Genomic DNA, 223,368 nt, shown 5'->3' on the forward strand with positions numbered 1-223,368 from the left:
ACAGCTGGGCTATGCCGACGCCCGTTCGTTTCGCCGCGCGTTCAAGCGCTGGTCTGGCATGCTACCCAGCGATTACCGCCAGCGCCCGCGCGAGGGCTAGCCTTGCGTGGTGCATCAAGCGGCTGATGCGCACTGCATCAGGCTTGCTGCTCAAAGCCCTGCAGCACGTTCACGGCGTTGATGCCGATTTCGTCCACCATATAGCCGCCTTCCATCACAAACAGCGTCGGCACGCCCACGGCGGCAATGGCGGCGCCGATGCGGCTGAAATCGCCCGTACCCAGGCGGAAGTGGCTGATCGGGTCGCCTTCGTAGGTATCCACCCCCAGCGACACCACCAGCAGGTCGGGCCGGTATTGGCGCAGTTGGCCGCAAGCGTGTTGCAGCGCCTCGTCGTAGCCATCCCACGCCGTGCCGTGTGGCAGCGGGTAGTTCAGGTTAAAGCCCAAGCCGGCGCCACGGCCGGTTTCGTCGCGGTGGCCGGAAAAATACGGGTAGGAGCGGCGCGGGTCGCCGTGCAGCGACACAAACAGCACGTCGCTACGCTCGTAAAAGATGCTCTGCGTGCCGTTGCCGTGGTGAAAATCCACATCCAGCACCGCCACGCGCCGGCTGCCGTTGTCCAGGCTCCACTGCGCGGCAATGGCGGCGTTGTTCAGGTAGCAATAACCGCCCATATACTCGGCGGCGGCGTGGTGGCCGGGCGGGCGGCACAGGGCAAAGGCGCTGCGTTGGCCGCCATGCAGCAGGCTGGCGCCCGTTAGCGCCAGGTTGGCGCTGCTGCTTACGGCCTGCCATGTGCCGGCGGTAATGGCCACGCCGGCGTCCATGGCATAAAAGCCCAGCTTGCCGTCGATATATTCCGGCTCGATATCGCTACGCAAATCGCGCACCGGCCACACCAGTGGCAGCGCATCGTGGCTGTGGCCCAGCGCCTGCCACTCGGCCCAAGCCTGCTGCAAAAAGCGCACATAACGCGCGCTGTGCACGCGGGCGTAGTGTTGCGGCCCGAAAGCCTGCGGCGGCACGATATCGCCCAGCCCTACCTGCAGGCTGCGCGCCAGCACGATTTCGGCACGCTGCGGCATTTCAAAACACGGCGACACCTTGCCGTCTTTCAGTTCGCTGGCGTGGTGCAGTTGGTGGTCGGGGCTGTAGACGGTCAGCATGGTGGGCGCTCTTGTCAGAAAGGGATGCCAGATAGTCTACGGCGCACCGCTGGCAAAAATTTTGCTTTTCTTGCTATTGTTGGCCAGCATCCAGAAAAGAAAACGGCTAGAACGGCAAATATGAAAAAAGAAAACCCCACCGCAGCGCTGGACGATACCGACCTGGCCATATTGCGGCATGTACAGCAAGACGGCGCACTGTCTACCCCGCAGCTGGCCGAGCGCCTGGCGCTAAGCGTGACACCGTGCTGGCGCCGCCTCAAACGGCTGCAGGACGACGGCTATATCCGCGGCTACCAGGCCAACCTGGACCGCCGCCGCCTGGGCCTGGACGTGTTTGCCTACGTCAGCCTGAGCTTTGCCAGCGTAGGCAACCCGCAGCCCGCCGCATTCGAAGCCCTGGTACGCGACCACGCCCAGGTGCTGACATGCCACAAAGTCACCGGCAACGCCGACTACATGCTGCTGGTAGTGGCCAGCAACCTGGACCACTACAGCCAGTTTGTAGAGTGGCTGCGCGCCATCCCCGGTATACACACCATTCACTCCAACCTGGCGCTGAAAGAAGTGAAAGCAGACTACCGCCTGCCGTTGTGAAACACGCCCGCATAGGCCAGCGGCACATCTGGGGAAGGGCAAGCGTGTAGCCCGGATAAGCCAACGGCGCATCCGGGGAAGGGGGTAGCACCGGCAAACAGGCAGTAGGCGGGAGTGAAGGCAAAAGGTTGGCCGCACGCCTTGTATAAGGGTGATGCGGCCAACCTTTTATGGTGGGGTGGTCTGTCCCAGCTAGGTGAAGTTGGCTTCATTTGCTAGTCTCCCGCCCACAGGGGATGGTAATCATTATTGATCGTTGAAATACCGAACCTTGTTTTCTATCTGATCAATTAAGAAGCTCAAAACAGCTTTGAAGCTCTTTTCAGCATCAATGAGAGTGGACTTTCTTGTCTTTGCAAAAAATACCCCATCCACGAAAAAGAACAAGGTTTCTCCATCTTTACTAACGAAGCCATTGGTTTTGTCAATTCTAATAATGTCTCTAATTTCCCACTTTTGCTCCAGTGGGCATAGCTCGTAATTACCATTGGCGGATTTGAATTCTAGGTTGGTTTTTAGCTCATTGAAATCAATCTCTGAAATTTCCCTCAAAAAACCATCCTTCAGGAATACGGATTTATAATTTTCTATTTCGAAGAATGAGTAAATTATTTTTTCATCAGGATCTTTAAATTCCTCTATTCTTTGTATTACGTAAGGAATGGCGTTGTGTTTAAGACAATTATTTATATCGATGTAGATGCTACATCTTACACCGGAGTTACTACAAGGGTTGCAATATAGGAAATTCATGCAGTTATGATATTGTGTTATCTCACTACGGAATTCAAGGCTATTATTGTTGGGATCAAAAGCTAAGGAGGCTCTTTTTTTCTCTAAAACACCATACTCATGAAGTGTGCTTGATATGGCATCGGCCAGGTAACCAATCCAATAATGATAAAGATTGATGTCTTTTGCCTCAATACCACATTCTGCCTGCAGCCTTTCTTCGAATTTTTTCTTAAAAATATCTAGCGAAGATTTAGTCTTTTCTTCTTTTGTTAAGCAACTGTTTTCTATTAAGAAGCTCTTCCCAATTGGTCGATATTGAACCTTTCTTATTTTTCCTTTGCTCACCCCGATGTTGATCATGCAGTAAATGCAATAATAGTCTATCAGTGATGACATTGAGTTCAGGATTGCATCGCCTAGAGCTTGGTTTAGAGTTTTGAGATCCTTATCTTTGTCAGGACTGCCAAACTTAAGGTAATTTTCAATACATAGGTTGTGCGTTCTCTCTCTCTGAGTCACTAGGGCGTGAATGTTTTCTATTTTCTGAAATATATCTGATTCTATTTTTTTTGAGATATCAAATTTTTCCATTTTCCATTTTCCATATAATCAGGTAATCGATCCCCTTACTGCTGTTGCGGCCATCCAGCTCGTGTTAATCCGCCAAACCGTCGAATTAGACCTCGATGCGGCAACAATCCTGGTGGCTAGGATGCGTAAAGTCGATGAAAGACTACATTCGCTGCTTATCTGTCACCCATCCACATAGGCACTATTGACTGCTTGGCCGACAAACCGAAGTCCACGTTCTTGCCAGTGCATAACTGTTTTATGAACGGTCAACATCTCCAGCTCATGACGAAGGCCCCGCAACTGCAGGGCCTTTTCTTCGTGCAAAGCAAAATTTCATGCTTTGGCTATCGGAAATTGCAAACTTTGACTACAAAATTTCAATCTTTCCGATTTCTGACACCTCCTTTTAATCCCAGCTCAGCGCGCCGCCAGTCTGGTATTCGGTGACACGTGTCTCGAAGAAGTTTTTCTCTTTCTTCAGGTCGATCATTTCGCTCATCCACGGGAACGGGTTGTTCACGCCGGGGAACAGCTGGTCCAGGCCGATTTGCTGCATGCGGCGGTTGGCGATGAAGCGCAGGTATTCCTTGAACATGCTGGCGTTCAGGCCCAGTACGCCGCGTGGCATGGTGTCTTCGGCGTAGGCGTATTCCAGCTCTACGGCGTGCTTGAACAGCTCGGTGATCTCGGCCTTGAAGCTGTCGGTCCAGATTTCCGGCTGTTCCAGCTTGATGGTGTTGATCAGGTCGATGCCGAAGTTGCAGTGCATGGACTCGTCGCGCAGGATGTACTGGTACTGCTCGGCGGCGCCGGTCATCTTGTTCTGGCGGCCCAGCGCCAGGATTTGCACGAAGCCGACGTAGAAGAACAGGCCTTCCATGATGCAGGCAAACACGATCAGCGATTTCAGCAGGGTCTGGTCGGTTTCCAGGGTGCCGGTCTTGAATTCCGGGTTGCACAGCACGTTGATGAACGGCAGCAGGAATTCGTCTTTGTCGCGGATGGATTTGATTTCGTTGTAGGCGTTGAATACTTCGCCTTCGTCCAGGCCCAGGCTTTCCACGATGTACTGGTAGGCGTGGGTGTGGATGGCTTCGTCAAAGGCCTGGCGCAGCAGGAACTGGCGGCATTCCGGGCTGGTGATCTGGCGGTAGGTGCCCAGTACGATGTTGTTGGCGGCCAGGCTGTCGGCGGTTACAAAGAAGCCCAGGTTGCGCTTGACGATGCGCATTTCGTCTTCGGACAGCTGGCCGGTTTTCCACTGTTCGATGTCGCGCTGCATGTTTACTTCTTGCGGCATCCAGTGGTTGGCGCACTGGGCCAGGTATTTTTCCCACGCCCATTTGTGCTTGAACGGTACCAGCTGGTTCACGTCGGTTTTGCCGTTGATCACGCGTTTGTCTACGGCGTTTACACGGCCGGCTGCGGCGGCTGCCGGGGTGGCGGTAACAGGGGTGTCGTCGAAGGACAGGCTCATGGTTTGGCTCCAGTATTATCGGTTTGGGCGGGGGCGTTGGCGGCCCGCCCGGGTTGTCTGTTTGCGTGTAGCCGGTGCGTGTGGTGCTGGCCCGGGCTACGGTGGTGGCGCGCCGTCTGGTGGGAGGGCGCCGCGTCATCCCGAAACCGGCTGGGGGCAACCGGCTTGAGGATGGGTTGGCCGCGTGCGGCCAACCTTGGGTACGGGTTTACTGCTGCACGCCTGGCAATAGTTGCGGCTGCACGCTGTTGCTATCGTTTACTTTCCACATGCGCTGCATATGGCCGTAGTCGCGCTGGCGCGAGTCCAGCACGGTGGTGTCGGGGCGGTAATCCAGGTTGAAGCGGATGTCGCCCAGGTACACGCTTTGGCCGGCTTGCACGCTGAACGGCAGGTTCAGCGGCAGGGTAACGATGCGCGGCACGTTGATGGCCAGGTCGTCACCACCGGTATCGCTGCGCCAGCGTGCTACCGCGTGGCCCAGCTGGTAGCGCCCGGGCGGCAGGGCCAGTAGCTGCAGCTTGCCGTCTGCCGAGGTGCTGCCCACCGGGCCAAAGATGGTGTCCTGGGCAAAGTCGGCGCGCAGGCTGCCTGACAGTGCGTTGTCCACGCCGTACCAGTACAGCGTGGCGCTGGCGGTGTCTGGCGCGTAGGTGCGTACGGTCATGGCGACAATGGCATGGCCCTGGCCGGCTGGGGGCTGCACGCTGCCGCGCAGCTGGTCGGCGGTGGTGGCGCAGCCAGCCAGCAGGGTGGCCAGCGCGCAGGCAGCAAACAGTCGTGTCATGGTTTCTCCGGTGTGGCAGGCAGCTAGGCTGCCGGGCATCCCGAAACCGGCTGCGGGCAACCGGCTTGAGGATGGGTTGGCCGCATGCGGCCAACCCTGTACGGCGTTACAGCAAGAAGAAAGTTTTCAGAATGATCAGGAGCGTTACAACTTGCTCAAGATTGACTTCCAACTTCCAGCTCTTCGTGGTCAGCTTTAGCATGGTGTTATTCCATTCACTGAGCTGGCACCGGTGCCAACGTTAAATGTCGGCAAATTTATATAGCGCCTTGCGGGCGCTTGTGTGATCTGCCGGGCCCGGCAGATCACACGTCGGCTTGGTTTCAAAAAGCAAGGTTACTTCTCACCGATATTGCCTGCTCGGTGGCTGCAGGGCTTTTTGATTCCTCACCTTCAGCGGCTTGCCAGCCGCCGTCCGGTATGGCTAATACCGAAATCTACGGTCGGAGCCTTCGCTCCGACCAAACTTCCTTACTGGCAGCTTTCGCAATCCGGGTTGTCGATGCTGCAGAACTTGGCATCGGTGGCCGGGGTGGTGTCTACCACGGCTGCCGGGGCGGGTGCTGCGGCTGCGCCGCCTGCTACCGGTACGGCGTTCAGTTCGCCGCCACGGCCGGTGGATTTCTCGGCGGAGCTGGCGCCCAGGGTGCGCAGGTAGTAGGTGGTTTTCAGGCCTTTTACCCAGGCCAGCTTGTACAGCTCGTCCAGTTTCTTGCCCGATGCGCCGGCCATGTACAGGTTCAGCGATTGCGCCTGGTCGATCCATTTCTGGCGGCGGCTGGCGGCTTCTACCAGCCAGCTCGGGTCTACTTCGAACGCGGTGGCGTAGATGGCTTTCAGCTCGGCCGGTACGCGGTCGATGCGGCCCAGGCTGCCGTCGAAGTATTTCAGGTCGGCGACCATCACTTCGTCCCACAGGCCCAGTTTTTTCAGGTCGCGCACCAGGTATTCGTTGGTGACGGTGAATTCGCCGGACAGGTTGGATTTCACGAACAGGTTCTGGTAGGTCGGCTCGATAGAGGCAGACACACCAATGATGTTGGCGATGGTGGCGGTAGGGGCAATGGCCAGCACGTTGGAGTTACGCATGCCGTGTTCGGCGATGCGCTTGCGCAGGCTGCTCCAGTCCATGCGTTCGCTGCGGTCCATTTCCAGGTAGCCGCCGCGTTCGGCCGCCAGCAGGTTGATGCTGTCGTGCGGCAGGATGCCACGGTCCCACAGGCTGCCTTTGTACGACGGGTAGCGGCCGCGCTCTTCTGCCAGCTCGGTGCTGGCCAGGTAGGCGTAGTAGGCCACGGCTTCCATCGATACGTCGGCAAATTCCACGGCGTCGTTGCTGGCGTACGGTACGCGCATCTGGTGCAGGCAGTCCTGGAAACCCATGATGCCCATGCCTACCGGGCGGTGCTTCAGGTTGGAGTTGCGTGCTTTTTTCACCGGGTAGAAGTTGATGTCGATCACGTTGTCCAGCATGCGCAGGGCCACGCGTACGGTGCGTTGCAGCTTCTCGGTGTCCAGCTCGGGGCCGTTGGCGCCTTGTTTCAGGTGGCGCGCCAGGTTCACGGAACCCAGGTTGCACACGGCGATTTCGTCGTCGTTGGTGTTCAGGGTGATCTCGGTGCACAGGTTGCTGCTGTGTACCACGCCCATGTGCTGTTGCGGGCTACGGATGTTGCACGGGTCTTTGAAGGTAACCCATGGGTGGCCGGTTTCGAACAGCATGGTCAGCATCTTGCGCCACAGGCTCAGCGCCGGGATCTGCTTGAATACGCGCAGCTCGCCGTTGCGGCCTTTTTGCTCGTAGGCGGTGTAGGCTTTTTCGAAGGCCTGGCCGTAGATGTCGTGCAGGTCTGGCGTTTCGCTAGGCGAGAACAGGCTCCACTCGCCACCTTCCATCACACGCTTCATGAACAGGTCCGGGATCCAGTTGGCGGTGTTCATGTCGTGGGTGCGGCGGCGGTCGTCGCCGGTGTTCTTGCGCAGCTCCAGGAATTCTTCGATGTCGGCGTGCCAGGTTTCCAGGTAGGCACACACGGCGCCTTTGCGCTTGCCACCCTGGTTTACGGCCACGGCGGTGTCGTTGACTACTTTCAGGAACGGCACCACGCCTTGCGATTTGCCGTTGGTGCCCTTGATGTGGCTACCCATGGCGCGTACTGGCGTCCAGTCGTTACCCAGGCCACCGGCAAACTTGGACAGCAGGGCGTTTTCCTTGATGCCTTCGTAGATGCCGTCCAGGTCGTCGGCGATGGTGGTCAGGTAGCAGCTGGACAGCTGGCTACGACGGGTACCGGCGTTGAACAGGGTAGGGGTGGACGACATGAAGTCGAAGCTGGACAGCACGTTGTAGAAGGCGATGGCGCTTTCTTCGCGGTTTACTTCGTTCAGTGCCAGGCCCATGGCCACACGCATGTAGAAAGCCTGCGGCATTTCGATACGGGTGTCGTCGATGTGCAGGAAGTAGCGGTCGTACAGGGTTTGCAGGCCCAGGTAGCCAAACTGCAGGTCGCGTTCCGGTTTCAGCGCGGCGCCCAGTTTTTTCAGGTCGTATTCGCCCAGCTTTTCGTCCAGCAGCTCGGCGGCAATGCCTTTTTTCACGTAGCTAGGGAAGTACAGCGGGTAGTGCTGGCCCATTTCTTCCTGGCTGATGGCTTCGCCCAGGATTTCCAGGCGGATATTGCCCAGCAGCAGGCGGGCGGTTACGTAGTCGTAAGCCGGGTCTTGCTCGATCAGGGCGCGGGCGGCCAGGATGGACGATTTGTTGACTTCTTCTTCCGGTACGCCGTCGTAGATGTTCTTCAGCGTTTCGGACAAGATGGCGTCCACGTCGGTGGCGGCCAGGCCCTGGCAAGCGGATTCGATGGTGGCGCGCAGGCGGGCGATATCCAGCGGCAGCTTGCGGCCGTCTTTGCGGATCACGTTGATCTGGATCTGGTGCAGGGCTTCGCCACGGGCGGCGCGTTCTTGCGAGCGCTGGTCACGGTACAGCACGTAGGCGCGGGCCACGTCGTGCTCGCCGGCGCGCATCAGCGACAGCTCTACCTGATCCTGGATGTCTTCGATGTGGATGGCGCCGCCTTCCGGTTTGCGACGCATCAGGGCGCTGACCACGGCCTCGGTAAGGTGCGCCACTTTGTCGCGGATGCTGGCGGAGTTCACGCTTTGCGAGCCCATTACCGCCAGGAAGGTCTTGGTCATGGCGATAGAGATTTTTACCGGCTCGAAGGCCACCACGGCGCCATTGCGGCGAATGGTCTTGTACTGGCTGTAGTCGGCTTGCGGCGCGGCTGCGCGGCCCAGTTCGGCGGCGGTGTTGGCGTCGGTGGTGGTCAGTGGCATTGTCATTGCCCTCGTGATGGGTAGGTTATTCGATGCTTCCGGCGGCGGCGGGCATGTCTTTTTGGCATGCGGCACGCGGGCGGAAGGGGTCGCGCAGCGGTGGTGGCAGCCGGGCTGTGGACAACTCTGTTGAAAAGCTGTGTGCCAGCTGTGCACAAACACAATATATGCTGTTTTGACCGGAAAGCGACGCAAATTCTAGTGGTGAAGTGTGTGCGGGACAAGTCTTGACAGCTGCCGCAAAAAGCTGAAAGCCGCGCCAGTATTGGCTTTGCGCGGCAAACTTATTTTTGCGGCCTGCGCAGGGCGTGCGAAGGGGGCTAGCTACAACAAGGGTTTGCGGCTGCGTCACTTTCGCCACAGCGGGCGTTTTATGACAGGTGTTGCGCTGTTGCGACGGCCAAAAAGCAAAAAGGGCGGTTTTCACCGCCCTTGAACACTATATGTTGTGCCTAGCTGAGCCAGATCAAACTGGCCATGCGGCCGGTTATTTGGTCGCGCCGGTAGGAAAAGAAGCGTTCGCGCTCTATCACGGTGCAGGCGTCGCCACCGTAAACGGCGGTTACGCCGGCTGCGGCCAACCTTTGCCGCGCCAGCAGGTAGATGTCGGCCAGGTATTTGCCATCGGCAATGGCGTCGAATGCGGCGGCTGCATGGCTGTCATGCGCCATGAAGGCGGCGCGCACCTCGGCCCCCACCTCGAAAGCCTCGGGGCCGATGGCCGGCCCCAGGTAGGCTACCAGGTTGGCCGCAGGCTCGCCCATGGCGGCAATGGTGGCCTCGATGACGCCGCCGCACAGGCCGCGCCAGCCGGCGTGGGCCGCGCCCACCACGGTGCCGGCACGGTCGGCCAGCAGTACGGGCAGGCAGTCTGCCGTCATCACGGCGCAGACCGCGCCCGGGGTGCGGCTGAAGCTGGCGTCGGCTACCGGTACGCTACCGGGTGCCACCGTGGCGGCGTCCACCACGGTAATGCCGTGCACCTGCTGCAGCCAGGCGGGCTCGGCAGGTAGTGCGGCGCGCAGCAGGGCGCGGTTGGCCGCTACGTTGGCCGCCTCGTCGCCTACGTGGTCGCCCAGGTTCAGGCTGGCGTAGGGCGCGGGGCTGACGCCGCCGTGGCGGGTGGTGACCAGGCTGCCCACGTTGGCCGCAGCGGGCCAGTCTGGCGTAAACCAGCCGGTGTCTGCTGCGGGCGTGTGCATGGGCTTAGCGAACATAGTGCACTTCGACGTCGTAGTTATCGTCATCCCAGTCATCGTCGTCGTCTTCGTCCAGGGCTTCGGCTTTGGCGGCGGCTTTGGCGTTGGCGGCAGCGAATTTCTCGTCGCGTTCGGCGCGCAGCAGCGCCAGCAGCTGCTTCATGTCGTCTGGCAGCGGGGCTTTCCAGCCCATTTCCTTGCCGGTAGCCGGGTGCACCAGCGCCAGCGAGTAGGCGTGCAGTGCCTGGCGCGCCAGCGCTTTGACAGCGGCATCGGCCGCTTCGCTACCGTGGTGGCGCGGGTTGCCGTAGGTGGCGTCGCCGGCCAGCGGGTGCTTGGCTTCGCGCATGTGCACGCGAATCTGGTGGGTGCGGCCGGTTTCCAGCTTGCACTCTACGTAGCTGAAGTCTTCGTAGCGTTCCAGTACGCGCAGGTGGGTAATGGCCGGCTTGCCGCCAAAACGCAGCACGGCCATTTTCAGGCGGTTGTGCGGGTCGCGGCCGATCAGGGTTTCGATCTTGCCGTCGTAGGGCACCACGCCGGTAGCCACGCAGCGGTAGATACGCTTGACGGTACGTGCCTGTAGCTGCTGCACCAGGTCGGTCTGCGCCAGCAGGGTTTTGGCCACCACCATCAGGCCGGAGGTGTCTTTATCCAGGCGGTGCACAATGCCGGCACGCGGAATGTGGGTGAGCTCGGGGTTGCGGTGCAGCAGGCCGTTCAGCAGGGTGCCGGTCCAGTTGCCGGACGCCGGGTGTACCACCAGGCCGGCGGGTTTGTTCACCACCATGATGTGTTCGTCTTCGTACACCACGGGGAAATCCACTGGCTCGGCGGTGTAGGCCAGCGCTTCGGGCTGCGGGATCACTTCCACAGTGATGGTTTCGCCGCCCAGGAGCTTGGTCTTGCCGGGCATGTGCTTGCCGTCCAGCAGCACTTTGCCGTCTTTGATCCATTGGGTCATGCGGCTGCGCGAGTACTCGGGCAGCAGTTTGGTGAGCGCCGCATCCAGGCGATCGCCGGAAAATTCGTAAGGTACGGAAAGTTGCTGCGCCTCGCCGCCGGCGCCGCTTTCCCCTTCGCTGTCCGCAATATCGTCGTCCAGCAGTTCGTCGGCGAGAATGTCTTGTTCGTTCATGGCTTTGTGGCGTGAGGTAAATCGGGCGATTTTAAAGCAGTCTGGCTTGCTTGTCCTGTTGGCGTGGCAGCCAGATGACAGGTAACTGGGCTGCAACGGGTGCTTCATGGCGGGGTAATCGTCGGGCCGTACTATCAAACGGCTGTTCTACACCAACCAACCACCTGTTTATAGAGTGCCATGAGCAAAAACAACTTTACCCCGCTGGCTAACGGCGCAGACCCGGACGATATCGGCAACAACTCGTCGAACAACCCCACCATGCACGACATTCTGGCCGCACGTATCGGCCGCCGCGGCTTTATGCTGGGCTCGGCCGGTGCCGCCGTATTTGGCAGCATGGGGCTTACCGGCTGTCTGGGCCTGGGTGGCTCGTCCGCCAGTAGCGCTGCGCCTGCTGCGGCAGCATCCGAAACCCTGCTGGGCTTCAAGCCGGTAGCCAAGAGCCTTGCCGATGCCTTTATCGTGCCAGAGGGCTACACCGCCAGCGTGATCTACGCCAAAGGCGACCCGCTGTTTGCCGGCGTGGCCGCATTCAAGAATGACGGCACCGACACCGGCTACGACCAGCGCGCCGGCGACCACCACGACGGCATGCAGTACTTTGGCCTGAACGCCGCCGGCAAGGCCGACCAGACCGGCGCCAGCCGTGGCCTGCTGGCCATGAACCACGAGTACATCGAGCAGGTAACCCTGTTTGCCGCCGGCCCGACAGCGCTGCCACGCCCGGCCGCCGAGGCGGATATCGAGATCGCCTGCCATGGCGTGTCGGTAGTGGAGGTGGCCAAAGGCAGCAACGGCCGCTTTGCTACCGTGCAAACCAGCCCGTTCAACCGCCGCGTCACCGCGGAAACCACCATCGAGCTGGCTGGCCCGGCCCGCGGCAGCAGCCTGCTGGTAACCAAGTTTTCTACCGATGGCACCCGTACCCGCGGCACGGTGAACAACTGCGGCACCGGTAAAACCCCGTGGGGCACGCTGCTGACCGGCGAAGAAAACTGGTCTGGCTATTTCAAGCGTGGTAGCGACGCTGCCGCTCGCAGCGCCAAAGAAATCGCGGCGCTGACACGCTATGGCCGCGGTGTGAATGCCAGCAGCCGCTACGGCTGGGAAACCGCCGGCACCGACGACCGCTATGTGCGCTGGGACATCACCGCTACCGGTGCCAGCGCCGCTGCCGACTACCGCAACGAGATCAACGGCCAGGGGTATATGACCGAAATCAACCCCTACGACCGCAATAGCGTAGTGAAAAAGCGCACGTCTACCGGCCGCTTTGCGCACGAAGGCGCGGCGTTCTCGCTGCTGAAAACCGGCAAGCCGCTGGCTATCTATATGGGCGACGATTCGCAGTTTGAATATATCTATAAGTATGTGTCGGACGCAGTATGGGACCCGGCCGACGCCAAACCGGCCGACCCGATGGCCACCGGCGATAAGTACCTGGACAAGGGCAAGCTGTACGTGGCCAAGTTCAACGCCGACGGCACCGGTAACTGGCTGGAGTTGTCGATGGCCAACCCGCTCATCGCCGGCTACAGCGCTTACGCCTTTGCCGACCAGGCCGACATTCTGGTGAACGCCCGCCTGGCCGCCGATGCAGCCGGTGCCACCAAGATGGACCGCCCGGAGTGGAGCTCCACTCACCCCACCACCGGCGACATCTACTTTACGCTCACCAACAACGGCAACCGTGTTGCCAGCGGTAGCGACGCCAGCAAGGTGGTAGATGCGGCCAACCCGCGCAGCTACACCGACGTCAAGAATGGCACCAGCACTCAGAAGGGCAACGTCAACGGCCACATCCTGCGTCTGGCCGAGCAGGGCGACGCCAACGCTACCACCTTCAAGTGGGACGTGTATCTGTTTGGTTCCGAAGCCGGTGCCATTGCCAGCATCAACCTGTCCGGCCTGACCGACGTTAACGACTTCTCCAGCCCCGACGGCCTGCAATTTGCCGAGAGCACCGGCATTTGCTGGATCCAGACCGATGATGGCGCCTACAACGACATGACCAACGACCAGATGCTGGCCGCGCTGCCAGGCCGTGTAGGCGACGGGGGTAAAGTGTCGGTTGCCAACGGCAGCGTGCTGGTGGATACCTATGTCGGCAAGAAGCCTACCAGCGATACGCTGAAACGCTTCCTGGTAGGCCCGAAAGGCTGCGAGGTGACCGGCGTGGCAGAAACACCGGACGGCAAGGTGATGTTTGTCAACATCCAGCACCCGGGCGAAGGCACAGCGGTGGGCGACCTGGGCGACCCCAGCAAATATGTCAGCCAGTGGCCGTCCAATAGCGGCTACGGTGCCGGCAAGCGCCCGCGCTCGGCCACGGTGATGATTACCAAGAACGACGGCGGCCGCATCGGCACCTGATGTCTGCCCGCGCGAGCCACACCGCCTGCCGGCCTGCCCGGCGGGCGGTTTTTTTATGGAGATGGGGCGCGTTACGGCGAGAAACTGCTGCCAGGCGTGCGCAAACAGCAGTTTTGGTTATAATCGTGCGCAGTCAAACAAGGACACCTCATGAAAAAAAGCTTTGTAGCCTTGCTGGCCGTCGTATTGATGGCAGGTTGTGCCTCGGTGGAGCCGCAGGACGAAACCCGTGGCTGGACGGTAGACCAGATCTACGCCGAAGCCCGTGACGAACTGAACGGTGGTAACTACACCCGCGCCCTCAAGCTTTATGAAACCTTGCAGGCACGCTTCCCTTATGGCCGCCACGCGCAGCAAGCGCTGATGGATCAGGCTTATACGCACTACAAGGATAGCGAGCCGGAGCTGGCCATTGCTGCGGCCAACCGTTTCCTGCGCCTGTACCCGGCGCACGCCAGTGCCGACTATATGTACTACCTCAAAGGCCTGGTGCACTTCAACGATGACACCAGTTTCCTGGCGCGCGCCACCGGCCAGGACATCAGCGAGCGTGACCCGAAGGCCGCACGCGAGTCGTTTAACGACTTCCGCGAGCTGATTGCCCGCTACCCGCAAAGCCGTTACGCCGAAGACGCCACGCTGAAAATGCAGCATCTGGCGGCAGCGCTGGGTGGGCACGAGATGCACGTGGCCCGCTACTACATGAAGCGCGAAGCCTGGCTGGCTGCCGTCAACCGTGCGCAGTCCGTGGTGCAGGAATACGCCAATACCGGCCATAACGAAGAGGCGCTGGCCATCATGGAGCAGGCCTACGGCAAGCTGGGCATGACTGCCTTGCAAGCCGATACCCGCCGCATTCTGGCGCTGAACTTCCCGCAAAGCGCCTACCTGACGCAGCCGTGGGAATACCGCGGCCAACCTTGGTGGAAGTTCTGGGGCTAAGTTTGCCCCGGTGCGTGGCACCGAACCGCCAAGATAAACAAAGCCCCGCTGGCATCTGGCGGGGCTTTTCTTATGCGCACCTGGCGGCGTAGCAAGGTTGGCCGCAGGCGTGAAAAAGCCCGCCACTCGGGCGGGCAGGGTGGGCCGGCGGGCGGTGTTATACCGCGTCTTCGCCGGTTTCGCCGGTGCGGATGCGCACCACTTGCTCTACCGGGTAAACAAAAATCTTGCCATCACCGATCTTGCCGGTACGCGCGGTCTGGATGATGGCTTCGATAGCGCGGTCTACCAGATCGTCGGCAATCACTACCTCGATTTTTACCTTGGGCAGGAAGTCCACCACGTACTCGGCACCACGGTACAGCTCGGTGTGGCCCTTCTGGCGGCCAAAGCCTTTTACCTCGGTAACGGTCAGGCCGTTGATGCCAATGTCAGATAAAGCCTCGCGCACTTCATCCAGCTTGAACGGTTTGATGACTGCTTCGACTTTTTTCATGGATCGCAACTCCTTGTATGGATAGGGCAAAGCGGGCTGTTGGCAGCATGATTGTCTGGCAATATTCCACCTGCGGCCTTATAAAAGCGGGGGATTGCGTGTATTATTACGCGCTTTCCTGATCCTTGTCTCCATTGTTGCGGGTATACAATGTCGCACATTCTTAAGCTGCGGGGCGGCGTCGCCCTGTCCCAGTTCCGACTTGATAAACTCTTGGCCAATGCGCGCGAAGCCGGTCTACCAGACCTGACTATCGCCGCCGAATACTGGCACTTCGCCGAAAGCGAGTCGCCGCTATCCGAGGCACAAGTTGCCGTGCTGGAAAAACTGCTGACCTATGGCGAACCGCCGCTGGCACAGGAACCAACGGGTGAATTCTTCCTGGTTACGCCCCGCTTGGGCACCTTGTCACCGTGGGCATCCAAAGCGACCGACATCGCTCGCCACTGTGGCCTGGAAAATGTTTTGCGCATCGAGCGCGGCATTGCGTATCACGTCCAGTCTGCTACCCCGTTTACCGAAGAGGCTCGCCAGCGTTTGGCGGGCCTCTTGCACGATCGCATGACAGAAACCGTGCTGGCCAGCCTGGCCGACGCGGACCGCCTGTTCGTGCACGTTGACCCCCAGCCGCTGTCTACCGTAGACATCCTGGGTGGCGGCAAGGCTGCGCTGGACGCGGCCAACGCCGACATGGGCCTGGCCCTGTCGCCGGACGAGGTGGACTACCTGGTAGAAAACTTCATCAAGCTGCAGCGCAACCCTAGCGACGTCGAGCTGATGATGTTCGCCCAGGCGAACTCCGAGCACTGCCGTCACAAGATCTTCAATGCGCAGTTCGTGATTGACGGCGTAGAGCAGGGCAAGTCGCTGTTCCGCATGATTCGCGACACGCACGACGCGCACCCGCAGGGTACCCGCGTAGCGTACAAGGACAACGCCTCGGTGATCGATGGCGCCACCATCGAGCGCTTCTACCCGCAGCCGGGCAGCCACACCTACGCCTATAGCGAAGAGCCGACCCACATCCTGATGAAGGTGGAAACCCACAACCACCCGACCGCGATTTCCCCGTTCCCTGGCGCATCCACCGGTAACGGCGGCGAAATCCGCGACGAAGGCGCTACCGGCCGTGGCTCGCGCCCGAAAGCCGGCCTGTCGGGCTTTACCGTGTCCAACCTGAACGTACCGGGCTTCCAGCAACCGTGGGAAGCTAAGCAGTACGGCAAGCCGGGCCGCATCGCGTCCGCGCTGGACATCATGATCGAAGGCCCGATCGGCGGCGCTGCGTTCAACAACGAATTCGGCCGCCCGAACCTGGCCGGTTACTTCCGTACCTTTGAAGACGACTTCCAGGGCGAGCGCCGTGGCTACCACAAGCCGATCATGATCGCCGGTGGCCTGGGCAACATCCAGGAACAGCAAATCTTCAAGAACGAGATTCCGGAAGGCGCACTGCTGATCCAGCTGGGCGGCCCAAGCCTGCTGATCGGCCTGGGTGGTGGCGCGGCATCCTCGATGGATACCGGTGCCAACAGCGAAAACCTGGACTTCGATTCGGTGCAGCGCGGTAACCCGGAAATCGAACGCCGTTGCCAGGAAGTGATCGACCGCTGCTGGCAGCGCGGTGCGGCCAACCCCATCGTGTCCATTCACGACGTGGGTGCCGGCGGCCTGTCCAACGCCTTCCCGGAACTGGTGAACGACGCCGGCCGTGGCGCCATCTTCCACCTGCGCAAAGTGCATCTGGAAGAAAAAGGCATGACCCCGATGCAGATCTGGTCCAACGAATCGCAAGAGCGTTACGTGATGGCCGTGATGCCGGAAGACCTGGCTACCTTTACCGAGATCTGCGAGCGCGAGCGCTGCCCGTTTGCCGTGATGGGCGTGGCCACCGATGACGGCCACCTGCAAGTGCGCGACGACTACTTCGACAACAAGCCGGTAGACATGCCGCTGGAAGTGCTGCTGGGCAAACCGCCGCGCATGACCCGCGACGTGAAAACCGTGCCGGTAAGCACCGACGCGCTGAACGCCGCGCAGTACGAGCTGAAAGAATCGGCGTACCGCGTGCTGCGCAACCCGACCGTGGCCGACAAGAGCTTCCTGATTACCATCGGCGACCGTACCGTGGGCGGCATGACCGCACGCGACCAGATGGTAGGCCCGTGGCAGGTGCCGGTAGCCGACGTGGCCGTAACTGCGATGGGCTTCAACACCACGCTGGGCGAAGCGATGTCCATGGGCGAGCGCACCCCGGTAGCCCTGTTTGACGCGCCGGCTGCTGGCCGCGTGTCGGTAGGCGAGTCGCTGCTGAACCTGGCTGCGGCCAACGTTGGCGAGCTGGGCAATGTGAAGCTGTCTGCCAACTGGATGGCCGCTGCCGGCCACGCTGGCGAAGACGCCAAGCTGTACGCCACCGTGAAAGCCATTTCCGACCTGTGCGTAGCCATTGATGTGAGCATTCCGGTGGGCAAGGACTCGCTGTCGATGAAGACGGTGTGGGAAGAGGGCGGCGAGAAAAAAGCGGTAACTGCGCCGCTGTCGCTGATCATTTCCGCGTTTGCCCCGGTGGCCGACGTACGCAAAACCGTGACCCCGCAGCTGCGTGCGGCCGATAGCGCCTTGCTGCTGCTGGACCTGGGCGAAGGCAAAAACCGCCTGGGCGGCTCCATCTTCGGCCAGGTGTGGAACGATATGAACGGCCAGGCGCCGGACGTAGACAGCGCCGACAAGCTGGCTTCCGCCTTTACCGTGATCCAGTCACTGGTAGAAGACGGCAAGCTGCTGGCCTACCACGACCGCTCCGACGGCGGCCTGTTCGCCACACTGGCCGAGATGTGCTTTGCCGGCCATCTGGGCGCGCAAGTCGAGCTGTCCATGCTGACCGGTGGCGATGCGGCCAACGTCAACGCCGTGCTGTTCAACGAAGAGTTGGGCGCGGTGCTGCAAGTGGCTGCCGACGAGATCGATAACGTGCTGAAGCGCTTCGAGATCATGGGTCTGGCGGCCAACGTATCGGTAATTGGCGTACCAGCTACCGATGGCGTACTGCGCCTGGTGCACAGCGAAGACGAGCTGTTTGCCCAAAGCCGCGTGGCTCTGCAGCAAGCCTGGTCGGAAACCAGCTACCGCCTGCAGCGCCTGCGTGACAACCCGGCCGGTGCCGATAGCGAGTACGCGCAGATCGCTGACGACGCTTCGCGCGGCCTGTTTGCCGAGCTGACCTTCAATACCGAAGACAATCCGGCGGCGCCATTCATCGCTACCGGTGCGCGCCCGCGCATCGCCATCCTGCGCGAGCAGGGCGTGAACGGCCAGATCGAGATGGGCGCTGCCTTTACCCGTGCCGGCTTCGAGGCGGTGGACGTGCACATGTCCGACGTGATTGCCGGCCGTGTGCAGCTGGCCGACTTCAAAGGTCTGGCCGCGTGCGGCGGCTTTAGCTACGGCGACGTGCTGGGTGCCGGCGAAGGCTGGGCCAAGAGCATTCTGTTCAACGGCCAGGCGCGCGAGCAGTTCGAAGCCTTCTTCGGCCGCAGCGATACCTTTGCGCTGGGTGTGTGCAACGGTTGCCAGATGATGTCCAACCTGTCGGATATCATCCCTGGCGCCCAGCACTGGCCGAAGCTGAAGCGTAACGCGTCCGAGCAGTTCGAAGCCCGCTTCGCAATGGTGGAAGTGACCGAGTCGCCGTCCATCTTCCTGCAGGACATGATCGGCTCCAAGCTGCCGGTAGTGGTATCGCACGGCGAAGGCCGCGCGGTATTTGCACCGGGCGCGCAAGAGCAGGTGTTGACGGCACTGCGCTACGTGGACTTCAACGGTCAAGCCACCGAAACCTACCCGATGAACCCGAACGGTTCGCCGGCAGGTATTACTGGCGTGACCACGCCGGACGGCCGCTTCACCATCATGATGCCGCACCCGGAGCGCGTGTTCCGTACCATCCAGAACAGCTGGCACCCGGAAAGCTGGGGCGAAAACGGCGGCTGGTTCCGCATGTTTGCCAGCGCCCGCCGCTGGATCGGCTAAGGTTGGCCGCAAGCTGACAGCAAAACGCCCCGATATGTCGGGGCGTTTTTTTATGCCTGGCTGGCTGCAGGCGTGCAGGGCGGCTTATGGGTGATGCGGCGCTTGAAACGCGGAAGGTTGCCATTATTTATGGCAGTAGAAATGCAAAAAGCGCCAGACCATTACGGTGCAGGCGCTTATGCATGCTGTACTGCTGTGTGGTGCGAAAGGAGAGACTCGAACTCTCACGCCGCGAGGCGCTGGAACCTAAATCCAGTGCGTCTACCAATTCCGCCACTCTCGCCACGACATCAGTACTGCTTTGAGGAGACGGATATTAGACCATACGGCTTTTTTTGGCAAGCATCTTTATCAAAATAGGCAGCTACAGAAACTTGTGTAACAATATGTTGTCCATGACATTGCCGTCCCCAATAACACGCGCGAGGAGAATCGTCGCCATGCAACCGAACCTTCACACTGCTTACAAAACCACCGCGTACAGCGGCGCAAGCCATAAGGTTCTACGTAATACCTATGGCCTGCTTGCCCTGTCCATGGTGCCCACCGTCATCGGCGGCGCCATTGGCGCCAACATGAGCTTTGCCTTCATGGCGGCCAGCCCGATCATGAGCGTACTGGCCATGATGGTTGTCATTTACGGCCTGATGTTCGCCGTACAGGCCAACCGCAATAGTGCGCTGGGCGTGCCGCTGATGCTGGTCTTTACCTTTGCCATGGGCCTGATGCTGGGGCCGTTGCTGCAAGTAGCGCTGAAGCTGTCTAACGGCGCGCAGCTGATCATGGTAGCCGGCGGCGGTACCGCAGCCGTGTTCGCCGTGATGGCAGGCATTGCCACCACCACCAAGCGTGACCTGTCCGGCATGGGTAAATTCCTGACCGTAGGTGCCGTGGTGCTGATGGTCGCCATCGTTGCCAACATCTTCCTGCAGCTGCCCGCCATGGCTTTGGCCATCTCCGCAGCCTTCGTGATCTTCAGCTCGCTGATGATCCTGTGGGAAGTGAAAAACGTGGTAGATGGCGGCGAAACCAGCTACATCTCTGCCGCGCTGGGCATCTACATCAGCATCTACAACCTGTTTACCAGCCTGTTGCACCTGCTGATGGCTTTTGCTGGCGACCGCGACTAAGCGTTACCAGGCAGTACCCACCAAGAAACGCCGGCCTAGCGCCGGCGTTTTTGCGTCTGGCGGGCTGGCGCTGTCACCTGAAAATGTACATAATCAAAAGAGCAAAAACCAAAGGCTACGACACATGCTAGACATCCTCATCACAGCCATCCTGGCGGCAGGCAGCAGCGGGGGCGTGGCATGGCTATTGTTGCGCGGCAAAAGCGACGCAGCCTACCAGCAGGGCAGGGCCGAGGTACAACTGGAGCTGGCGCAGCTGCAAGGCCAGTGGCACAGCCTGAACCAGCAATGGCAAGCGCTACAACAGCGCGAACAGCACGCACAAGACACCCTGCAAACCTTGCACAGCCAATACACCGAAAGCCAGCAGAAGCTGGCCAGCCTGGCCAGCCACCTGCAGCGCATCCCCGAGCTGGAAAGCCGGCTGCAAGCACGCGAAACGCAGCTGCAAAGCCAGCAACAGTTGGCCGCAGAGCAGGGCGCCCGCCTGGCAGCCAGCGAAGAGCAGGGCCGCCAACTGGAACGACTACTGCAGGAGCGCGGCCAACTACAGTCGCAGCTGGCTGCCATGCAACAAGAAGTCGCCCAGCTGCAAGTGGACAAGCAACAGCTGCAAACCCTGCTGGAGCAAGAGCGGCTGCAGGCCACAGAAAAGCTCACCATGCTGGCCAGTGCGCGGGAAAGCCTCGGCCAGCAATTCAAGGTACTGGCCAACGATATCCTGGAGGAAAAAAGCCAGCGCTTTACCGAGCAAAACCGGCAAAACCTCGATCAGTTGCTGGCCCCCATGGCGGAACGGCTACAGACGTTTGGCAAACTGGTACAAGACACCTACGACAAAGACAGTAAAGAACGCCTGACACTGGAGCACGAGCTGCGCAAGCTGCAGCAACTCAATACCCAGCTTAACCAGGACGCCATCGCGCTGACCAATGCACTCACCGGCAGCAATAACAAGGCTCAAGGCAACTGGGGCGAGATGGTGCTGGAAAAAGTACTCGAAAGCTCCGGCCTCACTCGCAACCGCGAATATCGCGTACAGGTGTCCGACCGTGTAGAACAGGAAGATGGCAGCCAGCGGCGCTATCAGCCTGACGTGGTCATTGATCTGCCGGAAGGCAAACAGCTGGTTATCGACTCGAAAGTGTCGCTGAATGCCTACGTGCGCTATACCGCCAGCGAAGATCGCGCCACACAAGAGGCCGAACTCAAAGCCCACATCGCCGCACTGCGCCAGCACATCCGCACGCTCTCCGACAAGCGCTACCAGGACTTGTACAAGCTCAATACGCTGGATTTCGTATTCATGTTCATCCCGGTAGAGCCGGCCTACTTGCTGGCCGTACAGCAAGACATGAGCCTGTTTAATGAGGCGTTCGAACGCCGTATCATGATCGTTGGCCCCAGCACCTTGCTGGCTACATTACGCACCGTGGCCAGCATCTGGCGCTACGAATACCAGAACCAGAACGCGCAGGAGATCGCCCGCCAAGGCGGTGCCATGTACGACAAGCTGGCCAGCCTGGCCGAATCGCTGGAAAAGGTTGGCCGCCAGATTGGCCAGCTGCAAGACAGCCACCAGCAAGCCATGCGCCAGCTAAGCAGCGGCAGCGGCAACCTGATAGGCCGTGCCGAAAAGCTGCGCAAGCTGGGCGCAAAGAGCAACAAGAGCCTGCCTGGCCACCTCCTGACGGATACGCCGGCAGAAAATGAAGAAGAATCTGCAGAATAATTCTTGCACTGCCATTACCTGTCATCTATACAGAATTCAGGTAACAGAAAGGAGGGAGCAAATCTTGGAATCGCTGGTTTTACTTGTAGTAGCAGTTGGATTTGTTGCGTTCTTTAGCAGTAAAGCGTTAGTCCAGAAGCGAGCACGCATCGCCGTGCGCACGCAGCACCCGGCCTCCCGCCGGCAACGCTCCAACCTTTTTTGATACCTGTTTGTGGTGTTTGGAATGAAGTAGGAAGTAGTTTGAAGTTGTATCTAGTCAGACGAACCTTTAGTTTTACTCACCCCAACACAAAGCCGGCCCTTGGCCGGCTTTGTTACGTCTATAGTTATCGTCATCGCTGCTACATCTTAGCCATTTAAATCCAGCGCTGGCTATTTTGAATTTGTACGTTTTCTAAGCGCCACATTACTCACAGAGATTGTCGACACGTATTTATCAGACCTTACCTGCTGAAACACAAAATCAGACACATCCATAATCCGATTTCACGCATAGCCGGCAAAACACGCAGGCCACACGTGGCGACTGAGTATACGATACCCAACCGATCGGCCATCGACCCGCTAGGAATCATCGCTGCGGCGAACATGGAACGCGAAAAAACCCAAGAAAGACGGGACTTTTGGGCGGATTTTCGCAAAAAGATCGGCGCATTGGCCGTGGCCGGTCTGATGGTTCTGACGACGTTAATGAGCCCAGTTGAAGGCTCGAAAGCCCCCCAAGGGGTTTAGTATTTACGTCGTATAATTCGGCCTTATGTAAAACGCATCGCGGACTGTTGTATCATGCCACATACGTAGAAATACCATGTGGTACCGATGCGACAGCAGCGGTACGTGGTACCCAAGCACAACCACCCCCAGACTTCTGGAGCAGGCATGTTCGTATATGTTGTTGATGTTCTGATCATGATGAGTTGCCTAGTCACGCTCAAGGTGCTGATGTTCAACCATGAGCTGAAGCGCCCGCCTCGTGACCTTAAAGACTTCATGAACTCATACAAGTTAAGGCTGTTCTCTATAATCATCTTCAGTGCTTTTTCAATGTTTCTTATCGCAGTTTGGCATGAGGAAATTGCCGGCTCGGCGTCATACAACATCAAGCAACTCGCTTTTCTCGCTATGTTCGCTATCCCGTGGGGGTACATGGCGTATCTGGCAAAGCAAGGAAAGCGGTAAGATTTTTAACGCAAAACATGCCAGATAAACAATCAAGCGGTGTTTAAGCCCTGACGGTACCTGGCCATGCGAGTTCGTCGATTCCCCCGCTGTGACTTTCCTTGCAACCCTGATGACCTCATCAGGGTTGTTTGCTTTGGCGACGCCGAGAAGCTGGCTGCATCGCTTTACGTGGCAGTAGACCAGATAGAACGCTGGCGAACGGGGCAGGAGGCGGTGCCCTATGCGGTGTATGCCACGCTAAAAGCACAGGACAAACCGCAGCTAGGTGAAACGTGGGGAGAGTGGCAGGGCTTCTACCTGGACAGAGGGCGGCTAGTATCCGACGAATACCGAGCCGCAGTCAGCTTGGATGATGTTTTAAAGCTGCGTGAGTACCGTAGGCTTGATAAACTTGTCATAGAACAAGCAGATTCCATAGAACGACTGATTGTGGAGCGGGATTTTTACAAAACCCAGTGCCATAGAGAAGCAAAATTCGGACTGATGATAAATAGGATATTTAAATGAGCGGCAAGATATACCACTATACGGACACGGCTGGATTGTTTGGAATTCTTAATGGGTCTATATGGATGACGGCCGTGTCATACCTTAATGACTCTACAGAGTTCGACATTGGCGTGATGGACATAAAAGATCACCTGAAAAAAAATTTTGATTCGGAAGTTATAGCGCCAAACTTGATAGATGATGCTTTTGAGGAGATAAAAAAATGGGATATTCACAGTATCGTTTTCGAGAGCTCCAAATCAGCTAAGTCAGTGGAGGGGGTATTGTCCACAGGGTGGGTACTGCATTGAATTTAAGGAGCGTGAATTTTCTAGATTGTCCAGCATTACGTTTGGCGATGACGCAGGTATTGTTGCTGAGTCAGGATTTAAATTCGCAGAATGCCGTTATGATAATCATGATTTGCTTATCAAGGAATTGAAGGAAAAAATTGAGAAGCGACTGCGGGCCTCCAGGACTGGTCTCATGGCCATACTGCCAAATGATGATGTTCAAAAGCATTTATTTTTCGAATGCATTGATGAAATATCGGATGTTTTGCCCTTTTTGAAGGACAAAAACTTTAGTGAGGAAAAAGAGGTTAGGCTGGTAAAATTTCTCGAAGGGTACGGAATAAGGTCATTTTTGGCTGCGAATTGCAAGTTTCGCACCGGAAGGCACTACATAATTCCATATTACGAGCTTTCTGGGAAGTTTTTCAATCCATCACAGTACATATCTAAAGTGATTGTTGGACCAGGGCCGCACAAAGAGAGAAGCGCAAAATCTTTAGACTTCTTTCTTCAAGAGATGGGGATGGATATTGACATTGAGACGTCAGAAATTCCGCTCATATCCTGGTAGTACAACTTTGTGCTGATGCTGAGGTGACATTGAGATTGGTGCCAAAATGGCACAAAAGACGGGTATTACCAGTCACCCGTCAGTGACACCGAGTGCCGGAGGTTCTGGCACGCACCTTTACGACTGCTTGAGCTGATCCAGCTTTAGCAGCACATCACACAGGCGCTGCACCTGGTCGCCGTGCGGCACCTTCGGAATGCGGAACACGCGAATGCCGGCCTGTTTAATGGCCGCGTCGCGTTGCTGGTCGGCTTCCTTCTTGTTGGCGTGCGTGCTGTCGTCCAGCTCGATGAGTGCCACGATACTGAAATCAGGGCGCACTATCAGGAAATCGGCCACCTTCTGGCGCATGGTAGCGAAGCGGCGATAGTTGGACTTGCTGTCCCCACCTTCAACGCGCAGGAATGCGCTAAACGCCACCTGCGGCAATACGATGTAATGGCCGTTCAGATGGTTGGCCAGCGACCAGTAGCAAGTAGCCTCGCGCTGGGTAAGCGGTGGTTTGCTCTGAAAAACGGACAGCGGCGAAATCGGGGCATCTGCCGCTGGCAAATCAGGGATGTGTTCGTCCTGTGTCTGGTTAGGGGCAGAGCGCGTTATCGGCTCCAGCTTCATCGAAGCGGCGCGGCCAAATGGGGATTTGGCTTTCTTGCTGCCAGACTTGGCACCGACGAGCACGGCAACCAGAACCAGGGCGGCAAGAAACAGGATGGCAAGTAGCGTCATGCAATCAGGGTAACAAACAAGGCTGGCCGTAAGCAAACCGGAATGGGCGGCTTGCGTGGTGTGGGAATCTCAAAATGAGACTAAAGGCGGCTAGTTATCAGTAAGCCGCCTATGCACCGAGGTCGCACGTAGCCACAACCTGCAGGGGTGCTAACGCACCCCTCGCTGTCTGTAGTTCTCAATGGTGCCGATGGCACGCATAACTGCCTGCTGGCGCGTGGCGCGCTCATCCAGCAGCATTTCATGCTTGATCATCTTCTCTGCAAGCTCTTCGTTGTTGCCGCAAGCCCGGACTAGGCGCTGAAAAGCGACACGGTCACGGCTTGCCAGTCGCTTGAACCAGTAATGGCGGTGCGATGGCTTGAGCGCTCCCCAGATGGTGAGAACGACAACGAAAAGTACGAGGAAAAAAATCAGGATACGCATGGCGATTAACCAGACACCGTTATGCGCAAAGGATAAGGTTTTGTGACTACAAGATACAAGGCCGGATTTGAATCTGTTCTGCAGGGGCTACGCCCCCGCACCCCCTCACTCGCCGTGGGGCATCCCCCGGGGATGTTTGCAACATCCCCGGCGTTGCCGGGAGTGTATTCACTTCGGTGTGGCCATCAAGGGCTTTCGCGGCATAAACGGGGCCCGGCGCTGCGCGCCACCCATTTATTCCACGGTCCCTTGACGCCCACCCCTACGTTTTCCTGTCGCTCCCGCTGGTCGCTCTAAGAACGCTTGGTTTCGCGTAGCGGTGGCAGTCTCATACCTCCCGTTGCATCTGGCAGTGTGGTGATGCTGACTTGCGGGCTCTCGTTGCGTTGGCCAGCAGGGGCAGGCGCTGTTGTTGCAGCTTTTTCCGGGTGTGCGTCTTCGCTTTGGTACGGGTCAAAGCGGCCATTGGCTACCACATCACCGCAGACGTTTAATGGCACATCCAACGATGTCCCTTGCTGGGTGTAGCAGGTGCAACGGGTAGCAGACTGGACACAACCGGCAAGGCGCGGGAAGGTCTTGGGCTTGGCAATTTCTTCGTACATGGGTGCGGTTTCCGGGTGCTCGGCCACAAGGGCGGCACGTTCTGAATAGACCTCAGATGCGGTTCGCGGTGGATGCCGTGGAGTGTTGGCCGCAGGAGCCTGCGAGGCCGGGGCGGATGCGGTGGCGCTTGGCGTGGTGGATGTTTTGCCAAGGCGGCCAAGGGCATGAACGGCAAACCAGATGATGCAGGGCAGGGCGATGGTCAGGGCAATCAGCTGTATGGCCTTCTTGGGTATCTGGAGCTTGTGCGTGTGAAGCTCCGCTGACTTGTACAGCGGATAAATGGCCTTGGGGTAAGCGAATAGGCGAACGTCCGGGGAGCGCGAGGCAGCACCGCGTGAATTGGGCTGCAGCTCGCAGCAATCCCACTGGTAAAGCCTGGCTGACTGAGAACCGAACACACGGCGCAGGTGATAGTGCTTGTTCACGATCTCGCGCACGTGGGTATCAAGCAACTTCGGTGACTGCGTGATAAGCCAAACGTCGAAGCCGTGGTGACGGTGGGTTTCAAACATCGAAACGTGCTTCGGGATCTCGGTACCGTTACGGCGGGGAGGGAAGACACGCTGGCACTCATCAATGACGATCACGGCGCCGGCTGGCAGTTCGTACCACTTGGCCGGGTCTTCGAGCTCAATCCAACCCAGCTGCTCTTTACCCTTGTCGGTAAGCGGTATCCCTGAGTAATAGACTTGGCGGTTGTCGCGGTCGGCTTCTTCGGCAATGCGCTTGATGGCAAAAAGGGTTTTGCCCGAGCCGGGGACGGCGGTTAACAGGTTGAGCATGGCTTAGCTCCCTGTCTTGTTACCCAGCGAGGAGCGGACAACGCTACCTGCCGAGTTCATGCCGGAAAGAAACGCCCGCACCATCATGGCAGAAAGCGTCAGGGTAAGGACTTGGCCAAAGCCGAGCAGCCCAAGGATGCCGACTATGTCGCTGGCCAAGCTGCCGACTTGCTTGCTAATTGCGGCCTCGATTTGCTCCATTACAAAGCCAAGGCCGGTATAGGAGACAAGACCAAAACCGAGGGCACCCAGAATACGGGCAAGAATCGGCTCCACCAGAAGCAGCAACAAACCACCGAGCAATTTCCACATGATCAATCCCCCCTGAATACGATACGGGCTGCAAGGTAGTAACCGAGCAGAACGAAGAACGGCCGCACCATGGCGGCAAGGTCACAAAACGGGGTGAATGAAAACTCCATGCGGACTGGCGATCCGGCAAGATCGAACTGGATAGCCTTTGGTGCGGGGCAGTAACCACCACCAATGTATTTGTCACCATCCTGAAGCTTCAGCTTCACTTCGGACGGCTTGATGGCACCGGCTTTTTCGTCGGGCATATCGGCGGACAGTAGGAAGTCTTTTATCTGGCTGACGGAAGAAACCAGCGGGGCGACGGCAGACGAAACAGCACTGCCAATGGCGGTGGCTGTGGCTTGGATGGCATTGACCACAGATGTGACAGCGTTGGATATGGTCGCTTTTATGGCTGACACGGCACTAGAAATAGCCGTAGTAATGGACGTGAGGTCTAAGGGCGGAACTTCTTCGCCGGTGCCAGTCCCGGTGCCGCTGCCGGTTCCAGAACCAGAACCAGAACCGCTACCGGAACCGCTGCCAGAGCCAGAGCCAGTGCCGCTACCTGAACCAGTACCAGTAGAGGCCGGCGCACCAAGCGTACCAGCTGGAACCGTAATAATGGGCGGTTGGCCATCGCCCTGCGGCTCAATTGAGCCCGTAGCAGTGCCTGCAGGTGTTGTGTAAGTAAGCGAGTTGCCAGACATGGCCAACCGCTCAGAACCACCCTGACAAGAACCAGAAAGGGATGAGCCATCAATTGTAAAAGTGCAATCCCCCCGCTTGAACTCGGTTACACCATCACATGTCGGGTTTGATGTGTCCGCAGAAAATTTACCCCCGCGAAACACAATCTCGCACTCAATCCCCGCAGGCTTCTGAACCTCTGCAGGAGAGGATAAAGCGCACCCACTCTCGGATGCAGAATAGCCAGCAGGGCAAGCACCGGGGACAGTGCCTTCAGCATCGAAATTATTTACACCCTTGTAATTTCCATTCCAAGTCAGGCAGCTACTACCACTAGATTCCATGCCAAACTTGGCACAGATGCCTTTCACGGCAGAAGTAATCTGTTCCCATGTATAGGGCGCTGAGAGGAAAACAGCGGAAGACATATCCCATTCGTAATTTATGTGACGACCTGGAACAGTTTTATCAGGTGATTTGGGAGCAGAAGAAGGGGGAGTAGGAACGGGCTTGCCATCAGAGCCAGGCTTGGTTGGCCAGCCGGGAACAGGCTTATCCGTATTACCATCAAGGCGAATTGCCATGCCAGCACCAACGGTCAGGGCGGCAGCAGCAATACTGAACGCTTCGAGACCGGATGCAGCGGTAAAGCCAGAACCTGCGGCACCACCAAGTGCAATCAGAGGGGCTTTGTTGCACAAATCAGCCGTAGGTCGAACTACCCCAATCCCCAGACGGATTTATCCCATACGGACCGTTTGCGGCGTGCCCAGTGCTGTGAAGCGATTCAGAATCGCTGCACAGATTTGAAGCTCCGCTACTTGCCGGTCAAAGTCCCGTGACTTAACCCGATCTGCCAGCAATTTGAAACAGTGCATCTTCGTTTCGACCAAGCTGCGGCGATGGTAGCCACTCCACTTTTTCCAGAGCGCGCGCCCCAGATACTTCACCGCTCGTAGCGACTCATTGCGAGCCTGATTGCCCCGTAAATTCCCTTTCCAGAATTGGCCATTTCGACGTGGGGGAATGATGGCTGCCGCCCCACGCTCTGCAATCGCTGCGTAACATAGGCGTGTGTCGTACGCCCCATCCGTGGTGACGGTTACCAGTCCCTCTCCCGCCGGAATTTGCGATAGCAGCTCTGGCAGCATCGTGGCATCTCCAGTGCGATTGTCGGTCACTTCCATTGCCCGGATTTCCAGCGTTTGCGCATCTATGCCCAGATGCAGCTTGCGCCATTGGCGGCGGTAATCAGCGCCATGCTTTTTCACCTTCCACTCGCCTTCACCCATCATCTTGATGCCGGTGCTATCCACCAAGAGATGCAGACAACCTTGCTTTTTCTGTACCGGGATGCGGACTTGCAGGTCTTTCTGGCGGCGGGAAAGCGTGCTGAAGTCGGGGACGGCCCAGTCAAGGCCAGCCAGGCGCAACATACTTTCGACCATACCTGTGGCTTGCCGTAGCGCCAGGCCAAAGAGGCATTTGATGGTGAGACAGAACTGGATGGCAGCATCAGAAAAAGTTAGCTGCCGTCCCCGCCTGCCGGTAGCCGGTGCCAACCAGTTCATGCCTTTGTCGAGCCAGAGAAGGAGCTGCCCTCGTTGCTTGAGGGACTGGTTGTATGACTGCCAGTTGATGGTTTGGTACTTGGGAGGAAGGGGCTTGCTCATGCGGTCATTCTACCGGACGGACGTAAGCACTGATTTGTGCAACAAAGCCAATCAGAGGGGCAAAGGCGTATGCCTTGACCGGGAAAACAAGCTGCCAGAGTAGGTAACTTGTCATGAACACAACGCGCAGAAACTTTCGCATGGCACACCTCAGCGGAAAAGAATCCAGAACGCCCCGAGCAGGGCAAACAGCACAATCCATCCGTCCATAATGAAAAAAGGGCCTTTCGGCCCTTTCCCTCGCGCTGCCGGTTAGACCGAGCTGTTAACGAGACGCCAGACTTTACGCAGTGCCATGAAGCCCAGCACGGCACCACCGATGGCGGCGATGGCAACCACACCGGAGCCGATGTTGTCGGTAACCGGCGTAACGTCGATGGTTGCACCAGCGGCAAAAGCGGGCAGGGCGGCTGCGGAGAGCAGGGCGGTAGTAGCGAAACGCTTCAGGTTCATGTATTTCATGATTCAATCCTCAGTGGATGAAGGACTAAGAAAACCCCACAGGTGCCGCCAGACAAATGCCAATGACCAAAGGGCAAGAATGGCTGTGGCGATGGTGACGGCTTGGGGGATGGTCAGCGGCAGAAAGAAGGGCTCTTGTAAGCTGCTGAATTCCTCAGGCGTTAACAGGATGTAGCCTGTACACGTTGCCGGAGTCTGGTCCGCCGGGGCTGGCTGCAGGACTAGGGCGGTAGTCACTTGCTGCCCAACGGTTAAAGTCTGAAATACGGCACATTGCGGCATGGTTTTCTCCGCTATTGAGTGCATCCGCGTTCGCGCTGGTCGGCTTCGCTTTCGCCCGCGCGTCCGCGTCTGCACTGTCGTTGTCGAATACCGGGTAATCGCCTGCGGCTTTCAGTGACAGGGCGCGCTGGTGCTGCCAGTACCAATCTGGCGCAGCTGTTACCGGGCGAACTTCGATCACTTTGATGATTGTGGTGAATGGCTTCACGTTGCCCAATGGCTCAGAAATGTCCATGCCATATTCGCGTAGGGTTTTGGCGTGGCGGAAATACGTGGCACGTGACAAAAGGGTGCGTACATCAACCCCTTTAAGCCACGCTGCGGCCGTAGCCCGGACAGTGGATGGCAGAGCCATCAAATCCATCGTGGTTACGTCCTCGCGGACGCGATTCACCAGTGGATCAACGTACTGGTCAAACAGGTTTGTAAGCTTTTCCATGGTGATGTCCCCGAGGTATCGGCAGTGGTGTTCGGCGAGCGTACGGCGATCAACTTCAATCTCAAAACGGACAATCCCTTGGGCAAGGCAGTATTGATAAACGGGGTCTGCTTTGATTTCTTCGGTGGTGCGGCCGTGGCGATGCGCCAGCATTTCATTGGCTTTGATGTAGGCTTTAATCAGTACACGGGACTTGCGATGACCCCACATCACCGTGGATTCACCAAGACGGCCACGACGGATACGGGCGACTGATTGGGTACTGAGCCAATCAATCATGGATTGCGCGGCAGCCATGCTGCCGGTCTCGTAATTGCTGGTGAGGTGCAAACGGGAAACCGTGGCACCAGTCCATTCGTGAAAAATGCCGTGGGCTACGTTGTAGTCTGTCCAGTGCTGCGGCTCGACTTCCTGACGTTCACCAGCAGAAAACCCCGGAAGACCTTCGGCTTTCAAGCAACGATTGAGGCGATCAACCGTTGCGTCAAAGTCGAGGTTAAACAGGTTATCCGGGCGTGACAGACGCCCCGGATTACCTTCGGCATAAACAAGATGGCCATCGCTTTTTATGGCGACCATGGACTGATAAGAACCTTCGCTAAATTTCTTGGAAGGCGCAGCCCAAACAATTTCGGTGATTTCGCCGTCGTCGTCGGTATTCACTTTCATGGCCAAGCCGGAATTGACGCGGCGAACCGCGTCAACGGGCTCCAGCGTTACAGGGTCAATAGACCCGGTGTAACGCTGCTGAATGTGAATGCCGTCAACGAAAACGCGGGACATAATCAGGCTGCCGGTTTGGCTGCTGCAGGCATTGTCATATCGATGAAAACAGGCTGACCGGTGAACCCAGCCACGACAGCTTCAACTTTGCCAGCGCGTGGTTCGTGATCCATGGTCAGATCGATACGGCACGGGTATGTCACGGAACCCAGCTTGGCAAACGCGGCTTCGGCTACGGGCAAGTCCATGGGCTCAAAACCAAGGCCAAACTTGTTGAACTTGGCCGAAGAAACGTTCTTGTTCGGAATGATGATGGTCAGGCGGTGCATCTCGTATTGGTTGCCTGAGCCTTTGGATGTGCCGGCCATCTTGGACAGGCCTATTGCGATTGCTTGCATGGTGGCTACCTTCAGAATGCTAGAATTGATTTGATATACAGAGTACGAACCCTCGTACAAGGCAATGCTAAGTACGGGGGTTCGTACAATCAAGGAAAATCAGGATGAAACTGACGGTCGATTACCTTCAAGAAGCACTAGAAATGCTCGGAGATATGCCGGATGCAAAGAAAGCCGAAGCCCTGAAAATCAGCAAACAGGCGCTTAGCGGCTACAAATCCGGGCGTAACGTGATGGATGACTACGCGTGCATTATGGTGGCGAACAAGCTCAACCTAGACCCGCTAGAAATCATTGCTGCAGCAAACATGGAGCGCGAAAAATCCTTTGAAAAGAAGGAGTTTTGGGCGGATTTTCGCAAAAAGATCGGCGCATTGGCCGTGGCCGGTCTGATGGTTCTGACGACGTTAATGAGCCCAGTTGAAGGCTCGAAAGCCCCCTCAGGGGTTTAGTATTTACGTCGTATAATGTTTATTATGTCAAATTCAGTACGGAAAACGGCCTCCTTTTGCCCCTCTGGTCACCACTCTCCCTTGGCTATCATTAATGCTGGCGCCTGGAGCTGGATGGCAAGAGCATCGCCATCCAGCTTCAAGCGCCAGCATCGGGCTTATGTCGCAACGTGCTGCAGGTAAATTTGCAGCTCTTTGCGGCCTTGCCATTCGTTGGCCGCAAGTTGGTAGACGGCGTGAATTTCTTCTGGCAGCCACTCGGTACGGTTGAACACCATACCGTCGCATTGCACGCCATCTTTGGCTAGCCGCAGTTTGAGATGTTTGTCGCCAACCATGCGTTGACTGATGACCTGGAACTTGTCCTGGAATGTGGGCGGCGCAAAGCCTTGGCCCCATACCTCGGCAGCCAGTGCTTCTGCCGTGGGCAGGTTCAGCTCCCTGGCGCTGAGGCTGCCGTCTGTTTCCAGCGTGCGTGTCAAGGTGCTTTCGTCCAGCAGGCTTTGCGCCACCTCTTCGAAAGCCTGCTGGAATGCCGATAAGGACTGTTCGGCAATAGTCAGCCCTGCTGCCATGGCGTGGCCGCCAAATTTCAGGATCATGCCAGGGTGGCGTTTGTACACCAGATCCAGCGCGTCCCGCAGGTGAAAGCCGGGTATCGAGCGCCCTGACCCTTTGATTTCGCCCTCGTCGCCAGGGGCGAAAACGATGGTTGGCCGGTGGTATTTTTCTTTCAGGCGAGAGGCCACGATGCCTACTACGCCCTGGTGCCAGTCATCGCGGTACAGTGCTAGTGTGTAGCGCTTGTCGGCATCGATGGTAGATAGCGCCGCCAAGGCTTCGTCCTGCATGCCGTGTTCGATCTGGCGACGTTCACGGTTGAGGCGGTCCAGCTCTTGCGCCAGCCGCATGGCTTCCTCTTCGCTACCGGCCAGCAGGCAGGCTATGCCCAGGCTCATGTCGTCCAGGCGCCCTGCCGCATTCAGCCTGGGCCCCAGGGTAAAGCCCAGGTCAAAGGTGTTGGCTTTGTGCGCTGCGCGACCGGCGACACGAAACAATGCGGCAATGCCGGGTGCCATGCGCCCTGCCCGCATTCTGCGCAGCCCGTTATCTACCAGGATGCGGTTGTTGCGATCCAGCCGGACCACGTCGGCTACCGTGCCTAGCGCCACGATGTCCAGCAGCTCGCCCAGGTTTGGCTCGGGGTTGGCCGCAAAGTGGCCGCGCTGGCGCAGCTCGGCGCGCAGTGCCATCAGTACGTAAAACATCACCCCCACCCCTGCCAGGTTTTTGGAGGGGAACTCGCAGCCTGGCTGGTTGGGGTTCACGATCAGCGCATCCGGCAGTGTGTCACCCGGCAGGTGATGATCGGTGATCAGTACCTCGATGCCGCGCTGCTTGGCAGCCTCTACACCCGCCACGCTGGCGATGCCGTTATCCACGGTAACAATGATGTCTGGCTGGCTTTGTGCGGCCAACTCGACGATTCCCGGTGTGAGCCCATAGCCGTACTCGAAACGGTTGGGCACGATGAAATCAATCACGCCACCCATGGCGGCCAGGCCTTTTACTGCCACGGTGCAGGCGGTGGCGCCATCGGCATCGTAATCGGCGACCACCAGCATGCGCTGCTTCTGGTGGATGGCATCGGCCAGCCGCACGGCCATGGCCTGGACATTCTTCATGCTGTGATAAGGCAGCAGGCCTTTGAGGGCGTAATCCACATCGCTGGCACTTTCGATGCCACGAGCGGCGTACAGGCGCGCCATGAGCGGGTGTATGCCCTGCTCGCACAAGTTCTGTTGGCAGTTGGCTGGGGAGCTACGGGTGGTGATCTGGGTCATTGCGGGTACAGGGTGGCTAAAGGTTGGCCGGATAGCCAGAATTTCCATAGCTGGCGCGGCGTAATGCGCAGGGTAAAGCCGGCTTCGCCGTCGCAACTGAGTTCGAGCGATTGTAGCTGGCCGGCCTTGAGTGCGGCCAGCATGGGGGCGAACCAGTCTTGCTCCAGCCGCTTGATCGTTTCGCGCCAGCCCCAGGCGTCGCAAAATTGTGCTGCAGCTTCCAACTGATCCAGTACCACATGAACATGCTCGCCTTGCAGGCCGGCAAACTGGTAGGGGGCGGCGTCTATCGCCATGCCACATTCTGTGGCGAGTGCCAGATAGAGCGGGTTGTCACTATATAACAGCGGGGCAAAGGCCTGCGGCGCCTGGCTGTCGCTGCCCTGCTCCCCCCAAAGCCATACGCTGTTTACCGGCGTGTCGCCGCGAAGCTCACGGGCATCGTTGGCCGCATGGGTATAAAGCAGCATCTGCATTTCATTGAGATAGCGGCTCCAGCGCATACCGTTCTGCCCGCCGGGTAGGTGGTGGTTGATGTCCTGGCCGATAACATCCGGCAGCGGCGTAAAGCTGGCCCCGGTTGCTGCTGGTAATGAAATGAACCAGCGTGCGGGCGTGGGTGCGTGAAAAACGAAACCGTCTTCGGCAAAAAGCTGGTTGAGGCTGCCAACAAGCTGGTCGGCTTCGTGCTGTGCCAGGTTCATGATGCCTACATCACCCAGCAGAGCGCGGTCACGGTCTACCCGCAGGTTAACCGGGTCTGCAATAAGCCAATGCCGGCCTGCGGTAGATAACCCTGCCTGCCGCGCCAGGGTGGCGGCCACCGCAAGCTCGGGCAGATTGAAGCTGTGCAACAGGTGCTCGCTTGGGTGGGCTGGGTGTGCGCTACGTTGGCCGCGCGCCAAGAGTAAGGAAAGTGCCGGGGTGCTCAGGTCGCGGCACAGGCTTGCGCCATCGTGGGCGTCGTACCAGGCCAGGCCGGGCAGGTGCAAGGTGAGTTTCATAAAGGTGCCGGGCTGATTTTTATTTTTAACAAAACAATTTTAGATGCGTGTCGAACCATTATCCGCTGCGCACTGTCTCTTGGTGCAGGTTTCACTGCCAGTTTGACTAGTGGGTTGATTTGGCTAGGGTTTCTGGTTTGCAGTGGCGCGACGATTTTGCTAGCATGCCCTGCTTTGATATTTTCTGCTGCAAAAGGCGTAGTTTTGCAGCGCAGTATTTAAGCTGATTCGTTTTGCGATGAAGGCTTATGCCACACGAGTCGACTGAACATGAATTATCGCAAACTGCTGGGCTTCCCGCAAAAGTGGGTGGCGCAGCTGATAAATAACCCCATGACCTGGCTGGGTGCCGCTGCCAGCTTGCCGTTTATGGGGGCGCTAACCGCACTGGCCATTACCCAGGAGCAGACGCTTCCGCAACCTGCGGCACCTTTGGCGCAGCAGGTTACCGAGCAGCTGACGCTGCCGGCACTGCCGACAACCCAGGCTTCAGGTCTGCGTTACTGGCGGGATGAGGCAGTACAGCGCGGCGACACGATTGCACGCCTGCTAAACCGCCTGGGCGTAGACGATGGCGAGGCGACGCGCTTCATTCACGCCAGCCCGCTATCGCGCGACCTGCTGAAGCTGCGTACTGGCGCCACCTTGTCGGTAGAACTGAACGACCAGGGTGAGCTGTTCGGCCTGCGTTTTCTGAATGATGACGAGAATGGCGAGAAGATACTGGTGGTGATCGAGAAAAAAGGCGATCAATGGCAAGCCAGCGCCGACGCGCCCGAGATGCAGACGGTACAGACCGTGCGCTCCGTACTGGTAAAAACCAGTGCCACCGGCGCATTGGCGCAGGCGCGCGTGCCAGTGGAGGTACGTACCGGCTTGTCGGAGATTTTTGCCGACCAGTTCCCGCTAACTGAATTGCGCGCGGGCGACAAGATCAGCCTGGTATACGAAACCTTGCAATACAAAGGTACGCCACTGGCCAGCGGCAATATTCTGGGCGCCGAGATCGTGCGCAGCGGCAAGGTTTACCAGGCATTTTATTTTGAGCACGATAGCGAATCGGGCGCGTATTACGATGCGGCCGGCAAGCCGTTGAAAAAAGGCTTTACCATGCAGCCGGTTGCAGCCCGCATCAGCTCGGGCTTTGGCATGCGCTTTCACCCTATTTTGCGCTCGCTGCGCATGCACGAAGGGGTAGACTACGCGGCCGCCAGCGGCACGCCGATTGCCGCCCCGTCTGACGCCACGGTGGCAACGGTGGCGCAGCAAAGTGGTTATGGCAATGTGGTAGTGCTGAAGCACAGCAATAAATTATCCACGCTGTACGCGCATATGAGCGCCTTCCAGCCGGGCCTGCGCGCCGGGGCAAAAGTAAAAGCCGGCGACATTATCGGCTTTGTCGGTAGCACCGGCCGCTCTACCGGGCCGCATCTGCATATGGAAGTGCTGATCGATGGGCAGCCTGTCGACCCTGCCACGACTGCCCTGCCTGTACCGGGCCTGACACCCGTCCAGCGCTTGGCCTTCCGCCAGGGTAGCGTTAAGCTTGCGGCCAACCTTCAGCTGCTCAGGGATATTCCGGTCAGCGTGGCGCAGCTCGACTAACCCTGCCCACCCATGCATCGCCCTGGCAGCTTCATTAGCCAGGGCTTTTTTATGTCTGAGATTTATATCGGTTTGATGTCCGGCACCAGCCTGGACGGTGTGGACGCCCTTGTCGTGGACTTTGCGCATAGCCCTATGCGCGTACTGGGCGAAGCATTTGTACCCTATCCCGCCGCGGTACGTGAACAGGTGCTAACGCTGCAACCGGTGGGGCATGACGAGCTGGCGCGCAGCGCTTTGCTGGGCAATACGCTAGCCACACTTTATGCCCAGGCTGTGCAGCAGGCGCTGCACACTACCGGCTTGGTGGCCGCCGATATCCGGGCGGTACTGTGCCACGGGCAGACCATCCGCCATGCTCCGCAGCAGGGCTATACCCTGCAAATTGGCAATCACGCCTTGCTGGCCGAGCTATGCGGCATTGATGTGATTGGCGATGTGCGCAGCCGCGATGTAGCGGCAGGCGGGCAAGGTGCGCCGCTTGTGCCCGCTTTTCATCAGGCGGTGTTTGCCAGTGCCACGGTGCCACGTGTCATCCTGAATATTGGCGGCATTGCCAACCTGACCCGCCTGAGCCCAGGCCAGCCGGTAATCGGTTTTGATACCGGGCCGGGCAATATGCTGATGGATGCCTGGATCCGCCGCCACCGCGGCCTGGACTACGATGCATCGGGCGCGTGGGCGGCCAGCGGGCAGGTGCAAAGTACCTTGCTGCAGCGTTTGCTCGCAGAGCCCTACTTTGCGGCCAACCTGCCCAAAAGCACGGGGCGGGACTTGTTTGATCTGCCCTGGCTGGATGCCCATCTGTCCGCACACGCCCGCCAGCACGGGGCGGTGCCGGATGCCGATGTGCAGGCGACGCTGCTGGCATTGACCACCCACAGTATTGCCTTGGCCGTGCAGCGCTTTGCCCCTTGCTGCAGGGAGTTGTATGTCTGCGGCGGCGGGGCGCAGAACCCTGTACTGATGGCCAGTCTTGCGGCCAACCTGCCGGGTATTCATATCGACACTACCGAGGCGCTGGGCCTGGGGCCGCAACAAGTGGAGGCGGCCGCCTTTGCCTGGCTGGGCTGGTGCTTCTGCCATCGCAAGCCGGCCAACCTGCCGGAAGTCACCGGCGCGCGCGGTTTGCGCGTGCTTGGCGCACTTTATCCGTATTAAATGTAAAGTGATCGATAAGATACCGGGTAAATTGCCGATATAATGCATGGCTGACTTCATACATTAAATAACAATGCGCCTGTTCAAGCGTAAAGCTGCCGTACGAAATACCCAACCCCTGCCACCCAAGCTTACCGCCCTGCTGCGCGAAGCCTGGTGGTTGCTCATGGCTGTTACTGCTGTTTATCTGGTTATCACACTGGCCAGTTTCAGCCCGGCTGACCCTAGCTGGTCGCATAGCTCGGCAGATACGCAAATCCGCAACTACGGCGGCACCTTTGGCGCCTGGCTGTCTGACATCTTGCTCTACCTGTTTGGTTACGCTGCGTGGCTGCTGGTGGGCTTCTGCCTGTTCGCCATTGCTTGGGGCTACCGCAAGATCGAGCAAGCCGACTTCCAGACTGGCCCCATGACCTGGGCCGCGCTGCTGGGTTTCCTGGTAACCCTTGTCAGCGTAGCCAGCATCGAGGCGCTGATACTGGGCAATAAGGCACTGGCGCTGCCGGCAGGGGCAGGCGGCATGCTGGGCAAGTCGCTTGGCTACGCCGCCGCACATGCTTTTGGTGGTACCGGGGCGGGTCTGCTCCTGCTGGTGCTGGCTGCCATTGGCACCTCGCTGTTTACCGGCTTGTCCTGGCTGAACCTGATGGAAAGCCTGGGCGGCAAGATTGAAGACGCTACTGTCGGTGCATGGCAAGCGTGGCAGGCCAGCAAAGACCGCGAAATCGGCCGCGAGGTAGCCAAGCAGCGCGAAGAAAAAGTGGTGCAGGAAAAGAAAAAAATCGACGAAAAGCCACCGGTGCGCATAGAAGCCCCTGTGCTCGAGGTGCCGGTGTCGCCCAAGGCAGTCAAGCCGGTTCAGCAGTCGCTGTTTGCCGCCCCGGGTGATGAGGCCTTGCCGGGCCTTACCCTGCTGGCTCCGCCGAAGGAGCAAGGTGAACCGGTATCCGCCGAAACCGTGGAATACACCTCGCGCCTGATCGAGCGCAAGCTGGCTGACTTTGGCGTGGATGTAAAGGTCATCGCCGCCTACCCTGGCCCGGTGATTACGCGCTATGAAATCGAGCCTGCCATCGGCGTAAAGGGCGCGCAGATCGTCAACCTGATGAAGGACCTGGCGCGCGCGCTGAGCCTGGTGTCTATCCGCGTGGTGGAAACCATCCCGGGTAAAACCTATATGGGGCTGGAGCTACCCAACCCGAAACGCCAGATTGTGCGCATGTCCGAAATCGTGGGCTCGGAAAGCTACCAGAACATGCCGTCCAAGCTGGCCATGGCGCTGGGCAAGGATATTGCAGGTCAACCGGTATCGGCCGACCTGGCTAAAATGCCGCACGTACTGGTGGCGGGTACTACCGGCTCAGGCAAATCGGTAGCGATCAACGCCATGATTCTGTCGGTGCTATATAAAGCCACGCCAAAAGAAGCCCGCCTGATCATGGTGGACCCGAAAATGCTGGAGCTATCGGTATACGAAGGCATTCCGCATTTGCTGGCTCCCGTGGTAACCGACATGAAGCAAGCGGCCAACGCGCTGAACTGGTGCGTGGGGGAAATGGAGCGTCGCTATCGCCTGATGTCCAAACTGGGTGTGCGTAACCTTGCGGGTTTTAACCAGAAGATTCGTGACGCCGAAAAAGCCGGCGAGAAGATACCCAATCCGTTCAGCCTGACCCCCGACATGCCGGAGCCGCTGGAAGCGCTGCCGCTGATCGTGGTGGTAATTGACGAACTGGCCGACCTGATGATGGTTGCCGGCAAAAAGATCGAAGAACTGATTGCACGCCTGGCGCAGAAGGCACGTGCGGCGGGCATCCACCTTATTTTGGCCACCCAGCGCCCGTCGGTAGACGTGATCACCGGCCTGATCAAAGCCAACATCCCGACCCGCATTGCCTTCCAGGTGTCCAGCAAGATTGATAGCCGCACCATTCTGGACCAAATGGGCGCTGAAACCCTGCTGGGGCAAGGTGATATGCTGTACCAACCACCCGGCACCAACTATCCGCTGCGCGTGCACGGTGCTTTTGTGGCCGATGAAGAGGTGCATCACGTGGTGGAGTTCCTCAAGACCACGGGTGAACCGGACTACGTCGACGGCATCCTCACCGGCACACCGGAAGGCGATGATGCAGGGGGTGAAATGGGCGCTGCCGGCGGCGGCGACATGGAGGCAGACCCGCTGTACGACGAGGCGGTGGCCATTGTGCTTAAAACCCGCAAAGCGTCCATCTCATCGGTACAGCGCCAACTACGCATAGGCTATAACCGCGCCGCCCGACTGATTGAGCAAATGGAAGCTACCGGTATCGTATCTGCCATGGAAACTAATGGTAACCGCAGCGTACTGGTACCCATGCGCGAGGAATAAGCACCCTGCCCTTTTCATCTGCAATGGCCGCCCTGCGGCCATTGCTTTTTATCGCTAGCCGGTTAAGCTAGGCGCACTCGTTTTGTACTGGACAAATCATGCCCGCACTGCTGAAAGAACCCGCATTTCGCCACGACTACACGCCCAAAACAGGCATTCTGCTCATCAACCTGGGCACGCCTGCTGCACCCACTGCCAAAGCACTGCGCCCTTATCTCAAGCAGTTTCTGTCCGATAGCCGGGTAATTGAAATCCCCAAGGCAATCTGGTGGTTCATTCTCAATGGCATCATCCTGAATGTGCGCCCGGCAAAAAGCGCGGCAAAATACGCCACCATCTGGACCCCGGATGGTTCCCCCCTGCTGGTGCACACCCAAAAGCAAACCACACTGCTCAAAGGCTTGCTGGGCGAACAAGGCATGCGCAACCTGGTGGTGGACTACGCCATGCGTTATGGGCAGCCATCCGTCGAGCAAACCATGCTCAAGATGCGGGAAGCCGGCGTGGAGCGCCTGCTGGTCATACCGCTCTACCCGCAATACGCAGGTTCGTCCAGTGCCACGGCACTGGACGATGTATTCCGCACATTGCAAAAAATGCGCAATATGCCGGAGGTACGCACCGTGCGCCACTTCCACGACCATCCTGCTTATATACAAGCACTGGCCGATAGCGTGCGGGAGCACTGGCGCCTGAATGGCCGCGCAGAAAAGCTGGTAATGAGCTTTCATGGCGTGCCACGTTTCACGCTGGACAAAGGCGACCCCTATCACTGCGAATGCCTAAAAACCGGCCGCTTGTTGGCCGAAGAACTGGGGCTGAGCAAGTCGGAATACGTTGTCAGCTTCCAGAGCCGGTTTGGCCAGGCAGAGTGGATCAAGCCCTATACCACCGAGGTGCTCACACAGCTGGCACGTGATGGCGTATCCAGAATTGACGTCATGTGCCCTGGCTTTGTGGGCGACTGCCTGGAAACCCTGGAAGAAATTGCCATGGAAGGAAAAGAAGATTTCCTGACTCACGGCGGCAAGGAATACCGCTATATCGCCTGCCTGAACGAGCGCCCGGCATGGATTACCGCCCTGGCAGAGATCGCTGCGGCCAACCTGGGTGGCTGGATAACAACACCGGATGATGCAGAAATGCGACAGCTACGTGCCCGCAGCTGTGGCGCAAAAAGCTAGAAAAAGGCTAATTTTTTTCACAAAGGCGCACCTCAATGGTGCGCCTTTGTTCATTTATGAAAACTTTGTTCAATAAGTGCATGGTGCAGCACACCATAAAGAGGCATGCGACAAAATTGTGTCGAACAATATTCAAAACATTGTTTGCGACCTTCGTTGACACTGAAAGAAACGGCTCCGCATAATCCTTGCCATCTGCTCATCCAAAAGATGTAACGCAGGTTTTTCAAGTCACAGACTTAAGATCAGGGGAAACACAAGATGAATAAATTTGCTCGTCTGAGCCTTTTTGCGGCTGCCGCCATTGCACTCACTGCCTGCGGCAACAAGGAAGAAAAACCGGCTGGCGAAGCATCCGCCGCAGCTGCTGAAGCTGGCGGTGAAACCGTTGTCAAAATCGGCCAAGTATCGCCGCTGACTGGCCCGATTGCCCACCTGGGTAAAGACAACGAGTTGGGCGCCAAGCTGGCCATTGAAGATCTGAACGCTGAAGGCGTTGAAATCGGCGGCAAGAAAGTCAAATTCGAACTGGTATCCGAAGATGACCAGGCCGACCCGAAAATCGGCACCCAGGTTGCACAGCGTCTGGTTGATGCAGGTGTTGTTGGCGTTGTCGGCCACCTGAACTCCGGCACTACCATCCCGGCATCCAAAATCTACTCCGACGCTGGCCTGCCACAAATCTCCCCGTCCGCCACCAACCCTGACTACACCAAACAGGGCTACAAAACTACCTTCCGCGTGATCGCCAACGACGTTCAGCAAGGTAAGGCACTGGGTGAGTTTGCTGTTGATGGCCTGAAAGCCAAAAAAGTAGCCATCATCGATGACCGTACTGCTTACGGCCAAGGTCTGGCTGATGAATTCGAAAAAGCGATCAAAGCCAAAGGTGGCGCTATCGTTAAACGCGAATTCACCACCAACACCGCGACTGACTTCAACGCCATCCTGACTTCGATCAAGGGTTCTGCACCGGACGTGATCTTCTACGGCGGTATGGATGCACAAGCAGGCCCACTGGCCAAGCAAATGCAGCGCCTAGGCATCAAGGCCAAGCTGATGGGCGGCGATGGCTGGCAGACTCCGGAGTTCATCAAGCTGGCTGGCGAAGCTTCCGAAGGCCAGTACTCCTCCAGCTGCGGCATGCCGCGTGACAAGATGCCTGGCTTCGCAGCCTTCAACGACAAGTTCAAGGCCAAGTACAACACCGAAGTTCAGATCTATGCTCCGTACGAGTACGACGCTGTTCGCGTACTGGTAGAAGCCATGAAACGTGCTGGCTCCACTGACCCGAAAACCTACCTGGCTGAAGTTGGCAAAACCAACTACACCGGCGTAACCGGCCCGATCGCCTTTGATGAGAAAGGTGACATCAAAGACGGCGCCGTAACCGTTTACCAAGTTAAAGGTGGCAAATGGGAAGTGGTTTCCACTGTAGGCGGCCCGGCTTCTGCCGCACCAGCTGCTAGCGCTGCCCAGTAATTTTTGCTGGCATCGCCCTGAAACGGCGCCTTCGGGCGCCGTTTTTCATTTGCACTTGCGCAACAATACATCGCTGGCTAATATGTTGCGCTGCAGTGCCGATTGTATCCTTTCGCCACTCCCTGCTTTTCTTGCCACCCGCCACCCATGGGTTTGCAGAAAACGCGCCCGCTGTACTACCGGCCCCAACAGGGCGGGTATCACGCCTGAAATCCACCTGCCATCACCTATAAAACAATGCCCCCGCGCAGGGGCAGGGACAAGCTTTACCATGAACAAAATCATTAATGCATCGCTGGTAGCCGCTACGGCTGCCGCCCTCGCCGCGTGCGGCGCTTCCGACAAAGCAGCCACGGCCGAAAGCAGTGTGCCTGCAGCCAGTGCCGAGCAGCTGACGGTAAAAATCGGTTCGGCCAACCCCTTAACCGGCCCGTTTGCCCACTGGGGGCGTGACGCAGACAATGGCGTACAGCTGGCTATTGAAGAAGCTAATGCCGAGGGCGTGACGCTGGGCGGCAAAAAAGTAAAATTTGAAGTAGTCTCCGAAGACGACCAGGCAGACCCCAAGGCGGCGACACAAGTCGCCCAGCGCTTTATCGATAGCGGCGTTGTCGCCGTCGTTGGCCACCTAACCTCTGGTGCAGCTATCCCCGCTTCGCGCATCTACAACGATGCCGGCGTGCCGATGGTAGCTGGTTCGGTAACCAGCCCGAAATTCACCCAGCAAGGCTATAACAACACCTTCCGCATCATTGCCAACGACTTGCAGCAAGGCCAGGCACTGGCCAAATTTGCAGTTGGCCAGCTGAAAGCGCAGCGCATTGCCGTCATCGATGACCGTACCACCTATGGCCAAGGTCTGGCCGATGACTTTGCCAAATCGGTAGAAGCCGCGGGCGGCAAGGTTGTGAAACGCGAGTACACCACCAATAGCGCCACCGACTTCATGGCCATTCTGACCTCGCTGAAAGGCCAGAATCCCGACCTGATCTTCTACGGCGGCATGGATGCCCAAGCCGGCCCGATGGTGAAGCAGCTGCGCAAACTGGGCATGAAAGCTGCATTCATGGGCGCGGATGGCGTAAATACGCCTGAGTTTGCCAAGCTGGCAGGCAAAGACGCCGAAGGCGCCTACGCATCCAGTGCCGGCGCACCAAAAGAAGCCATGCCGGGCTACGCCAGCTTTAACGACAAGTTCAAAGCCCGCTTCAAGACCGATATCCAGGCGTATGCACCTTACACCTACGATGCTGCCCGCGTCCTGCTGGATGCCATGAAGCGTGCCGATTCCGCAGACCCGAAAAAATTCCTGCCGGAAATTGCCAAGACTCAGCTGCAAGGCGTGACGGGCGAGATTGCCTTCGAAACGAATGGCGACATCAAGAATGGTGCGGTTAGCCTGTACCAGCTGCAAGCCGGTAGCTGGAAAGGCCTGACGCCAGATACAGCCAAAGCAGCCTCGGCAGCACAGTAAGACAAAAGCGCCTTGCGGCGCTTTGGTTTGCTAACCGGCCCTCGATGATTCGAGGGCCTTTTTCATGGCCGGGCGGCAACGCGCCGCGTCGGGCTCGGCTTGGCGTCAGGCGTGGTGGCGCTCGGCCATGGCTTCGCCCAGGCGGACGGGTTTACCCGCCTGCCAGCTGCCATCAAACCGTACTGTCTCTTTGGGATAAAGCAGTACTACGGTAGAGCCCAGCAGGAAACGGCCCATCTCATCGCCTTTTTTAAGGCGTATTTGCTGGTCGTCATAGCGCCACTCGCGTACCTCGCCACTGCGCGGCGGGTTGACCACGCCGTGCCATACCGTAGCCATGCTGCCCACAATGGTGGCACCCACCAACACCAGCACGAAAGGCCCGCTGTCGGTTTCAAATTCGCATACGACGCGTTCGTTGCGGGCAAACAGTCCAGGCACGCCACGGGCGGTAGTGGGGTTCACCGAAAACAAATCGCCCGGCACGTGGATCATGCGCAGCAGGCGGCCATCTGCCGGCATATGAATGCGGTGGTAGTCGCGTGGGCTCAGGTAGATGGTGGCAAAGTGGCCGTTATTGAATTTGGCAGCCAGCGTAGCATCGCCGCCGACCAAGGCAGTGGTGCTGTATTCGTGGCCTTTGGCCTGGAAAATCTGGTCTTGCCGGATGGGGCCAAACTGGCTGATGGCGCCATCTACCGGGCAAATGAAGGCGGCCGACGCCAGCGGGCGGGCACCCGGCTTGAGTGCGCGGGTGAAAAAGCTGTTGAAACTGCTGTAGCTGGCCGGATCCGGGTCGGCTGCTTCGGCCATATTGACCTGGTAGCGTTCGATAAACCAGCGTATCAGACGCGTGGTGGCTTCGCCGGCTTCGGTATTGGCAATACGCCCCGCCATCAGGGTAAGTGCCTGTTTTGGCAGCAGGTATTGCGGCAGAACAGCTAGACGATAGCGCACGGCGTAGACCTTTATCTCATTTTCAACCGGCCATTATAACGCTACCACCTGCAAATGCTAAGTACGGCGCGGCGCCATGGCAGCGCCGTACCTGGCAGGGTTAAGCCCAGCCGGCCAGCACGACCTTGCCGGTGGTGGCATTGCTTTCCAGCAAGGCATGGGCATGACGCAGGTTGGCCGCATTGATCGTGCCTGGCTGCGTGCCCAGCGTGCTGCGGATACGCCCCGCCTCCACCAGCCCGGCCACACGTTCCAGCAAGCGATGCTGCGCAATCATGTCAGGCGTAGCAAACAGCGAACGAGTAAACATCAGCTCCCAATGCAGCGAAATACTTTTGCGTTTTAGCTGGCGGACATCAATCGGCTCCGGGTCGTCGATTAGCGCCAGCTTGCCTTGCGGTTTCAATGCTTTGACGATTTCGTCGAAATGGCGATCGGTCTGGTTCAGGCTGATCACGTAGTCCACCTCGGCTATACCCAGCGCGGCCAGGCCTTCGCCAAGCGGCTGATGGTGGTTGACCACGTCCTGAGCACCCAGCTCGCGCACCCATGCCTGGCTTTCCGGCCGTGATGCGGTGGCAATGACGTGCAAACCGGTTAAGGTACGGGCCAGTTGAATCAGGATGGAACCCACGCCACCGGCAGCCCCCACGATTAACAATCGCTCGCCCTGATGAGCCCCCTCTTGCAAACGCAGGCGGTCAAACAGCAGCTCCCATGCGGTAATGGCAGTTAGCGGCAGGGCTGCAGCTTCGGCAAAGCCCAGCGTGCCTGGCATGCGGCCAACGATGCGTTCGTCCACCAGCTGCAGCTCGCAATTGCTGCCATCACGATGAATGGCGCCGGCGTACCACACGCGGTCTCCGGGGCGGAACAAGGTCACCCGCTCACCCACGGCTTCCACCACCCCTGCAGCATCCCAGCCCAGAATCTTGGGCTTGTCTTGCGCTTGCTGCGGCAGGCTTTTGCGGATTTTGGTATCTACCGGGTTAACGGAAATGGCTTCTATCCGCACCAGCAGGTCGTGACCACGGGCGTCCGGGGTGGGCAAGGTAATGTCCTGCAGCGACTGCGGATGGTCGGCGGGCAGGCCAGCAAAGGCGGCGATGGCTTTCATCTGTATTCCTTTCAAGGGTCAGAGCGGTTGCAGCAAGCGGATATCGAGACTGGCCAGCAACGGTGCGGCCTGCTCGCGAAAATGCTGGAAATGAGTACTGGCGGTATGCGCATCCAGCGCGGCCTGGTCTCGCCAGGCCTCGACCATCACCACGCAGTCGGGTGCGGACGGGTCAAGGTTGGGTATGTATTGCAGGCAGCCGGGCTCCTGCAAGGTAGCCTGGCGCAAGGCATCCAGCAGTGGCAGCACGGCGGTGCGCTGGCCGGGCTGGCAAACCAGGGTGGCAATCACGGTAATGGGCATGCGGTTTCCTTGGTGACTTGACTATGCCAGCCAGTATGCCGCGATTGGATTGAGGTGATTAGTCACTATAATCCGGAAAGACTATCTGTAATGCCGGACAATCAGCATGAAACTGGACGCCATGGCCTTGTTTGCCCTTGTGGCAAACGAAGGCAGCTTTACCGCCGCCGCTCGCGTTTGCGGGCTACCCAAATCCACCCTGAGCCAGCGCGTGGCCGAGCTGGAAAGCCGGCTGGGCATGCGCCTGCTACAGCGCACCACCCGGCGGCTTAGCCTTACCACCGCAGGCCAGGCTTATCTGGTGCACTGTCAGGCCATGCTGGACGCTGCCGATGCGGCTGAGGCGGCTATCTCGCGCCTGCGTGACGCGCCCAGCGGGCGGCTACGCATTACCGCGCCGGAAGCCTCCGGCACCCTGCTTTTGCCGGCGCTGCTGGCCGCCTTTGCCCTGCGCTACCCGGCGGTAAGCATAGACTGCGTCATCACGGATGCGCAGCTGGACATGGTGGCCGAACGCATCGATCTGGCGCTACGCACCGGGCAGCTAGCGGATTCCAGCTATGTCTCGCGCAAGGTAGGCGCTGTCAGCCGGGTGGTGGTGGCCGCTCCGGCCTATCTGGCCGCCAAAGGTTGGCCGCAACAGCCTGCCGACCTGGCCCGACACCAGCTGCTACTACATACCGTGCTGCCATACTGGCCATTGCAACAAGCGGGGGGGAGCGTGCAGATTGATGCCAGCCAGGCCACACTGCGTGCCAATAACCTGAATACCCTGCGCCAGTTTGCGCTGGCAGGCGCCGGCATCGCCCTGCTACCCCGCTTCATGGTGCGACAGGATCTGGCGGCCGGCCATTTGCACCACCTGCTTGCGGACACCCCCGTGCCGGATAACCACTATTACGCGGTTTACACCAGCCGCAGCCACCGCCCTGCGGCACTGACTGCCATGCTGGACTTTATCGATGAATACGGCTTGGCAGCATTGCTGGCATAAACGCACCTGGCGGCACAGCATTTTCTATCAAGGTAGCGCGCTGCTATTCAAGCAAGGTTTGAAAATTGAATATCGCGCCCTATTCGCACGCGCGACCCAATGACCGCCGACACGGCCAATAAACCGCTTACTGCGGGCGGTACAGTATTACTGCCGGCGTGCCACACCCTCGGGCAAGGAAGGCCAGACATGCCATTTTGCCACGCAATACCAAGCTGCCTTGCTCTCATGGCGCCAATGCCTTGCCAGGCTAGTATTTTCGCGACAAGCGGGCGCATCCAAGAATGGCATTTATTAGAAATGGCAAAACCAACTGCATTGGCGCAATATCCTGCGGTGGTTTCCCGATACCGACAAAAGAGCGGCACGCACTAGGTGCGGTGATTAATTATAGAATCACCGCATTCAGTATTGGATAACCAATCAATATCGTTTTTAACACTCAAGCCCTGCCGTATTTGACCTGATAATTACCCTAGGCAAGTATTGACGGGAGTGTTTGATGAGCCGGATACAGCGCAAACCTTTTATCGCATTACAAAACGGATTAAGCCCATGGTTTCCTGCCAATACCAATAAAAAAGAGGGCATGCCTCCACCAGCGCAAGATACCTCGGCCTTATCGGGCGAGTTCCTGAGCTGGGCGCGCTGGCTGGACACCTTGCGGGATGCGGCACGTGGTGGCGATTACACCGCGGTGCAGGCACTGGCCAAGGGCAAGCTGCGTTTTATCCTGCGCCGTAGCAGCCTGCTGCGCGACAAGACCATGCTGGGGGTATTGCACCACCGGCAGCTTGCCGAGGCGCATGCACTTTGTCAGGAATTTGAACAGGTGATTGGCGAGCTCACCGGCCGCATCATGCCGCCCGCAGACGAATGGCCGCTGCCGGTGCGGTTCTATGCGCCAGAGCCCGCCATGACCGGCACGGCCGCAGGGCAACGCAGCCTGCATGAACGCCGCCATGTACCAACCAGACAAAACCGGCTGGACGCAGTGAGCCAATCGGAAGCTCAACAGGTTTACGGCTGCTTGCGGCTTGTGCTTCGCCTGCTGCAGCAGCAGGTGAATCTGGCCGAATCACAAGCCATGGCACAGGTGAACGAGATACTGGCGCGCACGGTCAAGCTGGGCCACCTGGATAGTGAACCCGGCGTATAACGCCAGGCTTGGCCGGCTTCGGTTAAAATGGTTATCTCTTTCCAGAAAGCCCAATCATGCAGCAGATCGTTGATTTCATCCTGGAGCTGGATAAGCTCAAGGGCGTTACCCGTAAAACCCGGCCACTGGGGCTAAGCCGCCAGGAAAACTCCGCCGAGCATAGCTGGCAGATCGCCATGCTGGCTGCGTCGCTAGCGCCTTACGCCCCCGGGCCGGTGGACATGAACCGTGTTATCGCTATGCTGCTGGTGCACGATATAGGCGAAATAGACACCGGCGACACCATTGTTTACGCCACAGAAGGCTGGGAAGAGCGCAAAGCAGCCGAGCTGGCTGCGGTGCAGCGCATTTTTGGCCTGCTGCCTGACGCGCAACGTGCGCAGTTCCTGGCGTTGTGGCAGGAGTTTGAAGCGGCAGAAACCGCCGAATCACGTTTTGCCAATGCGGCAGACCGTGCCATGCCGGTATTGCTGAACCTGGCCAATAACGGCCAGAGCTGGCGCGAAAACGGTATTAGCTATCAGCGTGTCGTTGGCCGCATTCGCGAGCCCATCGAAGCAGGCTGCCCTGCGCTATGGGCCTATCTGGCCGAGCGTTTGGCGTACGCGGAAACCCAAGGCTGGTTTGGTGCCTGATACACAGCCCATGCCATGAAAAAAGCCGCCATCGACTGGCGGCTTTTTGTTTGGTACCGGGTCAGGGAATAATGGCCAGCCCGACCAAGGGCTGCCCCTGGGCAATGCGCCCCAAACGGCTGGCTTTGCCGGTTTGCAGATTCACTTCGTACAACTGGCTGGCCCCCAGCTTCTGCCGCGCGGCCAGAAACGCCGTGTTCTTCACGTCGGAAATATCCAGCGACGCGGCCTGCAAGTCGCCGTACCCTACCCCGCCAGGCTGCATGCCCAATACGTCCAGCGCCGGCAAGCCCAGGCTGCCAACGGTACGCAGCTGGCCACTATCCGGCGAAACAAAGGGTTGCTCGCCTTCTTTGGAGCCTTGCATGGCCAGGGTACCGCGCAAGGCGTCGATAGTGTACAGGGTGGTAATTTTGTCGTTTCGGGCGTTGTAGGTATACGCAGCGGCCAGAATCACCGGCTGCTGGCCGGCCTGGCTGTCACCATCGGCGTAGTGCAGGTTTTTGTCTGGCTGTACGCCATCTTGTGCAGCATTGCCATCGATTTGCGCACCAGTATCCGGGTGCATGCGCAGGTTGGCGCCTTGGTCGCTGACAATACGCATGCGGTCCACTGCCGGGTTGAAGTCAAACCCGAAACGCTGCCCAGCCAGCTGCGGCAGTACTGACGGCGGCCCGACCTGGCTTAGCTGGCCACTCTCCGGCGCGATGGTGAAAATACGCCCTGCGCGCGACAAACCATACAGAATGCCACGCGCTACGCGATAGTCGATCCCCACCAGAGTGTCGCCTGCTGGCAAACCGCTCAAAGGCTGGCGCGATAGCTCGCGCGAGGGCTGGCTGGCATTGATACGGATCAGCACCATGTCCTGGGTCAGCACATAAAGCTGTTCGGTGCGTAGCGGGCCGCGGGGCTCTGGCGGCAGGCTGGTGCAGCCAAGCAGCAGGCTGGCAGCCAGGCCCAAAAGACATAAACGGGTCGAGACAAGGCGTGGAGTATGCATGCGTATCCTTCTTGATGCGCCTTAGGCGCTGTGAGTAGCGAGAGAAAGGGTAGACAAACCACCACTGCCCTTGTGAACACGTATCTGTACCGGGATGCGCTCTTTCAAGCCTTCCACGTGGGAGATCACCCCGATCATTTTGCCGCTGGCGTGCAGGCTATCCAGCGCATCCAGCGCGACATCCAGCGTTTCCGGGTCCAGTGTACCGAAGCCCTCGTCGAGGAATAGCGAATCTATCGATGTTTTATGGCTCACCAGGTCGGATAGTGCCAGCGCCAGCGCGAGGCTCACCAGAAAGCTTTCGCCGCCGGATAAGGTGCGGGTGTCCCGCCGCGTGTCACCCTGCCAGGTATCCACGATATCCAGCTCCAGCTCGCCACCCGGCTGCCGTTGCAGCACGTAGCGCCCGTGCAGGCGGGCAAGCTGGCGGTTGGCCAGGTGTATCAGGTTGTCCAGTGTCAGGCCCTGCGCAAATTTACGGTATTTGTCGCCTTTGGCGGAGCCGATAAGGCTGTCGAGCCGCAACCAGATATCCAGCTCGGCTTGCTGGCGCGCCATGTCGGCCAGCAGTTGCTGTTGCTCGGCGCCGCGCCGGGCGTCGTCGTCCAGCAGGCTTTGCAACGCCCCCTGCCGTGTCAGGGCGTGCTGGCGGCTGGCGTCGTGGGCGGCGTGGGCTTGCTCCAGCTCGGCCAGTGCGGGCAGTCCGGCGGCCTCGGCTTGGGCTGCGGCCAACCTTTGCTGGCTGCTCTCGGCCACCGCCTGGTGCTGCGCCAGCTGGCTGGCCAGCTGCGCTAGCTGAGCTTCGTAAGACTGTACGCTGGCGTCATCCAGCAAGGCCTGCCGCCAGGCCGCCTCATCGGCAAAGCACTTGTCAGCCAGCGCTTGCAACCATTGCACGCTCACTACGCTTGCCATATCGGCTGCTTGCTGCAGCTGCTGTTGTTGCTGGGCAAGCTGCCCTTGCAACTGGCTGGCAGCCTGTTCCAGCAGAGGCAGGTTGGCTGCCTGGGCTTCCAGCTCGGCAGCAGGGTTGGCCGCAGCGCAGGGCTCGGCACCGGCAGGCCAGTGGGCGCGCCAATGCACTACGGCATTGCGTGCTTGCTGGCTCTGCTGCGCGAGCTGTTGCAAGGCGCTAGCCAGTGTTTGCAATGCGGTTTGATCCGTCTGCCACTGCGCCCATTCTTTCTGGCGCTCGGCCAGCCAGCTTTCCGGCTGCACGGGCAGATCATAAGACGCGCTAGCCAGGCTGCTGCCCAGGGTGCTTTCCAGCTGCTTCAGTTGTGCTTGCCGCTGTGCGGCATGCTGGCATTGCTGTTGCCATTGCTTTTGGCTGTCTTGTACGGCTTGCAGTAACAGTGCGTGTTCATTGGCAGCCTGCTGTTGTAACTGGGCAGTATGTGCCGCGCGAGCTTGTGCTGCTTGGCAGGCTTGACTAGCGGCGTCGACCGCTTCTAGCCGCCGGGCGCTATCGGCCAGGCTAACGCTGGCAGCATCGAGCAGGTCTGGCCACACCGCCGCATGCTGCCAGCCCTGTTCCGGCAGGCCAAGCTGGTCTGCCTGGCGCTGCCAGCTAGCCGATAGTGCATCCAGCCTGGCCTGCAGGCTTTGCTGTTGCTGTACGGCAGCGTGCAGGCTGGCCTGTAGCTGGGCCTGCTGCTGGTTGACCGCACGACCGCGCTCCTCCAGCACCTCCAGCTCGGTTTGCAGCCGGGTAATGGCCTGCTGAGTGGGTGCACTATCCAGCTGCTGGTATTGATGGATAGCCGGGTGTTCGTGCGCGCCGCATAACGGGCAGGCTTCGCCGGCTTGCAGTTGCTGACGATGCGCCTCCAGGCTCTGGATGCGCTGTTCCAGCAGCAGGATGTGTTGCTGGTCGGCCAGCAGCTTGCGGGTAGTTTTGTACTGCTGGCGCTGGGTGTCCAGCTGCAGCTGCACCGCATCCAACAGCGGCTGTAGCGTGTGCTGCTGTTGTTGGGCTTGTTGCAGGCTGGCGCTTAGCGTGCGCAATTCGCCAGCCTGGCCGGCTAGCTGGGCAAGCTGAGTGTTGTACTGCTGGGCTTGTTGCCACTGCTGGCGCAATCCGGCCAGGTCTTGCCCTTGCAGTGCCGCCTGCAGCGTGGCTTGCTGTTGCTGTGCGGCCAACTCGGCTTGCTGTGCTGCTGCTTGTGCGGCATCCAGCTGCGCTGCCAGTGTCACCACGTTGGCCTGTTGCTGCTCCAGGCGATGCTGACTGTGCGCTTGCGCTGCCTGCTCGGCTTGCAATGCCTGGCGTTGTGCAGCCAGCTGGCCAAGCTGGTTTTGCCACAAGGGCAGCCACTGCCCCAGCGTGGCATGTTGACTGCGCAGGGCCAGGCTGTCTGTCAGCTGCTGGTGCTGGCGAGTGGCGTGCTGCAACGCCGCGTCGGCTTCTGTTTGCAGCTGCAGTGCCAGCGACAGGGCGTGTTGTTTGCCGGCAGCCAGCTTTTGCTGCGCCTTGACTAGCGCTTGCTGCAAATCCTGGTGCTGCTGTTGCTGCTGTGCCAGCTGTGCCGCGGTGTTCTGGTAGGCGTGCTGCAGGGGCCGTATGGCGGCCGCAGGCTGGTGGGCGTCAAGGCTGGCTTGCCAGGGCGCGGCAGCCTGCCAGCTTTGCGTGCTTTGCTGAAGCTGCTGCGCCGCCAGCGCCGCAGCCTGTGCGGCGGCGGCCAGGTCTTGCTGCAGGTGCATCTGCCTGGCTATCTGCTGACAAGCGCTGGCGCTATCGCCTGCCTGCTGCTGCCATTGCGCCAGCTCGTGTTGCATGTCTTGCCGGCGGGCATCGTCCAGCAGGTCGGCAGCGCCGGCGCGGGTCTGCAGCTGTACCAGTAGCTGGCGCTGTTCGCGAGTGTGCTCGAATACGCGCTGCGAGATCTGGCCGTAGATGTCGGTGCCGGTCAGTTCTTCCAGCAACTCGGCGCGGTCGTTGGCGCTGGCGTTGAGAAAGGCGGCAAAACCGCCCTGGGCCAGCAGCATGGACTTGGTAAAGCGGGCAAAATCCAGGCCGGTCAACGCAATGGTCTGGCGCAGCTTGTCGTTGACCTGGCTGCTCAGGATGCGGCCATCCGCGTGTGCCAGCTCGACTTTGGGTGCCTGCAAGGCGCCATCGGCTTTGTCCCGCGCGCGGCGCTGGCTCCAGAAGGCGCGATAGCACTGGCCTTTGACTTCGAACACCACCTCGGCCAGACAGTCAGCCGTGTGGCGGCTCATGATGTCGTTCCCCCCCGCCGAGATGCTCTTCAGGCGCGGCGTTTCGTGATAAAGCGCCAGGCAGATAGCGTCCAGCAAGGTGGACTTGCCGGCGCCGGTGGCGCCGGTAATGGCAAACAGGCTGCAATCGGCCAATGGTGGCTGGTTGAAATCGATCTGCCACTCGCCTTGCAGCGAGTTCAGGTTTTTCAGGCGTACGCTTAGTATTTTCATGCTTGCCCTGCCTGTAGTTGCTGCAGGATGTGCTGATGACGGGTAGCCAGCTCGCTAGCCAGCCCCTCATCCAGGGTTTCCAGCGCCAGGCGGCGGGCAAACACCTCTTGCGGGCTGAGTTCGTCCAGTGTCTCGCGCGGGTTGCCAGCCAGACTGGCGGCCTGCTGCGGGCGCTCGCGACGCAGGCGCAGTATGTCCAGTGGCAAACCATCGCACAGCTGCGCTAGCCTGTGTTGCAGATCGGCCAGGTAGTCGTCGGCCTGCACGCATACTTCCAGCCATACCGGCTGGGTGCTGCTACCGGCCTGCGCGGCTGCGGCCAACTGTGGCCCCAGGCTAGCCAGCGTGCCACGCAGCTGGGCCATGGGCTGAAATACCGGCACCGGCAAGGGGCTAATGTGCTGTACGCCACCGCCATCAAGCTCAACCAGCAATACTTCTTTTTGCTGCCGGCTCTCGTCAAAGCCCAGCGCGATGGGCGAGCCGCTGTAACGGATATGATCCAGGCCACCGACCCGCTGCGGGCGGTGGATATGGCCCAGCGCAATGTAGTCCGCCGGCGGGAAGGCTGCGGTAGGCAACGCCTCCAGCGCACCAACGTAGATTTCCCGTACCGCTTCGCTGCTGCTGGCCCCCACGGTGGTAAGGTGGCCGGTGGCAATAATGGGCAGCGGCAGGCCCAGCGCCGTGCGCTGCGCGCAGGCTGCGTCGTATACCTGCTGGTAGTAGCTGGCAATGGCTTGCTGCAGCGAGCGTTGCTTATCCTCGGCGCTCTGGCCGGCTTCGCTACGCATCACGTCACGCGGGCGGATAAACGGCAGCGCGCACAGCAGCGCGCCGGGCTGGCCTTGCTTATTGCGCAGCAGATGCACCATACGCGCCGGCTCTGCGTCGATCGCCGGTACAACCAGCGTATTCAACCTGGCCAACAGAGGCTGACTCTCGGCCAGTGTGGCCACCGAATCGTGGTTGCCAGCCAGCAGGATCAGCTGTACGCCCAGCTCGTGCAGGGCCACGACCAGGCGGTTATAGAGTTCGCGGGCGTAGCTGGGCGGGGCGCCGGTGTCGAAAATATCACCCGCCACCAGCACGGCATCGGCTTGTTGCACTGCGACTTGTTGCAATAGCCAATCCAGAAAAGCTTGATGCTCGGCTTGCCGGCTTTTCCCCATGAAATGCTGACCCAAATGCCAGTCGGAGGTATGAATAATACGCATGGATAATGCCGGGAGGATAATGCTGGTTTGGAATGTGACGATTCTACCGTGTCAAGACACAGGTAGATACACACGGCAACACGGCGAGTCGGCCGATACGCCAATATCCATACTGAATGCGGCTATGACGTGTGGGCGGGCAAAAAAATAACCTCCTGAATCGTCACAAGTCAGGAGGTTTTATAAGTTCGGGCCGTAGCCCGCCTCTGAACAGGCTGCGAGGAAGCAGTAATTTCAGAAGATGGTTGAATGATATAGGCTCATGCGGCCTGGTGACTATGCGTAAAAATACCTAGGCAGCGGCAATGTGGCGATCAAACACGGTCATCAATTGCTCACCACTCTCTATGCGCTTGATTTCATTGAAGAAAATTTCCGCCTCGCCATAAGTGCGCTGCAACAATTTTGCCCATTGCTTGCTGCGGCTTACCGCGTAACGGCCGCCATCGGCACGCAACTGACATTGTTCTGTCAAATCGCGTAGCCACAGCAGTGCCTGCGACCACGCTGCCGGGGGCAGCATTTCACCGGTTTGCTGCAGGTGGCGAATGCGCCAGGCCAGGTCGGGGCTGGATACCAGGCCGCGCCCTATCATCACGGTTTCGCAACCGCTGATGTCGCGAATGGCCTGATAATCCTCCAGGGTCCAGACTTCGCCATTGGCCACCACCGGTATCGTCATCGCCTCACGGATACGTGCCAGCCACGCCCAGTGCGCAGGCGGGCGATAGCCCTCTACCTTGGTACGCGCGTGAACGCACAGCTCTTCTGCGCCCCCTTGCTCGATGGCATGGGCGCATTCCAGCGTCAGGCTGGTGTCTTCGTAACCCAGCCGCATTTTGGCAGTAACCGGCGTACTGGCAGGCACCGCACTACGTACCGCGCGCACGATGCTATAAAGAACGTCGGGCTCTTTTAGCAATACTGCACCGCCACGGTGCCGGTTTACGGTAGGCGCCGGGCAGCCGAAGTTCAGGTCTATCCCTACGGCCCCCATCTCGGCGGCACGCACGGCATTTTGTGCCAGCCATTCCGGCTCGGAACCCAGCAGCTGCACCCGCACGGGCACCCCGCAACGCGTGGCCGAACCGGTTTGCAGCTCCGGCGCCAGCCGCTCGAAGGTGCGCACCGGCAGCAGCGAGTTGGTCACGCGTACAAACTCGGTCACGCACAAGTCGATACCGCCAATACGCGTCAGGACATCACGCATGACGTCGTCTACCAGGCCCTCCATCGGGGCCAGTACAATTTTCATGTTTACCGCCAATACTTAAGGAGCAGCGCATTGTATACAAGCACGCCACCCGACACCACGCCAGCAGGCATCCACCTGCGCCAGGGCGATGCGAGCGACATCGCCAGTGCCCTGCCCTTGCTGGCCGCTTACCGCGCTTTTTACGAGCTACCCACCGATACGGCGGCCTTGGCCGCCTACCTGCAGGCGCGCCTTAGCACCGGCGAGGCCACGCTGTGGCTCGCTAGCCAGGCTGGCCAGCTGGTAGCTGTGGCATTGTGTTACCGCGGCTATTCCACCTTGAGCCTGGCGCGCAACGATCTGCTGCATGACTTGTATGTGGCGCCCGACTGGCGCCGGCATGGTATAGCGGCAGCACTGCTGCGGGCTATCCAGCAAAGCATTCCGCCCGGGGGCAATCTGTGGCTGGAAACCGCGCACAGCAATCACGGTGCGCAGGCGCTGTATCGAGAAATGGGCTTTGTGCCGGACACGGTGTTTCTGACCATGAGCTGGCAGCGCCCCGCTGATTTGTGAAGCCAGCCGCAACGCGGCACAATGCGGCCAACTTAGCAGGAGCGCACCATGACAACCGATATCACTTTGCCAGCGCTGGGGCGTTACCAGCATTACAAGGGCAACCATTACCAGCTGATAGACTTTGCCCGCCACAGTGAAAGCCACGAGCTGATGGCGGTATACCGCCCGCTATACGGTGACATGGGGCTGTGGGTACGCCCGCTGGCCATGTTTTGCGAGCAGGTCACGATTGATGGCGTCACACAGCCACGCTTTCGTCTGCTGGACGCGCCGTGCTGATCTACCGTACCGACCAGTTCCCCATGCCGCTGCCGGCTGGCCACCGCTTTCCGGCTGAAAAGTACGCGCTACTGGGGCAAGCGGTCGCCAGCCTGGCGCCCGACCGGCTGGCAGAAGCACCCGCTGCCACGCCGGCGGAGCTGATGCTGGCGCACGATGCCGACTACGTTGGCCGCATGCTCGACGGCAGCGTAGCCCCTGCCATCATGCGCGAAATCGGCCTGCCCTGGAGTGAGGCCCTGGTAGAACGCAGCTGCCGCTCGGTGGGGGCTACGCTGGCAGCCGCACGCAGCGCGCTACTGTATGGCGCGGGGGTGAATCTGGCCGGTGGCACACACCACGCCGGCCACGCCAAAGGGGGCGGTTTTTGCGTATTCAACGATGTGGCGGTAAGCATCCGTGTATTACAGCAAGAAGGGCGGATTCGCCGCGCTACCGTCATCGACCTGGACGTACACCAGGGCAATGGCACCGCCGAGTTGTTTGGCGCTGATGCGCGGGTATTTACCCTGTCCCTGCACGGGGAAAAGAACTTCCCCTTCCGGCGCGTGGCATCTACGCTGGATGTAAATCTGCCGGATGGCACGGACGATAGCGCTTACCTGGCGGCGCTGGATCAGGCACTAGCCACGCTGGCTGCGGGCTTTCAGCCCGATATCGTGTTTTATCTGGCTGGTGCCGACCCTTATGCAGGCGACCGCCTGGGCCGGTTAAGCCTCAGCCAGGACGGGCTGAGGCAACGCGACACCCGGGTTTTCGACCTGTGCGAGCAAAAACAGTGGCCGCTGGCGGTCGTGATGGCGGGCGGCTACGCCGTCCCCATAGACGATACGGTCGCCATACATTGCCAAACCGTGCGTGCCATGCTGGCACGCCACAGCATGAAAGGAGCTGTCTGATGACCATTGCCAAAGCGACATTTGCCGGGGGATGCTTCTGGTGCACCGAGGCGGTATTCCGCCAGCTGGAAGGCGTGACAGAAGTCATACCAGGCTATATCGATGGCCATCTGGCCGACCCGGACTACGAAAGCGTGTGCCGTGGCAATAGCGGCCATGCCGAAGCCATCGAGCTGCACTATGCACCTGACACCATCAGCTATGCCACCTTGCTGCAGGTGTTCTTCCTTACCCACGACCCCACCACGCCAAACCGGCAGGGTAACGATATCGGCACGCAATATCGCTCGAGTATCTATACGCATAGTGACAGCCAGCAGCAAGAAGCGCTGGACATGATCCGCCAGCTGGATGCCAGTGGCGATTACCCGGCCGCCATCGTGACCGAAGTCAAGCCCGCCAGCCATTTTTACCCGGCCGAAAGCTATCACCACGATTACTACCAGCGTAACCAGAATGCCGGTTATTGCCAGGTGGTGATTTCACCCAAGCTGCACAAGCTGTACCGCAGCCTGCCGGGCCTGCTGAAAACAAGCTGAATGCACATTACAAGGTGGTGGCCATGCGGCCGCCACCTTCAGCTTGCCACAGGGTTGCCCCTGCCGGGTTTGCCGCATGCCAATTGCAGATTTTCAGCCATCCTGCGTTACAATTAGCCCCCCTCTACCGTCACGGCCAACATGACTCCTAGCGCGCACGCCCCGGCCAATACCGGGTTTTTCCGCATCAGGCAATGGCCACACATTGTCAAAGAGCTGCCCTGGCGGGTAAAAGGCACCTTTCTGTTGCTGTGGGCCCTGCTATCCATGGCCATTCTGGTGGTGGCCATTCTGCTCACCGAAGAAAGCCGGCAACAGCAGTTTGACGCGGCCAGCCTGCATATCAAGAAAACGCTGGAAGAGCGCCTGCTGATCTGCGAAACCGCGGTATACGGCTTTACCGAACTGTCTGCAGCCAACTATGGCATGGACAAGCTGCGTTTCCGGCAATACGCCCAAGGCATAGGCAACCGCTACCCCTATATCTACCTGATGGGTTTCCAGCCCAAGGTCAGCCTGGCCGAGCGCGAAAACTACGAAGCCTCCATCAGCTTTCAGCGTTATCAGCCCTTCTTTATCAAAGACTATCAGGGCAACGGCGACCCTGGCTGGCTGAACAGCCAGCTGTGGCGGCCGTCCCCGGCACGGCCGTTCTATATCCCGCTAGTCGATGCCGAGCCACCCTCCGCCAACCAGTACAACTTCATGCAGGGCCTGGATATCCTGCAGGATGCCATTCTGGGCCCAGCGGTACAGCGCGCCATCCGCAGCAGCGAGATTGAAATTACCCAGCCCTACCAGATGCGCGAGGGCGGCCACGGCTTTGGTTTTGTCAAAGCCATTTATGCAGAAGGCGTAGCGCCAACTTCGCCCGATGAGCGCATCAGCGCAGCCATCGGCGTGATTACAGTAGGCATCAAGGCAGAAACCCTGCTGGCCATGCAAAGCGGCAACGCTCAGCAGCTTAGCGTGCGGCTGACCCCCACCATGCCAACGCAGGCCATGCCGGCCATTACCATACGCCAACCCCAGGCAGCTACCAGCAACAGCTGGCTGGGGGAGCTGCTGTTCCCAGCGCGCTATAGCGAGGTATCGATAGATCGCGACTACTTCCCGTACAAGCTATCCATTACGCGGCCAACCTCGCCCGGGCATATTCCCTGGTATCTATACGCTTTGGCCATGGGCGCGTCGGCACTGATCAACGCCCTGCTACTGCTGATTGCCGCCTCGCAACATAACGAGCGTTTGCAAAGCGAGCACTACCACGACACCCTGCACCGCGAGCGCCAGCAAGCGATGGTGACGCTGGAAAACATCGATGATGCGGTACTGGTGATGAGCCGCGACCTGCAGGTGGAGTACCTGAACCCCAAAGCCGCCTTGCTGCTGAATGTGTCTGCCCCGCTAGCCATTGGCCGCCAGCTAGGCGAGATCTGGCGCCTGCGTTTTGATCTGGCGCGGGAAGCCGTGCTTGACCCGCTGCAGACCTGCCTGCAAACCGGGCAGAAAGTCGATCTGCCGGAAAATGCCTATATCGACCAGGGCGGCAAGGTTTTCTATGTAGAAGGTACCGTATCACCGCTACCGGGCCCCGATGGCATCATGCGTGGCCTGGTAATTACCTTCCGCGACATGGCGCCGCTACGCCAGCGCATGGCAGAAGCCCTGGAACGCAGCGAAGAGCGGCTCAAGCAGCACCAGGCCGAGCTGGCCCGTGTGGCGCGTATCAACACGCTGGGGGAGATGACCTCCGGCATTGCCCACGAAATCAACCAGCCGCTATCTGCCATCGTCAGCTACAACGAGGCCTGTCTGGGCCTGCTGGAAGACGAAGAGCCGGACCGTATCCTGCTGATTTCCGCCCTGCGCTCCTCGGTAAAACAAGCGCAGCGGGCTGGGCATATCGTCAAAAAACTAAGAGAATTCGTGGCAAGCAAGCAAGCCGAGTTTGTGCCGGTAGACCTGAACCAGGCTGTACTGAATATCGTGACCCTGATCGAACCCGAGCTGCGCGGCCATCAGGTACAGGTAAAAACTGACCTGGCTGCCGCCCTGCCGCTAGTTTTTGCCGATACCATCCAGGTGGAGCAAGTCATCCTGAACCTGTGCAAGAATGCCATGGAAGCCATGATGGAAACCGAGGGCGAACACCGGCTGTTTTTGTACAGCGAGCAGCGCGGCAACCGCGTACGCATAGGCGTGCGTGATAATGGCCCGGGCATGCCGGAAGAGGTACGATCGCGCATTTTCCAGCCGTTCTTCAGCTCGAAGTCTCAGGGCATGGGGCTGGGCCTGACCATCAGCCATACCATTATCGAAAACATGGAAGGCGTGCTGTGCGCCGACAACCTGCCATCCGGCGGTGCCGAGTTTTACTTTGAATTACCGGTTATGAATACCCCTTATGAAAGCGAAGGAGTGAGTGTGTAATGGCATCCATGACCCCAACGATTTTTGTCATTGATGACGACCCGGCCGTACGGGACTCGCTAGCCTTGCTCATCGGCACCCAGGGCCTGCGCGTGCAGACCTTCGAACACGCCGAGGCGTTTCTGGAAAAATTCCGCCCAGACGAGATCGGCTGCCTGGTGCTGGATATCCGCATGCCGCAAACATCCGGCCTGGCGCTGCAGGACATGCTGAACCTGCAGAACATCCAGATGCCCATCATCTTCATTACCGGCCATGGCGACCTGGAAGAGTGCCGCCGCGCTTTCCGTGGCGGTGCGGTGGACTTCCTGACCAAGCCCATCAACGCCGTGCAGTTGCTGGAAAGCCTGAAGAAGGCGATCCGCATCAGCATCCAGCAGCAAAAGCAGGAAGCCGAGACCCAGGAAGTGCGCCAGAAACTGGAGCGCATTACCGAGCGCGAGCGCCTTATTTTGCGTTACGTAGCCGAGGGCCGCTCCAGCAAGGAAATCGCCCGCGACCTGGCACTGTCGCCCCGCACGGTGGAAGCCCACCGCGCCAAACTGTTTGAAAAACTGGATATCAACTCGCTGGCCGAGCTGGTACGTTTCTACCTGAAAGCACTGGATGCGGTACAGCCGGTGCCTGCGCAAGACACCACGCAATGACACGTCTTTTTAATAAAATCGGCCTGGTGGCACGCCACAGCAAGCCACAGATCATCGAATCGCTGCTGAAGTTGGCCGCACACCTTACCAGCCGCGGTTTCCATATCGTGGTCGACGCCGAGAGCTGCACCGGCCTGCCGGACGGCAGCTATCCGGTAGTGGAGCGAGTAGACCTGGGTAAGCTGGCCGACCTGGTCATCGTACTGGGTGGCGATGGCACCATGCTGTCGGTAGCCCGCGTCCTGGCCCCCTACCGCGTGCCGCTGGTCGGCATCAACCAGGGCCGGCTGGGCTTCATGACCGATATCTCGCTGCACGAAATGCTGGACGCCATCGACCGCATTCTGGATGGCCAGTTTGTGCCCGAAGAACGCATCCTGCTGCAGGCGTCGGTGATTCGCGAAGACGCCGAAATCGCCAGCGCTCTGGCCTTTAACGACGTGGTGATCAGCCGTGGCGCGCTGGGCGCCATGATCGAATTCGAGGTATTTGTCGATAACCAGTTTGTCTACAGCCAGCGCTCCGACGGCCTGATCATCAGCACGCCCACCGGCTCTACGGCCTACTCGCTAGCCTCCGGCGGGCCTATCCTGCACCCTACCCTGCAAGCAGTGGCGTTGGTGCCGATTTGCCCGCAGTCGCTCAACAACCGCCCGATTGCCATCAGCAACAGCTGCGAAGTGTCATTCATGCTGACGCGCGGCCTGGATGCGCGTGTGCATTTCGATGGCCAGTCACACTGCGACCTGATGGAAATGGACCGCGTCATCGTGCGCAGCTACCGCAACACGCTGAAGCTGCTGCACCCTATCGGCTACAACTACTACGACATGCTGCGGCACAAGCTCCACTGGGGCGAGCGCCTGCTGTGAGATAACACCATGCTGCTTACGCTCAACGTCAAAGACTTTGTCATCGTGGACCAGCTGCAGCTGGAGTTCGAGCCCGGCTTTACCGTACTGACCGGCGAAACCGGTGCCGGCAAATCCATCATTCTGGACGCGCTAGGCCTGCTGCTGGGCGACCGCGCCGAGGCTGGCCAGATCCGCGACGGTGCCGACCGTGCCGAAATCAGCGCCAGTTTCGATATCGCCCACCAGCCCGACCTGCAAGCCTGGCTGGCAGATAACGCCTTGTCGGGTGACGACAGCGAGCTCTTGATTCGCCGCCTGGTGGACCGCAACGGCCGTTCGCGCAGCTTCATCAACGGCCAGCAAGCCACCCAGAGCCAGCTCAAGAGCATGGGCGAGTATCTGGTGGACATCCACGGCCAGCACGCGCACCAGTCGCTGGTGCGCCCCGAGATGCAACGCGGCCTGCTGGACGCCTACGCCGGCGCCAGCCAGCTGTCGCGAGACGTGCGCGCCGCCTGGCAAGACTGGCAGCACGCCCGCAAGGCGCGTGAAGACGCTGAAAAGCGCGTGCGCGAGTCCGAGGTGGAACGCGAACGCCTGACCTGGCAGATCGGCGAGCTGGCCGAGCTGGCGCTGCAAGCCGACGAATGGCCACAGCTGAACCAGCAGCACTCGCGCCTGGCCAACGCTGCCGAGCTGGCACAATCGGCGCAGTCTGCCGTGGACGTACTGTCCGACATGGACGGCAACTGCCTGTCGCTGCTGTCGCAGGTGCAGAACCGCCTGGGCAAGCTGTCGGGCTTTGATACCCGTCTGGCCGAATCGCTGGCGCTACTGGACTCGGTAGACGCCGAGCTGCGCGAGGTGGTGTACAGCCTGCGCGATTACGGCAGCAGCTTCGACGACGACCCGCAGCAGCTGATCGAGGTAGAAGCCCGTATCGATGCGCTGATGGGCATGGCGCGCAAGTATCGCTGCCAGCCGGAAGACCTGCCGAAAAAACTGGCCGACTGGCAAACACAGTTGGCCGCACTGGAAGCCGCTACCGACCAGGAAGCACTGGCCACGGCAGAAGCCGCCGCGCTGGCACGATACCGCGCCCAGGCCGAAAGCCTGTCCGGCAAGCGCCGCCAGGCTGCCAGCGAGCTATCAGCGCGCATCAGCACCGAAATGCAACGCCTGGCCATGGAAGGCGCCCGTTTCGCCATCGAGCTATCCGCCGCCAGCGAGCCCACCGCCCACGGCCTGGAAACCATCGAATACCTGGTGGCGGCCAACCAGGGCAGCACGCTGCGGCCGCTGGCCAAGGTGGCCTCCGGTGGCGAGCTGTCGCGTATCAGCCTGGCGATGCAGGTCGTCATCAGCCAGGTTGCCAGCGTTCCGACGCTGATCTTTGACGAAGTGGATGTCGGCATTGGCGGGCGCGTAGCCGAGGTGGTGGGCAAGCTGCTCAAACAGCTGGGCCAGCGCTACCAGGTACTGTGTGTGACGCACCTGCCGCAAGTGGCTTCCTGCGGCGATCAACACTGGCGGGTAAGCAAGTCCAGTGCGGCCGGCCGGACGGTAAGCCGCATTGCGCCGCTGGACGCAGAAGGCCGTGTGCTGGAAATCGCCCGCATGCTGGGCGGCGAGGACATTACCGCCACGACGCGCCAGCACGCCAGCGAGATGCTGGGCAATAACGCCTGACTCGCCAGGCTCAACGCAAAAAAGCCTGCCGGCTAGCTACTGGCCGGCGCCTCGGGTAGCAAGGGCACCACCACGGCGGCCGACTTGCGCAGCTGCCGCTCGGCCAGCGCTGGCTGGCGGGTGCGCAGATAGTACTGCGCCAGCCGGGTGCTGCAGCTCACACTCAGCGCCAGAATCTGCTCATCCCGGCCTTCGCTACCGGTGAGTGCTGCGGCCACACGCTGCTGGTAGAGCGCACTGGCTTCTTCCATGCCGGCGGCGGCAGCGATAGTCGCCATGGCACCGTACAAGGGCGCGTGCAGATTAGCCTGCTGCGCCGCCACGACACCATCAAGTTTGGCCAGCAAGGGGGCCATGGCCAAAGCGCCCTGATGGTCCGCAAGCGCAGACAGCACCAGGCCCGGGTCACCCTTGGCGGCAGCTTGTGCGGCCAGGGTATACGCTTGCTCCAGCTGTTGCGCGGCGGCCGGAGCGTGGCCTGCGGCCAGCTCACCCTGACTAAGCAGCAGGGTAAGCGCAGGGCCCGGCGTGGCGGCCTGGCTGGCCTGGAGCTGGCCCAGCAGCGTTTTTACCTCCGTCCATCGCCCCTTGGCCGCATTGGCTTGCAAGGCATTCAGCTGCGCCTGGGCCTGCCAGCGCAGCAGCTGGCTGGTGGTGTAGTCGCGCATCACCGCACCAGACAGCAGTGGTAGCTGTGCGCGGGCTTTATCCAGCCAGGCTTGCCACACGCTGGCGGATAGCTGCGGGCTGGCGGCCAGCATGCTGGCAACGCGGGCATAGAACACGGCGGCATCCTGTGGCTTTAGCTGGCTGGCCTGGGTGCCCAGCTCGTCCAGCGCTTGCGCACTGATGCCACCGGGGCGCTGCGTCAGCACCCAGGCACTGGCCAGCAGCTCGGCACTGCGGGCACTGTCGGCCTGGTAGCCCGGCGTGGCCTGCAAACGCGCCAATAGTTCGTTGGCACGCTGCGCCTGTCCGCTTTCTGCCAGCGCCACCACCAGCGCCAGCGCCAGGTTCTGTTTTTCACCGAGCGCGGCACCGTTTTGTGCGGCCACCTTCTGCAGGCTGGCCGCTACGCCTTGCCACTCCCCACTTGCGCTGGCTTCGCCGTTCAGCGGGCTGGCCAAAAGCGAATCGCTACTGCCCTGCGCCAGCAAGGCACCATCCGGCGACTGCGCGAATGCCGCCAGGTCGGCTGGCTGCGTGGACAGACCGCCACCCATGATCCGGTTGAGTACCCCCTGTGCCAGGGCGGCCTGTTGCTCGGGTGCCAGCGACTGGCCCGATGGCGAGGCCAGACGGTATCCGCCAAAGAATGCACCGCCTAACAGTACGACAATGGCGCCAGCGCGTAGCACACCACGGCTGCCACGAAAGAAAGCCATCCATGGCTGATGCAAGCCCAGCTCTTTTTCCAGTTCAGCGCGGATGCGGTTGCGTAGCGCACGCTCGCTGTCTTCCTGGCTCTGGCGGCTACCCAGTTCGCTTTCGCGCTGCAGGCGTGCGTTCAGCTTGCGCAATTCTTCGTCTCGAATCTGCTTGAGTCGCAGCTTTTCCGGGTCGATCTTGTCCAGGTAAATCTGGCAGTACGGGCACTGGCGCTGCGGGGTTGGCCGCATCATGCGCTGGCAGCCGGGGCACTCGCTATCGGTCAGGCTGGCATGTTTGTCCAGCAGCGCCAGCGCAGGCTTCATTTCCACCTGGAAACCGGCATCGCGGAAGTTTTGTGCGGTACGTTCGGCCTCATCCTGCGCGATATCGGCTTTGATGCGGGTGGCGCCACGCTGCTCCAGGTGCTGCATCAGGCGCGTGGCCTTGTCGTGACCCAGCTGCAGCTGGGTGCTGGCTTGCTGTTGCAGCAGCGCCATATCCGGGGATTCGGGGAGGCGGATGATCAGGTCGTAACGGGTGGCGGGGGCGTGTTCGTCTGTAGTGTGCTGTGCGTTCATGTCGTGCAGCCGGCGTGGGGGTGCACCAGTTTAGCAAACGCCCGGCAAAACGCCACATTTCAATAGCATAGCCACAGGCTGGCAATGGCTGATACGCCAGCCCGTGGCGTGACGCTTAGCTGGCAGATACCGCGATGGCAAACTCGTCGATAGCCTGTACCAGCCGGTCCACGTCGGTCACACGGGTATCCGGGCACACCAGAATCATGTTATGGAATGGCGTGATCAGCAGCCCGCGGTTCAGCAGAAACAGGTGCACGATGTGCTCCAGCTCGCCGTCCAGAATACGATCGGCCTCGCTACCATTGCGTGGCGGCGTCGCGGTGAACTGGAACTCGGTACGCGCCCCCACTTGCGTGACGCACCACGGTAGACGGCGGCGGGCGATCACCTCGCGCAGCCCTGCGGCCAACCTTTCCGCCAGGCCGAACATGTGCTGATAGGCAGCGTCGGTCATCACCTCGGCCAGGTTGGCACGCATGGCGGCCATGGCCAGCAGGTTGGCGGTAAGCGTGGTACCGATGCCGCTATGCCCCGGCGGCGCTTGGCGCTTGGCGTCTTCGGCACGGCGGGCCACGTCTTCGGTAAAGCCGTACACGGCACACGGCACCCCGCCCGCCACCGGCTTGCCCACCACGAACAAGTCTGGCTGCAGGTCGTGGGCAGCGGTGTAACCGCCAGGGCCGCTACTGATGGTGTGGGTTTCGTCGATCAGCAGCAGCGTACCGTACTGGCGGCATAGCGCCTGCGCCTGCTGCCAGAAGCCGGGCTCGGGCAAGACCATGCCGATATTGGTCATGGCCGGCTCGGCCAGCAGGCAGGCCACCTGCCCGTCTTGCAGCGCGGCTTCCAGCGCCGCCAGGTCGTTGAACTCGATGCTGCGCGTATGCCGGGTAATGTCGTACACCTGCCCCAGCAGGCTGTCACGGGTTTGCGGCTGGCCATCTATCAGGTCGACGAACACGTCGTCCACCGTGCCGTGGTAACAGCCGTTAAAAATCAAAACCTGGCTACGCTGTGTAATGGCGCGCGCCCAGCGGATGGCAAAGCGGTTGGCGTCGGACGCCGACAGCGCAAACTGCCAGTACGGCATGCCGAAGCGACGCGCCAGCTCCTGCGCCACCCACACGCCGTCGGCGCTGGGCAGCATGGCGGTGTAGCCGCGCTGCGCTTGGCGGGCGATGGCGTCGGCCACCGGCTGCGGGCTGTGACCGAACATGGCGCCGGTATCCCCCAGGCAAAAGTCCACGTATTCGTGGCCGTCCACATCGCGAAAACGCGCGCCGCGCGCCTGGTCCACATATAGCGAAAACGGCGTCGACCAGTCGTTCATCCAGTGCAGCGGCACCCCGAACAGCAGGTGGTCGGCAGCGGCGGCCGATAGCGCGCGCGAACGCGGCATGCGGCTGATGAACGTATCGCGCTCGGCGGCCATCAGGGCCTGGGCCTTATCCCAATCTATGCCATGGCGTACCTTGGTCATGGTGCTCTCCTTTGTGTGGCAAGGCTGCGGCCAACCCTGGCGGCGCCTTGTCTATTATCGATATTGTCAGACGTGCAGCTGCAGGTGCTCGCGCTCCCAGGCGGTAATGGCGCGGTTGAAGGTTTCAAACTCCTTCTCTTTCACCGCACAGAACGCCTGCACGAACTCTTCGCCCAGGATGTCGGCCAGCTCGGGGCAGGCCTGCATCAGCTCGACCGCGTCCTCCAGGCTGCGTGGCAGCTCGTAGTCCATGTCGTAGGCGCTGTCGTCCATCGGCGCTGACGGCTCAAGCGCCTGCACCATGCCCAGGTAACCACAGGCCAGCGTGGCGGCCATCGCCAGGTAGGGGTTCACATCCACGCCGGGCACTCGGTTTTCCAGCCGGCGTGCTGCCGGGCCGGACGGTGGGATGCGGATGCCGCAGGTGCGGTTGTCGTAGCCCCAGCGCACGTTGATCGGCGCGGCCGTGTGGCGGCTCAGGCGGCGGTAGCTGTTCACGTAAGGCGCGAACATCGGCATGGCTTGCGGCAGGTAGCGCTGCATGCCGCCAATGTGGTGGAAGAACAGCGGGCTGGGGCTGCCATCGGGTAGCGAGAAAATGTTGTCGCCGGTATCGGTGCTGACGATGCTCTGGTGGATGTGCATGGCGCTGCCCGGCTCGCCTTCCATCGGTTTGGCCATGAAGGTGGCGAAGATATTGTGACGGTAGGCGGTTTCACGCACCGCACGCTTGAACAGGAATACCTGATCGGCCAGCGACATGGCGTCCCCGTGGCTGAAGTTGATTTCCATCTGCGCGGCGCCTACTTCGTGGATCAGTGTCTCCACGTTCAGCTCGGCGGCCTGGCAAAAGGTGGACAGCTCCTGAAAGAAGGGGTCAAAGTCGTTGACCGCATCGATGGAAAACGACTGGCGGCCCACCTCGGAACGGCCAGCCCGGCCGGACGGCGGCCGCAGTGGCTCGTGCGGGTTGTTGTTCTGGCGGATCAGGTAGAACTCCATCTCCGGCGCTACCACCGGGCGCCAGCCCTTGTCTTCGTACAGCTTCAGCACCTTGCGCAGCACGGCCCGCGGCGAGATGCCTACCGGTTTGCCGTCGAAATCCTCGCAATCGTGGATCACCACCGCCACCGGCTCGATGGCCCATGGCACCAGACGGATGGTGGCCGGGTCCGGCCGGCACACCATATCGGGGTCGTTGGCGCCGGCAAAGCGCTCGAACTCGGCAAACTCGCCGTTGACGGTAATAGTGAGCACTGCCTTGGACATCTTCATGCTGTCCTCGGCCAGAAACAGGTTCTTGGGTACGATCTTGCCGCGTGCGACGCCGGTCATGTCCGGTATCACGCACTCGATCTCGTGTATCTGGTGCTGGCGTATAAATGCGGCCAGTGTGTCGTTCATGCTTGCTCTCCTCTGGTAAGCCCTTTGCTTCCCGTCCTTGCCCAGCGATGCATCCCTTGCCAAACAGAAAACCGCAGCAAATGCAGGCCTGATGGCTGGCAATGTATATTTGATCAAATGTCGCAGTCAACATTTGATCAAATCTTTGCGGCGCAGCCTGTGGCGTTTCTGCTATGCTGACGAGCGCCACCTACCCTTGAACCTGTAAAGCTCGCCCCACCGCATGCGCCGGCTACCGCTGCGGGCATCACACACCATGAAGACTGCCAACGCCTCTACCCTGCAAGACGAAACCTATGACACGCTGCGCCACTGGCTGATGCTGGGCCGCTGGCTACCTGGCGAGCGCCTGAAGATCAAGCATCTGGCCGACGAGATGGGCGTGAGCCAGATGCCGGTACGCGCCGCATTGCAAAGGTTGGCCGCAGAAAAAGCGCTGGTGAACATCCCCAACTGTGGCGTAGCTGTACCGCAGCTGACGGTGAGCCAGTTTGACGACATCCTGCTGAACCGCATCCTGCTGGAAGGCCAGGCCGCCTGGCTGGGCGCCAGCCGGCTGGACGATAGCGGCCGCACCGCGCTGGCAACACTCTGCCACGCCATGGACGCGGCAATCGCGGCAGACGACGTCAAAGCCTATCTGGACGCTAACGAACAGTTCCACTTGCTGCTCTACCAGGCCAGTGGCTCGCCAGTACTGCTGTCACTCATTGAAACCGTATGGCTGTACGTGGGCCCTATTTCCAACCAGCTACACCAGGACCTGGCGGTGTGGAAAACCATGAACGACGCGCATAGCGCCTTGTTGCAAGCGCTATTGGCCAAGGATGCCAATGGAGTGCGCGCCGCTATCGAGCAGGATTTGCGTACCGCCGGCAGCTACTTGCGCAGCTTATGCAAACCAGGTTAAACAGCACAGTCGACGACACCGTAAGCATTGCTTATCATTAAGGCTTCCAGCTTCAAGCAGAGCAGCCAATGCAACTGCATCTAGGCACGCTGTACGTCGTGCAACTCACCACGTTTACCCTGCTTACCCTGGCGGTGCTGCTGATGGGCTTGCGCTACCCGCAAGAGCAGGCACTGCGGCACTGGGGCGTAGGCGGCATTTTGGCCAGCGTCAGCATGCTGCTTATCGCCCTGCGCCCGGCCATTCCGCTGTGGCTATCCGTCGAGGTAGCCAATATCGTACTCTTTGTTGCCCTGTCGCTTACCTGGAGTGGTGCGCTAGCGCTGGAACAACGGCCGGTACGCTGGCGCCTGCAGTTTTCCCTGGTGTTGCTGGCCAGCGCCCTGCTGTTGGCCATATCCAATGCTCCGGCCTATTTTGAGCAACGCGCAGCGCTATACAGCACCTGCTATATGATGTTCAACCTGCTGACATTAAAAGTATTTGTCAGCAGCCCGCACCGCCAGCGCCTGGGCTACCGGCTGATTACCACTCTGGTGTTGCTGCTGATGCTGGCCCAGATGGGGCGCGTTACGCTGGCCATGCACTACAGCCAGGGCGAGTTGGCCAGCTCGCCGCATTTTGCGATCGCAAACTACGTCCTTATCCTGCTGGAGTTTGCCAAGATCCTGGCGTTTATTTTTGTCTGCTTTGAAGCGCTGGAAATCCGCCTGTACAAGCTCGCCATGCACGACCCGCTCACCGGCCTGTACAACCGCCGGGCGTTTCACGACCAGGCCCAGCAGCGCCTTGCCGAGCACGCGGGGCAGCCCGTGGCCTTGCTGGTACTGGACCTGGATTTCTTCAAGCAGGTAAACGACAGACACGGCCATCAGGCCGGCGACGACGTACTGGCGCACCTGGCACGCCTGCTACGCGCGCAGCTGGCCCCGTTTGATGCGCTGTATGGCCGTAGCGGCGGCGAGGAGTTTGTCATCATGCTGTCCGGCAATGCGGCCAACCTGGCGCCGCTGATCGCCGAGAACATCCGAGCAGCGCTGGCGGCACACGCGATCCAGACCAGCGACGCCCAGGCCATACAGCAAACCACCAGCATAGGTATCGCCGGTGGCATGGCAGGCCAGCACAGCTTGCGCCAGCTCATCATGGAAGCCGACATGGCGCTGTACCAGGCCAAGCAGCAAGGCCGCAACTGTGTACGCAGCGCCATGAACACCCTATAAGCCAGACGTGAAAAAGCCCCTTGGTGTGAACAAGGGGCTTTTTTTTGCCGTTGCTGCTAGCGCAGCAAACTCATCGCGAACTGCGGTGTCAGGTTTGCCTGCGCCTGTACAGCCTGGCTGCTATTACTCAGAATCTGCTGCCGCGCCAGTTCGCTGCTGGCGGCAGCGTAATCGGCATCCTGTATGCGGCTACGCGCCGCTTCGGTATTGATTGACGAGGTGGTCAGGTTCTCGATGGCGGTGCCAAAACGGTTAGCCGCTGCCCCCAGGTCTGCACGATAGCTGCCCAGCTGCTTGAGATCAGACTGGATTTGCGACAGCGCTGCCCCCGGATTGGACAGATCGATAGTGCCGGTAGCAGAGCCATTGCTGTTGTAACCATTGAGCTTGCTGGCGCCGCTGGTCAGATCCGCTGCAGTAACACTAAGCTGCTCGCTGGACGCACCCTGCCCGCCCACCTGAAAGGTTGAAGTGCTCCCGCCGTTGAACAGCGGCTGCCCGTTAAAGGTGGTGCTGTCGATAATCTGTGAATTCGCCTGGGTGAGCTGATCGGCCTCTTTTTGCAAAGCCGCGCGGTTCTCGGCGCTCAGGGTACCGTTGCCCGCTTGCACAGCCAGCTCTTCCAGGCGCTGGCTGTTCTGGGTAATCTGCGACAAAGCACCATCAGCAGTCTGCGTCAGCGACACGCCATCATAGGCATTACGAATGCCTTGGGTATCCCCCAGCTGCAGGCTACGCAGCCCTTCCGCTACCGCCAAGCCGGCGGCATTGTCCGCCGCGCTATTGATGCTCTTGCCGGATGCCAGCTGGGCCAGCACCTTTTGCTTGGCTTGCTCTGTCTGGCGTAGCTGCGCCTGATTGTTCAGCGCACTGATATTGGTATTGATGCTAAGAGCCATGATGACGCACCTCGGCTATTGATAATCCATTCTAGCAGCTCAACCGCCGCATTCAATAGCAAACCTCTGTTGCAAAACGTTTTTTTCTGCCGCACGCAAGCAAAACCACAGCGATCGAGCTTGCCATCGATAAAAGACAAGGCTTATAAATGGCATTGTGCACTGCACAAAAGGAGATCGCCATGCGCCCTGCCACCCTCCCGCCAGACACCACCCTGACCGCCTTGCGTACCGCCTGGCGCAGCCACCAGCAACTCCTGGCAGCCTTGCTGCTGGCACAAACCCGCCTGGGCAGCCACTGGCTGAAAGAAGACCGCCACCAGCCCGAGCACTACCGCCGCCTGCTGCTACGCCTGATTGCCGATCAAGCCGCGCTAGGCTACGACAGCGTGGCATTACAGCGGGAATACGATGAGGCATACCGCCACTGGGCCCAGGCCTGTGGCGTGCCGCTGCCCGGGCCGCTGTGGCAATGGCACAGCGCGCAACTACAGCGCCGGCAGCGCATCCTGCTCACCCTTACCCGCGCCACGCTGCAGCAATGCCAGCTACGCCTGGCCAGCGAGCCGCAAGCGGCCTGACCCAAAAAAAGCACCGTACCCTCATCGAGTACGGTGCTTTTGCCCGGCTGCGGCTAACCTTACCAGCAGCGTTTGATCAGGTTGCCCAGCTGAATCAGGCGGCCGTGGAAAAAGTGGCCGGCAGCCGGCAGCACCACCACCGGTAGCTGTTGCGGGCGCGCCCAGTCCATGACCGCGGCGAGTGGAATAACCTCGTCCTCTTCACCGTGAATCACCAGCGTATCGGCAGGCACATCCGGCGTAGCGATCTCGTATTTGCCTACGGCCACGCCCAGCAGCAATAGTTTGTCCGCCTCGATGCGTGCTCGCGTGCGGGCGGCCACAAAGCCGCCGAAAGAGAAACCGGCCAGCGCCAATGGCAGCTGGCCCAGCTCGGCGCGGGCATGCGCCACCACGGCCAGTACGTCGTCTACCTCGCCCATGCCGTAATCGTGCGTGCCTTCGCTTTCCCCAACGCCACGCAGATTGGGCAGGTAGCAGGCATAACCCAGCTGCGACAGCGATTTGGCGGCGGTCTGGACGACCTTATTGGTATTGGTACCGCCCTGGGTAGGGTTGGGGTGACAGATCACCGCAATACCGGTGGTATCGCCCACAGCAGGGATAAAGATGGTTTCCAGCTTGCCTGCCGGGCCGGCGATATCGAGTTTGTGCAGCTGCTTGAGCATCAGACTTTCAGCCTTTCCACGATGCGGCCATTCACCATGTGCTCTTCCACGATTTCATCGATGTCTTCTTTGTCGATGAAGGTGTACCAGGTCTCTTGCGGGTAAACCACCATTACCGGGCCTTCGTCGCAACGGCCCAGACAACCGGCCTTGTTGACACGAATCTGGCCATTGCCCGCCAGACCGCGCGCCTTGATCTGGTCTTTCATATAGCCCAGCAGCTCGCTGGCGCCGTGGTTGTTACAGCACATTTCGCCTTCGGCGCGCTGGTTGCAGCAGATGAAAACGTGTTTGTCGAAGTAGCTCATGTTCGTCTCTTACAGGTAGGCGGCCAACCTTGGCAGCTGGCACGGGGTGTTATTCGTCAGAATCTGCCCAGCCGGAAATACCGATAGTAGCGGCATTGTCAAACTTGGCGTACTGGCCAATAAAGGCCAGCCGTACGCGGCCGGTAGGGCCGTTACGGTGCTTACCGATAATGGCCTCGGCCTGGTTTTTCAGGTCGATTTCGTCCGGTTTGTAATACGCTTCGCGGTACATGAAGATAATCAAGTCCGCGTCCTGCTCGATGGCGCCGGATTCACGCAAGTCGGACATCATCGGGCGCTTGTCGGTACGCTGCTCCACCGCACGCGATAGCTGCGACAGCGCAATCACCGGCACTTGCAGCTCTTTGGCCAGGCCTTTCAGGCCACGCGAGATTTCGCCCAGCTCGGCGGTACGGTTGTCATTACGGCCCGAGCCGCTCATCAGCTGCAAATAGTCGATGACGATCAGGCCCAGCTTGCCGCCGTGCTGGCGCGCCAGGCGGCGGGCACGGGCGCGCAGCTCCAGTGCAGTCAGCGCGGGTGTTTCGTCGATGTACATCGGCGCGTCGGACAGCTTGCCGATGGCGTAGGTCAGCTTTTGCCAATCTTCGTCACCCAGCTTGCCGGTACGCAGAATGTGCTGATCCAGGCGGCCTACCGAGCCCAGCATCCGCATAACCAGCTGCGCGCCACCCATTTCCATGGAAAACACCGCCACCGGCAGGCCGGTTTCGATGGCCACGTTCTCGGCGATGTTCATGGAGAAGGCCGTTTTACCCATGGACGGGCGGCCGGCCACGATGATGAGGTCGCCCGGCTGCAAGCCGGAGGTGCGCGCGTCCAGGTCGTGGAAGCCGGTAGGCACACCGGTCACTTCGTCCGGGTTGTCGCGGCTGTACAGCATGTCGATACGCTCGACCACCTCTTTCAGCAGCGCCGGCATCTCCAGAAAGCCCTGCTTGGACTTGGCAGTAGATTCGGCAATCTGGAACACCTTGCCCTCGGCCTCGTCCAGCAGCTGGGCGGCGTCGCGCCCCTGCGGGTTGTAGGCCGATTCGGCGATCTCGGTGCCCACCTGCGCCAGCGCACGCATCACCGAACGCTCGCGCACGATTTCGGCGTAGCGGCGGATGTTGGCCGCAGACGGCGTGTTTTGCGCCAGCGAGGCCAGGTAGGCCAGGCCGCCGATGCTGGCCAGCTCGGCGTTTTTATCCAGGCTTTCCGACACGGTAACCACGTCGGCCGGGCGGGCAATGTCCACCAGGCGGGCAATGTGGCGGAAGATAATGCGGTGATCGTGACGGTAGAAATCGCTATCCGTCAGCAGGTCGGCTACTTTTTCCCAGGCGCTGTTATCCAGCAGCAAGCCGCCCAGTACCGATTGCTCGGCTTCGATAGAGTGTGGTGGTGTACGAATGGCCGCCACAGAGGCGTCGTTGATATCAAAATCGCTCATAAATCCTGGCTTACCCGACAAGACAACAAAGGTTGGCCGCGGCCAACCCTGGGTGCAGGCGGCCTAAAGCCCCCTGCCTGATCTGGCTGTGATTCTAGCAGTTTTTACCTGCCACAAAGCCGGAAGACCACGCCCACTGAAAGTTATAGCCCCCCAGCCAGCCGGTGATATCGACGACTTCACCGATAAAGAACAAACCGGGTACATCGTTGGCCATCATGGTCTTGGATGACAGCGCCTTGGTTGATACGCCACCGCGGGTAACCTCGGCCTTTTTATAGCCCTGCGTGCCATTAGGCAGCACGCGCCAGTGATGTAGGGCCTCGGCCAGCTGGCGGCGCTTTTTCGGTGACAGGTCGCGGCCACGTACATTGGCCCCCTGCCCTTCCAGCCAGGCTTCGGCAAAGCGCTTGGACCAGCCTAGCTCGCCCATGGCATTGGCCAGCAGTTGGTCACTGCCGGCCCGCGCTTCCAGCCAGGCCTCGGCATCGGTATCCGGCAGCAGGTCGATAATGATTTCCTGCCCCGGCTGCCAGTAGCTGGATATCTGCAAGATGGCCGGGCCGGACAAGCCTTTATGGGTAAACAGCACGTTCTCGCGAAAACGCACCTTGCCGATGCGCACTTCGGTGTCCAGCGACACGCCAGCTAGCGGGGCAAAACGCGCCGCGTCGTCCACGTGGAAGGTCAGCGGCACTAGCGCCGGGTCCAGCTTGGTCACCGGCAGGCCAAACTGCTCGGCCAGCTGGTAGCCAAAGGCGGTGGCGCCGATCTGCGGTATCGACAAGCCGCCCGTGGCCACGACCAGCGACTGACAGCGAAAAGTGCCGATACTGGTTGCCACAGTAAAGCCGTCGCCATCGCTGCGGCCAACCTCGCCGACCTGCACGCCCATGCGGCGGTCTACGCCAGCATCGCGGCATTCGGCGTCCAGCATGTCGATCAGCTGCTGGCTGCTGTCATCACAGAACAGCTGACCCAGCTTCTTCTCGTGGTAGGCAATACCATGGCGCTCCACCATGGCGATAAAGTGTTGCGGGGTGAATTGCGCCAATGCGGAACGGCAAAAATTGGGGTTATCTGACACATAGCAGTCATGCCGGGCATGGATATTGGTGAAGTTGCTGCGCCCGCCACCGGAAATGCGGATTTTCTCCGCCAGCTTGGTAGCGTGGTCCAGCAGCAGCACACGGCGGCCGCGCTGGCCAGCGGTGGCCGCGCACATCATGCCGGCAGCGCCGGCACCTAACACGATTACATCGAACTGCACGTGACGAACCTCAAAAAGAATTAGCTTATATAGTGTAGTGATTTGGTCAACAATTGGCGATGCCGGCCAATTACAGTAAACTGTAGCAGTCGAACAGCGCATGCTGTTTTGCTTGTTAACTCTGGAGAGCACGATGGAACACAAACTGCCCGAACTGCCGTACGCACTGGACGCCCTGGCGCCGATCATTTCCAAAGAAACCCTGGAATTCCACTACGGCAAGCATCACCAGACCTACATCACCAACCTGAACAACCTGATCAAGGGCACCGAGTTCGAGAACGCCTCCCTGGAAGAGATCGTGAAGAAATCCTCCGGCGGCATCTTCAACAACGCCGCTCAGGTATGGAACCACACCTTCTACTGGTTCGGTCTGGCCCCGAATGCTGGCGGCGAACCGACCGGCGCGCTGGCTGATGCCATCAACGCCAAATGGGGCTCGTTCGACGAGTTCAAGAAAGCTTTTGCTGCCTGTGCCGTAGGCACTTTCGGCTCCGGCTGGGCCTGGCTGGTGAAAAACGCCGACGGCAGCCTGGACCTGGTATCCACCAGCAACGCTGCTACCCCGCTGACCACCGACAAGAAGCCACTGCTGACTTGCGACGTGTGGGAACACGCTTACTACATCGACTACCGCAACAGCCGCCCGAACTACCTGGAAGGCTTCTGGAAGCTGGTTAACTGGAACTTCGTGGCCGACAACTTCGCCGCCTGATCCGGTTCTGCCTGTTGATGAAAGGCCCCTCGCGGGGCCTTTTTTCTTGCCTGCTGCTCACCACGGCAGAAGCAAAAAGCCTGCTTGCAGTGCAAGCAGGCTTTCACTCCATACCACCATTACTAGCCGCTTACTGCTCGGCCGGCGTCTGGCTGATCACCACCTTGTGCTTCTGGCGCAATTGCTCCAGGTAGGCTGCCATCAGGCTTTGCGACGACATTTCACCCAACAGCATGCCTAGCTGGGCAGACTCCTGCGGCGCCAGGGCTTGTGCCGGCTGCACCTTGTCGATGCTGTACAGCACGTATTCGCCGTTATCGCGCTTCACGCCGGCAAACGCTGGCAGCTGCTTGGGGTTGGCCGCAAACACGGCGCGCAGCTCGGCTACCGGGGTGCCGGCAGGGTTACGACGTGACAGGTTTTTCAGCTCGCCCCAGGCAAATGCCGCGGCTTTGCCGGCTTTGAGCTCGGCCAGCATGGCAGTGCCACGCTGTGCGGCCAACTTGGCGCCCTCTTTGGCCACCAGCTCGGCGCGGATGGTGTCCTGCACCTCGGCCAGCGCACGCTGACGCGCAGGCTGGTGTTCGGCCACACGCACCACTACCAGTGTGTTGTTGCCTACGTCCACCGGCTCGCTATTGTGCTTTTTGTTCAGCACATCATCACTGAATGCGGCTTCCAGCAGCTTGGCGTTGCCCAATACCGCGTCACCAGGCTTGCCGGTGCGTGGCAGCAACTCGCTCTGCTGGGCTTTCAGGTTTAGCGCCGTTTCTACCGCTTTCAGCGAATCACCTTGCTGGTAGGCCAGCTCGCCCATTTTTTCGGCAGCAGCGCGGTAGGCAGCGGCGGCTTTTTGCTTGCGCAGCTTGTCTACTACGGCGGCTTTTTGCGACTCGAAATCGCTGGCCTTGATCGCATTAAGCTGCAGGATGTGATAGCCGAACTCGGTTTCAACCACTTCGCTGATCTGGCCCTGCTTCATGGCAAAAGCCACGCTTTCAAACGGTTTGGTCATCACGCCACGGCCAAAGAAGCCCAGGTCGCCACCGTTGGCCGCAGAGCCCGGGTCTTGCGAACGCGCCTTGGCCAGCTCGGCAAATTTGGCCGGGTTGGCACGCACTTCTTTCAGGATGGCGTCAGCCTGCGCCTTGACCTTGGCTTTATCGGCTGCGGGTGCGTTCTTGTCTACGGTCAGCAGGATGTGCGCCACCTGGCGCTCTTCGGACGAAAACTCGCCGGCATTCTTGTCGTAATACGCTTTAGCGTCAGCATCGCTGATGGTCAGCGCCTGTGCCATGGCGTCTTGCGACAGTGTCACATACTCCAGACGCGCCTGGTCTGTGGTTTTGAAGCGCTTCAGGTTGGCGTCGTAGTAGGCCTTGATAACAGCATCATCCAGCTTGACGTCCGCAGCGAACTGCTCTGGCTTGAGGGTGTAGGTACGCACGTCGCGCACTTCGGACACCAGGGCGCTCATACGCTCGGCCAGCGTGCGGGACACAAAGCTGCCGTTCAGGTAGGGGGCGACCTGTGCTTGCAGCAAGAGGTCGCGGCCAACCTGCTCTTCAAATGCATCCGCCGTCATGTAACGGCCTTGCAGGAATTCTGTATAACGTGCGGCGCTGAATTTACCGCCATCCTGGAATGCCGGGATAGCGGCAATCACGGTGCGCAATTGCTGCGGGGACACGGCCAGATGATGGCCACGCGCCTCGGCCAGCAGCATTTCCTGGCGAATCAGGTTTTCCAGTACCGCCTGGCGCGATGCCGCGTTGGCAGGCTGGCCTTCCAGCTGACGCTCCACGTCTTTCTGGTAGATCTTGGCGTCACCCACTTTTGCCAGATACGGGTCTTCTACGGCGGCACTGTAGCTGCCAACACCAAAGCCGACAAAAGTCAGCGCCACCGCACCCAGAATGATCTTGATGGCGGTATTGTTATTTTGAACGAAATCAAACATGACGTTTCGGGGTCTACCAAAGAAACAAGGTGAACGTTGGCCGTTCACCTTGTTGATTGTCTGGTGGAGCCTGCTTACGCAAACCCATACAGAGTGACTGGCATGCAGACGCCCGGTGCAAGCACCGGGCAGGTGCTGATTACAGTGCGTCTTTCAGTGCCTTACCAGCACGGAATTTCGGAGACTTGGCAGCAGCGATAGTAATGGTCTCGCCAGTCTTCGGGTTACGACCACTACGCTCGGCGCGCTCGCCTACGTAGAAAGTACCAAAGCCTACAACAGTGACAGTGTCGCCAGCCTTCAGCGCATCGGTTACGGCATCGATCATGCCATCCAGTGCCTTACCGGCAGCTGCTTTGGAAATGTCTGCCTTGGCGGCGATAGCGTCAATCAGTTCAGACTTGTTCACGTTAAGTCCCCTTTCGTCGTTCTCGGTGTACGGAGTACTGAATAAAACCGCTAGCTTTATAGCAAGGGCAAAATCCTTGTGTCAAGCGGCTTTCAGCGAGGGTGACCATGTTTTCACCCCCTCCTGAAAGCTGATGCTAGCGCGGTTTTACCAGCAAATCAAAACAATGAGTCATTAATGTGTCATTGGCGCGGACTTTGTCGCAAGTTCAGCAGTGGCGGGCGTTACAGCCACGGCCTCCTCTGCCAGCGCTTGCGGCTCGCGTTCCAGCGCGTATGACAAAACCTCATCAATCCACTTGACTGGCAAAATCTCCAGCTTGTTCTTGATGTTAGCCGGAATCTCGGCCAGGTCTTTCACGTTGCCCTTCGGTATCAGCGCACGTTTGATGCCACCGCGCTGTGCGGCCAGCAACTTCTCTTTCAGGCCGCCGATAGGCAGTACTTCACCACGCAGCGTAATCTCGCCGGTCATGGCCACATCGGCACGAACCGGAATGCCGGTGAGCACGGAAACCAGCGCCGTGGTCATGGCAATACCGGCCGACGGGCCGTCTTTTGGCGTGGCACCTTCGGGCACGTGGATGTGCATATCGTGCTTTTCGTAGAAATCAGGCTTGATTCCCAGCAAGCGCGCACGGCTGCGCACCACGCTCATGGCGGCGGTAATCGACTCCTGCATCACCTCGCCCAGCTGGCCGGTGCGGATGATATTGCCCTTGCCAGGCAAAGCGACCGCTTCGATAGTGAGCAGCTCGCCACCCACTTCGGTCCACGCCAGGCCGGTAACCTGGCCGATGCGGTTTTCTTCTTCGGCTACGCCAAAGTCGAAACGGTGCACGCCCAGGTATTTTTCCAGCGTCTTGCTGCTGACGGTGGTTTTGACAGCCTTGCCAGTGGCGGTTTTTTTGCTGTGCTCGGTTACCACCTTGCGGCAGATTTTGGCGATCTCGCGGTCCAGGCTACGCACGCCGGCCTCACGGGTGTAATAGCGCACGATGTCGCGCAAAGCGCTTTCCTGCACTACCAGCTCGCCCTCTACCACGCCATTGTTCTTCATCTGCTTGGGCAGCAGGTATTTGGTGGCGATATTGACCTTTTCGTCCTCGGTGTAACCGGCCAGGCGGATGATTTCCATCCGGTCCAGCAGAGCCGCCGGGATATTCAGCGAGTTGGCCGTGGCCACGAACATCACATCGGACAGGTCGAAGTCCACCTCGGCGTAATGGTCGGCAAAGGCGTGGTTCTGCTCCGGATCGAGCACTTCCAGTAGCGCGGCAGACGGGTCGCCACGGAAATCGGCACCCAGCTTGTCCACCTCATCCAGCAGGAACAGCGGGTTTTTTACGCCGACTTTGGTCATGTTCTGCAGCACTTTGCCTGGCATGGAGCCGATGTAAGTGCGGCGGTGACCGCGGATTTCAGACTCGTCGCGCACACCACCCAGCGCCATGCGCACGAACTTGCGGCCGGTGGCGCGGGCAATCGACTGGCCCAGCGAGGTTTTACCCACGCCTGGCGGGCCTACAAGGCACAGAATAGGCGCTTTCAGGCGGTCAACGCGCTGCTGCACTGCCAGATACTCCAGAATGCGCTCCTTGACCTTCTCCAGGCCAAAGTGATCTTCATCCAGCACATCCTCAGCCGCATCGATATCCTTGCTGATCTTGGTCTTTTTCTTCCAAGGCAGGTCAATCAGGGTTTCGATGTAGTTACGCACCACGGTAGCTTCAGCCGACATCGGCGACATCATGCGCAGCTTTTTCAGCTCGGCAGTGACTTTCTCGCGACCTTCCTTGGACATGCCGGCGGCTTTGATCTTGCGCTCCAGCTCGTCCAGGTCGTTGCCTTCTTCACCCTCGCCCAGCTCTTTCTGGATCGCTTTGACCTGTTCGTTCAGGTAGTACTCGCGCTGGCTCTTCTCCATCTGGCGCTTTACGCGGCCACGGATGCGTTTTTCTACCTGCAGGATGTCGATTTCGCTTTCCATCATGGCCAGCAGGTGCTCGATACGTGCCTTGATGTCGAACATCTCCAGCACTTCCTGCTTGCTTTCCAGACGCAGCGGCAGATGCACCACCACCGAGTCGGCCAGACGGCCAGCCTTATCCACACCCGACAGCGACGACAATACTTCGCTCGGGATTTTCTTGTTCAGTTTGACGAATTGCTCGAACTGCGCCAGCAGTGCGCGGCGCAGCGCCTCCACCTCGGGGGTATCCTCGCTGTCAAACGGCAACGGGTCGATGGTGGCGGTAAAAAATTCTTCGTGATCCTGCACTGCGGCCAACCTGGCGCGCTGTCTGCCTTCTACCAACACTTTGACGGTGCCGTCTGGCAGCTTCAGCATTTGCAGGATGCTGGCAATGGTGCCGATCTCGTGCAGGTCTTCCGACAGGGGTTCGTCCTTGTCGGCAGCACGCTGGGCGACCAGCAGGATCTGCTTGCCTTCGTCCATGGCCTTTTCAAGCGCCTTGATAGATTTGGGGCGGCCGACAAACAGCGGAATCACCATGTGCGGAAACACAACGACATCGCGCAGCGGCAATAGGGCCAGTGTGGTTTGATCTTTTAGTTCGGCGGGCTGTGGCATATCACCTAACCTTGCTCTTGGTGGAATTCAGTTAACAGGACAAATTAGGGCAAATTCATCCATATCAAGCATGCTAAAGCACTTAATAGTAGCTGCAAACAAAAACCGCCCTTACGGGCGGTTTGTTTCACTGCCTGGCCAGACTCAGGCTGACTGGGCCGTATCCGGTGCAGCATCTTCCTGCTGCAGGATATAGCTAGGCTTTTCACCCAGCTCGATCACTTTTTCGTCTACCACGACCTTGCTGACACCTTCGAGAGATGGCAGCTCGTACATGGTATCCAGCAGCGAGCGCTCCAGGATCGAACGCAAACCACGCGCGCCGGTCTTGCGAATCAGCGCTTGCTTGGCAATGACGCGCAGGGCGGAAGGCAGCACCTCCAGCGTGACCTGCTCCATGGCAAACAGACGCTGATACTGCTTGATCAGGGCATTGCGCGGCTGGGTCAGGATGCTTACCAGCGCCTCTTCGTCCAGCTCTTCCAGTGTGGTTACCACTGGCAGGCGGCCGATCAGCTCGGGAATCAGGCCAAACTTGATCAGGTCTTCCGGCTCCACTTCGCGGAACAGGGTACTGATGGATTTGCCGTCTTCCTTGGACATCACCTCGGCACCAAAGCCGATCCCGCCTTTTTCGGAGCGGCGACGAATGATCTTTTCCAGACCATCGAACGCACCACCGCAAATGAACAGGATATTGGTGGTATCCACCTGGATAAATTCCTGGTTCGGGTGCTTGCGGCCACCTTGCGGCGGTACCGACGCTACCGTACCTTCGATCAGCTTCAGCAGAGCCTGCTGTACGCCTTCGCCGGACACATCACGGGTAATCGACGGGTTTTCCGACTTGCGGGAAATCTTGTCGATCTCGTCCAGATACACAATGCCGCGCTGGGCTTTGGTCACATCGTAGTCGCACTTTTGCAAGAGCTTCTGGATGATGTGCTCAACGTCCTCGCCCACGTAGCCGGCTTCGGTCAGCGTGGTGGCGTCGGCAATGACAAACGGCACATCCAGCAGCCTGGCCAGCGTCTGCGCCAACAGCGTCTTGCCGGAGCCGGTAGGGCCGATCAGCAGGATGTTGCTCTTGGACAGCTCTACGTCGTCCTTGGTGCTGGGCGTGTAGAGGCGCTTGTAGTGGTTGTATACCGCCACGGCCAGCGACTTCTTGGCCGGGTCCTGGCCAATGATGTACTGGTCCAGCGAGGCGCGGATTTCCTGCGGTGTCGGCAGGGCTGGTGCTTCGCCCTGCTCGTCTGCAGCACCGATTTTCGCTTCTGTTTCGTCGCGAATGATGTCGCCGCACAGATCTACACACTCATTGCAAATGTAGACCTGCGGGCCGGCGATCAGTCGCTGCACTTCGTGCTGGCTTTTGCCGCAAAAAGAGCAGTACAGCAGCTTGTCCTTACTGCCTTTATCTGCCATCAGATAGACATCCCGAATTAAACGGCCGCATCCAGACGCGAGCTCAGCACCTTGTCGATCAGGCCGTACTCTCGGCTCTGCTCGGCAGACATGAAGTTGTCGCGTTCGGTATCGGCTTGTACTTGTTCCATGGTCTGGCCGGTGTGTTTGGCCAGCAGCTCGTTCATGTGCGCCTTGGTTTTCACCAGTTCGCGGGCATGAATTTCGATGTCGGTCACCTGGCCGCTCAGGCCGCCACCGTACAACAGCGGCTGGTGGATCATCACGCGGCTGTTCGGCAGCGCAAAACGCTTGCCCTTGGCGCCTGCCGACAGCAGGAAGGCGCCCATGCTGGCTGCTTGGCCAATGCACAGGGTGGAAACGTCCGGCTTGATGAAGTTCATCGTGTCGTAGATCGACATGCCGGCGGTAATGGAACCACCTGGCGAGTTGATATACAGGTAGATGTCCTTGTCCGGGTTTTCCGACTCCAGGAACAGCAGCTGTGCTACCACCAGATTGGCCGACTCGTCGGTAACAGGGCCGACCAGGAACACGATACGCTCCTTCAGCAGGCGGGAGAAAATGTCGTAGGCGCGTTCGCCACGGCCACTTTGCTCCACCACCATGGGCACCAGGCCCATACCTTGCGGTTCAAACATCGATTTCATCGACCTCTCCGGTATCAGTTAAACAGATCAGGCGTTGTTGCCCATCAGGGTTTCGAAAGAAACGTCCTTCTGGATAACATTGGCGCGACCCAGCACAAATTCAACCACACTGTCTTCCAGTACCATGGAAGTCGGGCCTTCCAGACGGCCGGCTTCGGCGTAGTACCAGTCGATCACGTCTTGTGGCTGCTCGTAGCTCTCGGCAAATTCTTCTACCAGGGCTTTAACTTGCTCCGGCTTGGCTTCCAGCTTGTTGGCTTCTACCACTTCAGCCAGGATCAGGCCCAGAGCCACGCGGCGCTCGGCTTGCTGGGTGAACAGGTCTGCCGGCAGCGGCATGTCTTTCAGCTGCATGCCACGTTGTTCCAGGTCTTTGCGAGCCTGGTCCATCAGGCGGCCAACTTCCAGCTCTACCAGTGCCTTAGGCAGATCGATCGGGGTAACATCGATCAGCGCCTGCATCACGTTTTCTTTAACCTGGGCGGACAGACGGCGTTTTACTTCACGCTCCACGTTTTTGCGGATTTCTGCGCGCATCTTGGCTACATCGCCGTCGGCGATACCCAGCAGCTTGGCGAACTCTTCGTTCACTTCCGGCAGCTCGGCAGCAGCAACGTTTTTCACGGTGATGTCGAAGCTGGCGGTTTTGCCTGCTACGTCTTTGCCATGGTAGTCAGCCGGGAAGTTCACGGCCACAGTTTTGGTTTCGCCTTCGGCCGCGCCGATGATGCCGGCTTCGAATTCTGGCAGCATCTGGCCCTGGCCCAGCATGAACGGGAAGTTCTCGCTGCTGCCGCCTTCGAAGGCTACGCCGTCGATGGTGCCTTTGAAGTCGATGATCACGCGATCGCCGTCAGCAGCTGCACGCTCTACGCGGTTGAAGCGGGTGCGTTGCTTGCGCAGGATATCAACAGTTTTGTCGATTTCAGCGTCGGTCACTTCGGTGTTCGGCTTTTCGATGTCTTTACCAGCCAGCTCACCGATGGTGATTTCCGGGTAAACCTCGAAAGCAGCAGCAAACTTGAAGTTTTCTGCATCGCCCTCGGCCGGTTCGAAACGCGGGTAGCCAGCTACGCGCAGTTTTTGCTCGACAGCGGCCTTGTAGAAGCTTTGCTGAACCTGTTCGCCCAGCACTTCTTCGCGCACTTGTGCGCCGTAGTTTGCTTCAACGATTTTGGCCGGTGCTTTACCTGGGCGGAAACCCTGAATTTTTGCAGTGCGGGCAATGCGCTTCAGGCGCTCGGCTACTTGTGCGTCGATTGCAGCCAGCGGCAGTGCAATGCTCATGCGACGCTCGAGGCCGCTCAACGTTTCCAGTTGTACTTGCATGTCCAATCCTTAGATTCAAAAGGTGTGGGGTTGAAGCCAGAAGCGGGAAAGACCAACGGGTTGAGCAAGAAATGCTCGGGGAACCATGCTGATTTTGCTTTCCTGCGCCATGAATTTTGTATTGTTAAGCAGCGTGTTTACCTGCAAAGCAGGCAAAACCAGGCAGCTAAAGCAAGGGGCGAGTATAGCATGCAGCGTCAAATTGAACAGTGCGTGATGCCAGCGCCCTGTCCGGCCAGCCAGACAGCCCTGGCAGCAACAGACCGGGGCGCATCAAAACAGCAGTTTGCCCGCCTCATGCTTCTGGCCGATTGTCGCCTGCCGCCGCTACAGGTATCGTGCCTGCCATATCCCTTTACCAAGCGAGCATCATGCCCACCCTTACCCACTTTGACGCCAGTGGCCAGGCGCACATGGTTGACGTAGGCCACAAGGCAGAAACCCGACGCGTGGCGGTAGCCACCGGCCATATCACCATGCAGCCAGCCACCTACGCCCTGCTGCAGTCCGGCACCAGCAAGAAAGGCGACGTAATCGGCATTGCCCGCATTGCAGCCATTCAAGGCAGCAAGCGCACTGCCGACCTGATTCCACTGTGCCACCCACTGGCGCTAAGTCGCGTAGCGGTAGATTTCAGCGCCGAAGACGACGCCAGCCGCCTGCACATTACCGTTACCGCAGAAACCGTTGGCCGCACCGGTGTGGAAATGGAAGCCCTCAGCGCCGTGATGGCCGGTTTGCTCACCGTATACGACATGCTCAAGGCTGTGGATCGCGGCATGGAAATCGCCGGGGTTCGGCTGCTGGAAAAGCAAGGTGGCAAAAGCGGGCATTGGCACGCCGGTGACAACGACCATTTGGGAACGTGAATGATGGACACACTGCAAGACGTGCCTTTGGCGCAAGCCTACCGCCTGCTGAACCACGGCCCTACCGTACTGGTGAGTAGCGCGCACGCCGGCCAGCAAAACGTGATGGCCGCTGCCTGGGCCATGCCGCTGGACTTTGACCCGCCCAAAATACTGGTTGTCGTCGACAAGGCCACCCACACCCGCAAGCTGATGGAGGCCACAGGCGAGTTTGCCCTGAACGTACCGTGCCGCCATCAGGCTCAGGCGGTGGTGGCCGCTGGCAGTGCCAGCGGTGCCGATTGCGACAAGTTTGCCAGCAGTGGCCTGGTGCCGATGCCGGCACAGCGCATTGGTGCGCCACTGGTTGCCGGCTGCAGTGCCTATCTGGAATGCCGCATCATCCAGGAACCGCACAACCAGCAACAGTACGACCTGTTCATCGCCGAGGTCGTCGCCGCGCAAGCCGACAGCCGCGTCTTCAGCGACGGCCGCTGGCATTTCGATGGCCATGACGGCCTGCGCAGCCTGCACCACGTGGCAGGTGGCGCCTTCTTCGTCAGCGGCGACATGGTCAGCGGCCAACCCTGAACCACCTCGCCTGACGCAACAAACCCCGCCGCGGCGGGGTTTGTTTTTGAACGTTTGGCGCCACAACTCAGGCCGTGGCCACTTGCTGCAGGTACTGCGCCACCTTGGCGGCGGGCACTTTCTGCAGCTTGCACAGCAGATCGTGACCGGGCTGGCGCACGCCGTGGCGTTGCTGCACGGTGTGCTGCAAGTACTGCCACAGGTTGGCCGCCATTTCGGCGTCGGCCAGCGCGCGGTGCGCCCGACCGGTGGCCGGCAAGCCGGCCCAGCGCGTGAGCGTGCCCAGCTTGTGATCCGGCGCCGCGGGCAGCAGGCGGCGTGACAACAGCAGCGTGCAGGCAAAGTCTTGCTGGCGCTGCAGCCCCAGCAAACCCAGCTCGTAATCCCAGAACTTGCGGTCGAAGCTGGCGTTGTGCGCCACCAATGGTGCCGTACCCACAAAAGCGGCCGCCTCGCGCATGACCTGCGCGGCCGGCGGTGCTGCCTTGAGCATGGCATTGCTGATGCCGGTGAGCTGCTGGATCATCGGCGGCACCCACACGCCGGCATTCATCAGGCTTTGATAACGATCCACCACCTGGCCGTTTTCCAGCAGCACGATACCGATCTCGGTGGCGCGGCCATCCGCCCCAGGCCCGATACCCGTGGTTTCGAAATCGATAACGGCCAGCCTTTGCTTCATGCCAGCGCCTGCTTGGCTGCCTCGGCAGGGCTCAGGCCATCGTAGAACATATCGGTATACCACTCGGCCTGTTCTTCGATGTGGTCTTGTGCTTCTGCCTCGCTAGCGCCGGCGGCTACCAGATGCGCTTCCACCTCGGTACACCAGGCCAGCAGCGCCAGGGTTTCGTCGTCCAGCTCGTCGATATCGTTTTTCTTGCGCGACATGGTGTTTTCCTTTACTTGCTTCGTCATTTAACAGCCGCGCATTGTACGCAGCTTTTGCCTACCGCGCCCTAGCGCGTCATCAGGTCACCGTACACCAGGCCAGCTTGCGGCTTGCGCTTGGCCGATGGCGCGTCGTACAGCACCAGCCAGGCATCCTGCCCGGCCCAGTGCGGCGGCAGCCTGCACAGCGCCTCGGCGCGGTCGGTACCTTTGCCGTGCGGCAGCACCATATGCTCGGCCACGCCTTCCCACCACAAGGCCGCGCCCTCGCCCGCAGCCACTCCGGCGAGCGCTGCCCGCGCACCCAACCAGCGATACACACGCACAGCGCCATCCAGCACCATGGTCGGGCCCGCCAGCAACAGCAGGTCGTCGCCATCCAGGTGCAAATCGCGCACGCCTAGCCCGGCAAGCGGCAGAAAGTGCTTGCGGTACAGCAAGCCGCTATCATCCAGCGGCGCCAGGCGCAGCTCGCCTTTGCGCGCTTCCAGGCGTACCTCCAGCAGGCAACTCCAGCCGCGAAGCACCGGCCCGCGCAGGCCCAGCAACAGCTTGCCATCTACGGCAGCCAACCCTTCTATGTCAAAGCCGTTGTCTTTGCCGGGTATGGCCATGAACGGCGCCAGTTGCGGGTCTTCGGCCAGCAGTGCTGTCAGTTCGTTATATTTCTTCTTGCCTTTCAGCGTAGCGGCCGTACGCCCGTCTGCCGTGTTTTTTTGCAGCGAGAACACACCATCGCCCTCGTCCAGCAGCGGGATGCGTGCCAGCAGGCAGCGATTACCATCGTGCGTTACCGTGGCCAGGCGCTTGAGGTTGGCCGCAGCATCACGCGCCGGCTGTGGCGCCTTGCGCTTGAGCCCGTGCGAGCCCACCAGCCACAAGTAGCCATCGGCCACCGCCAGGCCTTCCAGGTCGGCCTCGATATCGGCACTGTCTGGCAATGGCAGATAGTCAGACAGCGGGTAATGGCGGTCTGCCACAAAGTGCAGGCCTTGAGCTGTGCGATCGCGCAGCAGGCGGTCCAGGCCGCAGGCTTCGTCGCCAGCCACCCACAGCGTGTCGCCAATAGCCACCGCGCCGGACAGGTTATCGTGCACCAGCTGGGCGCTATCCAGCGCCAGGCTTACCGCATTGACAGATAGTTTCTTGGGCATGGCATACCTCGGCTAAAGCGGGTTAATCGTCTGGCAGGCTGATGTGCCAAGGCACATCGCCCACGTATAAATGGCAGGCCAGGCGTACCGTTTCCGGCGTATCCGGCCACTGCTCGCTCGCGGCCGCGCTGGTACTACACAGCCCTGCGCGCAGCAGCACGTTGCGCTCCTTGCGGCCAACCTCAACCTGCTGCGGCTGCGAAGCATGCTGCAGGCGCACGGCACAGGTGCCACAAGTACCCTGCCCGCAGCGCCAGTGCAGCGGCACATCATGAAAGCGCGCCACGTCGATCAGCGCATCGCCGGGGCTAGCCTCCAGCTCGGCAATGCACTGGCCGCCGCGCTCGAAAACCAGCCGTGTCACAGCGCGTACACCGGCAGCATGTCGCCCGGCTGCACCAGCTGGCCTGGCTGCAAGCGCACCAGCGCATCGGCCCAGGCGCACGATGTCAGCACGCCGGAGCCCTGGTTCGGGTAGCGTTGCAGCACCAGCTGGCCACCCTGCTGCGCCACGCGTACGCGCAGGTATTCTTCGCGGCGCGTATCCGGCTTGCGCCAGTCAAATGCAGCTGGCAGGTGGTAAAGCGGCTGCCACGCTGGCACCACCTCGCCCATGCGGGCACGCAGAAAATCGCGCACCAGTACGGCAAACGTCACGTAACCCGATACCGGGTTGCCCGGCAGGCCGATAAAGTCAGCCTCGCCCACGCGGCCACTGGCCAGCGGCTTGCCGGGTTTGATGGCGATTTTCCACAGCTGCAGCTCGCCCTCGGCTTCTACCGCTGCTTTGACGTGATCTTCCTCGCCCACCGATACGCCACCACAGGTCATCACCACGTCGGCCTGGGCAGCGGCATCGCGCAGCGCCTGGCGTGTCGCGGCCAAGGTATCGGGGATAATGCCCAGATCCAGCACCTGGCAGCCCAGCGCACGCAGCGCCGGCACCAGCCAGTAGCGGTTGGAGTTGTAGATTTTGCCGGCACCGGCTGGCGTACCCGGCTCCACCAGCTCGTCGCCGGTAAAGAACACCGCCACACGCAGCTGGCGGTATACCTGCAGGCTAGCCACACCGATGGAAGCCGCCAAGCCCAGGTCGGCGTCTTGCAGACGTTGGCCGCAGGCCAGCACCGTTTGGCCGCTGGCAATGTCTTCGCCACGGCGGCGTATGTTCTGGCCGGCGCTGACTGGCGCCGTAAAACGCACGCTACCATCCGGCTGCACCTCGGCCTGCTCCTGCATCACCACGGCGTCGGCCAGCGGTGGCACCGGAGCACCAGTAAAGATGCGCGCGGCGCTGGACGCCAGCAGTGGCTGTGGCACGCTGCCGGCCGGTATGCGCTGGCTTACCGGCAACGCGGCAGCCGCATCGGCGGCGCGCACGGCGTAGCCATCCATGGCGCTATTGTCACAAGGGGGCACATCCACGGTGGAGACCAGGTCTTGCGCCAGCACACGACCAGCGGCGGCCAGCAGGCCGACAGTTTCGGTAGCGGCAGGCACACGGGCGCGCGACAGCAGCCAGTCGCGAGTTTGCTCTACGGTTTGCATGAGTCGGATAGCATGAATGACAAAAGCCGCATCTTCTCACAGACGCGGCTTGTACGGTAATACGGCTATCGGCCTAGGCTGCCACAGGATTGGCCGCAGGCGGGTCTTCGAAACGCTTCCAGTCGGTAATCAGGATATGCGGCAGCTGCAGGCTGCCAGCCAGGCGCTTTTCGATATCTTCCAGCACATGGTGGTTATGAATCGTGCCGGCAAGTGTGATCTCGGCATGACGGCTTACCGGGTTACCCGGCGTAACAAACCAGATGCAATAACGATTCATGAAAGGCACCCGCGAAATAGGCTTAAACCATATATCGGCGCAGCGCCTGCCATTCTTGAAGTTTTTTATCGAAAGCCAGCGTATGCGCCGGGCTGCTGGACGGCAGCACCAGTACATCCACGCCGCAGCCAGCCAAAACCGGTGCCGCCTTGCCTGCGGTCTGGCCATTAAACGCCACCGCCTGCAAGGCCGGCAGCGTGGCCACCAGCGCCGCCAGCGGGTTGGCGCGCGCATCGCGGATAGCGCTATCGAGGCTGCCGCTACGCGTGGCCTCGGCCACCACGTCCCACAGCCCTACACCCAATGCCTGCATGGTCGCCAGGCGCTGCGGGTACGGCAATGCGGCCAACTCGCCGCCGGCCACCACACCCAACAGGCGCCAGAACTGGTTGCGCGGGTGGGCATAATACTGCGCCGCCGCCAGCGAGGCATCACCGGGCAAGGAGCCCAGAATCAGCACACGGGTGCCGGTATCGACTACCGGCGGAAAGCTGGCTTTGCGCATGCGGCCAACTTTAAAACAGGCTGCCCTGCTCGGCGGCCAGCTGCAGGCGCACCGGGCCAAAACTGCGGCGATGCTCGGCCAATGCGCCGTGCCGCGCCAATGCCTTCATGTGCTCGGCCGTGGGGTAACCTTTATGGCGGGCAAAACCGTACTGCGGGTGCAGCGCGTCCAGTGCAATCATCTCGGCATCGCGCGCGGTCTTGGCCAGGATGGACGCAGCGGAGATTTCCTGCACCTTGGCGTCGCCCTTCACAATAGCCTCGGCCGGCAGCGTTAGCGTCTTGGGGATTTTATTGCCGTCGATCAGCACCTTGCCGGGGGTGATGGCCAGGCCATCGACCGCACGCACCATAGCCAGCATGGTGGCCTGGAAAATATTGTGCTGATCAATTTCGGCCGCTGTAGCGCTGGCGATATGCCAAGCCAGCGCTTTTTCCTTGATCTCCAGCGCCAGCGCAGCGCGCCGCGCCTCGCTGAGCTTTTTGGAGTCGGCCAGGCCGACAATGGGCCGCGCCGGGTCCAGAATGACAGCCGCAGTAAACACCGAGCCGATCAGCGGGCCGCGGCCGGCTTCGTCCACACCGCAGATCAGCATCGCGCCACCTTCAGGATGGCCTCGGCCGCCAGCCGTGCCGAATCGGCCTTCAGGCTATGATGCAACGCGGTAAAGGTATCAATGATGTCTTGCCGGCTATCCTGGTTGTCGTACAGCTCGGCTACGGCAGCGGTAAGCTTTTCTACCGTCGCCTCTTTCTGCAACAGTTCCGGCACTACAAAACGTTTGGCCAGGATATTGGGCAGGCCGACGTAGGGCAGCTTGAGCTTGCGCTTGACCAGCTGGTAGGTAAGCCACGACAACTTGTAGCTGATCACCATCGGTTTTTTGGTGAGCGCCACTTCCAGCGTGGCCGTCCCGCTAGTAACCAGCACCACGTCGGCAGCGATCATCGCCATCTGGGCATGGCCAAACAGCTTGCGGATAGGCAGATCCCACGCCTTGTGGCGGGTCAGCAGCTGGTCGAACTGGTCCATGGTTGGCCGCGTGGCTAGCGGCACCAGAAACTGCGCGTCCGGGTAGCGCGCCAGCAGCTGGCGTGCCACATCCAGATACAGGCCGCCCATAAACTCCAGCTCGCTCTTGCGGCTGCCTGGCAACAAGGCAAAAACCGGCACGGCTTTGGGCAGGCCCAGCTGTTCGCGCATGGCGTTCTGGTCCGGCGCGATATCGATCTCGCTGGCCAGCGGGTGGCCGACAAAGGTGGCCGGCACGCCGGCAGCGTCGTACAGCGGTTTTTCCATGGGGAACAGGCACAGCACCTGGTCGGCGCTATCGCCGATCTTCACCACGCGCTCCGGCCGCCACGCCCACACCGACGGGCTGACGTAGTGCACCGTGCGCAGGCCGGCCTGCTTCAGCCACTTTTCCAGCCCCAGATTGAAATCCGGGGCGTCGATACCGATAAACACGTCGGGCTTTTCGGCCAGCAGCGTATCGCGTAGCGTGCGGCGGATACGCAGCAGCTCGGGCAGGCGCGACAGCACCTCTACGTAGCCACGCACGGCCAGCCGCTCTTGTGGTACCTGGCTGGTAAAACCGCGCGCCAGCATGCGCGGGCCGCCGATGCCGGCAAACTCGACATCGGGGTGCGCCGCCTTCAGCGCGCCCATCAAATGGGCGCCCAACAGGTCGCCCGAGGCCTCGCCGGCGACCATGGCCACCTTGAGCGCACCCGGGCGGGTAAACAGCTTGTCTGTCATGGTCTAACGGATAATGCCGCGGCTGGCAGCAGCAAAGAAACGGACAAATGCGGCCAACTCTTCCTTGCCGGTAGCGGCTTCGGTTTCGATCTCGGCACGGGCATCATCAAACGGCAAGCCTTTACGGTACAGCGCTTTGTAGGCATTGCGGATGGTACGAATCTGCTCGGGGCTGAAACCGCGACGCTTCAGACCTTCGGCATTGATACCGGCCGGCACAGCGCGGTTGCCGTGCGCCATCACGTACGGCGGCACGTCTTGCGCCACGGCACTGGAGAAGGCGGTCATGGCGTGGTCGCCAATGTGGCAGAACTGGTGCACGCTGGTAAAGCCACCCAGAATCACCCAGTCACCCACGTGGACGTGGCCGCCCAGCGTGGCGTTGTTGGCAAAAATGGTGTTGTCACCAATCTGGCAATCGTGGCCCAGGTGGACGTAGGCCATGATCCAGTTGTTATTGCCCAGGCGCGTTACGCCGACATCTTGCGCGGTACCGATATTGAAGGTGCAGAACTCGCGGATGGTGTTGCCATCGCCGATTTCCAGGCGTGTCGGCTCGCCAGCGTATTTCTTGTCTTGCGGTACGGCGCCCAGCGAGCAGAACTGGAAGATACGGTTGTTCTTGCCGATGCTGGTATGGCCTTCGATCACCACGTGCGGCCCTACCCAGGTACCACTACCAATGCTGACATTGGCACCGATGATGCTGTAGGCGCCGATTTCCACGTCATCGGCAATCTGCGCGCCATCAGCAATGATGGCGGTAGGATGAATGGCCATATTTATACCTCGCGTTTGGCACACATGATTTGCGCTTCACAGGCCACCTGGCCGTCTACCAGCGCACGGGCGTTGTACTTGGCGATACCGCGCTTCATGGCCAGCTGTTCTACTTCCAGCGTCAGCTGGTCGCCTGGCACGACCTGACGCTTGAAGCGGGCATTATCGATGCCGACAAAGAAGTACAGCTCGTTTTCCGGGCGCTCGCCTTCGCTGCGGATCGACAGAATACCGGCAGCCTGCGCCAGGGCTTCGATGATCAGTACACCTGGCATCACCGGGTATTGTTCGAAATGGCCCATGAAGAACGGCTCGTTGATGGTCACGTTCTTGATGGCCTTGATGCGTTCGTTGGCCACAAACTCGGTCACACGGTCTACCAGCAGAAACGGGTAACGGTGCGGCAGGTAGCGCATGATCTCGCGTACGTCGATGGATACGGCAGCGTCGTTATTCACGGCTTCAGTCATGGTTGTGGATCCTTATTGTCTTGCGCTTGTCGCAGCGCTTTTTCAAGTTGTTTGACACGGGTAACCAGCTCGCCCAGGTGCCGCAGGTGGGCCGCGTTGGCCAGCCACTCTTTGTGGGTGGCCATCGGGTACACCGCGGTGTAGGCGTCGGCCTGGCGGATGGATTTGGAAATCAGGGTACCGGCGCCCACGTGGGTACCGTCAGCAATATCAAGGTGGCCAATGATGCGCGCAGCGCCACCAATGGTGCAGCGCGCACCGATCTTGGTGCTGCCGGCGACGGCCGCGCAGCCGGCCATGGCGGTGTGTGCGCCCACTTGCACGTTGTGCGCCAGCTGAATCTGGTTATCCAGCTTCACGCCTTCGCCAATAATGGTGTCTTTCAGCGCGCCACGGTCGATGGTGGTATTGGCGCCGACTTCGACATCGTCACCAATGACCACCACGCCGGTTTGCGGAATCTTGAACCAGCGGTCGGTATTCCACGCCAGACCAAAACCGTCGGCACCGATCACGGCTCCGGCGTGCAGAATCACGCGATTACCCAGACGGCAGCCGTGGTAGAGGCTGACATTGGGGTAGATCAGCGCATCGTCGCCAATGGTGACGTTATCGCCGATCACCACCCCGGGGTGAATGACGCAACGTTCGCCAATGGTGACATGGCGACCGATGCTGACCATTTCGCGCACCTCGGTGCTGGCCGCGATCACGCTCCCCTCGCCTATCACGGCTCGCGGGTGCACCCCGGGAACGGCAGCAGGTTGCGGATTGAGCAGCGTAGCGACACGGGCAAAGTACAGATACGGGTCCGCTGCCAGAATCAGGCTGCGGCCAACCTTGCTGGCGGCCTCTTCCAGCGCCGGCTTGACGATGACTGCACCGGCGCTAGTGCTATCGAGCTGGCTGCGATATTTCGGGTTGGCCAGAAAGGTCATCTGGCCAGCGCCCGCCTCTTCCATGGACGCCAGGCGGTCGATATCGCGGTCTTCGCCGCGCAGCTCACCTCCCAGGGTGGCCACAATGTGGGATAGTTTCATGGGTTCTAGCAATGACGAAGCCGACTTGGCGTCGGCTTCGAGTGTTGTAAGAAGCCTTGCGGCCTATTTCTCCAGCTCTTTCAGCACCTTGGGCGTGATGTCCATTTTACCGCTTACGTACACCACGTCTTGCAGGATCAGGTCGAACTGTTCACGCTCGGCCAGCTGCTTGATCACACGGTTAGCCCGCTCCTGCACCGCAGCAAACTCTTCATTGCGGCGCTGGTTCAAGTCATCGCGAAAATCGCGTGATTTGGCCTGGTACTCACGGTCGACCGAGGCCAATTCCCGCTCCATGGCACGACGCTCGCCATCGCTCGGTTTACCCTTGGCCAATTGCGCCTCGAGCTCCTTGCCGCGTGCGGCCAGCTTTTTCAGCTCGGCTTCGCGGCTGGCGAACTCGCGCTCCAGCTTTTTCTGCGCATTAAGCGCAGGTGCAGCCTCGCGATATACCCGCTCGGTATTGACGTAGCCGATTTTGACATCGGCGGCGGTAGCAAAAGTCGACGCCAGCAACAAAGGCAGTACTGGCAGCAAACGTTTGAATGGCATGCGAACTCCTTAGAACACTTGGCCAATCGTAAACTGGAAGCGCTGCAACTGATCGCCGCTCTGCTTTTTCAGCGGAATGGCGTAGCTGAATTTCAGCGGGCCAATAGGCGACAGCCAGGTAAGCGCCAGGCCAGACGAGTAGCGCAGGCCATCCGATGCACTTACCGATGTTTCTTTCGGGTCCCACAAGGTGCCGGCATCTACAAAAAGACTGGTGCGCAGGCTGCGGTTATCACGCATGCCAGGGAACGGGAACAAGAGCTCCAGCGAGCTGGTGATCTTGCGCGTACCGCCCAGCGCGTCGCCATTGGTATCCAGCGGACCCATGCTGCCGTTTTCGTAGCCGCGCACGGAGCCCAGGCCGCCCAGATAGTAGTTCTGGAAGAATGGCAAACGCTTGGTTTTGCCATAGCCATTAGCGAAACCTACTTCGCCACTGGCTGCCAGGGTGAAGTTTTTCGACAGTGGCCAGAACCATGCCTGGTTATGCGACATGCGATAGTACTGGATATCACCACCGGGCATACCTGCGTCCATATAGACGCCCATGCTATAGCCGCGCGTTGGCCACAGGGCGCTATCGCGGGTATCGCGCGACCAGCCGGCGGAAGACAGCAGCGTCATATTGGACTTGCCGTACTGCTTAACAAAGTCCTTGTAACGCTGCGGGCTATCACTGAACAGCGTAATGGCGGTATTTTCCGCACCAAAGCTGTAGTTGATCCGGTCAAACTCGGTTACCGGCACACCAAAGCGTACGGCCGCACCGGTGGTGCTGGTCTTGTACTTGTTGGTATCGGTCGCGGACGGGTTATAGACACGGCGATACAGATCGTAGCCCACGCTGACACCATCTACCGTGTAGTACGGATCGGTAAACGATATGGTGGAATTCTTGGTGGTTTTGCCATTGGAGAAGCTGAACGACAAAGACTTACCCGAGCCCAGCACGTTGGCTTGCGATACCGAGGCGCTCAGCTGCAGGCCATCGCCCTGCGCGTAACCGATACCGGCATTGATCGAGCCGGTAGCGCGCTCTTTCACGACCACATTCATGTCCACCTGGTCTGCCGTATCCACGACAGCCGGGGTTTCGATGTTGACGGTCTCAAAGTAGCCCAGCAGCTCCAGGCGTTCCTTGCTGCGCTTGATCGCGGCACCGTTGTACTGTGCACTTTCCAGCTGGCGCAGCTCGCGGCGGATGACTTCGTCGCGGGTACGGGTATTGCCTGCAATATTCACGCGACGCACACTGGTCAGACGACCCGGGTCGACGAAGAAAGTCAGGGCAACCGTACTTTTCTCTTTGTCGATCTCGGGTACCGGGTTCACGCTGACAAAGGCGTAACCATCGGCTTCCAAACGCTCGGTCAGCGCGGCAATCGAATTATTGATTTCTTCGCGATTGAACAGCGCACCCGACTTGACGCTAATCAGCTGGCGCAGTTCGGCTTCCGGCACGCGCAAGTCACCCGCCAGGCGGATATCGGAAATCTTGTACTGCTTGCCCTCGGACAGGTTGGCCGTGACATACATGTCTTGCTTGTCGGCACTAATGGCCACCTGCGTAGACTCGATATTGAACTCGGCATAACCCTGGTTCAGATAGTAGGCACGCAGTTTTTCCAGGTCGGCAGACAGCTGCTGGCGCGAGTAACGGTCAGAACGCGACAGCCAGGTCATGAAGCCGGAAGGCGTCAGCGACATCTCGTCCAGCAGGGTATCTTCATCAAAGGCGCGGTTGCCTACAATGCGGATATCCTTGATTTTGGCGGTAACGCCTTCCACGATATCCAGCGTCACGGCAACGCGGTTACGCTCCAGGCGGGTAATCTGGGTCTGGATTTCGGCCGAGTACTTGCCCTTGCTGAAGTACTGGCGCTTGAGTTCTTGCACCGCTTGATCCAGCAAGCCCTGGTCAAAAATACGTGATTCGGCCAGGCCGTTGTCCTTCATGGCCTTGATCAACTGCTCTTTCGGGAATTCCTTGCTGCCGTTGACCTGCAACTGGGCAATGACCGGGCGCTCGCTCACCGCCAGCACCAGCACGTCGCCGTCGGACTCCACACGCACATCGTTAAAAAAGCCGGTAGCAAACAGGGCCTTGATAGCCTCTGCTGCGCGCTGCTGGGTAAAGGTATCACCCACTTTCAGCGGCAGATAGTTGAAGACGGTACCCGGCTCGGTACGCTGCAGGCCTTCAACACGAATGTCCTTGATAACAAAACTGTCCGCGGCCCAGGCCGGGGACAAGAAGGCAGCGGCAACAGCGGCTGCAAGAAAGCGTTTGTTCATAGTTGTTATGATCCTAGCCGGCCAGCAACCGGGCGAAGTCATTAAACAGGGCCAGCATCATGACTGTCAGAATGAAAGCCATCCCCAGACGCTGACCGACTTCGTACACGCGATCGGGAAGCGGTCGCCCCCGAATCAGTTCTGCCACATGATACAGCAAGTGCCCGCCATCCAGCACCGGCACGGGTAGCAGATTGAATACTCCAAGACTGACACTGATCAGCGCCATGAATTCCAGCAAAGCGATCACGCCGATATCGGCGCTCTTGCCTGCGTACTCGGCAATGGTGAGCGGGCCACTGAGTGCGTCCAGCGAAACCCCGCCCGTCAGCATGGCGGCAAGCGTGCCCAGTGTACTACGGCACAAGTCCAGCGTACGCGCCAGCGCGGCGGGCACGGCATCGCTAACAGGCACATGCACACGCTGCTGCAAGCTGGCCAGCCAGGCCTCATCCATGGCAGGGGCTGCGCCGATGCGGCCAACCTTCACGCCATCCTGCTCGATACTATCCGGGCGCAGCGGCAACTGCAGCAGCTTGCCGGCGCGCTGCACCGTCAGGTCAAACTGCTCGCCCGGGTGATTATGCACCCACAGCACCCATGCTTCCCAGCTTGCTACCGGCTTGCCCGCCACTGCTATCAGCCTGTCGCCTGGCTGCAGGTCGGCGCGCGCGGCAGCGCCACCGGGCAAGACGGCACCAATTTGCGGCAGATAGCGCGCTGGCATCACGCCCAGCTTACCCATGGTGGCCTGGTCGAATTTTTCCAGCCCGAACGCTGGCAAATCCAGGCGTGCCAGCACCGGCTGCCCTGCCCGCTGCAGACCCAAGGCCAACTGGCCATCATTGACGATGGCCATGCCCATGGCCTGGCGCGCGTCGGCCCAATCCGCCACCGGCGTGCCATTCACACTAACAATACGGTCACCCGCACGCACACCGGCCGCAGCGGCTGCCGTTTGTGCAGCCACGGTACCAACCAGCGGCTGCAAGCGCGTTTGTTCGCCGCTCATGGTAACGGCAAACAGCACCACCGCCAGCAGCAGGTTAGCCAGCGGACCGGCCAGCACGATAACCATGCGCTGCCACACCGGGCGCTGGTTAAAGGCACGGGGGCGATCCTGGCTTTCAACCGGTGCTTCGCGCTCGTCCAGCATGCGTACGTAGCCACCCAGCGGGATCCACGCCAGCCGCCATTCGGTTTCACCCACCGTGCGGGCATAAATGGTTTTGCCAAAGCCGATGGAGAAAGTCAGCACTTTCACGCCGCACAGGCGCGCCGCCAGAAAATGGCCAAACTCGTGAAAGGTGACCAGTACGCCAATCACCAGCAAAAAGGCCAGGATAGTCATGCCGGCACCCAGCCACTCACCAGCGCACGCGTGGCGGCATCTTTGGCCAGCAGGCTTTCCAGATCGCCACTGAGCGACAAGTCGCTATGCGACAAGGCCCGCTCAATCAGTTGCGGTATTTGCAGGAAGCCGATGCGCCCCGCCAGGAAGCTGGCTACCGCGACTTCGTTGGCCGCATTCATCACCGCCGAGGCATCGCCACCCGCCTTCAGGCAATCGAAGGCCAGCTTCAGGCAAGGGAAGCGCTGCAAATCCGGGGCTTCAAACGTCAGCGCACCCATGGTCAGGAAATCCAGCGGCTGTACTGGCGCCGCAATGCGCTGTGGCCACGCCATGGCGTAGGCGATGGGCGTGCGCATATCCGGCGAACCCAGCTGCGCCAGAATACTGCCATCGTGGTAACGCACCATGGAGTGGATGACACTCTGTGGGTGCACAACCACCTTGATTTGCTCGGCAGGCGTATTGAACAGCCAGTGCGCTTCGATTACCTCCAGCCCCTTGTTCATCAAGCTGGCAGAATCCACCGAAATCTTGCGCCCCATTACCCAGTTCGGATGCTTGCAGGCATCGTCAGCGGTAACGTGTTGCAGTTGCGCCAACGTATGGTGGCGGAATGGCCCGCCCGAAGCCGTCAGAATCAGCTCCACCACGCCAGCAGCGGCAAGGTCGCCATCAAAACCGGCTGGCAGCGCCTGAAACAGGGCGTTGTGTTCGCTATCGACAGGCAGTAGCGTGGCACCACCTTCGCGCACGGCGCGCATGAACAGGTCACCGGCTACCACTAGCGACTCTTTATTCGCCAGCAAAATCCGCTTGCCTGCACGCGCAGCGGCCAAGGTTGGCCGCAAGCCGGCGGCGCCGACGATGGCCGCCATCACCATATCAACCTCGCTGGCGGTAGACACGTCCGTCAGCGCAGCTTCGCCTTGCAATACCTGCGTGTCACTACCCGCCTCGGCCAGCAAGTGACGCAAACGCGAAGCCGCTTGCGGGTCGATCAACACCGCGTAACGCGGCTTGTGCTGCATGCACTGGGCAAACAGCTTGTCGGCCTGGCTATGCGCCGCCAGGGCAAAAACACGGTAGCGCTGCGGGTGCATGGCTACCACGTCCAGCGTGTTGGTACCTATGCTACCGGTAGCGCCCAGTATGGTTATCAATTGAATAGTCATGCAGTACTCATGCAAGCAGCAAACGCAGCGCGTGCGATACAGCCAGAACGGCAATCAGGCTATCGATACGGTCGTAGACGCCACCGTGGCCTGGCAACAGGCTGCTGCTATCCTTGATGCCAGCACTGCGCTTGAACCAGGACTCCAGCAAATCGCCCACTACGCTCACCGCAGTCAGCCCCATGGCCAGTGGCAACAGCACCACCAGCGGCAACGGAATGTTCAGCCAGCCCAGATCATTAACGAACCAGACATAAGCAGCCACACCCACCACCGCACCTGCGACGCCTTCCCAGCTTTTGCCCGGGCTAATGGCCGGAGCCAGCTTGTGTTTGCCAAAGGTTTTACCGGCGAAATACGCCGCCACATCGGCCACCCAAACCAGACCCATCACCGCCAGCAACTGCTTGCCGCTGATGGCCGAGTTATCCGGATGCCACGCCAGAAAAGCAAACCAGGCGGGAAACATCAGCAATATGCCCAGCAGCATGGCTGGCAGCCCGGTGGGAATGGCCCAGCGTTTGCGCAACCACATTGGCGCCAAAACCAGCCATACCAGCAGCGAAGCGCTCATCGCCAGGGCGCTTGGCATGTAAGCCACCCACCACGCCGCAGCAGCCAGCGCCGTACATGCGGCCAGATAACCCCATTGCAGCGGGCCGGTAATACGTGCCATACGGCTGTATTCCCATAGTGCCAAGCCGATGATCAGCCAGGAAAAAGCAGCCCAGACATGGGGAGGAAAGAAAAACAGCGCCGCCAGCATCAAAGGAAGCAGGACGAGCGCCGTGAGAATACGCGTTTTCAGCATGAATTAGCCTCGGCGTTGCGCTTCGGGCAGCTGTTCACTGGTGCGGCCAAAACGGCGTTCGCGCGCATGAAAAGACGCCAGCGCGCCTTCCAGCGCCTTGCGGTCGAAGTCGGGCCACAGCAGGTCGGTAAAATACAGCTCGCTATACGCCAGCTGCCATAGCAGGAAGTTGCTGATGCGCTGCTCGCCACCGGTGCGGATAAACAGGTCCGGCTCGGGCGCGTAGGCAGTAGACAAATTGGCGGCCAACGCGGCTTCGTCTATCTGCGTTACCCCTTGTGCCTGCAGGCGGGCTACCGCTTGCAAGACATCCCAGCGCCCGCCGTAATCGGCCGCCACCGTCAGCGTCAGGCCAGTGTTGGCCGCAGTCAGGCTCTCTGCTGCATCAATACGCGCCAGGATGGCACTGGAAAAGCGCTCGCGCGAACCAATGACCTTCAGGCGGATATTGTTGCGATGCAGGCGCTCAACCTCCCGCTCCAGCGCCACGAAAAACAGCTCCATCAGGAAGGTGACTTCCTCTTCCGGACGGCGCCAGTTTTCGGTGGAGAAAGCAAACAGGGTCAGAAACTCCACACCCAGCTCGCTGCAGGCTTTTACCGTGTCACGCACGGCGTCCAGGCCGCGCTTGTGCCCTGCTACGCGGGGCAGAAAGCGCTTTTTGGCCCAGCGCCCGTTGCCATCCATAATGATGGCGATATGCCGAGGCACCGCCGGCGCCTCGGGCACATCTTGAGTAGAACTTGCAAACAAGGGCTACCCCTTATACGGCCAGCAGTTCAGCTTCTTTGGTAGCAAGCGCTTTATCGACTTCGGCAATGTATTTGTCGGTCAGCTTCTGGATATCGTCCTGGCCGCGGCGCTCTTCATCCTCGGTGATGTCTTTATCTTTCAGCAGGTTCTTGAAGTCGTTGTTGGCATCGCGGCGTACGTTACGCACGGCCACGCGCGCACCTTCAGCTTCGGCACGCACCACTTTGATCAGGTCACGGCGGCGCTCTTCGGTCAGCGCCGGCATCGGCACGCGAATCAGCTCACCCATGGAGGATGGGTTCAGGCCCAGGTCGCTATCGCGGATCGCTTTTTCGATCTTGGCAACCATGCTCTTTTCCCAAGCCTGTACGCCCAGCGTACGTGCATCGATGTTGGTAACGTTAGCCACCTGATTTACAGGCACGTCGCTACCGTAGTAGTCCACCATAACGTGGTCCAACAGGCCGGCGTGTGCGCGACCGGTGCGCACTTTGGCCAGATCGGTCTTGAAGGTTTCGAGCGTTTTTTGCATTTTGTGCTCGGCCGACTTCTTCACGTCATTGATCATGATTACTCCCGTTGTCTTTCTGAAAAACAAGGCGGAAAGCGGCTTTGCGCCGTTTCCGCCTATGAGGATTCGTTAAAATCAGCAGTGTACCAGCGTGCCTTCGTCTTCGCCAAGCACCACGCGGGTCAACGCGCCTTGCTTGAAGATGCTGAATACCTTGATGTTCAGTTGCTGGTCACGGCACAGGGCAAAGGCAGTCGCGTCCATGACTTTCAGGTTGCGCGAGATGGCTTCGTCAAATGTCAGGGTCTGGTAGCGCACGGCATCCGGGTTCTTTTTCGGATCATCGGTATAGACGCCATCTACCTTGGTCGCTTTCAACATGATGTCCACGTTCATTTCCATGCCACGCAGCGCGGCTGCCGTGTCAGTGGTAAAGAACGGGTTGCCGGTACCTGCGGCAAAGATCACAACCTTGCCCTCTTCCAGGTACTGCATGGCCTTGCCGCGCACATACGGCTCGGCAATCTGCTGCATGGTCAGCGCGGACTGCACACGTGCAATCAGGCCGGCCTTGGTCATGGCGTCTTTCAGCGCCAGCGCGTTCATTACCGTGGCCATCATGCCCATGTAATCCGCCGTGGCACGATCCATGCCGGCTGCGGCAGGCGCTACGCCGCGGAAAATATTACCGCCACCAATCACGATACCTACTTGCACACCCAGGTCGACAACCTCTTTGATCTGGCCAACAATCTGCTGGATGGTGTTGCGGTTAATCCCGTAGCTGTCATCACCCATCAGGGCTTCACCGGAAAGTTTCAGCAGAATGCGTTTATAGGCGGGGGATTGGCTCATGATTACCTCTGGCATGCGGTTGGAGTTTCTTTAATTTGCGAAACGGCACCCTGTTTTGCAGGGTGCCGTTGATTCGATCAGTTTAAGCTAGCGATCAGAGCTTGGCAGCAGCGGCAACCTCTGCAGCGTAGTCAACCACTTTCTTCTCGATGCCTTCGCCAACAACAAACATGGCGAATGCTTTTACGGAAGCGCCTTTTTCGGCCAGCAGTTTTTCTACAGTGATGTCAGGATTCTTGACGAACTGCTGACCCAGCAGGGTCACTTCAGCCAGGAACTTGTTCACGCGGCCTTCAACCATTTTAGCAACGATATCAGCCGGCTTGCCGGATTCGGCAGCCTGTGCAGTGTAGATCTTGCGCTCTTGTTCCAGCGTGTCGGCAGACACTTCGGCTTTGGATACGCAGATAGGCTTGGACGCGGCAACGTGCATGGCCACATCTTTACCGATTTGCTCGTCGCCCTTGAAGTCAACGATCACGCCGATCTTCGCGCCGTGCAGGTAGGTAGCGATGGCACCGTCGGTTTCGTAACGTACGAAACGGCGGATGGTCATGTTCTCGCCCAGTTTGGCGATGGCAGCCTTGCGGATGTCTTCTACGGACTGGCCGTCGATCACAACAGCAGACAGCGCCTCAACATCGGCCGGGTTGGCTTCTACAACAGCTTGTGCTGCAGCGGTAGCCAGGGCGATGAAGGTAGGGTCTTTGGCAACAAAGTCGGTTTCGCAGTTCACTTCAACCAGGGCGCCAACGCCACCAGCTACGAAAGAACCGATGATACCTTCAGCGGCTACACGGCCAGCCATTTTGGAGGCTTTGGCACCGGACTTGATACGCAGGATTTCTTCTGCTTTTGCCAGGTCGCCTTCAGCTTCTACCAGTGCTTTTTTGCACTCCATCATGCCCAGACCGGTCGCATTGCGCAGGTCGGATACCATCTTTGCGGTGATTTCCGCCATGGTGAACTCCTTGAATATATTCGGATACGTTGAAACTGAGGTCTAAAAAAAGGGGCTTTCGCCCCTTTTCTGCTTACTCGGCAGCAGCCGGTTCAGCAGCGATGATTTCCTGGATTGCCTGAGCGCGGCCTTCCAGAACAGCATCGGCGATACCGCGAGCGTACAGGCGGATAGCGCGGCTGGAGTCATCGTTACCTGGGATAACGTAGTCGATGCCTTCCGGCGAGTTGTTGGTATCAACAACACCAATTACCGGGATACCCAGTTTTTTGGCTTCAACAACAGCACCTTTCTGGTAGCCGGTATCGATTACGAAGATCGCGTCCGGCAGACCTTTCATATCCTTGATACCGCCCAGCGAACGCTCCAGTTTTTCAACGTCGCGTTGCAGGTCCAGCAGTTCTTTCTTGTTGAAACCGGACTGATCGCCAGCTTCGAGCTGGGCACGCTTGTCTTCAAGACGCTTGATGGACTGCTTCACGGTCTTGTAGTTGGTCAGCATGCCGCCCAGCCAGCGGTGATCCACGAACGGCGCACCTGCACGGGTGGCTTCTTCGCGGACGATCTCACGCGCCTGACGCTTGGTACCCACGAACAGAACGTTACCCTTGTTGGCAGTCAGACGACGCACATATTCCTGAGCCTGCACGAACAGCGGCAGGGTTTTTTCCAGGTTGATGATGTGAATCTTGTTGCGGCTGCCAAAGATGTACTGAGCCATCTTCGGGTTCCAGAAGCGGGTTTGGTGGCCGAAGTGTACGCCGGCCTCAAGCATTTGACGCATGGTCACATTGGTGGACATTCTGAATCTCCAAAAGGGTTATGCCTCCATCCGTACAGACAACCCGCTAGCGGGCACCCTTTGGTACGGATGTGCGTGATATCCCCCAAAATTGAGGGAACTCGCAATTCTAGCACTATCGAACCAAACCCTTCAAGCCATTCAGATATCACCATCGGGGTTCTGCTTGCGCAGCTGTCGGCGGCGCACTATCCACAAAATGAGCCAAGTGGGCAAAACACCCAGGAAAAACACAATGATGCCGCTGCGAATCGCGCTCTCCTGCGCTACCGCCAGCATCAGCACCACATACAGCCAACCAATCAGCACGAGATACATATCAAACGTCCGTTTGAAAAATTATCGGAATTCTGACAAGAATACCGCATCACAGCACACAGACTAGAGTGACCTACCATGCAGACCCGCCTCACCGACACCTTCGGCATCGCCCTCCCTCTGGTGTGCCCCGGCATGAGCTACATTGCCGTGCCCGAACTGGTTGCCGCCACCAGCAACGCAGGCGGCCTGGGCATACTGGCCACCGGCCCGCTGAACGCCGAGCAAACCCGCGCCGCCATCCGCCGCATCCGCGAGCTAACCGACAAACCATTCGGCATTGGCTGCACCTTGATGATGCCGGGCGCCAAAGAAAACGCCGAGGTAGCACTGCAAGAAAAAGTGCCGGTAATCAATTTTTCGCTGGGCAAAGGTGACTGGATCGTCAAACGTGCACGCGAGTACGGCGGTAAAGTAATCGCCACGGTGGTCACCGAAAAACACGCCATCTCGGCCGAGAAAGCCGGCGTCGACGCCCTGCTGGTAACCGGGCACGAAGCCGCCGCACACGGTGGCGAGGCCACCTCGCTGGTACTGATACCCGCCATCCGCAAGGTGTCGTCGCTACCGATTATTGCAGCAGGCGGTTTTGGCACCGGTAGCGGCCTGATTGCCGCCCTGGCTCTGGGGGCCGATGGCATCGCGATGGGCAGCCGCCTGGCCATGACACGCGAAAGCCCGGTGCACCAGCGCACCAAGGATATGATCCGCGAGCGCGGCGTAGGCGACACCATTTATTCCAAGAATTTTGATGGCCTGTGGTGCCGGGTAATGGATTCTGCCACCGCACGCAAAGCCACCCGCAAACCATTAGGCTTGCTGACCGCAGGCTGGCGCGCGATGGGTGTCAGCCGCAAGCTCGGCATGCCGGTAACCAAGGTGGTGATAGGCGGCATGCTGACGCAGCCACAATCCCTGCGCCAGCTGGCGCAATTTGGCGCAGCCACCGAATCCATCCGACTGGCGATTGAAGAAGGCAACCACCAACAAGGCGTACAGTTGATCGGCCAGGTGCAAGGCCTGATTGACGATGTGCCAAGCGTGGCCGAGCTGTTTAGCCGCCTGCTCGACGAAGCACGCAGTTGCCAGCAAAGCCTGCCGCGCTGGTAAGAAAATCCGCGAGACAAGTATGACGCAGGCGCATTGCTTTTTTCGATAATGAGATTTATTATCAAATAAGCCATGCGCACGCAAACATCATGCAAAGCGCACGCCAACGCTCCCCGTCTCGCGGAAAACACCATGCTTGAGCTTGCCTACGATATTCAACAGCTGCAGACCTGCCTGCCCTCAACCGGATGCCACCAGCAATGTCATGGTTTACGCATTCCAGCGAACCGCCTCACCCTGATTACCAGCCCGGATCGACACAGCCGCAGCGCTATGCTTGATGCGCTAAGCGGGCAGCAGGGGCAAGTCTGCGGCCAACTATTCGGCCAACCGCTATCGCATGGCCAAGTCGCCATCGCCCGCCTGGACGCGCAGGCCACCACCTACAGCCGGCAACGGCTGGGGGATTTCGTCATGCAAGCCCGTAGCCGCCCGCACTGGCTGGCGCGGCCACAAGCAATCGATCACGAAGCCGTAAATCAAGCGTTACACATAGTGGAAATGAGCGAGCTGGCCCGGCAAAAGCTGGGCGCGCTAACAGCAACACAGCGCCAGCTGGCCTGCCTGGCACAAAAGCTAGCCAGCCACGCACCCGTGCTGCTGCTGGATGACCCTGCCAACCTGCTAGCACCCACAGCCCGTGCAGCACTACTGCGCAAGTTGGCCGCATTGGCCGTGCGCGGCCGCACTATTGTCTGCACACTGCAGGGCAGCCTACCCGACTTGCATCATGCTCACTGGCTGATACAGCTAGATGAGCAAGGCGCACCAGCCTGCCAGACAGCACCACTCATCGCGGCCTGAATCATCAGGACAAGTACGCACCTGCTGCCGCGCGGCGTAGAATAATCAGCCCAATACCCCACCCGCCGCCGCCCATGAGCCTGCACCTGCCCGCCCAAGCAAACCCGCACCTGCCCACACGCTGGTGCCTGTTCGACGGTAACAGCCTGTACCTGCAACAAAATCAGCTACCCGACGCACCACCCGGCCCGCACAGCACGCCTCGCTTTATCGGGCACAACGATGCGGCCAACCTGTATAGCGCCGAACTGATTGGCCCCGCCCCGGATGGCTGGCAGAAAGTCACGCTGCGCCAGGCACTGTATACGCTACCGGCCGACAACAGCGCCCTGCTGGCCCGCGCAGCCCAGCTGCACCGCTTCAACCAGACACACCGTTACTGCAGCGCCTGCGCCGCCCCCCTGCAAGCACATGCGCACGACCAAGGGCGGCATTGCCCCGCATGCGGCGAGGTGTACTACCCACGCCTTTCCCCCGCCATGATGGTGCTCATTACCCGTGGCCGCGAAATATTGTTGGCGCGCAGCCCCCACTTTGCGCCCGGCATGTACAGCGCACTGGCCGGCTTTGTCGAGCCTGGCGAAACGCTGGAAGCCTGCGTACACCGCGAGGCGTTCGAAGAGGTTGGCGTACGCCTGCACAATCTGCGCTACGCCATGTCGCAATCGTGGCCCTTCCCGCACTCGCTGATGCTGGCTTTTGTGGCGGAATACCACAGTGGCGACATCACACCGCAGCCAGGCGAGATCGAAGACGCCGCCTGGTTCGATATCGACGCACTACCGGCCATACCAGCCGAGCGCTCCATCGCTTACGTGCTGATTACAGAACATATTCGCCAGCTACGCAGCCAGATGGCCCCCTGAGCACCACTCCGCAACCCATGCTTTACGCATGGCTTTTCCAATCAAAAAATACCAGCTCCGTCAGTCGATTTCCCATTCAGTCCTTTAAAAACAGCCCTACTCGCTTTAATATCAAAGCACATAAAAAACAGACGGCCACCCGATAGCCGTCACCACCCAATCAAAGCACATCTGCAAGGAAAAAATCATGGGGAAATTGACGCTGGCACGGCGCCTGGGCTTGGGCTTTGGTGCTGTCATCCTGCTATTGGTTCTGGGCTCCGCCTTTACGCTTTACCGCCTGACGGTGATCCAGTCGCGTGTTTCCGAGCTGGTAGAACACCGCATTCCGGTGATCCAGTACTCGCGTACGCTAAGCGGCTCGCTACTTGCCTCCACCAATGCGGCACGCACCATCCTGCTGGAGAGTGACGACAAGCTGGTAGAAGAAAAAATGGCGATCCTGAAAAAATCCGTCATTACGGCCAACCAGCAGTTCAAACTGATGCAGGAAATCTCGTCCGACCCGGAAGAGCTGGTACTGGTCGAAAAAATCGGCAAGTCGCTAGCAGAATTCAACCGGCTCACCGACAAGCTTATCCCCATGATTACCAAGCAGAAATGGGACGCCTCCATCATCGTCAGCGAGAAAATGGAGCCACAGGAAGGCCTGCTGGGCATGCAGCTGGACAAGCTGATTGCCCACCACACCAAGGTGATGGAAGAGCAGAAGTCATCCACGACCAGCACCCTGCGTGACACCATGGTAGCGGCGATTATCGCCATCATCGCCAGCGTGGGGGCCAGCATCGTCGTGGCCCTGCTGATAGCACGCACCCTTACCCGCCAGATCGGTGGCGAACCCGACTACGCCGCCACCGTGATGAAGGAAATCGCCCATGGCAACCTGGGCGTAGAGGTCAACCTGAGCAAGGGCGACAACAGCTCGCTGCTGTACAACCTGTCGCGCATGACACGCGAACTCAACGACGCCTTGCGCACCGTAGAGCGCAGCGTGCAGGAAAGCGGCAACGCTTCGCAAGAGCTGCGCGATACCATGCAACGCCTGATGAGCCGTAGCGAAGAACAGAACCGCGCCGCTGACGAAATGGCAACAGTTATCCAGCAAATGGCCGTCGGCGTACGCGAGCTGCACCAAAGTGCAGGTAGCGCCGAAATGGCTGCCCGCAACGCCAGTGGCGACGCCCGCGACGGCGTAGAAGTGATCAAGGGTGCCGTGAAAGAAATGGACGCCATCAGCACCCTGATCCAGAGCACGGCAGGCAGCATCCACGAGCTGGGTCGCCAGTCGCAAACCATCGACAACATCGTATCGGTTATTCGTGACGTGGCCGACCAGACCAACCTGCTGGCACTGAACGCCGCGATCGAGGCCGCCCGCGCCGGCGAACAAGGCCGCGGCTTTGCTGTTGTAGCCGACGAAGTGCGCAAACTGGCCGAGCGCACCACCAAGGCCACCGGCGAGATCGCCCAGATGATCGGCGCCATCCGCGTCAGCTCGCAGCAAGCCGTAGAAGCCATGAACCAGTCGGTAGAGCGTGCCCATACCAGCGCCACCCAAGGCCAGCGCGCCGGTGAATCCATCGTGGCTATCCAGGACGGCACCGAAAACGTGGGCCAAAGCGTGCTATCCATTGCCAGCGCCCTGTCCGAGCAGGCGCGCTCCGGCGAGCAGGTATCGCGCGAGGTAGAACGCATTACCAGCATCGCCCACCGCAACCGCGAAGCAGCCGACGAAGCCGCCCGTGCCGCCGCCCGCATGAGCGAGCTCACCGAAGAAATTCGCCAGAGCTTCAGCCGCTTCCGCACCAACTAAGGTTGGCCGCACCCGCCCTGCCATACCGGGCAGACAAACAACAGCCCCGCCTGGATAATCAGCGGGGCTGTTGTTCTATTGATGTGGTGGTCCAACCATTGTGCAGGAGTGTCCACAAGCGCCGCGGCATCCCACCAACCGCCTCCTCGTTTCTATAGCAGCAGAGGCGATTCAGTTGGCCGCAATAGCGTTAGCGCTGGCTAGCACGCCGGGGAGCTTGGTGTCGCGCCCGCTGCCCGGGGTGAGGACATGCCCGGCGGTGATATGGGTTTCGGTGTAGCTGTCGGTGTCGCCGTTTTCTTTGCCGCTGGCGCGGTTGGCGTTGGCAAACACGCTGAGCCCTCACCGGGTGCAGGTAGCGCCGCTATGGGTGCCGGCGTACATGCCCCGCCTCCGGTCATTGTTAGCCCTTTTGCGTCGCACTGGCTTTGAGTGACGCTAGCGATAACACCTCTTCGTAAACCCCTGGCCAATCCTCGTTAGCACGCTTCACCACACCCTGCATCAACTCGTCCAGCGGTGGCACGGGTTGCGGCGGGGGTAACTGATGATACGGCGCAGCCATCAACGGATGGCCCAGCAACGGGTTGGCCAGGCCTTCCCATTCGCGCAGCCGGAACAACAACAGGATTTCCACCGGCACCCGCCCCAGGTCCCACTCGGTGCTGAAGTCGTAGAACTTGGTCAGCGTGTCACGCCCGGCCTGGTGGGTATGGCGGTCACAGGCTGCCAGCAGGCACGGCACCAACGCCGCCGGATCTGGCGTACGCCAGTGCTGCAGCAGGGCTTCGTAAACCGGTTCGTCGTAGGCGTAGGCTGGCCAGGCGTGGTCGGCATCGCCCACCCAGCTGGCAAACAGCCGCAACATGAAAGCCTGCGCCCGGCGGTGTTCCTCTCGGTACTCCAGCCGCAGCTGGTAATCATTATTCAGCGCAGCATGCGTGAGGTAACCCTGATAAATGACTGCATCTTTCCAGCCGAGAATGGCCATAGCGGCAAGCATGTTGGCGCTACTAACGATACTTAACATACGTAAGCCATGAGGATGATCTGGCGCCAAAATACCAAAACGGTGATGCCAGAAGAACGCTTGGCGTATTCCTACCTGATAATAACGCATCCAGTTCGCCACGCGGGTCAACCACTCAGGGTCTTCAGGTGCTAGCGCCAAAGCATTGTGGGCCCACGTACTGCCTTTCATTTGCGCTGTATAATCAGTCACATTTTGCTTATTCGGGATCAGCTGCTGCGGTGAAGCATCCTCTCTCGTGACATATTCAATAATCGTATTCAGCGTTGTATCAACCTTTAACAATGCGTACCGCTCCCGCAATGCTCTCTCTCGACCCAGAATTGTTTTGAGCCTCGGCCATTTAGGGTTTATATCCATTCTGACACACTGCAAACTTACTTCGGCCATGGTTCCACCTTGAATGTTGCAGCACCCGTGGTACCTGGTGCTGGTATTCCTACTTTAATAGTTATGCCCTGCACTTTAGCCTGGCTGTCCAATGCTTTTTGGATTGCCTTTGCCAGTACTTGGTTTTCTGGTGTGGCTTTATCTCCTGAAATAGAAGCATTCTGTAGCCATCCATTCAACCGTTCCGCCGGATCCCCCGCCGTATTTTTCGCCCCACCAACACCCATCTGGGACGACTTGGCATCCATCACCACCACGGTAATGGTATCGCCATGAATCGCCACGGCGCAGCCATCACAACCGTGGCCACTTAGATTTTGCAACGGCTGAAAATTCAGCGTGGTTTTTTCGTTTAGCAGCTGCAACGCCAACGTTTCACCCAGATCCCCATTCTGTTTGCCGGCAGTGTGCGACAAGGGAATACTGGCAAAGGTCTGACCAAATAGCGCCTCAACCTTATCCACTTTGCCAGACGTGGCGATAACCGGCGACACGCCTGCACTCTGCCCACCCGCCGCTGGTTTCACCGCCAGCTCAGGCCGGCCGTTACCACCGACTGACAACGCCAAGTCCGGCAGAATCAGCGCCGTTTGCGTCATGAACGTATCAATGACGCTAGCCGAGGCGCCCAGTTTCTCAAACTGCGCCGTCGCGGTGTTGATGTCGCGTACCTGCTCGTTGTAAGTGGCCAGCAGCAGGGCCCGTTCCTGCGGGGTCTTGGCCATGCCTAGCGCACTGGAAATGAAGGACAGGCTTTCCTGCAAGCCATTCAGCGTGCTGGCGCACACCGCCAGGCTGGCACCGGCGCCGCCGCAACGCTCGGCCACGACCTTATCCCAGTATTGTTCTTGTTGCTGGATGTCCTGGCTAAGCTGCGCCACATCACACCGGCCCGCGCAGGCGCGCAGCTTTTGCATCAGGGTGGCGGCGGCACGGGTGTTGAGCGAGTTGTTCTCCACCTCATTCTTCGCCCCCTGCCCGCCCGCCAGCGCCGACGCGGCGTTGCCACCAGCCAAGCCACCCGCCAGGCTGCCGGCCAGCGTGGTGAGGGCGGCGACCGTGTCTTTCTGGCTTTCTGTGAGGTTGGCCGCGTCGCTGTCGTACAGGTTTTGCGCCAAGGTGGCGGCGATCAGCGGGGCGCTACCGGCGCCGGCGGCACCAGCCACGGCGTTGTCGCCTTTGGCGGCGGCGATCGTGGCGCCCAGCAGCGCGTGGGCCATGGCGTTAGCGGCGGTGTTGACCTGGCCGGTGGCGGGGTCGGTGGTGAGCTGCTTGATCTGGGTGGCCAGATAAGGCGCGGCAGCACCGGCAATGGCAGCGCTGGCGTCGCCCCCGGCCAGGCCTTGCAGCGCGGCGGTAACGGCGGTGACGGCTTGCTGCACGCTGCCGCCTTTACCCCAGGTGGCTTGCAGCTGCTGGTAGTCGGCGCTGTTGGCGTAGAGGGGGTCGGCTTTGGCGCGCTCGGTAGCGGCATTCAGCTCGGCGCGTTTGTGGGTGTTGGCGATCTGCAGGGTTTGCTGGCCGATGTCGCCGATGAGCTGGATGGCTTGCAGGCGGTCGAGCTCGGCTTGTTTGTTGAAGAGGGGGCTCAGGCCGTTGGCGGTGCCGGTGGCGTCGCGGCGCAGGGTGGCGATGTCTTGCTGCTGCGCGGCGCTGTCGCGCACCGTGAGGCTGCCGGCACTGATGGCGGCCAGCGTGCTGCTGCTGGCACTTCCCTGGGTGTGGCCGCCGTTCAGCACGGTGCTGGCGTTGCCCAGTGCGTTGGCGGCGAGGTTGCCGCTGGCACTGGCGCTGCTGCTGGCGCCGATGCTCTGGCTTTCCACGCGGTATTCGGCGCGGTTTTGCAGGTCTTGCCAGCCGAGGGTGGCGGTGCTGAGCTGGTTATGCTCGGGGCTGGCAGTACTAGCGATGACGGCGCCGTTCAGCTGGGTATGGCCGCCCACTTGCACGTTGAAGCCGCCCTGCCCGGCGTACAGCCCGCTCTGCTCGGCCACGCTCTGGTACTGGCTGTCGATACGCTGGCGGCTGAGGCTGGCGTTGACGCCGCCACCAGTACCGATGATGGCCACGCTGCCACCGGCGCTGATGCTGCGCTGCTGGCTGGCGTAGTGGTCCTGATCTTGCTGGCTGCTGAGGGTAAGGTTGCGGCCAACCTTGGCCGCAATGCTGTCGCCGCTGGCCTGCGCGCCGGTGAGGGCGGTGTCGCGCCCGCTGCGCAGGGTGAGGGTTTGCCCGGCGGCGATGTTGGTCTCGGTGTAGCTGTCGGTGTCGCCGTTTTCCTTGCCGCTGGCGCGGTTGGCGTTGGCGAACACGCTGATGCCGGCTTTGCCGCTACCCACGCCGACGCTAACGCCGATGGCAGCACCGCTACTGCTGTTACTGCCGGTGGTGTCGCTGCGGTTGTGCGCGGACTGCAGGGTGATGTCGCGGGCGGCGTCGAGCGTGACATTCTGCGCCTTGATGCTGCTGCCGATCACCGCCAGGTCGCCGGTATTGGCGACGCCGTCGGCGCCTTTGCTGCCGTCGCCGGTGGCAATGATGTGTACGTTGCGCCCGGCGTTAAGCTCGCTGCTGCTGGCGTTGCTGCTGCTGGTCTGGCTTTGGCTCTGGCTGCGCTGGCTGCCCAGCGAGACCGACACACCCGCAAACGACGGGTCGGCCACCTCGCCGCTACCGCCGCCCTGCTGCGCGGTTTGCAGCGCCTGGTAACCCGCCAGACCGGCCTTGACGCTTTGCAGTGCGGCCAACCTGCTGTTGTTGCTGTTGCCCGCGGCCTGGGCGGCGCTGACGGCGGTTTGTGCGGCGTCTACCACGCCGCCGCTGAGCGCTACAGTGAGGCCGCTTTGCTTGCTGTAGCTGGAGGTCTGCTGGGTTTGCGTGTGCTCGGCGTGCTCGATGCGCACGTTTTGTGCGGCCATCGTGATGTCCTGCCCGGCGATGACGTCGCTGCCTTTGAGCTGCAGGTCTTTGCCGGCTTGTATCACCACATCGCCCTGCACGCTGCCCACGGTGCTACCCACTGCCAGGGTGGTGCTGACACCATTGACGTTGCCTTGCGCAGCCTTGCCAATGGTAAAGCCCAGCCCGCCGCCGCCCATCAGGCCGGATTTTTTCTCGTCGCGCTGGCTGCTATAGCTATCGCTGGCGGTGGCGCTGGTAATGGCGATATTACCGCCGGCTTGCAGACGGGTAGCCTGATCGCTCACCACCTGGCTGGCCTGGATGGCCATATTGCCACCGGCCTGCAGGCTGACGCTGTGGCCGGACACGCTACTGCTGACGATGTCGGTTTGCTGCCGCTGGTAGCTTTCATTGGTGGTTTTACTGCTGAGCAGGCCTTTTTTGCTGCTCTGCGTTTGCCAGTCTTCATTGCGGGTGTTTTCGCCATTCACCAGTTTGAGGTCGCGCCCGGCTTGCAGGGCAACGGCGCCCTTGTCACTGGCCAGGTTGGCCGCACGGGCGTTCAGGTCTTGCCCGGCCATGATGGCAAGGTCGCCGGCGGTGCGGATGCTGGTGCCGGTTTCGGCTTTCTGGCTGCTGTGCAGGCGGTCGGTGGCGTTCCAGCGTACGTCGCGGCTTTCGCCGCTGCTGACGGTGGCCAGGTTGACGTCACGCCCGGCCTGCAGCACGGTAGCGCCACTGCCATTGTTGGCCAGCTGGGCACCAGCCAGGGTAAGGTCGCGCCCGGCGCTGGCCAGCAGCACGCCGGCTCCGCCATCCGCATACAGGCCGGCCACACGCTCGATGCTGGTTTGCTGCAGGCGGTTGTCGCCGCCACCGTACTGCTGGCTGTGGGTAGTGCTGCTCACGGCAATATCGCGCCCGGCGGCCAGCTGCAGGCTGCTGCCCGCGCGAATCTCGCCGCCCAGGTTGTGGATGTCGGTACGCGCTTGCAGGGCGATGTCTTGCCCTTGCAGCTTGCCGCCCAGGTTGTGCAGGTTGTCGGCGTTGATGGTGAGTAATTGGCGGCCGGCAATCTGGCCCTGGTTGGTCAGGTCGCCAGCCAGCTTGAGCTGCAGGCGGTCTGCGGCCAACAGCGCGCCGTCGGCGCTGATGTCGCCAGGCTTGAGCTTGACGTACACCTGCGGCACCAGTTCGGTTTTCTGGCTGCCATCGGGCAAGGTGACGGTTTGTGCCACCAACCACACGATGTCGCTGCTCAAGCGCGCCATTTGCTCGGGGCTGAGCGCTACGCCGGGGCGCAGGCCGTACTGGCGGGCAAAGGTCAGACCATTGTCCATCAGCGCGCGGTATTGTGCCTCGTCGCTGGCGTAACCATTCAAAAAGCGGCGGCCGGTAAGCTGGGCCACTTGGTCGCGGATGAGCTTTTGTTCATAGAAGCCGTCCCCCAGGCGTTGCTGGGCAGTGGCAGGGTCGATGGCCATGGCTTGCAGCATGTAGTCGCTGCCCAGCCACTGGCGGTATTGGGTAAACGCAGGGTCGGTCTGGATAAGGTAGGGGCTGCTGGCTGCGGTAGTGTGGTACAAGCTGCTGCGCGGCAGCGTGACATTGACACTACTGGTGCTCACCTGCCCTGGCATGGCGCCCGCTGGCGGGGTCACGCGAATGATGCCATCGCTACCGCCACGCACGTTGGCCGCCTCGGCACCTGGGGCGGCAGGGGTTTGTACATGCGGCGCGTTGCGGCCTTGGTCCAGGTTGCTGACCTCGCCACCGTTGATCACCAGCGCCGGGTTGGCACTAATGCTGGCAGCCACGCTGCCCAGGGTTTCGCGGATATCGGGCGCCGAGCCCTGGTAGCTGCCCATACCGTAGGTGATGTGGGTATTGCTGAACTGGTGCAAGCGGTACAACGTGGCGGCGGTGTTGACGACCTTGCTGCTACCCTGCCCTTCGCTGCTGCCATCTACCAGCAGGCTGCCACCGGCGGCGATCTGGCTGTAGCGGTTATCCAGTAGCTGGCCGGGGTTCAGTTGCATATTGCCACCGGCACGAATGACGGCGGCAGCGCCGGCACCAGCGGCCAGTACGTCGTCGATGGCGGTGTGGTGGGCAATGCGGGCTACCTCGTTACCCGCCTCCTGGCTGGGGTGCTGTAGGCGGTAAACAATGGTATGGGCGGGATCATCCAGCTGATAGGGCGTCACCAGCTGGATGCAGTTGTTCTTACAGGTACCGTATTGCGGGCTGTACTGTACGCCGTCGTACTGATAGGCAAAGTCAGGTGCCCCGCCACCGCCGCTGGGGGTGAGCTCGGCAAAGGGGTCGTCGCCGCCGGCGAGCTGATCCGGGCTAGCCTGGGCATCTTGCCGCCAAAGGTAGTAAATGGTGCGGGTGGTTTCAGCGGGGACACTGGTACGCCAGCGCTCTCCTGTGGCTCCCCACAAACGGCCAGAGGCAAAAAAGAAGCTGCTGGTTTGCGGAGTGAGTTTCACCACAGCGCGCCCCAGCTGTTTGCCATCCGGGGTGATGAAGGTGTCGTTGCTGAGGATATCCGCCGGGTTCAGGTACAGGATTTCATAGGCGCGATAATTGGCCGAGTTACGCAAGTCACCACCGTTGTGGCCATTACCCTGCCAGCTAGCCACCTGCATGTAGGCGGTTTCGTCGATACTGTTTTGCTGGGTAATGCTGGTGCGTAGCCGCTCGTTACGCAGGGTGTCGGCAGCAATGGCCACATTGCCCTGCGCTTCGATGGTGGCCGACTGGTTGTGAGCCAGTTGCGCGCTGCCGGTTGCCCGCTGCTGGCTATCCAGCTGGCCGCCAATCGCCAGATTGCCATCGCTGTAGATCAGGCTGCTTTCTGCATTGATCAACTTCCCCACGCCCAGCTGCAGGTCTTGCCGCGCCGCAATGGTGGCCGCACGGCTGGCATCAGACTGATTGAGCAGGCTGGCCGTTGCCAGCGCCACGCGGTCGCCGTACAGGCGGCCACCCGGCTGGTTGACAATGGCTTCGGGCGCGCGAATGTTGAGCTGGCCTGCATCGATCAGGCCGGCGTTGCCTACGCGGCTGGCTACGGTAATACCTAGCGCCTGGGCGCTGATTTCGGCTCCGGCCTGGTTATGCAGCGCACCCACCTGCAGGCTGGCCTGGCCACCAGCGCGCAAGGTGCCGCTGTGGCTCAGGCTACCGGGTGTGGTGAGCTGCAGATGGCGGCCTGCCTGGGTACTGCCGGCCAATATCACGCTGGTTTGTAGCTGCAGGGCCACATCCCGGCCGGCGCCCAGCGTGCCGCTGCCGCTCAGGCTATCGGCGATCAGCTTCAGGTCTTGCCCGGCTTGCAGTTGGCCGCGGGTGTTATCTACGCCCCCCGCCGTCAGCTGCAGGTTGCCGCCACTGGCCACGGTGCCATCGGCATTATCCAGCCGGTTACCCAGTTGCAGCACACTGTTGCCGGCACTGCGCACCTGGCCCTGGCTGTTATCGATACCGGCTGCGGCCAACTGCAGCTGACCACCCTGAATACCCTGTTCTGTGTTACCGGTCTGGCGGTTGTCGATATTGCCGGCCTGTAGTGTCAGTGCCTGGCTGCCCAGCAACAGGCCCTGGCGGTTGTCCAGCGCACCATGGGCCAGCTGAATATCCAGCGTGGCGGCCTGCACCTGGCCGTTGCGGTTATCCAGCCCGGCTGCCTGCAATTGCAATGCAGCCTGGCTCGCCAGCAGGCCGGCGTTACGCACGCTGTCAGCCTGTAGTTGCAAGCCTTGCTGGCTGGCAATGATGCTGCCGGTACCGTTGAGCAGCCCGGCACTATGCAGGCCGAGCGGGCCGCCACTGATAATGCTGGCCGCGGCATCGTTGGCCAGCGCCTGGCCATGGGTATCAACGCTCAAGGCGCCACTGGCTTGAATCTGCCCGCCCTCGTTGTGCAGCTGGCCAATCTGCAGTACCAGCTCGCGGCCGCTGATGCTGGCTTGCTGGTTATGTAGCGTACCGCTATCGAGCTGCAGCCGGCCGGTAGCCTGGATGCGCCCGCCAGCCAGGTTGGCCAGCTCGCCGACGTTCAGTTGCAGCCCGCCACCCGACAAAATGCCGCGCTGCTTGCCACTGTCACCATTCGTTAGCGCCTGGCCCTGTGTATCCAGGCTGAGTTGCTGGCTGGCCTGCATCAACCCGCCGCTGTTATCGAACACACCACTGCGGCTGGACAAGGTATCGGCGGCCAGCGTGCCCCCACGGTTATCTACGCTGGCGGCCTGCAGCTGTAGCGAGCTGGCCTGAATGCTGCACTGGCGGTTGTCCAGCGCGCCATCGGAGCTCAGCTGCAAAGTGGTGGCGGCCAATAGTTGGCCACGCTGGTTGTCAACGGTAGTCAACTGCAGGCTGGCACCGTCCTGGCGGCTGGCTAGCACGCCGTCGCGGTTGTCCAGTGCTTCGCCCTGCACCGTCAGCGCCTGACCGGCCACCACGCTGCCGCGCTGGTTATCCAGCTGGCTGCTGCGTAATTGCAGGCTGCCGCCGGCGCCGATCTGACCGTCCCTGTTATCGAAAACCTGGCTATGCAGTACGGCGTCGCCCTGTACTTGCAGCTTGCCTTGCTGGTTGCCGATGCTGAGGGTGTCGATGTTGGCCGCTTGCGCGCTGAGGCTGCCCTGGCTGTTGTCGAAACGCTCGCCACCCACCTGCAGCTGCCCTAGCGCCAGCGTCCCGTGGTTGACCAAGCCACCCTGACTGGCCAGATCGATGCCGCCATTGGCCAAGATGCGGCCACGGTTATCCAGTAGCCCGCCTACCAGTACGCTGCCTGCCGGCAGCGCCTCGGGCGCGGCGGCTTGCACACTGCTGCCCGTAGCGGGAGCGACCTCGGGTAACGGTAGTGGCGGCGCCACCATCGAGCCGGCGCCACCGCTGCTCTCCCCGGCAGGTGCCCCGCTGCCCGGCGCCGCCTGGGCCGGCAAGGCGCCGATACTGCCGCTGTTCTGCAGTTGGCCAGCTTGCAGGGCCAGCGCCTGGCTGCCGCTTTGCCGCAGTTGGCCGCTATTGCTCAGGGTGACGGTGGTGATGGCCAGCCGCTGCGCGTCGATGGCGCCGCTGCTGGCGTTATCGACTTGCGTGGCGTTCAGCGTCAGCTGCCGTGCGGCGCTGAGGGTGCCCTGGTTGCTGAGCTGCCCGCTGCTGTCCAGCTGCAGGTTGCGCGCTGACGACAGCGTGCCGTCGTTGCGCACGTCTCCGGTTTGCAGTTGCACATCAGCGGCGGCATCGGTGGCGCCCAGCGTGCCGCTGTTCAGCAGCTGCCCGTCTGCCTGCAGGCGCAAGCCGCCGGCGCCGGCCACCACCTTGCCGGCGTTGCGCACGCCCAGCCCGTATTCGGTGCCAACCAGCATAATCTTGCCGGCGTACATGCCGCCCAGCGCGGCCACGTCCAGCGCAAACGCCGGCGCCGGCCCGCTGGCCGCGAGCGCACCCTGCCCGCTGCCGTCCGCCGCATACGCCTGGCTGCCGGTGCCCACCTGCAGCTGCTGCGCCCAGATGCCGGCGTTGGCCGCCACGCTGCGCGCCAGAATGGCGGTGTAGTCGCTGGCGCTGGTATCCAGGCCGTTACCGGCGATACTGACCTGCCCGCCGCTGACGCGGTAGCCGTCCAGGTTGCCACCCTGCATTACTGGGCTACCACTGGTCAGTACCGTACGGCTGGCATTCAGAAAAGTGGCGCCGTTGACCTGCAGGCCGGCCGGGTTGGCGATGATGACCTCGGCGCGCTGCCCGGCCACTTCCAGCTTACCGCGCAGCAGCGACGGGTTCTGGCTGTTGACCTGTTGACGATGACGCGGGCGCTGCCGGTAGCCAGCCACGGGTTGGCCGCCACCCAGCCGGCACTTTGCGTCTGCACGTTGACACGGCTGTTGTTGAGGACGGTGCCAGCGGTGCCGGTATCAAACTGGCGGTACTGGTTGAGCGATACGCCGGCGGCGGACGGGGTCTGGATATTGACCTGCACCGCACCGCTGCTGGTGCTGAGCACCGTCGGGCGCTGGTTACCTGGCGCGGCAGGGTCGGCCACGATCTGCGCGGCGGCAGGCAAGGCCCACACCGCCCCCTGCGCCAACAGCAGGCAGGCTACCAGTGGCCGCAGCGCCGCAGACAGGCGGCCAACTACAGGCCGGGCGCGGGTGGGTGACGTATCGGCACCCTGTTGCGGGGTGATCTCGGCCACAGCCATCAGCATGCGGCGGTGGGTGTTGAAAACAAGGCGGTAGCAGTGCTGGTTCATCGCGCAGCTCCTGGTTAAAACTGCAGATTCAGGCTGACACCGCCGGTGGTGCGGGCGGCGCGCAGGTAGTCGGGGTAGCCGTGCGGCTGGCTGATAAAGGCGTCGTAGGCCAGGCTGCCCAGCCGGCCGCGTACGCCCAGCGTGGCACCGGCCAGGCGCTGGCCCAGCAGCAGGCTGGCGCTGGGGCCGGCCACGCGGCCGTAGTCGTAGCCGAGGTACAGTTCCTGCCCGGCCAGCTGCCAGCCCAGCTCGTTGCGCAGCAGCCAGCCGCGTTCGGCGCTGAGCTGGTTTTCGCCGTTGTAACCGCGCACGGTGTAGCGACTGCCGATGGCAAAGCGGTCTTGCGGCACTAGCGGGCCGCGGTTCCACTGCGCGCGCCAGGCCAGGCCGTAGCGCAGCTTTTGCCCGCCCAGCGCAAACGGCGCGTCCAGTTGCGCGTCGGCCTGGTACAGCCGGGGGCGCGAACGGCCTTCTCCAAATGCCTCTTCCGGCGCCGGCATCGCATTGCGGGCACCGGTACCGCGGCGGTAAGCGAGGTTCACGTCCAGCGTGGCGCTGCCCAGAAACTCGCGCCAGTTGGCACCCGCCTCCCAGCCGGCGGTGCGGCGGCGCTGAACCTCGATTTCGGTGTCGTCGATAAAGTTGCTGCTACCGCGCTGCCAGCCTTTCAGTGACAGGGTGAGCTTGCGCACGGCATTGCGGTACACCAGCCGGCTGAGCTTGAGCTCGCTGCTCTCGCTTTTGCCGCTGTAGCGATAGGTCTGGCTGGCACCCGCCACTGCCTGGTGGTAGCGGTGCCGGCTACCGCTGTAGGCCAGCAGCCAGTAGCCAAACGGGATGCTGTAGTGCCAGGCGTAGCCCTCGCTGCCGCGTTCGCCATCGGCACCGCCACCCAGATCGTGGTTATGGGTAAGGTAGAACAGGTCGTTCAGGGTAAACAGATGGTCGTACGACAGCGTGGCGCTGCCCTGGTACAGGCCGGTACTTTTACTGCCGCCGTCGTCTGCACTGAGGGTAAAGCGGTAAGGGTTGGCCTGCTGCCACTGGATCACCAGGTCGCTATCGCCCGGGGCCGCGTCGCTGGCGGCGGCGGGTTCGATACGGATATCGGCCTCGGCAGTCGGTACCCGCTTGAGGTTTTCCAGCCCTTGTTCGATATCGCGCAGGTTCAGCAGGTCGCCTGCCTGCATCGGCAAGGCGTTGGCCGCGTGCAGGCGCTCGGCAGCCGGCTGGGCGTAGCGTATGTCGCGGATGCGTCCTGGAATCAGCGTGAGCGCCAACACGCCGGTCGCCAGCTGTTGCGGCCCGGCCAGCACGCGGGTGGTGATGTAACCACGCGCCAGAATGGCCGCCTGCACCCGGTTAATTACCAGGTTGATGCCGGCTACGTCCAGACAGTGGCCTGCCAGTATGTCTTCGCGGCCGCTGCTGTCACGATCGGCGGCGGCCAGCGCCCATTGAAAGCGCCCGGCGCTGTCGCCCTGCAGGCGCAGGTCGCTGATGACAAAGCATGGTGCCTCGCCACGGTGATAGCGTTGCAGTGGCACCGTGGTAGCGGGCTGCAGGTGGACATCGGGCGCATCGGGCTGCGGCTGCTGGGCACTGCGTTGTTGCTGCAATTGCTGTTCGCGGGCGTCGAGCTGGGCCGGGGTGGCAGCCTGGCCGGTTTGCGCCTGCACCATGATGGCTGGCAGGCATAGCAGCGCGTGGCAGAAAGAACGTAGTGGGCGGGAATAGATAGGCATGGTAAGGCTCTGTCTGGCCGGGCCGCGGAGCGCCCAGCCATTTCGATAGATTTTGTTTAAATTGAAAATGACGATTAAATCAAATCGGCACTATAACAAGACCTATCGGCAAGCCAAAAATATCTATAAATCATTACCCTAGCGGGTTGTCGCTTATTGACATCACCATGTCATGCCGCAATCTGACAGCACAAAAAGAAACACCCTGCCCAGGTGAGAGGCAGGGTGCAAACGGGCGCTGTGCCCGTGTCAGGGGAAATACGGGAAGGTCAGGCTTTGGCCGGCACGGCCGCCAGTACCGCTTGCAGCAATTTCCAGGCGTGGCCGACCGAGGCCACTTCCACGCGCTCGCCTGGTGCGTGTGCACCGCGGATATTGGGGCCGAACGACACCATGTCCATCTGCGGGTACTTGGCGCCGATGATGCCGCACTCCAGGCCGGCGTGAATTACCTGCACGCCCGACTCGGCACCGAATTGCTCGTGGTACACGCGCTGGAACAGCGCCAGCAGCGGCGACGCCGGGTTCGGCGCCCAGCCCGGGTAGCCGCCTTCGGTTTCGGTATCGAAGCCGGCCAGCTTGAACAGCGCCACGATTTCGGCGGCCAGGTTACGGAAGCCGCTATCCAGCAACGAGCGCACCATCAAGTTGGCAAACACCTTGCCGTCACCGATGGCGATCACGCCCAGGTTGTTGGAGGTTTCCACCACACCCGCCACGCGCTGGCTCATGCGCTTTACGCCGTGCGGGGCGGCGTGCAAAGCGGCCAGAATGGCGTCTTGGTCAGCCTGAGCCATCATGCTGCTGGCCGCTGCAGGGTTGGCCGTAATGGTGACGCCTTCGTCCACACCAGCCAGCTCGAAGCGCATCAGTGCCTGATAGGCATCGATGGCGGCAGCTACCTGCTCGGCCTGGGCCGCGGGGTACGCCACCACGGCAAAGGCTTCGCGTGACAGCGCGTTGCGGGCGGTACCGCCGTTGAACGACACCAGGCGCAGTGGCAATGTTGCGGCCAACTCGGTCAGCAGGCGCACCAGCACCTTGTTGGCATTGCCACGACCCAGATGGATATCGGCGCCGGAGTGGCCGCCTACCAGGCCGGACACCACCAGCTGCTGCGCGGTGTAGCCAGCCGGCAGTGGCTCTTGTGCGTAAGTGCGCCGTACGTTCACGTCGATACCACCGGCGCAGCCCATATAGAACTCGCCCCACTCTTCGGTATCGATGTTGATCATCATCTGGCCTTGCAGCAGCGTCGGCGACAAACCCAGCGCGCCGCCCATGCCGGCTTCTTCATCCAGCGTCATCAGCACTTCTACCGGGCCGTGGGCAATGTCGTCGGTGGACAATACGGCCAGGCCCAGCGCCACGCCGATGCCGTTGTCGGCGCCCAGCGTGGTGTTTTCCGCGATCAGCCAGCCGTCTTTCAGCACCGGGCGGATCGGGTCGTTGAAAAAGTCGTGCTCGGTGCCGGTATTTGCCTGGCACACCATATCCAGGTGCCCCTGCAGCACTACGCCGATACGGTCTTCCATGCCCGGCGTGGCCGGCTTGCGCACCACCAGGTTGCCCACCTCGTCCACGGCGGTTTCCAGGCCACGCAGCTCGGCCCAGCCTTTCAGGTAGTCGCGCAGCGCCTGCTCGTGCTTGGACGGGCGCGGGATATCACACAGGGTCTGGAAGTGTTCCCAGACGGCACGGGGTTCGAGTTCGGCAATGTTTACCACGACAACAAGCTCCTTTGCGGTATTCAGGGGGCAGTTCACGGCCTTGTGCGCCATGAACAAGGGGCGGCCGCTGTGCCGCCCCGTCAACAGGTTGAGCGTAATGTAACACGCAGGCCGCAGAGCGTCATTTGCACTAATCGGCCAGTTTTCAGGGGCAAACAGCAACAAAGCCGCACTTTCGATAACCGATCAGGCAGCGTAGCGTCGGGCTGTCTGCCCTGGCTTGGCAAGTTTTTTGATTTTGTACATAATCAAAAAAAGGAGATTGCCATGCACGCCACCATGCTGCCCCACCCCACGCCCCACGCCGGTACGCTGCCCCTGTACGCCAGCCGTGTGGCGGCCGGCTTCCCCTCACCGGCAGACGACTACCTGGAAGGCCACCTGGACCTGAACCGCTACCTGATCGACGACACCGCCGCCTGCTTCATGGTGCGCGTCAGCGGTGACAGCATGCAGGATGCCGGCATCCACGACGGCGACCTGCTGGTGGTAAACCGCAGCCTGCCGGCGCGCCACGGCCACATCGTACTGGCGGTGGTCTGCGGCGAGTTCACCGTCAAGCGCCTGCACCAGCGTGACGGGCGCACCGCCTTGCTGCCAGACAACCCGGCCTACCCGCCCATCGAGATCGGCCCCGGCCAGGAGCTGCACATCTGGGGCGTGGTCAGCGCCTGCGTGCGGCGGCTGCTGCCATGAGCCAGTTTGCGCTGGTGGACGGCAACAGCTTCTATACCAGCTGCGAGCGCGTGTTCCGCCCCGACCTGGCCCGCAAGCCCATCATCGTGCTAAGCAATAACGACGGCTGCGTGGTGGCACGCAGCGCCGAAGCCAAAGCACTGGGCATTCCCGGCTTTGCGCCCTACCACCAGGTGGCCGAGCCGTGCCGCCGCCACGGCGTAGCAGTATTCAGCTCCAACTACGCGCTATACGGTGACATGAGCCGGCGCATGATGCAGGTGATTGCGCGCTGGGGCGTGCAGCAAGAGGTGTACAGCATCGACGAATGCTTCCTGCACCTGGACGGTATTGCCGAACAGCGCCAGCACGCGGCCAACCTTCGCGCCGACGTGCTGCAAAGCGTCGGCATCCCCTGTTGCGTGGGCATTGGCCGCAGCAAGACGCTGGCCAAGCTGGCCAACCACGTCGCCAAGACACGGCCGCAATGCCAGGGCGTATTCGGCTGGGACTGGCTGGCACCGCACTACCAGCAGCTACTGCTGGGCCGGCTGGCCGTGGGCGAGGTGTGGGGCATAGGACGGCAGTTGGCCGCACGGCTGGCCGCCTGCGGCATCCGCAGCGCGCTGGACTTGCAGCAAGCCAACGTAGCGGACATCCAGCGCCGCTTCAATATCGTGGTGGCGCGCACCGTGGCCGAGCTCAACGGCGAAGCCTGCGTCGGCGCCGACGATATCCACGCCGACAAGCAGCAGCTGATCTCCAGCCGCAGCTTTGCCCGGCAAGTCACCGATTTTGACACCCTGGCCAGCGCCATCAGCCACCACGCCGCCCGCTGCGCAGAAAAGCTGCGCCGCCAGCACGGGCTGGCCAACCTGGTGGGCGTCAGCATCCGCACCAACCGCTTTCGCGAACAAGACCGCCAATACCGCGGCTGGATCGCCGTGGCGCTGCCAGGCGCCAGCAGCGACAGCGCCGACCTTACCCGCGCCGCACTAGCCGGCCTGCGCCAGATTTATCGCGATGACTGCAGCTACAAAAAAGCCGGCGTGGTACTGATGGCGCTGGAAAACAGCCACCACGGCCAGCAAAGCCTGTTCGGCAGTGCGGCCAACCCGCGCCGGCAGCAGCTGATGCAAACACTGGACCGCATCAACCAGCAATTCGGCCGCGGCACGCTAAGGTTGGCCGCAGAAAGCCTGCACGACGGCTGGGCCATGCGGCAGGAGCTGCGCTCGCCGCGCTGGACCACGCAATGGAACGAGCTACCCTGCGCGCGCTAAGACGCCAATTGGTTGAGAAAAAGCAAAAGTTTACATAAGAAAGTGATGATTTAACTCACGTGTAATTCTGGCGCAAGCTAGCGCCTGCCACGCTTGGCACGGTGAACTACCCATCCCAACGTCGCTATAAAAATACTGGCAGCGCCAGCCTGCTTATCCTGCCACGCCCCCGCACCGGCCAGCCACAAGGAGAACCCATGAACGCACGCGCCCAGCACGGCAGCCAGCCGCGCAGCCCTTCCTACTACAGCGCCACCATCGTAGCGGAAAGCGATTACCCGATGCTGCAAGGCACGGTGGAAGCCGACGTCGCCATCATTGGCGGGGGCTTCACCGGCGTGGCCAGCGCCGTAGAGTTGGCCGAACGCGGCCTGAGCGTGGTGCTACTGGAACAGAACAAGATCGGCTGGGGCGCCAGCGGCCGCAACGGCGGCCAGGTCACCGGCAGCCTGTCGGGCGATGAGGCCATGCGCAAGCAGATGCGCCAGACATTGGGCGACGACGTGGACGACTTCATCTGGCAGCTGCGCTGGCGCGGTCACGACATCATCCAGCAGCGCGTGGCGCGCTACGGCATTGCCTGCGACCTCAAGCACGGCCACCTGCACGCGGCGATGAAACCGGCACACATGGCCGAGCTGCAAGCCAGCTACGACGAAGCGCAGCGCCGCGGCATGGGCGACGACGTCACCCTGCTGGACGCAGCTGCCGTGCGCGAGCACCTGGCCACCGAACAGTACTGCGGCGCGCTGAAAAACCGCCGCAACCTGCACCTGCACCCGCTCAACCTGTGCCTGGGCGAAGCGCGCGCCGCCGCCAGCCTGGGTGCGCGGCTGTACGAACACACCGAGGTGCTGGACATCGTGCACGGCCCGCACCCGGCCATCGTCACCGCCCACGGCCGCGTCAACGCCCGCCACATCCTGCTGGCCGGCGACGTGTACCACAAGCTGGCGCAAGACCAACTGGGCGGCAAGATCTTTCCGGCCATGGGCGGCATTGTCACCACCCGCCCGCTGGGCGAGCTGGCCAACACGCTGAACCCGCACGACCTGGCGGTGTACGACTGCCGCTTTGTGCTGGATTACTACCGCATGACGGCCGACGGCCGCCTGCTGTTCGGTGGCGGCGCCAACTACAGCGGCCGCGACTCGCGCGATATCGCTGCCGAGCTGCTGCCGTGCATCGAGCGCACCTTTCCGCAGCTGAAGGGCGTGCAGATCGACTACCAGTGGAGCTGCGCCATGGGCATTGTGGTGAACCGCATTCCACAGCTGGGTAAGCTGTCGGACAACGTGTGGTACTGCCAGGGCTACTCCGGCCACGGCGTGGCCAGCAGCCACATCATGGGAGAGATCATGGCCGAGGCCATCACCGGCACGCTAAGCCAGTTCGACACCTTTGCCGCCTGCAAACATATCCGCGTACCGCTGGGCAGCAAGCTGGGCAACCCGCTGCTGGCCGCCGGCATGTGGTACTACCAGATGCTGGAAAAGCTGCGCTAAGGCAGGCTGCCCCACCGAGTAAACCGGGCACTGCGGCCAACGTTGGCCGCAGCCTGCCGTACACCATGGCTCGGCAGACGCACCGGAAACTGGCCACCGGCAAACTGCCAAGCCAGACATGGCACAGGCAGACACCGCCAACTCGTGCGGCCAACAACACCCGCCCGAAAACAAACAGCCCCCGCCTGGCCTGGCCAGACGGGGGCTGTTGCGCACCAGGGCCGCGGTGATGCGGTGCCCAGGCTAGCCGGCGTTAACCGACAATCGCGCTGGCATCCACAACACCAGCCTCGTGGGCTTGTACGTCAGCGTGGTAGCTGGAACGCACCATGGCACCGACAGCAGCGTGCTTGAAGCCGATTTCATAAGCCTTGTTTTCGAAGGCCTTGAACAGGTCCGGGTGCACGTAGCGCAGCACCGGCAGGTGGCCGTCGGTAGGCTGCAGGTACTGGCCGATGGTGATCATGTCGATATTGTAACGGCGCATATCGGCCATCACTTCATACACTTCCTCGTCGGTTTCACCCAGGCCTACCATGATGCCGGACTTGGTCGGTACATCCGGGCACAGCGCCTTGAACTGCTTGAGCAGCTCCAGCGAGTGGATGTAGTCGGCACCCGGGCGCGCTTGCTTGTACAGGCGCGGTGCGGTTTCCAGGTTGTGGTTCATCACATCCGGCGGGTTCTTGCTGAGAATGTCCAGCGCCACGTCCAGGCGGCCGCGGAAGTCCGGCACCAGTACTTCGATCTGGGTGTCGGGCGACAGTTTGCGGATTTCGCTGATGCAGTCGGCAAAGTGCTGGGCACCGCCGTCGCGCAGGTCGTCGCGGTCTACCGAGGTAATCACCACATAGCGCAGCTTGAGCGCGGCCACGGTTTCGGCCAGGTGGCGCGGCTCGTTTACGTCCAGCGGGTTCGGGCGGCCGTGGCCTACGTCGCAGAACGGGCAGCGGCGGGTGCAGATGTCACCCATGATCATGAAGGTGGCCGTGCCTTTGCTGAAGCATTCGCCGATATTCGGGCAGGTAGCCTCTTCACAGACGGTGTGCAGCTTCTGGTCGCGCAGGATCTGCTTGATCTCGTTGAAGCGCTGGCCATTGGGCAGCTTGGCGCGAATCCACTCCGGCTTTTTGAGCTTTTCGTCCAGTGGCACGATCTTGATAGGGATACGTGCGGTCTTGTCGGCGCCTTTGTGTTTTACGCCTGCCTGGTTGTCCAGTTTCATGCTGTCTCCTTCGTCACCGCTAGGTTGCGCTCCAGGTGGGGCAGCAGTTGCGCGGCGGTTTCTGCCACGGTAAGGGTGGCTCCGTGGTTTTTGAGTTGCGTCACCTTGAGGCCGGCATAGCCGCAAGGGTTAATCCAGCTGAACGGTGTCAGGTCCATGTCCACGTTCAGGCTCAGGCCGTGGTACACCGCACCGTTTTTGATTCTTAGCCCCAGCGAAGCGATTTTTTCGCCCGCTACATACACCCCCGGCGCGTTCACGTCGCCGTAGGCGGTAATGCCCAGTTCGGCCAGCAGGTCGATTACCGATTGCTCGATACGACGCACCAGCTCGCGCACGCCTATGCCCATGCGCTTGAAGTCGATCATCAGATACACCACCAGCTGGCCGGGGCCGTGGTAGGTCACCTGGCCGCCACGGTCACACTTCACCACCTCGATGCTGCTGGGCATGATCAGGTGCTCGGGCTTGCCGGCCAGGCCCAGGGTATACACCGGCGGGTGCTCCAGGCACCACAGCTCGTCTGGCGTGGCGTCGGTGCGGGCTTCGGTAAACGCCTGCATGGCGTGCCAGGTGGGCGTGTAGTCAACCTGCCCCAAGTGTTTGACGATGCGGCTCATGTTTTACAGGGCCCACTTCACCAGCGGGTGGCCGGACAGTGCACGGTAGATATTGTCCAGCTGCTCTTTCGAGGTAGCCGTCACGGTTACGGTCAGCGACACGTATTTACCGCTGGAACTGTCACGCGACACGATATGCGCCAGCTCCAGGTCTGGCGCGTGCAGGCGCACTACTTCGAAGATGGTCGGCAGGAAGGCATCGGTACGCTCGCCCATCACCTTGATGGGGAAGCGAGCCGGAAATTCCAGCAGGTCTTTGATATCGCTTGTCGGGTTGCTCATATGCACATCCTGAATACAAAAAGGGTTGGCCGCATAGATGCGGCCAACCATTCAAATTACCAGCCCAGCCACAGCTTGATGCTATCCCACAGGCGGCTGAAGAAACCACCCTCTTCCACAGCCTGCAGCGCCACCACCGGGCGCTCCAGCACAACCTTGCCTGCCAGGCTCACGGTGAGCTTGCCCACGGTCTGGCCAGCAGCCACCGGGGCGATCATCGGCTGCGTGGTGGTCAGGTCGGCTTTCAGCTGGCTGGCCTGGCCTTTGGGTACGGTGATGTACACGTCGCTGGCAAAGCCTACCGGCAGCTTGCTGCTGGCACCTTTGTAGACGGCCACTTCCGACACCGGCTTTTTGGCGTCGTACAGCTTGGGCGTTTCAAAGAACTGCAGCGCGTAATTCAGCAGCTTGGAGCTTTCCACCGCACGGGCTTCTTCGCTGGCCGTGCCGACCACCACCGACACCACGCGGCGGCCATCGCGCTTGCTGGAGGCAATCAGGTTGTAGCCGGCGCTGGCAGTGTGGCCGGTTTTCATGCCGTCCACGTTCGGGTCGCGGTACAGCAGCAGGTTGCGGTTCGGCTGGGTGATGTTGTTGTAGCTGAACGACTTCATCGAGTAGATCGGGTAGAACTCGGGGAAGTCGTGGATGATGGCGGTAGACAGCGTGGCCAGGTCGCGCGTGGTGGTGTAGTGCTCCGGGTGCGGCAGGCCAGTCGAGTTCTTGAAGCTGGTGGCGCTCATACCCAGACGCTTGGCCTCGGTGGTCATCATCTGCGCGAAGACTTCTTCGCTGCCGGCAATGGCTTCGGCCAGCGTGACGCAGGCGTCGTTACCGGACTGCACGATCATGCCCTTGATGAGATTGTCCACCGACACCGGCACTTTCGGGTCGAGGAACATGCGCGAGCCTTCCTGCTTCCAGCCCACCTGCGACACGGTCAGCATCTGGTCCAGCGTCAGGCGTTTTTCCTTCAATGCCTTGAAGGTGAGGTACGCCGTCATCAGCTTGGTCAGCGACGCAGGCTCGATACGGGTATCCGGGTCACGGGCGGCAACAACCTGCCCGCTGTAGAAATCGGTAATAAAGTAGGCCTTGCCGGCGATTTCCGGCACAGGTGGCACAAACGGTGTGGTGGCGTGTGCCAGGGTGGACAGCGACAAGGCTGCCGTCAGCAAAAGCGAGGTGGTTTTTTTCATTGAAACGATAGACGGTGGGTTTGTCGCAAAACAGCCGGGCATTATACACGCCGGGCCGGGAGAGATTGCGCCACGGGATACAAAATATTGCCTGGCACAAGGCCGGCACAACAGGGTGGGAGCCCGCAGTACAAAGGTTTTTATACCCTTCGCAGGCAGCTTAGTTCCTGTTAATCTGCCTTTTCAGGGACAAAAAAATTACTCGGAATAAATAACCATGCCACACCCCAAGGACTATCTGGAGCGCATCCTAACCTCGAATGTGTACGACGTGGCCATCGAAAGCCCGCTGGAGGTCGCCACCAACCTAAGCCGCCGCACCGGCAACACCATTTTGCTGAAGCGCGAAGACTTGCAGCCGGTGTTCTCGTTCAAGCTGCGCGGCGCCTACAACAAGATGTCCAAGCTCACCCCCGAGCAACGTGCGCGCGGCGTGATTACCGCCAGCGCCGGCAACCACGCCCAGGGCGTGGCGCTATCGGCCAGCAAGCTGGGGCTGGAAGCCACCATCGTGATGCCCGCCACCACGCCAGCCATCAAGATTGATGGCGTGACCCGCCGTGGCGGCAAAGTAGTTCTGGCCGGCGAATCGTTCAGCGACGCCTTCCAGCACGCCATGACGCTGGTGGAAGAAACCGGCAAGACCTACATCCCACCGTTTGACGACCCGGACGTGATTGCCGGCCAGGGCACCATCGGCATGGAAATCCTGCGCCAGCACCCGGGCGATATCGAGGCGGTATTCGTGGCCATCGGCGGCGGCGGCCTGGCCGCGGGCGTGGCCAGCTACATCAAGCGCCTGAAGCCGCAAATCAAGATCATCGGCGTACAGCCGGTGGACTCCAGCGCGATGAAGCAATCCATCGAAGCCGGCTACCGCGTAGAGCTGAAAGACGTGGGCCTGTTTGCCGATGGCGTAGCCGTCAAGCTGGTAGGCGAAGAAACCTTCCGCATCTGCCGCGAGCTGCTGGACGAGATCATGCTGGTGGATACCGACGCCATCTGCGCCGCCATCAAGGATATCTTTGAAGATACCCGCTCCATTACCGAGCCGGCCGGCGCGCTGGCCGTGGCCGCTGCCAAGGCCTACGTGGAACGCGAAGGCTGTAGCGGCAAAACGCTGGTGGCCATCAACTGCGGCGCCAATATGAACTTTGACCGCCTGCGCCACGTATCGGAGCGTTCCGAGCTGGGCGAGCGTCGCGAAGCGGTGATTGCGGTGACCATCCCCGAAAAACCGGGCAGCTTCAAGAAGTTCTGCAGCGTCATCGGCAACCGCAACATTACCGAGTTCAACTACCGCTTTGCCGACCCCAGCATTGCGCACGTGTTTGTGGGCGTGCAGATCACCGGCCGCGAAGACGTTGGCCGCATCGTGGCCGACCTGCAGGCCAACGAGCTGGACGGCCTGGACCTCACCGACAACGAGCTGGCCAAGCTGCACATTCGCCACCTGGTAGGCGGCCACGCCCCGCAGCTGAAGGACGAGCGCGTGCTGCGCTTCGAATTCCCCGAGCGCCCGGGCGCGCTGATGCGCTTTCTGGAAGCCATGCAGACCGGCTGGAACATCAGTCTGTTCCACTACCGCAACCATGGCGCCGACTACGGCCGCGTGCTGATCGGCATCCAGGTGCCGCGCGAGGACGACGCGGCCTTCCAGACCTTCCTGGCGCAGCTGGGCTACCCGTATGTGGAAGAAACCGATAACCCGGCCTACAAATTGTTCCTCGGCAAGACAGTACGCTAGGGCTGACGTAAACTTGCGGCCAACCTTGCCCCCAAGGTTGGCCGCATTTTTTTGGAGAACGCTTGCATGATCAAGGCAGTACTGTTTGACCTGGACGGCACCCTGGCCGACACCGCCCGCGACCTGGGCGCCGCCCTTAACCGCCTGCTGGCCGAAGAAAACCTGCCGCCACAGCCGTACGCAGCGGTACGCCCCATTGCCAGCCACGGTGCGCGCGGGCTGGTGAGCCTGGGCTTCGGCATCGACACGAGCCACCCGCGTTTCGAAGAGTACCGCCTGCGCTTTCTGGAGCAATACGACCACGATTTTTCCAGCCACACCACGCTGTTTGACGGCATCAACGAGCTGATCCTGGCGCTGGCTGCACGCGGCCTGCAGTGGGGCATCATCACCAATAAGCCGATGCGCTTTACCGACCGCCTGGTGCCGGCGCTGCCGTTTGCCGTGCCGCCCGCCGTGGTGGTAAGCGGCGATACCGTGGGCGTGGCCAAACCGGACCCGGCGCCCATGCTGCACGCCTGCCGCCTGATCGATACCGACCCGCACCACTGCCTGTACGTGGGCGACGCCGAGCGCGACATACAGGCCGGCCGCGCCGTAGGCATGAAAACCGTGCTGGTAAACTGGGGCTATATTGCCGACAGCGACGATACCGCCAGCTGGCAAGCCGACATCAGTATCGACCAGCCCGCCGAGCTGCTAAAGCACCTGTAAGAATGCAGGCAAACGGCATGGCATTTCACCCTTGGTTTGCCATGCCACACTTTAGACCGTGGCGCTTTTCCTGCACGCCGCTGTTAAAAGTTTTAAAATCGTTTTGTAATTATTCCGCATCAACTTATTCAATTTGCCTCGGCCCGCCATGCACGCCCAACGCCTGATACTCCTGACCCTCTGCCTAGCCAGTGCCAGCCACGCCGACAATGGTGACTGGCAATACACAATCAAACCCGGCGACACGCTGTGGAGTATCGCCCGTGTGCACCTCAGTACCCTGGCGCACGCCCCGGCACTGCAAAAGCTGAACGCCATACGCAACCCGTATGCACTCAAGCCGGACACCACGCTGCGCATTCCGCTGCAGCTGATGCGCCAGCACAGTGCCAGCGCCACGGTAACCGACCTGGTAGGCGACGCCACGCTGGACGGCCAGGCCCTGGAGGCAGGCCAGCGCTACCCGCTCGCCGCTGGCAAGATTATCCGCACCGGCCCCAATAGCGCGCTGAAACTGCTGATGGAAGAAGGCAGCCTGGTAAGCATCGGCCCCAATGCCCGCTTTGCCATCAAGGAAGCCACGTTCTTTCCCAGCACTGGCGCCAGCAACACCTGGCTCAGCATAGAAAGCGGCAGCATAGACAATAGCGTGGTGAAAAACCCGCTGATGCAAAACCGGCACACCATCCAGACACCCAGTGCCATTACCGCCGTACGCGGCACGGGCTTTCGCGTAAACGTGGCCGACGCGGACAGCTCGGCCACCGAGGTAGTAGAAGGCCAGGTAGAAGTCAGTGGCCACAGCGGCAGCCAGGCCGTAGGCGCCGGTTTTGGCAGTGTTACCCGCCGTGGCGAAGCACCTGGCGGCAGCATCAAACTCCCGCCCGCCCCCGACCTTAGCCCGCTTGCTGCCGTGCAGTCTTTTTCACCTGCCATCCTGCAGTGGAAGCCGGCAGAAGGCATGGCTGCGTATCAGGCCAACCTGATGCGCACCCAACCCAGCCGCCGCATGATGGACGACAAGCTATTGAAAACGGCGCAGTGGTATCCCGCGCTGGAAAATGGCCAGTATCAGCTTACCGTGCGCAGCCAGCTGCCCAACGGGCTGCAGGGCTACCCGGCACAGCACAATTTCATCGTTCACGCCCACCCTGCCCCGCCGCTGGTACTCAGCCCGGCAGAGGGCAGCCGCCTGGCCGGCCGCGAGCTAGCCTTCCGTTTTAGTGGCGACACCGGCACGCGCTACCGCGTACTGCTGTCCCGCCAGCCAGACATGCAGCCCGTCGCCGCCAGCTGGGATATCAGCCAGCCAGATAGCGCGCGCCAGCTGGAGGCAGGTGGCCAGTGGTACTGGCAGGTTGCCCGCCTGGACAAACAAGGCAAGCCCGGCCCCTATAGTCAGACCTACAGCCTGCAGGCAGACGCCGGCCTGTGGCGCGCCAGCTACCCGCGCGGCATGCAGATCAGCGGCCGGCCTTACCCGCTGGCCAATGCGCGCTACCAGCTCACCTTGCAGCTGCTGGGGCGAGACAGCCAGGCCTTTGTCTACAGCAACAGCCAGCCTGCATGGCAAGACAGCGAGCGCCTGTTCAGCGGCCGCTATCGCGTGAGCTACAAGGTCAGCACACCCGATGGCTACCAGGCCACAGAACTGGATGACATCCTGCTGGTCGATTAACCATGCCCATGCCCACATCACGCACCCTGCCCGGCATCCTGCTGCCACTGGCCGCACTTTGGCTGGGCATGGCCCCCTCGACACTGGACTACCACGTACAGGACCTGATCAACCAGGCCCTGGCACCCAACGCCAGCGAACAGATCGTGATTGTGGCCATCGATGAAAAAAGCCTGGCCCAGCTAGGGCGCTGGCCCTGGCCGCGCGAGCTGCTGGCCGAAGCGATCGGCAAGCTGGGCCACGTCAGGGCTGTGGGGCTGAACCTGCTGCTGGCCGAGCATTCTGAACACCCCGAGTCCGACCAGGCGCTAGCCCGCGCTATCGCCCAGAACGGCAAAGTCTACCTGCCCGCCTTCCCCGAGTCGGATGGCCATACCCTGCGGCCAACCTTGCCGCTACCCATGCTGGCGCATGCAGCCCGCGGGGTGGGCGTGAGCGACTTTCCACCCGAAAGCAATGGCGAACTCCGCCGCACCTACCTAGCCAGCGGGCCTGGCGACACGCGCCTGCCATCGTTTGCCGCCCTGGTAGCCGACCAGAACATCGCCGCCACCACCAGCACCAACCCGGGTGACTGGGGGCGCAACCTGCCACGCCTGCTGCCTTACCTGGACAGCGACACCAGTTTCACCACCGTATCCATGGCGGAGTTGCTATCAAGCCACCAGCCAGATCCGCGCCTGCAAGACAAAACCGTGTTTATCGGTGTCACTGCCGCCGGTAGCGGCGACGAGCACTTCACCGCCATTCAGCGCGGCCAGCCCAAAAGCAGCGGCGTATTCATCAATGCCGCACTGGCGCAAGGCCTGCAGCAAAACACCCTGGCCACGCCGCTATCGCCAGGCTGGCGCGCCAGCCTGCTGCTGGCACTGGCGCTAGGCTGGCAGCTGCTGGCCCACCGCCGCAAAAGCCAGCACCCCATACGCCAGGCCGCCCTGTTTGTCGCGGGTATGGTGCTGGCCGACACCCTGCTGTACCAACTGCTGCACATCGAGCTGGGCACCGCCACCTTGGGCCTGTTTATCATGATGGCCGCCGCCAGCAATTTTTTCCTGCTGCAAAGTCATTTTAAAAAGCTGGCGTTTACCGACAAGCTTACCGGCCTGGCCAACCGCCACCATTTTGACGAGCGCATTGTAATGGCCCTGCAGCACAGCCAGCTGGAACAACAGCCGCTGGCGCTGCTGATTCTGGATGTCGACCACTTCAAGCGCTACAACGACCACTACGGCCACGCCGCTGGCGACGACATTTTGCGCCAGATCGCCCAGGTGATCGCCAGCATGGTGCGCAACCCGCAGGACACCGTGGCACGCATTGGCGGCGAAGAATTCGCCCTGCTGCTACCCGACACGCCGCAAAAGCAGGCAGAAGCCATCGCCACCGAGCTGCGCTACCGCCTGCTCTCGCGCCAGATACCGCACCACAGCAGCCCACTGGGGCGCGTCAGCTGCAGCATCGGCATCTACGCTGACACCCCGGAGCAAGACGCCACCGTGCGCAGCATATTCGAGCAAGCCGACCAGGCGCTGTACCAAGCCAAACGCAACGGCCGCGACCAGGCTTGCGTAGCCGACGGCCTGCTGGCCACCCGAATCTAAACCCGGCCACGCCCGAAAACCACCCCCAGGCTGACAAGCAAATGCCAGCTGCCCGCCAGCACCGCCACCAACCCCGCCCCCGCAAGCTGCGGCCAACCTTTCAGGCATACCGCGCATGAAAAATGCCGCCGCGGCTTGCACCGGGGCGGCATGGTCAGCAGGCTAAACGCTGCTTAGTTTTCTTGCTTGGACATACGGCGACGGTCGTGCTCTTGCAGGAAGCGCTTGCGGATACGGATGGATTTCGGGGTGATTTCCACCAGTTCGTCGTCATCGATGAACTCCACGGCCGATTCCAGCGTCAGCTTGATCGGGGTGGTCAGGCGTACGGCTTCGTCGGTACCGGAGGCACGAACGTTGGTCAGCTTCTTGCCTTTCAGCGGGTTCACTACCAGGTCGTTATCACGGCTGTGAATACCGATGATCATGCCTTCGTACAGCTTGTCGCCCGGGGACACGAACATACGGCCGCGGTCTTCCAGGTTCCACAGTGCGTAGGCTACGGCTTCGCCGTTGTCTTGTGAGATCAGCACGCCATTGTGACGGCCTGGCAGGTCGGCTTTTACCGGACCGTAGTCGTCAAATACGTGGCTCATCAGGCCGGTACCGCGGGTCATGGTCATGAAGTCGGACTGGAAGCCGATCAGGCCACGTGCCGGAATATGGTATTCCAGACGGGTACGGCCCTGGCCATCCGATTCCATATTGGTCAGCTCGCCACGACGACGGCCGATTTCTTCCATCACACCACCCTGGTGGGAGTCTTCCAGGTCGATGGTCAGGTTTTCGTACGGCTCGCACTTCTCGCCGTTCACTTCCTTGAACACCACGCGCGGCTTGGCCACAGCCATTTCGAAGCCTTCACGACGCATGTTTTCCAGCAGAATGGTCAGGTGCAGCTCGCCACGGCCCGATACACGGAACACGTCGGAGTCTTCGGTGTCTTCAACACGCAGGGCCACGTTGGTCAGTAGCTCTTTGGTCAGACGGTCGCGGATCTGGCGGCTGGTCACGAACTTGCCTTCGGTACCGGCCAGTGGCGACGAGTTCACCATGAAGTCCATGGTCAGGGTAGGCTCATCCACCGACAGCATAGGCAGGCCAACCGGCTGCTCTTTGTCGCAGATGGTCACACCGATACCGATATCCTCGATACCGGAAATGATGATGATGTCGCCAGCTTCGGCGCCTTCCACCGGCACGCGGTCCAGGCCTTTATAACCCAGCACCTGGTTGATACGGCCCGAAGCCACCTGGTCGTCATGGTTCATCACCACCACAGCCTGGCCTGGCTTGATACGGCCGTTCAGTACGCGGCCAACACCCAGGCGGCCGGTATAAGTGGAGTAGTCCAGTGCAGAAATCTGCAGCTGCAGTGGCGCGTCCGGGCTACCTGGCGGGGTAGGCACGTGCTTGAGCACGGTTTCGAACAGCGGGCGCATGTTATCGGACTCTTCTTCCAGCTCCAGCTTGGCAAAGCCGTTCAGGCCGGAAGCGTAGATGATCGGGAAGTCCAGCTGCTCGTCGGTCGCACCCAGCTTGTCGAACAGGTCGAAAGTCTGGTCTACCACCCAGTCAGGGCGTGCGCCCGGGCGGTCTACCTTGTTGATGACCACGATAGGGCGCAGGCCCAGGGCCAGGGCTTTTTTGGTCACAAAACGGGTTTGCGGCATCGGGCCTTCTACGGCATCCACCAGCAGCAGTACGCCATCCACCATGCCCAGAACGCGCTCTACTTCACCGCCGAAGTCGGCGTGGCCCGGGGTGTCAACGATGTTGATGTGAACACCTTCGTACTCGATGGCAGTGTTCTTGGCCAGAATGGTAATGCCGCGTTCTTTTTCCAGATCGTTGGAATCCATTACGCGCTCGTCAACCTGCTGGTTTTCGCGGAAAGTGCCGGATTGGCGCAGCAGTTGGTCAACCAGGGTAGTTTTGCCGTGGTCAACGTGGGCAATAATGGCGATGTTACGAATTTGTCGGGTCATGGGGATACGTCATTTTAAAAAGTCGCGCGGATTCTACCATGCCGCGGCCAACTCTACAGTTTTCCCGTGATTTTTTCTGTACACTGGCGCCGTTTTCTAGCAAGAAAGAACACAAATGTACGACTGGAACGCACTGTGGCACGCCCACCTTGACTATCGCACTGGCTACGGTGCGCCAGATACCGATATAAATCAGCTGGCCAGCCAGCTCAACGGCACCCTCAGCAAAAGCGCGCGCGACGCGCACGACCTGGCCGTATACGACACCGGCAGCAGCTACACCCTGCTGCGCCACGACAACGGCCTGCAGATCATGACGCTGGCCAAACAGCACCTGTTTGATATCGCCATCCGCCTGGTCACCGCCGACGAAGGCCAGGCGCTGGCGCTGCCCTACCTGGAAGTACTGGTAGACAACCTGGCCACCGAAGAAGAAGGCATCTGGCGCGCCGAAGTCGGCTGCACCGAAGACGGCGAGCTGGCCGCCAACGGCGCCCTGCTCCACCCCGACGAGCCCCCCGCCATGGCATTCAACCTGAGCTTTGCGGCCAACCCGCAGTTCACCCAGGCCCTGCAACAAGCCTGGCAGGAAGCCGCCGAAAGCATCACCCTGGACGCCGCCGCCTGGTACAACGCCGAAGCGCTGGAAGACACCCCCGCCGAGCCACCGCTGGACGCGCGCATCCAGGAAATGTGCGACCGCTACGCCGAGATCATCCGCCGCGAGCAAGCCATGCTGTCGCGCCGCTTCAGCGACAACGAGCTGCGCCTGGTGGCCGAAGTACTGCGCAGCACCCGTTTTGAAACCGCCGAATCGTGCCGCGGCCTGTGGCTGGCCGTAGAAAGCCGCATCCTGCACGACGAGCTGGACCAAAAACACCAGGCCGACGGTGACGCCCTGCTGGAACGCCTGAAAGCCCTGAGCTACACCCAGGAAGTCGCCCTGATCGAAGCGCTATCCCCCGTACAATAAGCCCTGCACGCTAGCGCTGGCGCGGGAATGGCGCTATACTCTGCGCTCTTATCTGGGGGCGACCTGGTTTCGACGGGGGTTGCGAAGCGGATGAGGGCATACCGGGATTTCAGTCATCCCGTTAAACACTGAATTTATTTAGTCGCAAACGACGAAACTTACGCTCTAGCTGCTTAATCGCCGCTGGACTCTACAGCAGCTTGCTGATGGGCTGTGGGGGCAACCCCGGTAGAGTCATTTCACATCAGATCGCCTTTGACCGGGTTACTTGATCAGGGGCTAAACTTAAGGTAACTCGCCAATACCCAGCCTGTCCGTCGGCGTGGTAGCGGTTAAAACCAAATGACACGACTAAGTATGTAGATCTCTTCGTAGAGGATTTCCGGACGCGGGTTCGATTCCCGCCGCCTCCACCAGAAACCCAACGCCCTGAAACGGCGATAGACGGCAGCAAGCGCAGCACAGGCAAGGTTTTAGCCAAACTGCAAACCGTCTAAGACCGTTTCGGGGCGTTTCAATTTCCGCACGTTCTTCGCACTCACATCGCACTTTTATCGCACGTGCGATTACGCAGTCTTTTCTGCACCTGGGGCTTGCGGTAGCGCCCAGTCATTTACCAGCTTGTATCCGGTTTTGGACGAGTCTGGGATCCACCGGCCATAGTGCCGCATGATCATTTCAATGTTCACGTGCCCCATCTGCGTTGCCAGCCACCACGGATTCTCACCACGCGACAGCAGCATCGAGGCGTAGGTGTGCCTCGTCTGGTAGGGATTGCGGTACCGCACACCGGCTCGCTTCAGCACGTGCGTCCATAGCGTTTTGCGGATCTGGGCGTCCGTTTCCCATGGCTCGCCGGTCCTAGGATTGTAGAAAACACGCCCGCCAGCCAGAAAGGTGTGTTCCTTCTGTCGTAGCAGTGCCTGCCGCACAGGCTCAAGCATCAGCACATCACGCACACCGGCACTGGTCTTCGGGGTATCCACCTTTTTCATGACTTGGCCGCGCTGTACACGAATCAATCCATCAATCCAGTTGATGTCCTGCCACTCCAGTGCAATCAGTTCATTGGTGCGCAGGCCTGCGTAGAAAGCAAACTGCAACAGGTTCCGGCCCTGGCCCTCGCCGCAATGCTCCAGAATGGCCACAATCTCAGCCTCATTAAACGGATCTACCTCGTAGTCCGTTTTTGCCGTCTCCCGGCTAATCAGCTTATTGATCACCACCTGGTCTAATGGGTTCTTCTGGATAAGGCCATCGACGATGGCCTGCTCCAGTACGTTGCGCAGCGGGGTAAGAATGTTTCGGATGCGCTTGGCGGTTACGGCCTTGGATACCACCCAGTCGCGGATGTCAGCTGCGGTGAGATCAACAATCCGCTTTGCACCGAAGGCAGCCTGTAGATCGCCCTGAATGGACTTGCGGTAGTCATTCACTGTGCTTGCCTTGAGTGTCCGCTCCGCCAGCTTGAGGTACTCCTCCAGCAACTTTCCCACCGTGATAGTTGCCCTCGCCTGCCCGAAGATCGCCGCACGCTTGGAGTCGGGAAAGTACTCCGGATAGCTGAAGGTGCCGAAAGCGATTTTCTTCTCGATCTCGGCCTTTAGGCCTGCAGCAGCCTTGATATTCCCCTTGGTCACCTCCCAGCCTTTAAGCGTTTCCCGGCATTCCACGCCACGAAACTGAAAGTGAATAACGAGGCTCTGCCCGCCAGTGCTGTACTGGCGAATGCTTATGCCGCGCGGCGTTTCAATGGCTGGCTTGTCTCTGCCCATTTCTGCACCTCCTCCATGTTTACCCAGACACGGCCATCTGCCGGAATGCGCCAGTGCACGCCCTCAACCCATTTACCAGATCGGCGCTTATTCTCTACGGCATCAGGGGTATCCCCTGACAGCTCGCAGTACTTTTCCATTTTCACCCACTTCAACATGATCATCATGTCCCACTCCACGTAAAAATGGCCGCTTTCATGCGGCCTGTTCAAATTCCATCGCGGTCTTAATCATCTGCTCCAGGGCTGGCCGCAACGTCGGGCCGATCTTTCGCAGCTTCGCCATGTCGCTCGGGAAGTCCAGCAGTCGGTCTGCATGCAGCGTGTAGGTCATCGCCCCTACTACCCTGGCCGCCTCGGCAATGCGCACCTCGTCCTGGCCGAAGCGCTCCACCAATTCACCCGCCTTTGCCCCATCCATAACAGCGAGTGCCGCCTCCCACTCCCACGGCTCGGTTTTGTCCTTGAAGTGACTGAACACCCCTTTGAACAGAGCTTGCTCGCTGGCGCGGGCGGCCACCTCGTACATGCTCAGAGGCACGCGCTCCAGGATGCTTACCAGGTGATCAATCATCACATTCACGGGGCGCAGCAGATCAGGCGGGATAGCGCCTTCCATTTCGCTCTCGTAGTACGCCATGAGGCTTTGCCATGCGGCATCGCACACGGCAGCGAACGCCGGCAGGTTCAGGCCTTCCGGTGCTGCGATAGCTTTCGATATCCGGTACAGGTTGGACAGCATGTTGAACTGCGCCGGGCAGTAGTCTTTAGCGCAGTCACTCACAGCCATGCGGGCATTGGCAATAACCTGTAGTTGCTGAACCATCGACAGCCGACGGGTATCGGCCAGGGTCATGCTGCGATAGATGGCCTCCATGCCTTGCTCGGGGCTACGGCGCCGTGGGTCGTACTTCTTCCGTGGTTTAGCCATGGTCATGCTCCATGAGAAAGGCCAGCGCTGGGCTGGCCTTGGTGTTTGTTCTCTTCGTAAGTGGCAAATGGGTACTGGCCACCAGTTGCCCGTACAACTCCGCGATTAACCAGCTTTTCTAGGGCGGCAATCCGGTGCGGCACCTCTGAAATCCACCAGTCGGTGAAGCCGCCGTGCTTGCGTATCTGGCCAAGCACCAGCTGTTCGTGCGGGTGTAGATCGGAAATGCTCAGCATCACGCACCGCCCTTCTGTAGTTCTGCGATCAGCCCAACGAAACCGCCGGCCTCACTTCGTGCCTTCATACATGCTGGGCAGTGACAGCCAAAAAACCAGTTCCCCTTGCGGTATTCGTGTGGCTTCTTTATTTCGTCCCATCCTTGGCAGTCACGGTGCCCACATACTTCGCATTTGCTCCGTTTCATCACGCACCGCCTTTCTGCGCGGCGGCGCCAACCATATATGCCCACACTAACCCGCATTCACTTGGCGTCAACTCTGCTTCAAACTTAATGCCGCGCTGAATGCCAATCCTTCCTGCTGCGCGCATTCTGTCGTTCGCCACCACTGGAACCAGCGCGTAACCATCTGGCACGGCCACGGCTTTCTGCCGTAAGACTGCGTTTTCATGCTCCAGCCACTCGGAAAGCTTTTTGTAATTATTTGGGCAGCCATCGGACACAGCAGCCTGCGGCGCGGCGGCGAGCATGGCGCGGAGTTTTGCCAGGTCGCTACCGCAACGCGCATATGCCGCGCTGAACGCATCGCGCTCTCTCCCTGCGTAGTAGTCTGGTGCCTGCGCTTGCAGAGAGTAGTTGTGCGCTAGTGCATGAAACCCTTGAATGAAGTCCACTGGCACCAGCTTGTAACCTACCGGCACGGCCACGCCAGCCTGAACCACCGAGGAATCCTCGGCAGTTGCCAGCGGCTGGGCGGCGTAGCGGTCGGCGATGGCAACCAACTTGTCACTCATGATCTGGTGGCGAATCTCGGACGCGCAGCGAGCGCCATCGTAGATGCTGTACACATCGCAAATCTCGGCGCACTCAGCCACCGCTGCGCGCATGGCTGCCATCAGGACATCACGCGCCACCGGCTGGGCTTGGGGTCGTTCGTACAGCGCAATAGCCCCCTCATCGCCTTTTTCGCAATCAGTCCAGCCAAATGGCTCGGCCTTGAAGTAGCCGAACGGCTCCGCCGTGGTGGATTGGTTGGTGTGTTCGGTGTTCATAGCTAGCTCCTAAAACAGCAGCGGCTGCACCGCGCCGTTCTGGTAAACGATATCCATGGGGAGGGTGGCGATAGGCTCGTCACCGGCCCAGCCTTGTGGCCAGGTATTCAGGCTGATCAGTTCGCGGATGCGGGCTTCTTCTTCGGCATTCAGCAGGTCGATCAGTGGGCGGCCAGTGGCGCCGGCCACGCGGTTTACTTCAGCTTGAATAGCAAGCACGCGCTCCAGACCCATCAGGCGAGCGTCGAATGTCAGCGGGCCCATGCGTTGAGGGTTAGCCGCAATGCTTCCATCCTTCAGTAACTCTGCCCCTGGCTTGCGCAGGCGATGCTGGGGCAGGCGCAGCTCACGCCATAGAGGTTTCAGCTCTTTGAGTGGGGTGAGGTACTGCCAACGCGTGTTTTGCAGGATGGTGTCCAGCGCCTTGTCTTCGCTGGCCAGCGGGCAGCCGATGCAGCCAGTGCGTGCATTGACCTCTTCGGCCTCGTCGCCGCCGTAGGCATCGGCGATGGTTCTGGTGCTCCAGTCGCCAAACTCGGCAGCCGGCGCCCAGTGCTTTAGCCACTCCCATACGTGACACACACGCCAGTGCAGTAGCGGCGCCAAGGTGGCGATCCGGCCGCGCAACCCTCTGGCGTTCGGTAGCACCTGCTGATACCAGCCCTGGCCGCACTCGGCGCCATCCTTGCCGCAGGACATTTCGATGCGCCGGTCACGCATGGCGCTCTCGCCCTGCCGGACGCCGGTAATCATCAGGATGTTGCCGTCCAGCTGATCCAGCCTTTGCCGCAATGCCTCCTCCATCGGGCTGATCTTGATCTGGCCTGTGCACCAGCGCAGCGTGCCGTTGTTGGGTGGCGGTACGCCCCGGCCAAGCAGGTACACCATGAAGCGCTTATCCAGCGGGGCGCGTACCACCTCAACATGCACGCCACGCTCCTCCAGCTCGTCCATGATCTGCTGTGCCGCGATGGCCAGCGGCGGCAACTCCAGCCGCGTATCGGCATAGAACACGGTCAGCGACTTGGGGCGCTTGATCTTGCCAGTATCCAGCAGGTACATGATCAGCGTCAGCGTGGCGCTGCTGTCTTTGCCGCCAGACCATGCGATGCCCCAGTGATCGTGATCTTGGCCGTAGGCCTGCATGGACTGGATAGTCAGCTCGATGGACTCGGTCATCTGCATGCGCTTGGCGCCGGCGGCAAAGATATCGATCTGGACGGGGGTCATTTTCTTGCCTCCTTCTCCATCCGACGCCGCTCGATCTCACGGCGGGCATCGGCATTGCGGATATCACGGTCACGGGCGGTCGGCAGTGGCTTGCCGGCCAGGTCTTTGCTGCGCAGATTGGCGCGCACTTCCAGGTAGTCTCGGTGTTCGCGGGTCATCGTGGCTGCCCCTCTACGCGCTTGAACTCCACCACCCATACCCAGGGGTTGGCCGCCCAGCTGCCTTCGCCGTTGATGCCGTCCCACAGGCATTCGTACAGGTCGCGGGCGGTGAGCGTTTCGTCGGCGTCTGGAATGTGGCGCAGGAAGTCGATGCCTTCCGCCTCGGCGTCGGCCTCGCTGATATCCTGCAGGCGCTCCACGCGAACGCTGACGATTTCCAACAGGATGCGGCTGGCCCAGCGCGGCATGTGCATCGAGGCGCGGGTTCTTGATTCGGCCTTGTAGCCACTGTCGGCCAGATACCAAATGTGACTGCGTGGAATGTCACGCGGGGGCAAATGGTCGAACGTGGTGTGCGCCTTCCATGCCTCCCGCACCCACAGCCGGTCGCCAGGCTGGCCGTAGGGGCAGACGCGGTCAACTTGATCGAACAAGCGCATCAGGGCGGCGGCGTCGCCCTCCCATGGGACGATGCTTTTATCCGTGACCATCTGCGGGATCGGCTTCACCACGCTCCGTGTCTGCGTTTTCTGGCCGGCCAAGATGGCGCGGATCATCGCGCCGCTGAATAGAATCGGGCGTTCTTTCATGCCTCACCCCCGTCGCTCTCAACCAGGTCTGCTGGGTAGCGCGAGCCAGCCACCGGCGCCACCTTGTTTTGGCACTCACCCGGGTGGCTGCAGTAGTGGCCACCCACTACAACCGCGCCGCAGATGGTGCTGCGATTGATCATGCCGCCCACCGCGCAGGTTGGCCGCTGTGGTTGCTGGTGTTCCATCACGCCGCCCTCGCCAGCTGCAGTACATTGTCCAGGCTGCCATCTGGCAGGCCCTTCAGTACCAGTACCGCTTCCAGCTCCTTGATGCGCTTGTCCGCGGCTTCCAGTTGCTGCTCTTGCAGTACCACACGTTCTTCCAAGGCGGCGGCTGCAATGCGCAGGTGTGCAGCCTCGCCGGTGGTGTCCTCTGTGCACGCCAGCACATGCTTGAGCTGACGCACCTCCGCACGCTCGTTCTGAATGATGGTCCAGTACTGACGGCAGGTTTCATCTGCGCTAGCCACGCGGTTTTCCAGATCGGCAATGCGGCCTTTCTGCTGATCACACACGACTTTCATCCGGTCGTAACCAGCCGCGCGCCATTCAAGCTGCTGCATCTTGCTGGTGAGTGCGGCCAACTCTTCGGCCTTCATGATCACGAGGGAAACGTTCTGGGTAGTCATGCTGCGTCCTTGAAAAGAGAAAGGCCGCACTGGGCGGCCTGGGTAAGTTCGTGAATGGCTCTGCGCAATCGCTCGGCCTTGTCAGGTGATATAGAAAACGACAGCTGCAGGCCGTTGACCATGAGCCGCAATCGCTCCAGCCCTGCCCGCCTCGCTTCCTGATAGCTGGCGTAGACGTTCGACCGGACGAACACCGGCCCGATGCTGCCGATATCCGGGAAGTGGTAACCCGCCGCCATGCGCCAGCCGTCGGTGTCACGTGCGAAGCCCAGGCGCAGGACATAGCCCGGCATTGGCTCGGTGGTGATCCAGTGGCAGTCGTCGCGGTGATAGGCGGCAGGGTTGACGCCGTGCACTCTGGCCAGCGGCAAGGCTGGCGTGTCGTCGCTGGTGAACGTGAACAGGTCGAGTTGGCTCATGGTGCTGGGTCCTATCAGGCAGCCTTCAGGCTGAGGTCGCTTTCTGCGGCCAACCGCACCGCCTCAAACTGCCCGCCCGTGATTTCCTCGGCATCGCTGCGGATATCCAGGCGGGTCGTCACCCATACGGCGCCGTCGTGCACAAAAGCCAGGAAGCTGTCGCCGCACAGAATAGCCATCCCGTCGTTGTAACCGATAGCCTTGTTGGCCTCGCCACGATCTACCGTTTTGCCATCAACAAAGCATTCCGCCGTTTTGGCACCCCACTCCGCCAGCAGTGCTTTGTGAGGCTCTTTCAGGTCTTTGTTGATCGGTGACTTGAGCCGTGCGCGCGGGCGCTGAATGTAAGCGTTACGGTCGTCAGGGTGCTGCCACAGGTCGGTTGGTTTTGGGGGGCTGAACGCCACCCCGGCGAAGCTGAATGAGTAGCTGGCGTTACGGAAGGCGGCAGTGCCACCGAAGTGGCTGGCGAACGCGCTAGCTGCAGTGCACAGGGCGGCTTTCTTGGCTTCGTACTGCTCCATGGCGGCCACTGCTGCAGGGTCGGTGATCTTGTAGTAGCGTTGCATGTTTGTTCCTTGAAATGACCAGGCCACCGCTTGGGTGGCCTGTGTCGTTACGCTGCCCAGGGCGTTTCGCCCGTGTCGGCTGGTGGTTTGTCGAACAGATCAGGCTGCCCTTTGTCGAGCCCGCCCAGCGCCTGCACCAGATCGTTAACCAGATCGCCCAGCTCCTCAGCCTGTAGCAGGAAGGTGGCATCGAACAGGCTGGCTAGATCGTCACCGGTCTGGCTGGCCTCTTCCTGCAGCACGTCGAGGAACTGCAGGCGCTTCAGCTGCAACTGGCTGGTCAGCACAAAGCGGATGCGCTCGCGGTAGATCAGGCCCAGGCTGGTCACCTGCTTGCCGGCCTGAATGTGCTGGCGGATTTCCTCGGAGGTCAGATCGGTGCGAATCACTTTGACAACGGCACCGTTTTCGCTGTGGTCTTCCAGCACCGCTTCGCTATCCAGTTCGAAGCCCTCGCCCGCCTCGCCTGCGGCTAACCAGTCCGTCATCAGGCTGTGGGGTGACCGCGCAGTACGCGGCAACGCAGCTGGAAACGGCGGCAAGGCCTCGCGCAGGGTGGATACCAGGTTCTCCGCCTTGCTGGCCGTGCTGCTATCCACCATCAACCAGCTGCGGCCGTCATCGATATAGGCCATCACGCGGCCTGCCCGGGTGAATGCACGCGGCAGCAAGTCGTCGGTGATCTGGTCTTTGAGCGCTGACTTTTCCTTGCGGCCAACCTTGCGCAGCTCAGTGGCTTCAATCTCCGCCACCTTCTTATCCAGAAACTCGCGGATCACACCGGCCGGCAACACCTTGTCTTCACGGCGCAGCGCCACCAGGCGGTAGCCGCGCGCCTCGTAAAGTGGGCCATCAACATGATGGGCCGGTGGTACCCAGCCTTCCCCGAACCAGTCCAGACCACCGGGAGGCGTGAATGGCCGTGCGGCCAATCTTTCACGCAGCTCATCGCTGTCGATTACGAACTCTGGCGACAGCTGAAAGAACGAGAGTTGTTTGAACCACATCAGGCGGCCTCCTTCTTGGCACCCAGCACATTGATTAATGTGGCCAGCACATCAGCTTCATGCTCTGCATCGTGCAGCGCGTGGTGCTTGATCTTGTTGGCCGGAAACGCGGGCAGCTGGGTGTCTGGGTACATGTCCAGCGCCAGGCCCTTGAGGCTGCGCAGGCAGCGGTTACGGTGATACGGCCAACGCAGGCCAAGCTGGTTGAATGCGTCCTGCAGCTGGGCGTTGTCGAAGTCACTGCCGTTGCCCCATATCGGGTACGGGTTGAGCTCCAGCCATCTGGACAGCGAGTACATAGCCAGTGGCAGCGCGATGCGGCCAGGTGCCATGAACGCTTCCCCAAATGCCGCGGCATCCTGGTTGAACCACCAGCGCAGCGTGTCGTTGGTGACCGCGCGTCCAGGCTGTCGCACCGCGGCTGGGAAGTGCAGCAAGCGGCGGTACCAGTGGCCAAGCACAATCGCCCGCCCCTGTTCTACTTCAACAGCCACCGCCCCGATCGACAGCAGCACCGCGTCAGGGCCAGTACTCAGGGTTTCGTTGTCCACGATTACGTGACGGGTAGTCGTCATGCGGTGGGCTCCGGTTGTGTTTCGTCCAGCTGAGCCAGTGCCCAGCCGCAGAAAGTTGGCGATAGCACGCCCAGCGTGCGGCATGGCTTGCTTGGCGCCGCATTCATCACGGCATAAGCCACCAGCGCCTGGAAGCTCTCTATCACGCTGGCTGGTGTTGTTGGATCGCGCAGCTGCTGCAGGATGGTGGCGCCCAGGCTGGCCAGGCTGGTGTGGTCAAGGTTGTGCAGTGTTGGCATCAGGGCGTACTCCTGAACGTTCAATGCTCTGGGCGGTACTGGCCCGGGCGACATATGGCTGAGCGTCATGTCTGTGCCCAGGAAGGCATCCCAGCGCGTGGTCTGGTACTGATAGAGGGTGTGGGTCATGGTTGGAACTGCTCCGCGGCCTGGGCCAGTGCAAGCACCAGGCTGCAAACGCAGAACGTCACCAGCATCCGCAGGGCGGACTGGAGGATGCCTTTCAACATCACGCGGCCTCCGGCGGGGTGTAGCTCGGTTCGGCGCACACCTTCACGATGCGGCCAAGGTTGCTCAACACTGTCATGCAGGCTGCGGCAGTGCTGCTGGCCAGCACGTCCATATCCCAACGACGACCATCACGCTCGGTGATGTGCACGGTGATTTTCTTCATCGGTTTGGCTTTCATGCTGACCTCCGGAAAAAAAGAACCCCGCACGTAGCGGGGCAAAGGTGAGACAAGGAGAGAAACACACAGGGAAATCGGGTGGCCCGTGACGTGGGCCAGTCGCCGTGGCAGAATCTATTTGCCTATGTCATCAACCACGGAGAAAAGAATGCCTTTTGACGGTAAACCAAACAGCCATGTACCTCGCACGCCAGCCCCTGCACCTGCTCAGCCAGCCACGCCAGCCCCAACGCCAAAGCCTGGGAATCTGACACCGGCGTTTGATCACATGCCGAGGACTCCGGCGCCGCCTCCAGGTAAAAAATAGGAAACTCCATGGAAAGCCACGAGCCAGAATTCAACCTAACCTACTCCATCCTTCTCGAGCAGATGCACAGCGTCCTGTTTGGGCGGCTGGATCGGTTTTGTACCTTTGCCCAGCTGTTTCTTGGCACTGCTGTTGCCACTGATGTGGCAAACCCTATCGTCAGTGGCTTGTTCGTGGCATTTCTAGCTGCTATACAAATTACCTACCAACCAAGCGCAAAATCTGCCGAGGCGAAGCTTCAGCTGGCACGCTACTTGGAAATTCGGAAGCGTGCGCCAAGCCTGACGCCCGAGCAGGTTCAGGACGAAATCAACTCAATAGCGAGCAGTGACACTGAGGCAGTTGGCGCTCTAACGCATCCCGCGTGGTTAGCGACTGCCATGCAGACAGGCCGCCCTATTGATGATGCCGAATGGCGACGAATGACCCGCCTTCAAGCAGTGGCCTCTTGGTTTGCGGGCAACCATCCGAAAAAAGCATCCTAGCTAATCTGTTGGCCACTTACGGCGGCCAGTCGGACAAGCCGTTGGTTCAGGCCGCTCTCGCCTGTTTGTTGCTGGTAGTCGGTCACCACTCCCATAAAGCAGGGTTGCGGTCCCATTCAGTCCCCAGACAGAGGTGCTACAGCGGTACTCATGCGCTGCTGGTGACCAACACGGCAGGCTACTGGCGCGACGCATCAACCAGCGAACCGATATCTAGCGCTACTTGTAACCAGCGGCCTGTCGTGTTGGTGCTCGACTTCCCGAGCAGCCAGGCGAACTGTGCTTTTACGTGGAACTCTCTTCGCCATTCCCCACGGCCTGCGCCCAGGCTGGTTTCCATAAATGCTCTTGTGCTAGGCTTTGCATTCCATTGTCAAAACCACATCAGGAGCATGTTATGAATAAACGTAGCGCCGACACCCTAGCCATTAACTTCGCCATTCAAATCGCTAACACAGACCCAAACTTCTTTGGAGAAGGTGCCGCACTTTCTGCGCGAGCGGAGTATGTTGCGGACTTTATCAAGAACCTGTCTTCCCGCCTCCAAACAGACATTGATGAGGACGTGAGGCTGGATAGGATCACGCTGCGTTAATTATCTTGGCTGCACTAACCAGCTGTGCAGCCAACTCACCAACATTACTCACGCCACCATTTGCTACATAGCCACAAAGTGCATTAAGAATCATGTCTTTCTGCGCTTGGCTCAGCTTAACTTTTTGCCCTTCCATACTTACCTCCTGGTTGATCAACACGACTGCCGACTGTGGTACAGCGGGCATTTGTGTTGACCCTCTTTCGAAGGCCCCCCAGCCCCTCCACTCGTCATCTGAAGTTAAGGGCCATCCCATCGGTGCGCTTACGATCCACGCGCATTGTCCACCGCTCATGGGGCTTTTGGGGCTGGGTGTTCAGTCTTGCGCCCGTCTGCCTGACGGAATGCCCCGGACTGGGCGGGTGATGCTGTGATCTGTTAAGGAGCTGTGCACCGTGTGCGGTGCTGATGGGGTGAAATGTAAACTTTGGTTCTCATCATGTCAACCTTGGTTTGCATAAACTGATTACTTTAGTTGTCATTGTTGCAACACCTACACATTGGCATAATCGATGTCATCGTCGTTTTTAAATGAGAATGTGATGGAAATTATCTTTCTGACATGGTTGATTCTTGCCATCGGTGTCGCTGGTTTCGCAGATATACGTGGTCGTAGTGCGGCTGGATACGGGTTGTTAGCTTTCTTTTTGTCGCCAGTAATTGGGCTTATTGTTCTGCTGGTAATCCCCGATCTGGCAGAGGAAGCAAAGAAGGAGCAAGCAAGACTATTAGATGAAGACCGCCGCGAAGAAGAGCGCAGGCGGCAACATGAGCTTGAGTTAGAGTCACTTCGGGCAATCACCCACAGCACTCAGCCGGCCAGCCAAAATGCTGCTGCAGCCAGTAGCACCATTGTGTCCATCGCTGACGAACTGGAAAAGCTAGCCGCACTGCGCGACAAGGGCGTGCTAACTGAGGTGGAGTTCATCAAGATGAAGATGGACCTGCTGGCACCCAAGGCATAGGACAAGCCATGCACCTCGACCACTACAAGTACCACCACTACACGGGCCCAGCCAGGCTGGAAAAATCGATCAACTCGCTGGTGGGTATCGTCGAAGGCATCACCATCGACCAGGCCGTGAATGCCCGCGAGGTTCAGTTCCTGAATGACTGGTTGGCCGAGCATGCCGAGGTGGCCAACCGGCACCCCTACAACGAGCTGATACCGGTACTGAACACTGCCCTGGCCGATGGCGTGCTGACCGCAGACGAGCGCGACGACATTCTGTGGCTGTGCAACAAGCTCCAGTCCTCGGAATTTTTCGACGCCATCACCACCGACCTGCAACGCCTGCATGCCATCTTGGGCGCCATTCTGGCCGATGGGGTTATCACCGAAGCTGAGCTGACTGGCTTGTCTGCATGGCTGGCAGATCATGATCACCTGCAGCGTTGCTGGCCTTACGACGAGATTCACAGCCTGGTGGTGAGCGTCATGGCCGACAAGAAGATCGACGAACAGGAACAGAAGATGCTGCGCAGCTTCTTTTCCGAGTTCATCGCCGTACTGGATGACCGCACCATCACCGCCCCGCCAGTGATGATCGATGGCGACATCGTGGGGCTCTGCGCGGTGTGTCCAGATATCGCCCTGCCTGGCAGCGTGTTCTGTTTCACCGGTGCATCCAGCCGTTACACCCGCAACCAGCTGGCCGACGTGGTGCGCCAGGCCGGCGGGGAGTTCGTAAACACGGTAACGCAGAAAGTGCACTACCTAATCATCGGCGCCGACGGTAACCCGTGCTGGGCGTATGCCTGCTACGGCCGCAAGGTAGAAAAGGCCGTGAAGATGCGCAAGGAAGGCTCGCGCATCCTGATCGTGCATGAGCACGACTTCCACGACGCAGTAGCGGACGCTTGAAGCTGGCCACCCTGCTGCTCTGCCGGCTGCTACGTCGGCACCAGTGGCAACGTAGACCGCCCAGCATTGAGTTCAGCACCATCTACCGGTGCAAACGGTGTGGGATGGTGCGTGTGCCAGGCGTCGGTGTGATTGATAGAGGACATAACGGATGAAGACGAAGCTATTGGCCCTGGCCCTGCTGGTGTTGGGAGCTAACGCTTTGGCAGCCCCGCAAATTCAAGACCCCGTACTGTACGCGGCACAGAAGAAGCAAAGCGGTGCCAAGTTCACCTGCGAGGGCAAGCACAAGTGCGGGCAGATGAACAGCTGCGACGAGGCCTACTTCTACCTGCAGCAGTGCGGTGTGGGCAAGCTGGACCGTGACAAGGACGGCATACCGTGTGAGTCGATCTGCGGTGGCTGATCTCCTTGACTTGTGCAAGGCATCATCATATTGACGGTGCCTTGGATGCATAAATTTCGATAGCAGGAAAGCCACAACATGCTTCAAGGGAACCAAACAACTACCATGCTGACAAAGATATAACAAAATTGTGCTATCATGAGCTACAAGATACTAGAGTGGATAGATGCACGGACTGATTCCGGTGCCTTCAGCGAACCATACGACCAGCTCAATGCGAAGGGCCAAGCAGCATGTGATACGCGACTTCTTTATCTAAGAGACCAGCAGCCTCATATGTGGCGGGATCCGAGTGCTAAAAAGTTAGACTGGAGTAAAGACTGTGACTGTAAAGACATCTATGAAATCAGATTTCTTGCAAACAACGTTCCGCAAAGACCTATGGGATACTTCGGCCCCAACAAAAATGAGTTTACCATCGTCATCTGGGTTACTCACAAAGGGAAGCAATACACTCCAAAAGAGTTCTGCGCTATTGCAAAAAAACGATGGGCTGAAGTTAGAAACGGCAATGCAATTACCCGCGAGGTTGAGATCGACTAAACCAAGCAAGCGGCTTAAAAAGTTATCCGATGTTGCTTACAGGAATGAAGTATCCGCACTCAACATTGCGAACTTGATTGCCACTCAAATCCGACTACTCAGGGAAAAGAATAATATGACCCAGTCGGATTTGGCAAAAGCACTAAACACTCAGCAAAGTGCAATTGCAAGACTTGAGGATCCTAGCTATGGGAAGTTTACTCTCAAGTCCATAATAAACATTGCAAGATTTTTTGATGTTTCAGTTTCTGTAGAAATAGTTTCGTTTTCAACTCATTTGCGTAGAACTGCAAACTTGCAAGCTGAAACAATTACGCCAAAGTCGTACCTAGAGGAGTTTGATCCAAGCACAGGCGAACCTCTTTGCACTCTAGATCTTCATCACGACAAGAGCGTTTTGTGCTTAACCAACTATGTAACGCCTGTTTACATTGACAATAGCGTATTTGTAAGCGGCTCCTCAGCTCAATACACCGCAGTTGATAAGTTATTCAGTTTTTAATTCTTACCCTTGAAGAGATACCAAATGGCACGAATCATCCAGCATGAAGAAAATGGCGCAATTGTTTTTTTCTCCATTGACGAAAATGCCAAACACATTGCTGCGGATGGCATTGGACCATGCATGATTGGCCCTGCCAATACAAAAGTGACTTTCATACAACAGGCGATAACACAGCCAGGTGATTCGCAGATTAAAGAGATTGTCGCGACCATTAACATTCCTACTGCTGTGCTATTAGATCTAGCAAGAACTATAACTGAAACATTCAAAGATCAGCCTGGATTGATTGATCTTCCAGCATCACAACTCAAATCTCATCTTTAGGAAAACCCGCTTCGGCGGGTTTTTTCTTGGCCAGCCCTACCAACCGTAAGCCCCTCACCTGCAGTTCCTGCTACACTATACATATACGCAAAGTATTGTTGATGTACGAGCAAGGAGCGACTGCCATGAGCCCATACTTCAAGCCAGACCCAGACAATCCAAGTGCTCACTTCATTAGCAATGAAGAAGCAAGGCGACTGCTCGTTGAGCTACACAGCCAAGATGCGCTAACAGATGAAGAACTTGAGGCCATGCTACGGGAGCTGCATGGTGACGATGATGCCGGACACCCCCTCGCAGTTTCGAAAGAAGTACCACCCTCTGATTGATGTCGATGTACTGGAGTGGCTTGACAAGCAGAAGGCTAAGAAGGAACGGAAAGTCAGTAGGCTGTACTTCTGGTTAGACGTTACCTGGAACGTATGCTTCTGGATAAGTGTTTTGCTGGCGGTAAGCCTTTCCTGCTTTGTCTTATTTTGGTGGTAGCCATCAGTTTACAAAACCCGCTTCGGCGGGTTTTTTCTCGACGGCCATTGCAATCACTACGTTACTTGCGTACACTTTTGTTATGAAAGCAGTTTTTGTTGAGCTACCACCCTTCGCCCGCTACAGGCCGGACTATCTGGATGATGCAGCCTATCGTGGCTTGCAGCAGCTGCTACTCAAACAGCCAGATGCCGGCGATGTCATCCAGGGTACAGGCGGATTGCGTAAGCTGCGCTATGCAGACGCTAAGCGCAGCAAAGGCAAGCGCGGCGGTCTGCGGGTGATTTACTACTGGTGGGTGAGCGGCGATCAATGTTGGCTGTTTACCCTTTACGACAAAGACGAGGCAGCCGATCTGTCCAGTGACGAGCGTAAGGCACTGAAACAGATGCTGGAGCGCGAACTGCAACACAGGAGTGCCAAGCCATGAAACGTAACCTTTTTGCCGAACTGACCGAAGGCTTTGATGCCCTGGCCGCTGAGCGCGAGGGCAAAATGACGCTGCGTAACCATGCAATCGAACGTCAGCCTGCACCAGAGGTAACTGCGCAAGATGTGGCAGCACTGCGCGAGCGCCTGCATATGTCGCGGCCAGTGTTTGCACGGATTCTGCGCACCAACGAACGCACACTGGAGAACTGGGAGCAGGGCCGAGCCAAGCCCAATGCCCAGGCGGCCCTGCTTATCAGATTGGTGGCGCAGTATCCTGACACTGTAGAGCGCTTGGCTGCGGTCTAGGCCTCGCTTCTAGCAAGTCACCTTTGCTTACAAAACCCGCCTCGGCGGGTTTTTTGTTGACCGCGCACCCCGCGGCGACCATCCAGCAACTCACCCCCTGCCAGCCTCAAACCCTCCACATTTAACAGTAAATGCTTTAACTAAAGCATTGAAAATGCATGGCTTCTTTTAGGCTATCTTTCGAATTAACTTGATCATTTAGCAAGTGTGCTTGATGGTACATATACGTAGAACTACGTATAGTGCCGCCCGTGGCTGAACTAAAAGACAGGCTGCGCCAGCTTCTGTCCAAGAAGCGGTGCACGCACAAGGAAATAGCACTGGAATGTGGGGTAAGTACCCAGGCTGTAAGCGGCTGGCTTGCAGGCACACAGCCTAAACCAAGGCATCTTGCAAGCTTGGCGGCATACTTGGGTGTGACGACGGACTACTTGGTAAGCGGGGATGGCACGCTAGGCCGGAAGCTGCAGATTGAAGCCCTGATGGCCGAGTTGCCGACCTTGGACGACGACGACATTAAGTTACTTGTCATGACGGCTCGGCGACTAAACAAACGCCGTACTTGATGCGCTTGATTTTTGTAGGTAGTTCTACGCTGTCACGTATGCAAATTGGTAATTAATCTGCAATCCTCTTAAGCGAAACAGATAGGACTGCAAGTGCCAGACGTGAACACCACCCAGGCCGCACCAAGAAGGGCACGCCTGATCATTGAGCTTATGGACGATGGCTCAGTAAAAATTCAAAGGGAGGGCGATAGCTGCCTGTTGTGGCGCTATCTGGCTGCGGCCTTGTCGCAACCAGAACCCAGGGCAGCCTAACTACCCTTCCCTTCCTTGAGCTTCATCACAACGGCCAGCAGCTGCAATACGGCATCGTCCCCCTTTGCCAGCAGCTGCTCGGCTGCCTCTTCAGGCGACTTCGCCACCAGGTAGTACTGCTCCCCGGCTACCGGCTCTACACCGGCTTCTTTCTTGCCCTTGCCACTCACTAGCCACTCCTCCCGCACGCCGAGCGCCTTGGCGATCGGGACGATAAGTGTCGTGCCCTTGCTTCGGCCTTGCTCAATCGAACTAATGGTAGATGGTGCAACACCTGCCCGCTTGGCAAGGTCGCTTTGGCTCATGCGCCTTTCTTCTCTGGAGGCGCGTACTCGGTCGGCTAGGGAAATCATCCCGCGAGTGTGCGGGATAACGCCAATACGGTGATGCTGGCAAGCCAGCAAAACGACGCAGGAACAAAAAAGCGACCTAGTGGCCGCTTATCTTGTCTTTGTTCGCGAGGAGTAGCTGGATGATCTTGGCAATATCCTCGTTGCCCTTTTCCGACAGCTTGGCCGCTAGGTCTTCAGGGCTGGATGCGTAGATATAGCTTGCCTCGGGGGAGTCGCCACTGACAGGGCCCGTGTCCCTACCTGTCTGCAACCACTCCGGCGACACCCGCAAAGCTTTAGAGGCCATCAAGAGGTTATCGCCATCAATCCCCGCAGTGGGGTTGTTCATCCATTTATAAACGGCAGTACGCGACACACCAATCTGAACGGAAAGCCAGTTCGCGGTGTGTTTTTTGCCCGTAGCTTCAGTCAGGTCGTCTAAGGCCTTCTGAATACGATTTCCAAGTGTGCTCATGTTAACCAAGGTTAGCGCATTATTAGCAAACCTTGGGTTGCATGGAGTGTCAACTATAGTTATCATCTGCGTATGAAAACTGAAACCTTGATCAAATTCTTCGGTGGCGGTTGTGGATCTCAGGCGCGCATAGCGAAAGCGCTAGGCATATCCAGAGCCGCTGTTTCCAAGTGGGGCGATACCGTCCCGCCAGGTAGCGCATACGCCCTGTGCCGCATGTATCCAGATCTTGATGCCATGGACAAGAAAGAGTGGCAGCAGCAGCACGATCTGAAGACTACACCCAAGGCCGCCTGACCTCCACGCAACACTGAAAGGACGTTTACATGTCGAACCCCAAAACCTTAGACGGCAAAGCCCGTCACCGCGACGTATTCGGTCTGATCCAGATGCAGGCGCGTGAGAAAGGCGGCCTGTCTGAAGTCGCGCGCCAGCTGGGCAAGGACGAGCGGACCTTTGCCACCAAGTTCAACCCGAACAACGGCGACCACCAGCCAACGGCCATCGAGCTGCTGGACGTGATCGAGCTGCTGGGCCTGGACTTTGCCGTGAACGCGATCGCTTTGAAGGTTGGCCGCATTGCCGTAGAGCAGGCCACTGTTGAAATCAGCCCGCGTGAGCTGGTGGAGCATGTGCGTCTGATGATGGCGCAGTTTGGGCTCACCATTCATACGTCGGCTAGCAGCCTTGCCGATCAACGCCTGGACTCCGAAGAGCGCAAAACCATTGCTCAGCAGCTGGATAGCTTGATTCCGCTGCTAATTGCTGTGCGCGAAGCCGCGAGGACTTGATGCCATGAGCGCTGCCCGCAAAGTGGTAGACCTGGCCGCCTATCGCACGCCAGCCCCTGCCCCAGAAAAGAAACCCAGCATGCAGGACGGATTCCTTGCCATCCCTAACGAGCTGATGGACGCGCTATTGGCCGCAGACCTGACTGGTCGCCAGCTGAAACTGGCGCTGGCCATCGTGCGCAAGACCATTGGTTACGGCAAGGTAGAAGACGATTGCACCATCAGCCAGCTGGCTGAGGTGGCCGGCCTGCATCGCCCGAATGCCAGTAAAGCCCTGCAGCAGCTGCTGGACATGAATGTGGTATCTGCCCGTAAGGGTCGCCATGGTCAGCTGGTGTCGGTTAATGCTCCAAGCAGCTGGAATCTTGACCCTGTTCAAAACGATACGCCTACCGATACGAACGTATCAAAACAATACGCTGAACCGTATCAAAACGAGACACACAATAGACAATACCAAAACACAAGTACTACTCCCCCTGTATCCCCCTCCGGTGATCAGCCATCTGCTGCTGACATACCGGCCAAGCCGAAGCGTGCACCCCGTGCCAAATCCGCCAAGGTGACCTTTGCCCAGTGGCGCGACACAGCCAAGGCATCCGGCGAGAAGCTGATCCCTGAAAACGACCCCGTGTTCGAATACGCCGCCGATGCAGGCATCAGCATCGAATTCCTGCAGCTGGCCTGGGTGGAGTTCCGTGAGGCGTACAAAGACAACGGCAAGCAATACGCCGACTGGCGTGCCGTGTTCCGTACCTGCGTGCGCCGCAACTGGTACCGGCTGTGGTTCCTGAAGCCTGACGGCACATGCGAGCTCACCACTGCTGGTGTGCAGGCCATGAACGCCGCAGAAGCCCGCAAAAAGCAGGAGGCGAAGTGATGCGCGCCGAAAACGAATTCATCCAGCTGCACAGCCAGGAGGCCGAGCAATCGGTACTGGGCGGCCTGATGCTGGACAACCTCGCCTGGGACAAGGTGAGCGATACCCTGGTACCGGAACAGTTTTTCGACCGTGCCCACCAGCTGATTGCCCGTGCCCTGTTCGCCATGCTGTCCGATGGCAAGCCCGCCGACGCGGTGACCATGGCCGCGGTACTGCAAGCCCATGGCCACGCTGACACCGTGGGCGGGCTGGAATACCTGGTATCGCTGGTACAGAACACCCCGTCTGCGGCCAACATCCGCCGTTACGCCGATATCGTCGTGGAGAAGGCCGTAGCCCGTAGCGCCATCCACATCACTGCCGAGATGGTGGAGCAGCTGCAGACACCGAAGGGCGTAAAAGCCGCCGAGCTGGTAGACCGTACTGCCGGTGCGCTGGAAATGTTGACCGCCGACAAGGGTGCCGAGGAAAAGACCCTGGACGCCACGGAGCTGGCCAAGCGCTGTATCGCCAACATCGACCGCCGCTACTCCATGCCCGAAGGCCAGATGGACGGCATGCCGACAGGCTGGGCTGACCTCGATGCTCGCCTGATGGGTTTGCAGCCCGGCGACCTGGTCATCATTGCCGGCCGCCCAGGCATGGGTAAGACCGTGATGGCCATGAACATCGCGGAGCATGTATCCCGCTTTGTGGGTCCGGTATTCGTGTTCAGCCAGGAAATGAGCGAAACCCAGCTGGGTGACCGCCAGATTGCTAGCCTGGCCGGTATCTCGCTGGACACCATCCGTAGCGGCAGGCTTGAAGACGACGACTGGCAGCGCATGACCTACTACGCCAGCCTGGTGCAGGATCTGCGCATGTACATCGACTTCCGCGCCGCCCTGTCGCCCGAGCAGGTACGCAACAAGAGCCGCCAGCTGTCCCGCCGACACGGGCGCCCTTCCCTGATCGTGATCGACTACCTGCAGCTGATGCGTGGCCCGAACCATGGCAACGGCGAGAACCGCAACCATGAAATGGGCTACATCACCGGTGCCACGAAGGCGCTGGCCAAGGAAATGGGCTGCCCTGTGATCTTGCTGAGCCAGCTTTCCCGCAACGTAGAGCAGCGCGCCAACAAGCGCCCGCTGATGGCTGACCTGCGCGACTCCGGCTCTATCGAGCAAGACGCCGATATCGTGCTGTTTCCGTACCGCGACGAGTACTACAACCCCGACAGCGCGGACGCTGGCACCGTGGAAGTGGGTATCGGCAAGTTCCGCCAGGGTGAACCCAAACCAGTGCGCCTGGGCTGGCAAGGCCAGTATGCCCGCATGACCAACCTGCAAGCCGGCTGGCGGCCAACGCCCACCGCCCCAAGCCGCCCCCAGCGTGGAGGGTTTGACGAATGAGCAGCACATCCCGCCCCAGCAAGATCGTGCCACGCCCCGGCGATACGCCTGGCACTGGCCGCCGTGATGACTACCGCCAAAACAGCGACTGGTTGGCCGCAGTGGGCATGATTGAGCAGTGTGTACTGTGTGGCAGCGCTGACGCTGTCCAGGTAGCGCACCGGAACGAAGGCAAGGGTCTGGCCTTGAAAGCCCCTGATGCCCTGACCGCCTCGCTGTGCATCCACTGCCACCACGAAATCGACAACGGCCGCAGCCACTCGCTGGAATACCGCCGCAACGCCATGAACCGCGCCATCGTGCAGACGCTTGAGCGCCTGGCCCTGGCGGGTGTGGTGGTGATCGACAAGAAACGACTGAGAGAACTGGTATGAGCAACGTCATTAAATTTTCTGTTCCAGGCTCACCGGTAGGCAAAGGCCGCCCGAAGGTCTCCAGTAGCGGCGGCAAGTTTGCCCGCATGTACACGCCTGAGAAAACCGTCAGCTACGAAACGCTGGTGGCTTTGGCCGCACAGCAGGCCATGGAAGGTCGCCCGCTGCTGAGTGGCCCTGTGAATGTGCGTATGGCGATCTTGCTGCCGGTACCGGCCAGCTGGTCTAAGCGTAAGCAAGCAGCGGCCCTGGCCGGCCTGGTGTACCCGACCAAGAAGCCAGACGCGGATAACGTGGTGAAAGCCATCTTCGACGGTATCAACGGTGTGGTGTGGAACGACGACGTGCAGGTATGCGGCCTGAACATGACCAAGCGCTATGCGTGCACGCCTGGTGTTGAAGTGCTGGTGTCGCCCATCGACGGCGCGCTGTTCGCTGCCTGATCACGAAGACCAAGGGGGAAATCATGATCGAACCAGCAGCAGCACTGAAACACTGGGGAGCCTGGGCGGTAGACACCGGCAACTGGCGCCGCACCTGCGCAGGCATCGAAAAGCGCTGGGTGAACGACCCGAGCCGGTATGTGTACCCGGATGATATGGAGAAGCGGTTCCGCTTCAAGTACGATCAGCGTACTGGCGAGGCGGTCGAAGTGCTGGTGAATACCATGCACGACCAGGAAAAGCTGGTGTTGAGGGCAAAGCACATCTACTGCTCGCACATGGAAGACGAGAAGATCGCCAGCAGCCTGGGCATGTCGCCCAGTGCATTCGACACGGTTCTGTGTGCGGCCACCGTTCGCTTTGGCCGGATCTGGCGCGAAATGAACCGGAGTGCAGCATGAAGAAGCCAAGGGGCAATGGCTTGGCCGCTAAGCTAGGCGAGGTTCTGGCAGATGCGCCACGCCCGATGTTCCTGGGCGAGCTGGAAGCCGCGCTCGACTTCCAGTTCGAAAAGGCCGAGATCATGAGCGTGCTGGTGAAGCTGCAGGCGCAGGGCAAGGTGGAAAGCGCCCTGCGTGAGCGTGAAGGGCCAGGGCCGAGGGTGGCTAAGGCTTATGCGTTGCTCTCGGCCGATGGGTTGCAGATGAAATTATGCTGATCTCAATGGCAAATCGGCGGGATTTAATTCTCTAGCGATTGACTTGAATATAGAAACTCCCAGTAGTGTCAGGTCATCTCTATCGTTAATGATCCCGACGCTACGCAGTCCGGTAAAAGCACCTCCGTTGATATTTACATTGGGATGCATCCCAGCGGCCCGAGTTTCTGCTGCCAATTGAGCAAATAAAGTCATTAGTTCCTTAGGGTCTGATCGAATAACCTTGTCTGCTCCAAGGTAGGAGACGATGTCACCTACAATTGCTCTTCGACCAGGCGACAGCTCCCCATTTGCGTTGCTGAGAAACTTCCAGTACGGCTCCTCGGCTTTGCTGAGTAGACGTGATAGCTGCTGACGCTCAGCATCCAACAGTGCCACGTGCTGCGATACCGCAACAAGTTGATTTACCAAATCCTGTTGCTGATCGGATGACTCTGGATTTGCAAGCTTTTTCTTAAGTTCGTCAATTTCTGCGATCAGCGGTTCTTTTTCTTTCTCCGCTTCTTGTAACTCCTTTTCGAGGAGAGCTGTGCGCTTCTCGATCCGATTCATGAGTACGTCAGGTGCGTCATCTGCGGAAGCTTTGATCTTGCTCTCAAGAAAGCTTAGCTGCTGCCGCAGTGTCTCAATGGTTGCATCTTTTGAGCTAACCAGTAGACGGTAAAGTGCGAATAGGCTCAGGATGAACGCGAGAATGCTTCCGATCTGCGTGTAAAATACCATTTGTATAGTCATGACAACTCCGTCAGAGTCCATTGTAAAACATCGTCCTTTGCAGGTATGCAAGGTAGTCCTTACGACTACACATTGCGCATATAATTTGCGCATTTTGAGCTTTTTACAAGCATTTTTAGCGTCAAAAGCATGCCGGTGACTCGCTTACTTTCCGCCGGCTGGTGTGGAGTCCCCTAACATAGAATGGCTTGTAAAACTGATTTCGGCATATATGCGAACAGCCCGACCACAACCCAATAAAACCAAGGGTCTGCTATATTGACGGCGTGGTGGTCGAGCTACGCCCACCGAACACAAGACACCCAACCCCGCACGGTTCGCCCTGCGGGGTTTTGCTTTTGGTACTCGCCATGTCCCGACTCAAGACGCTCAAGCCCACCCTGCAGGTGATGCGTGATGAGCGCGTGCCAACCATGCAGGCCGGTGGCTGGCGGACCAAGGGCATGACGGCGGCCCAGCGTGGCTACGACTACGACTGGCAGAAGGCCAGAAAGCAGTACCTGTCCGAGCACCCGCTGTGCGTACGCTGCGAGGCGAAAGGCCTGGTGGTTGCGGCCAACGTGGTCGATCACGTCATTGCCCACCGAGGTGACAAGCGACTGTTCTGGGACAGGGCCAACTGGCAGGCACTGTGCACGCCCTGCCATAGCGGCGACAAGCAGCGCGAGGAGAACGCAGCATGAGTATCAGTGTAAGCAGCGACCGGCAGAACCGTACTGTGCACCGGGCGCATGTTGACGAGAAAGAGCTTCATCGCCTTGTTCTGCATGCGGTGGCTGGTCAACTTGGCCTGGTGCCTGATGCGGCCAACCTCACGACGCGGGTGTTTTCCACTACCTACCAAGAAGGCAGCCTTGGCACGTCCAGGCCGCGCATTGAGGTTGAGATCATCGAAGCCCATGACGTAGAGCCGAAGGCCTGACCGTGCAGCAGCGGCCCGCTGTGGGTCGGCGCTGGGCATTCCCCAGGCGGTCAGCACCCCAGGGGGTGGTCCAAAGTCTGGGATACCCGGCCCTCTAGACCGCCCGTATTCCCACGCGCAGATTTTTTCCCCTCTGGAGGAAATTGTTAATGGCTTTAACAGGCAAGAAGAAGGCGTTTGCCGATGCCAAACTTGCCGGCAAATCCAATAAGGAAGCGGCTATCGCGGCTGGTTACAGCGAGAAAACGGCCGCCGCTGCGGGTGCCCGCCTTGTTAAAGACGTTAACATCGCGGCCTATATCGCTGCGGCCAAGGAAGCGCCAGGGAAGAAGGGTAAAGCTGACGATCAAGCCCCTACTTTCAACCTCAGCGAGGCGATGCAGCACAGCGACCCGATGGCATTCCTGAAGGCTGCGATGAACGACCTGAAGCTTGATCCGCGCATGCGGATTGATGCGGCCAAGGCCATGCTGCCGTACACGCACCGCAAGCTGGGTGAAGAAGGCAAGAAAGACGAAAGGCAGAAGGCAGCTGAGAACGCGGCAAAGGGTGGCAGCAAGTTTGCCCCGCCACCGCCGCCGCTCAGGCTAGTGGGGAAATGATATGGGTGCGCCAGAATGGACTACTGCGTGCCCAGACTGGGCTGCGCGGCTGATCAATCGCAAGTCGATCATTCCGCCGCCCATCTACCCGGACATGGCAGCCTACGCGCTGGAGATTTTCAAGGCGCTGAAAGTAGTCGACCTGCCAGGCCAGCCCACCTTCGGCGAGTGTAGCGATGAGTGGGTGTTCGACTTCGTTGCCGCTATCTTCGGCGCGTACGATGCCGAGACCGGCAGGCAGCTGATCCGCGAGTACTACCTGCTGATCTCCAAGAAGAACACGAAATCGACCATCGCCGCCGGCATCATGCTGACGGCGGTGATTCTGTGCTGGCGTAACGATGAGGAGCACCTGATCCTTGCGCCAACCAAAGAAGTAGCAGACAACAGCTTCAAGCCGGCCGCCGGCATGGTGCGGGCAGACCCTGAGCTGTCTGCCCTGTTCCACGTGCAGGATCACCTACGCACCATCACCCACCGGACCACAAAAGCGTCCATGAAGGTGGTAGCAGCCGATACTGACACCGTATCCGGCAAGAAGTCTGGCCGCATCCTGGTGGACGAGCACTGGCTGTTCGGCAAGAAGTCCGGCGCCGAGGCCATGTTCATCGAGGCATTGGGCGGCCAGATTTCCCGCGAAGAAGGCTGGGTAATCTTTCTGACCACACAAAGCGATGAACCACCCGCTGGTGTGTTCCGCGACAAGCTGCAGTACTTCCGCGACGTGCGGGACGGCAAGATTCATGACCCGAGATCGTTAGGCGTGCTCTATGAGTTCCCCGAGCAGATCCTGAAGGACAAGGGCTATCTGCTGCCCGAGAACTTCCACATCACCAACCCGAACCTGGGCCGGTCGGTTAGCAGTGAATGGCTGTCCGACCAGCTACGCAAGAACCAGCACAAGACTGATGGCACATTTCAACAGATTCTGGCCAAACACCTCAACGTAGAAATCGGCCTCGCCTTACGGATGGGCCGTTGGGCCGGTGCTGACTTCTGGCTGCAGCAAGGCCGACGAGGCCTGACGCTGGAGCAGATCATCAAGCGTAGCGAGGTCATCACCGCCGGCATAGACGGCGGCGGCCTGGATGACTTGCTGGGTCTGGCTATCGTTGGCCGCGATCGTGAGACGGGTGAATGGCTTGCCTGGATGCATGCATGGGCACACCCATCCGTACTGGAGCGCCGAAAGGAAATTGCCCCTGCCCTGCGCGACTTCGCCCGAGATGGCCATCTGACGCTGGTCAAGCGCATAGGCGAGGATGTGGAAGAGCTTGCTAGCTACATCGCCCAGGTTGAAGAAGACGATTTATTAGACAAAGCGGGGCTCGATCCGGCTGGGATTGGCACGATTCTGGATGCGCTGGTTGCTGCGGGTGTACCGCAGGACAAAATCATCGGTATCAGCCAGGGCTGGAAATTGGGTGGTGCCATCAAGACTGCTGAGCGCAAGCTGGCTGAAGAAGTGCTGGTGCACGATGCCAGCCCGATGATGGCCTGGTGTGTCGGTAACGCCATGGTGGAGCCGAAAGGCAACGCCATCCTGATCACCAAGCAAGCCAGCGGCTCAGCCAAGATTGACCCGCTGATGGCCCTATTCAACGCCGTGCAACTGATGGCACTCGGCCCTGCTGCCCGTGGCCCATCCGTGTACGAATCCCGCGGTATCCGTTTTATCTAAGGCCTCCCCATGAACTGGCTAAGAAATCTATTTGGTGGCGCACCATCGGCCACCGCCGAGCAGTCGCGCCCTGCATCCGAGGTGCGAGCAGAAGCCGGCGCCAGCCTGACCTTCACCGGCCTGGACGACCCGCGGCTACTTGAGTTTATACGCTCAGGCTTGGGCGGCATGAGCCTGCAAGGTGCCAACAGCCTGCGCAATATGGCGGTCTTGCGGTGCGTGTCTCTGATTTCCAACGGCATCGGCATGCTGCCGGTCAATTTGATGGAGTACGGCGATAGTAAGACCGTCGTGGATAAGCACCCTGCGCATCGACTCATCAAGCGGAAGCCGAACGACTGGCTAACGCCGATTGAACTGAAATCCCTGCTGCAACTGCATGCCCTGCTCCACGGCAACGGATATGCCCGAATTATCTGGGCTGGGGAGCGCCCCATTAGGATGATTCCGCTAAATCCGCTGCACACCTCGCCGAAGCTAACCAGCGAATGGCGCATGACCTACGAAACGCGGCTGGATAACGGGAACGTCATCACCCTGCCAGCCAGGGAGGTATTCCACCTGCGCGATCTGTCGCTTGATGGCATCAAGGGCTTGGCCAGATCTGAGCTGGCCAACGAGGCGATCCAGCTGGCACTGAATGCGGAAAAAGCAGCAAGCCGGGTATTCAAAACGGGCGTCATGGCAACTGGCGCAATCGAAGTGCCGAATGCGCTTTCCGATACGGCGTATAGCCGCATGAAGCAGTCGCTGCAGGATAACTACGGCGGCGCCGAGAATGCCGGCAGCTGGATGGTGCTGGAAGAAAATGCCAAGGCCAATCGTTTCTCCAGTACGGCATCTGAAGCTCAGCAAATCGAAAACCGTAACCACCAAATCGAAGAGGTGGCCCGGCTTTACGGCGTGCCGCGCCCACTGCTCATGATGGACGACACAAGCTGGGGTAGTGGCGTGGAACAGCTTGCCATCTTCTTCGTGCAGTACACGCTTGCCCCATGGTTTGTTGCGTGGGAACAGGCGCTGGCGCGGGTATTCCTGACCGACAAAGAGCTGGATCAGGTGTACTTCAAATTCAATGAACGCGCCCTGCTTCGCGGCACGCTGAAAGACCAAGCGGATTTCTTTACGAAGGCGCTCGGCGCCGGCGGCCACGGCCCTTGGATGTCGCAGAACGAGGTGCGTGGCCTGTCTGAAATGCCGCGCTCTGCTGATCCAGCAGCCGATCAACTGCGCAACCCAATGACACAAAAGGACAACAGCAATGTGCCTGATAAAGCTGCCTGAAATCCGCGCAGATATTCAACTGGGTGACATCCAATTCGATATGCGCCCAGATGCATTAGAGCGCTGGGACCCTGGTGTAGTAGCAGCCGACAGTACGGATAAGTCGATTTCTATCTATGGCCGCATCGGAAAGACAGACGACGGCACTGGCATCACGGCAAACCGTATTGGCGCTGCACTGCGTGTGATTGGCAAGCAGGACATCGTGGTGAACGTGAACTCGCCTGGCGGTGACTTCTTTGAGGGGGTGGCCATTTACAACCTGCTCCGAGAGCACCAGGCCAGGGTGACGATACGCGTGCTTGGTGTGGCAGCGTCGGCCGCTTCGGTTATTGCCATGGCCGGCGACGAGATTCTGATGGGCGATAGCTCGCACATCATGATTCACAACGCCTGGGCCGTCGCAGTGGGTAACCGGCACGACTTCACCGAGGCCGCCGACCGCTTGGCGGTATTCGATGCGGCCATGGCCAAGGTGTATGCGGAACGCTCCGGCGCCAATGCTGAAGAGGTAGCCGCAATGATGGACAAGGAGACCTGGATCACCGCTGAGGCTGCTGTTGCCAACGGCTTCGCTACCGGCCTGCTTCCATCGTCATCGCTTTCCCATACCGAAGCATCGTGCGGCCAACAAAAGGCCATGGCCATTGTGGAAGCTGCAATGGCAAAAGCCGGCCACACCCGTGCAGGCCGCCGCGAAGTTCTCAAGACCCTTTTTTCTGGCAAGCCGAGCGCTGCCGAAGCTGCCATGCCGCGCGCTGGCGAAGAAGTAGCCCTGCTTCAATCCCTGACTAATTCTTTGAGAGTGTGAACCCATGAACAAACAAATTCCCCGTGGCCTGCTGGCCGTACGTGCCGAGGGCACCCCAGAAGTCAAAGCAGCAGTAGAGGCGCTGCAAAAGAGCTTCTCTGATTTCCGCGCCGAACACACCCGCCAGCTGGAAGACATGCGCAAAGGCCTGCCGACTGGCGACCAAGCCGGCAAGGTAGAGCGCATCAACGCAGACGTCGATCGTCTGCAAAAGGAGCTGGAAGACCTGCACGTCAAGATGGCAGCGAATGCTGGTGCTAGCGCTGATGGTGGTAAGCGCGATCCGGAATACTCGGCCGCCTTCATGGCCTATATGAAGAAAAACGAAGCTCAGGCCGCCCTGAACAAGGGCTCCGATACTGACGGCGGCTTCCTGACACCTACCGAGTGGGACCGTACCATCGGCAGCAAGCTGAAGCTGGTATCCCCGATGCGCTCTCTTTGCCAAGTCCAAACGATTTCGACCAATGCGTTCTCCAAGCTGTTCAGCATCGGCGCGGCGAATAGTGGCTGGGTGGGTGAAGCAGCAGCACGTCCCAACACTGGCAATGGCCAGTTCCAGCAACTGAAGTTCGAAACCGGCGAAATCTACGCCAACCCTTCGGCCACTCAGCAAATCCTGGACGATGCCGAGATTGACCTGGAAGTGTGGCTTGCCGGTGAGGTTCAAGACGAGTTCGCCAAGCAGGAGAACATTGCGTTCCTGGCTGGCGACGGCTCGAACAAACCTTTCGGTCTGCTGACCTATGTTGCCGGCAATGCCAACGCCGCCAAACACCCGTACGGCGCCATTGCAAAGGTGGCCAGCGGTTCGGCGGGCGGCATTGTCGCAGACAGCATCATCAGCCTGATCTACGACCTGCCGTCTGCCTTTGCGGCCAACGCGTCGTTCATCATGAACCGCAAGACCCAATCGGTCATCCGCAAGCTGAAAGATGGCCAGGGCAACTACCTGTGGCAACCATCCTACGCGGCCGGTGTGCCGGCTACGCTGGGCGGTTATGCCATCACTGAAGTTCCGGACATGCCTGACGTTGCCGCCAATGCCCTGCCTATCATGTTCGGTGACTACAAACAGGGCTACCTGATTGTCGACCGCATCGGCATCCGTGTTTTGCGCGACAACCTGACCAACAAGCCGTATGTCAGCTTCTACACCACCAAGCGTGTCGGTGGCGGCCTGCTGAATCCAGAACCGCTGCGTGCGCTGCAGATTGCCGCGTAAACGGACGTAGAGACTAACCAGGGCGGCTTCGGCCGCCCTTTCTCATGGAGGCGAACATGCCCAAGTACTTCAGCAAACCTTTCCGTGGCGTAAAGAACCAGGAAATCTACCCGACCGAATTTCAGGCTGGTGAAGAATGCCCGCCCGAGCTGGAAGAAGCTGCCAGTGAGCTCGGCGTACTGACCGGCAAGAAAACCACTGGCCGCCAGCAGGCAGGCGAAGCAGTAGAGCAATCGCAGAACGAGGGTGAATAATCATGCAGCTCATCAGCCTCGATATTGCCAGGCAGCACTGCCGTGTTGAGCAGGACGAGACCGATGAGCTGATGACGATTTACCTTGGCGCCGCAGAACAATCTGCCATCGACTATCTGGGGCGCCAGGTATTTGCCACTCAGCAAGACCTCGATACGGCCAAAACGGCAGGCACAGCGGGAGAGAATCCCATCGTGGTGAACTACGCCATTCGTGCAGCGATATTGCTGACGCTTGGCCACCTATATATGAACCGAGAGGACGTGGCGGTGGGTGTCTCGGCGGTAGAAATGCCGCGCGGCGCGCGTGATCTGCTGCGGCCGCATCGCATACCGCCGGGGGTGTAAATGCGCGCAGGTCAGCTTAAGCACAGAATCACCCTGCTCACGTACACGACTACCGGCCGTGACAGCATGGGTCAGCCCATCAAGGGCTGGTCAGAAAATCCCCCGATCTGGGCGAACGTGCGCTTCATCAGTGGGCGCGAGTTCGTGCGGGCCGACAAAGAGACGGCGGAGGCTACCGCGAGCATCCGCATCCGTTCGCGTGCGGTGACCACGGACATGTGCGTGCGCTACAAGGGCGTGCTGTACGACATCCGTGCCGTATTGCCAGCGGCCAGTGGCGACTTCATCGACTTGGCTGTAGCTGAAGTGAAGGCCGCGCCATGACCAAAGCCACAGTTGGCCGCGACGCCATCGGGATTGGCTTCGATGACTCGGCGATTGTGCGCGGGTTGCATGAGTTGGCAGACAAAGTGCGCGGCGAGGTGATGATCGCCGGAGCCGCAGCTGCCGCACGGGTGCTGGCTGATGAAATGAAACAGCAGGTTCCCGAGAAATCAGGTCGCCTGCGCGACTCAATTTACCGCTACTACGATGAGAAGCGCTCGGCAGCCGGGCGCCAGATTTACCTGATAGGCGTGAACAAGCGGCTGGCGCCGCACTGGCACCACATCGAATACGGGCACTGGCGGTACAACAAGATCGTCAACGGCCGCCCAATGAAGGCCAAGACCAAGCCCAACGCCAAGAACAAGACGCTCGGCGTGCTTGATCCGGCAATCTACGACCTGCCCGGCGCACTGTCGCGGCCGGTGTGGGTACCGGCCAAGCCGTACATACGGCCGGCGTACGATGCCAAGATCAACCCCGCTCTGCAGGCCGCACTGGCGCGCATGCGGGACAAAATGGAAGGGAAAGACTGATGCAGGAAGAACTGATGGTGGCACAGCTGTCACCGCTGGTGGCCGGCCAGGTATACCCGGACACGGCGCCATCAGATGTCGCACCGCCCTACCTCATCTGGCAGCAGGTCGGCGGCCAACCTATCCAGTTTCTGGGGGGTGTCGGCAGCACCACCCGCCCGCGCATTCAGCTCACCTGGTGGGCTGTTAGCCGGCTGGCAGCCTGCCAGCTGCGCGACCAGATTCAAGCCGCCATGGTCGATACACCGCTGTTCGCCGAAATCGCCACCGGCCCCGTTGCTGATCATGAGCCGGTGCAGGGTTTGTACGGGTTCCGGCAGGATTTTTACCTGGCAGTGCCCTGACCGACACGGCCAACGTTTACAGCACCAACCAGCCCGCCGCGCGCGGGCTTTTTCATTTTTAGGAGACGCCCATGTCTTTCTCCCTCCCAGATGGCAGCCGCGTACAAGTGGCCAGCCTCTATGCAGCATCCAAGCCGATCACCGCGATCAGCAATGCCTCGCCTGCGGTGGCAACCTCTGCCGCACACGGCCTGTCTGCCGGTGACTATCTGGAGCTGACCGCTACCTGGCCGAAGCTTACCGACCGCATCGTCAAGGTGGGTGCCGCCCCTGCTACCGACACCTTCAAACTGGAAGGTATCGACAGCACCAAGACCACGATTTATCCGGTCGGTGTCACCGGTAGCTTCCGCAAAATCTCGGCATGGCAGGACGTGCCCCAAGTGCTGACTGTCGATACCTCTGGTGGTGAAACCAAATTCGTCACGGTGCAGTTCCTGGAAGATGAAGATGAAAAGCAGGCGCCTGGAGGCAAATCTGCAGCAGCAATCAAACTGACCATGGCCGATGACCCGAGCCAGCCTTACTACGCCACCTTGCGTGCGGCAGATGAGGCCAAAGAACCAATCGCTCTGCGCATCATCCTGCCTGCTGGCCGTGGTGAGCTGCTCTACAACTGCCTCGTGTCTTTCAACGACTCGCCAAAGCTCGGCAAAGGCAGCGTGATGACGGTAGAGGCAAGCATGCCGCTTAAAGCCAAATTCACCCGCTACTAACCCACCGCCCCGCCGCTGGCGGGGTGCAATCTGGAGTTCAACATGGCCCGCAAACTGGTCCTGATTCCCGCCCCCACCTTCCGTGCGGTGGTAGCCATTCCGCAGCCAGAAGGTGAACCGGCCAAAGTGGAAATGGTGTTCAAGCACCGCAACAAAGACGAGCTGAAAGCGCTGGCCGAACAGCTTGGCAGCAAAGACGACGTGGCGCTGGTCAAGGAGATGGCCAGCGGCTGGGACCTGGCTGACGACTTCAACGAAGCCAATATCAAGCGCCTGGTCAGCGAGCACCATCAAGCTGCCGTTTCGATCTGGAATACCTACTTCGAAAAACTGACCGGCCTGCGCCTGGGAAACTGAGAGAGGCCGCCCGCGCCCTGTTCGAGCCTGAAGCAGATGTCAGCAAGCTGGATGCGTTCGGCCTGACGGCAGATGACGTTGCAGCCGCACCGGTAGAGGTTTGGCCGGACGTTTGGCCCGCCGTGTTGCTACTGCGGCGGCTGCGTACCCAGTGGCGGGTTGGGATGGGCGGAGCGGTCGGCCTCGACTACAGCGTGATGTACTGGATGATGGACCGCATGGAGCTGGACAAGGACGCCTACGACCAGCTGGAAGCAGACATCCAGGTGATGGAAGACGAAGTGCTGGCTATGCTGGCGGAGGGAAAAGAGTAAAGCCGCCCGTGGGCGGCTTCTTCATGCCAGTGCTCGACTGCTGGCCGAGCCACTCAGGCCATATGGCCTGCATGGTCTTCGATGGCATCTGCCACCCACTCGTTCAGGCTCTTGCCTTGCGCAGCTGCAGACATGGCAGCAACAGCATGCAGCGCGGAAGCAATGCGCACATTGAATTTGCCTGAATACGACCGGTAGGGCTCAATGCCTTTTTCCTGACACATATCGAGATAAACGCGAAGCGATACTTCGCCCTCTGCTTTGAGACCGGCCACATCTGCGGCATAGAAATCGGCGCCGCCGGTCAGGCCGAGAAACTCGCCGCGAAACATCTCGATCTCGGGATCGTAAGACACCGTAGCCTTCTGGCCGTTGATGATCATGATGTTGTTCATGGTTTAACTCCGTTTTCCTCTAACCACTTACGAATAGATGCTACTGCAGCCTTGTCCGTCTCTGGTGACGGATGCGGGCGATGAAACACGCGCACCTGGCTAAATAGGGTAACACCCACCCTGGACCCCTCGCGCTCTTCTATCCCGGCGCCCAGCTCAACGAAGAGCGCTTCGATATCTTTCCAGCGTATTGTGCCGCTGACGGGGCGACTGTAAATCTGCTCTAGGGTGGCTTGGTGTTTGCGTTTCATTTGTTTATGGTACTAAAAAACAGTACCAAAGCAAAGGATTTTTGTTGCAAAAGACGCATGGCGCAAGAAGACGCACGCGATGAAAAAAGAGTAAAGCCGCCCGTGGGCGGCTTCTTAACAATCCGGTTTAAAGAAGGTTGGCATTCGTGTACCCTTCCGTCATTTCCAAGCAATGATGGAGGGGTTTATGCGTGTTTTTTTTGCGGTTGCTATTGCAGTCATCGCGCTGCAATCTGGCTGCGCTCAGGTGCATTACCGCTATCCAGAGCAGACAGCAAGCTATGGCCAGTCACCTAGCAATATCGAACAGCAGATCAAAGATCGAATGCAGGGCTTCTTGAAAGACCCATACAGTGCACAGTACAGAATCCTCAGTGCGCCCAAAAAGGCCTACTACAATGCTGCCGACGGTGGTATTCAGTGGACCGGATATGCAGTGAAATTCTCTGTGAATGCAAAGAATAGCTACGGCGCCTATGTGGGAGAGAAGTTATACGTCGCCATTTTTAATGACGGAGCGCTTGGGAACATACAGGATCCTGCACGCATGGAATGGATTGATGGTAGTTTTACCAACAGACCCATCAATTACATGGAATAGGCCAATAGCCGTTACATAGCCCCGCACTTGCGGGGCTTTTTCTTTTGGGGAAAAGCATGACTGATACGACCATCGGCAAGGGTGTTGTAGAGGTCGAAATGCGTGACACTGGCGTGGAAGCGGGTGTTGCGCGTATCGAGAAGTCCCTGGATACCTTGGGCGTTCGCGCCAAGGCAGCAGGCCAGACAGCTGCTGATGGCGTTGGCCAGATTCCCGCCAGTACCGAGAGCGCGGAAAAACGCATCGAGGCATCAACGCGAAGCATCGCTAACGCTATTCAGCGCCAAATCGCCATGCTGGAGGCTGGCAATAAGACTACGTCCGAGTACTACACTCTGCTGGCGCAGCAGCGCGGTGTTGATCCTTCTCGCTTGAAGCCCTATCTGGAGCAGCTAGACCAAGTCAATTCGCGCCAGCGGCAATCTGGGATAACAGCCGGCGAGATGAGCAATGCCATGCGCACCCTGCCCGCACAATTCACCGACATTGCCACCAGCCTGGCCGGCGGCCAAAACCCGATGCTGGTGTTTATTCAGCAAGGCGGACAGATCAAGGACATGTTCGGCGGGACGGGTGCTGCAGCCAAGGCCATGGGTCAGTACATCATGGGGTTGGTCAATCCCTTCACTATCGCCGCTGCCGCTGCGGCGGTTCTCTCATATAGCTTGTACGCGGGCAGCCGTGAGTCTAGGGCCTTCGCCGACGCCCTGATCATGACAAACAATGCGGCAGGTGCCACCGCAGATCAGCTGGAGACTATGGCGGCTCGGATGGACGAGCTAGACGGTACGCGAGCCGCTTCTGCGGAGGCGATTACCGCCCTCGTCGCCACGGGCAAGGTATCCGCTGACAACCTGGAGAAATTTGCAGTAGCCACGATGAAGTGGTCCGCCGTTACCGGTGAAGCGGTGGCCGATGTGGTCGGCAAGTTCGAGCAGCTTGGTAAAGACCCAGTTGGCGCATCACTCAAGCTAGATGAAAGCCTGCGCCACCTGACGGCAAGCACTTACGAGCAGGTTAAAGCCTTGATCGATCAAGGCCGGGAAACGGATGCGGCCAACCTGGCGCAGCTGACGTTCTTCGACACGCTGTCCAGTCGCACGGGGGAAATGGAAGCCAACCTAGGAATCATCGAACGAAGCTGGATAGCCATTAAGCAGAAGATCAACGAGGCTGGCGATGCACTGCTAGATTTCGGACGAAAACAGACCTACCAAGACCAGCTTGATGCCATTGATCGAAAGCTGAAAAGCGGCTTTTACGGCGGTACCCGACGTGACGGAATGGAGCTGACCGAAGGAGATCGGGCGGCGCTGATTCAAGAGCGCAAAGCCATTGAGTTGGCAATGAGCCTGGACCGTAAGACCGCTACCGTGCAAGGGGAAAACGAGGCAAATCGCCGCGCTGGCCTTAATGCCCAGATGCAGTTCAACAAACTGCTGGAGTCAGGTGCTAGCAAGGCGCAGAAAATGGCCAAGGAATTGGCCGAGGTCGATCGCTGGGCAAAAGCGCTAGCTGCCGATGGAAAGCCCTTGTCTGATGCACAGATAGCACAGGCGAAGAGCATCGTCGCCAAGAAATATGAGGAGAAGCCCAAGCAAGCCCGCACCGGGCTTTCTGCTGGTGACGGCGCCCTGGCTAGCATTGAGGCCGACATTGCCGCACGCCGCCGCGAGATCGACCTTTTTTTCTCGGAGGACTCTGCCGTTCGTCAACTGACAGCGACTCAAGAGAAATTGCTGGAAGTGCAGGAGCGACTGAGGAAGGCAAAAACCGATGCTCAGCGTGCACCTCTTCTACAGCAAGAAATAAAACTACAAGAGCTGAAAGAAGTGGAGGCGCAGCTTACGGCTCTTGATGAGCTAAAGGCAGCTACCGATGATTGGCAAAACTCGCAAGCCGAATACACGGCACAGCTGGTCCAGGATGCCGCAACAAGAAACGCATCAATACGGACAGAGTCTGAATCGATACGAGAGCAAATCATTATCCTGGGCATGAGCGCTGGACAGATTGCCCAGAGGAAGGTGGCGTTGGCAGAGGAGGCGCTTAGCAAGGCTGAGGCCGCAGGAGAGAGTGAGTTGTACCTGGAGCAATTGCGCGGAGAAGTGCGGCTGCGCAAGGCTGTTGTGGGCGATACGGAGGACCTAGAGAAAGCACGCCGTGACCCAGCAAAAGCGCTAAACAGTGCCATTGAGGACTATGCCCGCCGCGCCACCGATGGCGCTGCGGCCATTCAATCGGTTTTTGGCGTTATCACCAAGGGCATGGAAGACAACTTGACCAAGTTCTTCATGACCGGCAAGGCAGGCTGGAAGGACTTTGCCAACTCGGTGGTGGAGCAGATCGTACGCATCCAAATACAGAAGGCCATTGCAGGTGGGCTGGACGCATTCAAAACCACTGACATCAGCAAAACAATCAGCAGTTTCTTCGCTAGCGCCAATGGCAATGCATTTGCTGGCGGCCAACCGCTGACGGCCTTCGCCACCGGCGGCGCATTCACCAACACGATAGCGACCGCCCCTACCGTCGCGCCCATGGCGCTGTTTGGTGAAGCGGGACCGGAGGCCATCATGCCGCTGGCTCGGGACAGCTCAGGCCGGCTAGGTGTGCGCTCCAGTAGCGAAGGCACGCAGGCAGTGGCCGTATCGGTCAATGTAACCAATGCATCCAGCCAACCGGTGAACGCCACTGCCAGCCAGCCCAAATGGGATGGCAAGCAATGGGTGATTGGTGTGATGCTGGAAGATGTGAAGCGAGGCGGCCCTGTATCGACCGCCTTCGAAAACGCCTATCGACTTAGGCGCGGGTAGTTGTAGTTCTGCCCTCTTTTTCAGGATGCGCCATGACAATGCCCTCACTACCAACTTACGTCCGTATCGGCCAGGCCGACTTCGAAGAGGTCATCGACTACGGTCTGAAGCGTACCGACACCGACGGCGGCCTGCCCAAGCAGCGGCCAACCCGCAGCACGCCCATCGTGACGCGTAGCTGCAGCCTGCTGATCGACGGCCAGGCAAACCGCGATGCCTTCGACACTTGGTTCGGCCAGGCACTAGCCGGTGGCAGTGCGTGGTTCACCCTGCCGATACGTGGCAGGACCGTGCGTGCCCGCTTTACCGAGAAGCTGCGCTGGAAGCCGCAAGGCAGGCCGGATTTGTGGTCAACGCCGGCCACCCTCGAAACCATCGGATAGCCCCGCCCAGTGCGGGGCTTCTGCTTTTCTGGAGCTTGAGAAATGCCCCGCAACCTGTCGAACGCCGCCCGGTTGAATCTGAACGCCACGTCGGCAAGTGAGCCGCTGCTGACCTTGCTGGAAATCACCCATCCCGACCTGGCCGAGCCGGTGCGGGTGGTATGCGACACGCAGGATATTACGGTGGAAGGCCGCCTTTTTCTGGCGTGCGCCTTCGACATCCAGCTGCCGGAAGAAAGCGAAGGCCGCGTACCGCAAGCACAGCTGACCATCGACAACATCGGCCGCGAGCTGGTGCAGTGGATTGAGCTGTCACGCGGCGGTATCGGCGCGCAGTGCCGCGTTATGCAGTTGCTGCGCAGTCAGCCGTCGGTGATTGAGTACGACATCACACTGGACATGTCAGGCATCGAGGTGTCGCAGACGGCCGTCACCGCCACGCTGGGCTATGTCGATTTCCTCAACCTGCAGGCCGTGGCCATCAGCTACCGGCCAGAAACCGCCCCGGGGTGCTTCTGATGACGCACTGGTCTGACGCTTACATGGGGCGCGAGTACCTGCCTGGCGTGGCCGACTGTGCAGCGCTGGCCCAGGCCGTAGCGCGTGAGGTGCTGGGGCTAGAAGTAGCCCTGCCTGCCGAGCATGCCACCCAGCCATTCGCCCGTAATGTCCAGATACGCACGCACCGCGATAGCGTGGCCGAGCGCGTACAAGAGCCGATCGAAGGCCATCCTGTGCTGATGCTGGCGCGTGGCCGGCTGCAGCACATAGGCGTCATGTGCGACATGGGCGGGCGCTGGTACGTACTGCACGCCGACGACGGCTTTGGCGAGGTCATCCGCCAGCCGCTGCGCCAGCGCGGTGACGTGCATTTTGTTGACGACTGCGTGATCGAGGGATTTTACAAATGGAAATGACCGTACCGCAGGCCGTGCGTGCGGCCTACCTGCCGCACCCGCTGACCACCTCCGGACGGCAGGTGTATACCCTGCCGCCGAAGCGCAATGAAACGCTGGGTGGCTACCTGCGCCGCCTCGGCATTGAGGTCGACACCCACCCGCACGCCATCATGGTGAATGGCCGCCCACTGGGCGAAGCCTGGGCAAAATACCGGCTGCGCAAAGACGACCAGATCCTGATTCGTGCAGTGGTGCGCGGTGGCGGCGGTGGTGGCGCCGGCAAGGTGCTGCGCACCGTGGCGCTGGCAGCCATTGCCGTGGCGGCCGGCCCTTTGGCCGAAGCGGCAGTCGGCACCGAATGGGGCTTTCTTTCCGCGATAGGCGTGACGAATGCCGGCATTGCTCAGGCCGGCATCATGATCGCCGGCAGTATGCTGGTGAACGCCGTGCTGCCGCCACCGACTGCCTCAGCAGGTACGCTGGGTAATAGCAGCAGCGTCGAGCAGTCGCCAACCTATAGCCTCACCGGCGCCCGCAACCGGGTCCGCCCGTTCGAGCCAATGCCGCTGGTGCTGGGCAGGCATCGTATCGTGCCAGATCTGGCCGGCCAGCCGTATACGGTTTTCGAGGGGCAAGACCAATACCTGCTACAAAGCTTCCACTTCGGCCTGCAGTCCGATCTGCAGCTGGGTGACTTCAAGCTGGGCGATACCCCGCTTAGCGATTACCAGGGCGTCACCGTCTATCACGCCGGTGCTGACGGCAAGCTGCCGGCCGAGTTTGGCAACGTGGATACCGAGCCCGGCCGCGAGATCGCCCAGGCTGATGGCTGGATAAGCCGCACGACCAGTGCGGACTGCATCGGCATCAGCGTGGATATCCAGGGCGTGGCGTACTACGCCCGCGACGATGGCGGTGTGGATGGTCAAGCGATCGGCTACGACGTGCAGTATCGGTCGGTAGGCGCGTCTACGTGGGCAGCTTTTGGTGCCGGCAGTTTTGTGCTGAACGGCAATGCCGTCAATGTGGTACGTGCCAGCCACTTCTTGCAAGTTGGCCGCGGCCAGTACGAAGTGCGCATCCGCAAGACCAGTGCCGATGTGGATAGCAGCCGCCAAAAAAGCCAGTTTGCCCTGGCCCAGCTGCGTACCCATCAGTACGACGGCGCCGACTATACCGGCCAGCGCCGTGTCGGCATCAAGATCAAGGCCAGCAGCCAGCTGAACGGCGCGCTGGAAGAGCTGTCCGCCGTGGCGCAGATCGCGGTGCCGGTATGGACGGGTAGCGGCTGGGTGAGCCAGGTTAGCCAGAACCCGGCATGGCTGCTGCTGTACTTTCTGCGCGGTGGCTTCATTAGCGGTCGCCGTGTCTGGGGTGCCGGCCTGCCGGACAGCCGCATAGATATCGCCAGCATCAAGCAGTTTGCCGCCTGGTGCGATCGCAAAGCCCTCACCTGCAGCCTGGTGCTGGACCGCGCAGCCAGTATCAAGACCGTGGCCGAGCAGCTTGCCCGCTGCGGCCGTGGCCAACTGACATGGCAGTCTGGCCGCTACGGTGTGGTGTGGGATGACGACAGCCTGCCCTACGTGGCCACCTTCGGGCCGGCCAACATTGTTGCGGGCTCGTTCCGCGTCAGCTACGCCAGTGGCCAGATGGCTGACGAGGTCATCGTGACCTTCGCCAACGCCGCCAAAGGCTGGGAAGCCGACAGTGTGCGCAAGGTAGTGCCAGGAGTGGTCAATCCGAGCAACCAGGTTACGCTGGACTTTGCGGGCTGCACCAGTGCAGACATGGCCGGCCGCGAGGCTAACCTGTTGGCCGCCGCGCAGCATCTGCTGCGCCGCAAGATCAGCTGGGAGACGGACCAGGAAGGGCTGGTCGCTGGTAAAGGCGATGTGGTGATGATCAGCCACGACATGGTCAGCTGGTCGCACTCCGGTCGGCTACTGGACGGCAGCCGCGGCGCGCTGGTGCTGGATAAAGCGGTGCCGCTGTCTGCCGGTGGCTATGTCGGCGTGCGCTTCCCTGATGGCCGCTACTACACCTACCGCGTGCAGCCTGGTACTGGCCAAAGCAGCACGCTGCAGCTGCGTGACCTGATCCCGGCCGCTGATGATTACGGCCCTCTGCCTGTGCCGTCCGAGTCGGACACTGTGCCGTATGACTGGCTGTGGTTCTACGACGAAGCCGCGCAGCCAGGTAAGCAAGTCAAGATCACCGACGTAGCGCCTACGGGGGATGGTTTCCGCTTCACCGCGGTGGACTACCTGCCCGAGTACTACGCGGCCGAGTCGGGCTCATACGTATATGTGCCGCCCCGTGCGGCCAACCTTCCCCTGCTGGGCTGGGTGGCGCTGGCCGAGTCCAGCCGCATTACCGTGGACAAGCGGCGCGTGCCGGTGCTGTCTGCCAGCTGGCCACCCGTAGCCGGTGCGACGCAGTACCGCCTGCGCTGGCGCCGTACAGGTGGTGCCTGGGCGGAGGCGCTCATAGCTGGCCAGCAGTGGCAGGCAGATGTCGAGCCCGGGGCGTACGACGTACAGGTAGCCGCCGTTTTTACAGGCGGCACGATCAGTGCGCCCGTATCGGAAAGCATCACCATCGTGGCCGCCGGTGCGCCGCCGCTGGCGGTTACCGGCTTTACCGCGATGGGCGAGGCCATGCAGATCAGCCTGCGCTGGCAGTACCCCGCCCAGGCCGATATTGCCAGTGTCGTGCTGTATGGCACGCCGGCGGGTGGTGGCAAGGTTCTGCTCACCAGCCTGGCGTATCCGGCAGACCGCTGGACCCATGCCGGGCTGTCGGTGGGCATCAGCTGGCAGTACGAGCTGGTGCTGGTCGACGGCTGGGGTAATCGCAGCGCGGCGGCCGTGGCCACTGCCACCACGGTAAAAGACCCGTCCATCCTGCTGCAGCAGCTGCATGGCTCGGTATCGCGCGAGGCGCTGGACGGCCTGCTGCGTACTGATATTGTCACGGCGCAGGACGTGGCTACGCGGGTGATCCCTGCGCTGAATGAGGCCGCCGAGCAGGCCGCCAAGGCCGGTATCGCGGCGCTGATCGAGGCGGATCGCCGCCGCCGCGAGGCACGGTTTAACCGCCGCGCGTTTGACGCCATTCTGGATATCGACCCAGCTACTGGCCAGATCAAGCTGAAAGCTACCGCCGAGATCACCACGGACGTGGATACCAAGCTGCGCGACGTACAACTGGTGCTGGATGCGCAGGCCGGCAAGCTGGCCACCGCCGTGTCTGGCGTAGAAAGCCAAGGCGGCAGGCTGACTGCGGCCGAGAGCAAGCTGACGCAGCTGGAAAGCGGCATCAGCCTGGCCGTACAGCAAGCCTTTGCCTACACCGATGGCGCGGTGGCCAGTAACAGCGAGGCGGTAGACGGCCTGCAGCAGCAAGTGGACACCCTGGCGGGTAGCGGCATCGCCGGGCTGGTGGCAGATCAGCGCCGCCAGCAGCAGGCGCGGGCGGCACGGCTGGGGCTGGCGCGTGCGCAGTTCGATATCAAGGCAGTGGCCGATGGCCTGGCTGCCGAGTCCACGGCACGGCTGGCGCTGGATGCGCAGCTGGGTGGCACAGCAGCGGCGCTGCTGGTCGAGCAGAAAGCACGGGCGGATGGCGATACGGCGGTAAGTCAGCAAGTCACCACGCTTGCGGCCAACCTCCAGACCGAAAAAGGCGCACGGCAGGCGGCCATAGAGCAAGAAGCTGCTGCGCGTGTCACGGCAGATAGTGCCCTGGCATCCCGCATCGATACCGTGCAGGCTGCTGTGGATGGGGCTTCTGCGGCGGTTCAGCAGGAGGCCACTGCACGGGCAGATGCAGTATCTGGCGTGCTAGGCAAGTGGTCGGTGCGCATTGTCACCACGGCGGATGGCCAGCAGCGCGTGGCCGGTATCGGCTTGCTGAACGGCCAGCAGGGCAGTGCTTTCAGCGTATTGGCCGATGCATTCACGGTGGCGCTGCCCAATGGCAATGCGCCAAAGCAGGTATTCACTGTGGGCAGCATCGGTGGCGCGCCGGCCGTGGGGATTGCCGGTGATCTGATCATCGACGGCACGCTGTCCGGCCGTCGCGTGCTGGCATCCGAAAGTGTGGATGCAGACCAGATCAACACCCGTGGGCTGACCATAAAAGATGCGGCAGGTGCCGTTATCTTTGGCGCGGGCAAGGCGCTCGATGTATCGCGGGTAGCCGGCCTGGGTGCGTTGTCGACAAAGTCGCAGGTACAGGCGTCTGACCTGGCCGTGGGGCAGCTGTCTGCCATCACTGCAGATGTCGGCACGCTCACTGCGGGGGTGATGTACAGCCGCAGCTGGACGGCCTTCGTGAATCTGAATGCCTCCGGCTCGCAGCCTTTTATCCGTACGGCGGGCGGTTTCCAGATCAACGCGGATGGCAGCGGCAGTATCGATAGCCGCATGCTGGGTAACGTGGTGACAGGTTCGGTATTTATCGACTACACCCGCGCCGGCGAGGCTGACTGGCGACCAGTGCCGGTCGGCATCTGGCATGGGCGTGGGCGGCCGGTAATTTTGACGCTGTGGTTGACCGGTGGTGGTGGCGTTCCTGTGGTGATTGCCAATGATGGTGGCAGCTTCGTCATCAGCGGCCTGCCTAAGCAGGAGTCGAGCGGCATCACCGTCGGCTACGCATATATGTAAACAACCGCCCGGCCATGTGCCGGGCTTCTTATCGGGAGTGTCACATGGGTGTTGCATGGACTCGCCTCGGCACCGTGACGGTGACTGCGGGCAGTGTCAATGTCAGCGGCGTCGATACCCGCTGGCAGACGGCCGCCAGCATCGGCGATGCTTTTCAGGGGCCAGACGGCAAGCAGTATGAGGTGGCGGCAATCACGTCCGATACCGCCCTGCAGCTGCGCACGCCGTACCAGGGCGCGACGGCGGCAGGTCAGGCCTACGCCATCCTGCGCATCGTGCCGCAAGGCTCGGACGCGGAAACCATGGCCCTGCTGCGGCAGGTGCTTAACCTGACGGATGTGCAGCTGTCAGCCTTTATGGCGTGGGCAGATAGCCAGGGGGTGGTGTCGATCAGCGATGGCGAGACCACGCTGCCCGGGCTTCATGGCCTGCGCAAGCTGATGGCGGATCTAGCCCAGCTTTTTGTGGAGACTGCGAAGCGGCCTGCACTGACTGCTGCCGGCAGTCTGGGCATCGGCATGACGCCTAGCGCCTGGTCGAACGCAGGCCCTGGGCAAAATGCAGTCCAGACCATGTCGTGGGCAGTGTCGTGTGATGTGAACTCGCACTATCAGACGAATAACGCTTTCTACTCTGGCGCATGGACTTATATCGGATCGAAGTGCGCCACGCGGTATGACCAGGACGCCTCAGCAGGTGCCCATAAGTGGTATAGCGCGCCTGCCGGTATCGCTGGTGACAGTATCGCTTTCAGCAAGCTGATGGAGCTGTCGGTGGCTGGCGCGCTGGCGGTAGCGGGGCCGGTCTCCGTCGGTCGATACACCGCGTCCACGCTGCCATCGGCGGCAGCATATCTCGACCACGTAATCACCGTCAGTAACGCCAGCGGCGGCCCTGCGTTGTGCCTGAGCAATGGCTCTGCATGGATCAATGTCCGTACTAACGCACCTGTGAGCTAAAGGAAAAGTATGTCTATCATCGAAACAACTCGCCCCTACGAAACACTCATCCGCCACAACGCGGACGGCACCATCGGTGCGCACCACGTCCGTATCTACGAAGTCGTCAAAGACGGTCAGGTGCTGACCAGTCAGCTGCAGTCGCCAGTGCAGCTGGCGGTGGCTGGTGAGCAAGGCGTCGCGCTTGCTCAGGTGCTGGGCGAAGCGACCACGGCCGCGCTCTTGTCCGCAGAGAAAGCCCAGGCTGAACTGGCCACTGTCAAAGCGCAGCTGGCAGCAGTCCAGGGCGAGCTGGCAAAGCTGAAAGGTACCGCACCATGAAAACCTACGAAATCGGCACGCTGATCATCGTCGCGCTGGCCGGCGCCCAGCTGCTGCAGATGGGCGCGCAAGCGCTGATGCCCACACCACCGCCGCAGTGCATGGTGCAAGCCACCACGCCGGAGGGTGCCACCATCCAGCGCTGGCGCCCTTGCACCGAGGCCGAACTGGCCGCTACCAAATGACCCGCTTCGGCGGGTCTTCTGCTTTCTAGCCCTGCCATGTGCGGGGCGTTTTTCATTTCAAGGGGGATGTATGCAGGAAATTCAGGAGGCAGCCCAAGTAGCCAAAAGCCCGACTTCGTACAGTTTGCTGACGTACGTCTGGGTGCTGGCTTTAGCACTACTGGGTGGCGTGGCGGGCGCAATCCGCCGGGCGAAGGCTGACGGCAAGATCAGCATGGCCGAGATCGTCGGCGAGCTGGCCATCAGCGCGTTTGCTGGTGTTGTGACCTTCTACCTGTGCGAGTGGGCTGGTGTTTCTCAGCTGCTGTCTGCCGCGCTGGTCGGCATCAGTGGACACATGGGCAGCCGGGCGATTTTCCAGTTTGAGAAAGTGTGGGCCCAGAAGATGGGCGTTCCCAACACCGAGGAGCAATGACATGGCACGTATTTCCGCACAAGAAGCCGGCGGCGCCAACGTGCTGGCGTTTCTGGACATGCTGGCCGTGTCCGAGCTGGGCAAGGACCTGCTGGCCTTGTCTGACGATGGTTACAACGTGGTGGTGGGCAGTACGGCCAAGCGCCCTATCCTGTTTGCCAGCTATAGCGATCACCCCCGCCGCCTGATTGACCTGCCAAGCTTGGGCATCAAGTCCACCGCTGCAGGCCGGTACCAGATCCTGGCGCGCTACTTTGACCACTACAAGAAGCAGCTTGGCCTGTCGAACTTCGGCCCGATGAACCAGGACCGCATCGCGTTGCAGCTGATCCGCGAATGCAATGCGCTGGACGATCTCAAACGGGGCAAGGTTGCTGCAGCCATCAGCAAGTGCCGCAGCCGCTGGGCGTCTCTGCCTGGCGCTGGTTATGGCCAGAACGAGCACAGCCTTGAGCACCTGGTGGCCGCCTACGCGGCTGCTGGTGGAAAGGTGGCGTGACATGGGTACCCTTATCCCCGCCTCGTATCGCTGGCTAGCCATGCTGGCGCTGGCTGCTGCCGTTTTTGCCACTGGCTGGGTAAAGGGTGCCAGTCAGGTGCAGGCACGGTGGGATGCCGCCACAGGTATCCAGACGGTAGCAGTGGCCACCGTAAGGCAGCGCCAGGCCGAAGCCACCGTGCAGGTGGTAACCCAGTACGTCGACCGCGTTCACACCGTGCGCGAGGTCGGCCAGACCATCATCAAGGAGGTGCCCGTTTATGTACCGGCTGATTCCCCTGCTCTGCCTGGCGGTTTCCGCCTGCTCCACGACGCCGCAGTCCGTGGTGAGCTACCCGACGCCACCGGAGTTGCTGATGCGCCCCCCGTCCCCGCTCAAGACCTTGCCGCTACCGTCGCGGCCAACTACCTTACCTGCAGGGAAAACGCCGAGCAGCTGACGGCGTTGCAGGCGTGGATTGAGCTGCAAAGTAGGCAGTAAATTGGTAGAATCGCACTTCTGTCGCACTTAAAAAAGATGCGGCACGATAAAGGGTGATATATCAAATACTTGCGGTCGGTCGGTTTCGGGTTCGATTCCCGCCGCCTCCACCAAAACACCACTTCATGACGTGTCATGAAGCTTCAGAAACCCCGACAGCCCAGGCTCTCGGGGTTTTTTATTGTCTCATGGCGTGTCACCGTGCGCCTTGACATGCCGTCTCTGCTGACGGTATCTATGACGGTAGTTTGCATACCGTCAGAGTGAGATACCGTCATGCCACTTACCGATACCGCCTGCAAGAACGCCAAACCCAAACCGGATGGCAAACCCGCCAAGTATGCGGATGAAAAAGGTATGTACCTACTGGTTAATCAAACTGGCAAGTACTGGAGGTTGGACTATCGCTACGCCAACAAGCGCAAGACCTTGGCCATCGGCGTGTATCCAACTGTCACTCTCAAAGATGCAAGAGAAAAGCGAGACGAAGCTCGCCGGCTTTTAGCGGAAGACATCGACCCTGGCGAGCACCGCAAGGTGACCAAAGCCATTAAGGTTCTTCAAGCTGAAAATAGCCTTGAGGCTGTAGCGCGTGAGTGGTTTGCCAAGTTCAAACCAACATGGACTGATGGGCACGCAGAGCGAATTATTCGCCGCCTAGAGCGCGACATTTTCCCTTGGCTGGGTAGCCGTCCCATTGCCGACATTGAAGCGCCTGAGCTACTGACCAACCTGCAGCGTATCGAGCGGCGCGGTGCGATAGAAACTGCGCATCGTGCAATGCAAAACACCAGCCAGATATTTCGGTACGCGATTGCTACCGGTCGTGCCAAATACAATCCAGCCGCAGACCTTACGGGAGCGCTTGCACCTACGATTAAAACATCCTTCCCAACTATCACCGACCCGACCAAGATCGCTGAGCTCTTGCGAGCCATTGACGGTTACCAAGGCACCTTGGCAACCCAGTGCGCACTGAAGCTGGCCCCGCTAGTGTTTGTCAGACCCGGAGAGTTGAGACAAGCGGAATGGTGTGAAGTTGATCTTGAGAATGCCCTGTGGATCATCCCTGCAGCGCGTATGAAAATGCGGGAAAAACATGTCGTACCACTGTCGCGCCAAGCTGTGGCCATCCTGTCTGAGCTGAAACCGCTGACCGGCAATGGCCGCTATGTCTTTCCTGGTGCGCGCTCCAATGGTCGTCCGATGTCAGAAAATACAGTCAACGCAGCCCTACGACGCCTTGGGTATGACAAAGACACTATGACCGGTCACGGCTTCCGGCATATGGCTTCGACCCTCCTTAATGAACAGTGCTGGAACCGTGATGCTATCGAACGTCAGATGGCACATGCCGAGCGAAACAGCATCCGGGCAACTTACAACTACGCTGAGTACTTACCCGAACGCAATAAGATGATGCAAGCCTGGGCAGATTATCTGGATAGTTTGAAAGCCGGAGCGAAAGTCACTCCGCTGTTCAAAACAGCCTAAAAGCAGCATCACAAACATTTTCGCCCAGAGGTAGCAATGAGCAAACTATTCAAGCTTAAGCAATGGCTGACGCTAGAAGATGCAGCCAAGAGGCTTAGTACGACGTTAGGCGGGCAAGTAACTGTCGCAGATATCCTTCAGCTAGCCTTGGATGGAAGCTTAAGGCTGTCGGTAAACTTCGTAAATCATGCTTATGCAAAATGCTGTAGACGCGTGCCGATTAAAGAGGCTACGTATCAAGAAGTACCAAGCATTGAAAATCCAGCAATTACTGTTCGTCTTTACAAAGGACCACGCACTGACTCAGAAGTATTCGAATATAAAGATGGACTGGTAAAGCTGATTGGCATTTACACCTTATCCATGGTAGGCGCAGAAAGGCTAGACGTGGATCATCGACTCCAAATGGAGACTAGCGGCCCTGTTGTTACATTGATCGATCTTGATGGGACATTTGTTGAGAATGGTGATGGATACATCTATCAGGTTCGAGATATCCATCAAGACAAAAAGATAAGCGCGGACAACAGCTACCCTGCAGGCGGACTGCCCGATGATGCTGTTCTGGTTATGCGTACATCAGATATCACGAGGTTTGAAGCATCTTTGGATGCTGAAGACGAAGAGCCATCAAAAACCAATACCACTGAGCGCGAAAATCTGCTGAAAATGCTTGGAGGAATGGCTCTTCTGCTCGCAGAGAAAGGTGGGAAGTACAAACGGGGTAACAAGCCAAACGCAGCATCTATTGCTAATGAAGTCTCCGAGCTTATAGAACACCATCCAAATTCCAACCTCTACGGAATGAGTACTCGTAACATCAGAGAAAAACTCTCCGAGGCTATCCGCTTGCTGGCAGACTCTTGATCTGCCATTTGCCTTTGGCAGTTGCCTGAAGCCCCGCGAAGGGGCTTTTACATTGGCGTCACCCTTCTAATAGACGGAGTGACACACTATGACTCATCCAGCAGATAGCGCGAATACCTCCAAGCGCGCCCAGCATCACCACGACAACCACGCCTCCTACGGCGCTTTACCTGCTACGGGTTTTGTTCGCCTTGCAGACTTGCGCGTCATCATCCCCCTCAGCGACTCAACAATCTGGCGAAGGGTGAAAGGTCAAACCTTCCCGGCCCCAATCAAGCTCTCCGAACGGGTCACTGCTTGGAAAGTAGAAGACATCCGACAGTGGCTAGAAACACAAGGTCGGCATGACACCTGGGGAGGCCAAAATGAGTAATGTCGCCAAGGCTATCCTCATGAACGTCCCACTCCGAGCGCCAGGCGATGATATCCGCGCCGCCCTAGCCTATCTGGACGCCCACGACCGCGACAAGTGGGTAATGCACGGCATGGCCGTGAAATCGGAGCTGGGCGAAGCCGGCTTCCCTATCTGGGATGACTGGAGCCGCACCGCCGACAACTACCAGCCCAAGGCAGCACGATCTGTCTGGAAGAGCATTAAGCCTGCCGGGCGCATCACCATTGCCAGCCTGTTTGCCGAGGCCATCCAGCACGGCTACCGCCCGACCGCGCCTTACCAGCCACCTAGCCCCGAGGAGCGGGCCAAGATCGAGGCCGACCAACAGGCCGCCCAGGCCGAGGCCGAGGCGCTAGCCCAGCAGCAGCGGGACGTAGCCCGGCAGCAAGCGGCCAACCTGTGGGGGCGTGGTCATGCTGTCAGCAGCGAACACACCTACCTACAGGCCAAGGGCATCCAGCCCAAGGGCGCGGCCCAACTGCGCGACATGCTGCTTATCCCGCTGCGGGACGGTGGCGAGCTGGTGAACCTACAGATCATTGGTGCCGATGGCGGTAAGCGTTTCCTGACGGGTGGCCAGGTCAAAGGTGCCTCGCTGGTGTTGGGCCAGATCAAGGGCGCGGACACCGTGCTGCTGTGTGAAGGCTGGGCCACGGGCTGCACCTTGCACCAAGCCACGGGCTTGCCGGTGGTGGTGGCTTTCAACGCCCATAACCTGGTGACGATCGCGGGCCGGCTAGCCAGTGCCCTGCCGGTAGATGTGCAGGTGCTGGTGTGCGGTGATACAGACGAAAGCCTGACCGGCCAAAAGGCGGCCAGCCGCGCCGCCGAGCTGCTGCAAGGCCGTGGCCGTTCGATGGTGCCGGTATTTACCCAGGAACAGATCGAGCAGTACCGCCAGCAGCATGGCAAAGCGCCAAGCGACTACAACGACCTGCACCAGCTGGCCGGCTTGCTGGCTGTCACTGAGGCGGTACAGGCTCCCGCAAATCCAGAAAAAAACACCGATTTATATATGTCGGGCTACGTTTCAATGGCAAATGAGAGAGAAGGAACACCCCTACCTGCTGTTGGGGATGCAGACTTACCTAAAATCGACGGGAACTACGGGAATCACGGGAACCTGCATCAAGAATCTAGCACTGGCGAGACTTCCAGCGATATAGGCAGGTTACCGTTGCCAGAAAACGAGAACGGGAACCACGGGAACACGCAAGGCTTACCGCCTGGTTTTTTGCTGATTTATGGAAGCCACCGCCCAGGCGTGTACTGGCTAGACCCAGAAGGCGAAAGACCGCCCCGCTGGATATGCTCGCCCCTGAGTGTTGAGGCCAAGACCCGAGACGAGCGCGGCAGCAACTGGGGCCGGCTGCTGTACTGGGATGACGCCGAAGGCAGACCGCACCGCTGGGCCATGCCTGCCGAGCTGACATGTGGCGATGGTAGCGAGATGGCAAAAGAGCTGGCACGGGGCGGACTGGACATCGACCCCACCCGCAAGGCGCGGGAGCTACTGAACGCCTACCTTGTACGCTGCACACCACCCCGCTTTGTCCGCTGCACCAGCAGAACCGGCTGGCATGGCGGCGCCTTTGTGCTGCACGACGATGTAGTCAGCCAGCAGGATGGCGAGGGCATCTTCTTGCAGAGCGAGCGAGATGAAACCATGGGCATGGTGCAGGCCGGCACAGCTGCCGGCTGGCGCGAGCTGGTGGCGAAGTTGGCCGCAGGTAACAGCCGGCTGGTGTTTGCACTGTCGCTGGCCTTCGCTGCACCACTCGCCGAGTTAGCTAACGAGTCTGGCGGTTTCCACCTAATTGGCACATCGAGCGCCGGCAAGTCCACCGCGTTGGAAGCCGCCGCTTCGGTATGGGGCAGCCCTGCCGATTACGGCTATAAGTGGCGGGCCACCTCCAACGGCTTGGAGGGGCTTTGTGCTAGCCGTAATGATTTGCTGGTGATACTGGACGAGCTGGCCCAGGTAGATCCCCGCGAGGCAGGGGAATCCGCTTACCTGATCGCCAACGGCCAGGGCAAGGCCCGCGCCAGCCGCAACGGCACCATGCGAACACCAGCACGCTGGCGCGTGCTACTGCTGTCTGCGGGTGAAATCAGCCTGACACAACACATGCAGGAAGCTGGCAAGCAAAGCCGGGCAGGACAGGAAATCCGCCTGATTGATATCGCTGCCGAGTCTGGTGCAGGCCTTGGCCTGTTCGACACTCTGCATGGCATGGAAAGCGGAGCTGCCTTGTCACAAGCTATCAAGGCAGCCTGCCAGCAGCAGCACGGCACCGCCGGGCGAGCTTTCCTGCAACAACTGGTGCAGCAGTGCGATGCCGTCGCCACCCTGATTCGTGATGCACGGGCCAGCTTTCTGGCAGAGGACGTGCCACCCAGCGCCTCCGGCCAGGTGGTGAGGGCGGCCAGCCGCTTTGCCCTGGTAGCTGTGGCCGGCGAAATTGCCACCACTTGGGGGCTGACTGGCTGGCAGGAAGGCGAGGCGATGGCCGCCGCCGTGCGACTGTTCAATGAGTGGCTATCCGGGCGTGGCGGCGCCGGAGATGCGGAAACCCGCGAAGGACTTGCTGCGGTACGTGCTTTTCTGGAGGCACACGGCGAAAGCCGCTTTACCCCATGGGATGCCAACCCCGCCGCCACTGCTTGCACGATCAACAGAGCAGGCTTCAAGCGCTTGGAAGATGACGGACTGTGGTTCTACGTGCTGCCGGCTGCGTTCCGCAAAGAGATATGCAAGGGATTCAACCCGGTAAGTGTGGCTAAGTCGATGGCAGGCCGTGGCTGGCTCAAGACGCAATCAGATGACCGTACCACCTACAAGGCCAAGCTGCCAGGCATGGGCAACAAACCATCGAATGTGTACCTGATAACGCCGGGGATATGGGAGGACGAACAATGAAACTAGACCTATCCATACTGGCAGTTCCCGCAGTTCCCGCAGTTCCCGTAGCGAAAAATCAGCAATGGGAACCGCACTGCCAACCTGAAAGCCTTTCCCTACAAGGGCTTTGGCCATCGATTCCCGTGGTTCCCGTAGTTCCCGTTCGAAACGGGAATCTTTGCAGGCGCACGGAAACAAGCGGACGGGAGGGCGCCGCTCCGCCCCACCCCATCCCCGATGATCTGGCCGGACTGGTGTCGCGAGTAGCCACGCTGGAAAGTTGGCCGCATGACTTGTGGGTCGAACACCTGACCATCATTAGCCGGCAGCTGGTGTCCGGTGAGTGTGACGCCGATACCATCCGCACTGGCTGGCTGGCGCATATCGACCGATGGCACCACAGCTGCAAAGCTGAGTTTTTGATTAATTTGCCTATTGATTTCGTATGACAAAACCGCTGACAACCGACCTGCGGCACATTGATGTGCGCCAATTGGCCCGAAAAAAGCTGCTAGTACCTGGTTACAGATACGCCTGGGAGTGGAAACACCACCATACGGGGGAGCTAAAAGCCTCAATATGGATTGAGATCTCGGATGCGTACATTACCTTCCGCTACAAGATCAGCAACCGCGAGCAAAGCTGCCATATTGCTCAGGCGGTGCAGCTGGTGACTACACCTTGCAACTATGGCCATCAACGAGTTTGGTTTGCTTGCCCACACTGCGGCAGAAAGGCGGCCCTGCTATACCTTGGCTTTAAACTAGCATGTCGTCGCTGCCACAAGATGGCGTACGAAGTGCAAAGAGAAAGCCTGCATGACCGCCAGTGCCGAAAACTTGATAAAGTCCGTGAACGCTTGGGCTGGGAAGCAGGTTTCTTGAATGGGCATGGCAACAGGCCTACTGGAATGCACTGGTACACTTACGAGAAACTGCTTACAGATCACCATCGGCTGGAGGCTCCCATCCTTGTGCAGCTCAGTAAACTGTGCGGTTTGGACGCTCCGCTGGTGGACTACCTGTAGCCAGACGGGAAGTAGAACTACCGACCGAGATGGCAGTAATCAAGTCCAATAAAATGGGGACATGTCCACCAGACAACCGAACATGTCCGCACTGCAAATGGACATGTCCGGCAGTTGATCGAACATGTCCATGTTCCATACCAAAACGGGCCATTCTATTTGGGATAGTTCGGCTCTTACATTGCCCTGGCAATCTTTAAAGCCGATAGTAACCATAAATGGTTAGTCTAACGCCCTTGCAGCGATGCCTGCATCTTACTGCTGCTAGTGGTTGTAGCTTGAATTCCAGCTGACTCACGCAGCAAAGCCTTGAAAAAGTGAAAGCCGGGCGACTTTATACAAAGTGGCCCGGCCTTCTTCCCGCCCCATTCCCTAATCAAGACAAGCACTTTTCGGTGGTAGCCAGCTTGCGCCACCACCTAGAACAGCAGCACCGCCAGGTGGTTGTCTTCCTTAAAAATTTCTCCAAGCGCCGCAGGGGCGAAATGGCCTTGCTGCGGGGCATTAACTGACTGAGAAATACCAACGATCACGCATGATCAAAATCAATGGGCCAGAACCTGGCCACAGTTTTTTGCTTGGGGGTTCCTTAGCCTATCAAACTGACAAGTGTTCCTCAACCCCTTCCAGGGGGATGCCATGCTCTAGCAAAGCTTTACGGAGCAAGGTGCGAATCATCAGCTTGTCAGACTTGTATTCTTTTTGACTTTCGTAAAATTGATTGTCATCCACAAGCACCAGTAACTGCCCCACCGAAAGCTGAGCTATTGCATTGCTTCTGAAAATATTCGCATCGGCAAACAGCGTTTGGTAATTTGGCTTAAATACCCGCTCTTGCTTCACAAGGCAAAACTTTCCCCCGCCTTGGTCATGAATGATGATCCGGCGCTGCGGAACAGGTTTTTTCGGGTGCCGATCATCCCTGCATTCACCAGGATTGCATCGGGGGCAACTCAGATAGGTATCATAGGCATGCGAAAAGATAACCTCGCCCTCAACCTTGATCAGCTTGATCTCCGGCTCTTGCTCAGGCACTACACGCAAATCGTGATAAATCCGGAATGATTTTCTCCGCAATCTTGCGCCATACACTTCCAGCAAGGGCTTCAACTGGTGCTCGGATGCCTGCTTGGCACCATTTTTCCAAGCACTGACGACAGACTGCTGAGTACGGCATGCGTCAGCGATCTGTTTCTGCGTCCAGCCATCACGCAACGCCATATTGATCAGCTGCTTGGTGTAGCGATATTTTCGCGAGTTCTGTTCCATATTTTCGTGCCAAAAGGCGGGCAAGCCCGCCAGCGTTCAAACGATCAGACTTTATTTCTTGGTCGGTTTTGGCGCTTGCTGATTGGGATTCAGCTGCTTGCCCCGGTTGCCCTGGTTTTGGTCGTAAGTCTTGTTGGTGCCGGATGTACCTTTGTTACCGTTCTTGATATCAGCGTTGTGGTTCGACATGGTGATCTCCTAAAGAGCGCATAGAGGAGCCACAATTCTGCCAAAACCACTTTTTTATGCCATTGATATTATCATGATCGTTTCGTGATAAATCATGATATTTCGCAGCAGGCGGAAAAATGCCGGGCAGGCCCGGCACTTTCACTTAGATATCCAGTGACGGCAGAGCCTTCACAATCTTCATCGTCTCCAGGCTGACGGTCACCACACGCAGGAACAGCTCCAGCGGGTAGCGCGGGTTGTTCATGGTTTCGGTGGCCCAATCGTTGGCGTCGTTGACGATGCCGCTAACCGGATCAGGTTTCACGCGCTGGCGTTCTACTACCCAGTCTAGCGCCGGTTTGCCGTTGACCACGTACTCGTAGGCTTCCAGCGGGATGCCGGTTACAGTAATACGTGGGTTGTAGATCAGCACAGTTTTGTCATCAACAGTCTTTGATTGGCCGGTTTCTTTATCAACAACCTTGGTCTTGCCGTACTTCATTTTCTCGACTCGATAGTCAGCAGCAGTTAGCGTCTTGCCGCTGGTATCCACCTTGGCACCTTCGTACATGGCCACGGTTTCGTAGTTCAGATGCAGCTCGGCCAGCTTACGCCCAGCTTTGCTGAACTCCCGAAAATTGGCCGCGCCTTTCACGCAAGGTATACGCGGCAGCTCTTTGCTGAGGTTGTCGGCAAAGCGTTCACGGTAATCCGGTGAGTGCAGCAAACCATAGACGTAATAGAAAATGTCTTCTTTGCTGATAGCATCGCTGATGGGCATGTCCGGGTAAGCGGCCACGAAATACGCCAGTCCCTCGTCGGTAATGGCATCGCGGCGCGTGCGGCCAACCTTGGCCGCAGCAGCGGGCGGGCTGTCGAACAGGCTATCTTGCTGCGGCTCTTTGGCGGGCTTGGCATCGTCCTCTTCGTAGAGGTAAAGGGGGAAGCATTGCGTACCGCCATCGGTTTGCAGCTCCATAATGTGATCCACCATCAGGGCCAACTGGCCATCACCGTTCCAGCGTTGCTTGATGACAATCATGCGATTGGGCGATTGCACATCGGGGAAGATTTGGGGCAATTGACCGACACGGTGATTCAAAGCGCCGTGGTAATAAATCCACTGCTTTTGAAATGGCCGGTACAGGCCAACTACCAAACGTTTTGCATCAGTTTTGATCGCGTGATTTCGTGCCAAGCTCTGCTTCAAACTACTCGTCCAGCTAACCTTAGTTGCATCGTGACTTACAAAATCATCAATCAGTGCAAGTCGATCTGCATCATCGCCATGTGTGAAAGAAGCATTAAATCTGCTTAACTCCGCATGATAAAAATCTACCAATTTGCTGACATTTTGATATGTCAACTTACCAGAGGCATTCACACACCAAGCATCGCGCCCAGTCTCTAAACCTCTGGTGTAGTTCTCGAATAGAACGTCTGACTTTTGCTTTTTATTTCCAATCTGCAAAAAGCCTTCAAACCCTGCATCCCGCTGCTTGACCCAATCCCCATGTGCGTCCGGCGTGATGGCTTGCCAAAGGTTGGCCGCAGCAATGCCACCGATGCTGCCAAACTCACTCACGATGTTCAGCTTTTCCTCGCGGCTCAGGTAGTCGCCGATGTCGTGCCAGAAAATGCGGCCATGCTGGGTGGCGTGCGGGTTTTTCACCAGTAGCGAAATGGCAATCGGGGCGCGGCTGCCCATGCCGAAAACGTTGTCCTTTTCCTTGCGGCGCAATTCGCCCGAAGTACGCGCATTGCCGCGCAAGTGGAAGACGTAAATATCGGAAAACTCTTCCGCCAGACACTGGCGCAAACCGTCGGCGGTGTTGGCTTCCAGAAACCCGGCATTGGTCACAAAGCCAATCACGCCGCTATCGCCCAACCGGTCTGACGCCCAGCGAATGGCGCGGATATAGCTGTCGTACAGCGCATTCTTGTTGGTGGCAGCGGAACGGGCGGCGTAGCTATCGCGGATGCGGGCATCCAGCTGCGGGTAGGCCACGTTCTGGTTGTTGTCGTTGGCACTGTCTTGCCCGGCGGAATACGGCGGGTTGCCGATAATCACGCGGATATCCAGCGCCTTTTGCCGTTTGCGCCGCGCGCTGTTCTGGAACAGCACCTGATCGACCAGATCTTCTTTCTCGTACATCTGGAAGGTGTCGGTGAGGCAGATGCCGTCAAACGGCACGTAATCGCCACCGGCAATGCCGTGGTACACCGCCTCGATATTGATGGCAGCAATGTAGTAGGCCAAGAGCACCAGCTCGTTGGCGTGGATTTCGCCCTTGAATTTTTTCTTGAGCTGCTCGGCCGGGATGATGCCGCTTTGCAAGAGGCGCGTGATAAACGTGCCGGTGCCGGTGAACGGGTCGATAATGTGCACGCCGTCGCTGGCCAGGCTCTGGCCAAACTGGCTTTGCAGGATGTGCTCGACGCTGTGGATGATGAAATCCACCACCTCCACCGGGGTGTAGACAATGCCCAGGCGCTCGGTCATGCGCGGGAAGGCGTTGCGGAAGAATTTGTCGTACAGCTCGACAATAATTTTCTGCTTGCCTTCGGCTTTGTCGATGCCCTCGGCCCGCAGTTTTACGCTGGCGTAGAACTTTTCCAGTGTGTCGGCTTCTTTATCCAGCCGGTGCTCATGCAGCCGATCCAGCACGTTCTGCATGGCCTTAGACATCGGGTTATGGCTGGCAAAACTGTAGTCGGCAAACAGGGCATCGAAAACCGGCTTGGTAATCAGATGCTGGGCCAGCATCTCGATAACTTCTTCCTCACCGATTTTGCCGTTCAGGTCATTTTTTAGCTCGGCGACCAAGCCCTGAAAGGCTACCTGCTCGTCGTGATTACAGTCGTTTTTTACAATCTCGGTGATGCGGGTGATGTGGGTACGGGCAATCTTGGCGATATCATTGGCCCATTCTTCCCAGTGATGACGATTACCACACTTCTGCACCACCTTGGCAAAGATGGCGCGTTCGATTTCACCGATTTCAAACTCCAGCGTTTGCTGTTCCGGTTTGTTTTCTGCAGCTTTCCCTGCGCTACCAATGCCATAAGTGCCTTTGCCTTTATCCAGCTTGGTCGCAGCGGTTTTCTTATCGGCTTTTTTCTGCACCTTATCGCTGACGGCGATCACTTCCATCTTGCTGGTGTCGTTGCCAACCAGATCCAGCTTATTGATCATGGCATCGAAGCGGTCGTCGTGCGAACGCAGCGCCTGCAACACCTGCCACACCACCTTGTAGGTCTTGTTGTCGTTGAGGGCTTCGTCTGGTGCCATACCAGAGGGGATGACCACCGGCAAGATCACATAGCCGCGCTTTTTACCTTCGGCCAGACGCATGACGCGACCAACAGATTGCACCACATCGACTTGCGAGCTGCGTGGCGTGAGAAACAGCACGGCATCTAGCGCGGGCACATCCACGCCTTCAGACAGGCAGCGCACATTGCTGAGGATGCGGCAGGTATCGTCCGGCACCGGTGCTTTGAGCCAGGCGAGTTTGCTGTCTTTCTCACCGGCATTCATGCCGCCATCGATGTGGTCTGCCTCGCACTTGAGGGTGGCGCAATCCTCGTCCGGGTTGCTGGCCTTGTACTCTTCCACCACGGCGGCAAACATGTCAGCAATCTTCTTGGAGCTGATCTTGTGGGTCTTGGCGTTGCTTTGGTACTCGATGACCTGGCAGAACGCCACGGCGCGCCGCATCGCGGCGGCATCGTCGCCCAGGTCTTCACGGGTGTCTTGCTTGGACAGCGCTTTCCAGCAACCGACGATCTTGGCAGCGTCTTCGACCTTGATCTGGTTGTTGTCGTCCTTGAGCAGGTTTTGCAGGCTACGGCTGATGTGAGCTTCGTCCATAGCCAACACCAGCACTTTGTAGTCCACCAGTAGCCCGGCCTTCACCGCCTCGCTGAAGGTGATAACGAACAACTCTTTGCCAAACAGGCTTTCGTCGTCCATCGAGCACAGCGCCACGCCGCCTTTTTCTTCCTGGGCCTTGGCACCATCACCATAGATGCGCGGGGTGGCGGTCATGTACAGGCGCTTGGCAGCGCGAATGTAGTCGCCATCGTGTACACGGACAAAGGCGCTTTCTTCTTCGCCGTCAAAGGTGGCACCGGTAGTACGGTGGGCTTCGTCACAGATGATGAGGTCGAAATCGGCCAAGCCATGCTCCAGTTGAGCACGGCTGATCACGTCGATGGAGTGGTAGGTGCTGAACACTACACTCATGTGCTCGCCATCGTGACGCTTGGCCATCTCTGTGGCCAACCTGGCCGCATCAGTGGTCGCCGGATAGCGCAGTTCGTGGGCCAGCGTCTGAACCACGTCATCGTCTTTCTTGCGCTTTTTGCCCACGTCGCTATCGGAACACACGGCAAAGCTGTGCAGTGGGGTAGTGCTTTCTTGCGTCCACTCGGTGAGGGTTTGCGACAGCAGCGACAAGCTAGGTACCAAGAACAGTACGCGCTTGCCAGCCCCCACCAGCTTCTCGGCAATCTTCAGGCTGGTGAAGGTCTTACCCGTGCCGCAGGCCATAATCAGCTTGCCACGCTCTGCGTTGGCCAGGCCGGCTTCAACACGAGTCAAAGCACGGATCTGATGGTCACGCAGTTGCTTCTTGGGCTTTAGCACAGCGGCTTGCTTAGGCTGGTACTGGCTCCAGTCGATCTGGCTGTCTTCCAGTGCCTGCAAGTCCAGCTTGGTAACCGGTGGCTGCTGATTAACCAAAGCGTCTTCAGCATTTGGCCCCCAGCTGTTGGTGGTGGTAACAATCAGGCGGCGGCTGAAAGGCTGCTTGCCGGAGGCGGTGAAAAAGCTGTCGATATCAGCTTTCTGGACTTTGTAGTCTTCGGCGTAGAACTTGCACTGGATAGCGTGGTATTCGCCGTCTGTCGTCTTGGCCACCAGGTCGATACCGGTATCCTTCTTGCTCCAGCCATTGCCGTACTGCTCGGCCCATTCGCCAAACGGCCACACGTCGCTGTACAGGTCGCGGTAAGTGGCTTCGTTCTTGAGGTAGCAGACAATCAGCTCTTCGAAGTAGGTACCTTTTTCACGCTCGGTAACGGCGGCGTTGCGAAAGGTGGTCAGCAGGGTTTGTAGTGCAGACATGGCGATTTATTCTTATCAGGTTAGATGACTGAGCAATGCGGCATTTTAATCACAAAACCAATGCCATGAGGATTTTTGCAAAGACGGGTAGTAGACGTTGGCCATCGCAAGTAGGCCTGAAGAAAACGTGACGAGGTGAGCTGAGTCACTCACGGACAAAACCACATCTAATGTGGACTCACCGATGAGATCAACGAGCCTGACGCTGCCAGAGTAACAATGAGACTTAAGTACCACATCTGCTATGCAGGCCCAGGATCGACTAATTAGTCTGAAAGACATTTGCTCCACGAGAAGAGCAACGCAAAGGAAGTGACGGTATTTTTGACGGTATTTTCAAAGTCCAAATTGAAAAAAACATTGCCAGTGTTGGTTTTTAGCAGTCAATTCTGTAGTCGCCGCCCCACCGGATTCTAGTAAAATCAAGCAGTTAGCAAAAAAGCCCCGCACTTGCGGGGCTTTTTTTTGGGCTTTTTGAGGCTGTTTGGTCAGCTTTTTGGTCAGCATTTTTTGGCGTCACAAATACCAAAAGCCACTACGCCAAAGCGCAGATGCTTTTTCATTTTACAACTTTGGTCACAATCCAGCGCCCGCCTGCTGGACGATGGGCAGCAGCCGCCCCCGGACAGTGACATGCATTAAGCAGCCACCAAACAGCCGACAGAGTTGGCCGCATCGCGCTGGCAGGACTTGGGCAAGGGGCAGAGGTGGGAAATTGCTCGCTAGCAATCACACTGTGGCTTACCGATCAATACCCACACCCGGTATCTGCCGCAACCAGATCACGCCGCCCGGCAGTGTGGTTTTGCAGAAATCGCCTACGCGGCGCTCTGGCGGGCAGACATGCGGGTCGTCCGGCTTGCTGCCCAGCAACACCCAGGCTAGCAATATGGTCGATGCCGCTACCGCAAAGTACAGAAAATGTACCGGCTTCATAGCCCCTCCGTCTTTCATGACTCAGCATCATAACAAGCAAATGTCATTGACCATGACATGGCAACGGAGTTTCTGCAGAACAATGAAATCAGCATTTTGCACGATCGCTACAAAGTGCGTTTTGCCTATTTGTATCGAGAACCAGAAAGACAGTGCGGCCAAGCTGGGATAACAGCTTGGCCGCACTGGGCACATGGCAAGCCGGCGTGAAGCCGGCATGGGGCCGGGCGCTTAGCGCGCTTCGCCCGCCTTGATGATCTTCATGGTATTGGTGTGGCCCATCATGCCCACGGTGTCGCCGATGGTTACTACAAGCACGTCACCCTGCTCTACGCGGCCGCGCTCCAGCAGTTTGCGCTCGGCGGCCGCCAGCAGTTTTTTCTGGTCGGTAGCGGCGGGCAGCAGCATGGGGAATACGTCGCGGTACATGGCCAGGCGGCGGTAGGTGCGGATATCGGGTGTTAGCGCGTAGATGGGCACGCCGCAATTCACCCGGCTGATCCACAGCGCGGTAGAGCCGGTCTGGGTGAGCGACACCAGCGCGCGCACCGGCAGGTGATTGGCGGTAAACAGCGCGGCCATGGCGATGGACTGGTCTACGCGGGTGAATTCGCGGTTGAGGAAGGTGCGCTCCAGCTGGTAGTCGCTGGAGTTTTCCGCCTCCATACACACGCGCGACATGGATTCGACCGTTTCTACCGGGAACTGGCCGGCAGCGGTTTCGGCCGACAACATCACCGCGTCGGTACCGTCCAGCACGGCGTTGGCCACGTCGGATACTTCGGCGCGGGTAGGCACCGGGCTGCTGATCATGGACTCCATCATCTGGGTGGCGGTGATGGTGAGCTTGTTACGCTCGCGGGCGGCGCGGATCATGCGTTTTTGCAGCGCCGGCACCGCGGCGTCGCCCACTTCTACCGCCAGGTCTCCGCGCGCCACCATGATGCCGTCGGCGGAGTTGATCAGGTCGTCCAGGTTGGTGATGGCTTCGCAGCGCTCGATCTTGGCGATGATGCGCGCCTGACAGCCGGCGGCGTTAATCAGCGTGCGCGCCATGTACAGGTCGGCGCTGCTCTTGGGGAAGGATACCGCCACGTAGTCGGCCTCCAGCTGCGCCGCCACCTTGATGTCGTCGATATCTTTGGCGGTCAGCGCCGGGGCAGACAGGCCGCCGCCCTGGCGGTTGATGCCTTTGTTATTGGATAGCACGCCACCCACTTTCACCTTGGTGTGGATCTGGCTGCCCAGGACTTTTTCTACTACCAGCACGATGCGGCCATCGTCCAGCAGCAGTACGGCACCCGGCTCTACGTCGCCCGGCAGCTCTTTGTAGTCCAGCCCTACGCGGCCGTCGTCACCCAGCGTGCATTCGGCGTCCAGGATAAAGGGCTGGCCGTTGGTCAGCGTGGTCTTGCCGTTGGCAAACTTGCCGACGCGGATTTTGGGACCCTGCAGGTCTACCATGATGGCCACCGGCACGCCCAGCTTGTCGGCAGTGCTGCGCACCAAGGTGGCGCGGTCGATATGGTCTTGCGCGCTGCCGTGCGAGAAGTTGAGGCGCACCACGTTGACGCCGGCTTGTAACAGGCGCTCCAGTGTTTCTGGGTCGCTGGAAGCCGGGCCGAGGGTGGCGACGATTTTGGTACGACGGGTCATGGTGTTGTCTCCTTGGGTTCTGCCTGCATTATGGTACGAAACGCGCGTGTACTAAATTGATTACAGTTAAAGCCGGTTAACGGCAGATTCACGCAGCATTGGCCGCAAAAACTGCCGCTGCCAGCCACCCGCCCCCGCCCTGCGGCCAACCTTGGCCATCCGTGCGTAATACGCGCACTACCTGCGCACAAAACAAAAGGCACGCCGTAGCGTGCCTTGGTGCCTAAGCCACCCCTGTTACACCAGCGACAAGCCGCCTACCACCAGTACGGCAGCCACCACCAGCACCACCAGCGCCAGCCAGCCCGGCGCAAAGCGCAGCGGTTTGACCTCGCCGGCCAGCGTTTTGCTGCCGGTAATCATCGGCGGCACCAGGTTGGTATTTTTCAGCTTGCGGTAAGCCACAATCGCCAGCACGTGTACGCCTACCAGGCCCAGCAGCACGTTGAACCAGATTTCGTGCCATTCGGTTACCTGCTCGGCCAGGCCACTATCGATGAGCTTGGCCAGCGGGCCGTCGAAGGTGTAGCTGTCCACGTCGGCGGCAAACAGGCCCAGGCCCAGCTGCACCAGCAGCGCACCCAGCAACGCCACCACCATCAGCCCGCCCAGCGGGTTGTGGCCTGGCTGCTGGTTTTCGCTGACCTCACCGCGCAGGTAGGCTTTTACCTGACAGGGCTTGAAAAAATCGCTGAAGCGCGCGGTCTGGCTGCCCACCACACCCCACAGCAGGCGGAACACCACCAGCACCAGCATGGCTACGCCCAATTTGGTATGAATCTGCAGCTGGCCGTTTTCGGCCGACGCCCACATCCCCGCAAACATGGCCAGCAGCGTCCAGTGAAACAGGCGTGTCGGCACATCCCATACTTTTACCTTGTTACTCATTTACCCTCTCCCGTCTTTTGGCCGGCTGTTGCCAGCTCATCCTCATGCAACAGGGATTTTACCCCTGCCGGCGTATGCCGTGCTGAAGCAATGCTTAACGAATGTTGCCCACAATGTGCCAGCGCAGCAAAACGGCAAAATCGGGTAAACTTGGCGTTTTGCTGTGGGGCCCTGCGCCCCGACCCTTTCAGGAGAACAATACAGATGTCCCAAGCCTCCCTTATCCAGGATCTGCAAGCACGCGGTCTGATTGCACAACAAACCGATGCGGCTGCCCTCGAAGAACTGCTGGCCAAGGAAAGCGTGACCCTGTATTGCGGCTTTGACCCTACCGCCGACAGCCTGCACCTGGGCCACCTGGTACCGGTGCTGGTGCTCAAGCGCTTCCAGCAGGCCGGCCACAAGCCCATCGCGCTGGTAGGCGGCGCCACCGGCATGATCGGCGACCCCAGCTTCAAGGCCACCGAGCGCAAGCTGAACACCCCGGACGTGATTGCCAGCTGGGTAGAGAAAATCCGCGGCCAGGTATCGCCGTTCCTGAGCTTTGACGGCGACAACGCCGCCATCATGGCCAACAACTACGACTGGTTTGGCGGCATGGGCGCGCTGGAGTTCCTGCGCGACATCGGCAAGCATTTCTCCGTGAACCAGATGATCAAGAAAGAATCGGTTCAGCAGCGTATCAACCGCGAAGACCAGGGCATCAGCTACACCGAATTCAGCTACAGCCTGCTGCAAGGCTACGACTTTGCCGAGCTGTACCGCCGCCACGGCTGCCAGCTGCAGATTGGCGGCTCCGATCAGTGGGGCAATATCACCGCCGGTACCGACCTGACCCGCCGCATCCACCAGAAACAGGTGTACGGCCTGACCCTGCCGCTGGTCACCAAAGCCGACGGCACCAAGTTCGGCAAAACCGAAGGCGGCGCGGTGTGGCTGGACGCCAGCAAGACCAGCCCGTACGCCTTCTACCAGTTCTGGCTGAACACCGCCGACGCCGACGTGTACAAGTTCCTGCGCTACTTTACTTTCCTGTCCATCGACGAGATCAACGCCATCGAAGAGCAGGACAAAACCAGCGGCACCAAGCCGCAGGCGCAGCGCATTCTGGCCGAGCAAGCTACCGCGCTGGTACACGGCCAGGCCGCGGTCGACGCGGCACAGCGCATCAGTGCCAGCCTGTTCAGCGGCAGCGTCACCGACCTCACCGCGTCCGACCTGGCGCAGCTGGCGCAGGACGGCATGCCCAGCGTGCAGATCGAGCGGGCACAAGCAGGCTTGATCGACGCGCTGGTGGCCGGCGGCCTGGCCAAGTCCAAGTCCGAAGCGCGTACCTTTATCCAGAGCGGCGCGGTGAGCATCAACGGTAACAAGATCGAGGCGCTGGATTACCAGGTAGCCGATAGCGACCGCCTGTTTGGCCAGTACAGCCTGCTGAAACGCGGCAAGAAAAACCACACGCTGATCAGCTGGATCTAAGCGCTACCATACTGCGCAGACAGCACAACAAAACACCCGGCCCGCGCCGGGTGTTTTGCTATCGGCTACCGCCAAAAGCACTGCGGCCAACCCTGGCTGGCAAGGTTGGCCGCATGATTCTGCCCGCGGGTATCAGGACACGCGCAGGTCGGTATCGCCATTGGCGTCCGGCACGCTGCTGTAGCGCAGCAGGCCGGGCGTGGTGGCAGGCAGCGCCTCGGCTACCGGTTTGCCGGCCAGCAGCGCCAGCGCCGGCACTACCACGGCAGCGCGCAGTGCATCTTCGCTGCTCAAGGCCGCCAGATCCAGGGTGTAGGTCCATTCCGGCCCGAAGCTGCTATCGCTTTCTTCCCACCACAGCAGGCTATCGCCCTGCTGCTGCCACGGCTGCCACTGGCTGGCGGGGAAGCCGACATAAGCATCGTATTCAAAGGCAAACTCGCAAGCCCAGTGCGCCACGTGCAGTACCGGCGCGCACGGCTGGCCATCGGCGCGCTGCGGCAAGCCGTCGCCGGACAGGCTGATCTGGTAATTGAGCCAGCCGCCGATGAACTCTTTCTTTTTCTTGTTGCGCACCAGCAGGCCAAAGCTGCTGGACAGTGCGCTACGCTCGCCTTGATATTGCTGCTGCGAGTGCAGCTGTTCGGCAATTTTGCGGCACAGGCCGCTGGCGGTGATGGCTTCGGCCAGCAGAGTGTCCAGGGTTTGCTGCAGGTTTTTGGCGTGGCGCCAGGGCTCGTTGCCGGTAGTCATGCGGTGTAGCTTTCGTGTTCGTTGGGCGGGGCGGAGGGTGCCCCGCTGGCAAGCGCGCAGTCTAGCACAGGCTACCGGCGTGGATGACGGGCAAAAAAGAGGGGTTGCCCGTCCAAAGGCAACCCCGCATCCCATCCAGGTCCATCCAGCAGAAGCGACTTGCTGTTGGCACCAGATTAGCGAAATATCGTTACGGCATGATGACAGGCAAGAGGCTCAGCACCACCTTGCCCAGGTTGCGGTTGTCTTCCACATATCGATGAGCGTCGGCCACCGCCGCCAGCGGGTAGACGCTATCCAGCGTGACGCGCGCGCGGCCGTCGGCCAGCGCGGGCAGCACCTCGGCTTCCAGCGCGGCGGCCAAGCTGGCTTTCACCGCTTCCGGCTGGCTGCGCAGCGTGGAGCCTAGCAAGCGCAGCCGCTTTACCAGCAACAGGCCCAGGTTCAGCGTGGCGCTGCTGCCGCCCATGATGCCGATCACCACCAGGCGACCGTCCGGCTTCAGCACCGCGATATTGTCGTCAAACAGCGCGGCACCTACCGGGTCCAGCACCACGTCTACCCCGCCCTGTGCCTTGAGGTTGGCCGCAAAGCCGGCTTGGCGGCTATCGATGACCTCGTCTGCCCCCAGGCTGCGGCAAAACTGGCGCTTTTCCTCGCTACCGGCACTGGCTACCACGCGGGCGCCCAGCAGGCTGGCCAGCTGGATGGCTGCAGCGCCTACACCGCTGGCACCGGCGTGAATCAGCACCGTTTCGCCCGGCTGCAGCGCGGCAATGTCAACCAGGTTGAACCAGGCGGTCATCCACGCCTCGGGCAGGCTGGCGGCCTCGGCCCAGCTCATCAGGTCTGGCTTGGGCAGCGCGGCGCTGCTATCGATCAACGCGTACTCGGCGTAGCCGCCACCGGACACCAGGCCAAACACCGCATCGCCTTCCTGAAAGCGCGACGGGCCATTAACGGCATCGACAATGCCGGCGATTTCCAGACCCAGTACCGGCGACGCGCCCTTGGGCGGCGGGTACTTGCCCTCGCGCTGCACGATATCGGCGCGGTTAATACCCGCCGCCAGCACGCGCACGCGCAGCTGGCCGGGCGCCGGCTGCGGCTTTTCGGCAAAGGCGATTTCCAGTGTATCTGCGCCACCCGGCGCGCTTTGTGTGACCAGCTGCATGGACATGATTGACCCTCGGCAAAACAAGTAGCATCTCTTGCACTACAATAGCACGCCATGAACCCGACCTGCTTTCACTGCAGCCTGCCCATCCCCGCGGGGCAGGCTTTTCCTATCCGCTATCGCGAACGTACCGAACAAGCCTGCTGCGCCGGCTGCCAGGCGGTAGCGCAGACCATTATCGACAGCGGCCTGGCCGACTACTACGAGCACCGCACCGCCGAGCAGCGCCAGGCCGAGCCCGTACCGGCCGAGCTGCTGCAGCAGATGCAGCTATACGATAACGAAGCGCTGCAACACAGCTTTGTGCACGTGGAAGACGAGCACATCCGCGAGGCTTCGCTGATGCTGGAAGGCATCACCTGCGCCGCCTGCGTCTGGCTGAACGAGCACCACGTACGCAAGCTGCCGGGCGTGCTGTCGGTAGACATCAACTACGCCACCCATCGCGCCCGCGTGCGCTGGGACGTGCGCCAGCTCAAGCTCAGCCAGATTCTGGAAGCCATCAGCGCCATTGGCTACCGCGCCCACCCCTACGATGCCTCGCGCCAGGAAGCGCTGCACCAGAAAGAGCGCAAAACCGCGCTGAACCGGCTATGGGTGGCCGGCCTGTCCATGATGCAGGTGATGATGTACGCCTACCCGGTGTACATGGCGCCGGATGGCGAAATCGAAAGCCAGTGGCTGTGGATGCTGCACTGGTCCAGCTTTGTGCTCACGCTGCCGGTAGTGCTGTACTCGGCCATACCGTTTTACCGCGGCACCTGGCGCGACCTGAAGCGCGGCCGCGTCGGCATGGACACCCCCGTTACCATCGGCATTCTGACTGCCTTTCTGGCCAGCCTGTGGGCGCTGCTGAACAAGGTAGAGCACGGCGTGTACTTCGACTCGGTATCGATGTTCATCTTCCTGCTGCTGGGCGGCCGCTATCTGGAAAGCATGGCGCGGCGCAAAACCGGCGAAGCCACCGAAAAACTGGTGAAGCTGATCCCGGCCTTTGCCCACGCGGTACCGGGTTGGCCGCAAGACCAGACCCAGCAGGAGGTGGCCGTCAGCCAACTGGCGGTGGGTGATGTGGTGCTGGTGAAACCGGGCGAAACCATCCCCTGCGACGGCGACATCCTGGAAGGCCACAGCAGCGTGGATGAAGCGCTGCTCACCGGCGAAAGCACGCCCATCAGCAAGCAGGCTGGCGACAGCGTGATTGCCGGTAGCGTGAACCAGGCCAGCCCGCTGCTGCTGCGCCTTAGCCGTACCGGCAGCGACACCCGCCTGGCCGGCATTGTGCGGCTGATGGATCAGGCGCTGGCGGAAAAGCCGCGCCTGGCCGAGCTGGCCGACCGCTACGCCGTGTGGTTTGTTACCGTACTGCTGCTGGCCGCCGCCGCCACCTATATCGGCTGGAGCCTGGCCGGCAGCCAGGAACACGCGCTATGGGTAACGGTGGCGGTACTGGTGGTGTCCTGCCCGTGCGCGCTGTCGCTGGCCACGCCGGCGGCGCTGACCGCTGCCACCGGCCACATGGCGCAGCTGGGCATCCTCACCACCCGCGGCCATGCGCTGGAAACGCTGGCGCGTATTAGCGATGTGGTATTCGACAAGACCGGCACCCTCACCCACGGCCGCATGCAACTGCTGGCCAGCCATGGCTTTAATCACCCGGACGCCGGGCAAGCGCTGGCCATGGCCGCCGCGCTGGAGCAAGGCTCCGAGCACCCTATCGCCCGCGCCCTGCTGCAAGCCGCGGAAGGCACCGCGCTACCCGCGTGCGGCCAACGTAGCAACCAGCCTGGCCAGGGCATAGAAGCCGACATCGCCGGCCAGCGCTGGCGCCTGGGCCGCCCGGCTTTTGTGGCCGGGCTAAGCGGCAGCTTTAGCCTGCCGGACGAGCTGCCGGCCAGCGCCACCATCATCGCGCTGGGCGATGGCCGCGGCGTGGCCGCCGTGTTTGCCATTGGTGACCAGGTACGTGACGACAGCGCGGCGCTGATCCGCGCCCTGCAAGCACGTGGCCTGCGCGTCCACCTGCTGTCTGGCGACGCCGACAAGGCGGTGGCCAGCCTGGCGTCACAACTGCACATTGCCGATTACCGCGCCGCCGCCACGCCGGAAGACAAGCTGGCGTATGTCAGCCAGCTACAGCAAGGCGGTGCACGCGTACTGATGGTGGGCGACGGTGTAAACGATGCGCCGGTACTGGCGCGCGCCGACGTGTCGCTGGCCATGGGTGGCGGCACTGACGTGGCACGCGCCAGCGGCGACATGGTACTGATGGGCGACGAGCTGGGCCGCCTGCCGCAGGCACTGGGCCTGGCCGCGCGCAGCATGCACATCATCCGCCAGAACCTGGCGTGGGCCGCGTTGTACAATCTGGTGGCGCTGCCGCTGGCCATGGCCGGCTGGGTCACGCCCTGGCTTGCCAGCCTGGGCATGGCGCTCAGCTCGCTGCTGGTAGTGAGCAATGCCCTGCGCCTGACCAAACGGAGTAAGTAATGGAAAGCCTGTACCTGTTGATTCCCATGAGCATCGTGCTGGTGTTCTTTATCGGCCTGCTGTTCTGGTGGTCTACCCGCTCCGGCCAGTTTGACGACCTGGAAGGCCCTGCCCACCGCATCCTGATGGATGACGACGACAGCCAGCGCGACACACCCAAGCAGCAGGACTAACCCGCCTGCGGGCAGGCGGCCGGTGCCATTGCGGGCACAGCGGCCATGGGCTGCCCGGCGACAAAGGGCAGCTGCACGATAAAGCAGGCACCGTGCGTAGCGGCCTCCAGCCGTATCTGCCCGCCGTGCGCCTGGGCAATGCGGCGGCAGATCGCCAGCCCCAGCCCCGCGTGGCCACTATCCTGCCCCAGGCTACCCTGCTCGAACGCTTCAAATATCCGCTCTGCTTCCGTGGCAGGCACCCCGGGGCCTTCGTCCCGCACCATCAGCTGCAAACACGTCTCCAGGCGGTCTATCTGGAGCTCGATCGCCCCGCCCTGCGGTGAAAAACGGATGGCATTGCCCAGCAATTGCCCCAGCAGCTGCATCAGGCTGCCATGATCGGCCACCAGGCGTGGCAAGGGGTGGCTGCTTACGCGTATTTGCAGCTCGCGCGGCTGCCATGCCGGCTCGTGCTGGCTGACGCAGTCTTCTACCAGCTGGCGCATATTCAGGCTTTGCCAGTGAAACGGCCGTCGCCCTGCATCCAGCGCGGCCAGGTCAATCAACCCGTTCAGCTGATAGGAAAGCCGCTGGCCGTTCTCGCCAATCGCCGCCAGGTGTGCGGCCACGCGCTGGGTGTCGCCACGCGCCAGCTTGAGCCTGGCCATCTCGGCAAAATTCAGTATGCCGTGCAGCGGGGTCAGCAGCTCGTGCGAGACATTCGCCAACAGCCGGTTTTTGGCCTGGCAGGCATGCTCGGCCGCCAGCTTGGCGTCGATCAGCGCCAGCGCCTGCTCAGCCAGCGACTGCCCCATATCGGCCTGCCCCTGACGCAGCGTGGCCTGTAGCTGCTGGCTATCCGACACGTCCCGCCCCGTGCCGCGGTAACCGGCCAGCTGCCCGGCAGCGTCGAACCAGGGCAAGGCACTGAGCGAAATATGGCGCTGCACACCATCGGGGCAGTCCAGCAAAAACACCTGGTTGCGAAAAGGCTGGCCAGCGGCAAACAACGTGGCCAGACGGCTATGGCTATCCGGCGAGCCCTGTACTGCCTGCAGCGCAGACCAGTGCAAGCCGTGCAGTGACGCCGGGGCAAACCCCAGCAAGGGCTGCAGCGCCGCGGAACAGCGCACGATGCGACCGGCGCCGTCCAGCTCCCAGAACCAGTCGCTGGCAATGGTCAGAAAATCCTGCAACACCTGCCGCTGCTGTACTGCGGCCAACTGCATGCCACGCATGCGCTGCCGTAAGCGCACCATGGCAAGGAGTAAAGCAATGCAACAAAGCGCAGCGCAAAAAAACGCAAGAACCAACATGGCCAGAACCTTTTCAGAGCGGAACCGGCAGGCTAACGCTGCCCATACGGAATATTTCGATATTATGCCACGCGGCTATCGCCCATAAATACCAACGCAGCCGAACGTTCACCATTTTGGGCAACGCACCCACCCGGCAAGCACGCCAACCACATTAAACATTAGCAATCATATACTTACAAAAAGCCGCCAGCCCCGACAGCGTTGGCCGCATGATCAACGCTCCTGGCCGAGGCAAGCCAGGGCTCGATATGCACGCTTGATACAGCGTAAAATGGCAGTTATTCCGATTCCACTGCCCGCCAGCCATTAACCTGCACATGAAAATACTGATTCTGGGCTGCGGCCAGGTCGGCGCCAGCGTCGCCGAAAACCTGGTAGATGAAGGTAACGACATCACCGTGGTAGACCAAGACCCCAACCTGCTGAAACTGCTGCAGGCCAAGCTGGATATCCGTACGGTAGCCGGCAATGCCGCCCTGCCCGGCATACTGCGCCAGGCCGGTGCCGACGAGGCCGAAATGCTGCTGGCGCTGACCCGTAGCGACGAAACCAATCTGCTGGCCTGCGCGCTGGCACAGCGCCACTTCAATATCCCTACCCGCATCGCCCGCATCCGCGCTACCGACTACGTGGACGGCGACCTGCCTGTGCTGGAGCAGTTTGGCGTGGAGCACGCTATCTGCCCGGAGCAAATCGTGACCCAGAACCTGAAGCGCCTGCTGCAGTACCCGCGCGCGCTGCAGGTTATCGACTTTGCCGAAGGCAGTGCCCAGCTGGTGGTATCGCGTGCACAGCAAGGCGGCAAGCTGCTGGGCAAGCCGCTGCGCCAGCTGCGCGAGGACATGCCGGACACCGACTGCCGCATCTGCGCCATCTACCGCGACGACAGGCTGGTACAGCCCGATGGCAGCACGGTGATACAGGAAGGTGACGAAGTGTTTTTTGTGGCCGCGCGCGCCGACATCCCCACCATGCTGGCCGAGCTGCGCCCCAGCGAAAAGGCGGTAAAACGGGTGATGATCGCCGGTGGCGGCAATATCGGCTACCGCCTGGCGCGGCAGCTGGCCGACGACTACGAAGTCAAGATCATCGAATACCGCGCCGAGCGCGCGCGCTGGCTTGCAGAAAACCTGCCTGGCGTACTGGTGCTGCACGGCGAGGCCACCGACGAGGCGCTGCTGGAAGAAGAGAACATCGACGAGATGGACGCTTTTTGCGCGCTGACCAACGACGACGAAGACAACCTGATGTCCACGCTGCTGGCCAAGCGCATGGGGGCGCGGCGTGTCATTGCGCTGGTCAACCGCGCCAGCTACGTGGACCTGCTGGAAGGTAACCGCATCGACATCGTCATTTCACCTTATCTGTCTACCATCGGTTCGATTCTGGCGCATCTGCGCCGCGGCGACGTGGTAGCGGCGCACCCGGTACGGCGCGGCCGCGCCGAGGTGCTGGAGGTGATCATCCACGGCGACAGCCACAGCTCGCGCATGGTTGGCCGCCGCGTCGACGCGCTAGACCTGCCGCGCGGCTGCAGCATCAGCGCCATCATCCGCGACGGCCAGGTGCTGATGGCACACCACGACACCCTGCTGCAAGCCGAAGACCACCTGATCATCTTCGTGCACGGCCGCCACCGCGTGAAACAAATCGAAAAACTGACACAAGTGAAACTGGGGTTCTTCTGAGCATGAGCATACGCGGCATCCACCACGTGGCCATTATTGCGGCCAACTATGCGCGCTCGCGCGACTTTTATCTGAACACCCTGGGCTTTACCCTGGTGTCAGAGCACTACCGTGCCGAGCGCGACTCCTGGAAACTGAACCTGGCGCTGCCGGATGGCTGCCAGATCGAGCTGTTCAGCTTTCCCAGCCCGCCACCCCGCCCCACCCGGCCAGAAGCCTGCGGGCTACGCCACCTGGCGCTGGCTACCACCGGTCTGGACGCCGACATCGCCCGCCTGACCAGCCTGGGTGTCACTTGCGAGCCGGTGCGCGTGGATGAGTACACCGACCGCCGCTTTACCTTCCTGGCCGACCCGGACGGGCTGCCGATCGAGCTGTACGAAGTGCCGGCATGAGCAAGCTGCTACCCATCATCCACGTGCTGTCCAAGCTTATCTTGCTGTCGGCCGTGATGTTTCTGGTGCCCTGTGCGGTGTCCTGGTATTTCCATGACGGTACCTGGCGGCACTTCCTGCACTCGGCAGCCACGGGCCTGCTGATTGGCAGCGGTAGCTGGCTGGCCACCCGCCGTTTCGAGCGCGAGCTGAAGCCGCGTGACGGCTTTATCCTGGTGACGCTGCTGTGGCTGGGTTTTACCGCCATGTCGGCCGTGCCGCTGTGGCTGTACCTGCCAAACCTGAGCGTGACCGACGCCTTTTTCGAAGCCATGTCGGCGCTCACTACCACCGGCGCCACCACGCTGCAGGGGCTGGAACACCTGGCACCAGCCATGAACTTCTGGCGGCATTTCCTGAGCTGGCTAGGCGGCATGGGCATTATCGTGCTGGCGGTGGCCGTGCTGCCCATGCTGGGCATCGGTGGCATGCAGCTGTACAAGGCCGAGATCCCCGGCCCGATGAAGGAAACCAAACTGGCACCGCGCATCGGCCAGACCGCCAAAAACCTGTGGTACGTGTACAGCGCGCTCACCGTGATCTGCTTTGTCTGCCTGTACCTGGCCGGCATGACACCACTGGATGCGCTGTGCCACGCCTTTACCGCCGTGGCGCTGGGCGGGTTTTCCACCTACGACCAGAGCGTCGGCTATTTTGACTCGCTACTGATCGAGGCCATCCTGATTGTATTCATGCTGCTGGGCGCGCTGAATTTTGCCACCCACTTTACCGCGTGGCAGCGCAAATCGCTGCGCAGCTACTGGCAAGATATCGAGGCCCGTTACGTACTGGGTCTCTTGGCCGCCAGCGTACTGCTGGCCAGCGTCTACCTGTGGTGGCAGGGCGTGTACGACTTTGCCACCGCGCTGCGCCATGTGGCATTCAACCTGGTATCGGTGGCCACCGATACCGGCTACGCCAGCGTGGATTACGCCCAATGGCCCATGCTGGTGCCGCTGTGGATGCTGTTCCTGTCGTGTATTACCGTCAGCTCCGGCTCCTGTGGCGGCGGCATCAAGATGATCCGCACCCTGGTGCTTACCCGCCAGAGCTACCGCGAAATGGGGAACCTGCTGCATCCGCGCGCAGTCCTCCCCTTGATCATCGGGGGGCGCACCATTCCCGAGCGCATCGCACAGTCGGTGCTGGGCTTTATTTTTGTGTATTTCATGAGCGTGGTCATGCTGAGTTTCGTGCTGATCGGTAGCGGCATGGACTTCCTTAGCGCCTTCACCGCCATTCTGGCCTGCATCAACAATGTAGGGCCGGGCCTGGGCACGGTAGGGCCTGCAGGCAACTACGCCGCGCTCAACGACTTTCAGACCTGGGTCTGCAGCTTTGCCATGCTGCTGGGCCGGCTGGAGATTTTTTCCATCCTGATTCTGTTTACCCCTGCTTTCTGGCGAAAATGACCATGCAAAAACGATTCTCCCTGCTGGGTTTCGCCCTGATTCCGCTGCTAAGCCACGCCTTGAGCGATAGCCAGCTATTTGATGCACGCGAAGCCTACCGTAAAGGCGACACCGCCACCCTGGCAAGTCTGGCCGGCCAGGCTGACAAAAACCTGCTGGATGCCTACCCGGCGTACTGGCTGGCGCTAAAAGCACTCGAAACCGGCGACAGCAACCCGGCGCGCCAGTTTGTGAACCGCTACCGCAGCGGCTACCTGGTAGAACGCACCCTGAACGAGCTACTGGAAGACATGGGCCGGCGCGGCCAATGGGACGAACTGCTGAAAACCGCCCCGGTGCTGGCCGACAACGCCCGCGACGCCGAAACCGGCTGCTTCGTCAGCCTGGCCACCCTGCAAAAACAGCAAAACGCCAAACCCGACCGCAGCTATCTGGCCGGCAACCTGGCCGACGGCTGCAACCGCCTGATCGACGCCCAAGCCGCCCGCGGCCTGCTCGATAGCGCGCAAACGCAGGCGCGCCTGCGCCAGCTGATTACCGGCAATTTCATTACCACCGCGCGGCGGCTGGCTGCTGCGGCCAACCTGGAAGACAACTTCTTCCGCCCCGGCAGCACCGAACAACAAGCGCAGGCACTGGTCACGCGCGGCAAAAGCGACATAAGCGGCGCGCTGGCGCAATTGGCTGGCAACAGCCAGCTATCTGCGGCGCAGCGTGGCTTCGTCTACGGCCAGCTGGGCTTGCTGGCTGCACGCCGCCTGGATATGGCCACGGCGCTAAGCGCCTACGGCCAAGCCGACCCGGCACAGCTCAACGACGAGCAATGGGAATGGTGGCTACGCGCTGCCCTGCGCCAGGAAGACTGGGGCCGTGTGGAGCAGATCGCCAGCGCCATGCCGGATGCCCTTGCCAGCAAGCCTGCCTGGCAATATTGGCGCGCCCGCGCCATGAAAGCGCAAGGCCGCCTGCCGGAGGCTATGCCGGTGTTCGTGAAAACCAGCTTCGAGCACAGCTATTACGGCCTGCTGGCCAAGGAAGAGCTGGGTGTGACGCTGGAAGCGCCGCCGGCCAGAATCGTAGTAGACGACGCCACCAGCCGCGCGGTGGCAGCCGACCCCGGCATCGCCCAGGCCCTGGCCCTGTTTGAGCTGGCCGAGCGCAGCAACCGCGCCGAATGGCGCGAAGAAGGCCGCCGGGTGTGGCGCTGGGCACTACGCGAGCGCAGCGACCTGCAACTGCTGGCCGCCGCCGACATTGCCCGCCAGCGCAACCTGTACGACATGGCCATCCACGCCGCCGAACGCACCCGTGACAACCACGACTTCAGCCTGCGCTACCTGTCGCCCTACCGTGACATTACCCGCACCTACGCCCAGCAGCTGGATATCGATGAAGCCTGGGTATACGGCCTGATCCGCCAGGAAAGCCGCTTTCTGAACGTGGCGCGCTCCGGCGTGGGCGCCAGCGGCCTGATGCAGCTGATGCCGGCCACCGCCAAATGGGTAGCGGGCAAGATGGGCTTGCCGGGCTACCAGATCAACGACATCAACGACAATATCCGCCTGGGCACCTGGTATTTACGCCATGTGCTGGATAGTTTGCAGGGTCAGCCGGTACTGGCCACGGCGGCCTATAATGCGGGGCCGGGGCGAGCCCGCGGCTGGCAAACCGTGCGGCCACTGGAAGGGGCCATTTATACCGAAACCATCCCCTTCAACGAAACGCGCGACTACGTACAGAAGGTGATGGCCAACGCCGTGTATTACGCGGGGGCTTTCCGCCAGGGCAATGCCACACTCAAAGCACGGCTTGGCACAATTCCGCCACGCTAAACAGGCTGAACACGACAAGGCCGCGCGCACAAAACCCGTACGCGCTGCAAAGATCATCAGGGAGTGCCACATGAAAATAGCCATTATCGGCGGCGCCGGCTTCGTCGGCAGCCACATAGCAGAACACCTTACCCGTGACGGCCACGCGCTGACGCTGGCCACCCGCAACCGCGAACGCCACAAGGCCACGCTGATCCCGCTGCCGCACGCCGAGCTGCGCGAGTGCAATGTGCACGAGCCGGCTCAGCTGGCCGCGCTGCTGGCCGGCCACGACGCCGTGATCAGCATGGTGGGCATCCTGCACGGTAGTCGCGACGCCTTCGAGCGCGCCCACGTGCAGCTGGTGGAAAAAATCATTGCCGCCTGCCAGGCAAGTGGCATTCGCCGCCTGGTGCACATCAGCGCACTAGGCGCCAGCGAACAGGCCCCCAGCGACTACCAGCAAACCAAGGGCAAGGCCGAACGGCTGATCGAAGCCAGCGGCCTGGACTACACCATCCTGCGCCCGTCGGTGATCTTTGGCGCCGGCGACAACTTCCTCAATATGTTTGCCAAACTGGCTGCTACGGCGCCATTTCTGCCGATTGGCGGTGCCGATACCCGCTTTGCCCCGGTATGGGTAGACGACGTCGCCCGCGCCGTAGCCGCCAGCCTGGCGCGCCCGGCCACCGTTGGCCGCAAGCTGGACCTGGCCGGCCCCGGCACCTACATGCTGCGCCAGCTGGTAGCCTACGCGGCCAACCTGTCCGGCCACCCGCGTACCATCATCGCTCTGCCGGAATGGGCCGCCATGCTGCAAGCCACGCTACTGGGCCTGCTGCCCGGCCCCGCCTTGCTCAGCGCCGACAATGTGCGCTCGCTGCGGGTGGATAACGTCAGCGAGCAACCCTTCCCCGCCGCGTTGCTGGGCTTTACCCCCACCGCGCTGGAAGCGGTAGCACCGTTCTATCTGGGCGAGCAGGAATGCAACCTGACGCTGGACCGCTACCGCGCCAGGGCCGCCCGCTGATGAAGTGCTATATCGTCGGCGGTGCCGTGCGCGACCGCCTGCTGGGCCTGCCGGTAAAAGACCGTGACTGGGTGGTGGTAGGCGCCACGCCGGAAGCCATGCTGGCGCGCGGTTTCAAGCCGGTGGGCAAGGACTTTCCGGTATTCCTGCACCCGCACACCCACGAGGAGTACGCACTGGCGCGCACCGAGCGCAAGGTTGGCCGCGGCTACCACGGCTTTACCTTCCACGCCGCGCCCGACGTCACGCTAGAAGAGGACCTGATCCGCCGCGACCTCACAGTCAACGCCATCGCCCAGGACGACGACGGCACGCTGATCGACCCCTACGGCGGCGTGGCCGACGTACAGGCCGGCGTGCTGCGCCACGTCAGCCCGGCCTTTGCCGAAGACCCGGTGCGCATCCTGCGCCTGGCGCGCTTTGCTGCCCGCTTCGGCTTTACCGTGGCACCGGAAACGCAAGCACTGATGCAGCAGATGGTGGCCAACGGCGAAGTAGACGCACTGGTGGCCGAGCGCGTGTGGCAGGAACTGGCCAAGGGCCTGATGACCGACAGGCCGTCGCGCATGCTGCTGACCTTGCGTGACTGTGGCGCCCTGGCGCGGCTGCTGCCCGAAGTGGACGCGCTGTTCGGCGTACCGCAACGCGCCGACTACCACCCGGAAATCGACACCGGCGACCACGTGATGCGCGTGCTGGACTACAGCGCCAGCCAGGGCCAGCCGCTGCCGGTGCGTTTTGCCGCGCTGATGCACGACCTGGGCAAGGCGCGTACGCCGGCCGACGTCCTGCCGCGCCACATCGGCCACGAACCGCGTGGCGAAGCGCCGCTGCTGGCGCTGTGCGAACGGCTGCGCGTCCCCGCCGAATGCCGCGACCTGGCACGCATTACCGCGCTGTACCACACCAAGGTGCACACGGCCTTTCAGCTACGCCCGGACACCGTACTGGGCCTGCTGCGCGACTGCGACGCGCTGCGGCGGCCGGAACGCTTTGCCCAGCTGCTGGCCGCCTGCGTGGCCGACGCCCGTGGCCGCCTGCACTTCGAGCAGTGCGATTACCCGCAGGCCGGCTACCTGGCCGCCATGTTGGCCGCAGCCCAGGCGGTGGATGCCGGCGCAGTAGCCAAAGCCTGTACCGACAAGAAAAACATCGCCCAGGCCGTGGACGCCGCCCGTGTAGCTGCCATCGCCCAGGCCAAGAAAACCTACCCGCACCCGGCATGACATTCACCACACTCCCCGCTACGCTGATGCGTGGCGGCACCAGCAAGGGCTTGTTCTTCCGCGCCGACCAGCTACCCGACGACCCGGCCCGCGTACAGGCACTGCTGGTACGCGCGCTGGGCAGCCCCGACCCGTACGGCGGCCAGCTGGACGGCCTGGGCACCGGCATTTCCAGCACCAGCAAGATCGTCATCATCGGCCCATCGCAACAGCCAGGCTGCCACGTGGACTACCTGTTCGGCCACGTGGCCATCGCCGATGCGCTGGTAGACTGGTCCGGCAACTGCGGCAACCTCAGCGCCGCCGTACCGGTGTTTGCGCTGATGCAGCAACTGGTAGCCGGCGCCCCGGCCAACGGCCCGGTGGCAGTACACATCTGGCAAGCCAATATCGGCAAGAAAATCATTGCCGAGCTCACGATGCAGGACGGCGCACCGGTATGGTGGGGCGACTACCGGCTGGACGGCGTCGCCTTCCCCGCCGCGCCGATCAAGCTGCGCTTTCTGGACCCTGCCGGCGGCGCCAGCGGCAAGCTGTTCCCCACCGGCCGCCCGCGCGATACCCTTGCCCTGCCAGACGGCAGCACGCTGGACGCCACCTTGATTGACGCCGGCAACCCTACCGTGTTCGTGCGCGCGACCGACCTGGGCCTGCGCGGTGACGAAACCGGCCACGCGCTCAGCCCCGAACAGCAACAAAAGCTGGAATGGGCGCGTTGCGCCGGCGCGGTGATGATGAAGCTGGGGCCGGACGCCGACACCATCCGGCGCGAACGCCCGGCCACGCCCAAGATCAGCTTTCTGTCCCCCGCCAGCCAGGCCGGCTGCGCCGTGACCGCCCGTATCGTCTCGATGGGCCGCCTGCACCACGCCTACACCGGCACCGGCGCCATCGCGCTGGCAGCTGCTGCCGCCATCAAGAACACGCTGGCGGCCGAGCTGTGCGGCGCCCCGGTACGCGGCCAACCTTTCACTTTTGCCCATGCCGGTGGCTGCCAGACGCTGGAAGCCATCGTGCAACGCCACGGCCGCAGCTGGCAGGTAAGCGAGGTGGTGATGACACGCCACGCGCGGCCACTGATGCAGGGCACGCTGTACATACCGCAGCAGCCTTGAATAGCACTGACAGCAGCAAGCCAAACCCCCTGCCACTCACGTGGGCAGGGGGTTTGTTTTGGCACCAGGCCAGTCGCCCTGGGCAGCCGGCTGTAGCGATGCCGTTTAGTCGCGGAAGATAAACTGCCCCTGGGCATCACGCCGCGGCATGGCCATAGGGTTAAAGTCGGGGAAAGCCAGGCTGCGCACGTGCCAGGTCAACAGCAGGGTCAGCAGGGTCATGACGCCCTGCCCCAGCGCCCAGCCCCCCTGTGGCAGCTGCGACACCAACTGCGGCAGCTGGATTAGCGCGTACAGGATATACACGTTGAATGCAGCCGCAATCCAGCGCGAAAACCCGGCGGCAAACGCAGCGGGCACCAATGCCGAAAACAGCGCCATCCAGACCCCCTGCCCGCCCAGTAGCTGGCCATTCTGGTAGCCCACGCCCAGTGATAGCAGGGAAAACCCCATCATCACCGCGATGAGGGTGTGATTCTTTACCTGATACTGCCGGCGGCGCGCCGGCGTGGCCGTGGCGGCCAACAAATAGGCCAGCTGGCCAGGGTTGGCCGCACTGGCTTGCAGCTCACTGTATATCGCCTGCTTGCTTTGTCCCTGGGCCAAGGCCTGGTCAATGGCTTGCTGCATTGCCTGTTTCTTCATGATTCTGCCTCTTTTCAATAGCCATCATTGTGCCATAACTGTGCAATTGCCCGCCAAAGCAAAGCTATGCATATAGAATGACTGTGAATTTCAATGGCGGATGCTTATACTAAGTTAACCGCCTCAGGGGAAACCGCCATGCCTTTCCATATCCTTATTGCAGAAGACAGCACCAGCCAGCGCGAGGCTCTGGCTGCACTGTGCCGGACGCTACCGGACGTTGAAGTGCACGAAGCCTCGGATGGCCGCTGGGCCGCCCAGCTGGCGCGCAAACTCACGCAACTGGATCTGGTGATTACCGACATCAATATGCCGGGCATGGATGGCATAGAGCTGATCCAGCAGCTATCGCGCCATGTGCAGCTGCCATCGCTGCTGCTATTGAGCGGGCATGTGCCCGAGTTGCTGTCCAACTGCATGCGCGCGGCCGAGGAGCTGGGCTTTGCCAATATTGCCTACCTGGCCAAACCTTTCGAGGTCGATACCCTGCTACGCGAGGTGCAACAGCTACTATTACAGCGCCAGGGGCCGGGTACGGCCGAACACGCGATTCCGCTGTCCGAGATTTTTACCGGGCTGGCGCATAACCAGTTCTGTGCACACTTCCAGCCCATTTACAACCAGCATGAACACCGAGCCGTACAGGTCGAGGCGCTGGCACGCTGGCAGCACCCGGCCTATGGCTTGCTGGGGCCGGCCAGTTTCATCGACCGGCTGGAGCATGAAGGCTTTATCGTGCTGCTGACCCGGCGCATCGTGCAAACCAGCCTAGACTTGCTGACCCGCAACCCGTGGGCACAAGACCTGCGGCTGTCGATCAACCTGTCGCGCGGGCTACTGGACGATGCCGAGTTTTTTGACTGGCTGATCAAAGAGGTCGAGGAGCGGCAGATACCGCCACGGCAAATCGTACTGGAGATTACCGAGACCATGGCGTTCAGCAACCTGGGGAATACGCTGGCGGCGCTGCTGCGCCTGCGCATGCGCGGCTTCGAGCTGTCGCTGGACGATTTTGGCGCCGGGCACACCAACCTGGAACAGCTGAAAGACCTGCCGATTACCGAGCTGAAGCTGGACCGCTCGCTAATCAAGAACATCCACCAGGCGCACCGTACGCAGAGCATCCTGGACGGCATTATCCGCATTGGCCAGCAGCTGCAGTTACGCATGGTGGCCGAAGGCATAGACAACCCGCACGACCTGGCCTATCTGCAAGGCCGCTACCCCGAGCTGGAACTGCAAGGCTTTTATCTGGGGCGGCCGGTGGCTTCCAGCGAACTCTCCTCGCACCTAGGTTACGCCAACCGGCCTGCCAGCGCCTGAGCCACGCCGCTTCGCCAGAAAACAAAAAACGGCCCGCAGGCCGTTGGTATATTGCAAGCGTTTAGCCGGCTGTCCGCCTTGGCAGCCACAATACATCTGGCACCTGGGCAGCCACATTCAGGTGCCGCGACAGGATGAACAGCACATCAGACAGGCGGTTCAGGTACTGGCGCGGCAAGGCTGGCATGGTATCAAACTCGCCCAGCGCCACCACACTGCGCTCGGCACGGCGACATACAGCCCGGCCCTGATGAGCCACTGCGGCAGCACGACACCCGCCAGGCAAAATGAACTCCTTCAGCGCGGGCAATTGTGCGTTCCATTCGGCGGCGTGGTGTTCCAGCATGGCCAGCTGGGCCTCTTGCAGTGCCTGGTAACCTGGCACGGCAAGCTCGGAGCCCAGATCAAACAGATCGTGCTGCACCTCGGCCAGGAAGGCATCCACCCCTTCCGGCAGGCTCTCGCAACGCAGCAAACCGATAATGCAATTGAGTTCGTCAACATCACCCAGCGCGTGAATACGGTCGGCATTCTTCGACACCCGGCTACCATCACCCAGGCCGGTAGTACCTGCATCACCACCACGCGTGATAATGCTGGACAGGCGGTCAGTCATCAAACTTCCTTATTGTGGCTGGCCGCTTCGTCCAGCGCTTCGCGCAGCGAGGCGCGCAGGGACTCGGCCAGCATCATGTCAAAATCTTCTTTCAGCTGCTTCATCACACCGGCCATCAGCTGCTTGGCCTGCTGCTCCAACGCATCCTGCATCCATAGCGCCAGCTCCACTTTCATGCGCGGCAACACGCGGGCGTAAAGCGCCTCGATCAGGGCGTCTTCATCCAGCCCGGCCGCTACGGTAGAAGCGACGGGGGCCTGGCTTGCCTCTGTCGGCATGGCCTGACCCACGGCTTCAATGTGGATATCGCTTTCGGATAACACCGGCACGGACTGCGCCGGCACCTGCACCGGGCTGATAACGGCAGCAGGTGCGGCCAACTCGTCGGCCACCAGTGGCTGACGCCGCACGCGGATAACCTCGGCGATCACCGGCGGCGCCTCAGGCTCGCGGGCATCCGGCAGCTGATCCAGGTCTAGCGGCGGCTCTGCACCCAGGTCACGCGCCCATGCCAGCTCGACTTCTTTATCACCCGCATGGAAACCGCCACCAGCCAGTGGCCAATCGCCGCCTGGCAGCTTGCCGGCAGGCTCGCCCAGCGTAGCCGCTGGCGACACCGCCGCCGCTGCCAGGCCCAGCCCCCCACCCAATACACCCATGGGCAGACTATCCAGCGAAATGCTCTGCACGGGTTCGGGCACGGCCGGCTCCGGCAACGCCGGCTCGTCTGCGGCCAACTCCGCCTGCGCCACCTGCAGCCAGGCGGGTACCGGTTCTACAGCACGACCTAGCTCACTATTGATCTGATCAAACGTACTGACGGGCTCGGCGACTGCAGACAAATCTGGCACCGCAGGGCTATAGGCAGGCGCGGCCTCTTCGACCGGCTGACTCATCACCGGCAGGTCGCCAGCATGCACCATCGGCTCCGGCGCGGCGGGCTGCGTGACAAGGTCGGCTTCTACCACGACTTCATCCTGCACAGCAGTGCCCGCTACCTCTGCGCCAAAGGCCGACTGCACCACCGGCTCTTCCACAGACAGCCAGGCATCATCCGCAAGCTCGGCCAGCGTTACCGGGCTGGGCGGCTCGTCGTGCGGCGCCGCAGGCAGCGGTGGCTGCACTGGCTGCAGACCCGCCAGGATGTCGTCAATCGACATCGCCAGGCTAGCGGCCGGCTCATCTGGTACGTCCCACGGCAAGGCTTCAAACGCGGAGGCGGCTGGCTGTTCTGGCAAGGTGGCCTCGGCTGGCAGCTTGGCCGCATCATTGGCCAGTACCGCATCGGCGCCGGCCATGCCCCATGCAGCATCAGTCAGCAATGGCGGGCTGCTTTGCAACACGGGAGAAGCATCAGGTTCGGGCTCCAGTACCGGCACGGCATTCAGTTCGGCCAGATCGGCTGCTGGTACGCTTGGCGGCTCCCAGGTGCTGGCCCATTCGTCGTCGGTAGACCCCGCAGCAAAGACTTCTGCTTGCGGGGCGATAGCGTCGTCGGCCTTGCTGAGGAATGCATCCAGCGGCAGCTCCGGCAGGTCTGCCGGCTCATCAAAATCGTCCAGCTGGGCAGCAAACTGGTCCAGCGTAGCCTGATCCGCCTGCAAGGCATTTGCCTCGGCGATAGCAGGCACATCAGCCGGCAGCTCGCTGGCACTTGGCATCACAGGCTCGAATGTGGCACGGGCAAAGAGCGCCCCGAGTCCGTCGCTGCTGCCTGCAGCCGAAGGAGCACCGGCCTGCGGTACATCGTCCAGCTCGAAAACAAAATCATCTGCGGGCTGGGCGGTATCAGGCAATGCGCTGGCCTGGGGCGAATCGCCATGATGGCGATCCAGACCCGGCAAAACGTCATCAAGGGACAGCTCGGTCGGCAGGTCGACTTCCAGATCCAGCGATGGCAGGCGCTCTATCAACTGGCTGGCATTGAGGCTGGCTTGCTCGGCATCGCCCAGATCCTCACCCAGTACATCATCGAGCGAGAGTTCGTCCGGCAGGGTCAGCTCGGGCGGCGCATCGTCAGGCAGAACCTGCGCCAACGCGTCCAGCTCGGCAGAAAAATCGTAGGCGGGGATATCCAGCACCGGAATCGCTTCTACCTCTACCACATCGGTCAGTACAGGCAGGTCTTGCGGGTTCCAGCCCTGGTCGGGAGTCGGGTTTGTCATGCGGCATCACTCATGTCGTGATGGTGAATATCAAAGCCCAGGTCGAGGTAGGCACGGTAGCGTGTACGCGCTACTGCCCGGGAGGCCTCCTCCTGGCTAACCACTTCCAGAATACGGGAAAATCCCGCTGGGTTGACAGGCATTTTTTCACCCAGGTTCAATAAAACTGTCGGGCCGGCAGGTATATCGAAATGGGTGGCGAGCCAGATACGCGACGAAGATGCCTCGGCGGCGTTCCACTCGCAATGCGCAATGAAACTGGTATCGCCAAAAGACCAAAGCGCCCGGCTAAAAGCCTGCAGCGCCTGGTCGTCAGGAAGAACGACCAGCAGCCGTTCTTCCTTGCGGTATACAGTTTGTGCCGC

Annotated in this window: 223 protein-coding genes, 1 tRNA gene, 1 other RNA gene and 1 pseudogene (2 of these 226 cut by a window edge); 113 read left to right on the forward strand and 113 right to left on the reverse strand. The window is 60.2% G+C overall.

The genetic code is table 11. The annotated features are described in order from the left end of the window. Positions 1-100, forward strand: the end of a protein-coding gene (locus LCH97_RS03580; protein WP_227303440.1) for an AraC family transcriptional regulator. It extends 953 nt beyond the left edge of the window; the window shows 100 of its 1,053 coding nt (coding positions 954-1,053); its start codon lies beyond the left edge, outside the window; its stop codon occupies positions 98-100. Positions 101-137: 37 nt separating this feature from the next. Here the strand turns inward: LCH97_RS03580 and LCH97_RS03585 are convergent, their stop codons facing one another. Further along, positions 138-1,169, reverse strand: a complete 1,032-nt coding sequence (locus LCH97_RS03585; protein ID WP_227303441.1) for a histone deacetylase family protein — start codon at positions 1,167-1,169, stop codon at positions 138-140. A 120-nt stretch (positions 1,170-1,289) separates the two neighbouring features. Between LCH97_RS03585 and LCH97_RS03590 the strand changes: the two genes are divergently transcribed. Continuing rightward, positions 1,290-1,766, forward strand: coding sequence for an Lrp/AsnC family transcriptional regulator (locus tag LCH97_RS03590; protein WP_227303442.1), 477 nt, complete (start codon positions 1,290-1,292; stop codon positions 1,764-1,766). Between the two features lie 246 nt (positions 1,767-2,012). Here LCH97_RS03590 and LCH97_RS03595 read toward each other — a convergent pair whose 3' ends face one another. The 7 genes from LCH97_RS03595 to rluD form a co-directional block, all read right to left on the reverse strand. Further along, positions 2,013-3,092, reverse strand: a complete 1,080-nt coding sequence (locus tag LCH97_RS03595; RefSeq protein WP_227303443.1) for a hypothetical protein — start codon at positions 3,090-3,092, stop codon at positions 2,013-2,015. A 388-nt stretch (positions 3,093-3,480) separates the two neighbouring features. Next, positions 3,481-4,551 carry a ribonucleotide-diphosphate reductase subunit beta gene (locus tag LCH97_RS03600; RefSeq protein ID WP_227303444.1) on the reverse strand — a complete coding sequence of 357 codons (1,071 nt, stop codon included), beginning with the start codon at positions 4,549-4,551 and terminating at the stop codon, positions 3,481-3,483. A gap of 208 nt (positions 4,552-4,759) precedes the next feature. Then, on the reverse strand, positions 4,760-5,338 hold the full coding sequence (locus tag LCH97_RS03605) for a hypothetical protein (protein WP_227303445.1): 579 nt from the start codon (positions 5,336-5,338) through the stop codon (positions 4,760-4,762). Positions 5,339-5,809: 471 nt separating this feature from the next. After that, a complete protein-coding gene (locus tag LCH97_RS03610; RefSeq protein WP_227303446.1) occupies positions 5,810-8,677 on the reverse strand; it encodes a ribonucleoside-diphosphate reductase subunit alpha in 2,868 nt (955 codons plus the stop codon). 25 nt (positions 8,678-8,702) lie between these two features. Next, positions 8,703-9,104, reverse strand: coding sequence for a hypothetical protein (locus LCH97_RS03615; RefSeq protein WP_227303447.1), 402 nt, complete (start codon positions 9,102-9,104; stop codon positions 8,703-8,705). Positions 9,105-9,129: 25 nt separating this feature from the next. Continuing rightward, the gene (gene pgeF, locus LCH97_RS03620) at positions 9,130-9,879 is read right to left on the reverse strand and encodes a peptidoglycan editing factor PgeF (protein ID WP_227303448.1); all 750 of its coding nucleotides are present in this window, start codon (positions 9,877-9,879) and stop codon (positions 9,130-9,132) included. A 4-nt stretch (positions 9,880-9,883) separates the two neighbouring features. After that, positions 9,884-11,014 carry a 23S rRNA pseudouridine(1911/1915/1917) synthase RluD gene (gene rluD, locus LCH97_RS03625; RefSeq protein WP_017509602.1) on the reverse strand — a complete coding sequence of 377 codons (1,131 nt, stop codon included), beginning with the start codon at positions 11,012-11,014 and terminating at the stop codon, positions 9,884-9,886. A gap of 180 nt (positions 11,015-11,194) precedes the next feature. On the opposite strand from rluD, the gene LCH97_RS03630 reads away from it, so the two are divergent. Next, entirely contained in the window at positions 11,195-13,390 is a 2,196-nt protein-coding gene (locus LCH97_RS03630) for a PhoX family phosphatase (protein ID WP_227303449.1), read from the forward strand. Positions 13,391-13,540: 150 nt separating this feature from the next. Continuing rightward, positions 13,541-14,332 carry an outer membrane protein assembly factor BamD gene (locus LCH97_RS03635; RefSeq protein ID WP_227303450.1) on the forward strand — a complete coding sequence of 264 codons (792 nt, stop codon included), beginning with the start codon at positions 13,541-13,543 and terminating at the stop codon, positions 14,330-14,332. 157 nt (positions 14,333-14,489) lie between these two features. Here the strand turns inward: LCH97_RS03635 and LCH97_RS03640 are convergent, their stop codons facing one another. Beyond that, positions 14,490-14,828: a P-II family nitrogen regulator gene (locus LCH97_RS03640; protein ID WP_017509599.1), complete on the reverse strand. Its 339-nt coding sequence runs from the start codon at positions 14,826-14,828 to the stop codon at positions 14,490-14,492. 150 nt (positions 14,829-14,978) lie between these two features. Here LCH97_RS03640 and purL point away from each other — a divergent pair, with 150 nt between their 5' ends. Further along, complete coding sequence (gene purL / locus LCH97_RS03645) at positions 14,979-18,860, forward strand: phosphoribosylformylglycinamidine synthase (RefSeq protein ID WP_227303451.1); 3,882 nt, start codon at positions 14,979-14,981, stop codon at positions 18,858-18,860. 198 nt (positions 18,861-19,058) lie between these two features. On the opposite strand, the gene LCH97_RS03650 is transcribed toward purL, so the two are convergent. After that, positions 19,059-19,143, reverse strand: a tRNA-Leu gene (locus LCH97_RS03650). Between the two features lie 157 nt (positions 19,144-19,300). On the opposite strand from LCH97_RS03650, the gene LCH97_RS03655 reads away from it, so the two are divergent. From LCH97_RS03655 to LCH97_RS03685, 7 genes are all read left to right on the forward strand, one after another. After that, on the forward strand, positions 19,301-19,990 hold the full coding sequence (locus LCH97_RS03655; protein ID WP_227303452.1) for a Bax inhibitor-1/YccA family protein: 690 nt from the start codon (positions 19,301-19,303) through the stop codon (positions 19,988-19,990). 124 nt (positions 19,991-20,114) lie between these two features. Then, positions 20,115-21,722: a DNA recombination protein RmuC gene (gene rmuC, locus LCH97_RS03660; RefSeq protein ID WP_227303453.1), complete on the forward strand. Its 1,608-nt coding sequence runs from the start codon at positions 20,115-20,117 to the stop codon at positions 21,720-21,722. Between the two features lie 591 nt (positions 21,723-22,313). Continuing rightward, on the forward strand, positions 22,314-22,457 hold the full coding sequence (locus LCH97_RS03665) for a hypothetical protein (RefSeq protein ID WP_227303454.1): 144 nt from the start codon (positions 22,314-22,316) through the stop codon (positions 22,455-22,457). A gap of 147 nt (positions 22,458-22,604) precedes the next feature. Continuing rightward, positions 22,605-22,904 (forward strand): hypothetical protein, encoded by a 300-nt coding sequence (locus LCH97_RS03670; protein ID WP_227303455.1) that lies wholly within the window; start codon positions 22,605-22,607, stop codon positions 22,902-22,904. 66 nt (positions 22,905-22,970) lie between these two features. After that, on the forward strand, positions 22,971-23,414 hold the full coding sequence (locus tag LCH97_RS03675) for a hypothetical protein (protein ID WP_227303456.1): 444 nt from the start codon (positions 22,971-22,973) through the stop codon (positions 23,412-23,414). Beyond that, positions 23,411-23,707 (forward strand): hypothetical protein, encoded by a 297-nt coding sequence (locus LCH97_RS03680; RefSeq protein WP_227303457.1) that lies wholly within the window; start codon positions 23,411-23,413, stop codon positions 23,705-23,707. Before LCH97_RS03675 ends, LCH97_RS03680 begins: the two co-directional genes overlap by 4 nt. Next, positions 23,703-24,260 carry a hypothetical protein gene (locus LCH97_RS03685; RefSeq protein ID WP_255619326.1) on the forward strand — a complete coding sequence of 186 codons (558 nt, stop codon included), beginning with the start codon at positions 23,703-23,705 and terminating at the stop codon, positions 24,258-24,260. Before LCH97_RS03680 ends, LCH97_RS03685 begins: the two co-directional genes overlap by 5 nt. Positions 24,261-24,377: 117 nt before the next feature. Here LCH97_RS03685 and LCH97_RS03690 read toward each other — a convergent pair whose 3' ends face one another. The 9 genes from LCH97_RS03690 to LCH97_RS03730 form a co-directional block, all read right to left on the reverse strand. After that, complete coding sequence (locus LCH97_RS03690; protein ID WP_227303458.1) at positions 24,378-24,986, reverse strand: DUF2726 domain-containing protein; 609 nt, start codon at positions 24,984-24,986, stop codon at positions 24,378-24,380. Between the two features lie 150 nt (positions 24,987-25,136). After that, the gene (locus LCH97_RS03695; protein ID WP_227303459.1) at positions 25,137-25,412 is read right to left on the reverse strand and encodes a hypothetical protein; all 276 of its coding nucleotides are present in this window, start codon (positions 25,410-25,412) and stop codon (positions 25,137-25,139) included. A 293-nt stretch (positions 25,413-25,705) separates the two neighbouring features. Continuing rightward, positions 25,706-26,803, reverse strand: coding sequence for a zonular occludens toxin domain-containing protein (locus LCH97_RS03700; RefSeq protein WP_227303460.1), 1,098 nt, complete (start codon positions 26,801-26,803; stop codon positions 25,706-25,708). A 3-nt stretch (positions 26,804-26,806) separates the two neighbouring features. Beyond that, positions 26,807-27,115 carry a DUF2523 domain-containing protein gene (locus LCH97_RS03705; RefSeq protein WP_227303461.1) on the reverse strand — a complete coding sequence of 103 codons (309 nt, stop codon included), beginning with the start codon at positions 27,113-27,115 and terminating at the stop codon, positions 26,807-26,809. A 2-nt stretch (positions 27,116-27,117) separates the two neighbouring features. Then, a complete protein-coding gene (locus tag LCH97_RS03710; RefSeq protein ID WP_227303462.1) occupies positions 27,118-28,371 on the reverse strand; it encodes a virulence factor TspB C-terminal domain-related protein in 1,254 nt (417 codons plus the stop codon). Between the two features lie 156 nt (positions 28,372-28,527). After that, the gene (locus tag LCH97_RS03715; RefSeq protein WP_227301451.1) at positions 28,528-29,460 is read right to left on the reverse strand and encodes an IS5 family transposase; all 933 of its coding nucleotides are present in this window, start codon (positions 29,458-29,460) and stop codon (positions 28,528-28,530) included. A 252-nt stretch (positions 29,461-29,712) separates the two neighbouring features. After that, the gene (locus LCH97_RS03720) at positions 29,713-29,922 is read right to left on the reverse strand and encodes a major capsid protein (protein WP_227303463.1); all 210 of its coding nucleotides are present in this window, start codon (positions 29,920-29,922) and stop codon (positions 29,713-29,715) included. A gap of 154 nt (positions 29,923-30,076) precedes the next feature. Beyond that, a complete protein-coding gene (locus LCH97_RS03725) occupies positions 30,077-31,426 on the reverse strand; it encodes a phage/plasmid replication protein, II/X family (protein WP_227303464.1) in 1,350 nt (449 codons plus the stop codon). Positions 31,427-31,428: 2 nt separating this feature from the next. Continuing rightward, positions 31,429-31,764, reverse strand: coding sequence for a hypothetical protein (locus LCH97_RS03730; RefSeq protein WP_227303465.1), 336 nt, complete (start codon positions 31,762-31,764; stop codon positions 31,429-31,431). A gap of 104 nt (positions 31,765-31,868) precedes the next feature. On the opposite strand from LCH97_RS03730, the gene LCH97_RS03735 reads away from it, so the two are divergent. Continuing rightward, complete coding sequence (locus tag LCH97_RS03735; RefSeq protein ID WP_227303466.1) at positions 31,869-32,216, forward strand: hypothetical protein; 348 nt, start codon at positions 31,869-31,871, stop codon at positions 32,214-32,216. A 158-nt stretch (positions 32,217-32,374) separates the two neighbouring features. Here the strand turns inward: LCH97_RS03735 and recJ are convergent, their stop codons facing one another. After that, a complete protein-coding gene (recJ, locus tag LCH97_RS03740; protein ID WP_227303467.1) occupies positions 32,375-34,060 on the reverse strand; it encodes a single-stranded-DNA-specific exonuclease RecJ in 1,686 nt (561 codons plus the stop codon). Beyond that, entirely contained in the window at positions 34,057-35,064 is a 1,008-nt protein-coding gene (locus tag LCH97_RS03745; RefSeq protein WP_227303468.1) for a hypothetical protein, read from the reverse strand. Before LCH97_RS03745 ends, recJ begins: the two co-directional genes overlap by 4 nt. A 270-nt stretch (positions 35,065-35,334) precedes the next feature. Here LCH97_RS03745 and LCH97_RS03750 point away from each other — a divergent pair, with 270 nt between their 5' ends. The 6 genes from LCH97_RS03750 to LCH97_RS03775 all read left to right on the forward strand — a co-directional run bounded on the left by LCH97_RS03750 (position 35,335) and on the right by LCH97_RS03775 (position 44,341). Further along, the gene (locus LCH97_RS03750) at positions 35,335-36,669 is read left to right on the forward strand and encodes a M23 family metallopeptidase (protein WP_227303469.1); all 1,335 of its coding nucleotides are present in this window, start codon (positions 35,335-35,337) and stop codon (positions 36,667-36,669) included. Between the two features lie 51 nt (positions 36,670-36,720). Next, a complete protein-coding gene (locus LCH97_RS03755; protein ID WP_227303470.1) occupies positions 36,721-37,830 on the forward strand; it encodes an anhydro-N-acetylmuramic acid kinase in 1,110 nt (369 codons plus the stop codon). A 73-nt stretch (positions 37,831-37,903) separates the two neighbouring features. Beyond that, positions 37,904-40,201 (forward strand): DNA translocase FtsK, encoded by a 2,298-nt coding sequence (locus LCH97_RS03760; protein ID WP_227303471.1) that lies wholly within the window; start codon positions 37,904-37,906, stop codon positions 40,199-40,201. 98 nt (positions 40,202-40,299) lie between these two features. Then, on the forward strand, positions 40,300-41,385 hold the full coding sequence (hemH, locus tag LCH97_RS03765) for a ferrochelatase (protein WP_227303472.1): 1,086 nt from the start codon (positions 40,300-40,302) through the stop codon (positions 41,383-41,385). A 261-nt stretch (positions 41,386-41,646) separates the two neighbouring features. Beyond that, complete coding sequence (locus LCH97_RS03770) at positions 41,647-42,867, forward strand: branched-chain amino acid ABC transporter substrate-binding protein (protein WP_227303473.1); 1,221 nt, start codon at positions 41,647-41,649, stop codon at positions 42,865-42,867. 271 nt (positions 42,868-43,138) lie between these two features. Continuing rightward, on the forward strand, positions 43,139-44,341 hold the full coding sequence (locus LCH97_RS03775) for a branched-chain amino acid ABC transporter substrate-binding protein (protein WP_227303474.1): 1,203 nt from the start codon (positions 43,139-43,141) through the stop codon (positions 44,339-44,341). Between the two features lie 105 nt (positions 44,342-44,446). On the opposite strand, the gene asd is transcribed toward LCH97_RS03775, so the two are convergent. From asd to LCH97_RS03790, 3 genes are all read right to left on the reverse strand, one after another. Continuing rightward, positions 44,447-45,298, reverse strand: a complete 852-nt coding sequence (gene asd / locus LCH97_RS03780; protein ID WP_227303475.1) for an archaetidylserine decarboxylase — start codon at positions 45,296-45,298, stop codon at positions 44,447-44,449. A gap of 100 nt (positions 45,299-45,398) precedes the next feature. Next, positions 45,399-46,415 (reverse strand): zinc-binding alcohol dehydrogenase family protein, encoded by a 1,017-nt coding sequence (locus LCH97_RS03785; RefSeq protein ID WP_227303476.1) that lies wholly within the window; start codon positions 46,413-46,415, stop codon positions 45,399-45,401. An 18-nt stretch (positions 46,416-46,433) separates the two neighbouring features. Continuing rightward, positions 46,434-46,718 (reverse strand): putative quinol monooxygenase, encoded by a 285-nt coding sequence (locus LCH97_RS03790; protein ID WP_227303477.1) that lies wholly within the window; start codon positions 46,716-46,718, stop codon positions 46,434-46,436. A 106-nt stretch (positions 46,719-46,824) separates the two neighbouring features. Here LCH97_RS03790 and LCH97_RS03795 point away from each other — a divergent pair, with 106 nt between their 5' ends. From LCH97_RS03795 to LCH97_RS03805, 3 genes are all read left to right on the forward strand, one after another. Continuing rightward, positions 46,825-47,712 (forward strand): LysR family transcriptional regulator, encoded by an 888-nt coding sequence (locus tag LCH97_RS03795; RefSeq protein ID WP_227303478.1) that lies wholly within the window; start codon positions 46,825-46,827, stop codon positions 47,710-47,712. Positions 47,713-48,301: 589 nt separating this feature from the next. Further along, positions 48,302-48,871, forward strand: coding sequence for a hypothetical protein (locus LCH97_RS03800; RefSeq protein ID WP_227303479.1), 570 nt, complete (start codon positions 48,302-48,304; stop codon positions 48,869-48,871). A gap of 56 nt (positions 48,872-48,927) precedes the next feature. Beyond that, the gene (locus LCH97_RS03805; protein WP_227303480.1) at positions 48,928-49,506 is read left to right on the forward strand and encodes an HD family hydrolase; all 579 of its coding nucleotides are present in this window, start codon (positions 48,928-48,930) and stop codon (positions 49,504-49,506) included. A 61-nt stretch (positions 49,507-49,567) separates the two neighbouring features. Here LCH97_RS03805 and LCH97_RS03810 read toward each other — a convergent pair whose 3' ends face one another. The 4 genes from LCH97_RS03810 to LCH97_RS03825 form a co-directional block, all read right to left on the reverse strand. Further along, positions 49,568-50,509: a DUF4394 domain-containing protein gene (locus tag LCH97_RS03810; protein WP_227303481.1), complete on the reverse strand. Its 942-nt coding sequence runs from the start codon at positions 50,507-50,509 to the stop codon at positions 49,568-49,570. Between the two features lie 21 nt (positions 50,510-50,530). Further along, the gene (locus tag LCH97_RS03815; protein ID WP_227303482.1) at positions 50,531-53,944 is read right to left on the reverse strand and encodes an SbcC/MukB-like Walker B domain-containing protein; all 3,414 of its coding nucleotides are present in this window, start codon (positions 53,942-53,944) and stop codon (positions 50,531-50,533) included. Continuing rightward, positions 53,941-55,161: an exonuclease subunit SbcD gene (gene sbcD / locus LCH97_RS03820; protein ID WP_227303483.1), complete on the reverse strand. Its 1,221-nt coding sequence runs from the start codon at positions 55,159-55,161 to the stop codon at positions 53,941-53,943. The genes LCH97_RS03815 and sbcD overlap by 4 nt, the downstream gene beginning before the upstream one ends. Before the next feature lie 292 nt (positions 55,162-55,453). After that, positions 55,454-56,416 carry a tRNA-dihydrouridine synthase gene (locus tag LCH97_RS03825; protein ID WP_227303484.1) on the reverse strand — a complete coding sequence of 321 codons (963 nt, stop codon included), beginning with the start codon at positions 56,414-56,416 and terminating at the stop codon, positions 55,454-55,456. A 30-nt stretch (positions 56,417-56,446) separates the two neighbouring features. Here LCH97_RS03825 and LCH97_RS03830 point away from each other — a divergent pair, with 30 nt between their 5' ends. The 8 genes from LCH97_RS03830 (at position 56,447) to recN (ending at position 64,275) form a co-directional block, all read left to right on the forward strand. Further along, positions 56,447-56,932, forward strand: a complete 486-nt coding sequence (locus tag LCH97_RS03830; protein WP_227303485.1) for a GNAT family N-acetyltransferase — start codon at positions 56,447-56,449, stop codon at positions 56,930-56,932. Positions 56,933-56,980: 48 nt separating this feature from the next. Further along, positions 56,981-57,214, forward strand: a complete 234-nt coding sequence (locus LCH97_RS03835; protein ID WP_227303486.1) for a DUF1653 domain-containing protein — start codon at positions 56,981-56,983, stop codon at positions 57,212-57,214. Then, positions 57,208-58,113: a histone deacetylase gene (locus LCH97_RS03840; protein ID WP_227303487.1), complete on the forward strand. Its 906-nt coding sequence runs from the start codon at positions 57,208-57,210 to the stop codon at positions 58,111-58,113. The genes LCH97_RS03835 and LCH97_RS03840 overlap by 7 nt, the downstream gene beginning before the upstream one ends. Continuing rightward, positions 58,113-58,652, forward strand: a complete 540-nt coding sequence (msrA, locus tag LCH97_RS03845; RefSeq protein WP_255619268.1) for a peptide-methionine (S)-S-oxide reductase MsrA — start codon at positions 58,113-58,115, stop codon at positions 58,650-58,652. The genes LCH97_RS03840 and msrA overlap by 1 nt, the downstream gene beginning before the upstream one ends. Before the next feature lie 141 nt (positions 58,653-58,793). Further along, on the forward strand, positions 58,794-61,085 hold the full coding sequence (locus LCH97_RS03850; protein ID WP_227303488.1) for an ATP-binding protein: 2,292 nt from the start codon (positions 58,794-58,796) through the stop codon (positions 61,083-61,085). Further along, positions 61,085-61,732 carry a response regulator transcription factor gene (locus tag LCH97_RS03855; protein WP_227303489.1) on the forward strand — a complete coding sequence of 216 codons (648 nt, stop codon included), beginning with the start codon at positions 61,085-61,087 and terminating at the stop codon, positions 61,730-61,732. Before LCH97_RS03850 ends, LCH97_RS03855 begins: the two co-directional genes overlap by 1 nt. Then, on the forward strand, positions 61,729-62,604 hold the full coding sequence (locus LCH97_RS03860; protein WP_227303490.1) for an NAD kinase: 876 nt from the start codon (positions 61,729-61,731) through the stop codon (positions 62,602-62,604). The genes LCH97_RS03855 and LCH97_RS03860 overlap by 4 nt, the downstream gene beginning before the upstream one ends. 9 nt (positions 62,605-62,613) lie before the next feature. Beyond that, on the forward strand, positions 62,614-64,275 hold the full coding sequence (gene recN / locus LCH97_RS03865) for a DNA repair protein RecN (protein WP_227303491.1): 1,662 nt from the start codon (positions 62,614-62,616) through the stop codon (positions 64,273-64,275). A gap of 32 nt (positions 64,276-64,307) precedes the next feature. Here the strand turns inward: recN and LCH97_RS03870 are convergent, their stop codons facing one another. The 3 genes from LCH97_RS03870 to LCH97_RS03880 all read right to left on the reverse strand — a co-directional run bounded on the left by LCH97_RS03870 (position 64,308) and on the right by LCH97_RS03880 (position 69,111). Then, on the reverse strand, positions 64,308-66,224 hold the full coding sequence (locus LCH97_RS03870) for a hypothetical protein (protein ID WP_227303492.1): 1,917 nt from the start codon (positions 66,222-66,224) through the stop codon (positions 64,308-64,310). Positions 66,225-66,339: 115 nt separating this feature from the next. Next, the gene (locus LCH97_RS03875; protein ID WP_227303493.1) at positions 66,340-67,707 is read right to left on the reverse strand and encodes an aspartate aminotransferase family protein; all 1,368 of its coding nucleotides are present in this window, start codon (positions 67,705-67,707) and stop codon (positions 66,340-66,342) included. Positions 67,708-67,773: 66 nt separating this feature from the next. Beyond that, positions 67,774-69,111, reverse strand: a complete 1,338-nt coding sequence (locus tag LCH97_RS03880; protein ID WP_227303494.1) for a glutamine synthetase family protein — start codon at positions 69,109-69,111, stop codon at positions 67,774-67,776. A 256-nt stretch (positions 69,112-69,367) separates the two neighbouring features. Here LCH97_RS03880 and LCH97_RS03885 point away from each other — a divergent pair, with 256 nt between their 5' ends. Further along, a complete protein-coding gene (locus tag LCH97_RS03885; RefSeq protein WP_227303495.1) occupies positions 69,368-70,021 on the forward strand; it encodes a GntR family transcriptional regulator in 654 nt (217 codons plus the stop codon). A gap of 68 nt (positions 70,022-70,089) precedes the next feature. Further along, positions 70,090-71,244, forward strand: a complete 1,155-nt coding sequence (locus LCH97_RS03890; RefSeq protein ID WP_227303496.1) for a diguanylate cyclase — start codon at positions 70,090-70,092, stop codon at positions 71,242-71,244. Between the two features lie 56 nt (positions 71,245-71,300). Here the strand turns inward: LCH97_RS03890 and LCH97_RS03895 are convergent, their stop codons facing one another. Beyond that, entirely contained in the window at positions 71,301-72,143 is an 843-nt protein-coding gene (locus LCH97_RS03895; protein ID WP_227303497.1) for a flagellin, read from the reverse strand. Between the two features lie 182 nt (positions 72,144-72,325). On the opposite strand from LCH97_RS03895, the gene LCH97_RS03900 reads away from it, so the two are divergent. Further along, positions 72,326-72,724 carry a hypothetical protein gene (locus tag LCH97_RS03900; RefSeq protein ID WP_227303498.1) on the forward strand — a complete coding sequence of 133 codons (399 nt, stop codon included), beginning with the start codon at positions 72,326-72,328 and terminating at the stop codon, positions 72,722-72,724. A 59-nt stretch (positions 72,725-72,783) separates the two neighbouring features. On the opposite strand, the gene LCH97_RS03905 is transcribed toward LCH97_RS03900, so the two are convergent. The 4 genes from LCH97_RS03905 to LCH97_RS03920 all read right to left on the reverse strand — a co-directional run bounded on the left by LCH97_RS03905 (position 72,784) and on the right by LCH97_RS03920 (position 76,384). Next, positions 72,784-73,392, reverse strand: a complete 609-nt coding sequence (locus tag LCH97_RS03905; RefSeq protein ID WP_227303499.1) for an alpha/beta hydrolase — start codon at positions 73,390-73,392, stop codon at positions 72,784-72,786. Then, on the reverse strand, positions 73,392-73,700 hold the full coding sequence (locus LCH97_RS03910) for a ferredoxin (protein ID WP_147695878.1): 309 nt from the start codon (positions 73,698-73,700) through the stop codon (positions 73,392-73,394). The genes LCH97_RS03905 and LCH97_RS03910 overlap by 1 nt, the downstream gene beginning before the upstream one ends. Positions 73,701-73,749: 49 nt before the next feature. Next, positions 73,750-75,156 carry a replicative DNA helicase gene (dnaB, locus tag LCH97_RS03915; RefSeq protein ID WP_017509558.1) on the reverse strand — a complete coding sequence of 469 codons (1,407 nt, stop codon included), beginning with the start codon at positions 75,154-75,156 and terminating at the stop codon, positions 73,750-73,752. A 94-nt stretch (positions 75,157-75,250) separates the two neighbouring features. Beyond that, entirely contained in the window at positions 75,251-76,384 is a 1,134-nt protein-coding gene (locus LCH97_RS03920) for an NAD(P)/FAD-dependent oxidoreductase (RefSeq protein ID WP_255619327.1), read from the reverse strand. 175 nt (positions 76,385-76,559) lie between these two features. Between LCH97_RS03920 and sodB the strand changes: the two genes are divergently transcribed. Beyond that, positions 76,560-77,141 carry a superoxide dismutase [Fe] gene (gene sodB, locus LCH97_RS03925; RefSeq protein ID WP_017509556.1) on the forward strand — a complete coding sequence of 194 codons (582 nt, stop codon included), beginning with the start codon at positions 76,560-76,562 and terminating at the stop codon, positions 77,139-77,141. 130 nt (positions 77,142-77,271) lie between these two features. Here sodB and LCH97_RS03930 read toward each other — a convergent pair whose 3' ends face one another. The 6 genes from LCH97_RS03930 to tig all read right to left on the reverse strand — a co-directional run bounded on the left by LCH97_RS03930 (position 77,272) and on the right by tig (position 85,509). Beyond that, positions 77,272-79,101: a SurA N-terminal domain-containing protein gene (locus LCH97_RS03930; protein ID WP_227303501.1), complete on the reverse strand. Its 1,830-nt coding sequence runs from the start codon at positions 79,099-79,101 to the stop codon at positions 77,272-77,274. 139 nt (positions 79,102-79,240) lie between these two features. Continuing rightward, complete coding sequence (locus LCH97_RS03935; protein ID WP_017509554.1) at positions 79,241-79,510, reverse strand: HU family DNA-binding protein; 270 nt, start codon at positions 79,508-79,510, stop codon at positions 79,241-79,243. Positions 79,511-79,684: 174 nt separating this feature from the next. Continuing rightward, on the reverse strand, positions 79,685-82,102 hold the full coding sequence (gene lon / locus LCH97_RS03940; protein WP_227303502.1) for an endopeptidase La: 2,418 nt from the start codon (positions 82,100-82,102) through the stop codon (positions 79,685-79,687). A 144-nt stretch (positions 82,103-82,246) separates the two neighbouring features. Beyond that, complete coding sequence (gene clpX, locus LCH97_RS03945) at positions 82,247-83,530, reverse strand: ATP-dependent Clp protease ATP-binding subunit ClpX (protein WP_227303503.1); 1,284 nt, start codon at positions 83,528-83,530, stop codon at positions 82,247-82,249. Between the two features lie 17 nt (positions 83,531-83,547). Continuing rightward, positions 83,548-84,180, reverse strand: coding sequence for an ATP-dependent Clp endopeptidase proteolytic subunit ClpP (gene clpP, locus LCH97_RS03950; RefSeq protein WP_017509551.1), 633 nt, complete (start codon positions 84,178-84,180; stop codon positions 83,548-83,550). Positions 84,181-84,207: 27 nt separating this feature from the next. Further along, on the reverse strand, positions 84,208-85,509 hold the full coding sequence (gene tig / locus LCH97_RS03955) for a trigger factor (RefSeq protein WP_227303504.1): 1,302 nt from the start codon (positions 85,507-85,509) through the stop codon (positions 84,208-84,210). 371 nt (positions 85,510-85,880) lie between these two features. Between tig and moaC the strand changes: the two genes are divergently transcribed. Continuing rightward, on the forward strand, positions 85,881-86,378 hold the full coding sequence (gene moaC, locus LCH97_RS03960; protein ID WP_227303505.1) for a cyclic pyranopterin monophosphate synthase MoaC: 498 nt from the start codon (positions 85,881-85,883) through the stop codon (positions 86,376-86,378). Beyond that, positions 86,379-86,948 (forward strand): flavin reductase family protein, encoded by a 570-nt coding sequence (locus tag LCH97_RS03965; RefSeq protein WP_227303506.1) that lies wholly within the window; start codon positions 86,379-86,381, stop codon positions 86,946-86,948. It abuts the gene before it with no gap. A gap of 67 nt (positions 86,949-87,015) precedes the next feature. Here LCH97_RS03965 and LCH97_RS03970 read toward each other — a convergent pair whose 3' ends face one another. The 23 genes from LCH97_RS03970 to LCH97_RS04080 all read right to left on the reverse strand — a co-directional run bounded on the left by LCH97_RS03970 (position 87,016) and on the right by LCH97_RS04080 (position 105,755). After that, positions 87,016-87,630: a PolC-type DNA polymerase III gene (locus LCH97_RS03970; protein ID WP_227303507.1), complete on the reverse strand. Its 615-nt coding sequence runs from the start codon at positions 87,628-87,630 to the stop codon at positions 87,016-87,018. Next, positions 87,627-87,863 (reverse strand): hypothetical protein, encoded by a 237-nt coding sequence (locus tag LCH97_RS03975; RefSeq protein ID WP_227303508.1) that lies wholly within the window; start codon positions 87,861-87,863, stop codon positions 87,627-87,629. The genes LCH97_RS03970 and LCH97_RS03975 overlap by 4 nt, the downstream gene beginning before the upstream one ends. 41 nt (positions 87,864-87,904) lie before the next feature. Continuing rightward, positions 87,905-88,990, reverse strand: coding sequence for a DUF3616 domain-containing protein (locus LCH97_RS03980; protein WP_227303509.1), 1,086 nt, complete (start codon positions 88,988-88,990; stop codon positions 87,905-87,907). 22 nt (positions 88,991-89,012) lie between these two features. Next, entirely contained in the window at positions 89,013-89,354 is a 342-nt protein-coding gene (locus LCH97_RS03985) for a 2Fe-2S iron-sulfur cluster-binding protein (RefSeq protein WP_227303510.1), read from the reverse strand. Continuing rightward, complete coding sequence (glp, locus tag LCH97_RS03990; RefSeq protein ID WP_227303511.1) at positions 89,351-90,538, reverse strand: gephyrin-like molybdotransferase Glp; 1,188 nt, start codon at positions 90,536-90,538, stop codon at positions 89,351-89,353. The genes LCH97_RS03985 and glp overlap by 4 nt, the downstream gene beginning before the upstream one ends. Before the next feature lie 73 nt (positions 90,539-90,611). Next, complete coding sequence (locus tag LCH97_RS03995) at positions 90,612-90,818, reverse strand: hypothetical protein (RefSeq protein ID WP_081600668.1); 207 nt, start codon at positions 90,816-90,818, stop codon at positions 90,612-90,614. A 22-nt stretch (positions 90,819-90,840) separates the two neighbouring features. Continuing rightward, positions 90,841-91,323, reverse strand: a complete 483-nt coding sequence (locus LCH97_RS04000) for a DNA-deoxyinosine glycosylase (protein ID WP_227303512.1) — start codon at positions 91,321-91,323, stop codon at positions 90,841-90,843. A 10-nt stretch (positions 91,324-91,333) separates the two neighbouring features. Beyond that, entirely contained in the window at positions 91,334-91,918 is a 585-nt protein-coding gene (gene rnhB / locus LCH97_RS04005; protein WP_227303513.1) for a ribonuclease HII, read from the reverse strand. Further along, the gene (lpxB, locus tag LCH97_RS04010) at positions 91,912-93,081 is read right to left on the reverse strand and encodes a lipid-A-disaccharide synthase (protein WP_227303514.1); all 1,170 of its coding nucleotides are present in this window, start codon (positions 93,079-93,081) and stop codon (positions 91,912-91,914) included. The genes rnhB and lpxB overlap by 7 nt, the downstream gene beginning before the upstream one ends. Positions 93,082-93,084: 3 nt before the next feature. Next, positions 93,085-93,861: an acyl-ACP--UDP-N-acetylglucosamine O-acyltransferase gene (gene lpxA / locus LCH97_RS04015; RefSeq protein WP_227303515.1), complete on the reverse strand. Its 777-nt coding sequence runs from the start codon at positions 93,859-93,861 to the stop codon at positions 93,085-93,087. 2 nt (positions 93,862-93,863) lie between these two features. Continuing rightward, positions 93,864-94,331 carry a 3-hydroxyacyl-ACP dehydratase FabZ gene (fabZ, locus tag LCH97_RS04020; RefSeq protein ID WP_227303516.1) on the reverse strand — a complete coding sequence of 156 codons (468 nt, stop codon included), beginning with the start codon at positions 94,329-94,331 and terminating at the stop codon, positions 93,864-93,866. Then, a complete protein-coding gene (lpxD, locus tag LCH97_RS04025; protein ID WP_227303517.1) occupies positions 94,328-95,371 on the reverse strand; it encodes a UDP-3-O-(3-hydroxymyristoyl)glucosamine N-acyltransferase in 1,044 nt (347 codons plus the stop codon). The genes fabZ and lpxD overlap by 4 nt, the downstream gene beginning before the upstream one ends. 63 nt (positions 95,372-95,434) lie before the next feature. Further along, positions 95,435-95,923, reverse strand: coding sequence for an OmpH family outer membrane protein (locus LCH97_RS04030; RefSeq protein ID WP_227303518.1), 489 nt, complete (start codon positions 95,921-95,923; stop codon positions 95,435-95,437). Between the two features lie 9 nt (positions 95,924-95,932). Further along, the gene (gene bamA, locus LCH97_RS04035) at positions 95,933-98,218 is read right to left on the reverse strand and encodes an outer membrane protein assembly factor BamA (RefSeq protein ID WP_227303519.1); all 2,286 of its coding nucleotides are present in this window, start codon (positions 98,216-98,218) and stop codon (positions 95,933-95,935) included. A 13-nt stretch (positions 98,219-98,231) separates the two neighbouring features. Beyond that, positions 98,232-99,569 (reverse strand): RIP metalloprotease RseP, encoded by a 1,338-nt coding sequence (rseP, locus tag LCH97_RS04040; protein WP_227303520.1) that lies wholly within the window; start codon positions 99,567-99,569, stop codon positions 98,232-98,234. After that, complete coding sequence (gene ispC, locus LCH97_RS04045) at positions 99,566-100,744, reverse strand: 1-deoxy-D-xylulose-5-phosphate reductoisomerase (protein WP_227303521.1); 1,179 nt, start codon at positions 100,742-100,744, stop codon at positions 99,566-99,568. Before ispC ends, rseP begins: the two co-directional genes overlap by 4 nt. A gap of 7 nt (positions 100,745-100,751) precedes the next feature. Continuing rightward, the gene (locus tag LCH97_RS04050; protein WP_227303522.1) at positions 100,752-101,555 is read right to left on the reverse strand and encodes a phosphatidate cytidylyltransferase; all 804 of its coding nucleotides are present in this window, start codon (positions 101,553-101,555) and stop codon (positions 100,752-100,754) included. 3 nt (positions 101,556-101,558) lie between these two features. Beyond that, the gene (gene uppS / locus LCH97_RS04055; protein WP_255619328.1) at positions 101,559-102,242 is read right to left on the reverse strand and encodes a polyprenyl diphosphate synthase; all 684 of its coding nucleotides are present in this window, start codon (positions 102,240-102,242) and stop codon (positions 101,559-101,561) included. Positions 102,243-102,318: 76 nt separating this feature from the next. Beyond that, complete coding sequence (gene frr, locus LCH97_RS04060) at positions 102,319-102,876, reverse strand: ribosome recycling factor (protein WP_227303524.1); 558 nt, start codon at positions 102,874-102,876, stop codon at positions 102,319-102,321. A gap of 78 nt (positions 102,877-102,954) precedes the next feature. Then, a complete protein-coding gene (gene pyrH, locus LCH97_RS04065; RefSeq protein ID WP_017509528.1) occupies positions 102,955-103,674 on the reverse strand; it encodes a UMP kinase in 720 nt (239 codons plus the stop codon). Between the two features lie 94 nt (positions 103,675-103,768). Continuing rightward, entirely contained in the window at positions 103,769-104,635 is an 867-nt protein-coding gene (gene tsf, locus LCH97_RS04070) for a translation elongation factor Ts (RefSeq protein WP_147683613.1), read from the reverse strand. Between the two features lie 73 nt (positions 104,636-104,708). Then, positions 104,709-105,437, reverse strand: a complete 729-nt coding sequence (rpsB, locus tag LCH97_RS04075) for a 30S ribosomal protein S2 (protein ID WP_017509526.1) — start codon at positions 105,435-105,437, stop codon at positions 104,709-104,711. A gap of 141 nt (positions 105,438-105,578) precedes the next feature. Further along, positions 105,579-105,755 carry a hypothetical protein gene (locus LCH97_RS04080; protein ID WP_017509525.1) on the reverse strand — a complete coding sequence of 59 codons (177 nt, stop codon included), beginning with the start codon at positions 105,753-105,755 and terminating at the stop codon, positions 105,579-105,581. 78 nt (positions 105,756-105,833) lie between these two features. Between LCH97_RS04080 and LCH97_RS04085 the strand changes: the two genes are divergently transcribed. The 4 genes from LCH97_RS04085 (at position 105,834) to LCH97_RS04100 (ending at position 110,351) form a co-directional block, all read left to right on the forward strand. Further along, positions 105,834-106,865: a nitronate monooxygenase family protein gene (locus LCH97_RS04085; protein ID WP_227303525.1), complete on the forward strand. Its 1,032-nt coding sequence runs from the start codon at positions 105,834-105,836 to the stop codon at positions 106,863-106,865. Positions 106,866-107,138: 273 nt separating this feature from the next. Beyond that, entirely contained in the window at positions 107,139-107,669 is a 531-nt protein-coding gene (locus LCH97_RS04090) for an ATP-binding cassette domain-containing protein (RefSeq protein WP_227303526.1), read from the forward strand. A 74-nt stretch (positions 107,670-107,743) separates the two neighbouring features. Next, complete coding sequence (gene nudC / locus LCH97_RS04095) at positions 107,744-108,535, forward strand: NAD(+) diphosphatase (protein WP_227303527.1); 792 nt, start codon at positions 107,744-107,746, stop codon at positions 108,533-108,535. Between the two features lie 187 nt (positions 108,536-108,722). Beyond that, on the forward strand, positions 108,723-110,351 hold the full coding sequence (locus LCH97_RS04100; RefSeq protein WP_227303528.1) for a methyl-accepting chemotaxis protein: 1,629 nt from the start codon (positions 108,723-108,725) through the stop codon (positions 110,349-110,351). 171 nt (positions 110,352-110,522) lie between these two features. On the opposite strand, the gene LCH97_RS04105 is transcribed toward LCH97_RS04100, so the two are convergent. From LCH97_RS04105 to LCH97_RS04130, 6 genes and pseudogenes are all read right to left on the reverse strand, one after another. After that, on the reverse strand, positions 110,523-110,684 hold the full coding sequence (locus LCH97_RS04105) for a hemagglutinin repeat-containing protein (protein ID WP_227303529.1): 162 nt from the start codon (positions 110,682-110,684) through the stop codon (positions 110,523-110,525). Between the two features lie 70 nt (positions 110,685-110,754). Next, positions 110,755-111,354: a hypothetical protein gene (locus LCH97_RS04110; protein ID WP_227303530.1), complete on the reverse strand. Its 600-nt coding sequence runs from the start codon at positions 111,352-111,354 to the stop codon at positions 110,755-110,757. Positions 111,355-111,758: 404 nt separating this feature from the next. After that, the gene (locus LCH97_RS18830) at positions 111,759-117,326 is read right to left on the reverse strand and encodes a hemagglutinin repeat-containing protein (RefSeq protein WP_227305256.1); all 5,568 of its coding nucleotides are present in this window, start codon (positions 117,324-117,326) and stop codon (positions 111,759-111,761) included. 671 nt (positions 117,327-117,997) lie between these two features. Next, positions 117,998-120,946, reverse strand: a pseudogene (locus tag LCH97_RS18835) (ESPR-type extended signal peptide-containing protein). A gap of 14 nt (positions 120,947-120,960) precedes the next feature. Further along, positions 120,961-122,691, reverse strand: coding sequence for a ShlB/FhaC/HecB family hemolysin secretion/activation protein (locus tag LCH97_RS04125; RefSeq protein WP_227303531.1), 1,731 nt, complete (start codon positions 122,689-122,691; stop codon positions 120,961-120,963). Between the two features lie 269 nt (positions 122,692-122,960). Next, positions 122,961-124,418, reverse strand: a complete 1,458-nt coding sequence (locus LCH97_RS04130) for an aminoacyl-histidine dipeptidase (protein WP_227303532.1) — start codon at positions 124,416-124,418, stop codon at positions 122,961-122,963. Between the two features lie 270 nt (positions 124,419-124,688). On the opposite strand from LCH97_RS04130, the gene LCH97_RS04135 reads away from it, so the two are divergent. The 3 genes from LCH97_RS04135 (at position 124,689) to LCH97_RS04145 (ending at position 127,884) form a co-directional block, all read left to right on the forward strand. After that, a complete protein-coding gene (locus tag LCH97_RS04135; protein WP_227303533.1) occupies positions 124,689-125,117 on the forward strand; it encodes a LexA family transcriptional regulator in 429 nt (142 codons plus the stop codon). Then, complete coding sequence (locus tag LCH97_RS04140) at positions 125,114-126,379, forward strand: Y-family DNA polymerase (protein ID WP_227303534.1); 1,266 nt, start codon at positions 125,114-125,116, stop codon at positions 126,377-126,379. Before LCH97_RS04135 ends, LCH97_RS04140 begins: the two co-directional genes overlap by 4 nt. 197 nt (positions 126,380-126,576) lie before the next feature. Then, entirely contained in the window at positions 126,577-127,884 is a 1,308-nt protein-coding gene (locus LCH97_RS04145) for an FAD-binding oxidoreductase (protein ID WP_227303535.1), read from the forward strand. A gap of 253 nt (positions 127,885-128,137) precedes the next feature. Here LCH97_RS04145 and lipA read toward each other — a convergent pair whose 3' ends face one another. The 4 genes from lipA to LCH97_RS04165 are packed head-to-tail and all read right to left on the reverse strand — an operon-like array spanning position 128,138 to position 131,210. Further along, on the reverse strand, positions 128,138-129,109 hold the full coding sequence (lipA, locus tag LCH97_RS04150; protein WP_227303536.1) for a lipoyl synthase: 972 nt from the start codon (positions 129,107-129,109) through the stop codon (positions 128,138-128,140). Further along, positions 129,106-129,729: a lipoyl(octanoyl) transferase LipB gene (gene lipB, locus LCH97_RS04155; RefSeq protein ID WP_227303537.1), complete on the reverse strand. Its 624-nt coding sequence runs from the start codon at positions 129,727-129,729 to the stop codon at positions 129,106-129,108. The genes lipA and lipB overlap by 4 nt, the downstream gene beginning before the upstream one ends. A 3-nt stretch (positions 129,730-129,732) precedes the next feature. Further along, positions 129,733-130,011: a YbeD family protein gene (locus LCH97_RS04160; protein WP_026107877.1), complete on the reverse strand. Its 279-nt coding sequence runs from the start codon at positions 130,009-130,011 to the stop codon at positions 129,733-129,735. Between the two features lie 56 nt (positions 130,012-130,067). After that, on the reverse strand, positions 130,068-131,210 hold the full coding sequence (locus tag LCH97_RS04165) for a D-alanyl-D-alanine carboxypeptidase family protein (RefSeq protein ID WP_227303538.1): 1,143 nt from the start codon (positions 131,208-131,210) through the stop codon (positions 130,068-130,070). A gap of 217 nt (positions 131,211-131,427) precedes the next feature. On the opposite strand from LCH97_RS04165, the gene ilvA reads away from it, so the two are divergent. From ilvA to LCH97_RS04185, 4 genes are all read left to right on the forward strand, one after another. After that, complete coding sequence (gene ilvA, locus LCH97_RS04170; RefSeq protein ID WP_227303539.1) at positions 131,428-132,957, forward strand: threonine ammonia-lyase, biosynthetic; 1,530 nt, start codon at positions 131,428-131,430, stop codon at positions 132,955-132,957. 66 nt (positions 132,958-133,023) lie between these two features. After that, positions 133,024-133,671 carry an HAD family hydrolase gene (locus tag LCH97_RS04175; protein ID WP_227303540.1) on the forward strand — a complete coding sequence of 216 codons (648 nt, stop codon included), beginning with the start codon at positions 133,024-133,026 and terminating at the stop codon, positions 133,669-133,671. Positions 133,672-133,819: 148 nt separating this feature from the next. Next, positions 133,820-135,349 carry a FecR domain-containing protein gene (locus tag LCH97_RS04180; RefSeq protein ID WP_227303541.1) on the forward strand — a complete coding sequence of 510 codons (1,530 nt, stop codon included), beginning with the start codon at positions 133,820-133,822 and terminating at the stop codon, positions 135,347-135,349. Positions 135,350-135,351: 2 nt separating this feature from the next. Further along, a complete protein-coding gene (locus tag LCH97_RS04185; RefSeq protein ID WP_227303542.1) occupies positions 135,352-136,950 on the forward strand; it encodes a diguanylate cyclase domain-containing protein in 1,599 nt (532 codons plus the stop codon). Positions 136,951-137,123: 173 nt separating this feature from the next. Here the strand turns inward: LCH97_RS04185 and typA are convergent, their stop codons facing one another. Next, complete coding sequence (gene typA / locus LCH97_RS04190; RefSeq protein WP_227303543.1) at positions 137,124-138,938, reverse strand: translational GTPase TypA; 1,815 nt, start codon at positions 138,936-138,938, stop codon at positions 137,124-137,126. 115 nt (positions 138,939-139,053) lie between these two features. On the opposite strand from typA, the gene LCH97_RS04195 reads away from it, so the two are divergent. Together LCH97_RS04195 and ssrA are read left to right on the forward strand one after the other, a co-directional pair. Continuing rightward, on the forward strand, positions 139,054-139,911 hold the full coding sequence (locus LCH97_RS04195; protein WP_227303544.1) for a hypothetical protein: 858 nt from the start codon (positions 139,054-139,056) through the stop codon (positions 139,909-139,911). A 54-nt stretch (positions 139,912-139,965) separates the two neighbouring features. Beyond that, positions 139,966-140,327: a transfer-messenger RNA gene (gene ssrA / locus LCH97_RS04200) on the forward strand. A 150-nt stretch (positions 140,328-140,477) separates the two neighbouring features. On the opposite strand, the gene LCH97_RS04205 is transcribed toward ssrA, so the two are convergent. The 16 genes from LCH97_RS04205 to LCH97_RS04280 form a co-directional block, all read right to left on the reverse strand. Then, positions 140,478-141,686, reverse strand: coding sequence for an Arm DNA-binding domain-containing protein (locus LCH97_RS04205; protein ID WP_227303545.1), 1,209 nt, complete (start codon positions 141,684-141,686; stop codon positions 140,478-140,480). Beyond that, a complete protein-coding gene (locus LCH97_RS04210; protein ID WP_227303546.1) occupies positions 141,644-141,853 on the reverse strand; it encodes an excisionase family protein in 210 nt (69 codons plus the stop codon). Before LCH97_RS04210 ends, LCH97_RS04205 begins: the two co-directional genes overlap by 43 nt. Before the next feature lie 28 nt (positions 141,854-141,881). Continuing rightward, positions 141,882-142,616 (reverse strand): hypothetical protein, encoded by a 735-nt coding sequence (locus LCH97_RS04215; protein ID WP_227303547.1) that lies wholly within the window; start codon positions 142,614-142,616, stop codon positions 141,882-141,884. A 2-nt stretch (positions 142,617-142,618) separates the two neighbouring features. Next, the gene (locus LCH97_RS04220) at positions 142,619-142,852 is read right to left on the reverse strand and encodes a hypothetical protein (protein ID WP_227303548.1); all 234 of its coding nucleotides are present in this window, start codon (positions 142,850-142,852) and stop codon (positions 142,619-142,621) included. Between the two features lie 187 nt (positions 142,853-143,039). Next, the gene (locus LCH97_RS04225; RefSeq protein ID WP_227303549.1) at positions 143,040-143,846 is read right to left on the reverse strand and encodes a hypothetical protein; all 807 of its coding nucleotides are present in this window, start codon (positions 143,844-143,846) and stop codon (positions 143,040-143,042) included. 9 nt (positions 143,847-143,855) lie between these two features. Continuing rightward, positions 143,856-145,076, reverse strand: a complete 1,221-nt coding sequence (locus LCH97_RS04230) for a phosphoadenosine phosphosulfate reductase family protein (protein ID WP_227303550.1) — start codon at positions 145,074-145,076, stop codon at positions 143,856-143,858. Next, positions 145,073-145,234 (reverse strand): hypothetical protein, encoded by a 162-nt coding sequence (locus LCH97_RS04235; RefSeq protein ID WP_227303551.1) that lies wholly within the window; start codon positions 145,232-145,234, stop codon positions 145,073-145,075. Before LCH97_RS04235 ends, LCH97_RS04230 begins: the two co-directional genes overlap by 4 nt. Further along, positions 145,231-145,827: a hypothetical protein gene (locus LCH97_RS04240; protein WP_227303552.1), complete on the reverse strand. Its 597-nt coding sequence runs from the start codon at positions 145,825-145,827 to the stop codon at positions 145,231-145,233. Before LCH97_RS04240 ends, LCH97_RS04235 begins: the two co-directional genes overlap by 4 nt. Continuing rightward, the gene (locus LCH97_RS04245) at positions 145,824-146,015 is read right to left on the reverse strand and encodes a hypothetical protein (protein WP_227303553.1); all 192 of its coding nucleotides are present in this window, start codon (positions 146,013-146,015) and stop codon (positions 145,824-145,826) included. The genes LCH97_RS04240 and LCH97_RS04245 overlap by 4 nt, the downstream gene beginning before the upstream one ends. Further along, positions 146,015-146,458: a hypothetical protein gene (locus LCH97_RS04250; protein WP_227303554.1), complete on the reverse strand. Its 444-nt coding sequence runs from the start codon at positions 146,456-146,458 to the stop codon at positions 146,015-146,017. The genes LCH97_RS04245 and LCH97_RS04250 overlap by 1 nt, the downstream gene beginning before the upstream one ends. Continuing rightward, on the reverse strand, positions 146,455-146,877 hold the full coding sequence (locus LCH97_RS04255) for a hypothetical protein (RefSeq protein WP_227303555.1): 423 nt from the start codon (positions 146,875-146,877) through the stop codon (positions 146,455-146,457). Before LCH97_RS04255 ends, LCH97_RS04250 begins: the two co-directional genes overlap by 4 nt. 14 nt (positions 146,878-146,891) lie before the next feature. Next, on the reverse strand, positions 146,892-147,446 hold the full coding sequence (locus tag LCH97_RS04260) for a hypothetical protein (RefSeq protein WP_227303556.1): 555 nt from the start codon (positions 147,444-147,446) through the stop codon (positions 146,892-146,894). 47 nt (positions 147,447-147,493) lie between these two features. Then, positions 147,494-148,453: a recombination-associated protein RdgC gene (locus tag LCH97_RS04265; protein WP_227303557.1), complete on the reverse strand. Its 960-nt coding sequence runs from the start codon at positions 148,451-148,453 to the stop codon at positions 147,494-147,496. Then, positions 148,453-149,028 (reverse strand): 3'-5' exonuclease, encoded by a 576-nt coding sequence (locus tag LCH97_RS04270; protein WP_227303558.1) that lies wholly within the window; start codon positions 149,026-149,028, stop codon positions 148,453-148,455. The genes LCH97_RS04265 and LCH97_RS04270 overlap by 1 nt, the downstream gene beginning before the upstream one ends. Beyond that, entirely contained in the window at positions 149,025-149,396 is a 372-nt protein-coding gene (locus LCH97_RS04275; protein ID WP_227303559.1) for a hypothetical protein, read from the reverse strand. The genes LCH97_RS04270 and LCH97_RS04275 overlap by 4 nt, the downstream gene beginning before the upstream one ends. Before the next feature lie 100 nt (positions 149,397-149,496). Further along, the gene (locus LCH97_RS04280; RefSeq protein WP_227303560.1) at positions 149,497-149,676 is read right to left on the reverse strand and encodes a hypothetical protein; all 180 of its coding nucleotides are present in this window, start codon (positions 149,674-149,676) and stop codon (positions 149,497-149,499) included. A gap of 315 nt (positions 149,677-149,991) precedes the next feature. Here LCH97_RS04280 and LCH97_RS04285 point away from each other — a divergent pair, with 315 nt between their 5' ends. Continuing rightward, positions 149,992-150,468, forward strand: a complete 477-nt coding sequence (locus tag LCH97_RS04285; protein WP_227303561.1) for a cytochrome P450 — start codon at positions 149,992-149,994, stop codon at positions 150,466-150,468. A 178-nt stretch (positions 150,469-150,646) separates the two neighbouring features. On the opposite strand, the gene LCH97_RS04290 is transcribed toward LCH97_RS04285, so the two are convergent. Beyond that, positions 150,647-150,808, reverse strand: a complete 162-nt coding sequence (locus LCH97_RS04290) for a hypothetical protein (protein ID WP_227303562.1) — start codon at positions 150,806-150,808, stop codon at positions 150,647-150,649. A 57-nt stretch (positions 150,809-150,865) separates the two neighbouring features. Here LCH97_RS04290 and LCH97_RS04295 point away from each other — a divergent pair, with 57 nt between their 5' ends. Next, entirely contained in the window at positions 150,866-151,063 is a 198-nt protein-coding gene (locus tag LCH97_RS04295) for a hypothetical protein (RefSeq protein WP_227303563.1), read from the forward strand. Here the strand turns inward: LCH97_RS04295 and LCH97_RS04300 are convergent. Continuing rightward, the gene (locus tag LCH97_RS04300; protein WP_227303564.1) at positions 151,050-151,199 is read right to left on the reverse strand and encodes a hypothetical protein; all 150 of its coding nucleotides are present in this window, start codon (positions 151,197-151,199) and stop codon (positions 151,050-151,052) included. The genes LCH97_RS04295 and LCH97_RS04300 overlap by 14 nt on opposite strands. Before the next feature lie 406 nt (positions 151,200-151,605). Here LCH97_RS04300 and LCH97_RS04305 point away from each other — a divergent pair, with 406 nt between their 5' ends. The 10 genes from LCH97_RS04305 to LCH97_RS18845 all read left to right on the forward strand — a co-directional run bounded on the left by LCH97_RS04305 (position 151,606) and on the right by LCH97_RS18845 (position 156,495). Further along, positions 151,606-152,028, forward strand: a complete 423-nt coding sequence (locus LCH97_RS04305; protein ID WP_227303565.1) for an SHOCT domain-containing protein — start codon at positions 151,606-151,608, stop codon at positions 152,026-152,028. A gap of 8 nt (positions 152,029-152,036) precedes the next feature. Next, entirely contained in the window at positions 152,037-152,927 is an 891-nt protein-coding gene (locus LCH97_RS04310) for a BRCT domain-containing protein (protein ID WP_227303566.1), read from the forward strand. Between the two features lie 151 nt (positions 152,928-153,078). Further along, positions 153,079-153,333 (forward strand): excalibur calcium-binding domain-containing protein, encoded by a 255-nt coding sequence (locus LCH97_RS04315; RefSeq protein WP_227303567.1) that lies wholly within the window; start codon positions 153,079-153,081, stop codon positions 153,331-153,333. A gap of 138 nt (positions 153,334-153,471) precedes the next feature. Beyond that, on the forward strand, positions 153,472-153,876 hold the full coding sequence (locus LCH97_RS04320; RefSeq protein WP_227305438.1) for a hypothetical protein: 405 nt from the start codon (positions 153,472-153,474) through the stop codon (positions 153,874-153,876). Positions 153,877-153,991: 115 nt separating this feature from the next. Beyond that, the gene (locus tag LCH97_RS04325) at positions 153,992-154,378 is read left to right on the forward strand and encodes a helix-turn-helix transcriptional regulator (protein ID WP_255619273.1); all 387 of its coding nucleotides are present in this window, start codon (positions 153,992-153,994) and stop codon (positions 154,376-154,378) included. A gap of 24 nt (positions 154,379-154,402) precedes the next feature. After that, a complete protein-coding gene (locus LCH97_RS04330) occupies positions 154,403-154,705 on the forward strand; it encodes a hypothetical protein (RefSeq protein ID WP_227303568.1) in 303 nt (100 codons plus the stop codon). A 125-nt stretch (positions 154,706-154,830) separates the two neighbouring features. Then, positions 154,831-155,034 (forward strand): hypothetical protein, encoded by a 204-nt coding sequence (locus LCH97_RS04335; protein WP_227303569.1) that lies wholly within the window; start codon positions 154,831-154,833, stop codon positions 155,032-155,034. Positions 155,035-155,171: 137 nt separating this feature from the next. After that, on the forward strand, positions 155,172-155,621 hold the full coding sequence (locus tag LCH97_RS18840) for a toxin (RefSeq protein WP_370630720.1): 450 nt from the start codon (positions 155,172-155,174) through the stop codon (positions 155,619-155,621). Then, positions 155,618-155,929, forward strand: coding sequence for a DNA-binding transcriptional regulator (locus LCH97_RS04345; protein WP_227303570.1), 312 nt, complete (start codon positions 155,618-155,620; stop codon positions 155,927-155,929). The genes LCH97_RS18840 and LCH97_RS04345 overlap by 4 nt, the downstream gene beginning before the upstream one ends. A gap of 251 nt (positions 155,930-156,180) precedes the next feature. Further along, positions 156,181-156,495 (forward strand): helix-turn-helix transcriptional regulator, encoded by a 315-nt coding sequence (locus LCH97_RS18845; protein ID WP_227303571.1) that lies wholly within the window; start codon positions 156,181-156,183, stop codon positions 156,493-156,495. Positions 156,496-156,746: 251 nt separating this feature from the next. Here LCH97_RS18845 and LCH97_RS04355 read toward each other — a convergent pair whose 3' ends face one another. Next, positions 156,747-157,055: a helix-turn-helix domain-containing protein gene (locus tag LCH97_RS04355; RefSeq protein WP_255619274.1), complete on the reverse strand. Its 309-nt coding sequence runs from the start codon at positions 157,053-157,055 to the stop codon at positions 156,747-156,749. A gap of 124 nt (positions 157,056-157,179) precedes the next feature. Then, positions 157,180-157,557, reverse strand: coding sequence for a helix-turn-helix domain-containing protein (locus LCH97_RS04360; RefSeq protein ID WP_227303573.1), 378 nt, complete (start codon positions 157,555-157,557; stop codon positions 157,180-157,182). Between the two features lie 72 nt (positions 157,558-157,629). Here LCH97_RS04360 and LCH97_RS04365 point away from each other — a divergent pair, with 72 nt between their 5' ends. From LCH97_RS04365 to LCH97_RS04400, 8 genes are read left to right on the forward strand one after another with little or no spacing between them, the layout of a single operon-like run. Further along, entirely contained in the window at positions 157,630-157,854 is a 225-nt protein-coding gene (locus LCH97_RS04365; protein WP_227303574.1) for a Cro/CI family transcriptional regulator, read from the forward strand. 29 nt (positions 157,855-157,883) lie between these two features. Then, complete coding sequence (locus LCH97_RS04370) at positions 157,884-158,348, forward strand: phage regulatory CII family protein (protein WP_227303575.1); 465 nt, start codon at positions 157,884-157,886, stop codon at positions 158,346-158,348. Positions 158,349-158,352: 4 nt separating this feature from the next. Next, the gene (locus tag LCH97_RS04375) at positions 158,353-159,228 is read left to right on the forward strand and encodes a replication protein (RefSeq protein ID WP_227303576.1); all 876 of its coding nucleotides are present in this window, start codon (positions 158,353-158,355) and stop codon (positions 159,226-159,228) included. Continuing rightward, positions 159,228-160,625 (forward strand): replicative DNA helicase, encoded by a 1,398-nt coding sequence (gene dnaB / locus LCH97_RS04380; RefSeq protein ID WP_227303577.1) that lies wholly within the window; start codon positions 159,228-159,230, stop codon positions 160,623-160,625. The genes LCH97_RS04375 and dnaB (LCH97_RS04380) overlap by 1 nt, the downstream gene beginning before the upstream one ends. After that, positions 160,622-160,999, forward strand: a complete 378-nt coding sequence (locus LCH97_RS04385; protein ID WP_227303578.1) for a hypothetical protein — start codon at positions 160,622-160,624, stop codon at positions 160,997-160,999. Before dnaB (LCH97_RS04380) ends, LCH97_RS04385 begins: the two co-directional genes overlap by 4 nt. Continuing rightward, the gene (locus LCH97_RS04390) at positions 160,996-161,442 is read left to right on the forward strand and encodes a RusA family crossover junction endodeoxyribonuclease (RefSeq protein WP_227303579.1); all 447 of its coding nucleotides are present in this window, start codon (positions 160,996-160,998) and stop codon (positions 161,440-161,442) included. Before LCH97_RS04385 ends, LCH97_RS04390 begins: the two co-directional genes overlap by 4 nt. 23 nt (positions 161,443-161,465) lie before the next feature. Next, the gene (locus tag LCH97_RS04395) at positions 161,466-161,843 is read left to right on the forward strand and encodes a hypothetical protein (protein ID WP_227303580.1); all 378 of its coding nucleotides are present in this window, start codon (positions 161,466-161,468) and stop codon (positions 161,841-161,843) included. After that, a complete protein-coding gene (locus tag LCH97_RS04400; RefSeq protein WP_227303581.1) occupies positions 161,840-162,100 on the forward strand; it encodes a hypothetical protein in 261 nt (86 codons plus the stop codon). Before LCH97_RS04395 ends, LCH97_RS04400 begins: the two co-directional genes overlap by 4 nt. On the opposite strand, the gene LCH97_RS04405 is transcribed toward LCH97_RS04400, so the two are convergent. Continuing rightward, positions 162,092-162,835 carry a hypothetical protein gene (locus LCH97_RS04405; protein ID WP_227303582.1) on the reverse strand — a complete coding sequence of 248 codons (744 nt, stop codon included), beginning with the start codon at positions 162,833-162,835 and terminating at the stop codon, positions 162,092-162,094. The two genes, LCH97_RS04400 and LCH97_RS04405, sit on opposite strands and share 9 nt — an antisense overlap. Before the next feature lie 350 nt (positions 162,836-163,185). On the opposite strand from LCH97_RS04405, the gene LCH97_RS04410 reads away from it, so the two are divergent. From LCH97_RS04410 to LCH97_RS04480, 15 genes are all read left to right on the forward strand, one after another. Continuing rightward, on the forward strand, positions 163,186-163,518 hold the full coding sequence (locus tag LCH97_RS04410; protein ID WP_227303584.1) for an HNH endonuclease: 333 nt from the start codon (positions 163,186-163,188) through the stop codon (positions 163,516-163,518). Beyond that, positions 163,515-163,757: a hypothetical protein gene (locus tag LCH97_RS04415; RefSeq protein ID WP_227303585.1), complete on the forward strand. Its 243-nt coding sequence runs from the start codon at positions 163,515-163,517 to the stop codon at positions 163,755-163,757. The genes LCH97_RS04410 and LCH97_RS04415 overlap by 4 nt, the downstream gene beginning before the upstream one ends. 149 nt (positions 163,758-163,906) lie before the next feature. Beyond that, positions 163,907-164,359 carry a terminase small subunit gene (locus LCH97_RS04420; RefSeq protein ID WP_227303586.1) on the forward strand — a complete coding sequence of 151 codons (453 nt, stop codon included), beginning with the start codon at positions 163,907-163,909 and terminating at the stop codon, positions 164,357-164,359. Between the two features lies 1 nt (position 164,360). After that, complete coding sequence (locus LCH97_RS04425; protein WP_227303587.1) at positions 164,361-166,040, forward strand: terminase large subunit; 1,680 nt, start codon at positions 164,361-164,363, stop codon at positions 166,038-166,040. A gap of 9 nt (positions 166,041-166,049) precedes the next feature. Then, on the forward strand, positions 166,050-167,324 hold the full coding sequence (locus tag LCH97_RS04430; protein WP_227303588.1) for a phage portal protein: 1,275 nt from the start codon (positions 166,050-166,052) through the stop codon (positions 167,322-167,324). Next, the gene (locus LCH97_RS04435; protein ID WP_227303589.1) at positions 167,302-168,135 is read left to right on the forward strand and encodes a head maturation protease, ClpP-related; all 834 of its coding nucleotides are present in this window, start codon (positions 167,302-167,304) and stop codon (positions 168,133-168,135) included. Before LCH97_RS04430 ends, LCH97_RS04435 begins: the two co-directional genes overlap by 23 nt. Before the next feature lie 4 nt (positions 168,136-168,139). Beyond that, the gene (locus LCH97_RS04440; protein ID WP_227303590.1) at positions 168,140-169,360 is read left to right on the forward strand and encodes a phage major capsid protein; all 1,221 of its coding nucleotides are present in this window, start codon (positions 168,140-168,142) and stop codon (positions 169,358-169,360) included. Positions 169,361-169,416: 56 nt separating this feature from the next. Next, positions 169,417-169,614: a hypothetical protein gene (locus LCH97_RS04445; protein ID WP_227303591.1), complete on the forward strand. Its 198-nt coding sequence runs from the start codon at positions 169,417-169,419 to the stop codon at positions 169,612-169,614. Between the two features lie 2 nt (positions 169,615-169,616). Further along, positions 169,617-169,961, forward strand: a complete 345-nt coding sequence (locus LCH97_RS04450; RefSeq protein ID WP_227303592.1) for a head-tail connector protein — start codon at positions 169,617-169,619, stop codon at positions 169,959-169,961. 66 nt (positions 169,962-170,027) lie between these two features. After that, on the forward strand, positions 170,028-170,285 hold the full coding sequence (locus tag LCH97_RS04455; RefSeq protein ID WP_255619276.1) for a phage head closure protein: 258 nt from the start codon (positions 170,028-170,030) through the stop codon (positions 170,283-170,285). Further along, entirely contained in the window at positions 170,282-170,821 is a 540-nt protein-coding gene (locus LCH97_RS04460) for an HK97 gp10 family phage protein (protein ID WP_227303594.1), read from the forward strand. The genes LCH97_RS04455 and LCH97_RS04460 overlap by 4 nt, the downstream gene beginning before the upstream one ends. Then, complete coding sequence (locus tag LCH97_RS04465) at positions 170,821-171,165, forward strand: DUF3168 domain-containing protein (RefSeq protein WP_227303595.1); 345 nt, start codon at positions 170,821-170,823, stop codon at positions 171,163-171,165. The genes LCH97_RS04460 and LCH97_RS04465 overlap by 1 nt, the downstream gene beginning before the upstream one ends. 71 nt (positions 171,166-171,236) lie before the next feature. After that, positions 171,237-171,881, forward strand: coding sequence for a phage tail protein (locus tag LCH97_RS04470; protein ID WP_227303597.1), 645 nt, complete (start codon positions 171,237-171,239; stop codon positions 171,879-171,881). Positions 171,882-171,923: 42 nt separating this feature from the next. Beyond that, complete coding sequence (locus tag LCH97_RS04475; RefSeq protein ID WP_227303599.1) at positions 171,924-172,238, forward strand: phage tail assembly chaperone; 315 nt, start codon at positions 171,924-171,926, stop codon at positions 172,236-172,238. Between the two features lie 62 nt (positions 172,239-172,300). Further along, positions 172,301-172,552 (forward strand): DUF1799 domain-containing protein, encoded by a 252-nt coding sequence (locus LCH97_RS04480; protein WP_227305262.1) that lies wholly within the window; start codon positions 172,301-172,303, stop codon positions 172,550-172,552. Between the two features lie 53 nt (positions 172,553-172,605). Here LCH97_RS04480 and LCH97_RS04485 read toward each other — a convergent pair whose 3' ends face one another. Both LCH97_RS04485 and LCH97_RS04490 read right to left on the reverse strand, forming a co-directional pair. Then, a complete protein-coding gene (locus tag LCH97_RS04485) occupies positions 172,606-172,947 on the reverse strand; it encodes a type II toxin-antitoxin system HicB family antitoxin (protein WP_227303600.1) in 342 nt (113 codons plus the stop codon). Then, the gene (locus tag LCH97_RS04490) at positions 172,944-173,198 is read right to left on the reverse strand and encodes a type II toxin-antitoxin system HicA family toxin (RefSeq protein WP_227303601.1); all 255 of its coding nucleotides are present in this window, start codon (positions 173,196-173,198) and stop codon (positions 172,944-172,946) included. The genes LCH97_RS04485 and LCH97_RS04490 overlap by 4 nt, the downstream gene beginning before the upstream one ends. Before the next feature lie 187 nt (positions 173,199-173,385). On the opposite strand from LCH97_RS04490, the gene LCH97_RS04495 reads away from it, so the two are divergent. The 18 genes from LCH97_RS04495 (at position 173,386) to LCH97_RS04580 (ending at position 192,114) form a co-directional block, all read left to right on the forward strand. Next, on the forward strand, positions 173,386-173,799 hold the full coding sequence (locus LCH97_RS04495) for a hypothetical protein (protein ID WP_227303602.1): 414 nt from the start codon (positions 173,386-173,388) through the stop codon (positions 173,797-173,799). A gap of 56 nt (positions 173,800-173,855) precedes the next feature. Further along, entirely contained in the window at positions 173,856-176,615 is a 2,760-nt protein-coding gene (locus tag LCH97_RS04500; RefSeq protein ID WP_227303603.1) for a phage tail length tape measure family protein, read from the forward strand. A gap of 32 nt (positions 176,616-176,647) precedes the next feature. Further along, positions 176,648-176,998, forward strand: coding sequence for a hypothetical protein (locus LCH97_RS04505; protein WP_227303605.1), 351 nt, complete (start codon positions 176,648-176,650; stop codon positions 176,996-176,998). Positions 176,999-177,040: 42 nt separating this feature from the next. Next, positions 177,041-177,517, forward strand: coding sequence for a DUF1833 family protein (locus tag LCH97_RS04510; RefSeq protein WP_227303607.1), 477 nt, complete (start codon positions 177,041-177,043; stop codon positions 177,515-177,517). Continuing rightward, positions 177,517-177,915 carry a hypothetical protein gene (locus LCH97_RS04515; protein WP_227303609.1) on the forward strand — a complete coding sequence of 133 codons (399 nt, stop codon included), beginning with the start codon at positions 177,517-177,519 and terminating at the stop codon, positions 177,913-177,915. Before LCH97_RS04510 ends, LCH97_RS04515 begins: the two co-directional genes overlap by 1 nt. Next, on the forward strand, positions 177,906-182,570 hold the full coding sequence (locus tag LCH97_RS04520) for a host specificity factor TipJ family phage tail protein (protein WP_227303611.1): 4,665 nt from the start codon (positions 177,906-177,908) through the stop codon (positions 182,568-182,570). Before LCH97_RS04515 ends, LCH97_RS04520 begins: the two co-directional genes overlap by 10 nt. 44 nt (positions 182,571-182,614) lie before the next feature. Further along, positions 182,615-183,529 carry a hypothetical protein gene (locus LCH97_RS04525; protein ID WP_227303613.1) on the forward strand — a complete coding sequence of 305 codons (915 nt, stop codon included), beginning with the start codon at positions 182,615-182,617 and terminating at the stop codon, positions 183,527-183,529. 9 nt (positions 183,530-183,538) lie between these two features. Beyond that, positions 183,539-183,850 (forward strand): hypothetical protein, encoded by a 312-nt coding sequence (locus LCH97_RS04530; RefSeq protein WP_227303614.1) that lies wholly within the window; start codon positions 183,539-183,541, stop codon positions 183,848-183,850. Next, entirely contained in the window at positions 183,847-184,035 is a 189-nt protein-coding gene (locus LCH97_RS04535) for a hypothetical protein (RefSeq protein WP_227303616.1), read from the forward strand. The genes LCH97_RS04530 and LCH97_RS04535 overlap by 4 nt, the downstream gene beginning before the upstream one ends. 70 nt (positions 184,036-184,105) lie before the next feature. Further along, a complete protein-coding gene (locus LCH97_RS04540) occupies positions 184,106-184,450 on the forward strand; it encodes a phage holin family protein (protein ID WP_227303617.1) in 345 nt (114 codons plus the stop codon). A gap of 1 nt (position 184,451) precedes the next feature. Continuing rightward, a complete protein-coding gene (locus LCH97_RS04545; protein ID WP_227303618.1) occupies positions 184,452-184,949 on the forward strand; it encodes a glycoside hydrolase family 104 protein in 498 nt (165 codons plus the stop codon). A 1-nt stretch (position 184,950) separates the two neighbouring features. Further along, positions 184,951-185,430, forward strand: a complete 480-nt coding sequence (locus LCH97_RS04550) for a hypothetical protein (protein WP_227303619.1) — start codon at positions 184,951-184,953, stop codon at positions 185,428-185,430. A gap of 276 nt (positions 185,431-185,706) precedes the next feature. Then, on the forward strand, positions 185,707-186,924 hold the full coding sequence (locus LCH97_RS04555) for an integrase arm-type DNA-binding domain-containing protein (protein ID WP_227303620.1): 1,218 nt from the start codon (positions 185,707-185,709) through the stop codon (positions 186,922-186,924). Positions 186,925-186,960: 36 nt separating this feature from the next. After that, complete coding sequence (locus LCH97_RS04560) at positions 186,961-187,791, forward strand: hypothetical protein (protein WP_227303621.1); 831 nt, start codon at positions 186,961-186,963, stop codon at positions 187,789-187,791. A gap of 88 nt (positions 187,792-187,879) precedes the next feature. Then, a complete protein-coding gene (locus LCH97_RS04565) occupies positions 187,880-188,164 on the forward strand; it encodes an AlpA family transcriptional regulator (RefSeq protein ID WP_227303622.1) in 285 nt (94 codons plus the stop codon). 19 nt (positions 188,165-188,183) lie between these two features. Then, a complete protein-coding gene (locus LCH97_RS04570) occupies positions 188,184-191,105 on the forward strand; it encodes a DUF927 domain-containing protein (RefSeq protein WP_227303623.1) in 2,922 nt (973 codons plus the stop codon). Next, positions 191,102-191,536 (forward strand): hypothetical protein, encoded by a 435-nt coding sequence (locus LCH97_RS04575; RefSeq protein ID WP_227303625.1) that lies wholly within the window; start codon positions 191,102-191,104, stop codon positions 191,534-191,536. Before LCH97_RS04570 ends, LCH97_RS04575 begins: the two co-directional genes overlap by 4 nt. Then, the gene (locus LCH97_RS04580; RefSeq protein WP_227303626.1) at positions 191,533-192,114 is read left to right on the forward strand and encodes a hypothetical protein; all 582 of its coding nucleotides are present in this window, start codon (positions 191,533-191,535) and stop codon (positions 192,112-192,114) included. Before LCH97_RS04575 ends, LCH97_RS04580 begins: the two co-directional genes overlap by 4 nt. 597 nt (positions 192,115-192,711) lie before the next feature. Here the strand turns inward: LCH97_RS04580 and LCH97_RS04585 are convergent. The 7 genes from LCH97_RS04585 to LCH97_RS04615 form a co-directional block, all read right to left on the reverse strand. Beyond that, positions 192,712-193,383: a helix-turn-helix transcriptional regulator gene (locus LCH97_RS04585; RefSeq protein ID WP_227303627.1), complete on the reverse strand. Its 672-nt coding sequence runs from the start codon at positions 193,381-193,383 to the stop codon at positions 192,712-192,714. A 51-nt stretch (positions 193,384-193,434) separates the two neighbouring features. Continuing rightward, positions 193,435-193,572, reverse strand: a complete 138-nt coding sequence (locus LCH97_RS04590; RefSeq protein ID WP_227303629.1) for a hypothetical protein — start codon at positions 193,570-193,572, stop codon at positions 193,435-193,437. A gap of 145 nt (positions 193,573-193,717) precedes the next feature. Then, on the reverse strand, positions 193,718-198,685 hold the full coding sequence (locus LCH97_RS04595) for a type ISP restriction/modification enzyme (protein ID WP_227303630.1): 4,968 nt from the start codon (positions 198,683-198,685) through the stop codon (positions 193,718-193,720). A gap of 336 nt (positions 198,686-199,021) precedes the next feature. Then, positions 199,022-199,192 (reverse strand): hypothetical protein, encoded by a 171-nt coding sequence (locus tag LCH97_RS04600; protein WP_227303631.1) that lies wholly within the window; start codon positions 199,190-199,192, stop codon positions 199,022-199,024. Between the two features lie 234 nt (positions 199,193-199,426). Then, positions 199,427-199,621, reverse strand: a complete 195-nt coding sequence (locus LCH97_RS04605) for a hypothetical protein (RefSeq protein WP_227303633.1) — start codon at positions 199,619-199,621, stop codon at positions 199,427-199,429. Positions 199,622-199,852: 231 nt separating this feature from the next. After that, positions 199,853-201,277, reverse strand: coding sequence for a pyruvate kinase (gene pyk, locus LCH97_RS04610; protein WP_017508428.1), 1,425 nt, complete (start codon positions 201,275-201,277; stop codon positions 199,853-199,855). Between the two features lie 237 nt (positions 201,278-201,514). Then, on the reverse strand, positions 201,515-202,165 hold the full coding sequence (locus LCH97_RS04615; RefSeq protein WP_227303634.1) for a cytochrome b/b6 domain-containing protein: 651 nt from the start codon (positions 202,163-202,165) through the stop codon (positions 201,515-201,517). Between the two features lie 204 nt (positions 202,166-202,369). On the opposite strand from LCH97_RS04615, the gene tyrS reads away from it, so the two are divergent. Beyond that, positions 202,370-203,644: a tyrosine--tRNA ligase gene (tyrS, locus tag LCH97_RS04620; RefSeq protein ID WP_227303636.1), complete on the forward strand. Its 1,275-nt coding sequence runs from the start codon at positions 202,370-202,372 to the stop codon at positions 203,642-203,644. Positions 203,645-203,776: 132 nt separating this feature from the next. Here tyrS and LCH97_RS04625 read toward each other — a convergent pair whose 3' ends face one another. Both LCH97_RS04625 and LCH97_RS04630 read right to left on the reverse strand, forming a co-directional pair. Next, on the reverse strand, positions 203,777-204,397 hold the full coding sequence (locus LCH97_RS04625; protein ID WP_227303637.1) for a hypothetical protein: 621 nt from the start codon (positions 204,395-204,397) through the stop codon (positions 203,777-203,779). 190 nt (positions 204,398-204,587) lie between these two features. After that, positions 204,588-205,577: an NAD(P)H-quinone oxidoreductase gene (locus tag LCH97_RS04630; RefSeq protein ID WP_227303638.1), complete on the reverse strand. Its 990-nt coding sequence runs from the start codon at positions 205,575-205,577 to the stop codon at positions 204,588-204,590. 51 nt (positions 205,578-205,628) lie between these two features. Between LCH97_RS04630 and LCH97_RS04635 the strand changes: the two genes are divergently transcribed. Beyond that, positions 205,629-208,064: a heavy metal translocating P-type ATPase gene (locus LCH97_RS04635; RefSeq protein WP_227303639.1), complete on the forward strand. Its 2,436-nt coding sequence runs from the start codon at positions 205,629-205,631 to the stop codon at positions 208,062-208,064. Then, entirely contained in the window at positions 208,064-208,237 is a 174-nt protein-coding gene (gene ccoS / locus LCH97_RS04640) for a cbb3-type cytochrome oxidase assembly protein CcoS (protein WP_227303640.1), read from the forward strand. Before LCH97_RS04635 ends, ccoS begins: the two co-directional genes overlap by 1 nt. On the opposite strand, the gene LCH97_RS04645 is transcribed toward ccoS, so the two are convergent. Next, a complete protein-coding gene (locus LCH97_RS04645; protein WP_227303642.1) occupies positions 208,234-209,457 on the reverse strand; it encodes a PAS domain-containing sensor histidine kinase in 1,224 nt (407 codons plus the stop codon). The two genes, ccoS and LCH97_RS04645, sit on opposite strands and share 4 nt — an antisense overlap. 398 nt (positions 209,458-209,855) lie before the next feature. On the opposite strand from LCH97_RS04645, the gene trkA reads away from it, so the two are divergent. From trkA to LCH97_RS04680, 7 genes are all read left to right on the forward strand, one after another. Continuing rightward, a complete protein-coding gene (gene trkA / locus LCH97_RS04650; RefSeq protein WP_227303644.1) occupies positions 209,856-211,226 on the forward strand; it encodes a Trk system potassium transporter TrkA in 1,371 nt (456 codons plus the stop codon). A gap of 2 nt (positions 211,227-211,228) precedes the next feature. After that, positions 211,229-211,621, forward strand: a complete 393-nt coding sequence (locus tag LCH97_RS04655; protein WP_227303646.1) for a VOC family protein — start codon at positions 211,229-211,231, stop codon at positions 211,619-211,621. Further along, entirely contained in the window at positions 211,618-213,072 is a 1,455-nt protein-coding gene (locus LCH97_RS04660) for a TrkH family potassium uptake protein (protein ID WP_227303648.1), read from the forward strand. The genes LCH97_RS04655 and LCH97_RS04660 overlap by 4 nt, the downstream gene beginning before the upstream one ends. A 2-nt stretch (positions 213,073-213,074) precedes the next feature. Next, on the forward strand, positions 213,075-214,904 hold the full coding sequence (locus tag LCH97_RS04665; RefSeq protein WP_227303650.1) for a lytic transglycosylase domain-containing protein: 1,830 nt from the start codon (positions 213,075-213,077) through the stop codon (positions 214,902-214,904). A gap of 70 nt (positions 214,905-214,974) precedes the next feature. Beyond that, a complete protein-coding gene (locus LCH97_RS04670) occupies positions 214,975-215,913 on the forward strand; it encodes a complex I NDUFA9 subunit family protein (protein WP_227303651.1) in 939 nt (312 codons plus the stop codon). Beyond that, on the forward strand, positions 215,913-217,139 hold the full coding sequence (locus LCH97_RS04675) for a multifunctional CCA addition/repair protein (protein WP_227305265.1): 1,227 nt from the start codon (positions 215,913-215,915) through the stop codon (positions 217,137-217,139). Before LCH97_RS04670 ends, LCH97_RS04675 begins: the two co-directional genes overlap by 1 nt. After that, positions 217,136-218,254: a PrpF domain-containing protein gene (locus tag LCH97_RS04680; RefSeq protein WP_227303653.1), complete on the forward strand. Its 1,119-nt coding sequence runs from the start codon at positions 217,136-217,138 to the stop codon at positions 218,252-218,254. Before LCH97_RS04675 ends, LCH97_RS04680 begins: the two co-directional genes overlap by 4 nt. 105 nt (positions 218,255-218,359) lie before the next feature. On the opposite strand, the gene LCH97_RS04685 is transcribed toward LCH97_RS04680, so the two are convergent. Then, positions 218,360-218,899 carry a hypothetical protein gene (locus tag LCH97_RS04685; RefSeq protein WP_227303655.1) on the reverse strand — a complete coding sequence of 180 codons (540 nt, stop codon included), beginning with the start codon at positions 218,897-218,899 and terminating at the stop codon, positions 218,360-218,362. Between the two features lie 138 nt (positions 218,900-219,037). Here LCH97_RS04685 and LCH97_RS04690 point away from each other — a divergent pair, with 138 nt between their 5' ends. Next, entirely contained in the window at positions 219,038-220,222 is a 1,185-nt protein-coding gene (locus tag LCH97_RS04690) for an EAL domain-containing protein (RefSeq protein ID WP_227303656.1), read from the forward strand. Positions 220,223-220,283: 61 nt separating this feature from the next. Here the strand turns inward: LCH97_RS04690 and LCH97_RS04695 are convergent, their stop codons facing one another. The 3 genes in view from LCH97_RS04695 to LCH97_RS04705 are tightly spaced (each overlapping or abutting the next) and all read right to left on the reverse strand, a layout consistent with a single transcriptional unit that may run on beyond the window. Further along, the gene (locus LCH97_RS04695; protein ID WP_227303657.1) at positions 220,284-220,838 is read right to left on the reverse strand and encodes a cob(I)yrinic acid a,c-diamide adenosyltransferase; all 555 of its coding nucleotides are present in this window, start codon (positions 220,836-220,838) and stop codon (positions 220,284-220,286) included. Next, on the reverse strand, positions 220,838-223,003 hold the full coding sequence (locus tag LCH97_RS04700; protein ID WP_227303658.1) for a hypothetical protein: 2,166 nt from the start codon (positions 223,001-223,003) through the stop codon (positions 220,838-220,840). Before LCH97_RS04700 ends, LCH97_RS04695 begins: the two co-directional genes overlap by 1 nt. Beyond that, a protein-coding gene (locus LCH97_RS04705) for a DNA polymerase III subunit chi (protein ID WP_227303659.1) crosses the window boundary here: on the reverse strand, positions 223,000-223,368 show its 3' portion. 57 nt of this gene lie beyond the right edge of the window; 369 of the gene's 426 nt are visible here — the last part of the coding sequence; the start codon falls outside the window, past its right edge; the stop codon is at positions 223,000-223,002. Before LCH97_RS04705 ends, LCH97_RS04700 begins: the two co-directional genes overlap by 4 nt.

It is taken from the genome of Vogesella sp. XCS3, from assembly GCF_020616155.1.
GTDB lineage: Bacteria > Pseudomonadota > Gammaproteobacteria > Burkholderiales > Chromobacteriaceae > Vogesella.

What these genes read in the sequence shown, in the direction of transcription:
- LCH97_RS04550 (WP_227303619.1), top strand. Translation starts at nt 184,951, where the DNA reads ATGGGTACCCTTATCCCCGCCTCGTATCGCTGGCTAGCCATGCTGGCG.
- LCH97_RS04220 (WP_227303548.1), bottom strand. Translation starts at nt 142,852, where the DNA reads ATGCTGAGCATTTCCGATCTACACCCGCACGAACAGCTGGTGCTTGGC.
- LCH97_RS04605 (WP_227303633.1), bottom strand. Translation starts at nt 199,621, where the DNA reads ATGAAGCCGGTACATTTTCTGTACTTTGCGGTAGCGGCATCGACCATA.
- LCH97_RS04250 (WP_227303554.1), bottom strand. Translation starts at nt 146,458, where the DNA reads ATGACTACCCAGAACGTTTCCCTCGTGATCATGAAGGCCGAAGAGTTG.
- LCH97_RS04630 (WP_227303638.1), bottom strand. Translation starts at nt 205,577, where the DNA reads ATGTCCATGCAGCTGGTCACACAAAGCGCGCCGGGTGGCGCAGATACA.
- LCH97_RS04595 (WP_227303630.1), bottom strand. Translation starts at nt 198,685, where the DNA reads ATGTCTGCACTACAAACCCTGCTGACCACCTTTCGCAACGCCGCCGTT.
- LCH97_RS03790 (WP_227303477.1), bottom strand. Translation starts at nt 46,718, where the DNA reads ATGCCCATTACCGTGATTGCCACCCTGGTTTGCCAGCCCGGCCAGCGC.
- LCH97_RS04185 (WP_227303542.1), top strand. Translation starts at nt 135,352, where the DNA reads ATGCCCATGCCCACATCACGCACCCTGCCCGGCATCCTGCTGCCACTG.
- LCH97_RS04085 (WP_227303525.1), top strand. Translation starts at nt 105,834, where the DNA reads ATGCAGACCCGCCTCACCGACACCTTCGGCATCGCCCTCCCTCTGGTG.
- LCH97_RS04090 (WP_227303526.1), top strand. Translation starts at nt 107,139, where the DNA reads ATGCTTGATGCGCTAAGCGGGCAGCAGGGGCAAGTCTGCGGCCAACTA.
- LCH97_RS03720 (WP_227303463.1), bottom strand. Translation starts at nt 29,922, where the DNA reads ATGAAATACATGAACCTGAAGCGTTTCGCTACTACCGCCCTGCTCTCC.
- LCH97_RS04110 (WP_227303530.1), bottom strand. Translation starts at nt 111,354, where the DNA reads ATGCTTGCCGCTATGGCCATTCTCGGCTGGAAAGATGCAGTCATTTAT.
- LCH97_RS03895 (WP_227303497.1), bottom strand. Translation starts at nt 72,143, where the DNA reads ATGGCTCTTAGCATCAATACCAATATCAGTGCGCTGAACAATCAGGCG.
- LCH97_RS04335 (WP_227303569.1), top strand. Translation starts at nt 154,831, where the DNA reads ATGAGCCCATACTTCAAGCCAGACCCAGACAATCCAAGTGCTCACTTC.
- LCH97_RS03800 (WP_227303479.1), top strand. Translation starts at nt 48,302, where the DNA reads ATGCCTCCACCAGCGCAAGATACCTCGGCCTTATCGGGCGAGTTCCTG.
- LCH97_RS04145 (WP_227303535.1), top strand. Translation starts at nt 126,577, where the DNA reads ATGAACGCACGCGCCCAGCACGGCAGCCAGCCGCGCAGCCCTTCCTAC.
- LCH97_RS03670 (WP_227303455.1), top strand. Translation starts at nt 22,605, where the DNA reads ATGTTCGTATATGTTGTTGATGTTCTGATCATGATGAGTTGCCTAGTC.
- LCH97_RS03710 (WP_227303462.1), bottom strand. Translation starts at nt 28,371, where the DNA reads ATGGCAATTCGCCTTGATGGTAATACGGATAAGCCTGTTCCCGGCTGG.
- LCH97_RS04410 (WP_227303584.1), top strand. Translation starts at nt 163,186, where the DNA reads ATGTCCCGACTCAAGACGCTCAAGCCCACCCTGCAGGTGATGCGTGAT.
- LCH97_RS03585 (WP_227303441.1), bottom strand. Translation starts at nt 1,169, where the DNA reads ATGCTGACCGTCTACAGCCCCGACCACCAACTGCACCACGCCAGCGAA.
- LCH97_RS03730 (WP_227303465.1), bottom strand. Translation starts at nt 31,764, where the DNA reads ATGCAAGCAATCGCAATAGGCCTGTCCAAGATGGCCGGCACATCCAAA.
- LCH97_RS03760 (WP_227303471.1), top strand. Translation starts at nt 37,904, where the DNA reads ATGCGCCTGTTCAAGCGTAAAGCTGCCGTACGAAATACCCAACCCCTG.
- LCH97_RS04560 (WP_227303621.1), top strand. Translation starts at nt 186,961, where the DNA reads ATGAGCAAACTATTCAAGCTTAAGCAATGGCTGACGCTAGAAGATGCA.
- LCH97_RS03680 (WP_227303457.1), top strand. Translation starts at nt 23,411, where the DNA reads ATGAGCGGCAAGATATACCACTATACGGACACGGCTGGATTGTTTGGA.
- LCH97_RS04485 (WP_227303600.1), bottom strand. Translation starts at nt 172,947, where the DNA reads ATGAACAACATCATGATCATCAACGGCCAGAAGGCTACGGTGTCTTAC.
- LCH97_RS04195 (WP_227303544.1), top strand. Translation starts at nt 139,054, where the DNA reads ATGTACGACTGGAACGCACTGTGGCACGCCCACCTTGACTATCGCACT.
- recJ (WP_227303467.1), bottom strand. Translation starts at nt 34,060, where the DNA reads ATGACCCAGATCACCACCCGTAGCTCCCCAGCCAACTGCCAACAGAAC.
- LCH97_RS04375 (WP_227303576.1), top strand. Translation starts at nt 158,353, where the DNA reads ATGAGCGCTGCCCGCAAAGTGGTAGACCTGGCCGCCTATCGCACGCCA.
- LCH97_RS04425 (WP_227303587.1), top strand. Translation starts at nt 164,361, where the DNA reads ATGGGTGCGCCAGAATGGACTACTGCGTGCCCAGACTGGGCTGCGCGG.
- msrA (WP_255619268.1), top strand. Translation starts at nt 58,113, where the DNA reads ATGACCATTGCCAAAGCGACATTTGCCGGGGGATGCTTCTGGTGCACC.
- LCH97_RS04165 (WP_227303538.1), bottom strand. Translation starts at nt 131,210, where the DNA reads ATGAAAAAAACCACCTCGCTTTTGCTGACGGCAGCCTTGTCGCTGTCC.
- LCH97_RS04495 (WP_227303602.1), top strand. Translation starts at nt 173,386, where the DNA reads ATGCGTGTTTTTTTTGCGGTTGCTATTGCAGTCATCGCGCTGCAATCT.
- LCH97_RS03610 (WP_227303446.1), bottom strand. Translation starts at nt 8,677, where the DNA reads ATGCCACTGACCACCACCGACGCCAACACCGCCGCCGAACTGGGCCGC.
- LCH97_RS04395 (WP_227303580.1), top strand. Translation starts at nt 161,466, where the DNA reads ATGATCGAACCAGCAGCAGCACTGAAACACTGGGGAGCCTGGGCGGTA.
- LCH97_RS03810 (WP_227303481.1), bottom strand. Translation starts at nt 50,509, where the DNA reads ATGCATACTCCACGCCTTGTCTCGACCCGTTTATGTCTTTTGGGCCTG.
- pyrH (WP_017509528.1), bottom strand. Translation starts at nt 103,674, where the DNA reads ATGAGCCAATCCCCCGCCTATAAACGCATTCTGCTGAAACTTTCCGGT.
- glp (WP_227303511.1), bottom strand. Translation starts at nt 90,538, where the DNA reads ATGCAAACCGTAGAGCAAACTCGCGACTGGCTGCTGTCGCGCGCCCGT.
- LCH97_RS04590 (WP_227303629.1), bottom strand. Translation starts at nt 193,572, where the DNA reads ATGTCGAACCACAACGCTGATATCAAGAACGGTAACAAAGGTACATCC.
- pgeF (WP_227303448.1), bottom strand. Translation starts at nt 9,879, where the DNA reads ATGCACACGCCCGCAGCAGACACCGGCTGGTTTACGCCAGACTGGCCC.
- LCH97_RS04455 (WP_255619276.1), top strand. Translation starts at nt 170,028, where the DNA reads ATGGGTCAGCCCATCAAGGGCTGGTCAGAAAATCCCCCGATCTGGGCG.
- LCH97_RS04660 (WP_227303648.1), top strand. Translation starts at nt 211,618, where the DNA reads ATGAGCAAGCTGCTACCCATCATCCACGTGCTGTCCAAGCTTATCTTG.
- LCH97_RS04295 (WP_227303563.1), top strand. Translation starts at nt 150,866, where the DNA reads ATGAATAAACGTAGCGCCGACACCCTAGCCATTAACTTCGCCATTCAA.
- LCH97_RS04515 (WP_227303609.1), top strand. Translation starts at nt 177,517, where the DNA reads ATGACGCACTGGTCTGACGCTTACATGGGGCGCGAGTACCTGCCTGGC.
- LCH97_RS04445 (WP_227303591.1), top strand. Translation starts at nt 169,417, where the DNA reads ATGCCCAAGTACTTCAGCAAACCTTTCCGTGGCGTAAAGAACCAGGAA.
- LCH97_RS04255 (WP_227303555.1), bottom strand. Translation starts at nt 146,877, where the DNA reads ATGAGCCAACTCGACCTGTTCACGTTCACCAGCGACGACACGCCAGCC.
- LCH97_RS04135 (WP_227303533.1), top strand. Translation starts at nt 124,689, where the DNA reads ATGCACGCCACCATGCTGCCCCACCCCACGCCCCACGCCGGTACGCTG.
- trkA (WP_227303644.1), top strand. Translation starts at nt 209,856, where the DNA reads ATGAAAATACTGATTCTGGGCTGCGGCCAGGTCGGCGCCAGCGTCGCC.
- dnaB (WP_017509558.1), bottom strand. Translation starts at nt 75,156, where the DNA reads ATGAGCGATTTTGATATCAACGACGCCTCTGTGGCGGCCATTCGTACA.
- LCH97_RS03665 (WP_227303454.1), top strand. Translation starts at nt 22,314, where the DNA reads ATGGAACGCGAAAAAACCCAAGAAAGACGGGACTTTTGGGCGGATTTT.
- LCH97_RS04545 (WP_227303618.1), top strand. Translation starts at nt 184,452, where the DNA reads ATGGCACGTATTTCCGCACAAGAAGCCGGCGGCGCCAACGTGCTGGCG.
- LCH97_RS04655 (WP_227303646.1), top strand. Translation starts at nt 211,229, where the DNA reads ATGAGCATACGCGGCATCCACCACGTGGCCATTATTGCGGCCAACTAT.
- LCH97_RS04270 (WP_227303558.1), bottom strand. Translation starts at nt 149,028, where the DNA reads ATGACGACTACCCGTCACGTAATCGTGGACAACGAAACCCTGAGTACT.
- LCH97_RS04235 (WP_227303551.1), bottom strand. Translation starts at nt 145,234, where the DNA reads ATGACCCGCGAACACCGAGACTACCTGGAAGTGCGCGCCAATCTGCGC.
- recN (WP_227303491.1), top strand. Translation starts at nt 62,614, where the DNA reads ATGCTGCTTACGCTCAACGTCAAAGACTTTGTCATCGTGGACCAGCTG.
- LCH97_RS04050 (WP_227303522.1), bottom strand. Translation starts at nt 101,555, where the DNA reads ATGCTGAAAACGCGTATTCTCACGGCGCTCGTCCTGCTTCCTTTGATG.
- clpX (WP_227303503.1), bottom strand. Translation starts at nt 83,530, where the DNA reads ATGGCAGATAAAGGCAGTAAGGACAAGCTGCTGTACTGCTCTTTTTGC.
- lpxB (WP_227303514.1), bottom strand. Translation starts at nt 93,081, where the DNA reads ATGACAGACAAGCTGTTTACCCGCCCGGGTGCGCTCAAGGTGGCCATG.
- LCH97_RS04180 (WP_227303541.1), top strand. Translation starts at nt 133,820, where the DNA reads ATGCACGCCCAACGCCTGATACTCCTGACCCTCTGCCTAGCCAGTGCC.
- LCH97_RS04680 (WP_227303653.1), top strand. Translation starts at nt 217,136, where the DNA reads ATGACATTCACCACACTCCCCGCTACGCTGATGCGTGGCGGCACCAGC.
- LCH97_RS04290 (WP_227303562.1), bottom strand. Translation starts at nt 150,808, where the DNA reads ATGGAAACCAGCCTGGGCGCAGGCCGTGGGGAATGGCGAAGAGAGTTC.
- LCH97_RS04210 (WP_227303546.1), bottom strand. Translation starts at nt 141,853, where the DNA reads ATGATGATCATGTTGAAGTGGGTGAAAATGGAAAAGTACTGCGAGCTG.
- LCH97_RS03965 (WP_227303506.1), top strand. Translation starts at nt 86,379, where the DNA reads ATGATGGACACACTGCAAGACGTGCCTTTGGCGCAAGCCTACCGCCTG.
- LCH97_RS03690 (WP_227303458.1), bottom strand. Translation starts at nt 24,986, where the DNA reads ATGACGCTACTTGCCATCCTGTTTCTTGCCGCCCTGGTTCTGGTTGCC.
- LCH97_RS04390 (WP_227303579.1), top strand. Translation starts at nt 160,996, where the DNA reads ATGAGCAACGTCATTAAATTTTCTGTTCCAGGCTCACCGGTAGGCAAA.
- LCH97_RS04275 (WP_227303559.1), bottom strand. Translation starts at nt 149,396, where the DNA reads ATGACCCACACCCTCTATCAGTACCAGACCACGCGCTGGGATGCCTTC.
- nudC (WP_227303527.1), top strand. Translation starts at nt 107,744, where the DNA reads ATGAGCCTGCACCTGCCCGCCCAAGCAAACCCGCACCTGCCCACACGC.
- LCH97_RS03745 (WP_227303468.1), bottom strand. Translation starts at nt 35,064, where the DNA reads ATGAAACTCACCTTGCACCTGCCCGGCCTGGCCTGGTACGACGCCCAC.
- moaC (WP_227303505.1), top strand. Translation starts at nt 85,881, where the DNA reads ATGCCCACCCTTACCCACTTTGACGCCAGTGGCCAGGCGCACATGGTT.
- lpxD (WP_227303517.1), bottom strand. Translation starts at nt 95,371, where the DNA reads ATGAAACTATCCCACATTGTGGCCACCCTGGGAGGTGAGCTGCGCGGC.
- LCH97_RS04520 (WP_227303611.1), top strand. Translation starts at nt 177,906, where the DNA reads ATGGAAATGACCGTACCGCAGGCCGTGCGTGCGGCCTACCTGCCGCAC.
- LCH97_RS04100 (WP_227303528.1), top strand. Translation starts at nt 108,723, where the DNA reads ATGGGGAAATTGACGCTGGCACGGCGCCTGGGCTTGGGCTTTGGTGCT.
- LCH97_RS04080 (WP_017509525.1), bottom strand. Translation starts at nt 105,755, where the DNA reads ATGTATCTCGTGCTGATTGGTTGGCTGTATGTGGTGCTGATGCTGGCG.
- LCH97_RS04450 (WP_227303592.1), top strand. Translation starts at nt 169,617, where the DNA reads ATGCAGCTCATCAGCCTCGATATTGCCAGGCAGCACTGCCGTGTTGAG.
- LCH97_RS04690 (WP_227303656.1), top strand. Translation starts at nt 219,038, where the DNA reads ATGCCTTTCCATATCCTTATTGCAGAAGACAGCACCAGCCAGCGCGAG.
- LCH97_RS03630 (WP_227303449.1), top strand. Translation starts at nt 11,195, where the DNA reads ATGAGCAAAAACAACTTTACCCCGCTGGCTAACGGCGCAGACCCGGAC.
- lipA (WP_227303536.1), bottom strand. Translation starts at nt 129,109, where the DNA reads ATGAAACTGGACAACCAGGCAGGCGTAAAACACAAAGGCGCCGACAAG.
- pyk (WP_017508428.1), bottom strand. Translation starts at nt 201,277, where the DNA reads ATGACCCGTCGTACCAAAATCGTCGCCACCCTCGGCCCGGCTTCCAGC.
- LCH97_RS04540 (WP_227303617.1), top strand. Translation starts at nt 184,106, where the DNA reads ATGCAGGAAATTCAGGAGGCAGCCCAAGTAGCCAAAAGCCCGACTTCG.
- LCH97_RS04320 (WP_227305438.1), top strand. Translation starts at nt 153,472, where the DNA reads ATGAGCTACAAGATACTAGAGTGGATAGATGCACGGACTGATTCCGGT.
- LCH97_RS03930 (WP_227303501.1), bottom strand. Translation starts at nt 79,101, where the DNA reads ATGTTTGATTTCGTTCAAAATAACAATACCGCCATCAAGATCATTCTG.
- LCH97_RS04615 (WP_227303634.1), bottom strand. Translation starts at nt 202,165, where the DNA reads ATGAGTAACAAGGTAAAAGTATGGGATGTGCCGACACGCCTGTTTCAC.
- LCH97_RS03770 (WP_227303473.1), top strand. Translation starts at nt 41,647, where the DNA reads ATGAATAAATTTGCTCGTCTGAGCCTTTTTGCGGCTGCCGCCATTGCA.
- LCH97_RS03980 (WP_227303509.1), bottom strand. Translation starts at nt 88,990, where the DNA reads ATGCCCAAGAAACTATCTGTCAATGCGGTAAGCCTGGCGCTGGATAGC.
- LCH97_RS03860 (WP_227303490.1), top strand. Translation starts at nt 61,729, where the DNA reads ATGACACGTCTTTTTAATAAAATCGGCCTGGTGGCACGCCACAGCAAG.
- LCH97_RS04505 (WP_227303605.1), top strand. Translation starts at nt 176,648, where the DNA reads ATGACAATGCCCTCACTACCAACTTACGTCCGTATCGGCCAGGCCGAC.
- fabZ (WP_227303516.1), bottom strand. Translation starts at nt 94,331, where the DNA reads ATGACTGAAGCCGTGAATAACGACGCTGCCGTATCCATCGACGTACGC.
- LCH97_RS04405 (WP_227303582.1), bottom strand. Translation starts at nt 162,835, where the DNA reads ATGACTATACAAATGGTATTTTACACGCAGATCGGAAGCATTCTCGCG.
- LCH97_RS04500 (WP_227303603.1), top strand. Translation starts at nt 173,856, where the DNA reads ATGACTGATACGACCATCGGCAAGGGTGTTGTAGAGGTCGAAATGCGT.
- LCH97_RS04310 (WP_227303566.1), top strand. Translation starts at nt 152,037, where the DNA reads ATGCACCTCGACCACTACAAGTACCACCACTACACGGGCCCAGCCAGG.
- LCH97_RS04285 (WP_227303561.1), top strand. Translation starts at nt 149,992, where the DNA reads ATGGAAAGCCACGAGCCAGAATTCAACCTAACCTACTCCATCCTTCTC.
- ispC (WP_227303521.1), bottom strand. Translation starts at nt 100,744, where the DNA reads ATGACTATTCAATTGATAACCATACTGGGCGCTACCGGTAGCATAGGT.
- tig (WP_227303504.1), bottom strand. Translation starts at nt 85,509, where the DNA reads ATGCAAGTACAACTGGAAACGTTGAGCGGCCTCGAGCGTCGCATGAGC.
- LCH97_RS03835 (WP_227303486.1), top strand. Translation starts at nt 56,981, where the DNA reads ATGACAACCGATATCACTTTGCCAGCGCTGGGGCGTTACCAGCATTAC.
- LCH97_RS04365 (WP_227303574.1), top strand. Translation starts at nt 157,630, where the DNA reads ATGAAAACTGAAACCTTGATCAAATTCTTCGGTGGCGGTTGTGGATCT.
- LCH97_RS03775 (WP_227303474.1), top strand. Translation starts at nt 43,139, where the DNA reads ATGAACAAAATCATTAATGCATCGCTGGTAGCCGCTACGGCTGCCGCC.
- LCH97_RS03875 (WP_227303493.1), bottom strand. Translation starts at nt 67,707, where the DNA reads ATGACCAAGGTACGCCATGGCATAGATTGGGATAAGGCCCAGGCCCTG.
- LCH97_RS04355 (WP_255619274.1), bottom strand. Translation starts at nt 157,055, where the DNA reads ATGAGCCAAAGCGACCTTGCCAAGCGGGCAGGTGTTGCACCATCTACC.
- LCH97_RS04555 (WP_227303620.1), top strand. Translation starts at nt 185,707, where the DNA reads ATGCCACTTACCGATACCGCCTGCAAGAACGCCAAACCCAAACCGGAT.
- LCH97_RS04510 (WP_227303607.1), top strand. Translation starts at nt 177,041, where the DNA reads ATGCCCCGCAACCTGTCGAACGCCGCCCGGTTGAATCTGAACGCCACG.
- LCH97_RS04260 (WP_227303556.1), bottom strand. Translation starts at nt 147,446, where the DNA reads ATGCAACGCTACTACAAGATCACCGACCCTGCAGCAGTGGCCGCCATG.
- LCH97_RS04490 (WP_227303601.1), bottom strand. Translation starts at nt 173,198, where the DNA reads ATGAAACGCAAACACCAAGCCACCCTAGAGCAGATTTACAGTCGCCCC.
- LCH97_RS03605 (WP_227303445.1), bottom strand. Translation starts at nt 5,338, where the DNA reads ATGACACGACTGTTTGCTGCCTGCGCGCTGGCCACCCTGCTGGCTGGC.
- rnhB (WP_227303513.1), bottom strand. Translation starts at nt 91,918, where the DNA reads ATGCTGATCTGCGGTGTGGACGAAGCCGGCCGCGGCCCGCTGATCGGC.
- LCH97_RS03700 (WP_227303460.1), bottom strand. Translation starts at nt 26,803, where the DNA reads ATGCTCAACCTGTTAACCGCCGTCCCCGGCTCGGGCAAAACCCTTTTT.
- LCH97_RS03725 (WP_227303464.1), bottom strand. Translation starts at nt 31,426, where the DNA reads ATGTCCCGCGTTTTCGTTGACGGCATTCACATTCAGCAGCGTTACACC.
- tyrS (WP_227303636.1), top strand. Translation starts at nt 202,370, where the DNA reads ATGTCCCAAGCCTCCCTTATCCAGGATCTGCAAGCACGCGGTCTGATT.
- LCH97_RS03635 (WP_227303450.1), top strand. Translation starts at nt 13,541, where the DNA reads ATGAAAAAAAGCTTTGTAGCCTTGCTGGCCGTCGTATTGATGGCAGGT.
- LCH97_RS04325 (WP_255619273.1), top strand. Translation starts at nt 153,992, where the DNA reads ATGACCCAGTCGGATTTGGCAAAAGCACTAAACACTCAGCAAAGTGCA.
- LCH97_RS03910 (WP_147695878.1), bottom strand. Translation starts at nt 73,700, where the DNA reads ATGAGCTACTTCGACAAACACGTTTTCATCTGCTGCAACCAGCGCGCC.
- LCH97_RS03750 (WP_227303469.1), top strand. Translation starts at nt 35,335, where the DNA reads ATGAATTATCGCAAACTGCTGGGCTTCCCGCAAAAGTGGGTGGCGCAG.
- sodB (WP_017509556.1), top strand. Translation starts at nt 76,560, where the DNA reads ATGGAACACAAACTGCCCGAACTGCCGTACGCACTGGACGCCCTGGCG.
- LCH97_RS04565 (WP_227303622.1), top strand. Translation starts at nt 187,880, where the DNA reads ATGACTCATCCAGCAGATAGCGCGAATACCTCCAAGCGCGCCCAGCAT.
- hemH (WP_227303472.1), top strand. Translation starts at nt 40,300, where the DNA reads ATGCCCGCACTGCTGAAAGAACCCGCATTTCGCCACGACTACACGCCC.
- LCH97_RS04030 (WP_227303518.1), bottom strand. Translation starts at nt 95,923, where the DNA reads ATGCCATTCAAACGTTTGCTGCCAGTACTGCCTTTGTTGCTGGCGTCG.
- LCH97_RS04215 (WP_227303547.1), bottom strand. Translation starts at nt 142,616, where the DNA reads ATGGCTAAACCACGGAAGAAGTACGACCCACGGCGCCGTAGCCCCGAG.
- LCH97_RS04585 (WP_227303627.1), bottom strand. Translation starts at nt 193,383, where the DNA reads ATGGAACAGAACTCGCGAAAATATCGCTACACCAAGCAGCTGATCAAT.
- LCH97_RS03785 (WP_227303476.1), bottom strand. Translation starts at nt 46,415, where the DNA reads ATGAAAGCCATCGCCGCCTTTGCTGGCCTGCCCGCCGACCATCCGCAG.
- rmuC (WP_227303453.1), top strand. Translation starts at nt 20,115, where the DNA reads ATGCTAGACATCCTCATCACAGCCATCCTGGCGGCAGGCAGCAGCGGG.
- LCH97_RS04580 (WP_227303626.1), top strand. Translation starts at nt 191,533, where the DNA reads ATGACAAAACCGCTGACAACCGACCTGCGGCACATTGATGTGCGCCAA.
- LCH97_RS03890 (WP_227303496.1), top strand. Translation starts at nt 70,090, where the DNA reads ATGCAACTGCATCTAGGCACGCTGTACGTCGTGCAACTCACCACGTTT.
- LCH97_RS04345 (WP_227303570.1), top strand. Translation starts at nt 155,618, where the DNA reads ATGAAACGTAACCTTTTTGCCGAACTGACCGAAGGCTTTGATGCCCTG.
- LCH97_RS04440 (WP_227303590.1), top strand. Translation starts at nt 168,140, where the DNA reads ATGAACAAACAAATTCCCCGTGGCCTGCTGGCCGTACGTGCCGAGGGC.
- LCH97_RS04300 (WP_227303564.1), bottom strand. Translation starts at nt 151,199, where the DNA reads ATGGAAGGGCAAAAAGTTAAGCTGAGCCAAGCGCAGAAAGACATGATT.
- LCH97_RS04430 (WP_227303588.1), top strand. Translation starts at nt 166,050, where the DNA reads ATGAACTGGCTAAGAAATCTATTTGGTGGCGCACCATCGGCCACCGCC.
- LCH97_RS03815 (WP_227303482.1), bottom strand. Translation starts at nt 53,944, where the DNA reads ATGAAAATACTAAGCGTACGCCTGAAAAACCTGAACTCGCTGCAAGGC.
- LCH97_RS04415 (WP_227303585.1), top strand. Translation starts at nt 163,515, where the DNA reads ATGAGTATCAGTGTAAGCAGCGACCGGCAGAACCGTACTGTGCACCGG.
- LCH97_RS04360 (WP_227303573.1), bottom strand. Translation starts at nt 157,557, where the DNA reads ATGAGCACACTTGGAAATCGTATTCAGAAGGCCTTAGACGACCTGACT.
- LCH97_RS04685 (WP_227303655.1), bottom strand. Translation starts at nt 218,899, where the DNA reads ATGAAGAAACAGGCAATGCAGCAAGCCATTGACCAGGCCTTGGCCCAG.
- rluD (WP_017509602.1), bottom strand. Translation starts at nt 11,014, where the DNA reads ATGAACGAACAAGACATTCTCGCCGACGAACTGCTGGACGACGATATT.
- LCH97_RS04370 (WP_227303575.1), top strand. Translation starts at nt 157,884, where the DNA reads ATGTCGAACCCCAAAACCTTAGACGGCAAAGCCCGTCACCGCGACGTA.
- LCH97_RS03675 (WP_227303456.1), top strand. Translation starts at nt 22,971, where the DNA reads ATGCGAGTTCGTCGATTCCCCCGCTGTGACTTTCCTTGCAACCCTGAT.
- LCH97_RS04575 (WP_227303625.1), top strand. Translation starts at nt 191,102, where the DNA reads ATGAAACTAGACCTATCCATACTGGCAGTTCCCGCAGTTCCCGCAGTT.
- rpsB (WP_017509526.1), bottom strand. Translation starts at nt 105,437, where the DNA reads ATGTCCACCAATGTGACCATGCGTCAAATGCTTGAGGCCGGCGTACAC.
- LCH97_RS04525 (WP_227303613.1), top strand. Translation starts at nt 182,615, where the DNA reads ATGGGTGTTGCATGGACTCGCCTCGGCACCGTGACGGTGACTGCGGGC.
- LCH97_RS04695 (WP_227303657.1), bottom strand. Translation starts at nt 220,838, where the DNA reads ATGACTGACCGCCTGTCCAGCATTATCACGCGTGGTGGTGATGCAGGT.
- rseP (WP_227303520.1), bottom strand. Translation starts at nt 99,569, where the DNA reads ATGACTATCCTGGCCTTTTTGCTGGTGATTGGCGTACTGGTCACCTTT.
- LCH97_RS04535 (WP_227303616.1), top strand. Translation starts at nt 183,847, where the DNA reads ATGAAAACCTACGAAATCGGCACGCTGATCATCGTCGCGCTGGCCGGC.
- LCH97_RS04175 (WP_227303540.1), top strand. Translation starts at nt 133,024, where the DNA reads ATGATCAAGGCAGTACTGTTTGACCTGGACGGCACCCTGGCCGACACC.
- LCH97_RS04305 (WP_227303565.1), top strand. Translation starts at nt 151,606, where the DNA reads ATGGAAATTATCTTTCTGACATGGTTGATTCTTGCCATCGGTGTCGCT.
- LCH97_RS04140 (WP_227303534.1), top strand. Translation starts at nt 125,114, where the DNA reads ATGAGCCAGTTTGCGCTGGTGGACGGCAACAGCTTCTATACCAGCTGC.
- LCH97_RS03885 (WP_227303495.1), top strand. Translation starts at nt 69,368, where the DNA reads ATGAAGACTGCCAACGCCTCTACCCTGCAAGACGAAACCTATGACACG.
- LCH97_RS18830 (WP_227305256.1), bottom strand. Translation starts at nt 117,326, where the DNA reads ATGCAGGTGGCTAGCTGGCAGGGTAATGGCCACAACGGTGGTGACTTG.
- LCH97_RS04465 (WP_227303595.1), top strand. Translation starts at nt 170,821, where the DNA reads ATGCAGGAAGAACTGATGGTGGCACAGCTGTCACCGCTGGTGGCCGGC.
- LCH97_RS03825 (WP_227303484.1), bottom strand. Translation starts at nt 56,416, where the DNA reads ATGAAAATTGTACTGGCCCCGATGGAGGGCCTGGTAGACGACGTCATG.
- LCH97_RS03795 (WP_227303478.1), top strand. Translation starts at nt 46,825, where the DNA reads ATGAAACTGGACGCCATGGCCTTGTTTGCCCTTGTGGCAAACGAAGGC.
- LCH97_RS04475 (WP_227303599.1), top strand. Translation starts at nt 171,924, where the DNA reads ATGGCCCGCAAACTGGTCCTGATTCCCGCCCCCACCTTCCGTGCGGTG.
- purL (WP_227303451.1), top strand. Translation starts at nt 14,979, where the DNA reads ATGTCGCACATTCTTAAGCTGCGGGGCGGCGTCGCCCTGTCCCAGTTC.
- ccoS (WP_227303640.1), top strand. Translation starts at nt 208,064, where the DNA reads ATGGAAAGCCTGTACCTGTTGATTCCCATGAGCATCGTGCTGGTGTTC.
- frr (WP_227303524.1), bottom strand. Translation starts at nt 102,876, where the DNA reads ATGATCAATGACGTGAAGAAGTCGGCCGAGCACAAAATGCAAAAAACG.
- LCH97_RS04230 (WP_227303550.1), bottom strand. Translation starts at nt 145,076, where the DNA reads ATGACCCCCGTCCAGATCGATATCTTTGCCGCCGGCGCCAAGCGCATG.
- LCH97_RS04245 (WP_227303553.1), bottom strand. Translation starts at nt 146,015, where the DNA reads ATGGAACACCAGCAACCACAGCGGCCAACCTGCGCGGTGGGCGGCATG.
- LCH97_RS03655 (WP_227303452.1), top strand. Translation starts at nt 19,301, where the DNA reads ATGCAACCGAACCTTCACACTGCTTACAAAACCACCGCGTACAGCGGC.
- LCH97_RS04225 (WP_227303549.1), bottom strand. Translation starts at nt 143,846, where the DNA reads ATGAACACCGAACACACCAACCAATCCACCACGGCGGAGCCGTTCGGC.
- LCH97_RS04280 (WP_227303560.1), bottom strand. Translation starts at nt 149,676, where the DNA reads ATGAAAGCCAAACCGATGAAGAAAATCACCGTGCACATCACCGAGCGT.
- lipB (WP_227303537.1), bottom strand. Translation starts at nt 129,729, where the DNA reads ATGAGCCGCATCGTCAAACACTTGGGGCAGGTTGACTACACGCCCACC.
- typA (WP_227303543.1), bottom strand. Translation starts at nt 138,938, where the DNA reads ATGACCCGACAAATTCGTAACATCGCCATTATTGCCCACGTTGACCAC.
- LCH97_RS04460 (WP_227303594.1), top strand. Translation starts at nt 170,282, where the DNA reads ATGACCAAAGCCACAGTTGGCCGCGACGCCATCGGGATTGGCTTCGAT.
- LCH97_RS03805 (WP_227303480.1), top strand. Translation starts at nt 48,928, where the DNA reads ATGCAGCAGATCGTTGATTTCATCCTGGAGCTGGATAAGCTCAAGGGC.
- LCH97_RS04645 (WP_227303642.1), bottom strand. Translation starts at nt 209,457, where the DNA reads ATGCGTGGCATGCAGTTGGCCGCAGTACAGCAGCGGCAGGTGTTGCAG.
- LCH97_RS03905 (WP_227303499.1), bottom strand. Translation starts at nt 73,392, where the DNA reads ATGCTCAAGCAGCTGCACAAACTCGATATCGCCGGCCCGGCAGGCAAG.
- LCH97_RS04570 (WP_227303623.1), top strand. Translation starts at nt 188,184, where the DNA reads ATGAACGTCCCACTCCGAGCGCCAGGCGATGATATCCGCGCCGCCCTA.
- LCH97_RS04420 (WP_227303586.1), top strand. Translation starts at nt 163,907, where the DNA reads ATGGCTTTAACAGGCAAGAAGAAGGCGTTTGCCGATGCCAAACTTGCC.
- LCH97_RS03970 (WP_227303507.1), bottom strand. Translation starts at nt 87,630, where the DNA reads ATGAAGCAAAGGCTGGCCGTTATCGATTTCGAAACCACGGGTATCGGG.
- LCH97_RS03590 (WP_227303442.1), top strand. Translation starts at nt 1,290, where the DNA reads ATGAAAAAAGAAAACCCCACCGCAGCGCTGGACGATACCGACCTGGCC.
- sbcD (WP_227303483.1), bottom strand. Translation starts at nt 55,161, where the DNA reads ATGCGTATTATTCATACCTCCGACTGGCATTTGGGTCAGCATTTCATG.
- LCH97_RS04625 (WP_227303637.1), bottom strand. Translation starts at nt 204,397, where the DNA reads ATGACTACCGGCAACGAGCCCTGGCGCCACGCCAAAAACCTGCAGCAA.
- LCH97_RS04700 (WP_227303658.1), bottom strand. Translation starts at nt 223,003, where the DNA reads ATGACAAACCCGACTCCCGACCAGGGCTGGAACCCGCAAGACCTGCCT.
- LCH97_RS04240 (WP_227303552.1), bottom strand. Translation starts at nt 145,827, where the DNA reads ATGAAAGAACGCCCGATTCTATTCAGCGGCGCGATGATCCGCGCCATC.
- LCH97_RS04435 (WP_227303589.1), top strand. Translation starts at nt 167,302, where the DNA reads ATGTGCCTGATAAAGCTGCCTGAAATCCGCGCAGATATTCAACTGGGT.
- lpxA (WP_227303515.1), bottom strand. Translation starts at nt 93,861, where the DNA reads ATGGCCATTCATCCTACCGCCATCATTGCTGATGGCGCGCAGATTGCC.
- tsf (WP_147683613.1), bottom strand. Translation starts at nt 104,635, where the DNA reads ATGGCGGAAATCACCGCAAAGATGGTATCCGACCTGCGCAATGCGACC.
- LCH97_RS04330 (WP_227303568.1), top strand. Translation starts at nt 154,403, where the DNA reads ATGGCACGAATCATCCAGCATGAAGAAAATGGCGCAATTGTTTTTTTC.
- ilvA (WP_227303539.1), top strand. Translation starts at nt 131,428, where the DNA reads ATGCCACACCCCAAGGACTATCTGGAGCGCATCCTAACCTCGAATGTG.
- LCH97_RS04670 (WP_227303651.1), top strand. Translation starts at nt 214,975, where the DNA reads ATGAAAATAGCCATTATCGGCGGCGCCGGCTTCGTCGGCAGCCACATA.
- LCH97_RS03695 (WP_227303459.1), bottom strand. Translation starts at nt 25,412, where the DNA reads ATGCGTATCCTGATTTTTTTCCTCGTACTTTTCGTTGTCGTTCTCACC.
- LCH97_RS03995 (WP_081600668.1), bottom strand. Translation starts at nt 90,818, where the DNA reads ATGAATCGTTATTGCATCTGGTTTGTTACGCCGGGTAACCCGGTAAGC.
- LCH97_RS04665 (WP_227303650.1), top strand. Translation starts at nt 213,075, where the DNA reads ATGCAAAAACGATTCTCCCTGCTGGGTTTCGCCCTGATTCCGCTGCTA.
- LCH97_RS04160 (WP_026107877.1), bottom strand. Translation starts at nt 130,011, where the DNA reads ATGAGCAACCCGACAAGCGATATCAAAGACCTGCTGGAATTTCCGGCT.
- LCH97_RS04205 (WP_227303545.1), bottom strand. Translation starts at nt 141,686, where the DNA reads ATGGGCAGAGACAAGCCAGCCATTGAAACGCCGCGCGGCATAAGCATT.
- LCH97_RS04635 (WP_227303639.1), top strand. Translation starts at nt 205,629, where the DNA reads ATGAACCCGACCTGCTTTCACTGCAGCCTGCCCATCCCCGCGGGGCAG.
- LCH97_RS04265 (WP_227303557.1), bottom strand. Translation starts at nt 148,453, where the DNA reads ATGTGGTTCAAACAACTCTCGTTCTTTCAGCTGTCGCCAGAGTTCGTA.
- LCH97_RS03850 (WP_227303488.1), top strand. Translation starts at nt 58,794, where the DNA reads ATGACTCCTAGCGCGCACGCCCCGGCCAATACCGGGTTTTTCCGCATC.
- clpP (WP_017509551.1), bottom strand. Translation starts at nt 84,180, where the DNA reads ATGAAATCGATGTTTGAACCGCAAGGTATGGGCCTGGTGCCCATGGTG.
- LCH97_RS04675 (WP_227305265.1), top strand. Translation starts at nt 215,913, where the DNA reads ATGAAGTGCTATATCGTCGGCGGTGCCGTGCGCGACCGCCTGCTGGGC.
- LCH97_RS03870 (WP_227303492.1), bottom strand. Translation starts at nt 66,224, where the DNA reads ATGAACGCACAGCACACTACAGACGAACACGCCCCCGCCACCCGTTAC.
- dnaB (WP_227303577.1), top strand. Translation starts at nt 159,228, where the DNA reads ATGCGCGCCGAAAACGAATTCATCCAGCTGCACAGCCAGGAGGCCGAG.
- LCH97_RS03640 (WP_017509599.1), bottom strand. Translation starts at nt 14,828, where the DNA reads ATGAAAAAAGTCGAAGCAGTCATCAAACCGTTCAAGCTGGATGAAGTG.
- LCH97_RS04530 (WP_227303614.1), top strand. Translation starts at nt 183,539, where the DNA reads ATGTCTATCATCGAAACAACTCGCCCCTACGAAACACTCATCCGCCAC.
- LCH97_RS03900 (WP_227303498.1), top strand. Translation starts at nt 72,326, where the DNA reads ATGCGCCCTGCCACCCTCCCGCCAGACACCACCCTGACCGCCTTGCGT.
- LCH97_RS03600 (WP_227303444.1), bottom strand. Translation starts at nt 4,551, where the DNA reads ATGAGCCTGTCCTTCGACGACACCCCTGTTACCGCCACCCCGGCAGCC.
- LCH97_RS04470 (WP_227303597.1), top strand. Translation starts at nt 171,237, where the DNA reads ATGTCTTTCTCCCTCCCAGATGGCAGCCGCGTACAAGTGGCCAGCCTC.
- LCH97_RS03735 (WP_227303466.1), top strand. Translation starts at nt 31,869, where the DNA reads ATGAAACTGACGGTCGATTACCTTCAAGAAGCACTAGAAATGCTCGGA.
- LCH97_RS04600 (WP_227303631.1), bottom strand. Translation starts at nt 199,192, where the DNA reads ATGCTGACCAAAAAGCTGACCAAACAGCCTCAAAAAGCCCAAAAAAAA.
- LCH97_RS03705 (WP_227303461.1), bottom strand. Translation starts at nt 27,115, where the DNA reads ATGTGGAAATTGCTCGGTGGTTTGTTGCTGCTTCTGGTGGAGCCGATT.
- LCH97_RS03975 (WP_227303508.1), bottom strand. Translation starts at nt 87,863, where the DNA reads ATGACGAAGCAAGTAAAGGAAAACACCATGTCGCGCAAGAAAAACGAT.
- uppS (WP_255619328.1), bottom strand. Translation starts at nt 102,242, where the DNA reads ATGGATGGCAACGGGCGCTGGGCCAAAAAGCGCTTTCTGCCCCGCGTA.
- LCH97_RS04125 (WP_227303531.1), bottom strand. Translation starts at nt 122,691, where the DNA reads ATGCCTATCTATTCCCGCCCACTACGTTCTTTCTGCCACGCGCTGCTA.
- lon (WP_227303502.1), bottom strand. Translation starts at nt 82,102, where the DNA reads ATGCCACAGCCCGCCGAACTAAAAGATCAAACCACACTGGCCCTATTG.
- LCH97_RS03715 (WP_227301451.1), bottom strand. Translation starts at nt 29,460, where the DNA reads ATGAGCAAGCCCCTTCCTCCCAAGTACCAAACCATCAACTGGCAGTCA.
- LCH97_RS04000 (WP_227303512.1), bottom strand. Translation starts at nt 91,323, where the DNA reads ATGCGCAAAGCCAGCTTTCCGCCGGTAGTCGATACCGGCACCCGTGTG.
- LCH97_RS03880 (WP_227303494.1), bottom strand. Translation starts at nt 69,111, where the DNA reads ATGAACGACACACTGGCCGCATTTATACGCCAGCACCAGATACACGAG.
- LCH97_RS03755 (WP_227303470.1), top strand. Translation starts at nt 36,721, where the DNA reads ATGTCTGAGATTTATATCGGTTTGATGTCCGGCACCAGCCTGGACGGT.
- LCH97_RS04385 (WP_227303578.1), top strand. Translation starts at nt 160,622, where the DNA reads ATGAGCAGCACATCCCGCCCCAGCAAGATCGTGCCACGCCCCGGCGAT.
- LCH97_RS03595 (WP_227303443.1), bottom strand. Translation starts at nt 3,092, where the DNA reads ATGGAAAAATTTGATATCTCAAAAAAAATAGAATCAGATATATTTCAG.
- LCH97_RS03855 (WP_227303489.1), top strand. Translation starts at nt 61,085, where the DNA reads ATGGCATCCATGACCCCAACGATTTTTGTCATTGATGACGACCCGGCC.
- LCH97_RS04400 (WP_227303581.1), top strand. Translation starts at nt 161,840, where the DNA reads ATGAAGAAGCCAAGGGGCAATGGCTTGGCCGCTAAGCTAGGCGAGGTT.
- LCH97_RS04315 (WP_227303567.1), top strand. Translation starts at nt 153,079, where the DNA reads ATGAAGACGAAGCTATTGGCCCTGGCCCTGCTGGTGTTGGGAGCTAAC.
- bamA (WP_227303519.1), bottom strand. Translation starts at nt 98,218, where the DNA reads ATGAACAAACGCTTTCTTGCAGCCGCTGTTGCCGCTGCCTTCTTGTCC.
- LCH97_RS03920 (WP_255619327.1), bottom strand. Translation starts at nt 76,384, where the DNA reads ATGATGTGCGCGGCCACCGCTGGCCAGCGCGGCCGCCGTGTGCTGCTG.